Below are 230,686 nucleotides of genomic sequence, written 5' to 3'. Positions count from 1 at the left end.
GCGGCCTGTACGGCTTCACGTTCTTCCTGCCGCAGATCGTCAAGCAGCTGGACCCGTCGTACTCGGCGACGAACATCGGTTTCCTGGGCATCATCCCGTGGGTCGTCGGCGCGATCGGCATGCTGCTCATCGCCCGCCACTCCGACCGCACGAGGGAACGCCGCTGGCACGTCGTGGGCCTCATGATCCTCGCGGCGGTGGGGCTGATCGGCACGGTCGTCTTCCGCACCACGCCGGTACCCGCCCTGATCTGCCTGTCACTGGTGGCGGTCGGCGTGCTGGGCTACCTCGCACCGTACTGGGCGTTGGCCGCCCGGGTGCTGTCGAAGGAACAGACGGCGGTCGGCCTTGCAGCGATCAACTCGATCGCCGCGCTGGGCGGGTTCTTCGGCCCGTACGTGATCGGGCAGAACGCCACGGCCGACAACGTGTCTGCGGGCCTGTTCTTCCCGATCGGCTGTCTCGTGGTGTGCGCCGTGATGCTGTCGCTGCTCAAGGTTCCCCGCGATCCGAAGCCCGCCGAATCCCGGACACCCGAAGCGGTCGGCTGACGGCGGTCGGCACTGCAGGCGGTCGGCACTGCAGGTGAGGTCCCGGTACGCATCACGTATCGGGACCTCACCGTGTCGCGCCCACCCCTTCCCCCAGGCCCGCACACCGTCCGGCGGCTACCGGCCCGCGCCCACCGCGCCCGCGCCCGCGGCACATACGCTCAGCGGAGAGACTGACGGAACCGGGAGCCACCGCCCGGAGTCCGAATCAGGGGACGGCGGAGGAGCAGGCATGGCACGGCCGGGGAACAGGGCGCGGCAGCTGAACAGGGCACAGCAACGAAACAGGGCTCGCCAGGGGAACAGAGCACGGCAGCGGAACCGGGCGCAGCAAGAGAACGGAGCGCACCAGGGGGACACGGCACAGCAGGAACGTTTCGACGACTGGCGGGCTCGCATGGCCGTGCGGGGCGGCCCGGTAGTGCACGCCGTCGCGCGTGCGGGCTGGGCCGTGTTCGGCGCCTTCGGCGCGCTCGTGATGGTCGTCGTGGCGCTGCTGTACGCGGCGAACCCCGGTGAGCACGGTGCCGACAACGAGCCTCCGATGAACTTCCTCGGCGGGCTAATCGTGTTCGTCCCGATGGGCGCCGTGTTGTTCGCCTTGCTCGGGTTGCCCGTGCAGTTCTTCGCTCGGTCGTGGCTGCGCACCCCGACCGAGGCCGAACGGCGCAGCGCCCGCGACGCGCAGCGCGCCGCCGACCCCTACACCCCGGAAGGCCTGCTCGCGGGCGGCCGGTGGGCGCTGTCCTACCAGCGCTGCGTCGACTCGGTAACGGCGTTCCACGCGATCGTGGAAACGCTGCCCGCGGGCCCCGGCCGCGAGTGGCTGACGGACATCGGTTCGACACTCGACGACGAACTGCGCGAGGCGCTGCGGTTGGCCCGGCTCGGCGACAACCTGGCGCCAGGGGGCCGGGCCGGCACCGCGACACCGGCCCGGAAATCCGGAAAGCAGTCCGACCACGCGCACGGGTCGACGCCACCCGCGGCGACCTCGGAACGCATCGCCGAGCTGCTGACCTCCGCGGAACGGGCCTTCGCCAGCACCACCGACCGCGCCGGCTCGGTCGCGCTCGACCTGCGGAGGGAATCGGAGTTCACCGCGGTTCGCAGCCAGCTCGACATGCTCACCGCGCAGACCCCGCACCTGCGCGACAGCGATTTCTGAGCGCGACTTCCGAGCCGCGGCTATCCGAGCGACGGTCATCCAAGCCGCGGTCATCCGATTAGCCGAGCGACGGTGAGCCGCGATTTCCGAGCGACGGTCATCTGAGCCACGGGTTCCTGAACGGCCGGGTTCCGCCACCCGGCGAGGCCCCGTCAGCGGAACTCGTCAGCGGGGCCTGTCCGCGGGGCGGCGCCCGTCACCGACCTGACGGAGCCCGGCCGGAAGCGGCTTACCTGGGCAGATCGTCGCCCTTGTACAGCGCCGCCTTGTACATCGACTTCAGCGGCGCCCAGCCGTTGTCGGTGTGGTGCGTGTCGTGGTCGCCGGAGTCGTGCCAGTAGTGCATCTCGTAGGTGTGCGGCCCGGTGATCTCACGGATGCCGCTGTGGGTGACCGCTTCCGTTCCCGAGTCATGGCTCAGGTAACCGAACTTCTGGTCGGCGCGGTTGCCCTTGTCGATCGCCGAGTTGTAGCTGACCACGCCGTCCTCCGCGGAACCGATGACGGTCCAGTCGGTGCCGTTGGTCCACGAGTCGCCGAGCTCCCGACCGTCGGCGTGCAGCGCGTCGAGGAAGCCCGAGCCACGCTCCATCTGGTCCCACTGCGCGGTGTGGTCCTCGCGGTCCTCCTTGACACCCTGGTGCGGCGTGCCCGCCGTGACGACGTTGTCGACGTCCATCGAGGACGGGAAGCCGGACCAGCCCTCAGCCGTGCCGAGCAGGGCCACCCGCGTCACCAGGCCACCCATCGAGTGCGCCGCGATGTTCACCGACTTGCCCTTGCTGGTGTAGTTGTCGTGGACGTAGTTGGCGAAGTCCCTGGCGATGAACTGGATCTTCGTTTCCTTGCTCGCGGCGGACACGACCGCGTCGCAGTTGCCGGCGTTCGGGCCGCCGGGGCCGTTGCCCTCGTAGTAGGCGACGGTGGTGATCTGGTCACGCGACAGACTGCCCGCGGACGTGTAGTAGTCGATCGCCTCGTCCCACGTGGCGCCGTTGCAGTTCTTGCCCTTCGCCGGGTCGCCGTGCCCGTGCACCAGCAGCAGCTCCGGCGTGGCCGCCTGTGCCGCAGGCGCTGCCGTGACCAGCATCGCGCCTGCGGCCGCCGCGGCCAGCAGGCCGCGCTTGTCGAACCCCATGTCCGGTTTCCCCCATCGGATCTCGTCGATGATCTTTCGACGAAGCAGCGTATCGGCTGCCACCGACATCCGCTGCGGGTTTGCGCCACAGCCGAAACTTGCCGCCGCACCACGCTCGGGACATCCTGGACATCTCGGCCTGAATACCCCGCTGCCCGGCAGCGGCCGACGGCTACGACGACGTGGCGGAGGTGGCTACTCGTGTCGGACGGGCCCACGCTCATCGGCTCGGTACAGCGTGCGCTGCACCTGCTCGACGCCGTCGGAGCGAGCGCGAGACCCGTCACCGCCAAGCAACTCGCGCGCACCGTCGGAGTTCCCCTGCCGACCGCATATCACCTGCTGCGCACCCTCGTCCACGAGGGCTACCTGCGCAAACTGGAGGACGGCTACGTCCTCGGCGAGCGGCTGCGCCCCGCCGGACCCGAACATGCGTCACAACGGCTGCTCACCCGTGTTCGCCCGATCCTGCGCGCGTTGCGCGACGAGCTGCACGGCGCGGCCTACCTGGCGCTCTACACCGACGGTGAGATCGAACTGGTGGACATCGTCGACGGTCCCGACACGCCGACCGCCGACCTGTGGGTGGGTGCCCACGAGGCAGGGCACGCCACGGCGTTCGGCAAGTGCATCCTCGCCACGCTGCCGACCGGCCAACGCGCCGACTACCTCGCCCGCCACCACCTCGCCGACCTGACGCCCCACACGATCACCGACGTCCGCACGCTCGAGCACACGCTGGCCACCGGCGGCGAGGTGTTCGACGACCGCCAGGAGTATCTCCTCGGCACGGCCTGTCTCGGTGGTGTCGTCCACGGCCCCGGCGTGTTGGGAGCCGTCGCGGTGTCGCTGCCCGCCCGGCGGTATCGCGCGACGAGAGCGGCGGCGCGAGCGATGCAGCGCGCCGCGCACCGCGTCACCCGTGCCGCCGCGGCCGACGCCGTCACCCGGTAGGCGGCCCGCCTATCAGCATCTGAAATCCGCGCCGTTGCCCGAGGTCCGCGCGGACGAGAAGAGTTGCTGGCGAACCCACTCGGCGTCGACGACGACACTGCGCCGATGACGTCGACACCGCGCCAAATGAAAAGGCCGAATGAGAAAACTGCGGAGGACGGGCATGGACACCGCGACGAGACTCGACCTTTACCGCATGATGGTGCTGATCCGCACCTTCGAGGAAGCGATCCTGCGTGAGTACCACGCCGACAAGAAGCCGGTGTTCGACATCGGCGCAGGTGCGATCCCGGGCGAGATGCACCTGTCGGCGGGTCAGGAGCCCGTCGCCGCGGGCGTGTGCGCACATCTGACGTCGGCCGACGCAGTCACCGCCACCCACCGTCCGCACCACTTCGCGATCGCCCACGGCGTGGACCTGCACCGGATGACCGCCGAGATCTTCGGCCGAGTCGACGGCCTCGGCAAGGGCCGCGGCGGCCACATGCACCTGTTCGATCCCGACGTGCACTTCTCGTGCTCCGGCATCATCGCCGAGGGCTACCCGCCCGCGCTGGGCCAGGCGATGGCGTTCCAGCGGCGCGGCACCGACAGCGTCGCGGTGGCCGTGACGGGCGAGGGCGCCGCCAACCAGGGTGCGTTCCACGAATCGCTGAACCTGGCCGCGCTGTGGCAGCTGCCCGTGGTGTTCGTGGTCGAGGACAACGAGTGGGGCATCTCGGTGCCCCGCAGCGCCTCGACGTGCGTCACGTCGAACGCCGACCGCGCCGCCGGATACGGCATCCCCGGCCTGCGCGTCGAGGACAACTCGGTCGAAGGAGTGCACAGGGCGGCGGCCGAGGCCGTCGCCCGGGCCCGCACCGGCGAGGGGCCGAGCCTGCTCGAGGTGCACACGCTCCGGCTCTGGGGGCACTTCGAGGGCGACCCGCAGGGCTACCGGCACGACCTCGACGGCGTTCCCGGCCGCGATCCGCTGCCCACCTACGAGCAGGAGCTGCGCGGCGACGGCGTGCTCGACGAGGCGACCGTCAAATCCGTGGCCGCCGAGGCCGCCGACCGGGTCGAGGACGCGATCGCGTTCGCCCGGCGCAGCCCTGCGCCGGACCCGAAAGCGGCGTTCGACCTCGTCTTCGCCTGAGCCGGATCTTCGCTGCCGGACACGACATCGCGCGGCAGCGAAGGTCCGGTCGCCGGCGCACCCCGCCATGACCGACAGCCCCGTACGACGCAGCCCGTACGACACAGCCACTACGACGCAGCCACGTACGACGCAGCCACGAGGAGGAGCAATGTCGCTCACCGACGCCTCGGCGCCGACCACGACCCGCCGACTCAGCACGTCGAAGGCGATGGTGGAGGCCGTCGCCGCGGAAATGGACCGTGATCAGGACGTGTTCGTCATGGGCGAGGACGTCGGCGCCTACGGCGGCATCTTCAGTTCGACTACGGGCCTGCTCGACCGGTTCGGCCCCCAGCGGGTCGTGGACACCCCGATCTCCGAGACGGCGTTCATCGGCGCGGCGATCGGTGCGGCCGTCGAGGGGATGCGGCCGATCGCCGAGCTGATGTTCGCCGACTTCTTCGGCGTCTGCATGGACCAGATCTACAACCACATGGCGAAGATCCACTACGAGTCCGGCGGCAACGTGCGGGTGCCGATGGTGCTGACGACCGCGGTCGGCGGCGGATACTCCGACGGTGCGCAGCACTCGCAGTGCCTGTGGGGCACCTTCGCGCACCTGCCGGGCATGAAGGTCGTCGTGCCGAGCAGTCCCGCCGACGCCAAGGGGCTGATGACCTCGGCGATCCGTGACGACAACCCGGTCGTCTACATGTTCCACAAGGGCATCATGGGCCTGCCGTGGATGGCGAAGAACCCGCGTTCGGTCGGCCCGGTCCCCGAGGAGGACTACGAGGTGCCGATCGGCAAGGCCGCGATCGCACGCCCCGGCACGGACGTCACGATCGCCACGCTGTCGCTGTCGGTGCACCACGCTCTCGACGTCGCCGACGAGCTCGCCGACAACGACATCGACTGCGAGGTCGTCGACCTGCGCAGCCTGGTGCCGCTCGACACCGACACGATCCTCGAATCCGTCGGCCGCACGGGCAGACTCCTGGTGGTCGACGAGGACTACCGGTCGTTCGGTGTCTCGGGCGAGATCATCGCCAGGGTGGCCGAACGGGACCCCGGCATGCTGTCGGCCCCGCCGATGCGGGTGGCCGTGCCCGACGTGCCGATCCCGTACGCCCGTGGGCTCGAGGACGCCGTGCTGCCGACGGCCGACCGAATCCGCAGCGCCGTCTTCGGGGTCATGGGGCGGTGAGCGGTGACCGGAGCAGGCGGTGAGGTGCCGTTCCCGACCGTGTCCGCATCCGATCCCGACGCCGAGGGCGTGCTCGCCACCTGGTTCGCGGCCGACGGCCAGCGGGTGTCGGAGGGGCAGCTGCTGGCCGAGGTCGCCGTCGACAAGGTGGACGTCGAGGTGCCCGCTCCCACCGGCGGAGTGGTGCGGCTGCTGGTCGGCGAGGGCGACGTCGTCAAGCAGGGAGCCCCGATCGCACGCCTGGAGTGAAGGGGAAATCCGGTTGCGGCGGACCGTAACGTCGACGCATGCCGATCAGCGAGTTCCCCGTCGACGACCCGGGTTCGGGGCCGTACGACCTGACTGCGGGGCCCGACGGCGCCGTGTGGTTCACCATGGCCGGATCGGGCGCGATCGGCCGGATGTCGACCACGGGCGTGCAGCACACGTTCCCGCTCGGGGACGACTCCGCCCAGCCGACGAGCATCACCACGGGCCCCGACGGTGCGTTGTGGTTCACCCTCGGGCAGGCCCACGCGGTCGGGCGTATCACCGTCGGCGGTGACCTCACCCGGTTCCCGCTCGGCGAGGTGATGCCGTACGGCATCACGTCCGGGCCCGACGAGGCGCTGTGGTTCTCGGAGCTGACCGTCGGGGCGCTCGCACGGATCGACGCCGAGGGCGTGGTGACGGAGTTCCCGCTGGACGTGCTGGGGGCCATGCCCGGCTACGTCGCCACCGGGCCGGACGGCGCGCTGTGGTGCACGCTCAACCAGGCCGACGCGATCGCGAGGGTCACGCAGGCGGGCGAGGTCACGGTGCATTCGCTGCCGACGGCCGGTGCGGCGCCGGTCGGCATCGCGTGCGCACCGGATGCGCTGTGGTTCGCCGAGATCGGCGCGGGAGCGGTCGGCCGGATCACCACCGGCGGCGAGGTCACCGAGTTCGCCCTTCCCGACCCGGCCGCGCGCCCGCACGCCGTCATCCCCGCCGACGACGGCGGCTGCTGGTTCACCGAATGGGCGGCCGGGCGGCTCGGGCACGTCGATCGCCACGGCCGGTTCACCCATCACGACCTGCCCGGCTCCGAGCCGCACGGCCTGGCGGCCGGTCCGGACGGTGCGATCTGGGTGGCGCAGGAGTCCGGCGCGCTCGCCCGGTTCGCCTGACCGACCGGCACGGCGGCCGGCGTCGGCAACGCCGTGTCGGGGCAGCGTCGTAGGATCGCGCGGGTGAGAACCCGCGACCCGCTCGACGTGCTGAACCGGGTGTTCGGCTACGACGAGTTCCGCCCCGGCCAGCAGAAGATCGTCGACCACGTCACCTCCGGCGGCGACGCGCTCGTGCTCATGCCGACCGGTGGCGGCAAGTCGCTGTGTTATCAGATTCCGGCGCTGGCCCGTGAAGGCACCGGTGTGGTCATCTCCCCGCTCATCGCGCTGATGCAGGATCAGGTGGATGCGCTGCGGGCGCTCGGCGTGCGCGCGGGGTTCCTCAACTCGACGCAGGATCCCGGCGAGCGGCGTCTCACCGAGTCCCAGCTCCTCGCAGGCGAGCTCGACCTGCTCTATCTCGCCCCGGAGCGGCTGAACGTCGACGCGACGCGCAGGCTGCTCGACCGGGCGCCGCTGGCACTGTTCGCGATCGACGAGGCGCACTGCGTGTCGCAGTGGGGGCACGACTTCCGCCCGGACTACCTCGCGCTGTCCGGGCTGCACGAACAGTGGCCCGACGTCCCGCGCATCGCGCTGACGGCCACGGCCACGAAGGCCACGCACGCCGAGATCTCGAACCGGCTGGGGCTGGACGACGCGCTGCACCACGTCGCCAGCTTCGACCGGCCCAACATCCAGTACCGCATCGCGCCGAAGAACGAACCACGCAAACAGCTCCTCGACCTGCTGCGTACGGAACACGACGGCGACGCGGGCATCGTGTACTGCCTGTCCCGCAAGTCCGTCGAGGAGACCGCGGAGTTCCTCGTGCGAGGCGGTATCGACGCGGTGCCGTATCACGCGGGCCTCGACGCGGCGACCCGCGAACATCACCAGGCGCGGTTCCTTCGCGAGGACGGGCTGATCGTGGTGGCGACGATCGCGTTCGGCATGGGCATCGACAAACCGGACGTACGGTTCGTGGCACATCTGGACCTGCCGAAGTCCGTCGAGGGCTACTACCAGGAAACCGGTCGTGCCGGCCGGGACGGCCTGCCCTCGACCGCCTGGCTCGCCTACGGCCTGCAGGACGTGATGCAGCAGCGCAAGCTGATCGAATCGTCCGAGGGCGACCAGGCCCACCGGCGGAAGCTGGCCTCACATCTCGACGCGATGCTGGCGCTGTGCGAGACGATCGAATGCCGCCGGGTGCAGCTGCTCGCCTACTTCGGCCAGGACGGCCAGCCGTGCGGCAACTGCGACACGTGCCTGACGCCCCCGGAGTCGTGGGACGGCACGGTCGCCGCGCAGAAGCTGCTGTCCACGGTCGTGCGGCTGAAACGCGAGCGGAACCAGAAGTTCGGCGCCGGGCAGATCATCGACATCCTGCGCGGCAAGAGCACCACGAAGATCACGCAGCACCGGCACGACGAACTGAGCGTGTTCGGCGTCGGCTCCGACCTGGGTGACAACGAGTGGCGCGGCGTGATCCGGCAGCTGCTCGCGACCGGCCTGCTGGCGGTCGAGGGCGAGTACGGCACGCTCGTGACGACACCGGCCAGCGACGAGGTGCTGTACCAGGGCAGGCAGGTGCACCTGCGCCGCGAGCCGAAACGCGCGGCGACGCGCGAGAAGACCAAGCGCGCCGCCCAGACCACGGATCTGCCGGACGAGGCGAAGCCCGCGTTCGACCGCCTGCGCGACTGGCGCGGAGCCACCGCGAAAGAACAGGGCGTGCCCGCCTACATCATCTTCCACGACGCGACGTTGCGGCAGATCGCCGTCGACCATCCGTCTACTCTGGACGAACTGGGCAGCGTCAGCGGCGTCGGCGAGAACAAACTGAACAAGTACGGCGAACAGATCCTGGCCGCCCTCGCCGACTGAGCCGCGAACACCCCAGGGGTGCTGACCCGGCGTGCGCCTCAGGAGTGTTTCGCGATCGAGGCGAGGATGTCGTCGGCCAGTTCGGGCCTGCAGATGATCAGGTCCGGCAGGTACGGATTCGGGGCGTTGTACTCGAGCGGCGATCCGTCCACACGGGACGCGAACAGTCCGGCCGACTGGACGACACCTGCCGGCGCGGCGGAATCCCACTCCCACTGACCGCCCGCGTGCAGGTAGGCGTCGGCCTCGCCGCGCAGCACCGCCATCGCCTTGGCGCCCGCCGAGCCCATCGGGGCCAGTTCACCGCCGAGATCGGCCGCGACACCGGCGGCGAACTCGGGCGGCCTGCTCGCGCTCACGAGGATCCGGCGGCCGCCCTGACTCGGCGCGAGTGTCACGTCGCCCGTCACGTAGACCGTGTCCCGCTCCGGCTGGGCCACCGCGGCATCGGTGATACCCTTGCCCCGCTGCCACAGCGCGACGTGCACGGCCCAGTCGTCACGGCCGGGCTGAGAGAACTCGCGCGTACCGTCGAGCGGGTCGATGATCCAGACCCGGTCGGCCGACAACCGGGCACTGCTGTCCGCCGACTCCTCGGACAGCACGGCATCGTCGGGCCGCTGCGCCGCGAGCCGCTCGAGCAGCAGCGCGTTCGACCGCGCGTCGCCGCGGTCGCCCAGCTCCTTCGGCTCCGCGTCCGCGCCTTCGGCACGCACGTCGAGCAGCAGCTTCCCGGCTTCGACCGCCAACTGCCCTGCGAGTTCTGCGTCTGTGGTCATTCACCCAGCAAAGCAAGCCCGGCGCGGCGATCGCCAACGGGGTCGAGACGAGAACATGTTCTTGCCATCGGCGGCGCGAACCGCGAAGCTTGTGCCCCATGGACCTCGCCACCCTGGAAGAGATCAAGCAGACCAAGTACCGCTACCTCCGCTGCGTCGACCTCAAACGCTGGGACGAGCTCACCGACGTGCTCACGGCCGACGCCACGGCCGACTACGGCAGCCCCGCACTCGGCGAACCCCTCAGCTTCACCGGCCGCGACGCGATCCTGGACTTCCTGAAGACCAACCTCGGCGGCACGATCATCACGACGCATTCCGCAGGTCAGCCGGAGATCAACATCGAAGGCGACTCGGCGACGGGCACGTGGTCGTTCGAGGACACGGTGATCGCCCCGGAACACGACGTGCTGATCAAGGGCGCCGCGTTCTACCGGGACCGCTACCACCGCGGCGACGACGGCGTGTGGCGCATCGCCCACACCGGCTACCTGCGCCTCTACGAGATGATGATGTCCACGGCGGACGTGCCGAGCCTGCGATTGACGGCCAACCTGTGGGCCGAGACGGCGTGAGCGGCCGACCGCGCCGTTGACCGTTATGTAGAACACGTTCTATCGTGTGGCTGTGATCACGCAGCCGCTGGCCGACGCCATCGCCGAAGCAGAGAAGGTCATCGCCGACGCACCGCACGTCCGCAGCGAAACGGATCTCGTCGAGGGCTACGACTACCTCGCGGGCGGCATCCAGGCCTGCCTGCACCTGGCCAGGGCCTATCAGCGCGACCATCCGTTCTTCGTCCAGTCGACCGGTCCGTACACGAAGATGGGCCTCGACAACCCGGACGCGCTGTACTTCCACTCCTACATCCGCGACGACGCCGAGTACGTCGTCACCGGCACCCGCGGCACCACCCGGGATCTCAGCTTCCAGGTCCTCGCCGGCGACTACACGCCGGTGGAGGTGCCCGACAGCCTGACCGCGTTCGACGACCGCGAGCTCGACATCGCACCCGACGGAACGTTCCAGATCCGCTTCGGCCCGGACCGCGGCAAGGCGGGCCGCGGCTACTTCACCCTCCCCGAAGGTGCGGCGATGCTCGTCGTCCGCGAGGTCTACAGCGACTGGGCCGAACGCCGCGGCACGCTGCGCATCCACCGGGACGACACCGCGGGCACCGCCCCACCACCGCTCGACCGCCGTGCGATGGCCAAACGGTACGGCGTGGCCGGCAAGATGCTGCTCGGCCGGCTGCGGACGTTCCTCGCCTTCCCCGAGTGGTTCTACCTCAAGCTGCCGGTGAACACGCTGACCGAACCCCGCCCCACACCGGGTGGTCTCGCGACGCAGTTCTCGTCCGTGGGGCACTACGACCTGCCCGACGACAAGGCGATGATCGTGACGGTACCGAAGTCGGACGCGCCCTATCAGGGCATCCAGCTCGGCAGCATGTGGTACATCTCGCTCGACTACGTCAACCACCAGACGAGCCTCACCGCCGATCAGGCCACTGTGGACCCGGACGGGAAGTTCCGGTTCGTCATCAGTGAGCGTGACCCCGGCGTCGCCAACTGGTTGGAGCGACTGGGGCACGACCGCGGGTACGTGCAGCTGCGCTGGCAGCGGCTATCGCGGGAACTCGGCGAAGCCGACGGACCCACCGCCGAGGTCGTCGACGTCGACGAGCTGCCGACGCGGCTGCCGTTCCACGACCGGGCCAGGGTCACGCCGGAGCAGTGGTCGGCCCGGATCGCCCGCAGACAGGCCGAGTTCGCGACGAGGATGCTCGGATGACGGCCCTGGAGGGCAAGGTCGTCGTGGTGTCCGGTGCCGGTCCTGGGCTGGGCAGGGCGATCGCGGTGCGCAGCGCACACGCGGGTGCCGACGTCGCACTCGTCGCGCGGGACGAGGAGCGGCTCGCGAAGGTGGCGGCCGAGGTGCGCGAACACGGCAGGCGCGCGCTCACCGTGCCCGCCGACATCACCGACGACGACGCGTGCGCCCGCGTCGTCGACTCGACGGTCGCCGAGTTCGGCCGGGTCGACGCCCTGGTGAACAACGCCTTCACGATGCCGCCGATGGCCGACCTGACCGACGTGCGGATCGACAGGCTCCGCACGGGCCTCGAGGTCAACGTGTTCGCGGCGCTGCGGTTGACGCGGCTGTTCGCACCGCAGCTCGCACCCGCGGGCTCCGTCGTGATGATCAACTCGGCGGTGCTGCGGCATTCCCGGCAGCTCTACGGCGCGTACAAAATGGCGAAATCGGCGCTGCTGTCGGTGTCGCAGAGCCTCGCCTCGGAACTCGGTCCGTCAGGCGTGCGCGTGAACTCGGTGGCACCCGGCTACATCTGGGCCGACATGCTGCAGGCCTACTTCGCCCACCTCGCGAGCGAACGCGGGGTCGACCCCGGGCAGGTCTACGACGAGACAGCCGCGACCACCGATCTGCGGAGGCTTCCCGAACCGGACGAGATCGCCGACGCCGTCGTGTTCCTCGCATCCCCCATGGCACGGGCGATCACCGGCCAGTGCCTCGACGTCAACGCGGGCGAGTTCCACCACTGAGGAAGGCGGTGTCATGGTCGCGACCATCGACGAGCTGCACGAATCCGCGAGCCGCATCACCGGGCTCGACGACTTCGGCAGCGACGACTACACCGACGGCCTCACCGTACTGCTCGACTCCTACGAACGAGAGGCGGCGCTGACCCCGCTGGGGCGCAAGGTGAAACGGGCCTTCCTCCGCGGCGCGCTGATGGCTCGGTCGCTCAGCGAGGCGGCGTGGAAACAGCATCCCGAGTACGCCGACGTCGCGATCGAGCGGCCGATCTTCGTCACCGGCCTGCCGCGCACGGGAACGACCGCGTTGCACCGGTTGCTGACCGCCGACCCCGCCAGTCAGGGACTCGAGGTGTGGCTGACGGAGGTGCCGCAGCCGCGCCCGGAGCGTGAGACGTGGCCCGACAACCCGGTGTTCCAGCGCATCCAGGCCGGTTACGAGCAGTACCACGTCGAGAACCCGGAGTTCATGGGCGTACACGCGATGTCGGCCGGCCAGGTCGAGGAATGCTGGCAGCTGCTGCGGCAGTCGCTGCGTTCGGTGTCGTACGAATGCCTGGCGCACGTGCCGTCCTACTCGGAGTGGCTGTCCGAACAGGACTGGACGGCGGCCTACCTGCGGCACCGCAGCAATCTGCAGCTGATCGGACTGCCCGACGCCGGCCGCCGGTGGGTGCTGAAGAACCCGAGTCACCTGTTCGCGCTCGACGAGCTGCTGCAGGTGTACCCCGACGCACTGGTGATCCAGACGCACCGTGCACCCGAAACCGCGATCGCCTCGGTGTGCAGCCTCAACGCCCAGGCGAGCGCGGGCTGGTCGGAGACGTTCACCGGCGACCGCGTCGGCCGGGACCAGCTCGAACTGTGGGCCCGCGGGCTCGAGACGTTCACCGAAGCCCGCTCCCGGCACGACCACCGGCGGTTCTTCGACGTCGACTACGACGACTTCGTCGCCGACCCGATCGGCACCGTGGAGAGCGTGTACGGCCACTTCGGCCTGCCGCTGAGCGACGAGGCACGCGAGGCGATGCGGCGGCTGCACACCGCGAGCACCACCGGTGCGGCACGGCCCGAGCACCGCTACTCGTTGGCGGACTTCGGCCTGACCGGCGACGAGGTGCGCCGCCGGTTCGCCGACCTGGAGACGGTCGGCGGACGCACGTAGCCGTCATGCATGCGGCCGTTTCGCGGACGGTCGTGTCGCTGGCGGTTGTTTCGCGCGCGGTTGTTTCGCGCGTAAGCCGCCTCGTTCGCGGTTGTGTGGCTAGCGGTGGTGTGGCGCGGTGTTCTCGCGCGTAAACCGCCTCGAGCGCGGTTGTCACACGCCGGAACCCGCTCGCGGCTGTCACACATCGTGCACGGGTGGCGTCGGAAGGGGTGAGAACCAACGGACACCCCGAAGGAGACGACCATGAGCGGAGCGCTCGACGTCACGCTGCTGGCTGCCGCGATCGGCTGCGCGGTGCTCAACACTGTCGAGGTGGTCGCCAAGGCGATGCGGGCGCGGTTCGTGCTCGACAACTGCGCCGAGGTCGGCCTCGACTCTCGGTGGCTGCCCCAGCTGGCGGTCGTCGAGGGCGCGGGAGTCGCCGGCCTGGTGCTCGGGTTCGCCGGCGTACCGCTCATCGGTGCGGCCGCGGCGATCGGCCTCGTCGGCTTCTTCGCGATCGCCGTTGCCGTTCACGTCCGCGCACGAGTGCTCCACAACCTCGCGTTCCCCGCCGTGTTTCTGGCGCTCGCCGTGGGAGCCGTCGGGCACTTCGTGTGACGCACGGGCAATCGTACGGCAGCGCGCCGTCACGGGTCAGGCGCGGAACACGCGCGAGCGCGCTGTCACGCGGCGCGGCGTCGGCGTTGGGGGTGGCCGGGCGACGAGTGGGCGCAGTCGCGCGGCAGCGCGGCATCGGCGACAGGTGGGCGCAGAACACACGGGTCTGGGCGCAGGACACGCGGGTCTGAGTGCAGAACACGCGCGTGGCCGCAGTCGCGCGGCAGCGCGGCGGTGAAGGGCGGCGGCCGAGTGACGGTGGGCGAGTAACGGTGGGCGCAGGGCGCGCGCCGGGGGCGGTCAGCGGACCGTGACCGACAGTGCCTGCGCGATGGTGGTGCCGAGGGCGTGAGTGGCGGCGTCGGCGGGCGGGCCGATCTTCACCACGACCGGGCCGCCGAACGGCTGGCGTTCCAGCACCTCGACCCTGTCCCCGATCGTGATCGACCGCTCCGCGAGGAACCGCAGCAATTCCGGGTCGGTGTCCCACACCCGGGCGATCTCCCCGACCGCGCCTGCGGGCAGTTCGTCGAGCAACCGCGTCGACATCTCCTCGACGCTGCCGTCCGGAGCCGGGATCGGATCGCCGTGCGGATCGCGCATCGGGTCACCGAGTTTGGCCGAGATGCGCTCGACGAGACGTTCGGACATCACGTGTTCGAGGAGGTCGGCCTCGGTGTGCACCTCGTCCCAGGTGTAACCCAGTTCGGAGACGAGATAGGTCTCGATGAGCCGGTGCCTGCGCAGCACGGACCGAGCGAGCTGCATGCCCTCGGCCGTGAGCTCGATGCCGCGGTACGGCACGTGCTCGACGAGCCCCTGCTGCGCGAGCTTGGTGACCATGCCCGACGCCGACGACGGGCTCACCTCGAGCCTGCCCGCCAGGGACGTGTTCGTCACGGCCTCGCCGCGCTCGGCGAGGCCGTAGATCGCGCGCATGTAGTCCTCGATCGAGGACGAACGCCGATTCGAGCCGTCTTCCATGCTCTCCAAGATACGGCGTCCTTCCGACGGAACCGGCGGCCGAGCCTCACTCCTGGTCGGGGAGCCAGCGATACTTGACCCAGCCCTCGACCGGTTTGCCGCCGAGCGAGGCGTAGAAGGCCTCGGCCTTGGCGTTACCCATCTGCATGTCCCATTCGACGCGTCCACTGGTGCGCCTGCCCAGCTCGGCCATGAGTTCCCTGCCGAGGCCGTACCTGCGGAACTCCGGCTTGACGAACAGATCGTCGAGGAACACGCCCGGCTTGGCGTCCCAGCTGGGGAACGTCCACGCGCACAGCGCCATGCCGGCCGTCACCCGCTCGCCCGCCTCGCCGTCGACCTCGGCGATCACCACCCAGGCCTTCGGCTCGGGCCCGAAGAGGTGTTTCGTCATGTCGCCGCGGTCGAGCACGAGGTCGTCCTTGCCCTCGTAACGAGCGTGCTCCTCGATGAGCAGGCAGATGTCCTCGACGTCGTCGGGTGTCGCATCACGTACCGGCATGACATGCAGTTCAGCACAGGTCAGTGCGGAAATGCCACCCTTCTGGTCTATCGATCGATTGATCGGGCCGTTAGGGTTGCGGCATGCCGACCGTGGAGCTCGACACCTCCGGCGCCGACGGCGTGGCCGTCGTCCGCCTCAACCGCCCCGAGCGGCTCAACGCCGTGACAGCCGAACTCGTCGACGACCTGCTCACCGCACTCGACGCGCTGACGGTCCGCACCGACGTCCGCGCGGTCGTGCTGACCGGCGAGGGACGCGCGTTCTGCGCAGGGCACGACCTCAAGGAACCCGCACCCGAAGGCGATTCGCGGCCACGGCTGGAACGCCTGCAGGACGTCACGCGCAGACTCCGCGGCCTGCCGCAACCCGTCGTCGCCGCCGTGCACGGCTACGCGATCGGCGCGGGTGCCGAATTCGCGCTGGGCTGCGACCTGGTGGTGGCAGCCGACGACGCGGCGTTCGCGTTCCCGGAAGCCGGCCTCGGGCTGAGCGTCACCGGCGCGGCGTCCCGGCTGTTGCCGCTGCTGGTCGGACCGCTCAAGGCCAAGGAACTGATGTTGCTGGGCGAGCGCATCGACGCCGCGGCCGCCGCCGAGTTGGGCCTGGTCAACCGGGTCGTGCCGCGCGACGAGCTCGACAGCCGCGTCACGGAACTGGCCTCGGCCTTGGCGGACAAACCACCCCGTTCGGTGACGCTGGCCAAGCGCGCACTGGACCACGGCGTCGACGCCGCGGTCGAGACCGTGCTGGAACTCGAGGTCACGCACGCCCTGCTCACCGAGCACACTCCCGAGGTCGACAGGAGCGCGGAGGAGTTCCGGTCCCGATGAGCACGCATCTCGTCGAACTCGTCACCACAGCGGCCAGGACCTGGCCGGACAAGCCCGCATGGATCTTCGACGACACCGGGCAGGACGGCGCCCCTGAGACATTGACGTTCGCGGACGTCGACCGGCGCACGGGCCTGCTCGCGGCCGCGCTGGCCGATCGCGGGGTGGCAGCGGGCGACCGGGTGGCCGTCATGCTGCACAACCGGCCCGAGTTCCCGCTGCTGTGGCTGGCGCTGGCCCGGCTCGGCGCGGCGATGGTGCCCGTCAACACCGGGTACCGCGAACTCGACGGCGGCCACGTGATCGCCCACTCGGGCGCGTCGCTGGCGGTGACGGCGGAGGAGTTCGCCGGCCTGCTGCGGACCGTCGCTCCCGGCACCGCGCTGCGGGAGGTGGTCACGACCGATGAGCTCACCGGTGCCGGGCCGGCACCCGGCTTCGTCCCCACCCCGGAGACGCCGACGAACATCCAGTACACGTCGGGCACGACGGGTGCACCGAAGGGCTGCGTGCTGCCGCACCGCTACTGGACGACACTCGCCGACGACCTGGCGACCGCGTTCCCCGCGGTCTCCTCCGAGGACGTCATGCTCACCGCACAGTCGTTCCACTACATCGATCCACAGTGGAACGTCGCGCTGGGACTGCGGTCCGGCGCGACCCTGGTCGTGCTGGACCGGTTCCACCCGTCGACCTTCTGGGAGAAGGTGCGCGAGCACCGCGTCACGTGGTTCTACTGCCTCGGCCTGATGCCGACGCTGCTGCTGCGGATGCCCGAACAACCGGAGGACCGTGACCACCGCGTACGCGCGATCACGGCCTCGGCCATCCCGCCGGAACTGCACGCCGAGCTGGAGGCCCGGTGGGGTGTGCCGTGGTACGAGGCCTTCGGCATGACCGAGACCGGCGGCGACATCCGCATGTACCCCGGCGATCACGACGAGCTGGTCGGCAGCGGCTGCATCGGGCGTCCCGCGGCACACCGCGAGGTGATCGTCGCCGACGAGAACGGCGTCCCCGTGCCCCGCGGCAGCGAGGGCGAGCTGCTGATCCGCGGCACCGGTCTGATGCATCGCTACCACGACGATCCGGACGCGACCGCGAAGGCGTTCCGCGGCGGCTGGTTCCACACCGGCGACCTCGCGCGCATGGACGAGGCGGGCCGGGTGTTCTTCATCGGCCGCACCAAGGACATGATCCGCCGCAGCGGGGAGAACATCGCGGCCGACGAGGTGGAGCGCGCCCTGCTGCTGCACCCCGGCGTCACCGCGGCCGCGGTCGTCGCCGTGCCGGACGAGCTGCGCGGCGAGGAGGTCAAGGCGTACGTGGTGCTCGGCACCGAGCACGATCCGGAGGAACTCGCCGAGTTCTGCGAGACGAAACTCGCACGGTTCAAGGTACCGCGGTTCTGGTCCGTTGTGGACGAGCTGCCGATGACCCCGTCGGAGCGCGTCGCGAAAGGACAGCTGCGCCAGGGCGATCAGCGCACCGGTGCCTACGACCGGAAGGCGGGCGCATGGCTGTGACGAAACCCGCCGGCGGCAGGCCTGCCCGGGAGCGTGTGCACCGCGCCGCGGTGCGGCTGTTCGCCACGAAAGGGTTCCATGGCACCGGCATCCGCGACCTCGCCAAGGCCGCCGACCTCTCGTCGGCCAGCCTGTACCACTACATGCCCACGAAGGAGCGGCTGCTCGCGGACATCATGCGCACCTCGCTGCAGAGCCTGCTCGATGCCGCCCTCGGTGAGCTCGACGGCGTCGACGACCCCGTCGAACGGCTCGACCGGCTCGTGGCGCTGCACGTGACCCGGCACGCACGCGAGCCGATGCGCACCCGGGTCGTGGACAACGAGGTCGACGCGTTGACGCCCGCGTCCCGGCGGGACGTCGTCGGCATCCGGGACTCGTACGAGAAGCTGTGGTCGGACACCATCGACGACGGCCTGCACAGCGGTGTGTTCACCACCACCCGGCCCGCGACGACACGGCTGGCACTGCTCGACATGTGCAACGGCGTGGCCCGGTGGTTCTCTCCCGGCGGCGAGCTGGGCAGAAGCGACCTCGCGGACCACTACGCCGACCTCGCGCGGCGCATGGTCGGCGCACCGCCGCGACAGCCCCGATGAGGGCGTATCGGCCCAGCGCGGAGGGGGTGGCGCTTGCCCTGACGCCGCAGCTGGGGGACGCTCGTGGGGTGAGTGAACAGACTATCCACCTGGAACTCAACGACGAGGGCGTCGCGCCCGGGCTTCCCACGCCCACCGATCCGCAGGACCACATCCACGATGTGCCCTACCGTCCCGTCGAGTTCCGTGACGACGATCTTCCCGCCGCTCTGGAGCGCGGCGCGACCTGGCTCCGCGAGGCGCAGCGGTGGCTCGGCGAACCCGCAGACGTCATCGCCATCCACCTCGATTACGACGATCGCGACGGATACCCGTACTACAACCTGAAGATCCTCTGCAACGAGGAGGATCTGGCGGGCGTTCCCCTCGCGATCAAGCAGGGCAACCGGTCCTGACCACCGGTCCCTGAAGGTCGCGCCCGGTCAGCGGCCGGGCTTTCCGGCGTCGCGGTGATGCGCCCGCGTCGCCGGCAGGCCCGCGATCCTGCAGTACAAGCACCAAGAACGAATCTTCGTAATACGAACGCACCAGTACGAGCGCACCGCCTCGCCCACCGGCCACCCGGCACGTGACCGTCCGCGTGGCCGGTGGCCGGTGAGCGTTGCCGGTCGGTTCCTGTGCCCTCCCGGGGTGTTCGCCGCCCGGAGCCGTCAGCCGGTCGCCGCGACGGCCGCGTCCCGGTACCGGGCGACCGCCAGCCGGGTGTCCTCTCCCACGAGATCGCCGTTGAGCTGCGCGGCCGCGAATGCACCGGCCGCCGCGGCGTTGCCCACCTGCGCAGACGGGTCGGTGACGTTGCCCGCAGCCCACACTCCGGCCACCTCGGTCTCGCCGCGCACGTCGACGGGCAGGTGATCGCCCGCCCCCGACGGGTGTTCCCTCGGCCGCAGTCCCAGTCCGGCCAGCAATCCCGCCCGTGCCGTCATCCGGGTCCCCACGGCCACGACGTCCCTCGGGACCGTCTCACCACCGGCCGTGCGAATGCCCGTGATCCGGTCGTCGTCGATCACGAGTGCGTCGACCTCGCCGGCCACGATGCGGATGTCCCGCGCGAGAAGCTGCTCCCGTTGGTCGCCGGTCAGCTCCATACCTCGGGAGAAGAAGACCACGTCGGCGCTCCACTGCCGGAACAGCGACGCCTGGTGCAGCGCCATCGGCCCGTTCGCGATCACCCCGATGGCCCGATCGCGCACTTCCCAGCCGTGGCAGTACGGACAGTGCACGACGTCGCGCCCCCACCGTTCGCGCAGCCCGGCGATGTCGGGCAGTTCGTCGACGAGACCGGTCGTCACGAGCACCCGGCGCGCCCGCACCGACCGCCCTCCGGACGTCGACACGATGAACCGTCCGTCGTCGCCGGCCGACACGGCCTCGACCTCCGCGGTCACGACCCGGCCGCCGTAGCCGCGCACCTCGGCTCTGCCACGTTCCAACAGTTCGGCCGGCGGAACGCCCTCCCTGCCGAGCAGACCGTGCACCGCGTCCGCGGGTGCGTTACGGGGCTCCCCCGCGTCGAGTACGACCACGCTGCGACGTGCGCGAGCCAGCATCAGCGCCGCGTTGAGCCCGGCCGCTCCGCCCCCGATCACCGCGACATCGTAGTCGCCTTCCCATTGCTCTGTCACCGTGTCCTCCTCGTCTCCTTGCCTGCGGATACCTCCACGGGCAACTCTGCACCGCTGCCGCGTTGTGTGGCAAAGTTCTTTGCCGGGGTGGCAAAATCGCGGGTATGGACGACAAGCTGGGACAGGCACTGGACGCGGTCGGGCCGAGACTGCGCGCACTGCGCACGCGGCAGGGCCTGACGCTGGCGGAGTTGTCCGACCGGACCGACATCTCGGTGAGCACCCTGTCGCGACTCGAATCGGGCGCCCGCAGGCCGACGCTCGAACTGCTGTTTCCACTGGCCAAGACCTACGGCGTCGCGCTCGACGAACTGGTCGACGCACCGCCGACCGGCGATCCGCGCGTACACCTGCGTCCGGTCACCCGGCACGGCATGACGATGCTGCCGCTCACCCGCAGGCCCGGCGGGATCCAGGCGTACAAGATCGTGCTGAACGGATGCGACGCGCCGCCGGAACCGGAGCCGCAGGGGCACGAGGGATACGAATGGCTCTACGTGCTCAACGGGCGGCTGCGGCTCGTGCTCGGCGAACACGACCTGGTGCTCACCCCCGGCGAGGCCGCCGAGTTCGACACCCGCGTACCGCACTGGTTCGGCTCGGCCGACTGCGAACCCGTCGAGTTCCTCAGCCTGTTCGGCACCCAGGGTGAACGTGCCCACCTCCGCGCGGCCCCGAAGGGAACCTTCGACACCTGACGGTCCGCCCGATCGACCACCCCGGGGCACTCACGTGACCGCGCCCTCGCCCAACCGCCACCCCCCATCGAGGCGCTCCGCGCCGCTATCCTTTTCGGCATGATCACGTGTGCCGTGTGGTGGGCGGTTCCGGTGGACGACACCGCCGAACACCGCGGGCTCCTGACCGACGTCGAACGGGACCGGTACTCGGCGTACCGCAAATCCGACGACCGTCGGCGGTTCCTCACCGGACGGGTCATGGCCAAGACCCTCATCGGCGAACGACTCGGCACGCCCGCGGCCGACGTGGTGTTCGACGCGGCGTGCGACGACTGCGACAAGCAGCACGGCCCGCCACGCATCCCCGGCAGCACACTCCGGCTGTCGATCTCCCACGCGGGCGACCGGGTCGGCCTCGCCCTGACCGACGGTGCCGAGCTGGGACTCGACGTCGAGGCGACGACACGGCACGCCGACGACGGGCTCCTCGACTACGCCCTGTCCGACGCCGAACGCGCCGCCGTCGCCGGCCTTGCCGACAGTGACCGCACCCGCGCGTTCTTCCGCTACTGGACCGGCAAGGAAGCCCTCATGAAGGCGACCGGGAAAGGACTGCGCATCGGGCTGACGAGCCTCACGCTGTCGGAACCCGGCGAGCCGGCGCGCCTCGTGGCCTCGGAGTCGCCCGCACTCGACCCTGCCACCACTCGGCTCGCCTCCCTGCGCCCCGGCGACGGGTACGACGCCTCCGTGGCCGTCCTGACCGGCGAAGAGCTGGAGATCACAGAGCACTGGTGGAGCCCGAGGCCCGCCGCGCTGGGACACTGAGGACATGGACGCCGCGCGCCTTGTCGAGCACTATCGGCGCGGCGATTTCCTGTTCACCACCGCGCGCGGCACGGTCCTCGCCCAGGGCACAGCCGACGAGATCACCGGGACCGATGAGCAGGCGCTCGCGGACCGGGTGTCCGCCGCCCTCGCCGAACGCGGCGGCATCGCGACGGGCGTCCTGCCCTACGACGCCGCATCCGGCACCCCTGCGCGGCTCGTCGTCCCACGGACGGTGCACACCGCTGGCCCTGCCCACCCTGACGTCGATCGGCTCTCCAGGGAACGCGTCGGGGCGCCCGCGGCGGTACGGGCTGTCCCCGAACCACGGGACCACGCCGCGGCCGTGCGCACCGCGGTCACCGAACTCGCCGTTCGTGACCTGCGGAAAGTCGTTCTCGCGCGGGCCCTCGACGTCGAGTTCGCCCGCGACGTGCCCGTCGCCGCCATCGTGCGGAACCTGGTGCTCGACCACCGCCACGGCTATGTGTTCGCCGCGGACCTGCCCGGCGGCCGGACGCTGCTCGGCGCGAGCCCGGAACTGCTCGTCTCCCGGCGCGGCGGCCGCGTCGTGGCGCATCCGCTCGCCGGGTCCATGCCCCGTTCGGGCGATGCCGCCACCGACACGGAGAACGCGGAAACCCTGCTGGCTTCGAAGAAGGACCTCCTCGAGCACACGATTCTCACCGAGGCCGTCGCCGAGGCACTCGGCCCGTTCTGCGCCACCCTCGACGTGCCCGCCGAACCGACACTGGAACGCACTCCGGCCATGTGGCATCTCGGCACACGCATCACCGGCGAACTGGCCGACCCTGCGACGACGGCGCTGCATCTCGCGTCGGCCCTGCATCCGACGCCTGCGATCTGCGGCACGCCCGTCGCCTCCGCACGGCGACTGATCGGCGAGCTGGAGCCGTTCGACCGCGGCTACTACGCGGGTGCCACGGGCTGGGTCGACAGCGAAGGCGACGGCGAGTGGGCCGTGTCGATCCGCTGTGCCGACGCGGGCGCGGCATCACTGCGGATGTACGCGGGTGGCGGCATCGTCGCGGACTCGGATCCGCACGCCGAGCTGGACGAGACGTCGGCGAAATTCGCGACGCTGGGCCGCGCGATGGGGCTCGACGCCGACGCGCTCTCGGGCGATCCACGCCCACGGTGACGCCTGCGCCACCCATCGGGACGCGCGGAAAGACAGCGATCGCCGGGAAACCGGCTTCGGATCATCGACGGAAACATCGACGAATGGGCGAACCGGAAAACGAACCCGGTTCGCAAAAAATCGGCGGGAAAAGGACGCGACGGCCCGTGGGTGGCACGCCTCGAGGCGAACCACCCACGGACGCGGGGCGTCACTTGAGAGCGCTGATGAGAGCTTCGCGCTGACGGTCGCCGAGGCCTGCGGCCCGGCGGTCAGGGTCGATGCCCGCCTGCTCCAGGAGCGCGGCGACCTTCACGGCGCCGAGCCCGGGAACAGCCTTCAGCAGCTGGGTGACCTTGGTCTTCCCAACCGTCTTGTCGTCCTTGGCGCGGTTCAGCACCTTCTCGATGCTCTCCGAACCGTCCTTGATCGACGCAAGCAGCTCCGAGCGCGCCTTACGAGCCTCGGCCGCCTTGGCCAGGGCTTCCTGCCGCTGTTCCGGAGTCAACGTAGGCAGAGCCAACGTACCTTTCCTTTCTTCTCGGGTGCCGCTTGTGCAGCGGCGACAACCCGGGTCCCCAGGTGCTTGCCCGAGCAAGCGCTGGCCAGGCCGTCTCTTACCACGGGCCCAGTAAACGCCACGACCCCTTCGTCCGCGAAATCGACACGCGATGACCCCCCGTCCGAGGCATGCAGGTCGAGGCGTTCGAGCTGTGGTCCGTCACTAGGCGCAACTGTTATTCCGCAGCACCTGCTCCCATGTCCACCTTACGGTTAGGCTCGCGCTGAATCCGCGTTCACCGCAAGAACCACGGGAGCCTCAATGTTGAGCACGATGCAGGACGCCCCCCTTTCCATCGCCACCCTGTTGAAGCACGGAAGCACGCTGCACGGCACGAGCGAAGTGGTCACGTGGACCGGATCGGATACGCGCCGACGGAGCTATGCCGAGGTGGGTGACCGTGCCGCGCGGCTGGCGAACGCCCTGCGCGGCCTCGGGGTGACGGGCGACCAGCGCGTCGGCACGTTCATGTGGAACAACGCCGAGCATCTCGAGGCCTACATGGCGATTCCGGCCATGGGCGCGGTGCTGCACACCCTGAACATCCGCCTGTTCCCCGAGCAGCTGGTGTACGTCGCCGATCACGCCGAGGACCACGTCATCATCGTGGACGGCACGCTGATCCCGCTGCTGAACAAGCCGCTCGCCGAGATGACCACGGTGCGTCACATCGTTGTCGCGAACGGTGACCCGGAGACCGTCGAGGCTCCCGCGGGCGTGCAGGTCCACGACTACGAGCAGCTCCTCGCCGCCCAGCCGGCGGAGTTCGACTGGCCCGTGATCGACGAGCGGTCGGCGGCCGCGATGTGCTACACCTCCGGCACCACGGGTGAGCCGAAGGGCGTGGTCTACTCGCACCGCTCGATCTGGCTGCACTCGATGCAGGTGTGCATGTCCGACAGCATGCGGCTGGCCGACACGGACAAGGCGCTGGTGATCGTGCCGCAGTTCCACGCCATGTCGTGGGGCGTGCCGTACGCGGCGTTCATGGTGGGCACGTCGTTGGTCATGCCCGACCGGTTCCTGCAGCCGGGGCCGATCGCCGAGATCCTGGCCACCGAGCAGCCGACGTACGCCGCCGCCGTGCCGACGATCTGGCAGGGCCTGCTCCAGCACCTCGAGGCCAACCCGCAGGACATCTCCCACCTGCGCGAGGTCGTGGTGGGCGGGTCCGCCGCGCCGCCGGCGATGATGCACGCGTTCGAGGAGCAGTACAACGTTCCGGTGCTGCACGCCTGGGGCATGACCGAGACGTCGCCGCTGGGCAGCGTCGCCCGCCCGCCGCGCGGGGCGTCGGGCGACGAGGCGTGGCACTACCGCTACACGCAGGGGCGGTTCCCGGCTTCGGTGCAGGCACGGCTCATCGACGACGACGGCAACGAGGTGCCGTGGGACGGCGAGAGCGTCGGTGAGCTCGAGGTGGCCGGCCCGTGGATCGCGGGCGCTTATCACAAGGGTTCCGACCCCGAGAAGTTCCACGACGGCTGGCTGCGCACCGGCGACGTCGGCAAGATCACCCCGAACGGCTACCTGACGCTGACCGACCGGTCCAAGGACGTCATCAAGTCGGGCGGCGAGTGGATTTCGTCGGTCGACCTGGAGAACGACGTCATGGCGCACGAGGGGGTCGCCGAGGCGGCCGTCGTGGGCGTGCCCGACGAGAAATGGGACGAACGCCCGCTGGTGGCCGTGGTCGTCAAGGAGGGCCACACCGTCACCGCCGAGGAGCTGCGGGAGTTCCTGCGCGACAAGGTCGCCAAGTGGCAGTTGCCCGAGCACTGGACGTTCATCCCCGAGGTGCCGAAGACGAGCGTCGGCAAGTTCGACAAGAAGCGCATCCGCGCCGACCACGCCGAGGGCAAGCTCGACATCAGGCACTTCTAGGCGATCACCCACCCGACCCAGGGCTCGATGCCCCCAAGGGCACCTTCGCGGCTCCCGCCCGCCGGCCCGGCCACCGCCCCTCAAGGGCACGCTTACACGTGGCCGTGTTCGATGCCCGGAGGTGCCCTTGGGGCGTTCTCCCCGAACCGCGACGGGCACGGAGGGTGAGAAGCGGGACGCACGACGTGGGCCGAACGGTCCATGCGCGGTTTACACGCCACTGTCCGGCGATAACAATGACTCGCCATGCGCGGACGACTCTCCACGGTGCTGACGGCGGCGATCGTGGCCTCGGTGATCCTGCAGCCCACGGCCACCGCCTCGGCTCCCGCCCTGCCGACCGGTGAGACGCCGGCGCAGGCCGCGAACCCTTCCTCCGAGGACGAAGCCATCGACTACCACGGCTGGAGCAGCGCCCAGGACTTCGCATCGGGCGAGCGCGACGGTGTCCGCCCCGGCGCCGACGGCATGCGCATCAGCGAGCCCGCGGGCTCCGAGAACGGCTACGAGTACGGCACCTGGACGTCACCGGTCCACGAACCCGGGTTCGACGCCTCCGAACTGATCTCGTCCTGGAACGCACACACCCCGGAGGGCACCTGGCTGAAGGTGCAGGCGCAGGCGCGCACCGCGGGCGGCGACGACACGTCCTGGTACACGCTCGGCAAGTGGGCCTACGGCGACGGCGACATCGAGCGCACCAGTGTCACGGGCCAGTCGGACGAGCACGCCGCCGTCTACACCGACACGTTGTCGGCGGCCGACGGTGTGGCGCTGCGCGCCTACCGGCTGCGCGTGACGCTGTACCGCGCCGAGGGTTCCGACGCCTCGCCGGTCGTCACGCAGGTCGGAGCGATGACCTCCGACGTACCGGACCGGTTCGAGCCGGAGTTGACCGAACCGGGCGAGGCCGCGGGCATCGAGCTGGACGTGCCGACGTACGCGCAGAACGTCCACCGCGGCAACTATCCCGAGTACGGCGGTGGCGGCCAGGCGTGGTGCAGCCCGACGTCGACGACGATGGTCGCCGAGTACTGGGGCGCGAAGCCGACCGAGGAGCAGCTGTCCTGGCTGCCCGCGGACTACCCCGACAAGAGCGTGGCGCACGCGGCGCGGCACACCTACGACTACGCCTACGAGGGCACCGGCAACTGGCCGTTCAACACCGCCTACGCCTCGCAGTACGGACTGAAGGGCCACATCACGCGCCTGCACTCGCTGGCCGAGCTGGAGAGTTACATCGCACGCGGCATCCCGGTGATCACGTCGCAGTCGTTCCTGGAGAAGGAGCTCGACGGCGCCGGGTACGGCACCGCGGGACACCTCATGGTGGTCGTCGGCTTCACCGCCGACGGAGACGTGATCGCGAACGACCCGGCGTCCGAGTCCAACGACCAGGTACGGCGCGTCTACGATCGCGAGCAGTTCGAAACGATCTGGCAGCGCACCAAGCGCTACGACGCCGAAGGCGAGGTCGCGAGCGGCAGCGGCGGCGTCGCGTACATCATCGAGGGCTGAGCGATCCTGATTTCCGGAGAACCGATCTTCCACGACGACGAATACCCGGAGGACCCGTATCCGGGCGCCCGGCCGTCGCACTCGTACGTCCACCACGACGGCGCGGGGTACGCGTTGTCGGCCGAGACGCTCGCGGCCGCACGCGCGGACGCCGAGCGCATCCCGGTGCTGGCGTACGGCTCGAACGTGTGCCCTTCGAAGATCACGTGGCTGCGGGAAACACTCGGCCTGTCCGGCCCGGTGGTCGTCGCCAGTGCCGAGTGCCACGATCTCGCAGCCGTGTGGGCTGCCGGGTTGCGACCGCGGGACGACCAGCGGCCCGCGACCCTGACCTCGGCGCCGGGCGTCACCGAGTGGCACGCCGTGTGGTTCGCGACGCCGGGCCAGATCGAGGCACTCGACGTCTGCGAAGCACGGGGAAAGGCCTACGACCTCGCGCGCCTCCACAGTGGACGGATCACGCTCGAGGACGGGTCCACTCTGGACGAGGTGTACGCCTACGTCGGACTGGGCGAGGGCGGCATGCCGCTGCTCGTCGACGGCGCACCCGTGCGGACGGCCGACCTGGCCCAGCACGGCGCCGCCCGGCTGACGGGCGAGACCGCGGACACGCACGGACTCGACGTCACCGTGATCCCGGTGGGCACGCCCGTCAGCCGATGAGCTTGCCGGGGTTGAGCACCCCGGTCGGGTCGACGGCCCGCTTGGCGGCGACGAGGACCTCGCGGCCGAGCTCACCGATCTCCGCCGTCAGGTACGGCGCGTGGTCCATACCGACGGCGTGGTGGTGCGAGATCGTCCCGACCCGGTCGGCGGAGATGGCCTCGCAGGCCGCGGCCTTGGCGCGCTCCCACTGACCGATCGGATCCTCGGGATCCCTCGGCGTGAGGACCGTGAAGTACAGCGACGCACCGGTCTCGTAGGCGTGCGAGACGTGGCACATGATCAACGGGTGGCCGAGCTCGCGCCGCAACGCGGTACGCACCCGGTCGTAGAGCGTGCCGAGCTTCGACCAGTGCGTCGCGGTTTCGAGGGTTTCCACGCACACGCCCGCGTCCAGGAGCGCGTCCCGCTGCCGTGGTCCGCCGAACCGCCCGCGCAGCCATGCTCGCGCGGGCGCGGAGGTGAGCCACACGCCACCACCGGATCGCAGCAGCCGCATCGCCTTCTTGCGGCGGTCGTCCGACTCCCCGTGCCAGCTCAGTACCAGCAAGCACGGCTCGTCGACCCCGCGCGCGCCCAGGTAACGGCGCAGCACGCTCGTCTTCCACGTCCCCGCCAGCTGCAGTTGCACCGCCGTCTCGTCCACATCAGACAGGCGGGTGATGTCGGCGAGCAGTCCCTGCTGCGCCAACTGCCGCACGAGCCCGCAGCCGTGTTCCCAGCCGTCGACGGCCAGCGCCTCGAAGTGTTCGGTGTCGGGCAGTGGGCGCACTCGCACCGCGACCTCGGTGATGACGCCGAGGGTGCCCTCGCTTCCGATCGCGAGCTGCCGCAGATCGGGACCCGCCGCCGACGCCGGGGCTACGCCGAGTTCCCACTCGCCGCGTGGGGTGGCCAGCCGCAGGCCGGTGACCATGTCCTCGAACCTGCCGTATCCGGACGAGGCCTGTCCGGCCGAACGGGTCGCCGCGAACCCGCCGATCGTGGCGCGTTCGAACGATTGCGGCACGTGGCCGAGGGTGAAGCCGTGCGCCGACAGCATCCGCTCGGCATCCGGGGCACGCACCCCCGCCTGCAGCACCGCGGTGTGCGAGATCGGGTCGACCGACACGAGCCGGTTCAGGCGTTCCAGATCCAGGACGATCACGGCCTTCTTGCCGCCCTTGAACGCCGTGACGCCGCCGACGACCGAGGTGCCGCCGCCGAACGGCACCACCCCGACGTCGTGTTCGACACACACGTCCAGCACCTGCTGCACCTGCTGCGGACTGCCGGGCAGCACGACGGCGTCGGGGGTCGGGATACCCGCGGCGGGCTGCCGTCGCCGCAGCAGGTCCAGATACGAGAGGCCGCCGCTGCGTTCGAGGCGTTCACGCGGCTCCTCGAGCACGTTGCCCGCACCGACGATCGCGGCGATCGCGGACTGCGCACGCTCAGGCAACTGCGACGGGGGCGTCGCGATGGCGGAATCGGGCGCCACCGGGTCGTTCGGGGTGGTGTCGCCGATCCTGCTCCGCAGCCAGCGGAGCTCCTTGGCCGTGAGGTGGGACGCGTCGGCGCCGTCGGGCGTCCAGGCGCCTCGCAGGCGGTGGTCAATGCTGTCGGTCACGACTAGAGTGTGACACATGAAGCCGGAATGTCACACCCGTGCGGGTGGCCGTGTCTCCGACGACACACTCCTCGACGCGGCCAAGGAATGCGTGCTCGCCGGCGGTGTCCGGCGCACCACGCTCACCGGCATCGCCCAGACCGCGGGCGTGTCGCGGATGACCGTCTACCGGCGATTCCCCGACGTCGACAGCGTCCTCGCGACCCTCATGACCCGGGAATTCACCGCGCTGCTGCAGCACGTGGCCGACGAGATCCCCGCGGGCGGCACCGCACGGTCCCGCCTCGTCGAACACGCCGTCGCGGGCGTTCGCAGACTCGGCACCGATCCGCTGCTGCGCACCGTGCTCGAGCTCGACGCCGAACTGCTGCTGCCGTACGTCACCGAACGCCTCGGCGCGACACAGCGGCTCGCCGAGGAGGGACTGCACATGTTCGTCGTCGAAGGTCACGCCGACGGCTCCGTGCGGCCCGGCGACGCGGCCGCGCAGTCGCGCGCGCTGTTGCTGCTGCTCCAGTCGTTCGTGCTGTCACGACGGCCCGCGACCGCAGGCGAGACCGGCGTGGCCCCGGAAACCCTGCTCACCGAACTCGCACACCTGCTCGAAGGAGCCCTCAAGCCATGATCACGGCCTCGTTGACAGCCCGCCGCCGCGCGCGGGAACTCCACGACCTCGCCTCCGGCAGGCAGGTCGACGTCATCGTCGTGGGCGGCGGCGTCACCGGCGCCGGCTGCGCGCTCGACGCGGCTTCCCGCGGCCTGTCGGTCGCACTCGTCGAGGCCCACGACCTGGCGTTCGGCACCTCGCGGTGGTCGAGCAAGCTCGTGCACGGCGGGCTGCGTTATCTCGCCCACGGCGAACTCGGCCTCGCCCACGAAAGCGCCGTCGAGCGGGGCGTGCTGATGACCCGCACCGCGCCGCACCTGACCAGACCGCTGGCGCAGCTGTTCCCCGCCTACGGCGCGGCCACCGAACCCGGACACCTGCTCACCAGGGCAGGACTGCACGCGGGTGACGCGCTGCGCCGGGCGGCGCGGACCCCGTCGTCACTGCTGCCGAGGCCGCGTGCCGTGCCGTCGGCCGAGGCGCTCGCCCTCGCGCCCGGACTCCGGAGCGCCGGCCTGCGGGGCGGACTGCTGTCGTTCGACGGGGCGCTCACCGACGACGCCCGCCTCGTGGTGGCGATCGCCCGCACAGCGGCCGCCCACGGCGCGAATGTCCTCACGCGACTCGCCGCCACGGAGCTGCACGCCGACCACGTCGTCGCACGCGACGCGATGACGGGATCCACTGTGGAACTGCGGGCGAAGCAGGTCGTCAACGCGACGGGCGTATGGGCGGGCTCGCTGACGCCGTCGGTGCGGTTGCGGCCCTCCCGAGGCACCCACCTGGTTCTCGACGCCGAGCGTACGGGCCTGGGCGAGACGTCCGTGATGGTTCCGGTTCCGGGCGAACTGAACCGCTTCGTGCTGCTGCTCCCCCAGCCAGGGGGACGCGTGTACCTGGGACTGACCGACGAACCGCTCGACGGTGATCCCGAGGATGTCCCCACTGTTCCCGAGTCCGATATGGACTTTCTGCTCGGTGTCGCGTCTGCTGTACTGGAACGGGACCTCACCCGCGAGGACGTGCTGGGATCCTTCGCCGGCCTGCGTCCACTGTTGGAGGCCGACGGCACCACGGCGGACCTGTCCCGCAATCACGCCGTCCTCACCGACCCCGGCACCGGCGTGCTCACCGTGGTCGGCGGCAAGCTGACCACCTACCGCAGGATGGCCGAGGACGCCGTCGACGCGGCCGTGCGGTCGGCGGGCCTGCGTGCCGGACGGTCACGGACGAGCAGGCTGCCGTTGTTCGGAGCCGCGAGCCGCAGCCGGCTGTCCGTTGTGGACGCGCCGCAACGGCTGGTCGCCAAGTACGGCACCGAGGCCCCGCGGGTAGCGGCACTCGGCGAGGTCGACCCCGAGTTGGCCGAGCCCGTGTGCGACGGCAGCGACATCACCGCGGCCGAGGTCGTGTGGGCCGCGCGTCACGAAGGCGCGCTCGACGCCGACGACGTGCTGCACCGGCGTACCCGCCTCGGCCTGGTACCCGCGGAGGCCGAGGCGGCCCGCTCTCGCGTCGCCGACCTGGTCGGCCGCACCACCGAAGGCCTGGCGACCCTCGCCTGACCCCGCACCCCGAGGCGGTTCTCGCCACGCACTCGACAACGGTCGCCGGACACGACGAGGGCCGCCGTCCGGGTTCACCGGCGGCGGCCCTCGTGTGCGAACCGCGAGTCAGCGCTGTCGTACTCAGCGCTCGGAGAGCGGCTTGTAGTCGCGCTCCTTCGCACCCGTGTAGATCTGCCGCGGACGGCCGATCTTCGTCTCCGGGTCCCCGATCATCTCGCGCCAGTGCGCGATCCAACCCGGCAGCCGGCCGAGAGCGAACAGCACCGTGAAGAACTGCGTCGGGAAGCCCATGGCCCGGTAGATCAGGCCCGTGTAGAAGTCGACGTTCGGGTACAGCTTGCGCTCGATGAAGTACTCATCGGACAGCGCACGCTCCTCGAGCCGCTTCGCGATGTCGAGCAGCTCGTCGTTGCCGCCGATCTTCGACAGGATCTCGTCCGCGGTCTTCTTGATGATCTTGGCGCGCGGGTCGTAGTTCTTGTAGACCCGGTGGCCGAAGCCCATCAGGCGGACGCCGGGCTCCTTGTTCTTGACCCGCTCGACGAACCTGTCGACGTTGCCGCCGTCGGCCTTGATGCCCTCGAGCATGTCCAGCACCGCACTGTTCGCACCGCCGTGGAGCGGGCCGAACAGCGCCATGACGCCGGCCGAGATGCTCGCGAACAGGTTCGCCTCGGACGAGCCGACGAGCCGCACGGTCGACGTCGAGCAGTTCTGCTCGTGGTCGGCGTGCAGGATGAACAGCTGGTCGAGGGCCTTCGCCATCACCGGGTCGATCTCGTACGGCTCGGCGGGCAGGCCGAACGTCATGCGGAGGAAGTTCTCCACGAGACCGAGCGAGTTGTCCGGGTAGAGGAACGGCTGGCCGATCGACTTCTTGTAGGCGTAGGCCGCGATCGTGGGGACCTTCGCCAGCAGGCGGACGGTCGACAGGTCGACGTTGGACTTGTCGAACGGGTCGAGCGCGTCCTGGTAGAAGGTCGACAGGGCCGAGACGGCGCTGGAGAGCACCGGCATCGGGTGGGCGTCCCGCGGGAAACCGTCGAAGAAGCGCTTCAGGTCCTCGTGCAGCAGCGTGTGCCGGTTGATCTTCGAGGTGAAGTCCTCCAGCTGCTGCTTGTTCGGCAGTTCGCCGTGAATCAGCAGGTAGGACACCTCGACGAACGTCGAGCGCTCGGCCAGCTGTTCGATGGGATAGCCCCGATAGCGCAGGATCCCCGCTTCACCGTCGATATACGTGATGGCGGAGGACGCGGCCCCGGTGTTGACGAAACCCGGGTCGTAGGTGATGTAGCCGGTCTGGGCCAGCAGCTTCCCGAGCTGGATGCCGGGGGCGCCGTCAACAGGGCGGACAACGTTGAAGTCGTGCTCGCCATCGGGCAGGCGGAGCACGGCCTTCTCGCCCTCGGACTGCGCCGCAGTCGCGTCGGACATGCACATGCCTCTCACGGTCACACGGGCCGGCCGGTGGCGACCGCATGTTCTGCTGGTCACCGCGTGTACGCGACAGGCCCTTCAGCCTCGTCGCACCGCCCCGCTGGGGTACGAATGCTCCCTTACGCTAGTCCAGATAAGGGCGTTTTCGCAGCCGTTGCGTTACCCACAGCGACCCGTTGCGACAAGGTTCACACGCTGGCGTTTTGGTCGTCGGTTAACTCGTTCGAGGTAGGCGGTTCGGCGCCGCTGCGCGACACCGTCACACCCGCCGCCCGCGAGGCGTACGCAAGCGCTTGCGACCAGGCGTCGGGCGCCATCGCGGCGAGATTCGTCACGCCGCGGTTCGCGAGCCACGCCAGCAACGCCCCCAGCACGGTGTCGCCCGCACCGATCGTGTCGACGACCGTGACGTCCGCCGCAGGCACCCGCGCGGCCTCACCGTCGGCCGTGTACACCGACAAACCGTCGCCGCCACGCGTCAGCACCACGGCCTCGACTCCCGCGTCCAGCCACGTCGCCACCGCCTCGGCGACCGACTTCCCGCCGGTGAGCCACTCGGCGTCGTCGTCGGACACCTTCAGCAGCCGCACGCTCGGCAGCCAGGACACGAACCGCTCCCGGTAGGCGTCCGGATCGCGGATCATGTCGGCGCGGATGTTCGGGTCGAGCGCGGTGAGCACGCCACGCTCGGCCTCACGGTGGAGCACGGCTTCGTAGGCACTCGCACCCGGCTCCAGCACCATGCCGAGCGTGCCGAGCGACAGTACCCGCGTGGTCGCAGGCAGCGGCCCGGGGTCCGCGACGAGCCGGTCGGCAGTGCCCTCGGTGTAGAAACTGAAGCGCGCCGCGCCGGTCTCGTCGAGGGCGACGACGGCGAGCGTCGTCGGCTCCGGACCGCGCTGCAGCAGCGCCGTGTCCACACCGGACGCCTCGAGCCGCGCGACGAGCGCGTCGCCGAAGCGGTCCGTCGACAACCGCGAGAGCAGCGCCGTCGGCACGCCGAGCCGGCCAGCCGCGAGCGCGACGTTGTAGGGCCCGCCACCGAGCCTCGGCGCCAGCAGGTCCGGATCGGACTCGGCGGGCACCAGGTCCACCAGTGCCTCGCCACCGGACACGATCATCGCCGCACTCCCTTCGTCGCTTCGGAATCGCCGTCGCCTGCGGCGCCGACGTCGCCGACCGGTGAGAGACCGCCGCCACCGTCCCCGTCGGCTCCCGCGGACCCGCCACCTCCGGCATACCGGCCGTCGCGCTGCAATCCTCCCAGCAGCAGATCGGACAGCGCGGCGAAGGCCTCGGAATCCGAATACCCGGTGCGCGCCCTGACGGTTCCGCTCTGGACCTGCTCGATCAGCAGCTCGGCGAACTCGGCGACCAGCGGTCCGTGCACGTCGCGGAACAGGCCGTCGGCCACGCCCTGAGAGATGAAGGCACGGATGCGGTCGGCCGCGGCGTGGGAGTTGAACTCGTAGGTGGCACGGGTCGGCTCGAACGTGTCGACGTCGGCGATGAACGTCTCCGAAGCGCGCCCCAGCTCCTCGGCGACGCCCGCCAGGTACTCCTGGATCTTCGCCCTCGCGTCGGCCGCCGTGGCCACCCGTGCCTCGATGCGCTCGGTCGCCCCGCGGAAGAAGTGAGTGACGACCGTGACGGCGAGCTGTTCCTTGCTCGACGCGAGCGCGTACAGCGTCGACTTCGAGCAGCGAAGGCGTCCTGCCAGGTCGTCCAGGGTGTAACCGAGGAACCCGTCGGCCAGGAACAACTCCTCGACCTCGGCGAGCAACGCCTGCTGACGGGCAGTGGCGGGGCGGGTTCGCCGCCGGGTCTGGTTCTGAGGCATACGTAGAGCCTAGAATGGTACTGAGAACGCCACTACAGTACTGTTTTCAGTATCAAGTTCGCCCCAAGGGCATCTTCGGGGCAACGCAGCCAGCCGAGGAGCCACCGATGCCTGCCGAACGCCTCCTTCCCGACACCGAGTCCGCCGACCTGATCGCGCTCGCCCGCGAGATCGCCCGCGACGAGCTGGCGCCCGTCGCAGCGGAGTACGAGGAGGCCGAGCGTTTCCCCAGGCAGCAGTTCCGCCTGCTCGGCAAGTCCGGCCTGCTCGGCCTGCCGTACGCCGAACGCTGGGGCGGCGGCGACGTGCCGTACGAGACGTACCTGCAGGCACTCGAGGAGATCGCGGGCGCGTGGATGTCCGTCGGCGTCGGACTGTCGGTGCACACGATGTCGTGCTTCGCGCTCGCCCACTACGGCACCGACGAGCAGCGTGACCAGTGGCTGCCCGCCATGCTCGGCGGCGAGCTGCTCGGCGCCTACGCGTTGTCCGAGATGCACGCCGGGTCCGACGCCGCCGCCCTGTCGACCAGGGCCCGGCGCGACGGGGAGTCCTACGTCGTCAACGGCACGAAGGCGTGGATCACCGCGGGCGGCCAGGCCGACTTCTACACGACGATGGTCCGAACCTCCGACGACGGCGGCAAGGGCATCAGCTGCCTGCTCGTCGACGCGTCGACGGCGGGACTCGAAGCGGCCGCACCCGAGCGCAAGATGGGCCTGACCGGGTCGACGACGGCGCAAATGATCTTCAGCGACGCCCACGTGCCGGCCGAACGGCTGATCGGCGGCGAGGGTGCGGGACTGAAGATCGCGCTGGACTCACTCGCGTCCGGACGGCTCGGCATCGCGGCGTGCTCGGTCGGACTGGCGCAGGCGGCACTCGACGAGGCCGTCGCGTACGCCAAGACCCGGCAGCAGTTCGGCAAGCCCATCATCGAGAACCAGGGGCTGGAGTTCCTGATCGCCGACATGGCGGCGGCCGTCGAGACGTCCCGCGCGATGTACCTCGACGCCGCCCGGCGCCGCGACCGCGGCATGCCGTTCCAGCGGCAGGCTTCGGTGGCCAAGCTCGTCGCGACGGATTCGGCGATGAAGGTAACGACCGACGCCGTGCAGGTCCTCGGCGGGGCCGGCTACACCCGCGACTTCCCCGCCGAGCGGTACATGCGCGAGGCCAAGGTGCCGCAGATCTTCGAGGGCACCAACCAGATCCAGCGCATGGTCATCGCGAGGGCCTTGAAGGAGGCATAACGGGCCCACACCGCCGTGTTGCGCCCTCCGGGGCCCGTGTTGCGCCTCCCGGGGCCCGTGTTGAGTCCCGGTGCCGCTCCTGCGGGCCAGGACGGGAACCGGAAACGTCCCACTCACACGGGCAGGCCCTGATGCCAGACACCGCGGATCCTCGAGGGCGAGCTCGGCGACCTCGACGCCTTCGCCCTCGAGCAGCGCTATGCCGGCGCGCATGCCGCGAGTAATCGCGCATGCCGGAAGCAATGCAGCCTCGCTCCTGATCGAGCCGCAACAACCGGGCAGCATCGCCGGTAGCCGCCTCGAGCGCACCGACGTCGCCGAGGCCCGCCTCGGCGATGGCAGTCAACGAGCCCCGGGATCAGGAGCACCCCGGTGCAGTCGACGTACTCGCCCCGGCGATGTCGGGATCAGAGCCGGATACATCGGCGCCCACGCCTGTGATCCAACCGTCCGGCACCACGACGTCGGCACGCGTGACCGTCCGGCGTCGCGTCGGCGTCGGCGTCGGCGTCGCCTGTGAAAATCGTCGTCCGCGCAGCATGGCACGGGCGCCGTGTCGCCGATACGGATCAGCAACACGGCCCCCGGAAAACGCAACACGGCGGCCAGAGCGCAGAAAACGCGGGTCTGGGTGCAGAACACGGCGGCACGAGTGCAGAACACGCGGGTCTGGGTGCAGGACACGCGAGAATCTGCACCCGGCCGCCGGGGTCGTTATTCGCGGTAGCGGCGGTCTGCGACCACGCCTTCGCCCGTCGACTCGTCGAACGCATACACGTCACGGCCGCGGACGAACACCCGCTCGGCACGGTTCATGACGTCGAGCGGATCGCCGGACCACACGGCCACGTCGGCGTCCATCCCGGACTTGAGCGCACCGATGCGGTTGCCCAGGCCGAGCATCTCCGCCGGATGCACCGTCAGCGCGCGCAACGCGGTGTCGCGGTCCAGACCGTCCTTGACCGCCAGCGCAGCTTGATAGACGAGGAAGTGGATCGGCACCACGGGGTGATCGGTCGTGATCGCCAGCTTCACGCCCGCACGCGCCATGATTCCGGCGGCGCGCATCGAGCGGTTCCGCAGCTCGACCTTGGCGCGCGAGGTGAACAGTGGCCCGAGGATCACCGGCACGTCGTGCTCGGCGAGGAAATCGGCGATCAGGTGGCCTTCGGTGCCGTGGTTGACGACGAGGTTGTAGCCGAACTCCTCGGCCAGCCGCACGGCCGTGACGATGTCGTCGGCGCGATGGGTGTGCTGGTCCCAGTACAGCTCGCCGTCGAGGACCTGCACCAGTGTCTCCATGGTGAGGTCGATGTCGAACGGCTTGCCCTCGACGGCCGCGTGGTCGCGCTGTGCGGCGTAGTTGCGGGCCTTGGTGAACGCTTCACGCAGCGTGGCGGCGACGCCGAGACGGGTCGAGGGCGTCTTGTCCTTCTCGCCGTACACGCGCTTCGGGTTCTCGCCCAGTGCGCTCTTGACGCTGACGTCCTCGGCGAACGTCATGTCGAGGATCGTGCGTCCCCACGTCTTCACGCCGACGGTGCGGCCGCCGATCGGGTTGCCGGAGCCGGGCTTGATGACGACGCTCGTGACGCCGCCGGACAGCGCGTCGTCGAAGCCGGGCTCGTACGGATCGATCCCGTCGAGGGCGCGGAAGCGGGCGCCGTTCGGGTCGGTCATCTCGTTGGTGTCGTCACCGGACCAGCCTTCGCCGTCCTCGTGCACGCCGAGGTGGGCGTGCGCGTCGATGAAGCCGGGCAGGACCCACTTGCCCGTGGCGTCGACGATCTCGGCGTCGGAGGGCACGTCGACGTCGGTTCCCACGGCGACGATCTTGCCGTCGTCCATCAGCACCACGGCGCCGTCGACCGGGTCGCCGTCGACGGGGACCACGTATCCGTTCGTGATTGCGGTAGTCATAGTTCGTTAGGCTAACGAATCTGCTAGCTGAACGCCCCACGAACCGCGCCACGTTTCACCCGGTTCGACCGTGATGAGGTCGGTACCCGAGTTCAACGCGTCGGCGGGACAGGTCATCGGCTCGATCGCGATCGCCCGGCCGCGCCCGGGAAAGTCCGGCGGCGTGAACACCTGCACCCAGCGGAAATCCGGGTCGGACCAGATATCGAGGACCCCGTCGTGGTGGCTCAGCCACACGTGGTGCAGACCGTCCTCACCCTGCTCCAGCCCCGTGAACGCCGTGTCGAGGTCCAGTCCACCCACGATGCGGCCACCGCGCAGGTCGTACTCGGTGCCCTCGACGTCCTGTTCCTCGCCGTAGGGCAACTGCTTGTCGCCGTCGAACGGCCACACGCGCGTGGCGGGCAGCGTCAGCATGAGCTCGTCGGTGGGCACGTCGCCGATGCGGAAATAGGGGTGCGTCCCGACGCCGAACCCGACCGCCTTGTCGCCCTCGTTGCTGACCGTGTGCGTGACGGTCAGCCCGCGAGGCGCGAGGTCGTAGACGATGCCGGTGCGCAGCGGCACCGGCCAGCCCTTCGCGGCGCCGATGTCGCAGCCGAACGTGATCGACGACTCGGCGTGTTCGACCAGTTCCCACTCCTGATGCCGCGCCAGGCCGTGGATGGCGTTGCCCCGAGCGGGTTCGGTGACCTCGAGCTCCTGCTCCTCGCCGTCGAACGTCCACCGCGCGCCCGCGGTCCGGTTCGGCCACGGCACGAGCACCTGGCCCGCACCTTTCGGCGGTTCCTCGTCCTCGGCGAAGGTCTCGACGTACGCCGAGCCGCCGAACGTCAGCGACCGCAGCCCCGCGCCGATCTCGGTGACGACGGCGCGCGCATTGCCGCGCACGAGTTCGAAATGTTCCCCGGTCGGATTGGCCATGCCCCGAACATACTGGGACGGGCGGGCCCGCACCCCCGGGGCGGCGAGAGAAGAAGGCGATCGCCGGTCCGCGAGGCGGAGCGCTGACGAGTCACCGCCGCGACGGCGGGCGGCGGCTAGGGTCGTGATCATGACGACACGGGTCCACCACTTCAGCGGCGGCGCGATGCGGCCCTTCGGCGGCAGGCTCGTCGACGGCGAGCGGGGCATCGCGCGGCGGGCGGAGCTGACCTGCCACTGCATGCTGGTCGAGACCGGTTCGGAACTGGTGCTCGTGGACACGGGCATGGGCACACCCGCGCTCACGCGGCCAACCCAATGGCTGGGCCGCGCCTTCGCCGCCGGGGTCTCGCCGGTGCGCGACGCATCCCGCACCGCCGCGGCGCAGGTCCGGGCGCTCGGATACGAGCCCGCCGATGTGCGGCACATCGTGCTGACGCACCTCGACCTCGACCACGCGGGCGGGTTGGTCGACTTTCCGCACGCGACCGTGCACGTCAACGCTCGCGAACTGCGCACGCTCGAACAGCCCGTCGACGCGAAGGAACGGTCGCGGTACCGAAAGGTTCAGTTCGCGCACGGCCCCGCCTTCACCGGCTACGAAGCCGGCGGCGAGAGCTGGTTCGGCTTCGACGCGGTACGGCAGCTAACCGGACTGCCGCCGGACATCCTGCTCATCCCGCTCGCAGGGCACACCAACGGCCACGCGGGCGTCGCGGTGCGCACGGGCGACGAGTGGCGACTGCACGCCGGCGACGCCTACTTCTTCCATGGCGAGGTCGCGGCCGAGCCGCACTGCCCACCCGGCCTTTCGCTGTTCGAACGCGCGATGCAGACCGATCGCACGGCGCGGGTCGCCAACCAGCGGCGCCTCGCCGAACTGTCGCGCTCCGGCGAAGTGACGATGTTCTGCTCCCACGACCCGGTGGAGCTGGCACGCCTGTCCTGAGCGGTGCCGCGAAGGGCACCTGCGGGGCACTCAACGCCCCAAGGTGCCCTTTGGGGGCGCATCATGGCCAGAGGCCCATTCGTCGCTCCCACCCGTCTCCCGCCACCACCCACACGGACGTGCTCCTCGCGGCAGTACCGACAAACGCGACCAGGGGTGCCCCTGGGGCGCTACTTCGCCGAACGGCGCGTGGCGAGCGTGCGCATCGCGACGTGGTTGACGGCCCACAGGACCAGGCCGACGGCCAACAGGATCGCGGCGACGACGTAGTCCCGCGCGGGGCGTCCGGACAGCGGACTCGCCAGGTACAGGCAGAAGATCGCAGCCAGCACGGGAACGACCGTCGGCGCGCGGAAGTGCTTGTGCGGCACCGGGTCCCGCCGAAGCACCAGCACCGCGACGTTCACCACGGCGAACACGACGAGCAGCAGCAACGCCGTCGTACCGCCGAGCACGTCGATGTCCACAGCGGACACGAGCACGACCGCGATCGCGCTCGTGAACAGGATCGCCACCCACGGGCTGCGGCGGGCCGGGTGCACCGTGCCGAACACCTTCGGGATGATCCGCTCGTTCGCCATGCCGTACACGAGCCTGCTTGCCATGAGCATGTTGATCAGCGCGGAGTTGACGACGGCGAACAGGCCGATCGCCGAGAAGATCTCGCGCGGCATGCCGGGCGCACCGATGTCGATGACCTTGAGCAGTGCGCCGCTCTCCGCCGCCTCGAGCCCTTCGGCGGGCACCAGCAGCGACGACGTCACCGACACGAGGATGTAGATCGTCGCCGCGACCACCATGCCCCACAGCATCGCCTTGGGGAACACGCGAGCCGGATCCTTCGTCTCCTCCGCCATGTTCACCGAGTCCTCGAAGCCGACCATGGAGAAGAACGCCAGCGATGTCGCGGACGTGATCGCCACGAGCATGGTCTGGTCCTGCGTGTTGAACTCGGTGAGCCGGCTCGCGTCGCCGCTGCCGTTCAGCACGGCCCAGACGCCGACGCCGATGATGATCAGCAGGCCGCCGATCTCGATGCACGTCAACACCACGTTGGTGACGACCGATTCGCGCACCCCGCGAAAGTTGATCAGCGCGAGCAGCGCGATGAACGCGATCGCCATCAACGGCATCGGCGAACTGACGAACTCGGCTAGGTACGTGTCGCCGAAGGCCACGGCCGCCGACGACGCCGACGTGATGCCGGAGCACATCACGGCGAACGCGACGAGGAACGTCAGCATCCGGATGTTGAACGCCTTGTGCGTGTACAGCGCCGCCCCGGCAGCCCGCGGGTATTTGCCCACGAGTTCCAGGTACGAGAACGCCGTCATGAAGGCAACGGTGAAAGCCAGCAGGAACGGCAGCCACAGGGCGCCGCCGACCCGGCCTGCGACCTGTCCGGTGAGCGCGTAGATCCCCGTGCCGACGATGTCGCCGACGACGAAGAACAACAGCAGCTTCGACCCGAGGACCCGCTTCAGTGGGGGCTGCCCGCCCGGTGAGACCTCTTCCGTCACTCCCGCGTTCGACATGCCGGGAAGTGTGCCGCACCGCCACCGGCCCGCCGGCGGCAGGTCTCGGCCCGGTTACGAATTGTCCGGAACGTTCTTCCTGGTCACAGGCGCGCGATAACGCCAGAACGCCGGAGTCAACACCACCGCGATGACCAGGCCGACGAGCACGAGCAGTCCGCCGCCGGTCGCCGCCGCCGCGGTACCCACGCCGGCCGCGGCCCAGCCGTGCGTCAGGTCGGCCAAGCGTGGTCCGCCCGCGACGACGACCGTGAACACGCCCTGCGTCCGGCCCCGCATCTCGTCGGTCGCCGCGGTCTGCAGGATCGCCATCCGGAAGATCGAACTGGCCATGTCGGCGGCGCCCGCGATCACCAGGAACACGATCGACAGCCACAGCGCCTGCGACATACCGAACCCGGCGATGGCGACACCCCACACGGCGATCGCCACCACGACCACCACGCCGTGCCTGCTCACGCGGCTCGCCCAGCCGGACATCAGCGACAACAGCATCGCGCCGAGCGGGATCGCGGCGTACAGCCAGCCCAGCGCGAGGCCGCCGCCCGCCGGATCGCCGAACGTGCGCTCGGCCATCTCGGGGAACAGGGCCCGCGGCATACCCGCGACCATCGCGATGATGTCGACGACGAACGAGGCGAGCAGGATCTTCTGCGCGCCCAGGTAGCGGAAGCCGTCGGTGATGTCGCGCAACCCCGCGCGGCGGACGCGCCCGTCCTGGGGTGGTAGCGGCGGCAGTCGCCACACCGCCCACACCACGACGATCAGTGCCACCGAATCGACCAGGTACAGCGTCGACAGCCCGACGATCGGCAACAGGGCCCCCGCCGCGAGCGGACCGAACACCGCACCGAACGTGGTCATCGTGCCGGTGAGCGCGGAGGCCGACGGCAGCAGTTCGGTCGGAACGAGGCGTGCCACGACGGCGTTGCGCGTAGGCATGTTGACGGCGAAGAACGCCTGGTTGACGGCGAGCAGGGAGAGCACGACCCACACCGACCCGACGTCGAAGTAGGCCTGTGCCCACAGCAGGCACGCCGTCGCCGCGATACCGGTGTTGGTGACGAGCAGGAGTTTGCGGCGGTCGACGGTGTCGGCGATCGCGCCGCCCCAGATACCGAAGATCAACAGCGGCACTAGACCGAACACGCCCGTCAGCCCCACGTAGGCCGAAGACCCGGTGATGTCGAAGACCTGCTTCGGCACGGCGACGGCCGTGAGCTGGCTGCCGATTGCGGTGACCAGGGACGACACCCACAGCCGGCGGAACGGCGGAATCTTCAGCGGACGCCGGTCGATGACGATCGAACCGAGCCGCCGCCTCGTCGTCCGGGGCTTGCCGTCGGTCCGATCACTCACAACTCATTAGCGTACGACAACTAACTAGTCGTGGCCGATGGTCCCGCTCACTCCGTCCACGGTCCGACGATGCCACTCCGGCTGCTCGGGCTGCGCCGGCCGCTCGGGCTGCCCCGACTACTGCGGCGGCTCCGGCGGCCCGGGCTGCCACGACTACTGCGGCGGCTCCGACAACTCCGGCGGCTCCGACTGACGAATCAGGCTTCGCCGAACATGGAATCGGCCGCCGAACCGGCGCCGGACGCCGTGACGGCGCGGGCGGCGCGATTGGCGACCGACACGGCGTAGCCGACATAGCCGAGCTGGACGAGCTGGCAGATCCCGGGAGCGATCATCCCGAGCAGGATCGGGAGGTCGGCGACGAGCAGCACCACCAGGACGAGCACGCCGATGCCCGCCCCGACGCAGCCGATCCGGAACGCCTTTCTTGCGGCGGGCAGCGCGGCCTCGTGTCCGGCACGCCAGGCCTCGACCGACACCTGTGTCGCGCGGGTGCGGATCCCGATGCCGCCGTTGCGGGGAAGCTCCCCACTCATAGCCCATTCGACGGACTTGTACACCGCCACGCCGCACCCGAGCAGGCTCAGGATCAGCACGACAACCCCGGGCAGCGCCTCCACCGGTGATCACCTCCCCGTCGACTACCAGGAACCACATCCGCCGACGCCGCAACCGAAGCGCCCGGGGCGCCTCGGTTGCGGCGGTTGCGGCGGTTGCGGCGGATCTTCGCGCGCTCCGACCCATCGCGAAGGGAAGATTCGGGGCCTTCCCGGCGGGCCGGGCACCACCCCTCAACGACAGGCTGGCGCGTGGCTGCGTTGAACGCCGCCGAGGTGCCCTTGGGGCACCGCAGGGTCAGGGGGCGATGCGGTGGACGCGCCAGTCGTCGTCGGTGCGTACGTAACGGAGCCGGTCGTGAAGGCGGTCCTTGCGGCCCTGCCAGAACTCGGCGCTCACCGGACGTACCCGCCAGCCACCCCAGTGCGGCGGCACCGGAATCTCCTCGACGTCGGCGAACCGGCGTTCGACCGCGGCGAGCAGATCGTCCAGCGCTTCCCGGCCCCCGACGCGCGTCGACTGCGGCGACGCCCACGCGCCGAGCTGCGACCCGCGCGGCCTGCCGCGCCAGTACGCGGTCGTCTCCTCCGCCCCGACCTTCTCGACCTCGCCGCGCACGGTCACCTGCCGCTGCAGCGCGTACCAGGGGAAAGTCACCGACGCGAAGCGCGTCGACGTCAGGTCGTGGCTCTTGGCCGACGTGTAGTTCGTGTAGAAGACGATGCCGCGCTCGTCCAGGCCCTTGCACAACACCGTCCGCGACGACGGCATCCCGTCGGCGTCGGCCGTCGCCAGGACCATCGCGTTGGGCTCCACCAGCCCCGCGTCGACGGCGAAGTCCAGCCACCGCTGGAGCTGTTCGTGCCAGGTCGGCGCGAGCGAGTCCTCGTCGAGCGTCTCCGCCTCGTACGAGACCCGCATGTCCGGCAACCGCACCGCTGCACCGCTGACATCATCCAGTTCCGCCATGCCAACCTCCCGAACGCGAACCGTGCCCTTCGAAGGTGCCCCGAACGTGGCCGCACCGCACCGTGGGAAGTGACGTTAGGGCCTGGACCTACCCATGCGAAACCGTCCGACCGGTGACCACCGCCACGACCACACGATCAGCACCGTACGCACGGCGCGGTCATCCGCGCCCGATCCGGTGGATGGCAGGGTGCACGGTGACCACTACCCGAGGTGTTGGAGCCGGCATGGATGTTCTCGCGCCGATCCTGTTCGTCGTCGTGTTCGCCGCGATCGTGGCGGCGGCGGTCGCGTTGATGCTGCGCAACCGCAGGCGGGACGAGAAGTACCGCCACGATTCCGGCCCCGAGCTGGCCGAGCTCGCCCAGCAGCGCGGCTGGACGTACCGGGCCGAGGAGACCGGCTACGCCGACCGGTTCACCGGGTTTCCGTTCACCCAGACGGCGCGGGGCCGCATCAGCCGGGATCTGATCCACGGCGTGACCGAGGGCCGCGAGTTCACGTGCCTGGCCTACACGCCCACACCCATGACCGTCGGCGAGCGGAAGACGTACTCGCGCTACTACCGCGTGTTCACCCTGCGGCTCGCACGTGAGGTGCCGACCCTGCAGATCACCCCGACGAAGAAGGACGTCCGACCCCGCGGCGACGAGGATTTCGCCCAGACGGTGCTGAATCCGGCGCTGCGCACCGCCGTCAACGCCCGCGGACTGCCGTTGCGGTTCGAAGGCGATCTACTGCTGACGTGGTACGAGCAGAAAGGCCCGTTCGGACAGTCCGATGTGGACTCGGTGCTGGCGTACCTGACAGCACTCGCCGGCCTGCTGCCGGCCGACGTCGGCAGGCCCACGGTCAGCTGAGCCCGCACCGCCCTCTCGCGCGCCGCAGGAGACTGCAGAACACGGCGTACTGCGCAGAACTCGGCGTCCGGAACGCAGAACACGGCGTACTGAGCGCAGAACACGCGCGAGGGTGAGCGGAGTCCGGCGGCGCGCCGCGGTCAGGCGGGGCTGATGTTCGACACGAACGTCTGGAAATCCGGCAGGACCGTGTCGAACTGCGACTCCTTGCAGGTGAGCATGACCTCCACGACCACCTGCTTCTCCGGGTCCGACACGTCCCGAAGCAGCAGATACACCTGGAACTGGATGAGCTTCAGCGGCTGATTGTCGATCGTCGTGGTGAGGTCGACCAGCTGCATCAGACCCGGTGCGTCCGCCGACCCGAGGCCCTGCCGCTGCCGCAGCTCCGCCGCGCCTGCCGTCGCGCTGCCGAGTCGTTCGAGTGACTCGTCGGCCGTCTCCTCGAGAACGTCGTCCCCGGAACGCATGCTGCCGGACACCGTGATGTTGGCCGTGAAGCCGTCGGCCGACGGCAGGTGCAGTGCGACGAACGCCGCACCCGGTGCGTCGACCTCGTCCGGCGGCGCCGACGTCCACCCTTCCGGAAGCTCCAGCTCCAGCGGCACCGGAAGTTGCGTGGCCATTCGTTCTCCTTCTCACGCAGCGCGTGGCCGCGGGTTCGGCGTACAGCTAGTCGAACGGGTTCAGCGTCCCGCCGATGTCGCGGGCCTTGTCGCCCACGCCCCCGGCGAAGTCGCCGACGGCCGCACCGGCGTCCTGCGCCGTGTCGGTGATCTTGCCCGGGTCGACGGTGATCTCGCCGCCCAGCTTGCCACCCACGCCGAGCGCGGCACCAACCTCGCCGCCGACGACGAACTTGCCGTCGTCCATACCGACCTGCACGTCGGCCTCGGCGCCGATACCCGCCCAGGCCTCGCCCTTCGCACCGGCACCGACACCGCCGACGTCGGCGTGGACCTCGCCTTCGGCGCGCGCACCGGCGAACGCGTTGGCGCCCGCCTTCAGACCGTCGGCGCCCAGCTCGGCGGTGCCCTGCGCCTCGGCACCCGCGAACGCCTTGCCGGAGCCGCCCACCTCCGCGGCGCCGTAGTTGACCTGCCCCTTGGCCTCCGCCGTCGCACCGGCCGACGCCTTGACCGTTCCCTTGAGGCCGTCGCGGGTGAAGCCACCCGCGGCGCTGGCATCCGCGCCGATCTTCGCGCTCGCCGAGCCCGACGCGGTGGCGTCCCCGAGCTGGGTCGCACCGGACGCCTGCGCCTTCACCAGGTCGTACGAGGCCGTCGACTGGGCCACGGTCACGTCGACGTTCGGGCCACGGCGCTCCGGCGTGTCGAACTGGTGACCGTGCTGCTGGTACCGGTCGAACCGGTCGTTCCAGCGGCCGCCGTCCTCCCGGGCCTGGTCCATGAGCGTCTTCGACGCCATCGAGTCGGTGTTGACGTTGCCCTTGATCTGCGGCGACGTCGAGGCGAAGTCCGCGGGGCCGGTCAGCCAGCCCGGCGCGTCGGGCGAATGCCCGCCCTGCTTCCTGATCGCGTTCGCGTTCTCGCCGCCGACGGTCTGCAACTGCTTGCGGGCGCGGTCGAGGATCTCCTGCGCCTCCTGGCGTTTGGCCTCACCGGGGTCGGTGAACGAACCTGCCGTAGCCGGTGCGCCGGGAGCGTTGGGCGATACGCCGTGTTGGTCGGTGTAGTTCTGCTGCGCGGTCGCCGTGGCCCGCTGCCCCTCCTTGTACTTGGCGATCGCCTCCGCCGCCTGCGACTGGGCCCACGAGACGGTCTGCGCGTGACCGTCGAGCGTCGTGGCGGTCGACCTCAGCGCCGACGCACCCTTCTCCCACTTCGGCTTCTCCGCGGTGAAGGTGTCCCAGAACTGGTTGCTCGCCGCGCCGTACCAGTTCTCGATCCGCACGTTGCCGAGGCCCGAAGCCACTTCCGAGAACTTCTTCGCCCGGGCGCGCAGCGTGTTCGCGGCACCCGTGATGGTCTCCGCGTCGCCGGGGATGAGTTCCTTCGGGTCCTCGGTCGACCCCAGTTCAGCCATGTCGCCCGCTTCCGGTCACATCGGCGGCACCTGCGGCCCTGGGCCGGGTGCCGATCCCATCGTGTTCTGTTCGTCGGCCTGCTCGTATCCGGTTGCGGCGCCGTCGAGCGACTGCCCTGCCTCACGGGCGCTGTCCTGCAGCACACCGGCGGCGAGCTGCCACGTCGTGCAGAACTCCGTGAGGGCCGTCGCGACGGCGTCGTCACCGAAGGCCTTCTTGTCGCCGACGATGTCCTCGAGTTTCAGGTCGTCGGCCTTGCCCACCGCGGTGTCGATCGACCGCGCCGCGCCACGCAGCTCCTCGGGATCGACGTCGTAGCCACTCATCGATCACTCCTACAGGGGACATCTACAGGGGCATCGCGAACACAAGTGCACGTATCGTAACCATGAAATCCCCCGGGTGCCGGGCTACTTTCGTCGGTGAACCTTCACATCTCCGCAGCGTGTCCGGTATTTCCGGTTCGGAACGCGTACCTGAGATGTCGTTCGCCGTACGGAAAGTCCGTTACGGTGCGTTATGCCGGCGGTCGCCGGGCGGCCGCGCGCAGCAGTCCGGGCGTGAACCTGGCCAGCGCACCCGCGACCTTCGCCTCCGCCGTCGGCGCCACCACCGGCCGATCCCGTTCGACGGCGCGCAGGATGTCGGCCGCGACCTTCTCGGGAGCGAAGTTCCGGCGCGCGAACATCCGGTCCGACCGCATCCGCCGACCGGCCTGCTCCGCCGCGTCGACACCGGCGAACCGTGTGGTGGCCGCGATCGACGTCCGCACGATCCCGGGACACACCGCACTCGCCCCGACTCCGTGGCCTGCCAGCTCCGCGCGCACGCACTCGGTCAGGTGCAGCACCGCCGCCTTGGTCGTCGAGTACGCGGGCAGCACCGCGTTCGGCACCCGCGCCGCCATCGACGCCACGTTCACGATGTGACCGCCCTCGCCCCGTTCGGCCAGCAGCCTGCCGAACAGCCTGTTGCCGTGGATCACACCCCAGAGGTTGACGTCGATGACGTGGGACCAGTCGGCGACCGACGTGTCCAGCACCGGCCCGGCGACCCCGACGCCCGCGTTGTTGACCACCACGTCCGGCACGCCGACCTCGGCCACGACCGACGCGGCGAACTCCGCCATCGCCTCGGCGCCGGAGACGTCGACGGAGTAGGCGAACGCCTCACCGCCCCGGGCGCGCACCTCGTCGGCGACCGCCGTCAGCGGCGCGATGTCGGCGAGCACGATGTCGGCACCCTCGGCGGCGAAGGCCAGCGCCGTCGCCCTTCCGATCCCGCTCGCGGCGCCCGTCACCAGGACGAGATGGCCCGCGAACCTGCCTGCGGGACGGGGATTGACGCGGCTCCGGCGCAGCGACCTCGCCTCACCGAAACCCTCGACGTGATCGATCAGCTCGGCGGCGGCCCGCGCGATCCGCCGCGGCTGCGCCCGTGCGACCCAGTGCCCACCCGATACCCGCCGCACCCGCAGATCGGCGGCCCAGCGTTCGACCGCCGACTGCAACGGCGCCGTGACATAGGCGTCCCCGGTCGGAGCGACGACCTGCACCGGGACGTCGGCTCGGCGCTCACCCGGGCCGCCGAGCCTGCGCAGCATGTTCGCGCGGTACAGGTTCAGCCCGGCGACCGCGTCGCCGGTGACGGGTGCGGGCTCTTCCGGATCGGCGCTGCGCAGCACGCGGGCCAGCAGACCGCTGCGGATCGCCAGCTCGGGCACGACCGGCAGCTGGAAGAACCCGATGTAGGTCGAGTGCAGCGCCTGCCGGACGAGATCACGCCAGACCGGCGGCCTGCGGAGGCCGTCCCGGAACCAATGACCGGCGTGATCGAGGCAGGGGCCGGAGATCGACGTGAACGAGCGGACCCGGCCGCGCAGCCACGAACCGGTCACCGCGTGCCAGGTCTGGATCGCGCCCCAGTCGTGGGCGAGCAGGTGAACGGGGCCGTCCGGGCTCACGGCGTCGACGACGGCGGCCAGATCCGCAGCGAGCCGGTCGAGCAGGTAGGCGTCCCGACTGCGGGGACGGTCCGAAGCGCCCGCACCGCGGACGTCGTAGGTCACGACGCGGAACCGGCCGGCCAGCTCCGCGACCACACCGTCCCAGAGCGAGGAGTTGTCCGGATAGCCGTGGACGCACACGACCGTGGGCACCGGAGCGGCGTTCCCGCCATCCGCGTCACCCACGGACCTCACGGCCACCGGGGAGTTCGCAGGCCCCGCGGAGTTCGCAGGCCCCGCGGAGTTCACAGGCCCCGCGGAGTTCGCAGGCCCCGCGGACCTCACGGCCACCGGGGAGCCCGGCGGTTCCGACACGTGCACCGCAAGCTCGACCCCGTCGTCAACCCGCACCCGCTGCGTCGCCATGCCGAGCACCCTAGCCCGCCGCGGAACCCCGGCCAGTGCCGTTCGTGACGCACGCGGTCAACACAGCCACGCGCCAGCGTGCCCTTGAGGGCCGGCGGCGGGAGCGACCGGCACGCACGCCACCGGCAACACGGGCTGTCTACGATCTCGGCATGCTGCCTACCACCGAACTCGTGCTGAACCGCCGTATCGCCACCGAGCAGGTCGCGGGCCGCGCGCCGTCCCTGGCCGCCGCGGTGATACGCGACGGCGAGATCACCTGGTGGGGTGGACGGGGCAGCGTCGACGGTGTCCGCCCCGACCGGACGACGCAGTACCGCATCGGCTCCATCACCAAGTCGATCGTCGGCGCGGCCGTGATGCGCCTGCGCGACGAAGGTCTGCTCGACCTGAGCGACCCGCTGGACAAGCACGTTCCGGGTACGACCTTCGGCGGCTCGACGATCGCCCAGCTGCTGTCGCACACGAGCGGCCTGACCTCGGAGTCGCCGGGGGCGTGGTGGGAACGCAGCGCCGGCGGCAGCTGGACCGACCTGTCGGCGAGCCTCACGGCGGGCGAGACGAAACACCGCCCCGGCCGCCGGTTCCACTACTCCAACGTCGGCTACGGCGTGCTCGGCCGGCTCGTCGCGGCGCTCCGCGGCGCGGACTGGCTCGACGTCGTGCGCACCGAGATCCTCGAACCGCTGGGCATGCTGCACACCACGCCCATGCCCGGTGAGCACGGCCTGACCACGGCGACGGGCTACGCAGTTCACCCGTTCGCCGACGTTCTGCTGCCCGAACCGGCCCACGACGCGGGCGCGATGGCTCCCGCGGGACAGCTCTGGTCGACGCTCGACGACCTGGCGCGCTGGACGGCGTTCACCGGCGGCCGCACCGGCGACGTGCTCAGCCCCGACACGGTCGCCGAGATGCGCGAGGCCGCCACGGTCGACGACTCCGCAGGCGCGTGGACGGCCGGCTACGGCCTCGGTTTCCAGCTGATCCAGGCGGGCGGCAAACGCCTCGCGGGGCACACCGGGTCGATGCCGGGCTTTCTCGCGTGCACGCTGATCGACCCGGCGACGCAGACGGGCGCGGTGACGTTCGCCAACACCACGTCGGGAGTGGGGATCGCGGGCCTGACCGCCGACCTGATCTCCATCGCCGACGACCACGAGCCCCCGCTGCCCGCCGAGTGGACGCCGTCGCCCGTCGAACCTGGCCTGCTCGAGCTCACCGGACTGTGGCACTGGGGACCCAAGCCGTACCACCTGTACGCGATGCCGGAGGGCTGGCTGAACCTGACGCCCGCGGACGGTGCGGGGCGGGCCTCGCGCTTCCGCCCGATCGGCGACGACCGGTGGCTCGGACTGGACGGTTACTACGCCGGGGAGACCCTCACCGTGGGTCGAGTGAGCGATGGCACACCGACGTACCTCGACCTTGCGACCTTTGTTTTCACCCGCACTCCCTACGATCCGAAGGCCCCGGTACCCGGCGGAGTGGACCCGGAGGGTTGGCGAGCGTGAAACACTGCCGACATGACCGAAGCCGCTGACTTGACGATCCCTGCAGAACTCAAGCCCTCCGACGGCCGCTTCGGGTGCGGCCCCTCCAAGGTCCGGCCGGAGCAGCTGGCCAACCTCGCCAAGGAGGGGGCGAACGTGCTCGGCACGTCGCACCGCCAGAAGCCGGTGAAGTCCCTCGTCGGCCGCGTCCGTTCCGGCCTGACCCAGCTGTTCGGCCTCCCCGACGGCTACGAGGTGGTGCTCGGCAACGGCGGGACGACGGCGTTCTGGGACGCGGCCGCGTTCGGCCTGGTAAGGGAGCGGGCCCAGCACTTCACCTACGGCGAGTTCTCGTCGAAGTTCGCGAAGGTCACGGACAACGCTCCGTTCCTGGACAAGTCCGTCATCGTGGAGGGTGAGCCGGGCAGCGCCCCGGAGATCTCCTACCAGGCGGGCTGCGACCTCGTGGGCTGGGCGCACAACGAGACCTCGACCGGTGTCGCCGTGCCGGTGAAGCGTCCCGCCGGCAGTGACGACGCGCTGGTGGCCATCGACGCCACGTCCGGCGCGGGCGGCCTGCCGGTGAAGGCCGAGGACTTCGACGTCTACTACTTCGCACCGCAGAAGTGCTTCGCCTCCGACGGCGGGCTGTGGATCGCGCTCATGTCGCCCAAGGCGGTGCAGCGTGTCGAGGAGATCGGCGCGAGCGACCGCTGGGTCCCGGAGTTCCTGTCGCTGCAGACCGCGCTGGACAACTCCCGCAAGGATCAGACGTACAACACGCCCGCCGTTGCGACACTGCTGACGCTGGCCGACCAGATCGACTGGATGAACGCCGGCGGCGGCCTCGACTGGACGACCGCTCGGACGAAGGACTCCTCGAGCCGCCTCTACGAGTGGGCCGAGCAGAACTCCTACACCAGGCCGTACGTGTCGGACCCGTCGCTGCGTTCGCAGGTCGTTGGCACGATCGACTTCGACGACGACATCGACGCCGCCGCCATCGCGACGGCGCTGCGCGCCAACGGCGTGGTCGACACCGAGCCGTACCGCAAGCTGGGCCGCAACCAGCTGCGGGTCGGCATGTTCCCGGCGATCGAGCCGGACGACGTCACGGCGCTGACCAAGTGCATCGAGTACGTCGTGGAGCGGCTGGGCAAGTAGGCCCAGTTCCGCACGCCCCCAGGGGCACTTTGGTTGCACTGAACGCAACCAAAGTGCCCCTGGGGGCGCTCCCTGTCGCGGCTCAGCGGCCGCGGACCGGTTCGGACCTGCCCAGTTCGTTGCCCTGCTTGTCCAGGGCGGCCACGGCGAAGAACGGACCGTCGGCGTCGCACGAGATCGCCGTCTCGAACCCGCCTCGCGGCACCGTCACGACCTCGGACAGGTCGTTCGCCCGCCTGCCCGCCAGAACCCGCCAGCGCTTCACCTCGGTCGCACCGTTCCAGCTCGCGTAGACCAGCACCCCGCGCGCCGCGTTCTTCCGCACCGCCACCGCGGGTTCGTCGTCCGGCCTGCCGACCCAGTCGGCCAGGTAGGCCCGGTAGCTCTGCACGAACTCCGGCGTCCGCCAGTCGGTGAGCCATTCGCCGTCGGCGTCGAACTCCGAGGTGAAGGGCTGACACCCCCAGCCGACGATCGCGCGGCCGTCCTCGAGGAGCTGCAGGTTGCCCTGGTTGTCGCAGAGCAGGCCCGCCGGGTGCGTGTACTCGCGGTCGACGGTCGCCGTCATCGCGTCCTCGTCGAGCGAGAGGACCAGCCCGCGCGAGCGGTTGGCCTGCGGTGGGGAGGCGGCGTTGTCGAACAGCGACAGCGTGCCGTCGGGCTGCCTGCGCGCGTCGTGCTGCCAGTAGAACTCGACCCCCTCGCCGAGGCGGAAGTCGGTGTTCTTGCCACCGAGCGTCCAGCGCAGCGAGCCGTCGGACTTGGCGATCTTGTAGATCGCCCACGTGTTGCGCGCCGAGACGAGCAGGTCGCCGTCGTCGTCCAGCCCGATCGAGTTCAGGTGGATGTAGTCGTACGGATGCTCCTTCGTGCCCTGGCCCTCGACCGGGAGCTGCGACTCGGTCAGGTCGACGTGGTCGAGGCTGCGCCAGTCGAACAGCACCTCACCGGTCTCGATGTCGATCTCCTGAATCACCCCGTCCGACACCCAGCCGTCCGACGGCCCGCCGATGGCGCTCAGGTCCCGCTGCACCGGGTTGTAGGCCATGATCAGCGCCGTGTCGCTGTCGGTGATGAGGAACTCGTGCAGATCCGATTCGGCGACGCCGCCGCCCGTGTTGACCTTGGCGATCTGCCGGTACGCCTGGTCGAAGATGATGCACTTGCCCTTGCCGAACCCGATGGGCGCGACGCCCTGCCAGGTCGTCAGGACCGGCTCACCCCGGTAGGTCTGCATCCGAAAGTCCATCGGCTTCTCGTCGTCGCCGTCGCGCACGGCGAACCACACGGGCTCTCCGCGGCGGTTGACGATGAGCATGCCCGCCTGACCAGCGCCTTCACCCTGGTAGTCCTTCACCCCGAGCAACAGGTGACGAGGGCTGGCCTGCGGCGCGGTGTCCGGGTCGGCGTCCGACATCTTGACCTTCGGCGGGCGCAGATCGGGTCGCGAGTAGAAGCTGTGCGCCTCCTCGGCCTTCGGCGGAGGCAGCACCTCGGGCTCGGGTTTCGCCTGCGGAATCCGATAACCCACGTAGCCGCTGACCAGAGGCACCACTGCGACGGTGCCCGCGACGCCCGCACCCCTGAAGAACCGGCGCCGGCTGAACCCTGTCTCACTCATATCGCGTATCCGTTTCTTCCCCCAGCAGCCGGCTCGGGTCGACAGCACCGGCGTCCCGTTGTTCTGGTTGTTCTGATCGTCCTTGTCGTACGTGTCGTCCCGATCTCGTTCGTCCGACCGGGCGACAATCGCACATGTCGACTTTTCGCTGCGCACCGGTCCGGCTTCGGCGTGATCTCGTCGTGACTCGGCGCGCCTGCGTCGTCAAGGCGACGCGCCGCTCTAACGTGACCGACGAGGAACGTGAACGCGCATGGGAGGCGGGAATGCGAACGCTACGGGTGGTCGGGTTACACGAGGACGGCGAGTCCATCGTGTGCGAGGACCCCGAGCGCCGTGAGCGGTTCGTCCTGCCCGCGGACGAGCGGCTGCGCGCCGCCGCCCGCGGTGACATCACCCGCCTCGGCCAGATCGAGATCGAGCTGGAGGCCCAGATGCGACCCCGCGAAATCCAAGCCCGGATCCGCGCGGGCGAAACCGTCGAGCAGGTCGCGACCGCCTCGGGCGTGCCCACCGACCGCGTCGAGCGGTTCGCCTACCCCGTGCTGCTCGAACGCTCTCGCCACGCCGACCTCGCGCAGCAGGCGCACCCCGTGCGCGACGACGGTCCGGACGTGCAGACCCTCGCGGAGGTGGTGGCCCACGCGTTCGGCGTGCGCGGACACGACTTCTCCCAGGCCGAATGGGACGCCTGGCGCGGGGACGACGGCAAGTGGGTCGTCTGCCTGCGCTGGTCGGCGGGCCGTTCGTCCAACCGCGCCCACTGGACGTTCAGCCCCGGCATGCACGGCGGCACCGTGACCGCGATGGACGACCTGGCCGCCTCGCTGCTCGACCCGACGTCGTTCCGCACGCCACGCGCCGTCACCGACCTCACCGAGCGTGCCGCAACACAGGAGCAGCCAGAGGTCGCCGCGGAGGAACTCGAACCCGTGCTGTTCGACTGCCCCGAGTTCGACGAGCCCGACGAGCAGACCGACACCGCGAGCAACGTCATCGAGGCACCGCTGCCCGTCGAGCAGCCGACAGCGCAGGAGCCCGAACCGGACGGCGACCGGATCGGGGGCGAAGCCCCTGGGACCGACGAACCGGACCGCGCGGCCCCCGCAGCGGGCCGGGCGGCCGCCGGCTCCGACGCCGACCCGGGCACGGGCCCCGGCAAACCGAGGCCGAAGCGCCGGGGCGGCCACACCCCGGTTCCCGCCTGGGAGGACGTCCTGCTGGGCGTCCGCAGCCAACGCGGCTGAATCTTCCACCGAAACCACGCACGTCCGACTCGGTGCCCCGAAGGCCACCTTTGGCATCGAAACAGCCACGCGTCAGCCTCCCCGTGAGGGGTGGTGGTCGGGCTGGCGGGTGAAGTGCCCCGAAGATGCCCTTCGGGGCACTTCACGATCTGCACCCCGGCTTCGACACACCGGCTCCGACACCCCGGCTTCGACACACGAAGGGCGGCCCACCGGATCGTGGGCCGCCCTTCGGCGTATCGGAACCTGCTGAACGCGTCAGACGCTCTTCGGCGTGCCGACGTGGTCCGACTTGTCGCCGGTCCAGGTGGACACGCACGGGATACGCGAGGTGTCGCAGCGCTCGGCGTACTTCTTCGTGATGTCGGTGACCTCTTCCATCAGGCCCTCGTTGAGGGTGATCGGGTTGAGGCCGAGGTGCAGGAAGCGGTCGTTGGCCACGTGGAGGTCGTTCTCGTCGGCCTCGTTACGCGGGTTCTCGACGTTCTCGATCGCCGCACCGGTCTTGCCGGCGATCATCTGCGCCAGGTCGCGGACGCGGTGGGTCTCGGTCATCTGGTTCAGGATCTGAACCCGCTCACCCTTCTCGGGCGGGTTCGAGATCGCCAGCTCGATGCACTTGACCGTGTCCTGGATGTGAATGAACGCGCGCGTCTGGCCGCCCGTGCCGTGGACGGTCAGCGGGTAGCCGACGCCGGCCTGCATCAGGAACCGGTTGAGCACCGTGCCGTAGTCACCGTCGTAGTCGAAGCGGTTGATCAGACGCTCGTCCAGCTGCGTGTCCTTGGTCTGCGTGCCCCAGACGATGCCCTGGTGCAGGTCGGTGACCCGGATCTTGTCGTTCTTGTTGTAGAAGTAGAACAGCAGCTGATCCTGCGTCTTGGTCATGTGGTAGATGCTGCCCGGGTTGGCCGGGTACAGGATCTCCTGGTCGACCAGGTCGCCGTCGCCGACTTCGACCTTGACCTTGAGGTAGCCCTCCGGGATCTTCATCCCGGCCGTGCCGTAGCCGTAGACACCCATCGTGCCGAGGTGCGCGATGTGGATGTCGAGGCCGCTCTCGACCACGGCGGCCAGCACGTTGTTCGTCGCACCCAGGTTGTTGTCGACCGTGTAGCGCTTGTGCCAGCTGCTCTTCATCGAGTACGGCGCGGCACGCTGCTCGGCGAAGTGCACGATCGCGTCCGGACGGAACTCGAGGAGCAGGTCCAGGAGACGCTGGTAGTTCTGCGAGACGTCGAGGTTGTGGAACGCGATGTCCTTGCCCGTCGCCTCTTTCCAGGCCTGCAGGCGCTCACTCATCGGCCGGATCGGCGTCAGCGACTCGGCTTCGAGCTCGATGTCGATCTTCCTCCGCGAGAGGTTGTCGACAATGGCGACCTCGTGCCCCTGCGCGGACAGGTGCAGGGAGGTCGGCCATCCGCAGAAGCCGTCGCCGCCAAGAACCAGTACTCGCATGTTTTTTGTTCCTCCTGTCGCCTGAGCCACGCGGCCCGGCTCTGCGCCCGAACTAGCCGGTTCACACTGTCTTAGTAACGGGCTGATCTCAACCCACGGGGAAAGAATAGGGATGTCGCCGCACGAACGAGAAAGGCGGTTGGCACAATGGGGGATGTGACGAACGTTTCCGCAGGGCAAAACGCCGCCGACCAGCGAGAATCGGCCGACGACCCGGATCATCGCCCGGGCCAGCCGAAGTTCTTCGCACGACTGGTCCGCGCGTTGATGAGTTCGGGCCTGGCCACCGGCATGAGCCAGGTGACGCTGATCGTGCTGCTCACGATGAGCGTCAACCCGACGGCCGCGAGCGCAGTAGCGTTCGTGGCGGGGGCTGTCCCCAACTACTTCGTCGCACGCCGCTGGGCGTGGAACCGCAAGGGCAAGCCCGACTTCAAGCGTGAGCTGCTGCCCTATCTGTTCGTGATCGGCCTCGGCGCTATCGCCTCGATGACGCTCACGACGATCGCGGGCTGGATCACCGAGCCGCTCCGGATCGAAGGCTTCGTGCGCATCATCGTGCTCGACGTGGCGTTCCTGAGCAGCTATGCGCTGGTCTTTCTCATCAAGTTCACGCTGCTCGACCGCTTCGTCTACAGCAAGCTCGACGCCCCGAAAGCAGCAGGAAAGGCCAAGTCTGCCGAGGTGCAGACACAGGTCGCCTGAGCCGGCTTCGAGCACCCGAGGGTCCCGCCGCGCGATCCTCGCCCGCGGCCGAGGCCTCACCGGAAACCCGAGCACCCGAGGGCCCGGTCACCGCACCCGGTGACCGGGCCCTCGTGCTGCCGCCTCGCCCGTACGGGTTGTTCCGGGGTAACGAAAAATGATCAGCGGCGTAATTCGCCGCGGCCGACACATCGCGGAAAATGTGGACAATTCGCCGCCGGCCTTCCACTTCGCAACGACTGCCGCACTCCGGTCGTCAATGCATATTTCCGGACTTCTGCAGTGCATTTATCCGGTTTTCTGCATGATGCGACATTTTCGACCTGGTCCAGACGACGCGGCGGCGTGCCCGCTCGGATCCGCGTCGGCTCCGGGACGGCACGGACAGCAGCCCGGCGGCGCGGTCCCACGGCACAGTCCGGCACCACATTCCGGCGGCGCGGTCCGGCGGCACAGCAAGTCCGACAGCCCGACGACACCGCAGCCCGCTTCTGGACGGCCGCACGGAGAAGCACCGCCCAGAAGACAGTGAAAGGCCCCTGGGACCCGTCGACGGGTCCCAGGGGCCTTCGTAGCTGTCGTGGCCTCAGCAGGCCTCTCAGGCCGGATTACGCTCGCCCGGCTCCGGTGCCGACCTGCCCGCGTAGGGCCTGCGCTTGCCGCCGCGGAAGACGTACTCGCGCAGCCACGTCCCGAGCATCACCCGCGAGTAGTTCGCGCCGTACTTGATGCTGCCGCCCTTCTTGCTGGCACCGTTGTTGCGAAGCTCCATGGTCATCGGCACCTCGAGCACCCGCGCACCCTTCGCCATGACACCCAGCAGCAGCTCGGACGCCTGGTACTGCGGCTCGCGCAGCGTCACCGACGCCGCGAGGTCCGCGGGCATGGCGCGGAAGCCGAACGACGTGTCGGTGATCTTCTGCATCGTCAGCAGCGATGCCAGCCACGCGAACACACGCACGCCCAGCCAGCGGACGCTGCTGTCGTACTTGCCGGAACCGAGACGGCGCGAGCCCGTCACGAAGTCGGCGGTGCCGTCGAGCAGCGGCTTCATCAGCATCGGAAGTTCGTTGTTGTCGTACTGACCGTCGGCGTCGGTCGTGACGACCCAGTCGGCTCCGCACTCGTTGGCGAGATGGTAGCCGAGCCGCAGCGCACCACCCTGACCGCGGTTCTTCGGGGCCTCACAGACGTACGCACCGGCCTCCCTGGCGATCTCGGCGGTGCCGTCGGTCGCGCCGTCGACGACGACGAGCGTCGAGACCGGGATGTCCCCGCAGTGGGTGGGCATGTTCTGCAGCACCGGGGTGATGCCCTTGGCCTCGTTGAAGGCCGCGATGACCACCACGAGGGGGCTCAGCGGTGCTTCGCCGTAGCGGCTGCGGAACTCGGATACGGCCGCGGTGTCGACGTCGTCGGGGTAGTCGTCCATCTTGGGACGACGGCCGCCCCCAGCGGGCTTCTTCCCCATTCCGAACATCGCGGCCAGACCCAACACGCCGCCGATCGGCAGCAGGACGAGCGCAGGCAACTGATACCTCCAGGAGAACTCGAACGCGGCTGAACCCGCCAGGATGATGAGCGCGCTGCCGGTGGCGAGAAAAGCACCAGACCGAAGTGGTGATCTGCGTGCCTTTCCTACTCCGACGACACCAAGGATGCCCAACAGCAGGAACACTGCGAGCAGTGGCCCCCAGGTGTAACCGCCGTTCTGTTGATAATCACGCATAAAGGACGCGAGCGCCCGATCGGCGTGGGGCAACTCGTCATCATAAGCGAGTGTCCACGCCTGGTACACCTGAGGCGTCTCCGTCCCCACATCGTGGTACGGATAGTGCGACTGGAAATGCCATCGTTCGGCGGGGACGTCGTTGTGGAACGTCTCCTTCACCGGGACGAAGTTCTTGCCGAAGTCGTAGAGCACTTCGCCGAGCAGGTCGAGCGGCTGGTTCAGGATCACCGCGTAGGAGAACTGCTTCGCCAGGGTCGCCTTGTCCCGCTCGTCCGGCAGCGGCTCGGCCGGCCAATCCGCAGAGCCGTACTGGAAGTGCGTGTAGAAGTCGACCGATTGGCGCTGGCCGAGCGGCTCCTCGGGGCACATCAGCCGCAGCCCCTCGTCGTCCGGCAGCTGACTGCAGTCGGCGAAGGTGGCCGTACGGCCGTACAGCACGTTGTTCGTCGCCCCGGTCAGCCCGAAGTGACCCGCGTAGGTCGCGTAGTACGACATGTAGCCGAGGAGCACGAGCGCCACTCCGGCCAGGCCCGCGACCGTCCTGCCGGCCACGTGCCTGCGGCCGGCACGGGTCTTCCACGCCTTCAGCCCACCGAATGCGAGCAGCAGGAACAGCACGAACGGGACCGCGACGACGAGGCCGATCGTCCGGGTGAGCACCGCGGCCGCGAGCAGCGCACCGGCCACCGCGGCGCGCTTCCACGTCAGTTCCCCGCGGGAGAGCAGCGCCCACAGCATGCCCACCAGCAGCGCCTGGAAGACGATCTCGGACATGAGATTCGCTTCGATCTGCAGCTGGTAGGCGTCCAGCAGCACCGGCGCGGCCACGATCGCCGAGAGCCACCCCCGCTCGGTGTAGCGCATGGCCAGCCGGTACAGCACGAGCGCGAGCAGGATCCCGATGATGTGCTGGGCCGCCTGTGCCCAGGCGAACCCGCCGAACTCCAGCAGGAACTTGAGTACGACCGTGTATCCGAGCGGGTTGAGGTCCGTCGGCCGGAGCTCTTCCAGGTTGCCCAGGTAGCGGAACGTATCGATGTACAGCAGTGCGGGCTGGTACGCCAGCCACGTCACGACCCGCAGGGCAACGCCGCCGGCCAGCAGCAACAGCAGCAGCCAGTGACGGCGGAGAAAGGTGGACACTCGGCGATCTCTCTCGTCGGTCGGCTCAGCGGCGGCGGCTCAGCCCGTGGCTGCAGCGGCCTTCTGGAAGTACTCCCAGGTCGCGGCGAGCCCGGCCTTGAGGTCGTACGACGGGGTGTACCCGATCGTGTCGGCGCTACCCGAGATGTCGACGATCACGGCCGGCATCTCACCGCCGGGAGCCGGCACGTGCTCGACCGGGAGCTCGGCGCCCGTCACCGCGCGCACGCCGTCGATCATGTCCAGCACCGACACCGACTTGCCGCCACCGAGGATCGCACGTCCGACGTACTGCGTGTCCCACGCACCGGTGATGCCGGAAACGATGTCGTCGAGGAAGACGAGGTCGCGCTTCTGCTGGCCGTCGCCGTAGACCTTCACGCCCTCACCAGTCAGCGCGGCGCGCATCAGGCGCGGGATGAAGCTGTCCTTGTGCGACATGCCGGGGCCGTAGACGTTCGTGAACCGCAGCGCCGTGGTCTTGACGCCGTATGCGCCCGCATAGCCCGACATGAGCATCTCGCAGGCCGCCTTCGTCGCGCCGTACGGCGTGAGCGGCGCGAGGGGCAGGTCCGGGTTGATCGTGGCCGTGCCGACGTCGCCGACCACGGCGTTCGTCGAGGCCAGGATGAATCGCGGCACCTCGTGGATCCGGGCGAGCTCGAGCAGCTCGTGGGTGATCCCGACGTTCTCGGCGTACGTCTCGGCCGGCATCTCGACCGACTTCAGCACCGACGTGATCGCGGCCAGGTGGACGATGCCGTCGACGCCGGGCCGGATCGCCTGCTCACGCACCTCGGCGTCCTTCAGGTCGCCCTGGACGTGCACGACGCCCTCGTCGTCGGGGTACGGCGAGGGTTCCCTGTCGATGACCGTGACCCGCGCGCCGCGCTCGCGGAACTTCGCGACGACCGCGCGTCCGATGAAGCCACTACCACCGGTGACGACGACGTTGCACACGTCTTGAGGATTCGACGAAGCCATGGGCCGTAAAGTACCGGTCCCCCGAACGGCCGCTTGCGCCGACCGGCGCGATACCCGTGCTCGACCCCCTCGGCAAGACTCCGACCTGGTCGTTATCGACTCGTGAACCGTGATGTGACGGCGCATCGGGCCACTGACCTGCGGCTGCGCACTGTCCACACTGGTGCGAATGTCCGTTCTCGAACGAGTGAAATGTGTTAGTCATCACACGAGGTCGGCGGTGGCGCAAGCCGTCAGAGCACGATGACGAGCACACCGATCCACGAGAGCGCGATGCCGGCCGCGACACCGCCCACGATCCAGCGCACCACCGGGACCCGCCTGCCGAGCCACAGCGACGGTGCGAGCCCCGCACTCACCACGAGCGCGGCGACGATCGCCACCAGCCCGTGCGTCGCCGACGCCAGTGCGCCGGCCAGCGCGAGCATCGCCACGATCATCACGACGGCGAAGAACGCACCGACCAGCACTCCGGTACCCCAGGGCACCGGACCGGGGTTCTGGGCGGCCTGCACCCGCCACCACTCGGCGAGGGCGTCGAACCGGCCGTGCACCTGGCGCCCGCCAGGTGCTCCGGGACTGGGCGGTTCCGCCTCGCCGCCGGCTTCCTCGGCGGGCGGCACGGCCACGAACGTCCGGCCGGCCACGGGGTCGCGGTAGCTCACCGAGACGCCGAGTGCGGCGGCGACACGGCCGGCGAGCTGCCTGCCCCGGTGCGCGACGACCGCCTCCCCTTCGCGCGCGTCCACGGCGCCCGTACCGCCGGGACCGGCGGCACGGCCGGCACCCGCGCCCACCACGGCCGAGACCCGTGCCCACTCGTGCAGCGCGTCGGTCAGCTCACCGCCGAGCGAGAACGCCGCGGGATCGGCCGTCCTGCCCCCGGTGCCGACGAGCACGGCACGATCGCCGTCCACATCGAGTTCGAGTTCAGCGCCGTGCATCCGCGACGACCCCCTCTCTGCGCACGGTGAGCTCGTAGAACGCCACCGCACCGGTCGTCGCGACGTTGAGCGAGTCGACCCCGTCAGCCATGGGAACCGACACGGCGACGTCGGCCGCAGCCATGGCCTCGTCGGAGAGCCCGTGTCCCTCCGAACCCAGCATTAGCGCCACCTTCTCGTCGCCCGCTGCCTCCCACAGCGGGACGGACCCCGGCCGCGGCGTCAACGCGGCCAGCCGGAATCCCGCTTCCCGCACGGTCTCCAGCGCAGCCTTCCACTCGGCGGGTCCGCTCGCCACGGCGAACGGCACGCGCAGCACGTGGCCCATCGACACGCGCACGCTGCGGCGGTACAGCGGATCGGAGCAGCCCGGCCCGAGGAGCACGCCATCGACGCCGAGCGCGGCCGCGTTCCGGAACAGCGCACCGAGGTTCTCGTGATCGCCGACGCCTTCGAGGACGGCGATCACCCTGGCGCCACCACCGACGAGGTCGGCCACCGACGGCTGCGGAGCACGGTCCGCCGTGGCGAGCACGCCGCGGTTGAGGTGGAAGCCGACGACGTCCGCCATCACGTCGGCCGGCGTGACGTAGGCGGGCACGTCGAGGTCGGCCAGGTCGCCTGCCAGTTCGTCGACCCGCCGCTGCACGCCGAGCAGCGCCCGCACCGGGTACGGCGAGTCCGCGAGCCGGCGCACGACGACGGTGCCCTCCGCGATGACGAGCCCGCGCCCGCCGGGGCGGTCGGGTCTGCGGTCGGCGGTCGTGAGGTCGCGGAACTCGTCGAGCCGTTCGTCCCCGACGTCGTCGGTGTAAATCAACTGCAATCGGCCGGCCACGCGCAGAGTGTCCCATTGCACCTGCCGGCGCAGGCATCGGTGCTCCGAACGTCGGGTCCCTCGTTCGTGCGAGGGATGGCACCTCGCGGAGTGTGAAGCCCACACCTCGCAGTGCACCGGTTTGGCCGCTGGTCGGCCGCGCGTGCAATGTGCCAACGTCGCCTTCTGCCACGGACATTGCCGTGGCACGAGGCGTCGCGGTTACTCGGGAGGAAGGTGCCGATGGGTCAGGACGTCGCTCCGAGAAGCCGTCCCCCACACGAACGAGGCCGGTACCGCGACAAGATGCAACGCTGCCTCGACACCTTCGCCCGCATGCTCGCCGAGGAACACTTCACGTTCCCGCGCAAGCACATCGGTCTCGAGGTGGAACTGAACCTCGTCGACAGGGCGATGCGCCCGTCGATGTCGAATGCGGCCGTGCTGGCCTCGATCGACGACGAGCTGTTCACCACCGAGCTCTCCCAGCACAACATCGAGCTCAACGTGCCGCCGCGCCCGCTCGACGGCGAATCGGCGTTGCAGCTCGAAGGTGATCTGAACGCCCACATCGGCCGGGCGGAGGCCAAGGCGGTCGGCAAGGGCGCGCAGGTTGCCATGATCGGCATCCTGCCGACGCTCGGCGACGAACACTTCGACCAGAAATGGCTCACCGACAACCCGCGATACGCCCTGCTGAACGACCGCATCCTCGCCACCCGCGGCGAATGCCCACTGCTGTCACTCGAGGGCACCGGCCTGCCGGGCGGGCAGGCGGAGGACCTGCACACCTACGCCGAGTCGATCCTGCCGGAGGCGGCGTGCACCTCGGTGCAGCTGCACCTGCAGGTGGCACCGGACGACTTCGCCGCGCACTGGAACGCCGCGCAGTGCCTGGCCGGACCGCAGGTGGCGCTCGGGGCGAACTCGCCGTTCCTGCTCGGCAAGTCGCTGTGGGCCGAGACCCGCATCCCGCTGTTCCTCCAGGCCACCGACACCCGTCCGGACGAGCTGAAGAACCAGGGCGTCCGCCCACGCGTCTGGTTCGGCGAACGGTGGATCACCTCGATCTTCGACCTGTTCGAGGAGAACCTGCGCTACTTCCCCGGGCTGCTCCCGGAGACCGACGACGAGGACCCGATGGACACGCTCGCCGACGGCCGGGTCCCACGGCTGACCGAGTTGCGGCTGCACAACGGGACCGTGTGGCGGTGGAACCGGCCGGTGTACGACGTCGTGGACGGGGCGCCGCACCTGCGGGTCGAGAACCGGGTGCTGCCCGCGGGCCCCACGGTGGTGGACATCATGGCCAACGCGGCCCTGTTCTACGGCGCCCAGCGCGCGCTCGCGGAGGAGGAACGGCCCGTGTGGACGCGCATGTCGTTCCAGGCCGCCGAACAGAACCTGCACGCGGGCGCGCGGCACGGTTTCGACGCACAGTTCTACTGGCCCGGCATCGGATCCATCCCGCCCGACGAGCTGGCACTTCGGGTCCTGCTGCCGCTGGCGCACGAGGGACTGCGCAGCTCCGGGGTCTCCGAGACCGTGATCGACCGCTATCTCGGGGTCATCGAGCGCCGGTGCGTCACCAAGCGCAACGGCAGTGTGTGGCAGCGCGAGGCCGTCGCCGCGGCGCAGGACCGCGGGCTGACCCGGGATTCGGCGCTGGCCGTGATGCTCGGCGACTACCTCGAACTCGCGCGCGCCGGGGACCCCGTGCACGACTGGCCGGTACGCTGAACGATGGCCCGGCGACGAAAGGCGCGGCGATGCCGAAGATCATCGGAAGCTCGCTGGACGAGCACCGCAGGCAGGTGCGCGAGAAGGTGTTCGACGCCCTCCGGAACCAGCTGTACGAGCGCGGGTTCGAGGCGATCACGCTGTCCGGGGTCGCCGCGGAGGCGGGCGTGGGCCGCACCGCGATGTACAACCACTTCCCCGACCGTGAGCATCTGCTGGTGGCGTTCGTCGAGGACGAGGTGTCCCGCTACGTCACGCGGCTGACCGACGCCGTCGACGCGGTCGACGACCCGGCCGACAAGCTCGCAGTGTTCGCGCGGCTGCAACTCGAGACCCTCGCCGACTACCACCTGCCGCCCGGAGCGACGCTGGCCTCGGCGCTCGCGCCGTCGTCGTACCGGCGCATCGCCGCGCACGCCGACCCGATCGGCCGCATGCTCAACAGCATCCTCGAGGAGGGCATGCGCCGGGGCCGGTGGCCACAGCAGGACGTGGCGGTGCTGGCACCGATGGTCAGTGCGGCGCTCGGGGCCCGCCAGGTCGTCGACGTGCCGCCGGAGGAGCTGCCGCGGGCGATCGATCTCGCGGTGGCCTTCGTGTCGCGCGCGGTCGGAGTAATTCCGCGCGAAGCATCGCCCGAGGCGCCCGCTCACGGCTAGGCTCGTTTCTGACACGCTGTCAGAAAGCGCGGGAGGCGTCGTGACCGACCAGGCAGTCCACCCCGGCCAGCCGGAGACCGAGTCGCAGGCGGAGGAGCCCTTCTCGCAAGCCCTGCGGCATTCGACCCGCGAGGTGCACGACCGCGCGCACCACTCCCGTTATATGAACGCCCTGCTGGACGGGCGGTTGACGCTCGAGGGCTACACGCGGCTGGCGGAGCAGTACTACTTCATCTACTCGACGCTCGAGGACGCCGCCGACGCGATGACCGGCGACGCGGTCGGAGCGCCGTTCGTCATCCCGGAACTGCACCGCACACAGGCCCTCGTGGTGGACCTGGAACGGCTCGCGGGCCCCGGCTGGCGTGATCGCATCGAGCCCACGCCCGCCACGAGCGCCTACGTCGAACGGCTGCGCGAGGTCGCCTACGACTGGGCCGGCGGATTCGTCGCGCACCACTACACGCGCTATCTGGGCGATCTCGCGGGCGGCCAGGTTGTCGGCAAGCTGCTGGAGCGCACGTACGGCGTCACCGGTCCCGGCGCGCGGTTCTACGACTTCGCGGCGCTCGGCAGCCCCTCGGCGTTCCGCGCCCGGTACCGGGCTCTGCTGGACGACGCGCCGTGGGACGAGGCCGAACACGGGCGGATCATGGCCGAGGCGCAGCGGGCGTTCGAGCTGAACATCGCCGTGCTCGACGACCTGGCGGAGACCGTGGAGACCCACCGCGCGGCGTGAGCACCGGACACGGTGCCGGTGGGCGGCACCGGTCTGGGCGACGATTCACGGCCGTCGATCACCGACTCGAGGGACAGCAACTCGGCGTGACCCATCTGACACCTCGTTGACCTCCAGTGAGGTCGAGGGAGCAAGGTCAACTCGCGCCCACCCGGTTAGCAAGCCTCCGCGGCGACGACTAGGTTGGCACACGAGACGAACCGCGCAAGCGACCTCAAGGACGAAGGAGGGCTCATGCCCACGTACGAGCTTCCCGACCTCGATTACGACTACGGCGCACTCGAGCCGCACATCTCGGGCGAGATCAACGAGCTGCACCACAGCAAGCACCACCAGACCTACGTCAACGGTGCGAACCAAACGTTGGAGAAGCTCGCCGCCGCGCGGGACGCGAACGACTTCGGCTCGATCGTCGGCCTCGAGACCACGCTCGCGTTCAACCTCGCGGGCCACGCCAACCACGTCGTGTGGTGGAAGATCCTGTCCCCGAACGGCGGCGACAAGCCGACCGGTGAGCTGGCGGCCGCGATCGACGACGCGTTCGGCTCCTTCGACAAGTTCAAGGCGCAGTTCACGGCGGTCTGCACCACGATCCAGGGCAACGGCTGGGGCGCGCTGTCCTGGGACCCGATCGGCAAGACGTTGATCACGCAGCAGCTGCGCGACCACCACAACAACCTGATCCTGCCGACGGTTCCGATCCTGCTGGTCGACGTGTGGGAGCACGCGTTCTACCTGCAGTACAAGAACGTCAAGCCGGACTACGTCAACGCCCTGTGGAACGTCTTCGACTGGGCGGAGATCGGCAAGCGCTTCGAGGACGCGAAGGCCGGCCGCAACGGCCTGCTGCAGGCCTGAGGCGCCGAACCTGACGAGGTCAGTTCGAGCAAACCGCGGAGGCCCCGCATCGGATCCGTTCCGGTGCGGGGCCTTCGTCGTCAGTGGGCGCCTGTCGGCATTGGGTCGGAGCTGTCTCGCGGAGCGCGTCCGGTTGGGTGGTGGCGGGAGACGGGCGGCTGTCGGCATCAGTCGCGATCCCGCTGGCGAAGCCGGGGAGGCGCGGAGAGGACTTGGGGCGGTCGGAGCGTTCACCGGTACAGTGCCGCATACGGGAACGGGGCCCTGGCCGGTTCCAGCGGCCAGGACCCCGTCCGTTCCCGAACTGACTGCCGCTCCCACCACGAAGCGACGAGTCTGAGGTTAGCCTAACCTCAGCGCCTCGCGCAAGTGGCCGCCGCGCGTCTTCGTCAGCGCCAGGGCACAGACCGCCGTGGCCAGCATCGCGACCGCACCACCGATGTAGAACGGCGAGCGCCCACCGAACGTCTCCGCCATCCAGCCGGTCAGCAGCCCACCGATCGGGTTGCCACCCATCACCATCAGCACGTACAGGCCCATCACCCGGCCACGCATCTGCGGGCTGACCGATGTCTGCACCAACGTGTTCGCGGTGTTGAGGAACGTGATCGTCGCGAGCCCCAGCGGCACGAGCGCCAGGCCGAACGCCAGGTAGGTCGGCATGAACGCCGTCGCCACCTCGAGCACACCGAGGGCCATCGCCGCCCCCAGCAACAGCCGCATCGTCGGCTTGCCTTTGCTCCCGCGCCGCGCCGACAGCAACGCCCCCGCGAACGTTCCCACTGCCAGCAGCGTCGACAGCATGCCGTAACCGTCGGCCTCCGTGCCGAACACGTTGCCCGCGACGACGGCGAGCGAGGTGAAGAAAGTGATGGCGAACGTGCTGACGAACATCATCAGCAGCATGATCGCCATCAGATCCGGCCTGCCGCGCACGTACCGCAGCCCCTCACGCAGCTGCCCCTTGGCCCGCGCGACCGCCTTCCCTCGGTACAGCTCGCCGGGGCGCATCGCCGCGATACCCGCGAGCACGGCGAGGGTCGACACGGCGTTGCCGATGAAGAGCCAGCCCTCGCCGATCGCGACGATCGCCAGCCCGGCGATCGCGGGCCCGACGATGCGGGCCATGTTGAAGATCGACGAGTTGAGTGCGACGGCGTTCGCCACCTGGTCGTTGCCGACCAGCTCGGCGACGAACGACTGCCGCGTCGGCACCTCGAGCGCCGACAACGTGCCGAGGATGAAACACAGCAGGTACACGTGCCACAGCTCGACCGCACCACTCACGGCGAGCCCACCGAGCACGGCCGCCTGCACGAGGATGCCCGCCTGAATCGTGAACAGCAGCTTGCGCTTGTCGACCCGGTCGGCCAGCACGCCAGCCCACAGCGACAACAGCAGCGTCGGCAGGAACTGCAGCGCGACGGCGACGCCGAGTGCCACCGGGTCGTTGCCGCTGAGCGTGAACACCAACCAGTCCTGGGCGGTGCGCTGCATCCAGGTGCCGATGTTGGACACGACCTGGCCCGCGAAGAACAGCCGGTAGTTGCGCACGCGCAGCGACGCGAACATGCCAGGTGGGGACTTTCGGCGGGATCGCGGAATAGCGTCAGCGGTCGGCCGGGACTGGGTGTCGCTATCCGTGAGTGTCACGCCGGGTTGTCGCCTCCTGGCAGGCGGGCCGCACGCCTCCTCAGCTGTGGCCAGCCATGCGTTCGATGATCGAGGCGGCTCTGGAGAGCACTTCGCGCTCCTCGCCGCTCAGTTCCTGCAACCGTTCGTCCAGCCACGCCTCACGAACCGAGATGCTTTCGTGGACGTAGGCCGTACCCGACTCCGTGATCGCGACGATGGCCTGCCTGCCATCGGTCGGATGCGGAGCCCGTTCGACATAGCCGACCAGTTCGAGCGCAGCGATCACCCGCGTCATCGAGGGCGGTTGAACGCCTTCGTGCGCGGCGAGCCGGCCCGGTGTCATCGCGCCGTGCTTGTGGAGCGTCGACAGCGCGGCCACCTGGGTCAACGACAGGTCGGTGTCGGTCCGCTGTGCCCGGAGCCTGCGGTTGAGCCGCACCACCGAGAGCCGCAACCGGCTCGCCAGCGAAGGGTGCTCGGACCGGCCGCCGGGTTCCGCCGGAACGGATGCGGTCAGACCGTCTGCAGGATCGGACACTTGATTAGTTTAGCTTACGACCTCTTCGACCAGCACAGATGGTGCTGTGGGCGACACCCGAATCGGTGACACCCACAGCACGAGATCCGCTGAGGCGGGTGAGAGATCAGGCGAACAACGCCTGGAGCGGCCCGATCCCGAAGTAGATGACGAACGCGACGGCGACGACCCACATCAGCGGGTGCACGTTGCGGGCCTTGCCCGTGGCGGCTTGCAGCACGGCGTAGCTGACGAACCCCGCGCCGATGCCGTTGGTGATCGAATACGTGAACGGCATGACCACGATCGTCAGGAACGCGGGCAGCGCGACCGTCAGGTCCGAGAAGTCGATGTCGGCGACCTGCCTGATCATCAGCGCACCCACGATGACCAGCGCGGGCGCCGCCGCCTCGATCGGGACGATCTCGTAGAGCGGGGTGAAGAACATCGCGACGAGGAACAGGCCGCCCGTCACGAGGTTCGCCAGGCCCGTACGCGCACCCTCCGCGATACCGGCCGCCGACTCGACGTACACCGTGTTCGAGCTCGCCGAACCGGCACCACCGGCGATCGCGCCGAGCGAGTCGACGAACAGCGCCTTGCTCGTGTTCGGCAGCTTGCCGTTCTTCTCGAGGCCGGCCTGCCTGCCGAGGCCGGTCATCGTGCCGATCGTGTCGAAGAAGTCGGTCAGCACGAGGCTGAACACCAGCAACGCCGCCGAGATCGCGGGGATCTGCACCCACGCGTCGAAGTTGACGCTGCCCAGCAACGACAGGTCCGGCACGCCGAACACGCTGTCCGGCAGCGCCGGATAGCCGTAGGCCCAGCCCGTCGGGTTGTCCGGGCCCGAAGGGCCCGCGCCCACGATCGCCTCGACCACCAGGGAGATCACGGTGCCGACCACGACACCGATGAGGATGCCGCCCTTGACCCCGCGCGCCACGAGGATGGCCATGACCAACAGCGTCACGACGAACACCACTGTCGGCCACGTCGCGATCGAACCGGCGACGCCGAGCTGAACCGGGGTGCCGTCGCCCTGCGTGACGAACCCGGCGTCGACCAGGCCGATCAGCGAGATGAACAGGCCGATGCCGACGGCGATCGCCGCCTTCAGCGCCGCGGGAACCGCCTTGAAGATGATCGTGCGCACGCCCGTGAGCACGAGGATGAGCACGATGATGCCGTTGACCAGTACGAGGCCCATCGCGGCGCCCCAGCTCATCTGCGGCGCGATCGTGTAGGCGACGAGGGCGTTGATGCCCAGCCCCGCGGCGAGCGCGAACGGGAAGTTCGCGACCAGGCCCATCAGGATGGTCATCACACCCGCGACCAGCGCCGTGACCGCCGCGACCTGCGGGACTCCCAGGATGGCGCCCGTCGCGTCGGTCTTCGCCGCCGGATCGTCCGGCGCGAAGCTGCCGAGGATCAGCGGGTTCAGCACGATGATGTAGGCCATCGCGACGAAGGTGACGAGGCCACCGCGCACCTCGCGGGCCACCGACGAGCCCCGTTCGCTGACCTTGAAGTACCGGTCGAGCCCGCCCTTCGACCCCTCCTGGCCCTGCTCGGTGCTCTCCTGAGCCATTCGTCACCCACCTCGCTTCGACAACGGCAGCGGTAGCCTGTCCCACGTGGACACACCCGGCAAGACCCGAGGGGTTACAGGACCGTTTCGCCCGGTTCCTGCACTGCCCAAACCCGTCGTCGGACTGTGGGCACCGGTGATCGTGGGCACGACGGCATGGCTCGTCGCCCTGGTCGTCCTGCTCGTCACCGGCGCCGACAGCACATGGACCTGGACAGCGCTGGCCGGTGGGGGGCTGGGGTGCGTCGGCTTCGGCATCATTGCATGGCAGACGGCGGCCTCACGGCACGGCTCCCGCGGAGCCCAGCGCAACCTCTGACGCCCCGCCGCCACCGCCGTCCGAACCACCATGTGGACCGCTGCCGCGAGCCTGTGGATCCGCCGGTCGAGCGGGAGAACACGAGTCGGCAACACCTGATCTAGACCACGGGACAGAACCGCCGCCCACTCCGTACCCTGGATGTCGGCGGGCCCCGCACACCTCCCCCTCGTTCGGGGCCCGCCCTTCATCGTGACGATTCCCGCCGGCCCCGCAACCGGCTCTCCGCCCGGCCGGCACGTCCCCCGCCGACAGATATCGATCGACAGGTATCGGCTCGAGGCGGGGCGGACCGCCGTCAGCCGAGCAGCGTCCTCGGGTCCGGATCGTCGAGCAGCGCGGCGATCTCCCACCGGCGTGACCACAGTCCGGCCGCCCAGGCAAACGCCCTGGCCAGACCGTCGGACGTGTCCGTCGCGTGCAGCACCCCGGTTTCGGCAGGACCGGCACCGCCGGCCGGCCCGCCGTGCGGATCGGGGCGGCACCACCACGGAACGGCCACGTCGTTCCCACCGACGTCGGCACCGGCCACCGTGAGGTGATCGTGCACGACGACGCCTCCCTCCGGCAGTGCCACGCCCAGCAGCTCGGCGACCTCGACGACGGCGGGCAGTTCCGGCCACGCCGCGAACTCGCCCTCGCTGCTCACATCGACGTCGATCACGCCGGTGGCGAGCGGCAGGTCGAACGCCTCGGCCAACGCGGCCACCGGGCCGGTATCGGGAATGCCCGCATCGGAACCACCACCGGTCCCGCCGGCCCGACGGCCGGGGGTGCCGGCGGTTGCGCACGCCACGAACCGGGAGGGAGCAGCCGCACCGAGCAACCACGGCCCGTCCAGCACGACGACGTCCTCGGCGTCGGCGACCGCGCCATCGAGCGTGCGCACCCGGTCCGGCGGCTCGACGTGGCCGGTCGCCACCGGCCGGTGCTCGCCCACCAGCCGATGGACCCGCAGCGTCAGCCCGAGCGGCACCGACCGGTCGGGATCGGCCAGCCGGTCGCACAGGTCCGCGACGTCGTCGGAGTCCACAGTGGAGGCATCCGGCAGCCCGCCGCGGACGCCGACGACGGCAAGCTGCTCCGGCGACAGGCCGACGTCGGGCACCGGGTCGAACAGTCCGGCGAGGTCGTGGGCCGCGGGCATCCGCCAGTCCATCGGGGCGCGCCCGCCGAGCAGCGCGAACCGCGCGAGCCACCACGGCGTGTGCCCGCCGGGTTCGGTCAACGCACGCCACGTCTCCGGCCGCTGCGCCAGCAGCCGGATCGCCGCGGGCCAGGCGTCGTCGGCGACGAGGTCGAGATCGCGCACCGCATACACCCGCGCCGGTGCGACCGCCTCCCACCACGCGGCCTCGTCGGGCAGCTCGTGGTCGGCTTCGGCCGGCTCGTCGTCGGTGACCAGCGCGAACGAGTCGAGCACCCCGAGCACGGTGAGCGCGGCCGGGTCGTGGAATCCGGCGAAGGTCTCGTCGAGCACGTCGAGTGCGCCGTCCTCGCCCACGGCTTCCGGGTCGAACACCTCGAGTACCGGTGCTCCGGGCAGCACCAGTTCGTCGGCCCTGCGCCACCCGGACCGTGCGGGCAGCGCCAGGGCTCCCAGTTCGGCCGCGTCGCCATGACCGGAGAGCCGCAGCACCGCGTCGACGAACGGCCGGACGTCCACGCCGGAGACGGCGTCCTCGACGCTGCGTTCCACGGCCTCCCGCAGCGCAGGCGACGCCAGCAGCTCCGCGGGGCCGGCGCGGTCGGCACCGAGGCGTTCGAGCAGCGGATGCGCCGCCTCGGGGTGCACCAGGTGCAGCCCGACGACGTCGAGTCCGCCGATGTCGTCCAGGCCGGAATCCGCCAGTGCGGGATCCGGCAGCAGCGCACCGCGCGGCCCCGGGACGGTGCGGCCGTCGGCGAGCGGAACCGGGATCCCGCCCAGCTCGGCGGGGTCGATCTCGCGCCGCTCGACGGCGGCGAGCAACGCGTCGTAGAGCCCGTGCCACCAGGCCGGAGTCCGGTCGATCCCGGTGAGCGCCTCGGCGACCTCGGCGACGCCGATCGCGCGCGCACCCACCGTCTCGAGCAGCCGGGCCGCACCGGGCCCGCACGCGACGGCCAGGCCGGGGACCACGTCGGCGAGCAGCCCGACCAGCTCCGGCGCATCCACCGGCAACACGCGGGCCCGCCCGCCTGCGACCTCGCCGCCCGCGACGGCCGGTAGCCAATCCTGTTCGGACAGTTCCGCGATCACGAGGTCACGGAGCTCGGCGTCCACTTCGGACAGCGGAAAGCGTGCCTCGGGTACGGCCATCGACCGGTGCGCGGACTCCAGGCGACGTGCCAACCCCGGATAGATCCGGGCCGCGGCGGCGAGCACCGGCCGGGCCGCCTCACCGGTCAGCACGCGCCTGCGCGACGGCTCGACCGGCACGGGCGCGAACAGCCGCGCGGGCAGCGACAACCGCTCGTCCGTCGGCGTCGGCGTGTGCAGCACGTCCTCGGTGCGCGGCACCGGCGTGCCCGCGTCGGCGTCGTCGACCGGCAGCGCCCACACCACGCCGTCCTCGGCGTGCGTCAGCCACCGCGCCGTTCCCTCCGGCGTCGACAACGTGACGACGCCACCTCCGGCGTCTGCCTCCGCCTCCGATCGCGTCCAGGTGCGGCCGTCGACGTCCACGCGCGCCAGCCACGGCAACGCCAGCAGCAGATCCGGCACCTCGGCGGTGATCGCGGCCAGCACGTCGCCGGCAGGCACCGTCAGCGGCAACCGCACCTCGGTGTCGAATCCGTCGGGAACGGGAGGTTCGTCGACGCCGGGTGGCCACGGCAGCCGCAACACCGGCACGTCATCGGCGCCTGCCTCGGCCTTCGTGCGCTGCTCGGAGAACACCACACCACCGGTGCTCGAGACGATGCGCGGCTCCGACGTCACCGCCAGCACCGCGGCGAAGCCGACCCCGAACCGGCCGACCGTGCCGGCCGGTTTGGCCGAAGCCCGCAGCGAAGCCAGCGCGGCCACGCCCGCCTCGTCGAGCAGCGCGCCCGTGTTCGCCACGCGCAGTTCGCCGCCCGTCACCGCCACGCGCAGGTGTCCCGGCCGCCCGGCCAGCGCGGCGGCGTCCGCGGCGTTCTGGGCGAGTTCGACCAGCAGCCGGTCGCGATACCCGCCGGCACGCAGGTCGCGTTCGGCGTTGGTGTCCTCGGTCAGCCTGGTCGGCGAATCCTCCCAGGCACGCAGGACGGCGGCGCGCAGCCGGTCCAGGCCGAACGCGTCAGGCAGGCCGCTCACCCACTCGCGGGCTCGGAGTCGAGCAGCGAATCGTCGTAGACCAGCTCGGCGACGGGCACCGACGGCGCCGTCTCGACCTTGACCTCCGAGTGCGCGCCGCAGCCGTACTCGGTGTGCACGACGTGCCCGTCGGCGGGCGCGTACTCGTTGCCGCACACGCCGAACGCCGCCTTCATCGACCCGCCCAGCTGCAGGTAGAACCCGCAGGTGCCGCACGTCGCCGGCGCGCTGCGCGCCATGTCCGCGCGCGGGCCGTACTCGCCGCCCTTCCAGCGCCTCGCCGAGTCCTCCCGGCCCTCGCGCGACATCACGCGCGCCCTGCCGAGCCCCAGCTCGTGGGCGGTCTCGGTCACCTCGGGGTCGTCGACGTCCAGGTAGGCGGGCACGAGCCGGTCGTCACCGGGTTCGGGCGGGAAGAGGTCGCCCACTCCGAGATCGCCGGCGCGCACCCGGCGTTCCCACGGCACCCAGCTCGGCGCGACCAGGGCGTCCGGCCCCGGCCGCAGCACGACCTCGCTGACCGTCACGGGAGAGTCTTCACCCGCCGCCGCGACCGTCACCGACCAGCGCCAGCCGCGGTATCCGGCCACGAGAGCATCGAACAGGTGGCTGACGGACACGGCGTCCTCGTGTTCGACACCGACGTGCGCGCCCACGTGCTCCTCGCCCGCGTCGAGGACGGCCGCCTCGCGCGCCGTCTCCACCGCGTCGACCAGCTTCTGCCGGTTCGCACCGTTGTCGAGGGTGACAGGCAACGTCATGGTCGCCATTGTGCCGCACGGGCAGTCCCCCGCCTGCGCGGCCGCCGAAACAGCGAGGCCGCACACGCGGGCGGACCGCACCGAGACACCTGTGCGAGGCTCGACGGCGTGAAACGCGCATCGATCCTGCTCGCTGCCGCCACCGTTCTCGCCGCCTGCGCACCCGGCACCGCCGACCGGGCCGAACAGGGTGCGCGGACGAGCTCGGGCGACGGCGTCGAGCAGCTGCGCGTGCAGGTCGAACAGGAACTGCCGCACGACGAGACCGCGTTCACCCAGGGCCTCGAGTTCGCGGGCGAGACGCTCTACGAGGGCACCGGGCGCAACGGGCAGTCGAAGCTGACGGCGGGCCCCGCGGGCGGGCCGCCGGAACGCAGCGTGGACCTGCCCGAGGAGTTCTTCGGCGAGGGCATCACGGTCACCGACGTCCGGGTGTGGCAGCTCACGTGGACCAGCGGCGTCGCCATCGAGCGCGACCCGGAAACGCTCGCCGAACGTGGCCGCGTGTCCTACGACGGCGAGGGCTGGGGCCTGTGCGACCAGGAGAATCGGCTGGTCATGAGCGACGGTTCGGCGACGCTGACGTTCCGTGACCCCGAGACGTTCGCACCGCAGGGATCGGTCGAGGTCACCGAGGCGGGCAGCCCGGTCGAGAACCTCAACGAACTCGAATGCGTCGGCGACGACGTCTACGCCAACGTGTGGCAGACCGAGGACATCGTCCGCATCGACCCCGCCGACGGACGGGTGACCGCACGCATCGACGCCTCCGGGCTGCTCGACGACGGCGAGGTCACCTCCCCCGAGGCGGTCCTCAACGGCATCGCCGCCTATCCGGGATCGGACCGCTTTTTGATCACGGGCAAGCTGTGGCCGAAAATGTTCCGGGTGACGTTCGGTCCGGCGAACTGAGCCGCCCAGGGGCGGACCGCCCGCGAAGAGGAGCGGGCGGCCTCGAGCGGGCAGAGTCGAGCGGGCGAGTCGAGCATCACCCGGACGGGTCGGGGACGAGTACGGCAGGATTGAGCACATGGGGTCGAACAAGCGGGGCAAGCGGAGGTGGACACCCGAACCGGGGTCACAGCAACCGCCCGCCGAGAACACCCCACCGAGGAACCCGACCCGGCCCCGTCAGACACCCCGCCCGCCGGGTCCTGACCGGCAGGAACGACGTGGTGGGCCCCAGCAGCCGCCCCAGCAGCCCCGTGGTGGGCCCCAGCAGCCGCACCCGCCGCAGCCAGGTCCGCAGCCGCAGCCAGGTCCGCAGCCGCAGCCAGGTCCGCAGCCGCAGCCAGGTCCGCAGCCGCAGCCAGGTCCGCAGCCGCAGCCAGGTCCGCAGCCACCTCGGCGGCCGCCCGAGCCACCGGACGTGACGGCCGACAACGCCCCGACCGGCGCGATCCCCGTTCCGCCCCGCGGATCCCGTCCGTATCCGCCCCGGCCGTGGGAACAGGCGCCGCAGCCGCCGAGCGGCCGCAACGACTTCGGCGACTACTACGACACGGGCGGCTACCCGCCGAGACCCGGCGAGGGGCCCGAACCGGACCGCCCCGGCAGCCACCAGGAGCAGCCGGGTGGGTCGCACGGCCCGCAGGCACCGCCCGAGGACACCGAGCACGGGTTCGACGCCGGTACGAAGACGCCGCGCAAGCTGACCGTGACCCGCGTCGCGGCCCTGCGCAGCAGGGAGCTGTCCGGCAAGGCCGTCGGCGCGTTCCAGCGGGCGGCGAAGGCCGACGGCGCCGAGAAGTCCGGGCTGACCTCGCTGACGTACGCGGTGATGCTGAACTACGCCAGTGACGCGGCCATGGCCGTCGCGCTGGCCAACACGCTGTTCTTCGCGGCGAGCAGCGGCGAGAGCCGCGGCAAGGTCGCGCTCTACCTGCTCATCACGATCGCACCGTTCGCACTGGTCGCGCCCGTGATCGGACCCGCACTGGACCGCATCCAGCGCGGCCGCAGGCTCGCCATGTGCATCGCCAGCGCGGGGCAGCTGCTCATGTGCGTGCTGATGGCGTTGAACTTCGACAGCTGGATCCTCTACCCCGCCGCGCTGGGGAAGATGGTGCTGTCGAAGTCGTTCATGGTGCTCAAGGCGGCGGTGACACCACGTGTCCTGCCACCGGAGATAACTCTGTCCAAAACCAATGCGCGACTGACCGTCTTCGGCCTCGCCGCGGGTGGCGCGTTCGGCGCGGTGGCCGCCGGACTGAACTCGCTGTTCGGCTCGTCGGCCGCGCTCTGGTACACGGCCGTCATCTGCGGTATCGGCGCGTTCCAGGCGATGCGCATCCCGTCGTGGGTCGAGGTCACCGAGGGCGAGGTCCCTGCTTCGCTGACCGACCACCACGCCACCGGTGCCGACGCCAGACAGGCCAGGCCGAAACGCACTCCCATGAGCCACCACACCACGGTGGCGCTGTGGGGCAACGGTTCGATCCGCCTGCTCACCGGGTTCCTGATGATGTTCGCGGCCTTCGCCGTGAAGGAACAGACCGAGGCAGGCGACTACAGCCCGTTCATGCAGCTGATCATGCTCGGCGTGATCGGCGCCGCGGCCGGTGCGGGCGGGTTCATCGGCAACGCGATCGGCTCGCGGATGCAATTCGGCAACCCCGACCAGGTCATCCTCGTGTGCGTGGCCTCGGCGCTGGCGTCCACGGTCATCGCCGCCGTCGCGTCGGGCCTGACCACCGCGGCGATCGTCGGGCTCGCCGGAGCCACCGCGAGCGCACTGGCGAAGAACTCCCTCGACGCGGTGATCCAGCAGGACATGCCCGAGGAGTCGCGAGCGTCGGCGTTCGGCCGGTCGGAGACCGTGCTGCAGCTCGCGTGGGTGTCCGGCGGCGCCGTCGGCCTGCTGCTGCCGCCCACGTACTGGATCGGCTTCCTGGTCGTGTCGGTGCTGCTCGCGCTGGGCCTGACGCAGACGTGGCTCGCCCGCGCCGGCAAGTCGATGCTGCCGAACCTCGGCGGGCAGCTGAAGTCCATGGCCAGCAGGACCGCCCGCAAACCGGCCGCTGGCTCGTCCGCGTCGCCCACCGGCTCGTCGCAGGGCGCCGCGCGTGGACCGGCGGCAGGGGCCGGCAGGTCGTACGGCTCCACGAACGGCTCCGGCAACGGTCCCACCGCCGGCCCGTCCGATGGGGCAGCAGGCCCGGCCGGAGGCCCCTCGGCCGCCGAACCCGCACGCGAGCCGTAACCTGAGCAACATGCGACGAGCGGTAGGAGCCTTGCTGGGCTGCGCGGCGTTGTTCGTGACGGGCTGCTCGGCGGCGCCGGACCCGGAGGTCACCTTCTACGCCGACGGCGACACGACCGTCGCCGCACCCCTCATCTACTGCGACGAGGTCCTCAAGGAGTGCGGCGACGAGAACACCCCGGTCAACCTCGACGTCCGGCCGGGCATGCCCGTGCAGGTATCGGTGCCGGGCAACGTGGCCGACACCCCGTGGGTGATCATCGTCCAGTACCTCAACACCGAGACCGGCGAGGAGTCCGTCGACCAGCGGGCGTTCACCGACGGCTCACGGCACGCCTACACCGCCACGCCACCGACACCGCAGGACCGGGTGGCGGTCGTCGAGGTACAGCAGATCGGCGCCGCCTACGGCGTCGACGCACAGGGCAACCCCATCGTCGACGAGCACGGCCAGCCCCAGCTCGTCACCCGCGGCATCTGGTCGCTGCAGAACTCCGCATCCCCCGACCGCGACCGGCGGTGACCCGGCCGACCCCGTGTCGAGCCGGTCCCGGCGTCACGAGGCCGACGTGATGCAGCGACCCCGGCGACGGCCGCTGCGTCACCGGGGTCGCTGTCCTCAGGAACGGACAGGGATCAGGGATCGAGGTCACGGGCGACGGCCCGCATGACCTCGGCGATCTTCTTGGTCTTCTTCCGCTCCGGATACCTGCCACGCCGCAGCTCCGGCTGTACCGTCGCCTCCAGGAGCTTGATCATGTCGTCGACCATGCCGTGCAGCTCCTCCGCGGGACGGCGGCGCGCCTCGGCGACCGACGGCGGCGCGTCCAGCAGCCGGATCGACAGCGCCTGCGGACCGCGGCGGCCGTCGGCCACCCCGAACTCCAACCGCTGACCGGACTTGAGGGATTCCACACCCTGCGGCAACGCGGCCTTCCGAATAAAGACGTCCTCGCCGCCGTCCTGCGTGACGAAGCCGAACCCCTTATCCGCGTCGTACCACTTGACCTTGCCGGTCGGCACTTCCCTCACCGTTCCTTCGCTGCTCTGACCGCGGTGCGGGCTGATGTGCCCGTCCCGCATGACGAACGCGCCCCAGGTCTGCGTACCCAGGACGCGCGTACCGTCAAGCTTATCTCGCCACACACGGTGCGTTCCAGGACATTGCAGGCTCTACTATGAGCACTCATGACGACCAGCACTTCGGACGAGCAGGCGGCCCGCACCGGAAAGCCCCTGCTGATGCGTCTCGGCGTCGGCCTGTTCGCCGTCGGCATGCTTGCCGTGATCATCGTGTTCGTCCTGTTCGCGGCCGGGATGGAAGACCTTCCGGTGTGGCTGTCGGTGGCCGCTGGCGTCGTCACACCGCTCGGCCTCGGCCTCGGCCTGATCGCCCTCGTCCGCGAACACAAGGGCTCCTGACACCGGGTCCGACATCGGAGCCCCTACACCGAGGCTCCTGACGCCGGGACCGCGGCGGTCCGCGCCAGGTGGGCTCACGACCCGGGATCGGCACGGCTTCAGGGATCGGCTCGAATCTGCACGGCTCTCGCCGCGCTGCGGCCGTCAGGCGATGTGTCGACTCCACGCGTTTCCGGGCCGGGACCGGCCACGGTCCCGACCGGTCCCGACCGGTCCGTCCCGCCGGCCGGTACCGCGCACCGCACCCGGTCCGTGGCCGGTTACGTGAACGCGCCGCGCAGCCAGTCGGGCAGCTCCGTCAGCGAACCGAGCACCACCTCGGCGCCCGCCTCGACGAGTTCGTCACGGGAGCAGGGCCCGGTGACCACGCCCACCGCGACCGCACCGGCCGCCCGGGCGCCGTACATGTCACCGATGTGGTCCCCGACATAAACCGTCGCACCGTGTTCGATCAGCGCCTCGGCCTTGCCCGTGGACCACAGATCCCCGACGAGACGGTCGACCGGCAGGTCGAGCGACTTGACGTGCAGGTCGGCGTTCGGCCCGTACTTGCCCGTGACCACCAGGGCCGTCGCACCCAGCTCGCGGACCGTCTCGAGGGATTCCTTCGCACCTGGCAGTGCCACCGTGCGCGGGATCACGATGTCGGGGTAGTTCGTGCGGAACTGCGTGATCAGGTCCGGGATCCGCTCCTCGGGAGCGCCGAACCCACGCAACGCCTGGTCGAGCGGCGGCCCGAGGTGGGCTGCGAACTGCTCCCCGTCCAGCGGCAGGTCGTTGTCCTCACCGAGCCGGTTCATCGCCGCGACCATCCCGGGCCGCGGGTCGATCAACGTCATGTCCAGGTCGAATCCCACGCATGTCAGCACCCGGACCACGGTAATCGCCCCCGCGCCGTCCCCGTTGCGGATCCCAGCGGCCGTGTTGCGGATCCCAGCGGCCGTGTTGTGCGCCCGGGGCACACAACACGGCCGCTCAGGCGTGCTCGGACTCGGCGAGGTCCTTCAGCCCCAGCAGTTCGACGGCCTGTTGCCGCATCTCGACCTTGCGCACCTTGCCGGTGACCGTCATCGGGAAGTCGTCGACCACCCGGACGTAGCGGGGGATCTTGTAGTGCGCCAGCTTGCCCTGGCAGAACTCCCGCAGCGCCTCGGCCGTCAGCGGCTCGGCACCTTCGCGCATGCGCACCCACGCCATGAGTTCCTCGCCGTACTTGGCGTCCGGCACTCCGATCACCTGCGCATCGAGCACGTCCGGGTGCGTGTAGAGGAACTCCTCGATCTCACGCGGGTAGATGTTCTCGCCGCCGCGGATGACCATGTCCTTGATGCGGCCGGTGATGTTGACGTAGCCGGCGTCGTCCATCACGGCGAGGTCGCCGGTGTGCATCCAGCGCGCGGAGTCGATGGCCTCGGACGTCTTGTCCGGCTGATTCCAGTAGCCGAGCATCACCGAGTAGCCACGGGTGCACAACTCGCCCGGTTCGCCGCGCGGCACGGTCAGCCCGGTGGCCGGGTCGATCACCTTCACCTCGAGGTGCGGACCGACCCTGCCCACAGTGGACACCCGGCGTTCGATGGTGTCGTCGGCGCGCGTCTGTGTGGAGACCGGCGACGTCTCGGTCATGCCGTAGCAGATCGACACCTCGGCCATCCCCATCCGCTCGATGACCTGTTTCATGACCTCGACCGGACACGGCGAGCCCGCCATGATTCCGGTGCGCAGCGTGGAGAGGTCGTAGTCGTCGAAACCGTCCTCGGCGAGTTCGGCGATGAACATCGTCGGCACGCCGTAGAGCGACGTGCACCGCTCGGCCTGCACGGCCTCGAGTGACGACTTCGGGTCGAACCCCGGCGCCGGGATCACCATGCAGGCGCCGTGACTCGTGGCGGCCAGGTTTCCCATCACCATGCCGAAGCAGTGGTAGAACGGCACGGGGATGCAGATCCGGTCCCGCTCGGTGTAGTTGCACAGCTCGCCGACGAAGAATCCGTTGTTGAGGATGTTGTGGTGCGACAGTGTCGCGCCCTTCGGGAATCCTGTCGTGCCGGACGTGTACTGGATGTTGATCGGGTCGTCGGCCGACAGGTTCCGCGAAGCGGCGTCGAGCTTCTCGGCATCACCGTCCGATTCGAACAATGCCGTCCACTCAGGACGTTGCAGGAGCACGACGTCGGACAGGGATTCACAGCGCGGACGCACCTCGTCGATCATCGCGGCATAGTCGGAGGTCTTGAAACTCTCCGCGGCGACGAGCATGCGAATACCGGACTGGTTCAGCACATACTCCAGTTCGTGTGCGCGATACGCCGGATTGATGTTGACGAGAACCGCTCCGATCTTGGCCGTCGCGTACTGCGTCAAAGTCCATTCCGGACAGTTCGGCGCCCAGATTCCGACGCGGTCACCCTTCGAAACGCCCTTGGCGAGCAGCCCCAGCGCGAGTGCGTCGATGTCGGCCTTCAGCTCCCGGTACGTCCACCTGCGCCCGGACGGCAGGTCCACCAGCGCGTCACGATCACCGCAGGCCGCCACCGTCCGGTCGAAGTTGTCGCCGATCGTGTCGCCGAGCAGCGGGACGTCCGACGTCCCGGAGGCATAGCTGGGGAGGACGGGCGTGGCAGCTGGCGAATTCATGATGTGCTCCTTGGGCGTCAGCATTGACGTTTCCGCCGGTCAGTCTAGGGACCCCACGGGCAAGGGGCCACAGCTCAGCAGCTGGCGTGAGGCCATGGCTCGCGGCAGTACGGCGACACCGGCTCCCGGCCGCCGGCCCTAGGGTGTGGTCATGCAGCTCTACGTAGTCGACTCCTTCACCGACACCGCCTTCCGTGGAAACCCGGCCGCCGTCATGCTGCTCGACGAACCGGCCGACGAACACTGGATGCAGTCCGTGGCCGCGGAGATGAAGCACGCGGAGACGGCGTTCGTCGTCACCGCGCAGGATCCGAAACCGCTGCGCTGGTTCACGCCCACGACCGAGGTGTCGCTGTGCGGCCACGCCACCCTGGCGACGGCCCACGTGCTGGGCGGCTCGCAGACGTTCGCGACCGCATCCGGCGAGCTGCGCTGCGCCCGGTCGGGGACGGGCATCGACATGCGCTTCCCCGCCGACCCGCCCACGAGGTTCGCCGACGTGGACGTCTCCCGCGCCTTGCCGTCGGTGCCGGTGACCGAGGTCCGCCGCAGCGCCGGGTTCCTGCTGGTCGTCAGCGACGACACCGCCGCCGTGCGCAGCTGCGAACCGGACTTCGACGTGCTGGCCGGCCTGCACCCGCATTCGGTGATCGTCACCGGCCCCTCCGACACCGACGGCGTCGACTTCGTCAGCCGCATGTTCGCCCCGGCCATCGGCATTCCGGAGGATCCCGTCACCGGATCGGCCCACTGCGTGCTGGCGCCGTACTGGGCCGAGCGCCTCGGCCGCGGCGAGCTCACCGGTGAACAGGCCTCTCCGCGCGGCGGCATCGTGCGCACCCGCCTCGACGGCGACCACGTCGTCCTGTCCGGCACCGCCGTCACCGTCGTCGAGGGAACCCTCGTCGCGTGACCGCGGGGTGACACCGCCCCTCCCCGGCTCGGCCGCCCCGGTGGGTGGCCGAGCCGGGGCCGGTTCCGGAAGACTGGCGACGTGACCGTACTGCTCAACCTGATCTGGCTCGTGTTCGCGGGCTTCTGGCTGGCGCTCGGATATCTGATCGCGGGGATCGTGTGCTGCATCCTCGTGGTGACGATCCCGTTCGGGCTCGCATCGCTGCGTATCGCCAGGTATGCGCTGTGGCCGTTCGGCCGCACGGTGACGGATCGCCGGGACGCGGGCGTGCCGTCGGTGCTCGGCAACGTGCTGTGGCTGCTGCTGGCCGGCTGGTGGATCGCACTCTGCCACCTCGTGACCGGGCTGCTGCTGTGCATCACGATCATCGGCATCCCGCTGGGTGTCGCGAACATCAAACTCGTTCCCGTCGCTCTCGTCCCGCTGGGCCGGGAGATCGTGCCGACGTAGAGGCGCCCCCGACGAGCCCGCGACGGCTTCGACGGCGCCCCCGAGCCGGGCGGCTCACATCCGCGTGGCGCCGTCCTTGATCGCCTCGCGGATCCGGAAGTACGTGCCGCAGCGGCACACGTTCCGGATTCCCTCGATGTCGGCATCGCTGAGTTCACGGCCCTCGTCGCGCGCCTTCCTGACGGTGGCGACCGCGGCCATGATCTGGCCGGGTTGGCAGTAGCCGCACTGCACGACATCGTGATCCAGCCACGCCTCCTGCATGGGGTGCAGGTCCGACTCGACGGTGTCGGCGAGCCCCTCGATCGTGGTGATCTCGTCGTCGGGGCCGACGTCGGAGACCTGGACCGAGCACGGGTTGAACGCCTTCCCGTTGATGTGGCAGGTACATGCCTTGCAGACGTTGATACCGCAGCCGTACTTCGGTCCGGTGACGCCGAGCAGGTCGCGGATCACCCAGAGCAGGCGGACATTGTCCTCGGTGTCGACGGTCACCGGTTTGCCGTTGAGCTTGAAGGTGTGTTCGGGCAACGTTGCCTCCTCAGTAGGCGTAGTCCAGGCCGTTGGTCGGCGACGGCGGCAGCGGCGGCTCGTGCGGGTACGGCTCGAACGGCAGTGGGTCGTTGTGGTTGATCGGGAAGTGCGTCGGCGTTTTTCCCGTGGCCGCGCGGTAGGCGCATGCCGTTGCGGCGAACGACGGCGCCACACCCATCTCACCCGCGCCAGCCGGGATCTCGCTCTCCTCGGCCGGCAGCACCACCGGCGTGAATTCGAACGGCAGATTCCACTGCCTGCAGTAGAAGAAGTTGTCCCAGCTGGCCTCGGCGATGCGGCCGTTGTTGAGATGCACGCTCGCCGTCAGTGCCTGCGCGAACCCGTCGATGAACCCGCCCTGCATCATCGCTTCCAGCCCGAGCGGGTTGATCACGATGTGACCGGGGATGGTGACGAGCACGCCGCGGGTCACGCGCGGCCCGGTGACGCCGTCGCGCACCTTCCGGTTGACGGTCTCGGGCCTGCAGTCGAGCTCGACGAAACACGCCATCGTCTGCTTGTACTCGTGGTGCAGCGCGATTCCGTGCCCGACTCCGTCCGGGGTCGACTTCCCGTACCCGCCGACCTCCGCGGCCTTGTCGAGCACCTTCAGCAGGCTCTCGTTCTTGACGTACTTCCGCCGGAAGTCGTACGGGTCCATGCCCATCTTCTCGGCGAGCTCGTCGACGAACAGCTCCCGCGTCGTGACGACGTCGGGCGAGTACACGTTGCGCGTGCTGCCGGTGTTGAACCCGCCGCGTGGACGGTTGTTCTCCGGTGACTGGTGCGTCTCGGTCAGCAGCGTCTTGGTGATTCCGAAGTTGTACAACGACGGGGTGGTCAACGCGAAGATCGCCTCGGAGACCGTGTAGCTCACGCCGGGCAGTTCCCTGGCGACGGTCGAGCTGACCGCGTCCCCGAGCCCGTGACTGAAATCCGTACGCACGCTCGCGAGATGCTGCTCGAAGCTGACCACGTCGCCGTTGAACGACGCGCGGATCGTGCCGACCGACATCGGGTGGACCCGGCCCTGCCTGCAGTCGTCGGCGCGGTGCCACATCAGCCTGACGGGCTTGCCGATCTTCTGCGAGATCTCCGCGGCCTCGAGCGCGGCGTCGTGGAACAGCGCGCGACCGAACGACCCACCGCCGGAGACCACGTGCACGGTCACCTGGTTGGTCGCCATGCCCAGCGCCTGGGCGATGTTCTGCTGAGCCGCGATCGGGATCTTCAGCGTCGACCAGATCTCCGCGCTGTCCGGCTTCACGTCGGCGATCGCGGCGTTGACACCGAGGGCACTGCCGTTGACGAAGGCGAACGTGAACTGCCGTTCCAGCGTCTTGGTCGCGGGTGTGGGAGGGATGACGGCCGGCGGCGTCGCGTCCTTGAGCTTCTGCTCGACCGTCGCATCGGACTCCCCGTCGACAGGCCCGGGGCTCCACTTCACGTCCAGCGCGTTGACCGCGTCGATGCACTGTCCGTAGGTCTCACCCCGCACGGCGACACCGCTGCTGATCGTCACGACGTCCGTGATGCCGGGCATCCGCCGGACCTGCTCGGCGTTCGTGACCGACTGCGGCGTGCCGTTGATCGTCGGCGGCCGGCACACCATGGTCGGCTTCGCGCCGGGGACGTCGAGGTCGGTGGTGAACTGCTTGCGCCCCGTCACCGCGTCCAGCGCGTCGATCCGCCGAGTCGGTTTACCGACGATCGCGAAGTCGGACTCGGCTTTGAGGTTCGCCTCGACCTGTTTCGTCGAGTCGCTCGCGGCCTTGGTGGCCAGGTCGCCGTAGGAGACCGACCGGCCTGCCCGCGAGGTGATCACGCCGAGCTTCGAACTGAGGAAGTTCGCCTGCTCGCCGAGGACCAGACTCGCGGCCTCGAGGAGCTTGCCCTTCGCGATCGCGGCGGCCGTCCGCACCGGGTAGTAGATGGAACTCACCGACGACGACCCGCCCGTGAGCTGGTTGGTCATCAACTCGGGCCGTGCGTCGGCGAGGGTGACGTGCACGTGGTCCAGCGGCAGGTCCATCTCCTCGGCGATGAGCATGGCGACCGTCGTGTTGATCCCCTGGCCGACCTCGGTGCGGTGCAGCTCGAAGTGCGCGTGGCCGTTCTCGTCGAGCGTGATCGTGATCAGGTTCGCCGTCGGCCGCGCCGCGTGCACGAGCGCGTCGGTGAGGTCGTAACTGTCGGCGAGCTGTGGGCTGGGAGGGACGCCCGCACCCGTCTCGGCCGCGTTCGCGGCGGGGGCACCGAACCCGGTCCCTCCGCCCAGCTCGGCCGCCGCCACCAGCGTCGGGGCAGCCAGCAGGTAGCCGAGGAAGCGGCGCCGACTGGTGGGTTCCTTGCTGAACGAGGTGTCGGGGGAGACGGCGTCCGGCTCTGCCGGGTCCGCGCGGTGGGCTGGCATGGAAGCTCCTCGACGGTGCGTGGTGGGATCATCTCCGTCAGTTGGGCTGACATGTTGCGCTCCCCCACGCGTCAGGCAATACCCCCGAGTTGGGGTGGCCGTTGACCGCTGACACCGCACGGCGGCGGAGATGCCGTGGTAGACGGGGGTACACGGCAGTTGTCGCCGAGCTGCCGGTCACGCTGTGCATTCACACGTTCCCCGGACAGGTGCCCCCGTACGGGTGTAATGGCCGGGTTCCTCCATTCGCGTATCCGCACCGGGCCGAATTGGCCGTTACACTCCTCCGACTGACGCCCAACGGCGTGGCAAGTGTCTTCGGCGCGGACGAACCCGCCGATCAGCCAACGGAGGACGGACACTATGGCCCACCTTCAGGCAGCCCCGGGTGTTCGCTTACGGCCCGACGACCGCGATGCATTCCGTGCGGAACTCCGGGTGGTGGCGAGCGACGACGGTTTCCCGGTCGCGTTCGGCGGCGAGGTGGCAGGCGGCCACCTCCGGTTGACCGACTTCGTCGGCACTCTGACCACCAGCATGAACAACCTCGACGTACGGGCGGGACGGGGCGTCGGCGGGCGGGTCGTCGCGTCGGGCAAACCGATCGGCGTCGTGGACTACACCTCCGACCGCTCCATCACCCACGACTACGACGGCCCCGTACAGGCCGAAGGACTGTCGGCGGTACTCGCCGTTCCGGTGCGGGTCGGCGGGACCTGCCGCGCGGTGCTCTACGGCGCCATCCGGCAGCGGGTGCCCGTCGGCGACAGGGCGAAGGACAAACTCGTCGGCGCCAGCAGGCGGCTGGCAGGCGAACTGGCCGTGCGGGACGAGGTGGACCGGCGGGTGGCCATGGCCGAGACCATCACGGCCACGCGCGGTGTCGACGTGTCCGATACGGCCAGCCTCGAGGAACTGCGTTCGGTGCATTCCGAGCTGTGCGCGATCGCCGGTTCGACGCAGGATCCCGGGCTGCAACACCGGATGTACGCCGTGGCGAAGCGACTCGCCGACCTGCGTTCGGGCACCACCCAACCTCCCGTGAACGCAGCGCTGTCCCGGCGCGAGACCGACGTGCTGGCGCAGATCGCGCTGGGCTGCACCAACGCCGACACGGCGGCACGGCTGTCGCTGGCACCCGAGACCGTGAAGGCCTATCTGCGTTCGGCGATGCGCAAACTCGGCGCGCACACCCGCCACGAGGCGGTCGTCCGCGCCCGTTCGGCGTGGTTACTTCCGTGACTGCCGCTGCCGTCCCGCCGCGCCGCGCAGGGCTCGGTGTCAGCGCGCCACGACGACGTCGGCGACGACGGGACGGTGATCCGATGCGGTCGCCGCGAGATCCGTCGCGGGCACGCGGGCACCACGGACACCTACCTCCCCGGACACCGCGGCGTAGTCGATCCGCTTCTCCGGGGACTCCGCGGGATACGTGAACCCGTCGCCTGCTCCCGCCTCGGCGAATCCGTCGTCCAGTTCGGTCCACAGTGGATCGAGTTCCGCCGCGTCGGGTGCGGTGTTGAAATCCCCGAGTAGCACGCGCGGTGCGCCCTCGTCGGCCGCGAGGACGTCGAGGGTTTCGGCCACCTGCCGCTCGCGGATCGACGGGTCGCCGCGGTAGTCGAGGTGCGTCGAGTAGACGTGCACGAGCGAGCCACGAGCACGGACCACGACCTCGGCGAATCCCGGCATCGGCTGCGGCCCCGCATCCGGGTCCTGTGTGGACAACCGAGTCAGATCGTGGTTGGTGAACTCCGCGATCGGGAAGCGCGACAGCACGGCGGTGCCGTACTCCCGGCGCGGCTGTCCGCGATCGGGCGGTTCGAACGAGTAGATCGGCGCGAACCGTGCGTGCATGTGGAGTTTGCGTGCGAGCTCGTCGACCACGGAGCGGTACTCGCTGCGATCGCCCCAGTGCCGGTCGACCTCCTGCAGCGCGACGACGTCGGCGCCGGTCGCCGCGATGGCGGTCGCCGTGCGGTCGAGGTCGAAGTTCCCGTCGGTGCCGATTCCGGCATGGATGTTGTAGGACGCGACGGTGAGCGCGACCGGCGGCGGGGCCGCCGACGCTTCGGGGCCCGCCAGCGCTGCGGTGAGCAGTGTGGCGGCGGCGACGGTGGCGATCCGCTTCATCGGGCGCTCCTGGGCTCGGACGATGATCCGCCCGGGAGCGTATGCCGCCCAGCCCACGCCGCCAACCACGAACGCGTGAACACCCCAACCACGCTTCGTAACACCGAATGTGCCCCCAAGGGCACCTTGGTTGCATTGAGTGCAACCAAGGTGCCCTTGGGGGCATCGACCGCCTACACCCGTTCAGCCCGGTTGTCAGTCTTCGGGCACGTACGGCAACGGGACGACGAGACAGGGGCCGCCGGCGAACAGGCCGGCGTCGATCCCGAGCACCCGGCCGCCCGCGTACAGATACGGCTGCTCGATGTCGACCGGATGGATGCCGAGCTGATCGGCGATCACGCTGTGCCCGTGCACGATCCGTTCCCCGCCGAGCTCGTCGAGCAGGGCCCGCGCCGCATCCTGGCCGTGCGGGCCGCGGAACGCGTACCGCGTGGTCATTCGCCGCCACACGTCCCACCACCGCGACAGGTCGTCGCCCGCCAGCACGTCGTGAACCGTCTCGTTGATCTTGTCGATCGACGAGCCCCACTCGAGGTATTCGAGGGTGTCGGAGTGCATCAGCAGATGGTCGCCGTCGCAGGCGAGCATCGGCCGCGTGGCCAGCCATTCGACGAGCTCGTCGGTCAGCCCGTCCTGGTCGGCCTCGCAGCCGCCGTTGATCTCCCAGCTGCGGGCGAAACTCCGCGGGCCGAAATCGGACGGCACGTCCTCGTCGCCGAACCGGTGGACACCGAGCAGCAGGATCTCGTGGTTGCCGAGGAGTGTCTCGACGCGTCCGCCCGCATCCGCGGCCTGCCGTTGCAGCTCGCGGACCAGCTTGATGGCACCGATCCCGTCGGGTCCGCGGTCGACGAAGTCGCCCAGGAACCACAGTGTCGCGGTGCCGCCCGACCAGTCGTCGGCGTCGTCGATGAGGCCTCGCTCGCGCAGCGCATCGGCCAGCTCGTCGCGGTGCCCGTGCACATCACCGACGACGAACATGTCCCCGTCCATCACCCCTCGACTTTACGCCCTCCGAACCGCGACGGTTGCGGCTGCTGCCCCTGCGGCGTCGGGAGCGCCCGAGTGGATCAGGCGGCTCCGAACGGGTCTGCGGTGCGGCCCACGAGGTCGGCGATCGTGTCGACGATCAGCGTCGGTTTGAACGGGTACCGGTCGGCTGATTCGCGGCTCGAGATCCCGGACAGCACGAGCACGGTCTTCAGTCCGGCCTCGATGCCCGAGTGCACGTCGGTGTCCATGCGGTCGCCGATCATGATCGTGTGCTCCGAGTGCGCGCCGAGCGAGCGCAGGGCGGACCGCATCATCAGCGGGTTCGGCTTGCCCACGTAGTACGGCGACTTGCCGGTGGCGCGTTCGATCAGCGCGGCGATCGACCCGGTGGCGGGCAGCACCCCCTCGCGGCTCGGCCCGGTCGGGTCGGGGTTGGTGGCGATGAAGCGGGCACCGCGCTCGATCAGCCGGATGGCGCGCGTGATGGCGGTGAAGCTGTAGGTCCGCGTCTCCCCGAGCACGACGTAGTCGGGGTCGGTCTCGGTGAGGATGTACCCGGCCTCGTGCAACGCGGTGGTCAGACCGGCCTCGCCGATGACGAAAGCCGACCCGCCGGGACGCTGTTCCTGGAGGAACTTCGCCGTCGCGAGCGCCGAGGTCCAGATCGCCGACTCCGGCACGTCCAGACCGCTGTGCAGCAGCCGCGCCCGCAGGTCGCGCGGGGTGTAGATGGAGTTGTTGGTCAGCACCAGGAAATCCACGCCGGCAGAGCGCAGCTCGGCGAGGAAGTCATCGGCGCCGGGCACGAGGTGTTCCTCGTGCACGAGCACGCCGTCCATGTCGGTGAGGTACGTCCAGGGAGCGTTCGACGAGGCCATGCGCCCACCTTAGGGCTCGGCGGCGCGGAACGGGGACGGTGACTCCACGGCGGCGTGTACCGCGACCGACGCGGCCTTCACCTCCAGCCGCACGGCCGACCCCGGTTCCAGGCCAAGCTCTGCGACCGAGGCGGGGGTCAGATCGGCCGCGATCCCCGCGGCGACGCCGCCGTCACCTGCGGTGCGGAGGCGGATCACCGCACCGTGCGGTTCGAGCGAGGCGACCCGCGCGTCGACGACGTTGCGCGGGCTGCCCGTGTGCGGGGCGTGCGCCGGATGCACGGCGACCGCCCCCGGGGCGAACACCGCCACGGCAGGTTCACCCGCTGCGCAGTCGTCGGAGCGGACGCCCGCGACGAACCGTCCGTCCGAGGCGTGGAGCCCGTCGGCGGCGGCCACGCCGGGGACGAGGTTCAGGCCGGCGATCCGCGCGGTGAACGGCGTGCGCGGCGCGGCCAGCACCTCCTTGGCCGGTCCGCGCTCCACGATGCGCCCGGCGTCGAGGACCACGACGTCGTCGGCCAGCGCCAGCGCGTCGAGCGGGTCGTGGGTGACCAGCACGGCGCAACGGTCACGTTCCGACACCGCTCCGGACCGGTCATCCGCCGCGCCGCTGCGCCGCAGCACACGCCGCAGCAGTCCGCGGACGGCGGGCGCCGCGTCGACGTCGAGTGCCGACAGCGGTTCGTCGAGCAACAGCGCCCGCGGCCTGCCCGCCAGGGCGCGGGCGATCGCCACGCGCTGCGCCTGACCCCCGGAAAGCTGGGCGGGTTTGCGCCCGGCGAGTTCGACGGCGTCCACCTCTCTGATCCACGCGCGCGCCTGCGCGCGTGCGCGCGTGCGCGTTGAGCCCTGGGACCGCGGCCCGAAGGCGACGTTCTCCGCCACGGTCAGGTGCGGCAGCAGCAGCGGATCCTGGGCGAGCAGGCCGATCCCACGGTCGTGAACCGGCACCTGCACGCCGGGCACGCTGCTCAGCGTGCGCTCGCCGAGCGTCACGGTCCCGCGGTCCGGCACCAGCAGCCCGGCCAGGCACTGCAACAGCGTCGACTTGCCGGACCCGTTCGGCCCGAGCACCGCCAGCACGCCGCCACCGGGCACGTCGAACGCCACGTCGAGGGTGAACCGGCCCCGCGTCGCCGCCACGTCCACGTGCAGGCTCATCGGTCGAACGCCTTCGGCCTGGCCACCGCGATGACCACGACGGCGACGACGATCAGCAGCAACGCCAGCGCCACGGCACTGTCGACGTCGGCCTGCGCCTGCGCGTACACCTCGAGCGGCAAGGTCCGCGTCACCCCTTCCAGACTTCCTGCGAACGTGATCGTGGCGCCGAACTCGCCCAGTGCCCGGGCGAAACTCAGCACCACACCGGAACCGAGTGCGGGCAGCAACAGCGGCAGCGTCACGCGGCGGAACACGGTCCACGGGCGCGCGCCGAGCGTCGCGGCCACGAGTTCGTATCGCTGCCCGCCCCCGCGCAGCGCACCTTCGAGGCTGACGACGAGGAACGGCATCGCCACGAACGTCTGCGCGATCACCACGGCCGTCGTCGTGAACGGCACGCTGACGCCGGCAACGACGTCGAGCAGGTAGCCGAGGAAGCCGTTGCGGCCGAGCAGGAACAGCAGTGCCAGGCCGCCCACGACGGGTGGCAGCACGAGCGGCAGCAGCACCACGGCCCGCACGAGCCGCACACCGCGGCCGCGCGCCCTGGCCAGCACCACGGCCAGTGGCACTCCGAGCACGACGCACGCGATCGTCGACAGCAAGGCCGTGACCAGCGACAGCCGCAGCGCGCTCAGGGCGGCGTCCGACGTCAGCAGCTGCGGCAGGCGGGTGTAGTCGGTCCGGACGAGCAGGCCCACGACCGGCAGCACGACCAGCGCGAGCGCGAGGCCCGCGGGAATCCACAGCACCCACGGCAACCCGGGATTCCGGTTGCGGCTCCGGCGCAGGCGGACCATGCGGCCGGAGGGCACGGCCCCGCCCGGCCCCGTGTCGCCGTGACGTGCCGTACCTCCGTCACCCCCCGTGTCGCCGCCTCCGGTGTCGCCGCTTCCCGTGTCGCCGCGGCGCAGGCCGTCACGGGGTGCCAAAACCGGCCTTCGACAGCACACGGCGACCGTCCTCGCCGAGGACCAGGTCGCGGAACTCGGCGGCGAGCTCGGGCTCGGCCGCACGGCCGGTGACCGCGATGGGGTACCGGTTCGCCGCGAGGGACGCCTCGGGAACGGGAACCTCGTCGAGCTTCCCGTCCGCGGCCCGGACATCCGTCGTGTACACGAGCCCGGCGTCGGCCTCTCCGGTGACGATCTTGTTGAGCACGTCCTTGACGTCCTGTTCCTCGCTGGCGGGGCGGAGCGTCGTCCCGGTGAGCTCCGCCAGCCGCCCGGCCGCTGCGCCGCACGGCACCTGCGGCTGGCACACCACCACGGTCGCGTCGCCGCCCGCCAGGTCGCCGAAGTCCTCGATACCGGCCGGGTTGCCGGACGGCACCGCGATCGTGAGGCGGTTGGTCGCGAACGGTTCCGGTTCGCCGGCCATGTCACTCGCGGCGTCGGCCATCACCGCTTCGTTCGCGGACGCGAACACGTCGGCCGGCGCGCCCTCCGCGATCTGACTGGCGAGCGTCGACGAGCCCGCGAGGTTGAGGCGGACGTCGACGTCGGAGTGTCGCTGTTCGAACGCCCGCTCCAGCTCACCGAACGGTTCGGTGAGCGATGCGGCCGCGAAGACGTTCAGCGTGCGGCCCTCCGAACCGCACGCGACCGTGGCGGCGATCAGCAGGCAGGCCAGCACGACCGCACCTGCCCGCCGGGCGTTTCGCCCCGTCTGCCGGGCGTTTCGCCCCGTCCGCCGGGCGCCCGGCCGCATCATCGGTCGCCTCGCGGCGTCTCGACGATCACCTGCGTCGCCTTCACGACGGTCACCGCGAGCTCGCCCGGTTTCAGGCCCAGTTCCCGGACCGCCTCCGCACTCATCAGCGACACCACGCGGTGCGGCCCGCACTGCACCTCGACCTGTGCCATGACCCCGTCGGCGACGACCTCGGTGACGAGGCCGACGAACCGGTTCCGCGCCGACCTGCCGATCTCGGTCGGATCGGCCGACTCGGCCGTCCGGTCCTCCTCCGACGACTTCACCGCCTGCCGCCTCGCGAACGCCGCCAGCTCCGCGCCGTCGACCACTTTGCGGCCCGCAGCGTCCTCGCCCGCCTCGAGCTGGCCGGCCCGCACCCACCTGCGGACCGTGTCGTCGCTGACGCCCAACAATCTCGCCGCATCGGAGAACCGAAAATGCGTCATGAATCGAACGTTATCGCCGCATCTGCGAATTGACCATGAGCGAGCGGCGAACCGGTACCAATTCGGTGCCTTCGCGATCTCACGCACTGTCGGTCCCCGGCACTAGGGTGAGTGGTGATGGCAGCGGAATCGGCGGCAGGCCACGCAACAGGCCACGGCCACAGCACCGGCGGCACGGGGAACGCGGTGAACCTCGGCACGCCGGCGGTACCCGGCGCGCGCTCGTCCGGCCCGGCCGCGACGACCCCACGCCCCGACAATCCGGCGCTGATCGACACCTTCGGCAGGGTCGCCACCGACCTGCGCGTGTCGCTGACCGACAAGTGCAACCTGCGGTGCAGCTACTGCATGCCGGCCGAAGGTCTCGAATGGATGCCCGGCGACCAGGTCCTCAGCGACGACGAGCTCGTCCGCCTCATGGACATCGCCGTCGGCAGGCTCGGCGTCACCGACATCCGCCTCACCGGCGGCGAACCACTGCTGCGGCCGCACCTCGAAGACCTGGTCGCGAGGATCACCTCGCTCGAACCGCGCCCGCGGCTGTCGATGACGACGAACGGCATCGGCTTCGCCAAGCGCGCCGAGGCGTTCGCCGAAGCGGGTCTCGACCGGATCAACGTCTCGCTCGACTCCGTCGACCCGGAGACGTTCGAGCGCATCACCCGCCGCGACCGGCTGCGCCACGTGCTCGACGGGCTCGCCGCCGCTCGCGACGCAGGCCTGGAACCGGTCAAGATCAACGCCGTGCTCATCCGCGGCGAGAACGACCACGAAGCGACGTCGCTACTGCGGTTCGCACTGGAGAACGGCTACCACCTGCGCTTCATCGAGCAGATGCCGCTCGACGCACAGCACGGCTGGGACCGCACGAACATGATCACCGCGACCGAGATCCTCGACCTGCTCTCCACGGAGTTCACGCTCACGCCGAGCCCCGCCGAACGCGGCGGCGCGCCCGCAGAACGCTGGCTGGTCGACGGCGGACCTGCCGAGGTCGGCGTCATCCCCTCGGTGACGCGGCCCTTCTGCGCCGCCTGTGAACGCACTCGGCTGACCGCCGACGGCGCCGTCCGCTCCTGCCTGTTCAGCACCGACGAGACCGACCTGCGGATGCTGCTGCGCGGCGGCGCGAGCGACGAGGACATCGCCAACGTCTGGCGCGACACGATGTGGGGCAAGCTCGCCGGGCACGAGATCAACGAGGCCGGGTTCGCACAACCGCTCCGGCCGATGAGTTCGATCGGAGGCTGACCGGGTGCCGGTTGCCGTGACGACAGTGCGCGTGCGGTACTTCGCGTCCGCGCGCGCCGCAGCAGGAGTCGAGTCCGAAGCCCTGGAGCTGCCCGCCGGGGCCACGGTGGCCGACGCGGTCGCCGCGCTGCGCACCCGGCACCCCGGCTCGCTGCCGCGGATTCTCGACGCCGCGAGCTTCCTCGTCGACGGCGTCGCGGTCCGCGACGCCGAGCGGCCACTGCCGGCCGAGGGCGAGCTCGACGTGCTGCCACCGTTCGCGGGCGGCTGACCCCACCGGAACGCTCCAGCAGTCGCGCCATCCCCGCGGGCGCCCCAGTCACTGCATGCTCCGCGGACCCGCGCGTGCGCGCGGGTCCGGGACGCCCGGCCCCTGAACTGCCCGGCCCCCAGAGCCACTGGGTCGTTAAGTGTCGCCGAGTGCCGGTCGCCGGGTGCCGGGCCGCTGAGTCCCTGCGTCGGTGCCAGCCCGGGACTATTGCGGGACCGCGCGTGGTCGGGGGACCGCGTGGTTGGGGGACCGCTGGGTTGCGGCACCGGTCGCGGCTTGGACCACCGCGTGCCGCTGAGCGGTCGAGCGCCCGAGCGACATCGACCGAGCATGCAAGCGAGCCGTTGAGCGACTGAACAGCTCCAACAGCTGAACGGCAGAACCGCTGAGTGGCGCTGAGACCGACCGAGATGACACCCGGCGCCCAGCCCTCCAGGGCGGAGCGAGTTCCGCTCACACCGCCACCCAATCGGCACAGCCACCGTTCACATCGGCCGAACCGGCGTCCCGGCACCGGCCCGTTCGTCGCAGGTGGTCGTGTCCCGGTCGCTGCCACCGGGGCGTCTCGCGGCGACCGGATGCCGCCCCGTTGCTTCCCCCGTGGTCGAACCAGTGTGCGTGACGGCCGGTCGTCCGGACCTTTCTGCGGTGTCGAACACCCCGCACCGTTCGGGTGATTCGTCCGGACCGGGAGCCGTGGCGTCGGACCCACGTACAGCCGGTCCGGACGACACCTGCAGCCCGGAGGACCGGTCTGCAGGTGGCAGGGGCCGGCATGTCCGGACCATCGCCGCATCGGTGTTACCCGCGAGTTCGCCCGGCGGCCACACGGCGGATCGACTACGGCAACACGGACCTGTCAGCGCTAGTTCACAGCCGCACCAGGCGTCCGATTCGTCGGTTTGAACCACTGCGAAGTGGCCTGCACGAACGGTCCATTCACGCCGAAATGACGTGACACAAGCCTCACGAAGAGTGAAAGATCTCGGAACGGAAACGGCGCCATAACGGCCCACTGACCTGCAATGACGGTGTCATCGCAAAAGGTTGCACGCCGTTACTGTGACCTAGGACACATACTCGAAAATTTCCGATCGGCGTTCTCGTTACGTACCGTCGCATCTCGGTTGGCCCCGACCGACCACGAGCAAGACCGGGATTCCGACGCGCCGAGCCCAGTCCGCGGAGTCCCGGACCCGACCCCGAGCGAAAGAACTTCTGGACTGGGACGAGAGGGAACGGAGCCGAACCCGCGGCACGTGCCGGCATCCCGAAAGCCGGCCAGGCTGTTACGGCCTGCCCTGCTCCACGTACGGCGCGGAAGGCGAGACCGAGTCGAAAATGGCTTATCGAGGCAAGCACCGTAAGTCCTCCACCGCTTCGCGCACCATGGCCCGGGTCGCTGTCGCGGGCCTGGCCGTGGGCGCCCCCCTGGCACTGGCTGCGACCCCCGCGCAGGCCCAGAGCGTGAACTGGGACGCCATCGCCGAGTGCGAGAGTGGCGGCGACTGGAGCATCAACACCGGCAACGGCTACTACGGCGGCCTGCAGTTCTCCCAGAGCACCTGGGAGGCCTACGGCGGCAGCGGCAACCCGGCGAACGCCTCGCGTTCCGAGCAGATCTCCGTCGCCGAGCGCGTGCTCGACGGCCAGGGCATCGGCGCGTGGCCGGTGTGCGGCGCTCAGGCCGGCTCCACCGGCAGCTACGAGAGCTCCAACACCGAGGGCTCCGCCCCGGCCCCGGCCCCGGCCGAGGAGACGGCCGAGGCCCCGGCTCCGGAGCCGGCTCCGGAGCCCGCCCCGGCCCCGGTCGCCAAGTCCAACCCGGACGGCGACTACAAGGTCAAGAAGGGCGACACGCTCAGCAAGATCGCCAAGAAGCAGGACGTCAAGGGCGGTTACCAGAAGCTCCTCGAGCTCAACGAGGGCTTCATCGACAACCCGGACTTCATCGTGGTCGACCAGAAGATCGCCACCAAGTGATCGACTGACTCCGGCCGCGTTTCCGCAAGGCGCGGGTTGCTGAGCGGAGTCGGCTACCGGCACCGCTCAGCAACGTAGGGCCCCACCGTGTCCCCCGGACGGTGGGGCCCTACGCATGTCGGAGACCTTATCGAGCAATTCGCGTGATGCGAATGTCAGCGGGCGCACTCCCACGGACGGAGCAACCGCGTGCGGCATGCGCGTGCGGCGATCGCAGCCGCACCGCGCCGGGCGCCGGGCGATTCCGACGGCTCAGACGGGTCAGGGACTGTTGACCCACTCGTCGGTGCCGTCGGTGAACCACTGGTGCTTCCACACCGGCAGTCGCGCCTTGACCTCGTCGACCAGATCCGAGCAGGTTGCGAAGGCCTCACCTCGGTGTTCGGCCGCGACGGCACACGCCAGCGCCACGTCGCCGATCTCCAGCGAACCGATGCGATGGCTGACGGCGACGGCCCGAACCCCGCCACGGCGGTTCGCCACGTCGGCGACGACCTCCGCGACGACCGACGGAGCCGACGGGTGGCCCTCGTAGTACAGCGACGACACGGTGCGTCCTCCGTCGTGGTCGCGCACCACGCCACTGAAGGTCACGACCGCTCCGGCCGCGTCATCGCCCACGAGCTCGGCGTGTTCGTCGACCGACAGCGGCTCCTCGGTGACGTCGGCCCGGAGGATCCGCACCCCGGAGCCGGCCTGCTCGCCGCCCTCGTCACCACTCCGCGCGTGATGACCGCTCCGCGCGTCACCGCGGGCCTCGGCACCGTCCCGCACATGGTCACCGTCCCGCACATGGTCGCCGCCCCGCACATGGTCGCCGCCCCGGAGCTGGTCGACCGCATGATCCAGCACCGGCTCGAGCACGCCGAGTCCGTCCTTCACCCCGCCGGTCGATCCGGGCAGGTTCACGATCAGCGTCCGGCCGGCCACCCCGGCCAGCCCACGCGACAGCATCGCCGTGGGCACGGCGTCGCCGCCCGCGGCCCGCACCGCATCCGCCAGCCCCGGCACCTCGCGGTCCAGCACCACGGCCGTCGCCTCGGGCGTGCGGTCGGTCGGCGAGATACCGGTACCACCGGTGGTGAGGACGACGTCGACCCCGTCGGCGACACAGTCGCGCAGCGCACGTTCGACCGGCTCGCCGTCGCCGACCACGATCGGATCGGGCGTTGCGTAGCCGCGCGAGGTCAGCCACTCCGCGATCAACGGACCGGTTCTGTCCTCGTACACCCCCGCCGCCGCACGCTTCGACGCGACGACGATCCTGGCCTCTCCGCTCATCACTCACCACCGGCCTGCACGTCGACGCCGCGGTCGGCGTCCTGTCGGTCGACGCCGTATTGGTCAACGCCGTGTTGGTCGACGCCGTGTTGGTCAACGCCCTGTTCCCCGGCGGCCTTCTCGTCGGTGGCCCGGGTGCGCTGATCGCCACGGGCCTCGCCACGCCGCCAGCTGCCGCTCTTGCCACCGTCCTTCGCCTCGAGGCGGACGTTGTCGAGCGTCGCCTCCGGATCGACGGCCTTGATCATGTCGTGCAGCGCGAGGCCGGCGACGGTCACCGCCGTGAGCGCCTCCATCTCGACGCCCGTCCGGTCGCTGGTGCGGGCCATCCCTTCGATGCGCACCGCCGCGTCCTCGAGCTCGAAACTCACGTCGACCTTCGTCAACGCGATCTGGTGGCACAGCGGGATGAGTTCGGGCGTCTTCTTCGCCCCCATCACACCCGCGATCCGGGCGGTGGCCAGTGCGTCGCCCTTCGGCAAGCCACCTCCCGAGATCAGGCCGACGACCTCCGCGGTCGTGCGCACCCGGCCGCTGGCGACGGCCGTTCGCGCGGTGACGTCCTTGGCGGACACGTCGACCATCCGGGCGTTGCCCGACTCGTCGACGTGGCTGAGTTCCCTCGCTGGCTGGCTCACACCGTCGAGGCTACTTCGCCTGCTTCTCCCCCGTCGCCTGCACCGCCGTGGACTTGACGGCTTCCGCCACCGCGGGGGCGACGGCGTTGTCGAACACGCTCGGCACGATGAACGACGCGTTGAGCCGGTCGTCGACGACGTCGGCGACGGCGTTGGCCGCTGCGAGGAGCATCTCGTCGTCGATGTCGCGTGCGTGGGCGTCGAGCAGACCGCGGAACACGCCGGGGAACGCCAGCACGTTGTTGATCTGGTTCGGGTAGTCGCTGCGGCCGGTGGCGACGACGGCGGCGTGCTGCTGCGCCTCGAGCGGGTCGATCTCCGGATCCGGGTTGGCGAGCGCGAACACCACGGGGTCGTCGTTCATCGTCGCGACCTGCTCCGCACCGAACAGGTTCGGGGCGGACACCCCGATGAACACGTCGGCGCCGGCCAGTGCGTCGTGCAGCGTGCCCGTCATACCGTCGGCGTTGGTGTGCTCGGCGACCCACTGCAGGTTGGGGTCCATGTTCTCGCGTCCGGTGTGGACGATGCCGTCGATGTCGACCGCGATCACGTCGGCCGGATCACGGCGCAGCAGCAGCCGGATGATCGCCGACCCGGCCGCCCCGACGCCGCTCACCACGACCCGGCAGTTCTCGATGTTCTTCTCGACCACCCGGAGGGCGTTGCGCAGCGCGGCCATCACGACGATGGCGGTGCCGTGCTGGTCGTCGTGGAACACGGGGATGTCGAGCTGTTCGCGCAGGCGAGCCTCGATCTCGAAGCAGCGCGGCGCGGCGATGTCCTCGAGATTGATGCCCGCGTAGACCGGCGCGAGGGCGCGCACGGTGCGGATGATCTCCTCGGTGTCCTGCGTGTCCAGGCACACGGGCCAGGCGTCGACGTCGGCGAACTTCTTGAACAGCGCCGCCTTTCCTTCCATGACGGGAAGTGCGGCGCCGGGGCCGATGTTGCCCAGCCCGAGGACCGCCGAACCGTCGGTGACGACGGCGACGGTGTTGCGCTTGATCGTCAGCCTGCGCGCGTCCTCGGGGTTGGCCGCGATCGCCTGGCAGACGCGCGCGACGCCCGGGGTGTAGGCACGCGAGAGATCGTCACGATTCTTCAACGCGACCTTGGGGCTGACCTCGAGTTTGCCGCCGAGGTGCATGAGGAACGTGCGGTCGGAGATCTTGCGCACCTTGACGCCGGGCAGTGCGTTCAGGGCACTCGTGATGTCCTCGGCGTGGTCGGCCGAAGCGACGTTGGCCGTGATGTCGACGACGATGGCCTCGGCATCCGAACCGACGACGTCGAACGCCGTCAGCACCCCGCCGACCTTTCCCACCGCGGTCGTCAGATCCCCGGCCGCGCTGGCCGACGGCGGTGCGTCGACTCGAACGGTGATCGAATAACCCGGGCCGGGAACCGGCATTGTCACTACCCCCGTGTCGTCAGGGAACTGCAGGATTCACCTGACAACACTAGCCGCGTGGCGGGCGTCACCGGCTCCCGACCGGGTGACTGACCGGTAACTTCGCGCTGCTCAGCGTGCGGCGCGAGGCCGGCTTCAGGAGCGCTTGTTGATCTCGGTCTGCGGGTGCTCGTACGGCACCGAGTCGAGCGGGAACGACACGTCCCCGAACGGAGAGAGCGCGCCCTGCCGGTCGGCGGCGAGTTCCGACACGGGGTGGCCGTCGTCGACCTCCGGCCATTCCGGGTCGATCCGGTCGTTCTTCCGCTCGTTGGCCTTCGCCACGTCGTCCTCCATCGCCTCGGTCCGCGGATGTGCCCGCGCGTGGGCACAGCGCAGGCCTTTCGACTCCAGCACAGTGTGCCCGATGCCGGAACCCGGGAGATATCCTGGTCACGATGCCCGCCCTCGCTCTCGCGGACTGGTTGCGCTCGCTGCCGGACGACCGAATGGCCTCGTTGCTGCGCGCTCGCCGGGACCTGGCGACGCCCCCGCCGTCCGACTCGACCGTCCTCGCGACCCGAGCGGGCACGCCGGGCTCGATCGCCAGGGCCTGTGAACAGCTCGACTCGGCGACACTGGCCACCTACGAGGGCCTCGTCGTGGCGGGTGCCGACACCGAACCGGTCACGCCGGAGCGGCTGGCCGAGTTGCTGGGCGACGAGCCCGTACCCGCCGGACTGTTCGAGCTGGCGCTGGCGTGGGACGACCCCGACACCGGCGAGATCCAGATCCCACCGGGCGCGCGGGAGACGTTCGGCCCGTTCCCCGCGGGTCTCGGCGATTCGGTGCCCTCGCTGGCCGGTACCGACCTCGACGCGCTGAACCTCGGCGATGACGAGCGCGCATTGCTGCGGAAGCTGTCCGCGGGCCCGCCGATCGGCCGCACGCGCGACGCCGCCGCCGACGTGCCGTTGGAGCTCGCCGAGACGCCGGTGCAGAAACTGCTCGCGCGTGGGCTGCTGATCCGCCGCGACGAATCGACCGTCGAGCTGCCCCGGGAACTCGGGCTGGCCCTGCGCGGCGGGTCGATCCACCGGGAGGGCGAGCTCGCCGAACCGGACCTGCCCGTCCACCCGCACGGCCAGTCCACTGTGGACGAGGCAGGTGCCGGCGAGACGATGGAGCTGCTGCGGCATGCGGAGACGCTGTTGCGCACGTGGTCTGACACGCCGTCCCCGGTGCTGAAGTCCGGTGGGCTCGGCGTGCGCGAGATCAAGCGGCTCGCACGCGACGTGGACGTCGACGAGACCCGGCTGGCGCTGCTCGCCGAGCTCGTGGCCGGTGCGGGCCTCGTCGCGGCGAGCGACGACGCCACGCCGGAATGGGTACCGACCACGCTGACGGATTCGTGGTTGTCGTCGCCGCCGGCGATCAGGTGGATGACACTCGCACAGGCGTGGTTGGACCTGCCCCGACTACCGGGGCTGGCCGGACAGCGGGACGAGAAGGACAAGGCGTTGGCGGCGCTGTCGGAGGAACTGCGCAGGCCGAACGCGCCGATGCTGCGCAGGCGGGCCCTGACCACGCTGTCGGAGTTGTCGGGCGGCGCGGGCGTGAAGAGCGTCGACGAGCTCGTCAATTACCTCGCCTGGCACGCGCCGCGCAAGGGCGGACGGCTCCGCGACGACATCACCCGCGCCACGATGTCCGAGGGCGCCGCGCTCGGCATGGTGGCGCTCGGCGCGATCACCTCGGCCGCGGCGGCCCTGCTCGACGACGACGCGCACACCGCGGCGAGCGCCATGGCCGACGCGATGCCCACGCCGGTCGAGGAGGTCCTCGTCCAGGCCGATCTGACCGTCGTGGCCCCCGGTCCGCTCGAGGCGGACCTGGCCGCCGAGATCACCGCGGTCGCCGACGTCGAATCGGCGGGTCACGCGACCGTCTACCGCGTCACCGAGGCATCCGTCCGGCGGGCCCTCGACACCGGCCGCACGGCCGACGACCTGCACGAACTGTTCCGTACCCGCTCCGCGACGCCCGTGCCGCAGGGGCTGACGTATCTGATCGACGACGTCGCCCGCCGCCACGGCCGACTCCGCGGCGGTGCGGCGGCATCGTTCCTGCGCTGCGACGACGAAGTGCTCATCGCCGAGGTGATGGCGCATTCCGTGGCCGCCGACCACGACCTGCGCAAGATCGCCCCGACCGTGCTCGTCAGTCCGTATCCGCTGGCCGAACTGCTCGATGCACTGCGCGGCGCCGGTTTCACCCCGGCTGCCGAGGGCCCCGACGGGCGCATCCTCGACCTGCGTCCCAGCGGACGGCGGATACCGGCCAGGAACCGGCCCACCCAGCGCACCGCACACGCACCGGCGCCGATCAGCGAGGACCAGGTCTCGGCCGTGCTGGCGCACATCCGCGCGGGCGATCGTGCGGCGACGACGCGGCGCGGCACGACCGTTCGCCTTCCTGCGGGCGGCGGGGCGGACACGTCGGCCACGATGGCGCTGCTGGCGCAGGCCACGCGCGAGCAGCGCGAGGTGTGGATCGGGTTCGTCGACTCCCACGGCACGGCCACCCAGCGCATCGTCACCCCGGTGCGGGTCGGCGGCGGCATCCTCGAAGGCTCGGACAACGAGCGCTATCCGCTGCACCGGATCACCTCGGCCGCCCTCGTCGAAGCCTGAGCGCAGGCGCGTCGGCGCGTCAGGGAGAGCAGGGCCGCGTCGGGGAGGGGCAGAGCGACGGGAGTGACAGTCGCGGGTCAGAGGGCCTTGAGGCCCTCCAGGATGCGCTCCATGAAGGCCTGCGAGGAGCGGTCGCCCGTCACCATGCCCGGCCGCTGGATCGACACCGCGCCGGCGTCGGCCAGGTCGGAGACGATCACCTTCACCACGCCCAGCGGCAGGCGCGCGTACGCGGCGATCTCGGCGATCGACTTGACCTCCTCGGCGCACAGGTCGCAGATGAACCGCTGCACCGTCGAGGCGACCGCACCGGACGCGATCGCACCGGCGACGTCGCCGGCCGACACCAGCGACTCGAGCTGAAGGTCGGTGGCCGGAGCGACCCGTCCGCCGGTACGTGCGTACGGGCGGACCAGCGACCGGTGCATCCGCCGTGGCCCCGCGGGCCGCGAGGCGCCGCGGCCGCGTCCCTCCGGCATGTCCGCCCGTGAGGCGGGCGGGAAGGACGGCGACGACGAGCTCCGCCGCGGTGCCGGCGGCCGCGACTCGGGCGGGAACTGCTCCGAGGGGAACTGCCCGGGTGGGAACTGCTCGGGTGGGAACTGCTCCGGCGGGAACGATGCGGACGGTTCCTCCGGAGGGAACTGCTCCGAGGGAAACCGCTCGGCCGGAAAGGAACCGGGCGGCTGCTGCGGGGGCGGAAACCGCTCCGCGGAGTGGCGGCCCGAGGGAGATCGTCCCGGCGGGAGCTGCCGCGGCAGGCTGCCGAGGTCGAACCGATCCGGCGAGTCGTGCTCCCGCTGGCCGCCCTGGTGCAGCGCGTCCCAGTCGGACGGGTCCCATTCGTGCGTCGGCGTCACCGGGCCCCACCACCGCTGTGCAGCAGTCGGCCACCGTCCTGGCCGAGCCGGTCGGCCAGCACCGCCATCTCGTAGGCGAGCACGCCGATATCGGTCGACGGGGCCGCCAGCGCCGCCAGGCAGGACCCTTCGCCGACCGACATGAGGAACAGATAACCGCGATCCATTTCGACCACAGTCTGATTGACGCGGCCACCGTTGAACGACTCCGCCGCGCCGCGTGTGAGCGACACCAGCCCCGAGGCGACGGCCGACAGCTGGTCGGCCCTGTCACGCGGTAGCCCGTCGGAGGCCGACAGCAACATCCCGTCGGCGGACACGACGATCGCGTGGGCCGCGCCGGAGACCCGGCGCACGAAGTCGGTGAGGAGACCGCCGACGTCGCCGCGGGGCCCGGGATCGGTCACTGTCCCTCCTTCGCACGCGCACATCGGCTCGGGCGTCAGAGTATTAGGCGCCCGAAGCGGGTTCGACCTCGAGGTCCCCGGTCACGCGCGGTTTCACCTGAGCGGCGGCATCCGGCGATACGCGGAGTCCTACCCCGCGCACGTCACCCCGTACCCGAGAAGTGACGACATCGCTCGAATCGGCCGTCGGCAAGCACCGCGGCCGGAACCGCTGAGCAGGCCGGCTACACGTTCGGCGTAGCTCAGCCTGCCTGAAGGGCGGAGTCGTGGGCGATCGCGTGCTGCACGACCGAGATCAGCACCTGTTTGGCCGAGTCCCGCTGCCGTGCGTCGCAGGCCATGATCGGAACCGAAGGGGAGATCGTCAGTGCGTGCCGGACGTCCTCGATCGAGTGGTGCAGCAGCCGGTCGAAGCAGTTGATGGCCACGATGTACGGCAGCTTGCGGTTCTCGAAGAAGTCGATCGACGGGAACGCGTCGGCCAGCCGCCGCGTGTCGACCAGCACGACCGCGCCGATGGCGCCCTTCGCCAGGTCGTCCCACATGAACCAGAACCGGTGCTGGCCCGGCGTGCCGAAGACGTAGAGCACCAGGTCGGAGTCGAGCGAGATCCGGCCGAAGTCCATGGCGACCGTCGTGGTCGCCTTCTGCGGCGTCGCGGACAGGTCGTCCACGGACACACTCGCCTCGGTCATCGACGCCTCGGTCGTCAGCGGGTCGATCTCCGACACCGCACCGACCAGAGTCGTCTTCCCGACGCCGAAACCACCCGCGACCACGATCTTCGTCGAGGACGTGGGTCCTCCAGCGGCAGGCGCAGGTGTGTCGGAATCAAATTCGCCGAAGGCCACTGAGAACCCTTTCCATGAATTCGATACTGGGCCGGTCGCCCACCATGGTGTTCGTGTTCGGGGAGTGCACCAGCACCAGCCCCAGACCGGCAACGTCACCAACCAGAACCCGCACCACACCGAGCGGCATCTTCAGCAGGGCGGCCACCTCGGCGACCGACCTGGTGTCGAGGCAGAGCCCGCAGATGTGCTTGTGCTCCGGTACCCGCACCCCGTCGAGCCGCCTGCCCTGTTCCGACGTCGAGATCAGGGTCTCGATCGCGAGGTCCTGGCTCGGCCGGGTGCGGCCTTTCGTACGAAAGTACGGTCGGACCAGCCCGGAACTCTCGGACGGTGTTTCCTCTGGCACCGGTCCGGAACCTCCCAGGTCGATCCGCTGCGGTCCGAACGTGTCGCCCGACGGCTGACGGGGTACGGGTGAGGGGCGGAACCCGTCGTCCACCGGCGGGAACCTGCCGGTGCCGAAGTCACCGGTGCGCCACTCGCCCGTGTCGTAGCCGTCGCGGCGGAGCTCGTCATCGTAGCGGTCGAAATCACGGGCGAACTCATTGCGCCCGCTGAGCGAGTTCTCCGCGTACGGCACGTGATAGCCGCTGCTGAAATCCGGGTGCTCACGTTCGGGTGAGCCGCTGCGGTGCGGCACGTCGTGTGAGCCGTACAGCTCCGAGCCCGGCCCGCCGAGCAGCCGTTCCCGGTATTCGGAGACGCTGAAGTCGGCGGGATCGCCGCCCGAGTCCTCGTCCGACTGGTACAGCCAGTCGCTGCCGCGGTCCACCCGTTTGCTGGGTCTGATCGGCCGCCACGCCTCGTCGGCGCGACCGTCCTGCTCGTCCGGCGGACCGGGCTGTTGCCCCCGGTCCCACCGTCGATCACCTCGTGAGTGCCCGGAATCCACGGCGGTCTCCTCAGTGTGTGCTCACTGTCGGTGGATACATCATCGGCAACCTTGCGCCAAGTCCTCGTGACGGTGAGCTCACCGGCGGGTGCTGCCCTGCAGCTGGGCACGCAGTTCCGGGGTCATCTGCTGGCCGACGCGGTCGACCAGCAGGGTCATCTCGTACACGACCAGACCGATGTCGCTGTCCGGTGCGCCGAGCACGGCGAGACAGGAGCCGTCGGAGACCGACATCAGGAACAGGAAGCCGTTGGCCATCTCGACGACGGTCTGGGCCACCGGCCCGCCCTCGAAGACCTGCGCGGCGCCCCGAGCCAGCGACGTCAACCCCGACGCCACCGCGGCCAGCTGGTCGGCACGGTCCTTCGGCAGGCCCTTCGAGGACGCCAGCAGCAGCCCGTCCGCGGACACGACCACGGAATGTGCGACCCCGGGAACCCGGTGCACGAAGTCGGTGATGAGCCAGGCGAAGCTCCCGGCCTGGCCGGAGTTGCCCTGCCGGGGCGTACCCGGCTGCATCGAACCAGCGCGTGTCAACTCTTACTCCTTCGCCCCGTGAACGCCGTTGTCGGTCGAACCGTTCGACTCGGCCTCGGACTGTGTGCCTGTTTGATCCGGTTGTTCTTTCAGTGCGTGCCTGCCGCTGGTGAACCCGCGCTGGAACGAGGCCATGCGATTACGGGCTGCCTCGGCCGAACGCGACACGGCGGGCTTCGCCGTCGCCGTGGGGGCGGCCGCAGCGGGGTCGGCTTCCGCGCCCGCGCTGCTGGCAGGGGTGGTGTCGCTCGCCTCGGTGACCGAGCCCGGCACCAGATACGCGTTCGGCACCCGCTTCGGCAGGCCCGCCGTCGTGATCTCCTCACCCTTCGGCTCGAGCAGCGACTGCGCCGCTTCCCAACCGGTGTCCGACACGCTCCGCCAGTCCTCCTGTACTCCTCCGGCGGAGGCGCCACCGGAAGAAGCGCCGGCGAGTGCGGTGCCTGCGTCCGCGACGTCGCTGGTCTGATCGCCGGCCCCTGCCTCCGGCACGTCTTCTTCTTCCTCGCTGAACCAGCGCGACAACACCGACTGGTATATCGGCAGCCGCTTCGTCGGCGCTTCTTCCTCCAGCGCCGCACTCTCTGTTCCAGCCTGTGCCGCACCTGCCGCCGCAGCGGCACCTGCGGCACCCGTGGTCCCGTTACCGCTGATCCCCTGCGACGTTCCGGAACCGGCCGCCGATTCCGGCGACACGTAGCGCGGCTCACGCTTCGGCAGCGCGAGCGGGTTGTCCTCGGGCACCGTACCGGCAGCGGACCCGCCGTCGCCGGTCGTGTCCGGCCAGCCGTTGCCGTTACCGATGTCTGCCGGCTGCTGCGGCGGCCACGAGGGCTGCGCCGACCCGGTCGTCTCACCCGGCGTGCGCTTCGGCAGGGCGTCCGGTTCCTGCTCGGCGGGGCTCACGAACGGGCCCGCGGCCTTGTTCGGACCGCCGACCAGGTCGTCGAGGCTGATCGGCTGGTCGAGTGGCGTCAGCCCGGGCTGGCCGTCCTCGGAGCCGCCGCCGGCCGGGCCGGAGGCCGCGGGCATGACGGTCGTCGCCGGGTCACCGCCACCCGGAGCGCCCGACAGGTAGTCGAGCTCGGATGCGTCCTCCGGGACGTCCTCTGCACTCGGCCACCGCGAGCCGTCGAAGGCTTGCGCCGGTTCGAACGCGCTCGTCGGCTGCGCGGCCGTGGCGTCCGGCACGGGCCCGCCGACACCTTCGGCGTCGGCGAGCCGCCGCATCGGCAGCTCGGCCGCGGCGGGCACCCCGGCGTACGACCCGTTGTGCTGGCCGCCCATCGCCGGGGTCATGCCGGCCGGGCCGCCCGGCGCGTCGGTGAGCAGTTCCCGCGGCACGACGACCCTGGCGACGACGCCGCCCTCGATGTCCTCGTTCTCGCGGAGCCGGACATCGATGCCGTGCCGCTGCGCCAGGCGTGCCACCACGTACAGACCCATGCGCCGGGTCACCGACACGTCCAGGTCCGGCGGGTCGGCCAGCCGCTCGTTGGCCTCGGCGAACTGCTCCTCGCTCATGCCGACACCGCGGTCGGTGATCTGGATGGCCAGCGAACGCTTGCGGGTCACCGCGGCCCGCACGCTGATCCTGGTATCGGGCTCGGAGAAGTAGGTGGCGTTGTCGAGCAGTTCCGCCAGGAGGTGCACCAGGTCGTTGACGGCGCGGCCGTGCACGGCGACGTCCGGCACGCTGCCGACCTCGACACGGGCGTACTGTTCGATCTCCGACACCGAGGCACCGACGACGTCGGCGGCGGGCACCGGCTTGGCCATGGACTTCGACAGGCCGGCCCCGGAAAGGACCAGCAGGCTCTCGCCGTTACGGCGGAGCCGGGTCGCGAGGTGGTCGAGCTCGAACAGGTGCGCCAGCTGATCCGGGTCCTGCTCTTCGGATTCGAGACTGTCGATCACGCCGAGCTGACGTTCCACGAGCCGCTGACTGCGCCGCGAGAGGTTGACGAAGATGCCGTTGACGTTCTCCCGCAGCAGCGCCTGCTCGGCGGCCATGCGCACGGCCCGTTCGTGCACCACGTCGAACGACCGGGCGACTTCGCCGATCTCCTCCTTGGTCTCCACCGGCACGGGGCTGATGCCCTTGCGGGAGGCCTCCATCGGGTTCGGGTCGGCCAGGATGCGGCGCACGGTCTCCGGCAGCCGGACGTAGGCGACCTCGAGCGCGTTCTCCCGCAGCGTCCGCAGCGGCGCGAGCATCGACCGCGACACGTAGAGCATCAGAGCCAGCGCCGCGATCAGGGCGATGGCGACGATGGCGGCGTCACGCCAGGCGGCGAACGTCGTGTCCTCGGCGAGACCGGCCGACTGCTGTTCCAGGTCGCTCAGCAGGCCGGACTCGGCCTCCCGGTAGTTGTCGCGGGTGACGGCGAGGTCGTTGACGAACTCCTGCCGGTTGATCTGCGGCGGCTCGTCGTTCGCGACGCGGGCGAATGCCTGGTCGCGCACCATCTGCCTGCGGTCGATCTCCGGGGCGGAGACGGTGTCGGTGAAGTACTGCCGCTGTTGCAGCGAGGCGTAGGCGTTGAAGTCCTCGGACGCCGACTCACCGCTGGCCATGGCGTCCCTGGCGTCGTCGACCATGTACTGCGGGAAGTCGTTCTGCTGCGCGGCCAGCGAGACGATCGCACCTTCGAGGGAGATGTACTCCTTGGCTTCCGACAGTGCGTGGATCGCGTTGCTGTCGCGGAGCAGGTCCCGGTCGTTGATCGCGGTCGTGACCTCCCGGTCCAGCTGGACCAGGCCGGTGATGAGCAGGGTGTACTGGTCGAGCAGGGTGCGCGGGGTCATCGCGCCTTCGGTGACCGCCTGCCGCATGGATTCGAGCACGCCGAGCCGGTTCACCCCGGAGTCGTAACGCGCCTGCATCGCCGGGTCGTCGACGGTGAGTTCGCCCGCCAGGTCGTTCAGCCGCCCTACCGCGGTGTCGACCTGGTCGACCTGGGCGTTGAACAGGTTCGCCCGTTCGGTGTTGCCGGGGTTGGCACCCAGTTTGAGCACCGCGAGTTCGCGTTCGATCTGGAGCTGGTGGACGACGTCGCTGATCTGGTCGGCCAGCTGGACCTGGTCGGCGGTCTGCCGCAGCTGATTCGCCCGGTCGAGGGATTCGTAGACGCGCAGGCCCCCGAGCACGAGCGCGGTGATCGTGGGAATGATCAGAATCAGCGCGAGTTTTGACCGGAGCCGCCAGTTGCGCAGACCACGTCCGGAACCGCCGCTGCCGGCCCCGCCGGCCGACGGGGAGGCAGTCGCCTCGGCGGTCGGGCCGTCAGGGCCGCCGTCGCCGCCGGCCTGCCCTTCCTCCGCCTTCTCGTCGAGCACTACGAGCACACTCCCAAAGTTCGAGCCCTACGGCTCCTGCCGATTTGCCGTCCCGACCGGGACCTGCCGGCCCGGGGACCCGGTGCACCAGCAACGGCGGTGGCGACCGACCGCCCCACCGGGGCGCTCGGCCCCGGCACCTCGCGGATGCAACCGCTCAGTACGTACGCCTCCCGGATGAGCGCCGCATCCCGACGCGAAGCACCGCACACCCGTCAACGGTCTTCCTCCGTCGCGGGATCATCGATCCCTCGTCGTCGACAGACACTCATTTCAGTGAGCGTGCAACCCGATTCCCGAGTAGGCAGAGGCAGAGAGTAGCGAACGACCTGTTAGCACGTAACCCTCTTAGGTTAGAACAGGGCGAAGCCCACCGTCCCGTTACTCAGCGTTCACCTTCGTGGTCTATAACCCAGGATTCGGAAACACGTTCAGTAGTGTTTCATAATCCAACTCAGTGCCGGGAGGGTGACATCCAACACTCACTCCTTGGTACTGAGCACCCGTTGTGATCGCTTTGCCTGCTTAATAGAGTGGGGCCGCATCTTCGGTGCGCCCGGTTCGGACCAGCGATCCTCGCAGGTCTGCGCCATTGTGGTCACCCCACGCCATCATCTAGTCCCACGAGGAGTTGCCTTGCGTCCATCACAACGCCGCGCCAGCGGTCGGCGCCTCGCCGCGCTCACCGCCGGCCTCGCCGTGTTCGCCTCCGTCAGCGGTTGTGGCCTCCTCGGCGGTTCGGATGAGGACGACAGCGGCAACGCCCAGGTCGAGAAGTCGAAGGTCAACGTGTCGATCCAGGGCACGATCGACCTCGCCGCCTTCCACCTCGCCCGCGAGCGGGGCTACTTCTCCGACGAAGGCCTCCAGGTCAACCCGATCAAGGTCGACAGCGCCGACAAGGGCTTCAACAAGCTCAACTCGGGTGAGGTCGACATCATCTATTCGGGTTACACCGGCTTCTTCGACCAGCAGGCCGCGGGAACGATGGACCTCAAGCTGATCGCCGACGCCTCCTCGGCGGCACCGAAGTCCAACGCGGTCATGGTGCCGAAGAACTCGCCGCTCGAGGAGCCGAAGGACCTCGAGGGCAAGACGGTCGGCGTGACCCCGGAAGGCACCCTGGCCGACATCCTCACCAAGGCGTGGGCCGAGGCGAACGACGTCGACCTCGACAAGGTCAACTGGAAGCCCGGCGGGTTCAGCACCTCGCAGAAGGGCCTCGGCAAGGACATCGACGCGGCGTTCTTCCCCGACCCCTTCATCGCCATGAACCAGAAGGAGCTCGGCGCCGAGTCGCGGTGGGACCCGATGACCGGCCCGCTGAAGGACCTGCCGATGGCCGGCTACGGCACCACCGCCGAGTTCGCGGACGAGAACCCCAAGACGGTCGCCGCGTTCCAGCGCGCCATGGTCAAGGCCAGCAACGAGGCCGAGACCGCCGACCGCACCGAGGTGATCGACCCGCTGCTGGTCGAGCACGTCGGCCTGCCCGAGGACCTCGCCCCGATGACGACACTGCTCACCTTCGAGAGCAGCCTCGACCCCGAGCGCATCCAGCGAGTGCCGGACCTGATGGTCGACCGCGGCGCCCTCGAGAACAACATCGACGTCAAGGACATGATCATCCCGCCGGACACCGGCGAGGATGACTCGGCCAAGTAACCGGCGTGCGCACATTCGCCAAAGGTCTCACCGGCCTGCTCGGTTTCTTCCTGCTGTGGGAGATCACCGTGCAGGCCGGTGTGCTGCCGGACTACTGGGTTCCGCCGGCCAGCGAGGTAGCCACCACCTTCGTCGAGCTGCTCGGTGACCGCGAGTTCCTCCTCGGAGTCGTTGCCACCCTGCTGGCCTGGCTGATCGCACTCGGCGTCGCCATCGGCATCGGCGTACCCGCCGGGCTGCTGCTCGGCAGCGTCCCCGCACTGCAATCGGCCAGCCGAGCGCTCATCGAGTTCCTGCGCCCCATCCCCGCCGTCGCGCTGATCCCGCTGGTCATGGTGACCATCGGCAGCGGTCCCGACGCCAAGATCACGCTCGCCGTGTACGCCGCGGTGTGGCCGATCCTGTTCAACACGATCTACGCCTTCGGCGAGATCGACCCCGTCCTGCTCGATTCGGCCCGCGCGACCGGCGCCAACCGCAGGCAGGCCCTCACCTGGGTTGCCCTGCCCCACGCCGCACCGTTCATCTTCACCGGCGTCCGCGTCGCCGCGTCCATCGCGCTCATCGCGGTCATCAGTGTCGAGTACATCGCCGCGTCGGAGGTCGGCCTCGGCCGCTACATCCTCGAAGGCGGCATGAACAACGGCCACCTCGACCAGGTCATGGCGGGCACGGTGCTCGCGGGCCTGGCCGGCTGGGCGATCAACTCCGCTCTCGTCGGCAGCGGCAAGCGGCTGTTCCGCTGGGCCGACACCGAGGAAAGGGCGACCCGATGAGCATCACGACCGCCGCCGCCAAACGCGGTCGCATCCTCGGCTCGGCCGCGGTGACCTGGCTCGTGTTCGCCGCGGCCCTGCTGCTGTGGGAACTGATCGCCATCGGCGCCGACAGTGTCTACTTCCCCCGGATGACGGAGATCGTCGCCACCGGGGCCGACGTGCTGCTGTCCGGACCGGCGTGGCGGCTGATGCTCGGCGACGCCGTGTTCGACATCGTGCTGCCCAGCCTGGCGACGGCTCTCGGCGCGTGGGCCCTGTCCGCCCTGATCGGCGTCGCGCTCGGCACGGCACTCGGCCGCTCGAGCTGGGCGATGGACTACTGCGGCACGCTGATCTCGTTCCTGCGTTCCGTACCGCCGGTGACCCTGATGCCCGCCTTCATGGTGATGTTCGGCATCGGGGTGCAGATGGAGATCGCGGCTATCGTGTTCTCCACGCTGTGGCCGATCGTGCTGAACACCGTCGACGGCGTCCGCTCGGTCGACCAGGTCAAGACCGACACCGCCCGCTCGCTCGGCACGCCGCGGCGGTACTGGATCGGCATGATCGTGCTGCCGGCCGCGATGCCGAAGATCTTCGCCGGGCTGCGGCTGAGCCTGTCGATCGCCATCCTGCTGATGGTGGTCGCCGAGATCGTCGGCGGCAGTGGCATCGGCCTCCGCCTGTCCACGACGCAGTCGACGGTCCAGTACCCCGAAATGTGGTTCTGGGTGCTGCTGCTCGGCGTGCTCGGCTACGCGCTCAACAGCGCACTGCTGGCGGTCGAACGGCTCGTGCTCGGCTGGCAGCCCACCCGTGGGGACGACGCGTGAGCGCCCGCGACGTCCGTCCCGTGACACCGACCTGTGACGCGCCCGTAGGAGGCTGACCGTGTCGACCATGCTCGAGGTTTCCGGCCTCACCCACCAGTACGGCCGGGGTGAGCGCGCGCACGTCGCCGTGCGGGACCTGACGTTCACCATCGAGGCCGGGCAGCTGGCGTGCATCGTCGGCCCGTCCGGCTGCGGCAAGTCCACCCTGCTGCGCTGCATCTCCGGGCTCATCCCCGCGACGGGGGGTTCGGTCCGGCTGCACGGCGACGAGGTGTCGGGCGTGCCGGACGACCTCGCCGTCGTGTTCCAGGACTACAGCCGCTCGCTGTTCCCGTGGCTGACCGTGGCGAAGAACGTCGAGTTCCCGTTGCGGTGGCAGCAGGTGTCGAAGGCCGACCGGCGGCGCCGCGCCGCCGAGGTCCTCGAATCGGTGGGCCTGGCCGGAGTGGGCAAGAAGTACCCGTGGCAGCTCTCCGGCGGCATGCAGCAGCGCGTGTCGATCGCGCGAGCGCTGGTGAGCAGGCCCGCGCTGCTGCTGATGGACGAACCGTTCGCGTCGGTGGACGCGCAGACCCGCGGTGAGCTGGAAGACCTCACCCGCCGCGTCCAGCGCGATCTGGGCAGCACGATTCTGCTGGTCACACACGACATCGACGAGAGCGTCTACCTCGCCGACCGGGTACTGGTGCTGTCGAAGTCCCCCGCGGCGATCGTCGCGGACCTGACCATCGACCTGCCCGCCGAACGCGATCAGATCACCACCCGCGAGTCCGAGCAGTTCGTCTCGCTGCGTGGCGAAGTGGCCCGCTTGTTGCAGAGTCCGCAGGTGCAGCGCACCGGCGAGACCGCGCCAGAGACCCCGGCGACCGCCGGTTCGGACGCCGCACACGGTGCGGCTTCGGCCGACGCTGCCGATTCGGCGACCACGGACTCGGCGAAGGCGGCGGCAGCGGAGGCGGTCGAGTCGCCCGACGAGACGGCCGCATCGCGGAGCTGACCGCGACGAGGGCCCCGCCCACTCAGCGGCTGCGGGCGTGCCTGGCGCGGGCGGTTGCCCGCTGCAGTCCCGACATGCGTTCGCGGATCGCCTCCGGGGACCGGTCGATGAACGACGGTTGCCGCCGCTGCCTGCCACCGTCGGTTTCGTGGCCGTTGCGGGGATCTGCCTCGGCGCCGTCGTCGGCGGAACCGGAGGGCTCGGAACCGCCCGACGAGGAGCCACCGGGCGGCGGGGGCTGCGTGCCGTTACGGCCGGCACGACCACTCTGTTCGGGGCCGCTGTGTTCGGGGCCGCTGTGTTGGGGACCGCTGTACTCGGGGCCGGGACGGCCGGCTGCCGAGTGGTTGCGCACCGAACCGTTGCGCTCCGAACCGTTGCGCTCCGCATCGTCGCCCGCCGGACGGACGCCCTCGGAGCCGTGATCGCCCGAGCCAGTGCCGCGCGGGTGCCACCCGAGGCCGTCGGAACCGTTACGGCCTGCCTGCCCGGCCGCGGAGCCGTCCCACTCAGCGCCGTCCCACTCAGCGCCGTCCCACTCAGCGCCGTCCCACTCAGCGCCGTCCCGCTCGGAGCCGTCGGGCTCGGAGCCGTCGGGCACGGCCCGTTCCGGTTCGGCACCCGGTTCGGCACCGCCCTGTTCGGCACCACCCTGTTCGGCCGAGTCGACCTGCCAGTCCTGGGGATCCGCGCCGGGTTCGAACCATCGCGTCATGAGCCCCCGGTAAACCGCCATCCGGTCGGTGGGCGCATCATCGCCGAGCACAGCCTCGGCCGAGGTGCCGGGCGCGGGCAGGGGATCCGCGCGGGGCGGAGGCTGCGGTGCAGGCGGCGCATCGGGTTGATCACCGTCCCGCATGGGCCAGGTGGGTCCCGGGCCCCACGCCGAGACATCGGTCTGCTCGGCGGGTTCGAGCTCCGGTTCGCGTCGCAGCCGCGACGCACGCCCGGGGGCCGGGCCACCGGTGGCGTTCGTGGCCGGGGTCTCACGGGCTCCGGCGACGGGCCCACCGGACTCGGTCGCAGCCGGGACGTCGTCGTTCGCCGAGGCGGCCGCAGCACCGTCGGGTGCAGCGCCGTCAGGTGCAGCGCCGTCGGGTGCAGCGCCGTCGGGTGCGGCAGCGTCCGCGGGTACACCGGGTTCGACTTCCTGGTCCGCATCGGGAGAATCGACAGTCGGCACGGGTGCCGTCAGCCCATCCGTGATCTCGGTCATCGATTCCGGGGCCGGCGGCCGGGCCGCCGAGGCGACATCCGGCTCGTCGTCCCAATCCGCCTCACGCGTGCCGAACGCCGTTGCCCGCCCGGTTTCGGCACTACCGGGCACGCGGGGGATCTCCTCGGTGAGCGATTCGTCGGCAGCGGGCACCGCGCCGGGACGCCGCACCGGCCGTCGCAGCGGTGCGGGCTGCTCGGAGCTCCCGCCGCCGTCTCCGGAGCCGGATTCCGGCCCCGTGCCGTGAGCGCCCGCGCCCTGCGGCTGTTCGTGCCGCGCGTGCCGTTCGTGCTGGGCCGGTGCCTGCTGTGCGTGCCCGTGCTGCGTCAGGGTGTGCTCGTATCCGGTGCCCTCGGCCGTGTCGGTCCCCGAGTCGGCGGCTTCGGCCCGCCCCGCATGGTCGGCGACGTCCGTTCCCTCTGGCTCGCCGGTGTCCTCGGCGAGGAGCTCCGACACCGCGGGCCTCCGCCGTGGCAGCACCGGCGCAGGGTCCGCCGAGGCAGCCTCCGCCGTCACCTCGGGCTGCGCGGTCACCTCGGGCTGCGCGGTCACCTCGGGCTGCGCGGTCACCTCGGGCTGCGCGGTGGCCGCGAGCTCCGCCGTGATGTCTGGCTCCGCCGTGGTGTCGGGCTCCGCCGTGACCTCGGGCTCTGCTGTGACGTCCGGGCCGGCGAGTGGCTCGGGCTCGGGCACACGGGCCGGTCTCCCGAAGGTTCCTGCATCGGCATACGGATCGGCGAACAACTCGGCGACCGGCTCCCGCGGGGGTCCGCCCCCCGATGTCCGCCTGCTCACCGGGGCACTCGCCGGGCCGTCCACGGGCTCGTCCGCCGCGGCCAGGGGCTCGGACGGCTCGGGTTCGGCGGGCAGCGCGGTCGCAGGCCGACGCTGCGGCTCCGGCCGGAACACGATCGACGACGGCCCGTCCTGCTGTCCCTGCTGTTCCCCCGTCGTCGCCTCCTCGAGCGCGACCGGCGATTCCTGAGGCGACGAATCGGCCTGCCGCACGAGCGCAGCGGGCACGACGACCGTCGCGGTGAGGCCCATCAGGTCCGCGGCCGACAACCACACGCGGATGTCGTGCTGCCTGGCCAGCCGCGCGACCACGTACAGCCCCATCCGCCTGGACACCTCGACGTCGACGTCGGGAACCTCGGCCAGCCGCATGTTCGCCCGGTGGATCTCCGTCTCGGGCATGCCCGCACCGCGGTCGGTGATGTCGATCCGCCACTCGCCGTCCTGGGTGACCGCGCTGACGACCGACACGGACGAGTCGTCGGGCGAATAGTCGGTGGCGTTCTCGAACAGCTCGGAGATCACGTGCACCAGGTCGCCGACGATCTCGCCGCGGACCCCGATCTGCGGCGTCGCCGCGACGTTGATGCGCTGGTAGTGCTCGACCTCCGACAGCGCGGCGCCGATGATCTCCTCGGCCGCGACGGCGCCGGGCAACGGCCTGCCGACGTCCTGTCCGGCCAGCACGAGCAGGTTCTCGCTGTTGCGGCGCATACGCGTGGCGAGGTGATCGAGCTCGAACAGCCCGCCGAGGACGTCGGGGTCCTGTTCGTGTTCCTCCATGCGGTCGAGCACCGTGAGCTGCCGCTCGACGAGGTCCTGGCTGCGGCGCGAGAGGTTGACGAACATCGAGTTGACGTTCTCCCGCAGCATGGCCTGCTCACCCGCGAGCCGCACGGCCTGGCCGTGGACGGCGTCGAAGGCCCGTGCGACCTGGCCGAGCTCCTCCCTGCTGTACACGCGGACGGGTTCGACGGACCGGCGGTGTGCGTCCTCCGGCCGTGGATCCGGGTCGGCCAGGATGCCCTTGACCGCCTCGGGCAGCCGGTAGTGGGCCACGTCGAGGGCGCTGTTGCGCAACGTGCGCAGGGGGCGCAGCAGTGATCGCGTGATGGCCACCGCCAGCAGCCCCGCCAGCAGCAGCACCCCGAGGATCACGGCGCCGTCGATCAGCGCGTCCGACCGGGCCTCCGAGGCCAGCGCCGCCGACCTGTCACGCACGTCGTCCCGCAGCGCGTCCTCGGCGCGTTTCGCCGCGTCGACGACCTGGGTGGACTGCCGGTCCCACGTGGCCGGGTCGGCCGAGAGGTCGCCGTTCAGCACCGCGGTGACGGTGGCCGACGTGGCCTCGACACGCGGGTTCAACTCCTCGTCGAGCGACCGCCGCTGGGCAGGGGTCGCGAACTTCGCGTGGTTGCTTCTGGCTTCCGCGACCTGCACATCCGCACCGGCGAGTGCGCGCACCAAGGCCGGCGGCGCCGCCCCCGAGGCGAGCGCCTCACCGACGAGCGCCCTCCGGATCGACAGCGCGTCCTTCACCCGTGCGACCGAGCCCGCGGCCAGGTACGTACGCGCGAGTTCGCGGTCCGGCGTGTCGACCGCGGCCTGGCCGCCCATGTCGAGCAGCCCGGCCACACGGTCGTTGTAGGCGCCCAGCACCTGCCCCGCGGGCTGTGCCGAATGCTGCCCCGCGTAGCGCACCCCGGCCAGTCCTTCGAGCCCGCGCTCCCACTCCCGGAAGTCCCCGACCGCCTCGTCGGGCAGTTCCGGCCGGGCGGCGGTGAGCGTCTTCTCGAACTCGCCCCGCGCGGTGTCGACCCGTTCGCGTTGCCGGAGCACCTCGACGGGCCTGCCCTGCCGTCCACCGGCGACGTAGCGCACGGTCAGGTCTCGTTCACGCTGCAGCTCGTGGACCAGATTCGCCACCGTGTCGTCGACACGGACGCGCTCCGTCGCCGCGGCGTAGTCATCGGCCTCGGAGAGATTCGACTCGACCCGCAGTCCCGCGAAACCCAACATCGCCAGGACAGGCACCAGGAGGGCGGCGAGCAGGCGAGTCCTCAGCCGCCAGTTGCGTAGCCGCCAGCGTCCGCCCGACCGCTGGATGTCCGCCGCTTCGTCCCGGGGGGCCTGGCTGCGACGGGGCAACGGACTTCCTTCATGTCAACGCGAAAGGCACATCGAATCGTAGCCACTGCAGCCGATCTTGATCCACACCGGCAGTGGCCGACATTACGCCCGGCGATGGTATTGCCCCGACCCGTCAAGCTCCAGTATGAGGCCACCCTGCCCACCGGACGGCCCAACCTCCCACGCAGGGAACGTATAAAGGGAGGCGTGAGTGATGGCCCCCTGATCGTCCAGTCCGACAAGACCGTGCTGCTCGAGGTCGACCACGACCGGGCGGGCGACGCGCGGATCGCGATCGCACCGTTCGCCGAGCTGGAACGCGCACCCGAACACGTGCACACCTACCGCATCACCCCGCTCGCGCTGTGGAACGCGCGCGCCGCAGGGCACGATGCCGAGCAGGTGGTCGACGCGCTCACCACCTACTCCCGTTTCCCCGTCCCGCAGCCGCTGCTGATCGACATCGTCGACACGATGGGCCGGTTCGGCAGGCTGCAGATCCACAACCACCCGGCACACGGCCTGGTGATGACCACCACCGACCGCGCCGTGCTCGCCGAGGTCCAGCGCAGCAAGAAGATCAAGCCGATGCTGGGCGTGACCGTCGACGAGGACACCGTGGCGGTCCACCCGTCCGAGCGCGGCAGGCTCAAGCAGGCGCTGCTGAAGGTGGGCTGGCCCGCCGAGGACCTCGCGGGCTACGTCGACGGCGAGGCGCATCCGATCGCGCTGGACGAGAGCGACTGGTCGCTGCGCGAGTACCAGCGGCAGGCTGCCGACTCGTTCTGGGCGGGCGGCTCCGGCGTGGTCGTCCTGCCGTGCGGTGCGGGAAAGACGCTGGTCGGCGCGGCCGCGATGGCCCAGGCGCAGGCCACGACGCTGATCCTGGTCACCAACACGGTCGCGGGCAGGCAGTGGAAGCGCGAGCTCGTCGCGCGGACGTCGCTGACCGAGGACGAGATCGGCGAGTACTCCGGCGAGAAGAAGGAGATCCGCCCGGTCACGATCGCGACCTACCAGGTCATCACGCGTAAGTCGAAGGGCGAGTACAAGCATCTCGAACTGTTCGACTCCCGCGACTGGGGTCTCGTCGTCTACGACGAGGTGCACCTGCTGCCGGCACCCGTGTTCCGGATGACCGCCGACCTGCAGTCCCGCCGCCGCCTCGGGCTCACCGCGACGCTGGTGCGCGAGGACGGCCGCGAGGGTGACGTGTTCTCGCTGATCGGGCCCAAGCGGTTCGACGTGCCGTGGCGTGACATCGAGGCCCAGGGGTGGATCGCGCCCGCCGACTGCATCGAGGTCCGCGTGACGCTCACCGAGGGCGAACGGCTGGCGTACGCCACGGCCGACGCGGAGGAGCGCTACCGGCTCGCCTCGACGGCGCACACGAAGACGGCCGTCATCAAGAACATCGTCGAGGCGCACGAGGACCAGCCGACGCTGGTCATCGGTGCCTACCTGGACCAGCTGGAGGAACTCGGCGAGGCGATCGACGCCCCGGTCATCCAGGGTTCGACGAAGAACAAGGAACGCGAGGCCCTGTTCGACCGGTTCCGGCGCGGTGAGATCACGAAGCTCGTGGTGTCGAAGGTCGCGAACTTCTCGATCGACCTGCCCGAGGCGTCGGTGGCCATCCAGGTGTCGGGCACGTTCGGCTCCAGGCAGGAGGAGGCGCAGCGGCTCGGCCGGTTGCTGCGCCCGAAGGAGGACGGCAGGCAGGCGCACTTCTACTCGGTGGTCGCACGCGACACGGTCGACACGGACTACGCCGCGCACCGCCAGCGTTTCCTGGCCGAACAGGGCTACGCCTACCGCATCATCGACTCCGACGACCTGCTGCGCCCGCTGTAGACCGGCGCGGGAGTTCCGCCGGAGTGGCTATCGGCCACGCCGCCCCGTTCGATCATCCGTTCGAGTGACGTAACGACGAGCGGTCCGGTGTTCGCGCCGGAACTGTCGGGGTGTCGAACTAGCGTTCGGGTCATGTTCACATCGACGACCACGAACCGGACCGACGACAGCGCCGGTGCCCGCACCGACGGCCGCGGCGACAGCCTCACCCTGCCGCCCGGGCGCATGCACCAGGCGCTGTGGGTGTCCGACGACCCGATCACCGACCCCGCGCTGTACCTGGCCTGCGTGGCGGCATTCCCGCGCACCGGTCGCTGGCCAGTGCTGATCCCCCGCGACCCGCGGTTCGAGGCGGCGGGACAGGACTGGATCGACGACCGGCCCTGGAACACGCCCACCGACGACCACATCGGCCACGACCACCCCGGGGACGTGCTCCGCTCCTGGTGGCGCGGGCCGTGCTGCGACGGCACGTGCCTGGAACCGTTCGGCGCCGAGTTCCCCGGGCTGGCGCGGCGGTCGCCGCGCAAGTCGGATCCGCTGGCCGAGGCGGGCAACACCGGATCCCGTCTCGTCGCGGGCGGGAACTACCGGCTCGGCATCGCCGAAGCGGAGCGGCCCGCCGACGTGCCGGCCGTGCTCGGCTGGCAGGGCATGTTCCGCACCACCGACCGCGCCGAGCTGGTGTCGACGGTGCTGCGCAGCTGGGAGGACCGGTTCGGCGCGACCCTGATCCGCCTCGGCTACGACGAGCTCACCCTGTCGGTCGCCGCGCCACCGAAGACCCGCCACCGCGCAGAGCTGCTCGCGGCCGAGCACCGCGCCTTCTGCCTCGACCAGTTCACCGCCCAGCCCGGCACGCTGCGTACCGTCGCCGGCGGCCTTGTCGGTGAGCGGCTGTGGTCGTTCTGGTGGCAGTGAGGCCCGCGATGGCAGCCTGGAGATATGTGCGCCGCTGCTCACGGCAACCCCGGCCGGACCGGCACGCCGCGATCCGGTACGACACCACGCGCCGCGACGCGAACCACTGCAGTACGGATCGGCACGTCGGGCTGGGTCTATCCGCCCTGGCGGGGGACGTTCTACCCGCGGGGGCTGCCGCAGCGCCGCGAACTCGAGTACCTGGCCAACCGGCTGAGTACCGTCGAGATCAACGGCTCGTTCTACTCGCTCCAACGGCCCGAGCGGTATCGCGCATGGTTCGAGCAGGTGCCCGACGACTTCGTGTTCGCGGTGAAGGGCGGCCGGTTCATCACGCACATGAAGCGATTGCGCGAGGTCACCGAACCGCTCGCGAATTTCTTCGCCTCGGGGGTGACAGCGCTCGAGCACAAACTGGGCCCTGTGCTGTGGCAGCTGCCGCCGACGCTGCAGTTCGACGCGGACCTGCTGGCCGAGTTCTTCGAACACCTCCCGCGCAGCACGGACGCGGCGGCACGGCTGGCGCGCGACCACAACACCGTGCGCTTCGAGCCGCACACGACCGTGCGGGAGGACCGGCCGCTCCGCCACGCACTGGAGGTCCGCCACCCCAGCTTCGCGACGACCGAAGCCGTGGAGCTGCTGCGCCGACACCGGATCGGCCTTGTCGTCGCCGACGCCGCGGGCGAATGGCCCCAGCTGGAGGACGTCACGGCGGATTTCGTCTACGTACGGCTGCACGGCTGGCAGCAGCTGTACGCGGGCGGCTATCCCGAGGCGGAGCTGGCCGCGTGGGCCGACAAGGTGCTGGCGTGGCGCTCGGGGAAGTCGCCGCGCACGGACCGTACGGTCGCGCGGGCCGCACCGCGGAAGGTCCGCGACGTGTTCGTCTACTTCGACAACGACGAGAAGGTGAAGGCGCCCGGCGACGCGATCGACCTGGCCCGCAGGACGGGTTCCGAGATCACGCCACCGGACGCCGACGACACCGGGTCGTCCGAACCTCCAGACGCCGGATAGGCGGACACCGTGCTCGCAGAGACCTAGCTCGCGGAGACCGGGCTCGCGGAGACCGGGCATCCGGCCACCGGAACCGGCGTCCCGGCGCGCCGCCGTCAGGCCGGTGCGGCGTGCGAATGTTCGGCCTGCTGCGCCAGCTGTTCGACCAGTTGCTCGCAGAACGCGGGCAGGTCATCCGGGTTGCGGCTCGTCACGATTCCGCCGTCGACCACGACCTGTTCGTCGACCCACTCGGCGCCGGCGTTGCGCAGGTCCGTCTGCAGACTCGGATACGACGTCAGCCGCCTGCCCCTGAGCACGCCGGCCTCGATGAGAGTCCATGGCGCGTGGCAGATCGCCGCGACGGGCTTGCCCGCATCGACGAACGCGCCGACGAACCTGACCGAGGCCGGGTCAGTGCGGAGCAGATCCGGGTTCGCGACGCCGCCGGGCAGCACGAGGCCGAGGTAATCGTCCACCGACGCCTCCGAGACCGCTTTGTCGGCCCGGAACACGTCCGCCTTGTCGAGATGGTTGAAGGCCTGCACGTCGCCGTACTCGAACGAGATCAGCTCGGGCAGACCCTCGGCGTCCTGCACCGCCTTCCACGGCCTGGTCAACTCGACCTGTTCGACGCCTTCGGGCGCGACCAGGAAGGCCACTCGACGGCCACTGAGCCTGCCGGTCACAGTCACCACTCCTCTCGTGTCGGTTCGATTCGCGCGTACCCGGCGCGGGTGCCCTGCGAAACGCACGCGGACAATGACACCTGTGAGGGACAGGACGATCGACGTCGACGTGGCAGGTGTGTTCGCGCTCCCCCTGCGGAACCGGTTCCGCAGGATCACCGTGCGCGAGGGCGTGCTGCTGCGCGGCCCCGCCGGCTGGGGCGAGTTCAGCCCGTTCCGTGACTACGACGACGCCGAGTCGGTGCCGTGGTTCGCGGCGGCGATCGAGGCGAGCCACGAGGGCTGGCCGGAACCGGTGCGCGATGCGGTCGAGGTCAACACGACGGTGCCCGTGGTCCCACCCGAACGGGCCCACGACCTGGTGTCCGCGTCGGGCTGTCGCACGGCGAAGGTGAAGGTCGCCGATCCGCGGTCGTCCCTCGCCGACGACTGCGCCCGGGTGGAGGCGGTCCGCACCGCGCTGGGCCCCGGAGGCGCGATCCGCGTCGACGCGAACGCGGCCTGGGACGTCGACACCGCAGTCGCCGCGCTACGAGAGTTGGACCGCGCGGCAGGTGGACTGGAGTACGCCGAACAGCCGTGCGCCTCGGTGGCCGAACTGGCCGACGTCCGGCGGAGGGTCGACGTTCGGATCGCAGCGGACGAGTCGATCCGGCGAGCCGAGGATCCGCTGCGGGTGGCCGTGGCCGGTGCAGCCGACGTGGCGGTGCTGAAAACCGCTCCGCTGGGTGGCGTGCGCAGGGCGCTCGACGTCGCCGAGTCGTGCGGCCTGCCGTGCGTGGTGTCGTCGGCCGTCGACAGCAGCGTCGGTCTCGCCGCGGGGCTCGCACTCGCCGGAGCTCTACCCGAGCTCGACTTCGCCTGCGGGCTCGGTACCGCCAGTCTGCTCACCGCCGACGTGACGAGCACCCCGCTGTCCGCTGTGGACGGCTTCCTCCCCGTTCCGCACACCGCCCCGGAGCCGGACCTGCTGGCCGACCATGCGGCGGACCCGGACACCACGCAGTGGTGGCGCGACCGGATCCGCAGGGTCGAGGCAACCGGCTGAACCGCTTCGCTGCGGGGTTGTCTTCCGGTACGGCGGCCGCCTCGCAGCGCAACCGCCCCATACGGCAACCTCCCCGCACGGCAGCCGCTCCTCAACCTCTCCGCGCGGCAACCTCTCCGCACGGCAGCCGCTCCTCACGGCAGCCGCTCCTCGCGGAGACTGTCTCGCGCAGCGCGAGTCAGCCTCGTCAGACGGCCGCCTCGTCGGCGTGCGGGTTGGAGCCGGCGTCACGGACGGGCACCGTGGCGAACGCCGCGGGCGGGTCACGCCACGGATCCGCGGGCCTACCGTCCTGTGCCTCACGAATCGCCTGCCATACCCGCTGCGGGGTGAGCGGCATGTCGATGTGCCGCACACCGAGGTGCCGCACGGCATCGACCACGGCGTTCTGCACGGCCGGGGTCGCCCCGATCGTCGCCGACTCACCGATGCCCTTGGCACCCAGCGGGTTCAGGGGCGAATCGGTCTCCGTGTTCGACGCTTCGAGCATCGGCACCTCCATCGCCGACGGCACCAGGTAGTCGGCGAGCGTGCCGGTGGAGGGATTGCCGTCCTCGTCGTAGGTGTAGTGCTCCCACAGCGCCTGCGAGATGCCCTGCACCGCACCGCCGTGCTGCTGACCACGCACGAGCAGCGGGTTTAGCACCCTGCCGCAGTCGTCGACCGCGATGTGCCGGATCGGCGTGACCTTTCCGGTCTCCGTGTCGACCTCGACCACGGACACGTGCGCGCCGAACGGGAACGTCGCACCGCCCGGCGTGAAATCGGTGTCGGCGGCAAGCCTGCTTCCGCTCTCCGCCGCATACGCGGCGAGTTCCGCCCAGCCGATCCTCGCGCTCGGCACACCGAGCACACCCAGGTCCCCGTCGCCGGTCACCTCGATGTCCTCGACGGCGGCCTCGAGCTTCGTCGCAGCCAGTTCCTTGGCCTTCGCGACCAGCCGCTCGCTGGCCTCACGCACCGCACTGCCGCCGATCTGCAACGACCGCGAACCGCCCGTACCGCCGCCCCGCGGGACCTGCGCCGTGTCGGACTGGACGAAGTCGATCCGCTCGAGCGGAATACCGAGTGCGTCCGAAGCGAGCATCGAGAACGACGTCGGGTGTCCCTGGCCGTGCCCAGAGGTGCCGACCTTGATCGTCGCGCGCCCCTCGTCGCTCATCTCGACCTCGGCGAACTCGCCGTCGCCGCCACCGCCGGTGATCTCGACGTACGTACTCACGCCGACACCGAGCAGCGTCGTCTCACCAGCGTCGATGCGCTGTCGCTGTTCCTTCCGCAACTCGTCGTAGTCGGCGATCTGCAGTGCCTCGCGCAACGGCAGGTCGTAATCGCCCGAGTCGTACTTCGCCCCGACGAGTGTCCGGTACGGGAACTGGTCGGGCTGCAGGAAGTTCTTGCGGCGCAGTTCGACCGGGTCCATGCCCAGTTCGGCGGCGCCGACATCGATGATCCGCTCGAGCATGGCCGCCGCCTCCGGCCTGCCCGCGCCGCGGAACGCCCCGGTCGGAGTCGTGTTCGTCAGCACCGCGATCGCCCCGAAGCTGATCTTCGGGATGCGGTACACGCCCTGCGACATCAGGCGCGTCGGGCCGAGCGCGAAGCCACCGCCGAAGCCGGCGTAGGCACCGCAGTCACCGAGGACGTCACAGTGCAGCCCGGTGATCGTGCCGTCGGACTTCAGCCCCAGCTCGGCGTACTGCACCTGCGCACGGCTCTGCGGCATCGCCTGCATGTTCTCCGAGCGGGTCTCGACCCACTTCACCGGCCTGCCGAGCCGCTGCACCGCCGCGACGACCACCTGGTGTTCGGCGATCATGCCGACCTTGCCGCCGAACGCACCGCCGACGTGCGGGGTCACGAGGTGGATCCGGTCGGCGTCCACACGGAGCTGTTTCGCCGCGACCTGCCACAGCGCGTGCGGCATCTGCGTCGACACGTGGATCGTCAGGTCGTAGTCGCCGCCGAGATATCCGCCGCCCGGTTCGACGGCGATGGCGTTGCCCTCCATCGGCACGACCGCCACGCGCTGGTTCTCGATCCTGGCGCGCGCCACGACGTCGGCGTCGGCCAGAATCTCCGCTCCGACCTGGTCGCGCTCGCCCGCCGCGATGTTGGTGCCGAGCTCCGGGAACTGCAGCGGCGCATCGTCGGCGAGCGCCTCCTCCGGGTCGGCCACCACTGGAAGCGGCTCGTAGTCGACGTCGACGAGCTCCACGGCGTCGGCTGCAGCCGCGCGGGTCTCCGCCACGACAGCGGCGACCGCGTCGCCGACGAACCGCACCCGGTCGGTCGCCAGCGGGGTGCGCACGCAGTCGGAATTGACGACCATCAGCTGCCGCACCGGCGGCAGGTCGAGATCGGCGGCCGTGTACACGGCCAGCACGCCGTCGGCCTGCTCCGCTTCGGTCTTGTCGATGCCCGTGATCTCGGCATGAGCGAACGGCGAGCGCACGAACGCGACGTGCGCGGCGCCCGGGATCGGCAGGTTGTCGACGTAGGTGGCTTCTCCGCGGAGCAGTTCGGGGTCCTCGACCCGCCGCACCTCGGTTCCGAGCACAGATCCAGGCATGTGACCGACACTAACCGCGTGGCGTTGATCATGCCTAGGGATACGGCTCCGGTAACGTGCCCATCCCCCGAACAGCGGAAGCAACAGGTCACGGCGCCGCGGTGCCGGACACCCGACGAGAGCCGCCGGGGGTGCACATACAACGAGCCCCGGGGCACTGGGTGCTCCCGGGGCTCGTCGTGGCTTCAGGCCTGAATCACATCATGCCTTCCATGCCGCCCATGCCGCCCGTGGGGTCGGCACCGGCGCCGGCGTTCTTCTCCGGCTTGTCCGCGACCACGGCCTCCGTGGTCAGGAACAGGCCGGCGATCGAAGCGGCGTTCTGCAGCGCGGAACGGGTGACCTTCGCCGGGTCGAGCACGCCGGCGGCGATGAGGTCCTCGTACTCGCCCGTGGCGGCGTTGAGGCCCTGGCCCTGCGGCAGGCCCTTGACCTTCTCCACCACGACGCCGCCCTCGAGACCGCTGTTGACGGCGATCTGCTTGAGCGGGCCCTCGACGGCGACCTTCACGATGTTCGCACCGGTCGCCTCGTCGCCCTCGAGCTTGAGGCCGTCGAAGGCAGCCTTGGACGCCTGCAGCAGAGCGACGCCACCACCGGCGACGATGCCCTCCTCGACGGCGGCCTTGGCGTTGCGCACCGCGTCCTCGATGCGGTGCTTGCGCTCCTTGAGCTCGACCTCCGTGGCGGCACCGGCCTTGATGACGGCAACGCCGCCGGCCAGCTTCGCCAGGCGCTCCTGCAGCTTCTCGCGGTCGTAGTCGGAGTCGCTGTTCTCGATCTCGGCGCGGATCTGGTTGACCCGGCCCTGGATCTGCTCCGCGTCGCCGACGCCGTCGACGATCGTGGTCTCGTCCTTGGTGACGACGACCTTGCGGGCCTGGCCCAGCAGCGAGATGTCGGCGTTCTCGAGCTTGAGGCCGACGTCCTCGCTGATGACCTGACCGCCGGTGAGGACGGCCATGTCCTGCAGCATCGCCTTGCGGCGGTCACCGAAGCCCGGGGCCTTGACGGCGACGGACTTGAAGGTGCCGCGGATCTTGTTGACGACCAGCGTGGCCAGGGCCTCGCCCTCGACGTCCTCGGCGATGATCAGCAGCGGCTTGTTGGTCTGCATGACCTTCTCGAGCAGCTGGACCATGTCCTTGATGTTCGAGATCTTCGATCCGAACAGCAGGATGTACGGGTCCTCGAGCACGGCTTCCTGACGCTCGGCGTCGGTGGCCATGTAGCCCGAGACATAGCCCTTGTCGAAGCGCATACCCTCGGTGAGCTCGAGCTCGAGGCCGAAGGTGTTGGACTCCTCGACGGTGACGACGCCTTCCTTGCCGACCTTGTCGAGCGCCTCGGCGATCAGCTCACCGATCGTGCGGTCGGCGGCCGAGATCGAGGCGGTGGCAGCGATCTGCTCCTTGGTCTCGACCTCGTGAGCGGCCTTGTGCAGCTGCTCGGTGACGGCCTCGACGGCCTGCTCGATGCCCTTCTTGAGGGCGATCGGGTCGGCGCCGGCGGCGACGTTGCGCAGGCCTTCCTTCACGAGGGCCTGGGCGAGCACGGTGGCGGTCGTGGTGCCGTCACCCGCGACGTCGTCGGTCTTCTTGGCGACTTCCTTGACGAGTTCGGCCCCGATCTTCTCCCACGGGTCCTCGAGCTCGATCTCCTTCGCGATCGAGACACCGTCGTTGGTGATCGTCGGCGCGCCCCACTTCTTTTCGAGCACGACGTTGCGGCCACGCGGGCCGAGAGTCACCTTGACGGCCTCGGCGAGGGTGTTGAGCCCGCGCTCGAGTCCGCGGCGGGCGTCCTCGTCGAACGCAATCAGTTTGGCCATTGGGGTGTGGTCCTCCGGTAATCGGACACGTCACAGGCCAGGCTCGGTGCCCGCGACGGACGACCAGCCCGGGATCTCCCGGACGTGGCCTCACCGTCCCGACCTTCAGGTACCGGTCGGCGACCGGTTACCTAGCACTCGACGGTGCCGAGTGCCAATCTCGTGTTTAGCACTCTCCGGGTGAGAGTGCAAGAAAGGGGTCCCCCGACACGGCCGCGCGGCCGTGCTCCCAACAGCGCGCGACCATGCCCCGAAGGTGCCCTTCGGGGCGTCCGAACCGAGCCTCTCGAGATCGTGGGATCCACCCGAAACAGATTGACACGGGCGTACCAGAACAGCTTCGATCGCAGGCATGGAGCGATACCTGGTCACCGGCAGCGCGGGCCACCTCGGTGAAGCCGTCGTGCGCACACTCCGCGAACGCGGCGACGACGTCGTCGGCCTCGACATCCTCGACTCGCCTTTCACGACCGTCACCGGGTCGATCACCGACCGCGACGTCGTACGGCGCGCCCTCGACGGGGTCACCCGCGTCGTCCACACCGCGACTCTGCACAAGCCGCACGTGGGCTCGCACTCCCGGCAGGACTTCGTCGACATCAACGTCACCGGAACCCTGACCGTCCTCGAGGAGTCGGCCGCGGCGGGCGTACGGAACGTGGTCTTCACCAGCAGCACGAGCGCGTTCGGCCGCGCCCTCACTCCCGCCCCCGGCGAGCCGGCCGCGTGGATCACCGAGGACGTCCGCCCCGTGGTGCGCAACATCTACGGCGCCACGAAGATCGCAGCCGAGGACCTGTGCGAACTGCTCTCCCGTGACCTGCGCCTGCCGGTGGTCGTCCTGCGCACGTCACGGTTCTTTCCCGAAGGCGACGACAGGGACGACGTTCGCAACGCTTTCGACGACACGAACCTCAAGGTCAACGAGTACGCCTACCGGCGAGTCGACCTCGAAGACGTCGTCGAGGCCCACCTGCTCGCCGCCCACCACACCCCCGAGGCGTGGTTCGACCGGTTCGTCATCAGCGCCACGACGCCGTTCACCCGCGACGACGCCGCCGAACTCGCCACCGACGCCCCTGCCGTGTTCGCCCGCGTACTGCCGGACCTGGCCGCCCGGTACGAGGAGTGGGGCTGGCGAATGCTGCCCGCGCTCGACCGTGTCTACTCCAACGAACGCGCGCTCACGACGCTCGGCTGGCGGCCGCGTTACGACATCCGCGCCGCAGCCGAACTGGCCCGCACCACCGGCGCGGTACGCAGCCCGATGGCACACGCGGTCGGTGCGAAGGGGTACCACTCGGAACCGACCGGCGTGTACACGACCTGAACCGTCCCGGCACTCAGTGCTGCAGGCACCCAGCCGACCCGGTGCCGCAGGCACCCAGTCGACCCAGTGCCGCAGGCACCCAGCCAGCTCGGTGCCGCAGGCACCCGGCCGGCTCGATCGGGCGTGGGCTCAGTTCTCCGGTTCCACCGGGATCGACTTCGGCACCGTCCGCCCCTGCGAGGAATCACCGGTCGGTGCGGACTGCGATCCACCGGGGCCGACCGGGATCTCCGGCACCGAGCTCGACGTGCCCGGATCGCCGCCGGGCTCGCCCCCGCCCTCGGGCTCGTCGTCCCCGCCGGTCAGCAGGAGGATCGTCACGACGACACCGGCGATCACGACGACGGCCAGCCCCGCCCAGAGCCACCACTTACCGCCGCTCTTGCCACCGCTCGGCCCGCCTGGGCCGCCCGGTCCACCCGGACCGCCGGGACCGCCGGGGCCGCCGGGACCGCCCGGTGGCGGGAAGCCTCCCGGAGGCGGACCACCCGCGGGCATTCCGGGCGGCGGCGTGCCGAATCCGGGCTGGCCTCCCTGCGGCGGCCTTCCCAGTCCGGGCGGCGGGGTCTGCGCGGGATTCCCCGGCGGCGGAGTCCCGTACGGCGGCTGCCCGGGCCCGTGCGGACCCTGCCCACCGGGCGGGCCCTGTGGCCCCGGACCACCAGGGCCACCCGACTGGCCAGGCCCGCCCGAGCCCGGCCTGCCTCCCTGCGGCCCGTACGGACCGGGCTGTCCCGGCTGTCCCGGCTGTCCCGGCTGTCCCGGCTGTCCCGGCTGTCCCGGCTGTCCCGGCTGTCCCGGCTGTCCCGGCTGTCCCGGCTGTTGAGGATGCACGAGGCCTCCCTCTCCCTGTCGCGACGACGCGTCCCGTCGCGACGCTGCATGCTGCTGCGACGCCGTACCGTCCTGCCGCTGCGCCGTGTCCCGCTGCGCCGTGTCCCACTGCGCAGTGCCTCGCTGCGCAGTGTCGTCCTGCCCTGGCGTGTCGCCTCGCCGTGGCGTCGTGTCTTCCTGCTGCGACGTCAGGTGCCGGATGCCGCCGAGTTCCGCCCCGGACGGCGGGGTCGCCGCCTGGCCCGCGGTGACCTGTTCGGTGATCGGTGTCCCCTGCGCTGCGCGGTCACCTGACGAGCCCCCGCTCGCCGCCGCACCGGCCACCGCCGCACCGGCCGCCGCGGCACCACCGGCAACAGCGCCACCCACCACGGCACGACCGGCGATGGCACCGCCCGCCGCGGCGCCGGTACCACCGATGCCTGCGCTTGCGGACCCGTCGCAGGCCAGCGCCTCGTGGGCAGCGGCGATCAGCTCTACGCAACCGGTGTACCGCTCGTCGGGCCGCTTCGCCATGCCCCTGCGCACGACGTCGTCGATGCGATTGCCGAGGCCGGGCACGGCGCGGGAGAGGGACGGCGGTTCACGGTTGAGGTGGCCCGCGATGACGGTCTGCACGTCGCCCGTGAACGGCGGCCTGCCCGCGAGGCACGAGTAGAGCATGCACGCGAGCGCGTACTGGTCGGTGCGACCGTCGAGCGGTTCGCCGCGGAGGTGTTCGGGCGCCGCATAGGTGGGCGAGCCGAGGAAGTCGCCGCCGCGGGACGCCCGCGTGGCGGCGCCACGTTCGGTGAGGCCGAAGTCGGCGAGGTAGACGTGTTCGAGCTGATCGCGCGCCCGCTGGCGGCTCGTGACGAGCACGTTGGCCGGTTTGACGTCGAGGTGGACCAGCCCGTCGCGGTGCAGCGTGTCGAGGGCGTCGGCGACCTGATCGAGCAGGCCGATCACGCGCGCCGGGTCCATGGGACCGCCGCCGTCGAGGCCGGCGAGGTCGGCACCGTCGACGTAGCGCATGGCGATGTAGAGCAGCCCTTCGAGCTCGCCGAAGTCGTAGAGCGGCACGATGTTGGCGTGGTCGACCGCCGAGGTGTTGCGCGCCTCGTCGACGAACCGGTCGCGGAACTCCGGGTCGGCGCCGGCCTGCTCACCGATGATCTTCAGGGCGACCCTGCGGCCGAGGCGCACGTCCGTGGCCTCGTAGAGCACGCTCATGCCGCCGCGGCCGAGCACACCGTCGATGCGGTAGTTGCCCAGCTGCCGACCGGTGAGGTCCCCCGACACATCGCCTGACACAGCGCGCAGCCTAGCGGTCGGACCGCTGGTCGGACGCGAAGTGTCGGAAAGCCCCGGTTCACCGCTTCCCTCGGTCGGGAACCGGCGGACCGGGTGCCAACCGCCGCGCGATGCGCCGGAGGAGCCCCGGTCGAGAAGAAAAACGAAAGCTACGAGACCTTCTTGACGTCGGCAGCCTGGCTGCGGCCGTCCCGCCCCGCGGTGATCTCGAACTCCACCCGATCACCCTCGTCGAGGGTGCGGAATCCTTCTGCCTGAATCGCGGAGTAATGCACGAAAACGTCGGGCCCCTCCGGGGACTCGATGAAGCCGTAGCCCTTTTCCGCGTTGAACCATTTGACCGTGCCGACTGCCACGGCGTCCTCCTTGCTGCAAACCGAAAAACGCTCCGAGCACAGCCTGTCTGCGCTCCAAGCGTCGATCACGCTACCGGAATCACGCAGCTGGGCAATGGTCAATTTGCGGTAACGGGTTCGCCGACATCTCGCTGTCCGATGTACGCGGTGAGTGACATCCGGGTAAATCGTGTTCACCCACATAGCCCACAACGGGTGTCGCCGGGCGAAAGAAGGAGTGCGAGAGAGTCTCCGGAAACGCCGTAAGAATCAGCGCCTGGCCTGGACCAGAACGGTACCGGGGCCCGCGAAATCGAGCGCCAGTCCCTGCCCGGTACGCACGGACTGTGGCCCCGCCGGATCGAGCGCCCGCAACCGAACCTGGATCGTGTCCGGATAGGCGACGAGGAACGCGGGCCGTACCGTGATCATCTCGCCGGCGTCGAGATTCAGCAGATCGACGGGGCCCTTCGCGCTCAGCACGAGCGAGCCCACACCGCTGTAGTGCTCGAGGAAGCCGTGATCCCCGCCGAACAGGTGCTGCAGTCCCGGCCACGACTCGTCCCGGCGGATCGACGCGGGACGCGCGAGCACCCGCGGCTCCGGCACCGTCGACACGCACCAGCCGCTGCGCCCGTCGAAACCGAGCGGATAGACGTCACCGGCCGCCTCGGGGGCGAGGTCGACCCAGCCGCCGCCCGCCGGCGCGGTCAGCACGGTCGGCTCACCACGGGCGGGCCGGGACACCGAGACGCCGAAACTGCTCGCCATGATCGCCTTCGCCGGTGCCTGCACGGCCTCGCCGTCGGCGAGCACGATGCGGGCGACACCGAACGTCGGCGTGTGCCGGGTGTGGACCTCCATGCCTACCGCCCCGGCGACTGCTGCCAGACCCACAGCGCCAGCGCCGAGGGATTGCGGGTCTGGGTCATGATCTGTCCGGGGCCCGCGAAGTCGAAGACCAGCCCCTCACCGCTCTTGACGCTCTGCACCATCCCGCCGGAGACCTTGCGCAGCTGCGACTGCACCGTCTCGGCGTAGGCCACGACGTGCCCCGAGTCGATGGTGATCATCTCCCCCGGCTGCAGGTTGACGACCTCGAGCGCGCCGTAGCAGGACACGATCACCGGTCCCTGGCCGGCCGCGTAGGTGAGGAAGCCGCCCTCGCCGCCGAACAGCTGGCTGAACCCGCCCCACTGGGTCTGCAGGTTGACGGTGTGGGCCGAGGCGATCCACGACCCGCGCGTGATGCACCAGCCCACGCGGCCGTCGAGGTTGATCACCTGCAGATCTCCGGGCAGGCTCGCCGCGACGTCGACCCAGCCACCGTTCTGCGGCGCGGTGTAGGTGCTGATGAACATCGACTCGCCGCCGAGCACCGCCCGGCCGAGACCCTTCATGACGCCGCCCTGGGTGGACGCCTGGACCTGCACCCCGTAACTCGTCGCGACCATCGCACCCGCCTCCGCCTGGACGGGCTCGCCCGGGGCGAGCATGATGCGCCCGACCGCGAACGACGGCTGGTGCCGCAGCTGTACCTGCACGAGAACCTCCCCTGAGCGACACGGAACTCCGCCTCCCAGGGGTTCCGAGCGGGGAGAGTCTGACACAGCCACGATCGGCGAGGAGGATGACCGGCGTGATCTCCGTCGACGAACACCGCGCACAGGTGACCGAACTGCTGGGCAAGCGGCCCGCGGTCAGCAGGCCCGTCACCGAGTGCGCCGGACTGGTACTGGCCGAGGACGTCGCGGCACCGGTGTCGCTGCCGCCGTTCGACAACTCCGCGATGGACGGCTACGCCGTGCGCTCCGCCGACGTCGCGGGCGCGAGCGAGGACGCACCCGTCGAACTGGACGTCGGGGTCGACATCCCCGCCGGCCTGACCGACGTCCCCGCGCTTCCGCCCGGCACCGCGCACCGCATCATGACCGGCGCCCCCATGCCCGACGGCGCCGACACCGTGGTGATGGTCGAACGCACCGACGGCGGCACCACCCGCGTGCGGATCCACGCCGAGTCGGCGCCCGGCACCCACGTGCGCCGCGCGGGCGAGGACGTCGCCGCGGGGACCGTCGCGCTCGAGGCCGGCACCGTGTGCGGCCCCGCCCAGCTGGGCCTGGCCTCGGCCGTCGGCAGAGAAACCCTCGCGGTTTTCGTGCCACCGCGGGTCCTGGTGGTGTCGACGGGCACGGAACTGGTGCTGCCCCCTCAGCCGCTCGCCCACGGCCAGATCTACGAGTCCAACAGCGTCATGCTCGGCGGCGCGCTGCGGGCGCTGGGGTGCGAGGTGACCACGGTGCGCAGCGTCGCCGACGACGTCGACAGCTTCCGCGCGGCCATCGAACCGCGGCTCGCCGACGTCGATCTCGTCGTCACCTCCGGCGGTGTCAGCGCGGGCGCCTACGAGGTCGTCAAGGACACCCTGACCGGGGCGGGCGTGACGTTCACGAAGGTCGCCGTGCAACCCGGCGGACCTCAGGGATGCGGCACGTGGGACGGCGTCCCGGTCGTCACGCTGCCCGGCAACCCGGTCAGCGTGCTCGTGTCGTTCGAGGCGTTCCTGCGGCCCGCGATCCTGTCCTCGCTCGGCCATGCCGACCCGGACCGCACCCGGGTACGCGCGCGACTGCTCGAGACGCTCACGTCGCCGCAGGGCAAACGCCAGTTCCGCCGCGGCTACTACTCGCACCCCGACGGCGACGTGACCGGAGTGGTCGGGCCCCGCGGCGGCCCTGCTTCACATCTGCTCGCGGCTCTGTCGCAGGCCAACTGCCTCATCGTGCTCGACGAGGACACCACCGAAGCGCCCGCGGACTCCGAGGTGGACGTGCTGCTGCTGTGACGCGCGCGAGGGCGGACGTGAGGCGGCGACCGGTGCGTTACCCCAGCGGAGTAGCGTGGTCGCGTTCGAGGTTCACCTACGCGAACGGAACAGACGACCGAACCATGGCTTCCGACGGCATACCGGCGTCCACGGCCTCCGCAGCCTCCAAGGCTTCGGCGGCACTCGGCCACGCCGCAGCGATCACCAGGGAAACGCTGCCGCCGATGCACCCGGCCGGCAGACCGTTCGTACTCGGCGGCCTCGCCGCGACGCTCGCGTTGCGCAAGGTGTCGGCGAGCCTCGGCGTCATCGCCGGGCTGGGCACACTCGCCACGGCGGCGTTCTTCCGCGAACCGCACCGGGTGCCGCCGCAGCGCGAGGACCTCGTCGTCGCGGCCGCGGACGGCACCGTGTCGCTGATCTCCGAGGCCGTGCCGCCCGCCGAACTCGGCCTGCCCGACGAGCCGCGCACCCGCGTGAGCGTCTTCCTGTCCATGTTCGACGTCCACGTGCAGCGCATGCCCGTCAGCGGCACCGTGGAGCGGGCCGCCTACCGGCCGGGCACGTTCCTGTCCGCCGACCTCGACAAGGCCAGCGAGGACAACGAGCGCAACTCGCTGCTGCTGCGCACCGACGCGGGCCACGACGTCGTCGTCACCCAGATCGCCGGGCTGGTCGCGCGCCGCATCGTGTGCCAGGTCGCCGAGGGCGAACGGCACGACGTCGGAGCGACCTACGGGCTGATCCGGTTCGGCTCCCGCGTCGACACCTACCTGCCGCCGGGCAGCCGCGTCCTCGTCCGCGAAGGACAGCGCACCGTCGGCGGCGAGACCGTCATCGCCGAAACCGCCCCCGCTGCGAGGGACTGACCCGTGATGTCCCGGACCACTCCCGGCGTCCGGCTGCTGCCGAACGCCATCACCGTGCTCGCGCTGTGCTCGGGGCTTTCCGCCGTGCAGTTCGCCCTGACCGGCGCCTACGTGCTGGCCATCGGCGCCATCGGCGTCGCCGCGATCCTCGACAGCCTCGACGGGCGCATCGCCCGACTGCTCGACGCGTCGTCGAAGATGGGAGCCGAGCTCGACTCGCTGTCCGACGCGATCTCGTTCGGCGTGGCACCCGCCCTGGTGCTGTACGTGTGGCTGCCGGGTGACGCCCGGTTCAGTTGGGTCGTCGCGCTGATCTTCGCCGTATGCATGGTGCTGCGGCTGGCCCGGTTCAACACCCTGCTCGACGAGGACCAACCGCCGTTCGCAGCCGAGTTCTTCGTCGGCGTCCCCGCTCCCGCGGGTGGTCTGACGGCGCTGCTGCCGGTGATCGTCACGCTCGAGTTCGGCACCGGTTGGTGGTCGTCGCAGCCCGTGGTGTGGGTGTGGACGATCGCCACGGCGGCACTGTTGATCAGCCGCATCCCCACGCTGTCGCTGAAGAAGCTGCGCGCACCGGCGAAGGCGGTCGCGCCGCTGCTGGTGGGTGTCGGACTGCTGGCGGCGGCGGTCATCCAGTACCCGCTGATCGCGCTGGCGGCGGCGCTGGTGCTGTACCTGGCTCACATCCCGTACGCGGTGCGCCGCTACCACTGGCTCGCCGCGCACCCCGAGGCATGGGACGTGCCGGGGCGCGAACGCCGTGCCATGCGCAGGGGGTTGCGCGGGCAGCGGCGTCTCGGACTGCGCAAGCCACGACTGCGCCGCGTCGCCGGTGCCGCGCGGCGGGCCGTCCAGCGATCGGACGGCAGTCCCGGCACCGGCACGGCCACGTCACACGTGTCGCGGGTGTACCCGCCCGCCGATCCGGCGCGCACCTCGTCACGGAAACGAGGCTGGCGACGCATCGGGCTCCGCCAACGCGAACGCTGAGCCCGACGGGCCCGGACGGACGCGCTCCGCGCGACAGTGCTCAATCAATTCCCCCAAGGCTCAATCAATTCCCCCAAGGGCGGCACTGACATCGGCGCCGGCCGCCGGACGAGATCGGCGGTCCTCGGCGCGCCCGGTGTCCGTTCCTCATAGAGTGGCGGCTGTGACGTCCTCGGCTCAGATCACGCTCACCGTCCGGCACACCCCGTCCGCGCTCGACTCGCGCCGCGGTGTCGTCCGTATGCACCCCGAAGTGCTCGACGCCCTCGGCTTGCGCGCCTGGGACGCGGTACGGCTCACCGGAGCACGCGCCAGCGCCGCGTTGGCCGCCCCAGCCGACGACGGTGTGCCCGGAGTCGTGCTGGCCGACGACGTGACGATGTCGAACCTCGGCGTCACGGAGGGTTCGGAGGTTGTCGTCGCACCGTGCGATGCGACCGTCGCGCGAACCGTCACCGTGTCCGGGTCCCGGCTCGCCACGATGTCGCTCACCGCCACGACCCTGCGGCAAGCGCTTGCGGGCAAGGTGCTGACCGTCGGCGACGCGGTGTCGCTGCTCCCCCAGGACCTGTCCCCTCCCCCGGGAGCCGACGTCGCCGCGGTCCGCGGCACGCTCTCGCGCACCGTCGGCGCGACGTGGACGACGGAACTGCTCACCGTCACCGCCACCGAACCGGCGACGGGCCCCGTCGTGGTCGGCCAGTCCACGGTCGTCCGCTGGCGCGGCGACGAGACCACGCCTGCCGCCGACACCGTCACCGACGCGGCGGGAACGACGGCACAGTCGCAGGCACAACCGGCACGGTCACAGCCGGCGCAGGCACGGCCGGCGGCCGGGGCCACCCCGGCGGCCGCCGAACCCGAAGTCGCCGAGATCGCCGTCACCGAACCGTCCGACGATGCCGGCATCGTGCCCGTGTCCGAACTCGCGGGACACTCCGCCGCCACCCGCACCCTCGCCGAATGGTTCGACCTCGCCTTCCACCGGCCGGACCTGCTCGCCAAACTCGGCACCTCCGCACGCCTCGGCGTGTTGCTCGCCGGACCGGAAGGCGTCGGCAAGGCGACGCTGGCCCGGTCCGTCGCCCACGCCGAGAAGGTCCGGGTCGTGACCCTCGCCGCGCCGACGCTCGCGGTCCTCGAACCCGACGCCGCACTGAACCGGCTGGCCCAGGCCGTCGACGCCGTCACATCCGGCGACGGTTCCGGTCTCCTACTGCTCACCGACGTCGATGCGCTCCTTCCAGCCCACCAGCAGCCGCCCGTCGCGACCGTGCTGCTCGACCGGATCCGGAACGCTCTCGCCGAACCGGGGTTCGCGCTGGTCGCCACGACGGCACACCCCGAATCGGTCGACCCGCGGCTGCTGGCCGTCGACCTGCTCGATCGCGAGCTCACGCTCGCCCAGCCCGATGCCGGCGTGCGCACCGAACTGCTGCGGATCCTGTTCCGCGACGTCCCCGTGGAATCCGATGTGGATTTCGGGGCGATCGCCGAGCGGACACCGGGCTTCGTCGCAGCCGACCTGCTCGCGCTGCGCCGCGACGCCGCCGTCCGGGGCGCTCTGCGGCAGCGCGACGACAGCGCGAGCGGTGACTCCGGGCCCGCGATCGCGCAACAGGACCTGATCGACGCCCTGTCCTCCGTCCGTCCGATCTCGATGTCCGAATCGGACACGCTGGCCACCGGCGGGCTCACGCTCGACGACGTCGGCGGCATGGGAGAGATCAAGCAGTCGCTCACCGAGGCCGTGCTGTGGCCGCTTCGCTATCCGGACTCGTTCGCGCGCCTCGGCGTCGCACCGCCGCGCGGCCTGATGCTGTACGGACCACCCGGCAACGGCAAGACCTTCCTCGTGCGCGCGCTCGCGGGTGAGGGCGCGCTGAACGTGTTCGCCGTCAAGGGCGCCGAACTGATGGACAAGTTCGTCGGCGAATCGGAACGGTCGGTGCGGGAGCTGTTCCACCGTGCCGCAGAGGCGGCACCCTCGCTGATCTTCCTCGACGAGGTCGACGCGCTGGCACCGCGCCGCGGCCAGGGCAGTGACTCCGGCGTGGCCGACCGCGTCGTCGCCGCGCTGCTGACCGAGCTCGACGGTGTGGAGCCGCTACGTGACGTCGTCGTGGTGGGCGCCACGAACCGGCCCGAACTCGTCGACCCGGCGTTGCTGCGGCCCGGCAGGCTGGAACGGCAGATCTACGTGCCACCGCCCACCGCCGAGGCCCGCGCCGACATCCTGCAGTCGGCCGCCAAGAACACGCCGCTCGCCGACGACGTCGACCTCACCGACGTCGCCGCATCGCTGGAACGCTACTCGGCGGCCGACTGCTCGGCGCTGATCCGCGAAGCGGCACTGACGGCGATGCGCGAATCACTCGAGGCCACGGAGGTCACCGCGGCGCACCTGGACAAGGCCCGTACGGTCGTCCGGCCGTCCCTCGACCCGCAGCAGCTGGCCGACCTGGAGGAATACGCCCGGAACCGGTGACCGCGCCGGGCACCGTCCAGGACGGTGCCAGCCTGAGCGTGTCAGCGGTTGTCCGCGTAGTCCTTCGTCACGATCACGATGACGCCCGGACTCGAGTCCTCGATGCCCTTGAACCGCTTCGCGACGTTGATGCCGAGGCTGTCGGCGAGCACCCGCGCCGCGTGCTCCTCATCGGTGCCGGGGCGGAAGTACGCGGTGCTCTCGTGGATGACGCCGTCGGAGTAGTTGGCCTCCTCCACGACGTTCCAACCCTGGGCACGCATGTCGTCACCCGCCGTACGGGCCAGCCCACTGATCGTGCTGTTGTTGTACACCCGCACGTCCACGGCCTTGACGTTCACCTTCTGGTTCTCGGACCCGTCGCCGCCCCGGTTGCCACCGGAGCCGTCCGAACCGCCCGCGGTTCCGTCCGCGCCACCGCCGCCGTTGTCGCCACTGCCGCCGTCGTCGGTGCCGTCGCCGTCACTGCCGTTACCGTCGGCGGAGTCACCGGACTCGTCACCCGAACCGTCACCGTCGGCTCCGTCGCCCGAGCCGTCCGATCCGTCTCCCGAATCGGGCCGCTGCTCGTCCGGCGAGCCGGACTGGCCGCCGTCGCCATCACCCGGCGTGTTCGTCTCGGACGTCTCCTGCGCCGTCGGCTGTTCGTCACCACCGGTCACCAGCGTGACACCGCCGATCACCGCCGCGATCACCGCGACCGCCAACAGGCCGAGTCCGGCGGCGCGCATGGGCCTGGACAGACCGTCGAAGATGCTCATGACAGCTCGATCCCCAACCGGCGCGCTGCACGCACCCGCTGCCGCGACGCGCGAGCCTTCCGCAGCCGCTTCACCAGCATCGGGTCGGCACGCATGGCGTCCTGTTTGTCGATAAGTCGATTCAGAATCTGGTAGTAGCGCGTCGGCGACATCGCGAACAACTCACGGATGCCCTGCTCCTTCGCGCCCGCGTACTTCCACCACTGCCGCTCGAACGCGAGCACTTCCCGCTCCCGCTCCGTGAGCCCCTCGGCCGGCTGCGCATCATCCGCCGACGAAGACGATCTACCCTTGCCCTCCGTCGACTCCGCGGCGTCCATGTGGCTCCTCGCAGGCGTTCTCGGCGAATAACACGGATGTGGTTTCCGCAGCCGCCATTAGATCACGCGAGACCACTGTCAGTGGTGTAACCCGGCCCCGGCGCGTCCCGACCGGAAGTCCCGGCCGGAAGTCCCGGCCGGAAGTCCCGGCCGGGAACGGTCGCGAATGGTCGCCGGTGAGCAACGACACGCCGTCGACCCACCACGGGCCCGGCCCGCCCACCGCATGCCCCGCGGCATCGCCCACCGGCCGACCCCCGTGGAGTCACTTCGAGGCACCGGGGCGGGCGTCGGTTCGGTCGTCGCCCACCTCCAAGGCGTCGCTACGCGATACTGGCCCGCCCGTCGCCCGGCCACCAACCCCTCAAGGAATCGCTACGCGATACTGCTTGAATGGGCATGTGAGCATCCATCCCATCGTCATCGCCGGTGACCCCGTACTGCACAACCCCACCCGCGAGGTGACGGAGTACGACGACAAGCTGGCCACGCTCGTCGACGACATGTTCGAGACGATGTACGCGGCCGAGGGCGTCGGGCTGGCGGCGAACCAGATCGGCCTCGACCTCCGCTTGTTCGTGTACGACTGCCCCGACGACGAAGGCGTGCGGCACAAGGGCGTCGTGGTGAACCCGAAGCTCGAGACGTCCGAGATCCCGGAGACGATGCCGGACCCGGACGACGACTGGGAGGGCTGTCTGTCCGTGCCCGGCGAGGCGTACCCGACGGGCCGCGCGTCGTGGGCGAAGGTGACCGGGTTCGACACCGGCGGCAACACCGTCGAGGTCGAAGGCACCGGCTACTTCGCCCGCTGCCTGCAGCACGAGACGGACCACCTCGACGGTTACATCTACCTCGACCGCCTCACGGGCAGGCACGCCCGCGCGGCGAAGAAGATGCTCAAGAAGAACGACTGGACGTCGGCAGGCAACAGCTGGCTTCCCCCGAAGGAACTCTGACCGGAAGTACCGCAATCCCAGGGATTTCCTCCCCGGACACGGCAGGGCGGGCGTTCGCGACGGAATTCGCGGGCGCCCGCCTGTTGCTTGTCGCGGCCGATGGTGGCATCGTCGCTGTCGGAACAAATACATCGAACGCGGGAGCTCGCGCCTTGGCGGGCTGAGAGGGCGACTGGGTACGACCCGGTGTCGCCGACCGCACGAACCTGACTGGATAATGCCAGCGTAGGGAGTGAATGTCGTTGCCGACGCCTGTTTCCGACAATTCCGCCGTGTCCGCCGCCACGGACTCCTCCGTCAACGGTTCCGCCGTCACGACGGGACCGATCGAGGGCTCCGCCAAGGCGTACGCCCCCACCGAGTCCGGCCTGCAGGTCCCGGTGCGCCGCATCGCACTGACGAACGGTGAGCACTTCGACGTCTACGACACCTCCGGCCCGTACACCGATTCCGACGCCGACATCGACGTCCACAATGGACTTTACCCGTTGCGTCGCGGCTGGTCGTCGGAGCACCGCACCCAGCTTGAATGGGCACGCGATGGCGTGGTCACGCCCGAGATGGAGTTCATCGCGGTCCGTGAGGGCGTGACAGCCGAGTTCGTCCGGTCCGAAGTCGCCTCCGGGCGCGCCGTGATTCCGGTCAGCCGCAAGCATCCCGAGGCCGAGCCGATGATCATCGGTAAGAACTTCCTCGTGAAGGTCAACGCCAACCTGGGCAACTCGGCCGTGACGTCTTCGGTCGAGGAAGAGGTCGAGAAGATGGTGTGGGCGACCCGCTGGGGTGCCGACACGATCATGGACCTGTCGACGGGGAAGCGGATCCACGAGACGCGCGAGTGGATCCTGCGTAACTCACCGGTTCCGGTCGGAACCGTTCCGATCTACCAGGCTCTCGAGAAGGTCGACGGCGAGCCCGAGAAGCTGACGTGGGAGCTCTACCGCGACACGATCATCGAGCAGTGCGAACAGGGCGTGGACTACATGACCGTCCACGCGGGAGTGCTGCTGCGCTACGTCCCGCTGACGGCCCAGCGAGTGACGGGCATCGTCTCCCGCGGCGGTTCGATCATGGCGGCGTGGTGCCTGGCCCACCACCGCGAGTCGTTCCTGTACACACGTTTCTCCGAGCTGTGCGAGATCCTGCGGTCCTACGACGTGACGTTCTCCCTCGGTGACGGACTGCGTCCCGGTTCGATCGCCGACGCCAACGATCGCGCGCAGTTCGCCGAGTTGGAGACACTCGGCGAACTGACCCACATCGCCCGTGACCACGGCGTGCAGGTGATGATCGAAGGCCCCGGCCACGTACCGATGGACAAGATCAAGGAGAACGTCGAGCTCGAGGAGAAGCTCTGCGGCGAGGCGCCGTTCTACACGCTCGGTCCACTCGCGACGGACATCGCGCCCGCCTACGACCACATCACGTCGGCGATCGGCGCGGCCGAGATCGCCCGGCACGGCACCGCGATGCTGTGTTACGTCACGCCGAAGGAGCACCTGGGCCTGCCGAACCGCGACGACGTGAAGACCGGCGTCATCACGTACAAGATCGCGGCGCACTCCGCGGACCTGGCCAAGGGGCATCCGCGAGCGCAGGAGCGGGACGACGCGCTGTCGAAGGCGCGGTTCGAGTTCCGCTGGATCGACCAGTTCAACCTGTCCCTCGACCCGGACACCGCGCGGGCCTACCACGACGAGACCCTTCCCGCCGAGCCCGCGAAGACCGCGCACTTCTGCTCGATGTGCGGGCCGAAGTTCTGCTCGATGCGTATCACCCAGGACATCCGGGCCTACGCCGAGGAACACGGCCTGTCCTCTGTGGAGGCCATCGAGGAGGGCATGCGGGAGAAGTCCGAGGAGTTCAGCTCCCGCGGCGGCCGGGTCTACCTACCGGTGGCGGAATGAGCACCGGCGGTTCTCCGGAAGCGGCAGGCGCGAAAGCACCGCCGCCGACGGCGCTCACGATCGCAGGCTCCGACTCCGGCGGCGGCGCCGGCATCCAGGCGGACCTGCGGACGTTCTTCGCCTGTGGCGTGCACGGCATGACCGCGGTCACGGCCGTTACCGTGCAGAACTCACTCGGCGTCGAGGATTTCACCGAGATCCCGTCGAACGTCGTCACCGCGCAGATCCGGGCCGTGACCGGTGACATGGGCGCCGATGCAGCCAAGACCGGGATGCTCGCCACCGCGGAGATCATCACGGCCGTGGCGAAAACCCTAGGCGACGTCGGGATCGGCCGTGACTCGGACGTGCCCTTCGTCGTCGATCCGGTGGCCGCCTCGATGCACGGCGACCCACTGCTACGTGAGGAAGCCCTGGAGGCGATCCGCACCGAGCTGTTGCCCCGCGCCACGCTCGTGACTCCCAACCTCGACGAGGTCCGCCTGCTGACCGGTGTCGAGGTCACCGACGCCGGGAGCAGGCACGCCGCGGCCGAGGCTTTGCTGGCGCTCGGGCCGAGGTGGGTGCTGGTCAAGGGCGGACACGACAGCGGGCCACGCTGCGTGGACCTACTCTCCGACGGCACGACGCACCTGGAGCTCGACGGGCCGCGACACGACACCCCGCACACGCACGGCGGTGGGGACACCCTCGCCTCGGCCGTCACGGCGGAACTCGCGAAGGGCGCCGATGTGCCCACGGCCGTCGAAGAGGGAAAGCGGTTCATCGAACGCTGCGTCGCCGAGGCCTACCCGCTGGGCGGCGGCATCGGACCGGTCTCCCCGTTCTGGCGGTTGGCCGGCGAGGACTGATCACCTGCGCCCGTGTTGCGTTCCCCGGCGCCCGTGTTGCGTTCCCCGGGGCCGTGTTGCGCCCACCCGTCGCCGGACCGCCACCCCTCATCAACGCGCTGACGCGCGACAGCACTTGATGGGGGGTGCTGCGGACTCCGGTGCTCGTGTTCGGCTCAGCGCGGGAACACGCCCACGCCGTTGGCGACCGCCCTGGGCTTGCCGTCGGAGGGCACGTTGCGCACGATCGCCTGCCGGTCGCCCGGCTCGCGGGTGACGAACGTCGAGGACCCGCCGCCGTCCAGGTTGACGCCGTCGACGGCGCCGAACGACCGCAGCAGGTCGGCGAGTTCGGCGACGGTCATTCCTGCGCTCTCGGCCGATCGGCCGTCGACGACGGTGAGGTAGGCGGTGCGGCCGTCGGAGCTCACGCCGGCAGCCGTCCGAGGGGCGAGCACGGACGTGTCGAGCCCGGGAAGCGGCGCGCCGTCACGCAGGATCGGATAGCCGCCCACGGCGAACTCGAACGGTGGCACGGGCTCATCGGCGTCCAAACCGGACCGCACCAGCACTCGGTCGCCCTCGTCGAGCGCCTCGAGCCGGTCCGCTCCATCCTCGCGGCCCACCAGCACGGTCGCGTCGGCCGGGATCCGGCCTTCTCCGGGTTCGTCCCGTTCGGCGATGACGACACCGTCCTGTACGACCACCTCCTCGGTCTCGTCGCTGCAGGGTGCCTGCCGGTCGGTGTCGGTGCCACACGTGGGACGCACCCTGCTCATCGGCCCCCAATCCGTGGTGTACACGCCGACGCCGTTCTCGGGCAGTGCGTACTGGTTCATGCCGTCGACGTCGAAGGCTCCGTCGGCGGTGCGGACCGTTCCGGTGACGTCCAATGTAGACATCCGAACCCTGCGGTCGACGCCCATGCCGAACACGTCCCGTGTCGAGGTGCCGTCGGGCAACGCGGGGCCGAACCGCTGACCGTCGGGCACCGCACCCTTGAGCGCGTCGCCGCCGGTGATCGCGGGACCGACCGACGACCCCGTCGGCTCGACGCCCTCGTGCGAGTCGCTGATGTTGAAGAAGTCGCCGTTCACGCCCGCGAGCGCGTCCTGGGCGCCCGCCATGTCGGGGATCTCGTCGCGCTGCGCGACCGCGTCGGGGTGCAGCAGGCCGAGGCGCGCTTTCAGCACGTCGACCGTCAGCACGTGGCCCTGCACGGCGCCTGCGGTGGTCTCGACCGTGAACGGCCGGTGGGTCACGCCGGGAGCGAGCACGGTGCCGGACTGCGCCGTGGTCGCAGGATTGTCGAATGCGGTTGCGGGGACGGCGGCCGTGACGGCGGGCGGGACGGCGACACCGCCGAGCAACACCGCACACGCTGTGGAGACGGAAATGAGGGACCGGGGCACCTGCCGTAATGGGGTCATGGCAGGAAGACTGGCAGCGCCCGACACCGCGCATGTGATCGTCATCGGGCGGCCCGCTGAAGCGCCGGTGAACGAACCCGCTCAGCGCCGGCGACGCGATCGGTTCGGTTACGCCGAGGTCGCCACCTTTCACCGCCGCAGCGTACGGCCGCAGGCACCCGCATTCGGCCGATCGGCGTAGCCCGTGAGCGCAGGCGCCGGGTTCTACCACCGACACAGGGCGTGGAGCCTGCCGTCCTTGCGCACACACGGCACGTAACCCGCACTGTGCAGCTCGTCGCGCGCGGTGCCACTGCGCAGGTACTCGAGGAATCCGGACTGCAGGGACGTCCGGTCGGCCTCGCCCTTCGTGTAGAGGTACTCGATGGTCCAGAACGGATAGCCGTCCGGAATGTTGCCGGGATCGGGGTATCCACCGTCCAGTTCGACGACGCTGAGGGCGCGCCCCTCGGAGCGGGCTTCGTTCGCCGAAGGGACGTCCACGTAGCCGATGGCTCCTCGGGTACTGGCCACTTCGTCGAGGACGATGCGTTCACTGCCGCGTTCGCACCGCACGATGTCGGCCTCGGCGACGCGGTCGGCGCCGTCGCAGCTGTCGGACGTCAACGGCCCCTCCGACCTGCCCAGCACGCGCTGTTCGAACGTCGTCCGCGAACCGGATTCGCCGCCGCGGCCCACGATCCGGATCGGCACCGACGGGCCGGGGCGGAGTTCGTCCCAGTCGCGGTACCTGCCGGTGTAGATGCCGCGAACCTGCTGCGTGGTCAACTCGTCGATGCCGACGGACTCGTCGACCACGAGCGTGTACACGATCACCGCGAGCGGGTTCGCCTCCAGCTGCTCGCTCTCGTGACGGGCCAGCCCGTCGGACAGCGCGACGGTGGAACCGGGCCGAACGTCGTCGCTCATCAGCTCGCGCACGCCGGCGTTGCTGCCGGTCGGCCTGGTCGTGATCGCCGAGCCGGGGCACGCCGCCGCGTATGCCTCGGCGATGTTCTCGACGGCGGGTGTGAACGCGCTCGAGCCCACCACGGTCAGCTCGCCGTCGCCGCACGCCACCGCGGGGTCCGCGGCGGGCTTCGACGCGTTGGCGAGCAACGTCGCCAACAGCACGCCCACCAGAAGCAGGCCGACCATCGCGGCAGCGCGGGGCCACGTCACGCCCGCCTGGTCGCTCTCGTCGACGATCCGGCCACCGTCCAGCTGCCCCTGCACGTCGAAGCCCTTGGTGAGCTCGCCCGTATCACCGGGTTCCCGCAGGACGACCGCGATCTTCAGTTGTTCCTTACGCTGCAACGAGAAGTCGTGCAACTCGATGCGAGTCCACTGTGGAGTTTCCGGTTTCGGCTCGGCGGACTGTTCTTCGTCGTCCCGCCGGCGCGGCCACAGCTTGCGCCGCGACGTGGTCCGCACCTCCTCGAGATTCGCGGGGGACACGTCGCCACCGCGTGCGGGCGCGGCCTTCGGCTCCGGCAGGAAGGTCAGGCTCCGCTTGTGCGCGAGCCGGTGCGTCTCCACGCTGGGATCCGAGATCCGCGCGTTCCAGATGACCCGGCCACCGAACTCCAGCGTCAGCGGATGCTTGCTCAGATCCTCCGAGCGGATGTCCTCGATCCCCGCGTTGCGCAGGCGCACGACGACGCTCGTCATCCGGCTCATCTTGTCGGCGAGCTCGTGCATGCCCGCGTCGGCGCCGGGCGGAATCTCACCGAAGACGTCCCCGTCGTCCAGGTCGGGACTCACCCCGAGCTTCGAGTTGTACAGCACCCGGTACGACAGGCGTTTGCGGCGGATCAGGTGGCGGTCCGCGAAGGGCGCCGCGATCGCGAGCACGGACAGCACCAACATGACCAGCAGACCCTGGTCCGACCCCAGCACCGAGGCGACGGTCTGCAGCGTCTCCGCGATTTTCATGGTGTTGGCAGAGTACGAGGAGGCACCGCCGCCGATGACCCGTCAGAACCGATCGTTCACGCTGTGTTCATACCGACGCCCACTGGCCTGATCCGGAAGGCGGAGGCGACACTGGAGGGATGACCACCCGACCTCCTGCCGCGCTGACGATCGCGGGCTCCGACTCCGGCGGCGCCGCGGGACTGCAGTCCGACCTGCGCACGTTCCTGACGTGCGGAGTACACGGGCTCGTCGCCGTGACGGCCGTGACGGTGCAGAACACGCTGGGCGTCCACGACCGGGCCGACATCCCCGCACGCATCGTGTCGGGACAGATCGCCGCCGTGGCCGGCGACATGGGTGTCGACGCCGCGAAAACGGGCATGCTGGCGTCGGCCGAGATCATCCACGAGGTCGCCGACGCCTGCGACGACGCGGGGATCGGCCGCGACGCCCGCGTGCCGTTCGTCGTCGACCCGGTCGCGGCGTCGATGACGGGCCATCCGCTGTTCGACGAAGGCGGCCTCACCGCGCTGCGTCAGCGGCTGCTGCCCCGCGCGACGGTGCTCACTCCGAACCTCGACGAGGTCCGGTTGCTGACCGGCATGGACGTCACCGGCAGGGCGCAGATGCGCGACGCCGCGCTCGCGCTGCACGATCTCGGGCCGCGGTACGTGCTGGTCAAGAGCGGCCACCTGGTGCGGGACAGCGAATGCGTCGACCTGCTCTACGACGGGTCCGAGTTCGTCGAGCTGCCGGGCCCGCGGCACGACACCCCACACACGCACGGCGCGGGCGACGCGATGGCCTCGGCGTTGACGGCCGGGCTCGCGCGCGGCATGTCGATGGTCGACGCCGCCCGGTTCGCCAAGGCGTTCGTCACCAAAGCGGTCGAGCACTCGTACCCGATGGGCGCGAAGATCGGCCCCGTGTCGGCCTTCTGGCGTCTCGCACCGGAGGAGTTCGCCCCGGAGGTCTGACTCGCCGACACGGCTGCACCGCGACGAACGGGCAGGCACGGGCCCCGGACCTGCAACACGAGCCCGGATCTGCAACACGGGCGGTTGTTCGCCTGCGCCACGATCGCCCGTCCGCTCGCACCGGCACCACTCGGATGGGCGGCGGTGGGGCGACGGGCGGGCGCTACACGGGGCCCGGGCGCAGGACACGCGGTGCTGAGTGCAGGACACGCGGGAGGCGCAGTCGCGCGTCAGCGCGACGTTGGGGGTGGCGGCCGGGCGACGGGTGGGCGCAGGACACGCGGTGCTATGTCGGGTCGGATTCCTCGTCCAGGAGGGCTTCCAACGCCGGGAGCGCTGCCTCGAGGGCGGCCCTGCGGTCGTCGGACAGGCGGTCGATGCGGGCGCACAGCTCCCTGATCCGCACCGACTGGACATCGTGGAGCGTGCGCCTGCCTTCGTCGGTGAGCTCGGCGAGCCAGGCGCGGCGGTCGATCGGGTCGGGCTCGCGGGCCACGAAACCGGACTCGACGAGGGTGGCCACGATCCGCGACATGGTGGCCGCGGCGACGCCCTCTTTCAACGCGAGGTCACCGAGACGGAGCGGACCGTGGACGTCGAGCGTGGCCATCGCGGAGATCGCGCCGTGGCCGGGCCCAGGCGCGCCGGCCTGCCGCAGTGCTCGCGACAGCCGCCCGATGGACAGGAACAGCCGATGCGGGACATCGTTCGGCGTGGTCACCTACGCTCCTTCGATCGCACACGAGTGGGCGTTCACCATACGTTCCCCGCCCCCGACCGAGGAGAACGAGGCGCCGAAACCGTCCCGCTCAGTCGTCCGCACGCGATCACCTCACCGCGGCGGGCTCGACGCCTGCGCCCAGAACCGCTGCGGAATCCGGCCCGCCTCGCGCGCGAGCCTGCCCGCGGTGACGCCCGCGCGCATCGCCGCCGCCATCCGCTCGGGATCCTGCGCACGGGTGACGGCGGTGGACAGCAGCACGGCGTCGCAGCCGAGTTCCATCGCCAGGGTCGCATCGGACGCCGTGCCGATACCGGCGTCGAGGACCACGGGCACGCCGGCGCGGGCGACGATCAGTTCGATGTTGTGCGGGTTGCGGATGCCGAGGCCGGTGCCGATGGGCGAACCGAGCGGCATCACGGCAGCGCAGCCCGCCTCCTCCAGCCGCAAGGCGGTCACCGGGTCGTCGTTGGTGTAAGCGAGGACCGTGAACCCCTCGTCGGTGAGCTGCTGAGCCGCGTCGACCGTCTCGATCGGGTCGGGCAGCAGGGTGCGGTCGTCGGCGTGAACCTCGAGCTTGATCAGGTCCGTGCCGAGCGCCTCGCGCGCCAGCTGCGCCGTCAGCACCGCCTCGGCCGCGGTACGGCAACCCGCGGTGTTGGGAAGCACCGCGATGCCGAGCCTGCGCAACAGGTCCAGCACCCCGGAACCGGAGCCGAGATCGGCGCGGCGCATCGCGACGGTCGTCAGCTCCGTGCCCGACGCGGTGAGCGCGCGTTCCAGAACATCGAGGTTCGCCGCCCCGCCGGTGCCGATGACCAGCCTCGAGGTGAACTTGTGATCGCCGATCGCCAGCATGCCGGTCGGCTCGCCTGCTGCATCGCCTGTCATGTCAGCCTCCGTCCCCTCAACCGCCCTGGACGGCGGTGAGGATCTCCACGTGCGCCCCGTCGCCGACGGCGGTGCGGGGCCATTCGGCCCGGCGCACCACCACTCCGTCGACGGCCACGGCGACGCCCTGTTCGGGCACGTCCAGCGCGGCGAGCACGCCCGCGACTGTGCTGCCGTCGGGCAACTCGCGGGCCTCGCCGTTGACCTGGATGTTCATGACACCCGCTCCTTCACACGATCGGGATGGGCCGCCGCGACGCCGGGCGGCGGTTCGCCACCGGCGAGCCACGCGACGACGGCGTCCGCCGTGACGGGCGCGAGCAGCAGCCCGCCGCGGTGGTGACCGGTCGCGGCGTACACCCCGTCGGCGACCTCGCCCAGCAGCGGAAGATTGTCGGCGCTGCCCGCGCGCAGGCCCGCAGCGGTCTCGACGAGTTCGTACTCCGCGATGCCGGGGAACACGCGCTCGGCGGCATCCAGCAGCCGCCGCACGCCGCGTGCGGTGACGGCCGTGTCGAATCCCGCCTCGTACTGTGTCGCGCCGACCACGAGATCGCCGTCGGCGGATTCACCGCGGCCGCGCGGGACGAGGTAGACGGGCTCGCCCTCGACCATCGCGCGAAGCGTGCCGCTCGGCGGTGGCAGCGTCGTTCGCCGCGAGCGCAGCCGAAGGACCTCGCCCTTCAACGGCCGGATGTGCGCGCCGACGTCCGGCAGCAGCGACCGGCTCCACGCGCCCGCGGCCACCACGATCGCCCCGGCCGGGTACTCGCCGCGCGCGGTGCGCACCACACCCGGCTCGACTGCGACGACCTCCTCCGGCACCGTCACCGCACCACGGGACGCCGCGCCGTCGTGCAACGCAGCCAGCAGGCGACGGGTGTCGACCGCGAGGTCGCCGGGTACGACGAGCCCTCCGGTGACCGCACCCGCAAGGCCCGGTTCGATCCGCCGCAGCTGTCGCGCGGGCACGTACGTCGCCTCGCGGCCGAGCTCGTGCAGGTAACCGGCGAGCGTGTGCAGGGTTTCGGCGTCGGCGCGGTCGAAGGCGGCGACGACCGTACCGGACGTCGAAAGGGCCGGATCGTGCCCGCAGGCCGTCAGCTCCCCTGCGAACGCGGGCCAACGCCGCAGCGACTCCTCGCCGAGCTCCAGCACGTCCTCCTCACCGGGCCACGCCTCGGTCACCGGCGCCAGCATGCCGCCCGCGACCCGCGAGGCAGCGCGTTCCGGCGCCGGATCGAACAACGTCACGCGGTGCCCGGCGGACACGGCCCGCCACGCGACGGCGAGGCCGACGACCCCGCCTCCCACCACGGCCACCTCGGTCGCGCCTGCGACCGAGGCCGGAACGGCGAACTCGGACATACGATTCACGCTCCCTGCGCCGGCATGATCCGGATCAGGTTCCACGGTCGGAGTCAGCGCCGATGCGACTCGGCCCGGTGCTCCCTCTCAGCCCGGCAGGGCTCCCGTGCGGACACCACCAACCTACCGCGGCGCGCTACCGTGATGCCATGCCCGGCCTGAGCGGTGATCGGATTCGCGCGCGCCTCTCCGACGCGCGGTTGTACCTGTGCACACCGATGCGCCCCGACCTCGCGGAGTTCGCCGATGCGGCACTCGCGGGCGGCGTCGACATCATCCAGCTGCGCGAGAAGCCCGCGATGGAGGCGGCCGACGAACTCGCCGCGCTCGAGACGCTCGCCGAGGTCTGCGCCCGCCGCGGTGCGCTGCTGGCCGTCAACGACCGTGCCGACATCGCGCTGGCGGCGGGAGCGGACGTGCTGCACCTCGGTCAGGACGACCTCCCGGTGACGCACGCCCGCCGCGTCGTGGGCGAGGACACCGTGATCGGCCGGTCGACACACTCGCTCGACCAGGCTCGCGCAGCGGCGTCCGAGCCGGGCGTCGACTACTTCTGTGTGGGCCCGTGCTGGCCGACCCCGACGAAACCGGGCCGCAGCGCTCCGGGACTCGATCTGGTGCGGGACGTGGCGGACACGGTCGACTCGCAACGACCGTGGTTCGCGATCGGTGGTATCGACGCCGAGCGCATGCCGGAGGTACGGACCGCGGGCGTCGACCGCGCCGTCGTGGTGCGTGCCATCACCGATGCCGACGACCCGCGGTCGGCCGCAGCCACCCTTCGCGCCTCGCTGCTGTAGTCCTCCGGGACCGCCCCGCGTGTCCTGCACTCGGCACCGCGTGTCCTGCACTCAGCACCGCGTGTCCTGCACTCAGCACCGCGTGTCCTGCACTCGGCCGGGCGCAGGACACGCCGTTCCGACGCGGGGCTGCCTCCTCGCGCGTGTTGGCCTCGCGCGTGTTGGCCTCGAGCGTGTCCTGCTGCCGACGGCGGGCGCCGGTGAGGCGCGGCGGTCAGGTGTGCCGGTCAGGGTGCAGGCGTTGCCTCGTCCCCTTCGGGTTCGGCGGGCTGCTCGGGCGTGTCCGCCGGTTCCTCGACATCCGTCGGCTCGTCGGTCGGCTCCGGCTCCTCGGTCGGCCGGTCCTCGCCCGGCTGCTGACCTTCCTGTTCCTCCGAAGGCTGCGGCGCCTCCTCGGTGGGAGTGGCCTCGCCGGTGGGATCCTCCGACTCGACGGGAGCGCGATCGTCCGTCGTCGCGGGCGCGTCGCCGTCGCGTCCGTCCCTGACGCCGTCCTCGGAATCGGACGGACCGCGGTCGCCGACGATCGCACCGACCGTGCTGCGCCCCTGACCGTTCAGCGAACCGCCCGTGGCCAGCTCGAAACCGGTGAGCACCAGCATTCCGATGCCGAACACCACGACGCTGGTCGCTGCCAGCACCGGCCACCGCCGCCGGAGCAGGTCGCGCATCCCGTTCGACCTTTCCGACGCCGGGTCCGCGTCAGCGTCCGCCCGTTGCACAGCCGTGAGGCTGCCGACGGGGAGCCGGTCGGTGGGCTGGTCCGCGTTCGACAGGATCCTGCGCGTCGTCGGCCCCGCCGTCGAGCCCTGCTGCGTCGCGGGCAAGCGCAACACCGCGGTGCGGCCCCGCGCCCGGCCTCCGGTCTTCGCCTCGGCGAGCGCCGCGGCCTTGGCCTTCGCCTTGCGCGCGGCCTCCCTGGAACGGCGGATCGAACGCAGGTACAGCTCGCTGCCGACGGTGCTCAGCACGCTGATCGCGCCCGCACCGATGACCGTCCCGTACACGCCGAAGAACGAGCACAGGAAGGCCGCCGTAGTCGCCGCGATCCCGCCCGCGATGACCGGAGCGGGCCGCAGCCCGGACTTCTCCTTCTCCTCGCCCGCCGCATTGCCGGCGTCGGCTGCAGCACGGTCGGCTGCGGCATGGTCGGCTGCAGTACCGTCGGCTGCCCTAGCACCGCCGTCGGCTGCCGCACCGCCTGCCGCGGCGTGTGGCACCGTGCCGTCCGCGGCACCGCGGCCTGCCGCGCCCCCCTGTCCGACTCTCCGTGCTCTGCTGTCTTCGTGAATCCTGTCGTCGTCGGTCATAGCCCCTCTGGTCCGCGCTCACATCCCTCGCCCTTACCCAATGCATCGCATTCGGTGGTCCCGTCGTTTCGGAAAAGCGAGAACTATTCGCGTGAGCGCGGACACCCTGCCGACGTCCACATAGGACGGTAAAGCCACGGTGAAGCACCGCGACCGGCTACGGCCTCGTGAGGGTGGTGACGAACTTGTAGCGATCACCGCGATAGATCGACCGGACGAACTCGACCGGCTTGCCGTCGGAACCGAACGTCTGCCGGTTCAGCAGCAGCACCGGGACACCGACGTCGGCGCCCAGCAGTTCGGCCTCCTCCGGACCGGCGAGCGAGGTCTCGATCGTCTCCTCGGCCCGGTCCATCTCGACGCCGTACCGCTCGGCGAGCGCCTCGTACAGCGACCCGCCCTCGATCATCTGCCGCTTCAGCCCGCGGAACCGCGCAAGCGGAAGATGTGTCGTCTCGAGTGCCATCGGCTCGTCGTCGGCGAGCCGCAGCCTCCGCAACAACAGCACCTTCGCGCCGGTACGGATACCGAGCAGTTTCGGCAGGTCACCCTCCGCGAACACCTCGTCCACCTCGAGCAACTGCGACGAGGGTTCCAGCCCCTGCGCCAGCATGTCCTCGGTGTAGGACGAGAGCTGCAGCCGCTGCGCCACCTTCGGCTCAGCGGCGAACGTGCCCTTGCCCTGCACCCGATGCAGCCTGCCCTCCGCGGTCAGGTCCGCCAGCGCCTGCCGGACCGTCGTGCGGGAGACGTGGAACTCGCCGGCGAGCGCACGCTCCGTGGGGATCGGTGCCCCCGGGGGTAGCGAATCCAGCTGATCCAGCAGATGCTGCTTGAGAGCCCAGTACTTCGGCTCCCGTCCTCCTCGTGCGACGGTTGCCGTACCGCCCTTGGCTCCGGAAACCTCCAACATGGCGACTCCTCCACTCCAGCGCCCCGAAACGCCTTACCCGCCAAACTACCCTTCGCGGCCCATGTTCAACCTGTCTAGTATTGGTCTAGACCTTAACGGGGATTTGAGAGGAGCATCGTGACCGATGCGCAGCCCGGCGCGCTGATGACCGCGGAGATCGACCAGCAGCCCGACATGCTGGCCACGATCGCCGAGCATCGCGCCGAGATCGCGGCCGTCGCAGCCGACATCGCCCGGCACCGTCCGCGGTTCGCACTACTGGCGGCCCGCGGCTCCAGCGACCACGCCGCGATCTACGCGAAATACCTGATCGAAGTGCTCCTCGGCATTCCGGTCGGACTGGTGTCGCCTTCGACGACGACGCTCTACGGCGCGCGCCCCGACCTGCGGGACGTCCTCGTCGTCTCGGTCAGCCAGAGCGGCGGTTCCCCCGACCTGCTCGAGGTGACCCGGGCGGCGAGCGAGGCCGGTGCACGCACGGTCGCGGTCAGCAACACACGGTCGTCGGAACTGTTCTCGGCCGCGGATCTCGCCGTGGACATCGGCGCAGGCGAGGAGAAGGCCGTCGCGGCCACGAAGACGTACACGGCGACGCTGCTGACGCTGTATCTGCTGGTCGACGCCATTCGCGGCGGCGACGGCGGCGCGGTCGCCGACATCGGCGAGCGCGCCGAGGCCACGTTGCGCGACTCGGCCGACCAGGTCTCCCGCGCCGTGGACCGGTACCGCTTCGCCGACCGGGTGATCGCGGCCGCCCGTGGCTACTCGTACGCCTCGGCCCTTGAATCGTCGCTGAAACTCGCCGAGACGAGTTACCTGCAGACGCACGCCTACAGCGGTGCGGACCTGTTGCACGGGCCGGTCGCGGCCGTCGACGAGGAGACGGCCGTGCTGGGCATGGCCAGCGTCGGCCGCGGTGGCGAGGTGATGGGCGACGTGCTGCGTGCGGTCGGCGAGCGCGGCGCGGACGTGCTCGCGGTCGGCTCGGCGGCGTCCTCGATGCCCGCGGCGCTGCGCATCGACGTCCCCGAAACGGCCGAAGAGGTGGCACCGATCCTGGAGATCCTTCCGGTGCAGCGGCTGGCGCTGCACCTGTCGCTCGCCAGGGGCGGCAACCCCGACAACCCGCGTGGCCTGCACAAAGTGACGAAGACCCGCTGATGTACGTCGTCGGAGTGGACGCGGGCGGCACCAGCACCAGGGCGTGCGCGGTCGACGCCGGCATGCGCGTGCTCGGCACCGGCCGCGCGGGCGGTGCGAACCCCAACTCGCACCCGCCGGAGAAGGCCGCGTCCGCCATCGCCGAGGCCGTCGCCGCGGCCACCATCGACCTCGACCGCGCCGAACTGGGCGAGTGCGTCGTCGGGATGGCGGGTTCGAGCAAGCTGACCGACCCGGCCGTCGCATCGCTGTTCGAACGGACGTGGCGGGAGGCGGGCTTCGACGTCACGCCGCACGTGGTCTCCGACGCCGAGACGGCGTTCGCGTCGGCCACGGACGCGCCGGACGGCACGGTCCTCGTCGCAGGCACGGGATCGATCGCTGGACGGATCCGCGACCGGCAGATGGTGTCGGTCTCCGGCGGTTACGGCTGGCTGCTCGGCGACGAGGGATCGGGTTTCTGGATCGGCAGGGAGGCGGTCCGAGCCACGCTCGACGCACTGACCAGGGGCGATCCACTCGGTGAGCTGACGTCGTCGGTATTGTCGGAAGCCGGGGTCGATCCCGCGGCGCCGCGCGCGTTCCACTTGCTCATCACCGTCGTCAACGGGGAGCCGCCCGTCCAGCTGGCCCGGTTCGCACCACTCGTGAGCGCGGCGGTGGAGTCCGACCCCGTCGCGGCGCGCATCGCCGACGACGCCGCTGACCGGCTGATCGACATCGCTCTCGCGGCCCGCGACAGCGACGAGACCACGCCGATCGTGCTCGTCGGCAGCGTCCTCGGGGCAGCCAGCCCGGTGCGTATGCGCATCCACGATCGCCTGCGCGACCGTGACGTGCGAGAAAGCAAGGACGGGGTGCTGGGCGCCGCGTGGCTCGCCGCGCTAAGGGGGTTCGGTCGCCGCATACCTCACCCGAACAGAGTAGGGTGACCGGCGGCCCCCGGACCTCCCCCCTCGCCGGGGGCCGCCTACCTGTCGCACCCCGGTGGTGCGGACCGCGCGTTCGTACCACCGGGGGATGCGTCCGAATCGATCGCGTCCGCCGCTCTACCCTCGGTTGCCTCCGTCGAGGTCCCGGTATCCCCGCAGGACCACCCCGACTCCTTGTGGGACTGCCCCGGGGCGTCGGACGACTCCCCGTCGGCCGGGTCACCGTCGGACGCCCCCGCTTCGCGCGCCGCGGGCGGCACGGGATGCCGCAGCCCCGGGTGTTCCGCCGGCAACGAACGATGCAGCACCCAACCGCTCACCCCGACGGTCAGCGCGACCAGCGGCCACGACAGCACCGTGCGCGCGACACCGAGGGCGACGACCTCCCCGGCCCACCACAGCACGCCGAACACCGCGATACGCAGCGTGTACTGGCCGAACACCCACACCCAGCTCGCGCGCGAGTACGCCCGCAGCAGATCCGGATCCGACCGCCAACGCGTCTTCTGCCCGAGCACGGTGCCGACGACCACGCCGAGCAACGGCCACCGGATCGCGATACTCACGGCCCACGCGAGCGCGCTGGCCACATTGGACAGCAACTGAATGAGGAAGAAGTCCTGCGCACGGCCGGTGCGCAGGGCGATCAATGCTGCGAGCACGACAGCGGCCAGGCTGATCAGCACCGCCCTGACCTTGTCGCCGCGGGCGAGCCGGAAACAGCCGATGACCACGCTCAGCGCGATCGCGGCAGCCGCACCCCAGCCGATCGACGAACCCGACACGAGCCAGCCGACGACGAACGCCACCGGCGGCAGGCTCGCATCGATCGCACCCTTGCGCCCGCCCAACAGGCTCGCCAGCGACTCGCGACGTCGGTCCGTCCCGCGCTGCGGTGCCTGTTCGCTGCGCTCGGCTGCGTCGGTGTGCGGAGCCTGCTCGCGGCGCGGTGGCACCTCGCCGGGAGGCTCGTGCGGCGGCGTGTCACTCACGATCTCCACCCTGCCTGATTCCGCGCACCCGCATCGCCGGTTCCGCCCACGTTACCTTCACCACACCCAACCCTCCGGTGCCCACATTACGGCTGCGTAGATCCCCTCGGAGGAGGAGACTGGCAGTCTTGGTCCGACCGGCGCCCGCGACGCAGGCCCCTCGGGGAAGAACGCGCCTCCGGCCGGTTGTTGATCAACTGGGAGAATGCGCGTACAGGGCGGAGGGAGACGTCGTGACCGGATACCGCAGCTTCGTTGCGATCGGGGACAGCTTCACCGAGGGCATGAACGACGAGCGACCCGACGGCACGTACCGCGGCTGGGCCGACCGGCTCGCCGAGATCCTCGCCGACGGCTCCCCCGACTTCGCGTACGCCAATCTCGCCATCCGCGGCAAGATGCTGACCGAGATCATGACCGAGCAGCTGCCGGTGGCGCTGGAGACCAAGCCCGACCTGGTCACGGTGTGCGCGGGCGGCAACGACATCATCGTGCCCGGCGCCGACGTCGACGCGAAGGCCGCCGAGTTCGAGGACGGCATCGCCGCGCTCCGTGCCGCGGGCATCGAGGTGCTGATCTTCACCGGACCCGACACGAAGAGCATGTCGGTGATCAACATGCTGCGGGGCAAGGTCGCGATCTACAACGCGCACCTGCGCGCGATCGCCGACCGGCACGATACGAAGATCGTCGACCTCTGGTCCATGGACACATTGCACGACATCCGCGCGTGGAGCGACGACCGGCTGCACTTCACGCCCGAGGCGCACCGGCGGATCGCACTTCGCACCGCGGAGGTGCTGGGCGTGCCCACGGCGCAGGACTGGCGTGAACCGTGGCCGGAGACCGACGGCGACCCGAACTGGCTCATGCTCCGCCGCAGCGACCTCGAGTGGACCAGGGCGCACCTGCTGCCGTGGATCCGCCGGCAACTGCGCGGCGAATCGCTCGGCGACGGCATCACCCCGAAGCGCCCCCGGCTGGCCCCGCTGCGCGAATCTGCGGTCTCGGCGCAGCTGTGCCAGCAGGTCGCCGGAACCACCACCGCGTCTACGGCCTCCGCAACCGCAACGGCCACGGCGTCGGCGGCCACTGCTGCGGCGGCCACGGCGCCCTCGGCCGTCACCCGCTCCTCCCTGGTCGACCCCGCCGAGAACTGACCCACCGCGTGTTGCGGCCTCCGGGACCCGTGTTGCGGATTCCGGAGGCCGTGTTGCGTTTTCCGGGGCCCGTGTCGCAGGTTCCGGAGCCGAAGTTGCGCCCACCGGTCACTCGACCGCCGCCCCTCATCGACACACTGACGCGCGACCGCATCCAAGGGGCCGTTTTGCGGATTCTCGAGCGCTCGTCGGGCGTGTTCGTCGCCGACGCCGTCCGTTTCCGGCGGGCGGCGGTAGCCGGGCAGCGGTAGCCGGGCGATGGTCCAGCCCCGCGCTCGCACCCGACGACACCCGCACCACGGCTGCCGCGCCGCTGGACCCGCGCCACTGGACCCGCGCCGCTGCTCCCGCGCCACTGCCCCGGCGCACGACACCGGACACGTCTGAAGTCCTCGCCCGTCACGGTCGCCGAGCCGCGCACCCGCCCCGCGACCCCGGACACGCCCCGCGCCGAGACGCCCACTCACATGCGTCACACCCGTCGCTGCGTTCGCGAGGTGGTTGGCCCGCGCCTATCGTCGGTGCATGGCCGGGAAGAATGGGCGGTTCTGGCTGATTCCGCTCGCGTTCGCCGTGTCGGGGCTGCTGGCCTTCGGCGCGACGTGGGCGACAGCCGACCGGATCGAGCACGACCTGCGTGACGAGGCGCAGGCCGCGTTGCGCGATGCCGGGATGCGCGCGCCCAGCGTGACGATCGACGGGCGCGACGTCACGGTGTCGGACGTCCCGCAGGGCCGCGGTGAGCGCGCCCGCACGGTCGTCGACGACCTCGAAGGTGTCGGGGCGGTCGACGTGCAGGAGGCGCAGACCGGCCGGGCGGCGGCACGGACGCAACAGGCGATCGACAGCGCCCTGCAGCGAACGCCGATTCGGTTCGCCCCGTACGGCGACGAACTCACCAGCAGCGGCAGCCGCGCCGTCACGCACGTGGCGGACATCCTGCGTTCGGCGCCGACCACCCTGCGGTTCGAGGTGGCGGGCCACGTCGCGGAGGTACCGAATCTCGACAGCGACGAAGCCCGCGAGCTGTCGCGCGAACGCGCGGACGCCGTCGCCACCGAGCTGGCGGACGCCGGTATCCCGCGAGACCGCCTGACGACTGTCGGCCACGGCGACAGCAGGCCCGTCGACGACGGCGACGACGGCGAGTCGGACCGGGCGAACCGACGAGTGGAGATCCACGTGCGCTGACGCCGACGACCGCCGGCCTGACGCCGACTAGGACAACGAGGAGGGAAACGCCCATGCTGTGGTTGTTCGGACAGATCTGGCTCTGGCTGCTCGCCGCGTTCGCGCTCGGCGCACTGGCCGGAGCGCTGCTGACCTGGCCCGCGCGTCGCAGGCGCGACGCCGACGCCCGTGCCACCGCTGACGCCCGCCCCGCCGACGACGGCCCGGTCTCGACGTCGGCAGAAACCACGTCGGCAGCGCCGAGGTCCGCACGCTCGATGGGCGGGACGGCGACGTTCGCACCGGTGGAACCCGGCTCGCTGGAACCCGGCTCCCCCGCGTACAGCGCTCCTGTCGAGATCCCGGGGGCCGGGCAGCGCGCGGAGGAGGCCACCGGACAGCAGCCCCACCACGCGCAGGTGCCCGGTCAGCACCGCGGCCGTCGGCGCGCTCCGCGTACTCCCGACGTCGAACCGGCACGGTCCACCGCCGGCGACGGCGGCGACAACCACGTCATCGGCATCCTCGACGAGACCACCGGCAGCGGCCGGACGTCGGGAACGCTGCCGTCGCGGCGCGCATGGCACGCCCGCAACGAGTGGCCGGACGAGGCCGACGAGTGGGCCACTGAGCACCGCATCCCCCGTTCAGGCGGCTGACCTCGCGCTCCGTGGCGGCTGATAAGTTCGCTGAGCCGCTTCGGCGCTTCGTCGGCGATGTAAGGAACGTGGATGCCGCTCCCCTACTGGACACCGGACAACGTTCTGCCCCCGGGGCGACACCCCGCCGATCTGTCCGACCTCTACGAGAGGTTCGTGTGGGACGCCCCGCACCGCAACGAGCGCGAGGTGCTGTTCAGCGCGCTGTCCGGTTACCTCGGCGTCGTCGGCGGGCTCATCCCGTCGGGCAGGGCGTGGATCTCCGGGGAAATAGCCGTGCGCACCGAGAACGTGCCCCGCGACATCGACGTGCTGCTCATCCCGGACGAGTGGGGAAGCCTCAAACGTCTGACCGGGCCCGCGCGGGAGGCGCTGTACGGGATGCTCACGCTCAACGGCGTGATCGCGGAGCAGCCTGCGATGTACCTGGACCGGGTCCGCCCGATGAGCGGCCTGCTCGACGGGTTCCTCTGCCGTCCGGGGGACGAAGAGACGTGGGAACCGACGTGGGCCCGTGGACCGGTCCACGGCATGTTCAAGGGGTTCGCGGAGGTGACGTGGTGAGTTTCGAAGACGTCGCCGATGCGATTCCCGGCGGCACCTGGCTGGACGATCTGGCGCGCGCGTCGGCCCGCGCCGCGCACGCGAAGTTCGAGCGGCCGAGCCGGTCGGCGCTGTTGCGGGTGTCGATGCTCGATTCACCGCGCATGGACGCCTACGCGTTCTCCGACATCAGCCGTGCGTTGCAGGACGCGACCGCGAAGGTCGGCCACATCGTCCGCAATCCGCAGGGCGAGATCACCTACGTACAGCCTGCCGACAGGGAGAAGGCTCCGCTGCTGCAGCGCGGCCAGGCGGGCAACGCGTTGTTCTTCGGGTTCCCCGAGACGTCCGATCCGGACGCGCTGATCAACGACGGCATCGAGACGTTGTCGGAACGGGCCGTGAAGGAGTTGTGCGACTTCCTGCCGATCAACGGTTCCGACGACGGTGCGCTCGACGCGGTGCTGCTGCAGCGCGACACGATCCGCAACGCGGTGAGCGATGTCGTCAGCGCCGTCACCAAGACCTCCAGCCTGGGGCTCACGCTGACGCCGACGGCGGGTGAAGAGGTCACGCGCAGCATGACCACCGAGCAGGCGCGCGTGCTACACAACAGCCTGCGGGAGTCGCGTGAGGACGTCGGCTACGAGACGGTCACCGGCAGGCTGGACGGCGTGCGCACCCGCAGGCGGATCTTCTACCTCGAACGCGACACGGGCAGCACGATCCAGGGTGCGGTCGTGCCGGACCTGCTCGACCAGATCAAGGTGAACCTCGACCGGCCCGTCACAGCGCGGCTACGGGTGGTCCGCACCACCACGATCGACGGCCGCCGCGGACGTCCGGTGTACGAGCTGCTCGACATCCACGGCGAGACGAGCCTGTTCGACTGATCGCACCCGGTCACACATCCGGCATTCGCAAAACGGAGAATCCGGACTTACACGGAAATCCGCCGGTGGCCGTGGTGCGAAACGGAGTCCGGAGCCGGAAAGGGATCCGGAGGCGGAAAACGGCAGCCCGGCCGAAACAGAATACGGCCCCGTGCCATCAGTCCCGATCTGATGGCGCGGGGCCGTACTCCTCGTTCTTCGCCGCCTCCACCGCGGACACGCGGCGCCCACCCCGAGCAAAGGAGTCACCAAGCCGCTAGGGGACGACTGCCCATCGCTGTGCGATGGGGTGGCGACACGGTAACAGGCTGCGCAAGGTCGAATACACCCACCCCCTCACGCAACCTGTCGCCGATGGCCGGCGACTGCGCTGGTTCGGTCCTGTCAATGGTTCAACCGGTCACCGGTGCGTGCTCCGGCCGGCGCAGTGTCCACCGGAGCAGCATTCACCGGCACAGTGCTGACCAATGCAGTACTCACCGGCACAGCGCTCTCCGGTGCAGTGCTGACCAATGCAGCTCTCTCCGGTGCACTGCTCACCGGTGCAGCGGCGTGATGTCGCGGGCACCGATGAACGAGGGCCGCGGACTGCCGGCCGCGAACGGTTCGACCGGCGCGTTCTCCACACTGTTGAACACGAGGAAGATGTTGGACCGCGGATACGGCGTGATGTTGTTGCCCGACCCGTGCATGATGTTCGCGTCGAAGAACAACGTCGATCCGGCGGGCCCGGTGAACTGGTCGATACCACAGGAGGCCGCGAGCTTGGTGATGTCGTCCTCTCGCGGAACGCCGATCTCCTGCTCCTTCAGCGACGCCTTGTAGTGGTCGTCGGGCGTTTCGCCGACGCACTGCACGAACGTCCGGTGCGATCCGGGCATCACCATCAGGCCGCCGTTGTACGGGTAGTTGTCGGTCAGCGCGATGGAGCAGCTGACGGCCCGTGGCTGCGGCATGCCGTCCTCGGCGTGCCAGGTCTCGAAGTCCGAGTGCCAGTAGAAGCCGTTGCCGCGGAAACCGGGCATGTAGTTGACCCGGCTCTGGTGCAGGTAGACCTCGGAACCGAGGATCTGCTGCGCGCGGTCGAGAATGCGCGGATCGCGGGCCAGCCGGTCGACCAGCTCGCTGATGCGGTGGACTTCGAAGATCGACCGCACCTCACCGGACGACCTCTCGGTGACGACGCGCTCGTCGCTCTTGAGGTCGCTGTCCGCCGAGAGCCGGACCAGTTCCTGCCAGTAACCCTGCACCTCGGCGGGTGTGATCAGTCCTTCGAGGATCGTGTAGCCGTTGCGGGCGTGAGCGGCGAGTTCGTCGCGGTCGAACGGGCCGTCGGCCGCACTTGCCCAGACGGTGGGGTCGGGCCGGTCGAGCAGTTGCGGTTCCCCTGCACTCAACCGCGTCGGGTAGGCATCCGTTCCGCCGTCCGAATAGACGTCGCGGAAGGACACGTCGGTGTTCTGGGACATACCGGAAATTCGGTCCGCAAGAGTCACGTTCTTCTCCTACGAATCTCGTTCTCTGGTTTTCTTCCTGATTGTTCCTCTCGTGAAACGCGAAGAACCCGGCCGGGCGAGGGTCGTGGCATCACGACCGCTCACACCGACCGGGTTCCCGCGGAGCCTTCCGATTACGCCACCGAATGCCGGTGACGCAGCTATCAGTCCTCTTCGACGATCAGCGGGTAGACGCCGTTCTCGTCGTGGACCTCCCGGCCGGTGACCGGCGGGTTGAACACGCACACGGTTTTCATCTCCGTCCGCGGGCGCACCTGGTGCTTGTCCGCGTTGTTCAGCACGTAGATGGAGCCGGGTCGCAGCTGGTGGACTTCGCCGGTCGCCTTGTCCTCGACCTCGCCCTCACCCTGAGTGATGAACACGGCCTCGATGTGGTTGGCGTACCAGAAGTCGTTCACTGTGCCCGCGTAGAGCGTGGTCTCGTGCACCGAGAAGCCGAGCTTGTCCTTGGCGAGGACGATGCGCTTGCTTCGCCAGTTCTCGGTCTTGATGTCGGCTTCGGTGTCCGTGATGTCGTCGATGGTGCGGACGAACAATGCGACTCCTCGGGTCAGGGTTTCCTCGGGTGGTAGCGACGATTGTGCTCGACGTCGTGTCGCGTGGCCGCCGGGGCCTCGACGATGATTCACCGCCCGGTTGACGTCAGGGGACGTCTCGGGCGGTGAATCACCGTTTCGTGGGGTACCGGCCGCCGCTGCGGAAGTGATGCGCGGCGGCACGGGGCCTGTCGGACGACGTCAGCGGGACAGCACCGACTCGACGGATTCGGAGATGATCTCCAGACCCTTGTCGAGCTCCTCGTCGGTGAGCGTCAGCGGCGGCAGCAGCTTGACGACCTCGTCGCTCGGACCGGACGTCTCCAGCAGCAGACCCCGATCGAAGGCGGCGGCCGCGACCTTGCCCGCAGCCTCACCGCTGCCGAATTCGAGGCCGCGCGCCAGGCCCCGGCCCTTGGCCATGAGCTCGGCGTCCGGATACTCCTCGACGAGCTTGCGGAACCTGGCGCCGATGCGCTCGCCCTTCTCCTTGGTCGACTTCTCGAGGGTGTCGTCGGACCAGTAGGTGCGCAGCGCCGCGGCGGCCGTCACGAACGCAGGGCTGATGCCGCGGAACGTGCCGTTGTGCTCGCCGGGAGACCAGACGTCGAGGTCCGGGCGCACGAGTGTGATCGCCATCGGCAGGCCGTAACCGCCGATCGACTTGGACAGGCAGATCATGTCCGGTTCGATACCGGCTTCCTCGAAGCTGAAGAACGGGCCGGTACGGCCACATCCCATCTGCACGTCGTCCAGGATCAGCAGAATGCCGTGCTTCTTGCACAGGTCGGAAAGGCCCTTGAGCCATTCGAGGCGCGCGGCGTTGATGCCGCCTTCGCCCTGCACGCTCTCGACGATCACGGCCGCGGGCTCGTTGAGGCCCGAGCCGGAGTCCTCGAGAAGACGCTCGAAGTAGAAGAAGTCGGGGAACTCGCCGTCGAAGTACTTGTCGAACGGCATCGGCGTGGCGTGCACGAGCGGGATACCCGCGGCGCCGCGCTTCATCGAGTTACCGGTCACCGACAGCGCACCGAGGGTCATGCCGTGGAACGCGTTGGTGAAGTTGATGACCGACTCGCGGCCGGTCACCTTGCGCGCCAGCTTCAGCGCGCCCTCGACGGCGTTGGCGCCGCCGGGGCCGGGGAAGATGACCTTGTACTCCATGTTCCGCGGCTGCAGGATCTGCTCGTCCAGCGACTCCAGGAAATCCCGCTTCGCCGAGGTGAACATGTCCAGCGAGTGCGTGACGCCGTCGCGGGAAATGTAGTCGATCAGCGCCTCTTTGAGCGCCGGGTTGTTGTGCCCGTAGTTGAGGGCACCGGCACCGGCGAAGAAGTCCAGGTACGGCTTGCCGTCCTCGGAGTAGATCCAGCTTCCCTGCGCCTTGTCGAAGACCACGGGCCAGCCGCGGCTATAGCTCCGCACCTCGGACTCGAGCTTTTCGAAGATGCTCACGTGTTTTCAGCTCCTGCTTTTCAGGCAAATCTCGGTTTGTGCCGGCTGACGCCGGGCGATTCAGTCGGCGGGCGCGGTCAACGGGCCGACGCGGAACAGGTCCTCCGGCTCGTGCGGCTCCGGGAATTCGGCCGCCGCAAGGAACTCGGACCGTTCCAGCGTCGCGTCCCAGCGCTTCGCGAACGACGTGAACAGCCGGATCGACGCGTCGTTGTCCGGCGTGATGGTGGTGTCGAGGTAACGGACGCCGTCGGGAACGGCGCGCTCGAACAGCGCGTCCAGCATCTTTCCGGCAAGGCCGCGACCTCGTTGCGAATCGTCGACGGCGACCTGCCAGACCAGCAACGAATCGGGCGTCGCAGGCCTGCGATAGCCCATCACGAATCCTACGGGTTCCCCGTCGGCACGGGCGACGACAGATGTGTCGGCGAAATCACGGCACCACAGCAAGTAGGCGTAGGACGAGTTCAAGTCCAGCTTTTGTGAATCACGCGCTATTCGCCAGAGGGCCGCGCCGTCATCCGCCGCTGGTGGTTCGATCACCACGTGGCCCGCCGAATCATTATCGCCGTTGGCACGCTTTGTGTGCTTTCCGGACATATTCAAGCAATCTAACAGGTCTGCGTTCCGGTATCAGCATGCAACGCGCTCGATCACCCGATTAACCTGCAACAACGCAGAAACGTGCGTGACGATGGCGACAGCGAGCTACCGATCAGGACTGCGGCTGTGCTAAAGACACGGCCGTACGCGCGACAATCCCGGCGACGATCGCCGGGATTGCGGCGTCGCCGCAGAGCCACCGCACAGCACGTTAGTGGCACCCGTCGCCCGACGCGAGAGGCCGAACGGTGACAACTTTGCGTGTGCCCGCCGTCGCTGTCGGTGTCGGATCGCCGTGGTGGCCGTAACACCCTGGCGCCGAACAGCGGCGCCAGGCGGATCACAGCTTTGTCGACATTCCTCGCGAGCGATACAGCCGGCATTCTCCTCGATCCCCGTGGCCGTGCGACCTCCCACGTGTTCGTGAACCCGGCTCGTCGTGACCCCGGCTCGTCGTGGACCCGGCGAGCACGCGCCGGTTCGTGCCGCCGTTGCCGACACTGCGTGCGAAAATGGCGCCATGTCCACGCTGCACCTCACCGGCGACGCCGACGCCGACAAGCTGCTCTCCGAAGACCCGTTCGCCCTGCTCAGCGGCATGCTGCTGGATCAGCAGGTGGCCATGGAGGTGGCCTTCGCGGGGCCGCGGAAGCTGCAGGAACGGATGAGCGGCTTCGACGTCCACAAAATCGCCGAGATGGACGTCGACTCCTTCGTGGAACTGTGCGTGACCAAGCCTGCGATCCACCGGTACGGCGCGTCGATGGGTAAGCGGCTCCACGCACTGGCCCGCTACATCGTCGACCACTACGACGGCGACACGGCCGAACTGTGGACCTACGCCGACCCGGACGGCAAGGAAGTCCTCAAGCGGCTCAAAGCCCTGCCCGGGTTCGGCGACCAGAAGGCACGCATCTTCCTGGCGCTGCTCGGCAAACAGCGCGATGTGCAGCCCGACGGCTGGCGGGAGGCCGCGGGAGCGTACGGCGAGGAGGGAGCGCGCCGCTCCATCGCCGACGTCGTCGACCCGGAAACGCTCGCCGAGGTGCGCGACTTCAAGAAGGCTCAGAAGGCCGCCGCGAAGAAGTAGCCGCACGCGGCAGGACGCAGCGCGCTCCGGATCGCCGCGGCAGGTTCCGTGCCGGCGTCGAGGCCGGCACGGAACCCGGTCTCGGCTCGGCGTCAGGGTTCGCGGCGGCAACTGTGCGGATCACGCACGCAATCGTGGCGCCGCGGTACCCGGTCCTCGGCACTGTGCATGTCGTACTCCACCTTGTGCCGCGTCCACGCCGTCGTCTCGAACGCCGGTTGCCCGCGCGGCGGCACCACGACCTGTCCCGTCTCGCCGCGGTAGGAGTAGTCGATCCGCAGCCGCCACGTGCAATGGCAGTTCTCGGTGGAAGCCTTGATGAGCAGCTGTTCCGCCACTCCCTGCTCGAGGTAGCGGATCTTGCCGTCGACGCCGTAGGGCCGCGGCTGGCCACCGTCGCGCCGCACGAGTGCGGGGACCTCCCTGCCACCCCGGTCGAGCGGGATGTCCACGAGCAGCGCTTCCATGTCGCCGCCCTGCGGGTCGGCGAGGTACGCCGTCCCTGACAGCGGCTCCCGGCGCTGTTCGACGACGGCCGTGAGCCCCTCGATGACGATCCGCGCGGCCCGGTTGCTGTGCAGCTTCACGATGTGGCCCGACGTGCCCATCTGCGCACCGGACGAGCTGATCCGGTCGAACACGCGCCAGTCCGCAGAGGCCGTGACGACCTCGTCGGTGGCCCAGTAGGCGCCCGCGAGCAGGTCCGGCTTCGCCTCGCCCTCCGTGGTGAGCGCTTCCTCGCCGAAGAGGTCACGGGCGTTGTCGTGCAGCCAGGGATACGCACCCGGGATCGTCGCCGTCGTCGCGACCAGCGTCAGCACCCCCACGACGGCAGCTCTCGTCCAGGTGAACCCGGCCCGGACTTTCGCCCACGCCGACCGCAACCACGACGACTTCCGCTGCCGCGGCTGTGGCCGCATCCGCGTGCCCGCCATGCCGCGTCGGTTCCTCGCCCCGCTCACGACGTCGACCTCGCCGTCCCCGAACCCGCGGCATCGGTGCGTGTGGTGTCGGCGGTGCCAGTGGTGTCGGCAGTGCCTGTGGTGTCCGTGACTTCGGCGATGTCCGTGGTTCCCGTGGTTTCGCTGGTTCCGGCGCTACCGGTGGTGCCGGTGGTGCCGGTGGTGCCGACGGAGTCCGGCGATTCCGGGGCACCGTCGTCGGTCTCGGGTGGTTCGCCCGCGTCGCCGTTCTCGGTGGCCACGGAGGGTTCCGTGCCCGGCCCGAGCAGGAAGGCCAGCAGCAACAACAGCACCGCGCCGATGGCCGCCAGGTAGGCGCGGCCCGCGACGATCGGTTCGGAGTCGACGTCCGGACTGCTGAAGAACCCTGCCGGATCAGCGAGTACCCACCCGTTGATGATCAGCACGTAGCCGATCGCGAACGTGCAGAACAACCCGATGACTCGCCACACGCGCCTGGCCGCCCCCGACGTCGCCAAGGTGCCGAGCAGGCCGGCGAGGACCAGCACCAGCCCGATGCGGTACACCGTGCGCCAGCCGTCGACGACCGTGGGCAGGTCCCAGCGTCCTTCGATCTCGAACCACTCCAGCGACAGCGATACCACCGCCAGTGGCGCCGCGACGGCGACGGCGGCCCAGCTCAGTACGGCGCACACCCGCGGCTTCGCACTGGCCACCTGAGAAGGCGTGACGGTAAGGCCGCCCGGGGTGTTGCCCGCTGCCACGGCTGTACCCGCGCTGATCAGGAGCAGCCCGAGGACGTACAGGACGGTGCCCTGCATCGGCACGACCGTGATCGGCACGTCCGGTGCGATCATGGCGGCCCGGTCCGGAGCGACCGTCCCGATCGCACCGAGCAACGCCGACCTCGGGGGCTGCCATCCGGTCCACAGCACCACCATCGGCATCGCCGACCCGAGCATGATGGCTGCGGCGGCCGTCAGCAGGGAAGCCCGCCGGGAGGTCACGAAGCCGACGCCCGCGAGCACGCCCGTCAGCACGAGGAGCACGGCGACCACGGGTCCGTACCCGGCGATGGCCGTGACAGGCATCTCCAGCGAGTCGGCCGCGATCTCGGCCCGCAGCCACGGCAACGTCAGTGCCGCCGTGGCCAGCCCGGCGCCGGTCCCGCTCAGCGCGATGCCGCCGATCCACCCCGGTGTCACGGTCAGCGACGCGGTCCGCTGCTCCGTCGACATGTCGACCGACCTCCACGACGCTCCTGCACCTCGGCAGGGAGAGCCTAAGGGTCGGGATCACTCCGGGTGAACGATTCGGGACAACTCGACGCTCAGCCGGCCCGTCCCGTCACCGCCGGAGCAGGATTCCGCGGACGAACTCCGCCTGGCCCGCGTGCTGCATCGTGTCGCCGACGACGCTGACCAGCCGCACGCCCAGCGTGGTGGGCGGATCCCATGACTCGTCGACGACCACGTCGAGGTCGGGGTCGGTGATTCCGGCGAGGTAGTCGACGGTCTGCGCATGCACCGCCTCGTGGTAGCCGACGAGCAGGTCCGGATCGCTCGCCCGGACTGCGGCGACGTCCGCACTGGAGTGGCCGTACCCGATGTCGCCGGGCGGAAACGGCAGTCCGAAGCGTTCGAACCAGCCGTCGGCAGTCCACCGCTGTTCGCGGCCGGCGACGTCGGCGATGTGGTCGTCCTGCACGCGGGTCAGATGCCACACGAGCCACCCGATCGAGTTGGCGTCGGCGTCGAGGCGTTCGGCCAGCGCTTCGGCGTCCAGCCCTTCGACGACCTCCCGGATGATTTCTCGGACCCGCCCGAAGGCGTCGGTCAACAGCTCGGCACTTCCCATGCCTGCAATTGTGTTAGCCGTGGCGTCGGCTCGCCTGGTACCAACGGTGCATGGACCCGACGGAGGAACGGTTTCGCGCGCTGGCACGGTCGGCGCCGTGGCGGTGGCATGCGCTGCGGTTCACGACCGGCAGGCGCCACGCGGGCGAGGACCGGGCGGTCCACACCGTACGCGCCGCCGTGCGCAGGCCCGGCAGACTGCGGGTCGAGAGCCTCGACGGCGCCGTTCTCCAGCGCCAGGCCGACCCCGACGTCGCCGAGCCGCCTGCGGTCGAGCTCGACGACCACGGTCTCCTGTCCCGCGCTCCCGACCAGGTGCCCGCGGTGCGCTTCGACTTCGAACCGCCGATGTACCAGGACTACCACTGGGTCGCGATGCTCGACCCGTACGAGCTCGCCGACGGCTGGGACGACGAGGGCACCCCGGCGCCGGGCACGGAGATTCTCGACCTCACCGCCGTGGAACACCACGGCAGGCCCGCATGGCAGGCGCGGTTGCGTACGACCCGGTACTACGACCCGCGCTGCGGCTGCTGCCCGCTGCTGTACTCGGCCGAATCCGAGGCCGCCGAGAACCACGAACCGGCGCCCGGCACGGTGTTCGCGGACGCCTATCTGGTGCGACTCGATGTGGCCACCGGCGTGTGCGTCTTCTCCGAGGATGTCGGTGGGACACGGTCCGGCCAGGGGCACGATGTGGTCATCGAGGGCGTCGACGAGGACATGCCCGACGAACTGTTCGGGAAACCGCGCTCGCACGCCCACCGGTTCCGGGCCTACCGCACGGCGGACGGGCCGGATCTGCGCAGCCTCACGGCATACCGGGACGAGGCCACACCGGGGCGCCGGGACGGGTGACGCCTCGCCGTGTCAGCCCGCGCCGACACGATTGTCCACAGTGGATGGTGCGAGCAGTTCGTCGGCCACGAGCCCCGCCAGACCGGCGAACGCGCCGTCCTCGCCGAGTCCGGAAGGGCCGATGTCGAGTCCCCGCAGCGCACTCGCGTGGGCGTTCGTCTCCACCGTGCCGCGCAACGCGTCGAGGAACGGTTCCAGCACACCGATCGCACCGCCGACGCGCACGTACCGCGGGTTGACGATCGTGACGACCGTGGCGAGCACCGTGCCGACGAGCCGCCCTGCCTCGGCAGCTGCGCGCACGGCGTCGCCGTGGCCGTCCCGGACCCGGCGCACGACGTCGTCGATCGAACGCGCCCCGGACGGGCGCAGCTGCCGCACGAGCGCCATACCACTGGCGCTCGCCGCCACGCAGCCGTGCCGGCCGCACGCGCACCGCCGGTCGTCTCCCTCGATGCGCATGTGCCCCATCTCGCCGGCGGTGCCGCTCTCCCCGCGGTGGATCCGCCGGGACACGATGACACCCGCGCCGATACCCGTGCCGACCTTGACACCGACGACCGTCGAATCCGGCCTGTCCATTGCGCAGTAGTCGCCGAACGCCAGCGCGTTGGCGTCGTTCTCCAGCAGGACGGGGACGCCGAACGCGTCGGCGAACGGTTCGCGCAGTGGGCGCTCGTTCCAGTCGGGCATGGTCGGCGGAGCGACCGTGACGCCGCGGTCGTGGTCGATCTGCCCGGGGAGCGACAGCGCCAGGGCACGCAACGTGTCGCCGCGGCCGGCGCGGTCGAGCAGCTCACGGCCCGAGCGCAGCAGCAACGGGACGACGTCGTCGGGACCGTGACGCGCGGGCAACCGATGGTGATCGCGCGCGAGCACGGTTCCGCGCAGATCGGTGATGGCCAGCGCGGCGTGGCTCTGGCCGAGGTCGACGGTCAGCGCACTGGGCGTTTCGACGTCGACCTCCAGCACCTCGGCACGCCGGCCGCCGCTGGAGCGCCGATGGCCGCTCGCGCGTACCAGCCCGTGCGAGCGCAGCGCCTCAAGCCGTTCGACCAGGGTCACGCGCGACAACCCCACGCGCTCCTGCAGTTCTTGCCGCGTCAGCGGGCCGTGCTCACGCAGCACGGCAAGCACGTGTCCCGGCGATGTCGCACTCGGGGAACTCCCCGGCTCGTTGGTCACGACCACGTTGACAATCGACCTCCCGGATACTTATGTTAACGAGTCTGACAAAAGTACGTGACACGGCGCGTTGTCGACACATTTCTGTTCGGGAGGCCCGGTGACCACCACCGCCGCCGGCAACCGCACCGTTCACCGGCCGGCGAACCTCGCCGCGCGCGCCGCCATGGTGCTACGGGACAACGACACCGGGACGCTCGTCACGGCGTCACCGCGGCTGTATCCGCACATGTGGAGTTGGGACGCGGCGTTCATCTCGATGGGCCTCGCCCATCTCGACGTGAGCCGCGCCGTGCAGGAACTGCGGACTCTGTTCTCGGCCCAGTGGCACGACGGGATGATCCCGCACATCGTGTTCACCGGCGACGACGACTACTTCCCCGGACCGGACCGCTGGGGCACCGACGACGCACCGCAACGTCCACACAACGCGCGAACCTCGGGCATCTGCCAGCCACCGGTACACGCGATCGCGCTGCGCCGCATCATCGACACCGCCCGTCGGACGTCCGAGGCCGACGCCGGGATCGCCGAGGATTTCGCACGGGAAGCGTGGCCTGCTCTCCGACGCTGGCACGGGTGGATCGCCCGGCACCGTATGTCCGAGGCCTGCGGCCTGGTGACGATCGTGCACGGCTGGGAGTCCGGAATGGACAACTCGCCGCGGTGGGACGCGCCGTACCTCGCCGTGCAGCCTGATGCCGATCTGCCGCCGTACGTGCGACTCGACACCCTGAAGGTGGACGACCCCCGGCAACGGCCCAGCGACGACGAGTACGACCGCTACCTGTGGCTCATCGAGCAGCTTCGACGGGCCGGCTACCACCCGGACAAGGTGGTCGAGACGTCGGCGTTCCTCGTCGGTGACGTGTTCGTCACGGCCGTGTTCGCACTGGCCAGCGAGACCCTGGCCGACATCGGCGCCGAACTCGACGCACCGGCGTCGGAGATCGCCGAGTTGCGCAGCTGGGCGGGCCGCGCCCGCGATGCGGCCCGCAGGAGCTGCCACCCCGAGACCGGCATGGCCCGCGATTTCGACGTCCACACCGGCACGTGGCTCGATACGGAGTCGCTCGCGGCCTTCTCCCCACTGCTGTGCGGAGGGCTTCCCACCGAAACCGAACAACGACTCTTCGACACGCTGGATGGCCCCGGATGGTCCGGCCACCCGGGCCTGCTCGCCGCCGTGCCACCGTCGGTGTCACCGCATTCCGGCGACTTCGATCCGCGACTGTACTGGCGTGGTCCACAGTGGCCGGTGGTCATCTGGCTGTTCGGCTGGGCATTCGAACAGCGCGGCTGGCAACGGCACGCCAGCGAGTTTCGCGCACAAGGGGTGCACCTCGCTTCCGACGGATCATTCGGCGAATACTACGAACCGTTCACGGGAGAACCCCTGGGCAGCCCGAACCAGTCGTGGACAGCCGCCGTCGTCCTCGACTGGCTGTGCAGCGTGTAGACCCTCGGAGCACCGAAGGACCCAGCGCAGACTTCTTCCCGGACCCTGCACTGAGGAGGGCGCCGCCCGGGTCGCCCCTCGTGGACCGACGCGCCTCGGTGGGCCGCACCCGAATCCGGGCGCGCTACACACATTCCGACCGGCACGCCGGCGCATACCCGCAAGTCACCGCAACCGGTGCCACCGCGAGCGCCGGAGCGATCACTCCCCAAGGCAACTGCCGATCTTCGCGATCTTCGATCCATCGACGACAACCCCCTCCTCGTAGAACAGGCTTTCCCATGGCCGAACCCGGCACCTGAAGTCGCCGGGTGTGATCATTCGAATCACCTTCCACGATCTCATCACTGCCACTTTTTCGCATCACCCGATCAGCTGGTGGTCATTCGTACATGGATTCGATAGCTTTACTGGACATGGGGGAACGCGAGGAACTCATCGACGCCGTTCGCGAAGCGCGTGCGGACCGCGCACGTGCCGACGCCACCGAGGCGATAGCACTGGCTCGACTGTCCGAACTGGATGGAAACGACCACCGCGCACTTGCCGACGAGGTCGCCCCGGAGCTCGGGGTGTCGACCGCCGAAGCCACCCGCAGGGTCGGCCGAAGTGCAGTGCTCGTACGGCGCATGCCTACAGTTCTGGGGCTTATGCAGGCCGGCCAGGTGGAGGCATACGGTGCACGCAGACTGCTGGACGTAGCCGCGCCACTCGACGAGAACAAGACCCGACGGCTCGACGAGTTGTTGGCCCAACGATTGGCGAGTCAACCGGGAGCATCGCTACTGCCGGACAACCTGACCCGACGAGTTCGACGGCTGATGGAAGTGGTCGACCCCGGCGGCCAGGTCGCACGAGCACGACAAGCTCGTTGCGAACGATCGTTCGACATTCGAAACGACGATCATGCAATGTCGCAATTCACGCTCCGCATACCTGCCGAAGTCGCCGCGGGAATCAGGAGCCGTGTCGATGCGCTGGCGAACAAGGTGCGCCGCAAGGATCGTGACGGACGCACGATGGACCAACTGCGGGCGGATGTGGCCACAGACCTGCTCCTCGGCCGTTCCCCTGAAGTGAGTACCCCCGCGATTGCGGCATCGGTGTTCATCCATCTCCCCATCGACACCGCGCTCGGCATGACAGAGGACGGCTGCGAACTCGACGGATACGGACCCGTTCCCGGCGCGATCGCCCGCGAGATCATGACCAATCCGAACAGCACCTGGCGAGCCGTGCTCTGCGACCCGGGCACCGGCCGGCCCGTTGACCTCGGCCGAACCAGGCGCCGCCCCACGGCGGCAGTGCGGGACCTGGTGGCGGCGCGGGACCGGGAATGCTGTGTGCCCTGGTGTCATCGCCCGGCCAGGCATTGCGAGTTCGACCACGGCACAGCCTGGACCGACGGTGGCCACACCTCGACCGCCAACGGCAGCTCCAAGTGCGACCGCCACCATGCACGCAAGGACGACCCCGGATGGACGATCCACCACGACCCGGACACCGGTACGACCGTCGTCACGACGCCGAACGGCGCCACTCACACCGACGTCAGGGAACCCATCCACGCCCCCACCCGGCGCCACCACCGGAAGCGACGCGACCAGACCTGCCGGGCCACGCAATGGAGCCCGCCGGGACGACAATCGGCACCGCAACAACCGACAGGACAACCACCAGTGCGGTCACGCCGTTCGCCGCAGCAGTCCGCGGACATGTCCGAGCAACAGGTACCCCGCCAACGAGGAGCTGAAGATCCGCACTCCGGCAAGCGCGACGATCGCGGCCCGACAGTCGACGAAGTAAACCCCGGAGATCGGGCTACCGCCGTAGGAGACGTATGAACCATGCGCACGGCAGAGCCGAGTCGAGACCCTCGTACAGCGAGTCGCGGACGAGCGGTCTCGCCCAGACATCGAATCGATACCAGCAACACCGGTGCCGGCACGGCACCATGATTGCCGGCCAGGCAGGGTCCCGCACCAAGGCGTACCCGTCGGCAGCCTGGCGACCGCACCGCCCCTCACTTCCGGATGAGCACGGCCTGCCATCACCCCGTCAGGAGGAGCACGATCTGGACCTGGAGTTCACCGCACAGGCCGCCGAGCAGTGCGCCGGTGAGGATCAGGATCCACTCGTCCTGTTGGAACGCCGGGCGCAGGAGTCCTTCGAACTCGGCGTCATCGAGCTCGCGCATCTTGGTCACGAGCGTGCCGCGGATGTCCATCGCGTCTGCGGCGTAGGTCTCGACATAGCGCAACGTGTCGGGTAGCCGGGTCATCACGGACTCGGCGATCCTGTCCTTGAGCGCGCCGTACCGACCACCGCCCATGGCCAAGAGCACGAGCGGTTTCGCTACGCCGGTGTGCCGCTCCAGTTCGGCGTCCACCTGGCGTTCGATCATCGTCAGCACCCGGTCGGACATCGGCCCGCGCAACACGGCGTCGATGACGTTGCGCGGCGTGATGATCTCGGTTGCGATCAGATCGGCATAGGCGTCCGTGACCTCGTCGCGGCGTTTGAGGAACAGGCCCTGCCACGTCACGCCGAAGTACTTTCGCGGCCGCAGCGGCCGGAAGATCATCTTCAACGCCAGCCAATCGGTGAACCACCCGATGAACAGACCGAAGACCGGCATGATCAGTGGCACGCGCAGCAGCAGCCACACGACCATCTGCACCACACCGATCAGCGCGCCGAACAGCAGTCCCGACCGGCCGATGAACCGGAATTCCTCGTGCCCCGCCTCCTGGAAGATGCGGTTCAGCAGCGCCTTGTCCTGGACCAGGTGCGTGACGACCATGTCCTTCAGGTCGAACACGGAGTCCACATCGGCCTTGATCTGATCGATGACCTTCGCGACCATGTGCGGCGCCTGGTCCTGCACCCGGCGGATCACCATCCGCCTGCCCCGTTCGGGCAATCGCTCCCACAGGCCGGGCTGATACCGCTCGGCCACGTCGGTGACGATCTCCTCGATCGCTTCCCGGAGCGGCGCCTCGATCTCCTTGCCGATGCGCTCCGGGTCCAAGCGCTGGACGATGTCGCGTGGCGAGATCAGCTGTTCGGTCATGGTGTCGACCGCGATGCCGGCCATCCGCGCGGCCCGCCGGGGGACGATGCCCTGCCACCCGAGGAACGGCCTGCCCCGGCGCCGGATCCCGACGAAGTCGATCGGTTCGAACATCATGCGGATCGCGACCAGCTTGGTCACCCAGCCGATCAGCGCCGCGACCAGCGGAATCGACGTGTAGACAGGCCAATACCGCACGAAGTCGTCGACTATCCCGTGCAGGTACTCGCCCATCGATCACCGCCGCGCCTCAAAACCACAGCTGTGGCAGCTGCACCGACCCCGTTGCCGTCGCAGGCGCGCATGATCACACGACCAGGCGACTCACCGCCAGAGCAGCACACCCGACCCGGTGTGGCGAACGGGCAGCGGTCGACGTGGCGAGCAGGCGAGGGTGGTCATGGCGCGCAAACGAAGGTGATCATTGCGCGGAGGTGAAGGTCGTCAGGGTGCGCAGGCGAGCCAGAAGTTGACCCCGAGCGGCGTGATCCGTAGCGCACCGCGGGTGATCTTCGGGCGCTTGACCAGGTCCTCGGCCTTTCGCACTGTCTCGTCGGTCATCAGGATCTCGTACTGGGTCGCCAGGTCGTTCTGCTCGTCGTCGATCTCGGCAAGTCCGAACGCGACCAGTCGTGAGACGTACACCGGCACGTGCGCCGTCGCCGACACCCCGGCCGTCTTGCCGATCGTCGACGCGTTGCGCAGCACGACCCTGCCCGTTTTGCGCTCGGCGATCTGGACCACCGGATAGTCGGCACCGTCGGACAGCACCGACAGGAGACGGGCCTCGTCCGGCGTGAGCTGCCGGAGGATCGACGCGTACAGGTAATCGCGCGCGGCTTCGCGGCTCAGATGCGTCGACCGGTTCAGCAGTGCCGCCATCCCCGCCCGGAGTGGATCGGTCGGCAACGGCATAGCGACGGCCGTCGACGAGCTCTTCGAGCCGGATCCGTTCTCGCTGTGACCGGCCGCGGCGTCCTCACCCGGGGGAGTCGCAGGCAGCTCGGTCAGTTCGAGCAGCCTGCGGTTGCTGGCGCCCTCCATCCGCTTGTGGAGTTCGGTCAGCGCTTTCTGTTCGAGATTGCGCAGCGAACGTTCCGCACCGTCCGCCCCGGGCAAGCGTTTGCCCAGCGAGTAACTCGTCCGCGCCGCCCATCCGGCCAACTTGCCCGCGCGCTGCATCAACTCGTCCGCTTCCACACACCCGATGCTACTGGGCGGGAACAACGGAGCCGATGATCACCGCCCGTTGCCGCCACGACACGGGGTGACAACGGCGACACGAATCCGTACGCCGTCTGGTCACGACCGGTTTCTCCACGACGGTCGCCTCATGCCCGGCGCCACCCGAGATTTCTCGACTCGGCCGGTGCCACCAGGGACGTCTCGTCGGCGCCTACCGTTGCGGCACCTGCCCGAGACCGCCGCAGTTCGGGCACGGCCCCTTGCGGTTCGGGGTCAGCCCAGAGCCGTGGCAACGCGGACAGTCCACCATGTCGCCGACCTTCATCGCGTGCACCTCCCACCGATGTCGGTTCCGGAAGACACGCACTGTAGAACGAATCGGAATAATCTGGTGCCGCCGACAGGATCAGTCTGCAACTTGCGAATTTCACAGAGGGTGACGAAATGGACTGTCCGGACCAGTGGCAGCACCGGCGAACGGACGCAGCCACACCCGGCAGCCCGCGTCACCCAGGCGTCGAAGGCGTGATCGGGCAACCGCCGACGCACACAGGCGCAATCCCACTCCACGACATAATCGCGTCGCGACGGTTGGCGTGTCGCGGAGTGACGCGTCAGTGGTCGGCGCGTCAACGGTCGTCGGTGGCGGCCGGTACGTACCGGCCGCCACGTCGGCAAGGTCGCCACATCGACAACGCCGCAACGTCATCGACAACGCCGTCACATCGGCCGCGTCGACAACGCCGTCACCTCGACCGCGTCGACAACGCCGGCATGCCATCACGCCGCCGTACACCGCTCGGCGGGTCTACCCGCAGCTCGTGCGGTTCAGGTGGCGAGCCACTGCCTGGCGGATTCGAGACCGTCCGCGGTGATCTGATGACCTCCGGGATGCCAGTACTCGGTCACCTCGGCACCACGGTCGCGGAAGGTGCGCACCAGCCGCTCGCTCGAGTCGAGCGGCGCCATCGGGTCCTGCCTGCCGTTCGCGAGGAACACGCGTCCGCCGTGGAGATCGGCCGCGGGCGGCTCGGGCAGCGGTGACATGGCGGAGAACAGCACCACCTCATCGAGCACGTCCGGCCGCAGCAGCGCCACCGCCGCGGCGATGTTCGCGCCGTTGGAGAAGCCCGCGGCCACCAGCCGGCGTCCGGCGAGGTCGTAACGGTCGCGGGCGACCTCGACGAACTCGGCCAGCTCGCCCGCACGAACAATGACGTCCTCGACGTCGAACACACCCTCGGCGAGCCTGCGGAACCACCGCGCCGCCCCGTTCTCCGAGACCGGGCCCGCCGGCGCGATCATCGTCGACGAAGGGCTGAGTTCCTTGCCGAGTGCGAGGATGTCGTCCGGGGTGCCGCCGGTACCGTGCAGGAGAAGCAGCACCGGCTCGGCCTGTGCGCCCTCGACGTACCGGTGGTCGAGCGCCGGGCCCGTCATGCCCGCACCGGGTTGTTCTCGGCCGGCAGTTCCAGCTGTGGCAACGCAGCGGCGATCTGGTCCCGTGTCGGCTCGAGCCACGGCGGCAGCTTCAGCGCCCGTCCCAGTTCGAGGAGCGGCTCGTCGATGTCGAAACCGGGCTGGTCGGTCGCCACCTCGAGCAGCACACCACCCGGCTCGCGGAAGTAGATGGAGCGGAAGTACTGCCGGTCGAGGACCGACGTCACACCGACGCCCGAACCCACGAGCTCCTCGCGCAGTGCCAACTGCGCGGCGTCGTCGGCAGCGCGCCACGCGACGTGATGCACTGTGCCGCCCGCGACCACACCCTTCGGCGCGTCCGGCGTGACCTCGACGTCAACGTACGCGCCGGCACCTCCGTCGCCCGCCTGGAAGCGGAACCGGCCGGCGCTCTCGCCCGTGAGCGACAGGCCGAGCGCATCCGTGAGCATCGCTGCGGTCGCGTCCTCGGCGGTCACGGACATGGTTACCGAGTGCAGCCCGCGGATCGCATGCTCGGCGGGCACGAACGGCGTGTCCCACGGGGCACGCGGGTCCGGCTGCGGGTGGGCGACGAGCGCGAGTTGCAACCCGTCCGGGTCACGGAAGGTGAGTGCGTCCTCGTCGCCTCGCGTCACGATCGTGCCCGACCCGACACCGGACGCCTCGAGGTGCTGTTTCCACCAGCCGAGCGAGTGCTCCGGAACGGAGAAGGCCGTCGTCGTGGCCTGGCCGGTGCCGATGCGCCCGTTCGGCACGCCGCGCCATGGGAAGAACGTCAGCAGCGTGCCGGGCCGGCCGGCCTCGTCGCCGTAGTACAGGTGGTAGGTCTCCGGATCATCGAAGTTGACGGTCGTCTTCACCAGGCGCAGCCCCAGCGTGCGCAGGTAGAAGTCGACGTTGCGCTGCGGGTCGCCACCGATGGCGGTGACGTGGTGCAGGCCGCTGGTCTCAAAGCCCATAGCGATCTCCTCCGAACTCGATGCCGTCGACGCTAACGTCAAAACATCTCGCGTGCAAGACATCTTCCCGCGAGAGTTCGTATCGCGAGACTCTTTGTCGCGAGAATCGTCATTGCTAGAGTCAGTCAAGCGAGAGTTATCGCGGCGAGAATTTTCGCCGGGAAGCGACATGTAGGGTGGATCACCGTGACGACAGAGCCGGATGACGACGAGATCGTGACGTGGTGGGGCCTCGTGATCGAGGGCTACCTCGCCACCCAGGAACGCTTGATGGGCGAGATCGCGGAACGCTTCGACCTTCCGCCCGCCTCGTTCGACATCCTGGTGCGGCTCGTCCGCTCACCCGATAACCGACTGCCGATGACCCGGCTGGCCAAAGAGGCCGCACTGTCGAGCGGCGGGTTCACCAAGGTCGCCGATCGCCTCGTCGCCGCCGGCCTCATCGAACGGGTACCCAGCGCGGAGGACCGGCGCGTCACCTACGCCCGGCTGACCGATCACGGCCTCGACGTGGCATCCAACGCACGCAAGGCGTGTGCCGACATCCTGCGCGAACGCGTACTCACACCGCTGGGCCACCACTCGTCGGAGGCCCTCGCCGAGGCCATGCGCACCCTCCGCAGCGTCAACGGCACGAAAGCGGAGTGACCACCACCCCGGAGTGACGATCCCGGAGTGACCACGGCCCCGGAGTGCCACTGCGCCGGGGCCGGACCTCCCGCCGTCGGACAGGGACCCCGGCAGCAGAGGTACGACCCGGCAGCGGAAGCGGGGACACGCCCCGGCAGGCCAGGTCAGGCCTCGACCGGCGGCTCGTGTGGCATCGCGTGGGTGGCGAGGTCTCCGTTGTCGGCCGAACGCACCGTGACGGGCTCCGAAGGGCCGCGGATGTCGAGCATGACGTCGGGGCCCACGGCCGTCGCCACAGCGGGATGCAGCACCACGACGCCGAACCACATCTCCGCGTCGGCGCCCTCGACCGCTGCCTCCACGACGTGCACGGATGCCTCACCGGACCCGGCGAGGACGCACTCGCCGGCACGAACCTGCAGGCGGATCGTCGGTTCGGCACGGCTTTCGATCGCGCGCAGCAACGCATCCTTGGCGACCACGACCCGCGTCACCGGCTCGGCCAGTTCCGCCACGAGTGCATGATGGTCCGGGAACGCGCCGTCGAGCAGTCGGCAGTGCACGTCGCCGGAGACCTGCCCCGGACCGCCGTGGCCACCTCCCGCGTCACGCCACCCGGTGCTCGCGACGGCGTGGAACCGCACGCCGTCCGGCACCGCTTCCAGCCGCACGACGTGCCGGCGGCGGATCTCACCGAGCACCGCACGCAGATCGTGGCCGCTCACCGTCGCCGACCATTCCGTACCGGACGACGCCTCCGGTACGAGCGTGCGCACAGCCAGCCGGTACCGGTCCGTGGCCGTCAGCGTGAGCGAATCGCCGCTCACCTCGAGCCGCACGCCCGAGATCGCCGGGTAGTCCTCCGCCTCGCCGGTCGCGACGAGCACCTGGTCGACGGCCGCGGCCAGCACCGGCCCCTTCACCGTCGCGAGCGGCACCGCGTCCTCCCCCACCAGCGCGGTCTTCACCTCGACGGCCAGTCGCCGGGCCGCGTCCGCGCGAGCCGACAGCGTCGCCACGTGCTCGTCGATCAGTCGGGCCGCGCGGGTCGGGTCGGCGGTCAGCACCTGGTCGACGGTCACGAGCGGCATGTCGAGCTCCCGCAGCCTGCGCACCGCGACGGCCCGTTCGAGCTGGTCGTGGTGGTAGTAGCGGTAGCCGGAGGCCGCGTCGACGTCGGCGGGACGCAGCACCCCGGAGTCGTCGTAGAACCGCAGCGCGCTCGCGGTGAGGCCGCTGCGGCGGGCGAACGTTCCGATCGAGATCAGCTCTGTGTCGGTCATGGCGACGATACTGGGCGTTCAGGCAACTCGAAGGTCAACTCCTGGCTCGGCCGGGAATCCACTGGGCGGCGGATTCGTTGTGGTCACGAATCGTGATCGGACAGTCACCCCACGGCGGTTCGGCGATCAAGGCAACCCACTAGCCTTACCTCGGCTCCGACCCATCGAGGTAATCCGTGACCATCGCTGCTCCCCCTCCCGGAACCGCCCCTCCCGGCACTGCCCTGACCGGAACCACAGCCGACGCCGTGCCATGACCACCTCGCGCCCCTACCCGCGTGCGCAGCAGGCCACGATCCGGCGGCTGCTCAACGCGTACCTGCGGGAGAACGGATTCCACGAGGTCGCCGAAGGACCGCTGACCGTGCCGCTACCGGCCAGCGGCGACGTGCTCCGGCTGACGGTCACCCACGCCTCCCCCACCGGGCACCACGACTACGCCCACACATCGCCGCACGTCATCGACACCGTGCTCGTCGAACTCGCCCGCCGCACCGGATTCGCGGGTTCCCGCGTGCTCCGCGCCCAGATCGACGGCAGTATCGACCGCACCGCGCGGTACCTGGCGCAACCGCGGCGGGGGCGCGAAGGAAGCCGGGCCGATCCGGCACGCGATTCCGAGCAGAGTGTCCTGTTCGGACATCCGTTTCATCCGACACCGAAAAGCGCCGAGGGATTCAGCAACGCCGACCTCGACGCCTACGCGCCCGAGCTCGGCGTCTCGTTCGGACTTCCCTACTTCGCCGTGGCACGAAGTCTCACGCTGACCGAGGGTGAGGTCGCCGTGCCCGACGACGTCGCAGCGGCCGTGCCGGACGGATACGTGCCGATCCCCGTACATCCGTGGCAGGCGCGGCACCTGCGGCGCAACCCCGCGGTGCGCCGGCTCGTCGACGACGGCGCGCTGATCGACCTCGGCGCGTGCGGTGGCGAGGTGTACCCGACGTCGTCCGTGCGCACCGTGTGCGATCCGGCCGCGGGTGTGGCCTGGAAACTGCCGCTGCACGTGCGCATCACGAACTTCGTCCGTAACACCCCGGCCGAGCAGCTGCGCCGCTCCGCCGACGCCGCCCGCGCGGTCGAACGCCTGCCCGACTACGAGGGCTTCGGGATCGCCGTCGAGACGGGACTGCGCACGCTCGACCCAGCGGTCGTAGGACACGACCTCGCCGCCGAGGTCAACGCCGTCCGCCGGACCGTGCCGGACCGGCGAGCCCGGGTACTGGCAGGACTGCTCGACGACCCGGCGGTGCTCGCGGGACACGCCGAACGGTCCGGCGACGTCGCGGAATGGCTGCGCCGCTACGTCCGGCTCGCGCAGGTTCCGCTACTGACGGCGTTCGCCGACCACGGCATCGCCTTCGAGGCGCACGTCCAGAACTCGCTGCTGCGGTTGGACACCGACGGCGCGCCGGACCGGTTCCTGGTACGCGACATGGAAGGCGTTGCCGTGAGCCGCGACCAGGCAGGCGAGCTGCCGGCGGACAGCCCGGCGGTCTACGACGACGAGGAGGCGTGGCGGCGGCTGTGCTACCACGCCGTGACCAACCAACTGGCCCATGTCATCCACGGAATCGGCAGGCACACCGCTGACGGGGAAGCATCGCTGTGGAACGTCGCCGCGGCGGAACTACGGCGGTTTCCGGTCGCCGACCGCCTTTTGGAGTCACCCGAGCTCCCCGCCAAGGCCAACCTGCTGAGCCGGTTCACCCAGCGCGGCGAGCGGCCCCACTACGTTCGAATCCCGAATCCACTGTGGAAGGTGGCGGACTGAGGCCGGCAGCCGACTCGGACGAGAACGCGATGCTCGCGGCCCGGGCTTTGACAAGCCCTGCGACGGCGGTACATGCACGGGTACTGCACCAACGCGGTTCGACTGGCCGCGTTCGCCACCGAGCTGAGTCGTCTTGTCGACACATTCCCGTCTCATTGGGCAGATCTCACACCACGATTTCCTCAGCCACCCGCACCCGGAACAGATCTTCCGCGCAAGACTGTCGTGGTGAACACCGCCGCCCCGACGCCTCCGCCCTCCGGTCCCGTCGACACTCCCCGCGGTCTACGCAAGTGGCTGGGGACGGGCTCGTGGGCGAAGTTGCAGGGCATCGTCGTCGCCGGATCGGCCGGCGAAGGGCTGATGCTGGCGGCGATGCCGCTGTTGGTCGTGACCATCACGACCGACCCGCGGGCGGTGTCGCTGGTGAACGTCGTCGGACAGTCGCCGTGGCTGCTGCTCGCCCTGTTCGCGGGCCTGCTGGTCGACCGGGTGCGCAGGACGAGCGTGCTGATGTGCGCCTACGCGATCCAGGTCGGGGCCGCCGCCGTGCTGGCGGTCGCCGCCACGGCGGACGCGCTCACGCTGCCACTGCTGATGTGCGTGGCGTTCGCGGTCACCTCGGCGCAGGTCCTGAGCGACGGCGCGAGCGGGGCACTGCTGCCGACGATCATGGCGCGGGACGACCTGCCCGCGGCGAACGCCCGCATCCAGGTGATCGACCGTGGTCTGGTGCAGTTCATCGTGCCGCCGTCGGCAGGCGCGATCCTGGCGATCGGGCTCGGTGCCCCGGCCTGGGCGGCGTGCGTCATGGCGCTGCTGGCGTTGCTGTTGAGCGCCCGACTCCGCGCGTCGGCCGAACCCGCTCCGATCGGGCGGGGAGCCACGGCCGATGGCGGTCAGGAGCCGAACACACGGGGCAATCCGTTGCGCGACATCGTCGAAGGGCTGCGGTACCTGGTCGCCGCCCCGCTGCTGCGGTCGGTCACGATCACGGTCGCCCTCGGCTCGTTCGCCTCCAGCGCTGCGACCACCATGCTCGTCCTGTACGCCACGGAGGAGCTGGGCATCGGCCAGGTCGGCTACGGCGCGCTGCTGGCGTGTTTCGCGGTCGGCTGGGTCGTCACGTCCCTGTTCGTGCGCCGGCTCGTCGACCGGTTCGGCTACGCGTGGGCGATGCGCGGCGCGCAGACCGGAGCCGCGGTGACGCCGGTGCTGATCGCCGTCGCACCGCCGTGGCCGCTGTTCGTCGGCGCGGTGCTCGTGGCGCAGTCGTCGTCGGTGCTGGTGTGGAACGTCTGCTCGCAGTCGACGCGGCAACGCTTCACGCCCAACCGCCTGCTCGGGCGGGTCCTGACGAGTCACAAGGCGCTCGCCTGGGGCCTCACCCCGCTGGGCGCGCTGACGGGCGGATTCGTTGCGGCGCACTGGAATCTTCGCGGGGTGTGGTGGATCGCCGCGATCATCCACGCCGTCGGTGCCGTGATCGTGTGGCGCACCATGACGCCCGCCGCCTTCCGGCAGGCCGAACACGATCACGAGGACCTCGAAGCCGAAGGGCACGCCGACCGCGCGTGACCCGCCGGCCCGGCGACGCCGGTGCCGGCCTCGCACGACACGCCTGGGATCCGCAACACGGCCCCCGGAATCCGCGACACGGGCCCCGGAGAACGCAACACGGCGGGCACGGGCTGCCGTCCGGGCGGGACCGTCAGCCGGTTGCCGCGGGGGTGCCGGACAGCAACGGGGACACGAGGTCGATCAGCCACGGCAGCACGCCGGGCAGCAACAGCACCGCGAGTACCGAGAACAGCGGGAAGATCAGCTTGTTCTCGACACCCTTGCCGGTGCGGAACCGCAATAGCGAGGGCGGCCGCAGCTCGTACCAGGTCTCACCCGCGATGGGCAGGGGAAACAGGAACGGGCAGCCGGATTCGGTGAGCGCGTCGCCGAGACAGTGCGTGACACAGCCGACCGCGACGGCCAGCCCGAGGAGTCCGCCCATGGCCTCGAGTTCGGCGAGTGCGTGCGGGTTCGCCTCCCACGCCCACCAGATCGCCGCCCCGCCCGCCACGGGCAGCAGCCAGTCACCGAGCGCGTCCTCGGCGAGCAGCAGGCCGAACACGACCACGCCGGCCACGACCCATGCGCCGCCCGCCTCCGTTCCCATAGCCACCGCGAATCCGAGCACCGCCGCGAACAACACGGTGTGGGAAAGATGCCGGTGCATACCGCTGTGGTCCTCGTCGCGCGGGCCCTTGGTCACCGAGTACACCGCCGACGACGCCGCGCGCAACATCCGCGAGACGAGCCGGGTCAGTGGGCCGAGCAGTTTCGACGCGCGGGCGCCCGGATGGTCGAGGTCCGGGAGCAGGGCGTAGCCCGCGGTCGTGGCGGCGAACACCAGTGTCTGGGCGAGCGAGGTGACGCCGGCCAGCGGTGCGACGGCGAGCCCGGCGCACCAGCCGGTGAGCGCGTGCGTGCGGCCCATCATCGGGGAGCGGTCCTCCGGTGAGTCGGGAGCAAGATCATCACGCAGTCTTTCGCACGCCTGCCGGCAGGTGAGCGAGCCCCTACGAAAGTCGGGAATCGGCCCACGAGGTAGGCAGGCGTGAACCACTCGGTGATACTGACCGGGCTCGCCGGGTCGCGGCGCAGCGAGGGCGCGCCGCCGGCTCGGCGGGTGGACGTCGGCCGGATCGGGTAGACCTCATCTCATGACGGCGGACGACGACGATCCCGTGGGGCACGAACCGCTTCCCCCTGTCCTGCTGCCGATGCTGGCCACGCCGGGCACGCTGCCCGAGGGCGAGGGCTGGTCGTACGAATTCAAGTGGGACGGCGTGCGCGCACTCGTCCGCGCCGACGGTGACGAGTTCGCCGTGTTCTCCCGACGGGGCGGCGACATCACCGACACCTATCCGGAGCTGGCCGGACTGGCCTCGCAGTTGACCACGCCGGTGTGGCTCGACGGCGAGATCGTGGCGCTGTCCGGTGGTGTGCCCAGCTTCGCGGCGCTGCAGAAGCGCATGCACGCCGGACGGGAACGTGCGGCGCAGCTGGCGGTGCGGACGCCGGTGACCTATGTCGTGTTCGACGTGCTGCACCACAACGGCCGCGGGTTGCTCGCCTCGCCGTACGCCGAACGTCGCGAGCTGCTCGAATCGCTCGGTCTCGCCGGATCGCACTGGACGGTGTCCCCGTGTTTCGACGATGGTGCGGCCGTCGCCGACACCGCGGCGCGGCAGGGGCTCGAAGGCGTGGTCGCCAAACGGTCGTGTTCGCCGTACCGGCCGGGCCGGCGCAGCGAGGACTGGGTGAAGGTCACCGACAACACCACGCTCGAGGTCGTCATCGGTGGCTGGCGCACCGGCGAGGGCCGGAGAGCCGACACGTTCGGCTCGCTGCTGCTGGGCCTGCCGCGCGAAGACCCCGGCGACGCCGATTCCGGCCCGGACGATCCCGCCCACCCGCTGCGCTACATCGGACAGGTGGGAACGGGATTCACCGACGACGTGCTCGAGGAGCTGTCCGCCCGGCTTCGGGAGCTCGAAACGGCCGACCGCCCGTTCGCCGCCGACGAGGTTCCGCGCGAGCGCGCCCGCGGCGCACACTGGGTGCGCCCGGTGCTCGTCGGCGAGGTCGAGTTCAAGGCGTGGACCGACGACGGCAGGCTGCGCGCGCCGTCCTGGCGCGGGCTCCGCCCCGATCGCACCCCGGAGGAGTTGTCGCAGTGAGCACGGACCCGAACAACCCGGTCGTCGACATCGAAGGCCACTCGCTTCGATTATCCAATCTGGACAAGGTGTTGTATCCGGAAGCGGGGTTCACCAAGGGCGAGGTCATCGACTTCTACGCCGCGATGGCACCCGTGCTGCTGCCGCACGTGCGCGACCGGCCGCTGACACTGAAGCGCTTCCCGGACGGCGTCGAGGCCACGTCGTTCTTCGAGAAGAACGTCGCCCGGCACGCACCGGACTGGGTCCGAACGGTGCGCATCGACACGCCGGGCAGCTCCCGTGGTGCGGAGTACGCGGATTTCGCACTGGTACAGGATTTGCCGACGCTGGTGTGGACGGCGAACCTCGCGAGCCTCGAACTACACGTGCCACAGTGGACGGTCGGACCGCGGGGCGGCGTGCGCGAACCCGACCTCCTGGTGTTCGACCTCGATCCCGGGCAGCCGGCCACGATCGTCGAGTGCTGCCGGGTCGCGGAGCTCCTACGGGAGGCGCTGGCCGACGACGGTTTCGAGGCGTACCCCAAAACCAGCGGATCCAAGGGGATGCAGCTCTACTCGCCCATCCGCACCAACGATTCGGGCCACCCGCGGGAGTACGCCAGACGGCTCGCGCAACGCCTCGAGAACGACCACCCGGACCTCGTCGTGTCCCGCATGACCAAGAAGCTCCGTGAAGGCAAGGTGCTCATCGACTGGAGTCAGAACAATCCGCAGAAGACGACGGTCGCACCGTACTCGCTGCGCGCGCGCCCTCACCCGACCGTCTCAATTCCGCTTGCATGGAATGAAGTTGCACATTGCAGCAACCAGGTTGACTTGACATTCACCGCTGCGGACGCCAAGGACCGCGTAGCGTCACACGGTGACCTGTTCGAACCCCTCCTCGGCGGGGAGCGACCCCTACTGCGAGCAGACACGGGCAACCATGGGTAGTGCGAGGTCGACGCTGCGTGAAAACGTGTGAAGCCGAAAACGCAGGCACCGAGGTGGATTCGCGGCGAACGAATGCTGTGGCCCCGCCGGAGGGTTAGCCTGAAACACATGCCGAAGTCCCGTGCGGGCAGCGCCACTGATCGCCTCCACCGGATCGAGGTGGTCACCGATGCCGCGCTCGCCCACCTGGAGGTCGAACGGCTGCTCGAGGAAATCCTCGAACGGATCAGGGAACTACTCGCCGCCGACACCGCCACCGTGCTGCTCCTCGATTCGAGCGCACACCATCTCGTCGCCAGAGCCTCGGCGGGCATGAAGGAGGCCGTCCGCCAGGGCGCGCGCGTCCGCGTCGGCGAGGGGTTCGCGGGCAGGATCGCGGCCACCCGCGAACCGCTCGTGCTCGACCACGTCGACGAGACCACGGTCGTCAGTCCGATCCTGTGGCACCGCGGAATTCGGTCATTGGCGGGCGTTCCTCTTATAGCGGACGGCGAACTGCTCGGCGTACTGCACGTCGGTGCACTATCGACGCGCGCGTTCGACGACACCGACGTCGAGTTCCTCAGAGTGGCAGGCGATCGCGTCGCGATGGCGACCCGCAACCGGCTGACCGGCTCCGGGCAGGACGCCGCGCTGTCACTGCAGCGCACCCTACTTCCGGGCGCACTTCCCGAGGTCTCCGGTCTCGACATGGCGGCGCGATACGCGCCGGGTGAGGCTGGCGGTGTCAGCGGCGACTGGTACGACGTGTTCAAACTGCCGTCCGGCTGGCTGTGCGCCACCATGGGCGACGTGGTCGGCCGCGGCCTCGATGCCGCCACCGTCATGGCGCGGCTGCGCACCGCCATCCGTTCGTACGCGCTCGATTCGGCCGACCCGGCCGAGGTCCTGACCAAACTCGACCGGCACATCTGGCACTTCGAACCGAACATGATGGCGACCGTGGCCTACGCGATGTGGGAGCCCTCGCTCGACCGCATCCATCTCTCGCTCGCAGGCCACCTGACTCCGGTGATCGCGCCCGACTCCGAACCGGCCGAACTGCCGGATGTTCCCATCGACCCGCCCGTCGGCGCGGGTACCGTGCCCCGGCCGCGCCGGACGACCGCCATCGATGTCGCCGCGGGCACGACGGTGCTGTTCTACACCGACGGCCTCATCGAACGCAGGCACCGGCCGCTCGACGAAGGACTGGCGTTGTTGCGCGGCGTCGTCCGGTCCGGCCCCGCCGAGTCGCTGTGTTCCGACGTGATGTTGCGCCTCGTCGGTACCGACCCGACCGACGACGACATCGCGTTGCTGGCGATCCGCCGCCCTCCCGACGCGATTCAGCCCGAACTGACACTGACACTGGAGGCCGTCCCCGAGTCGCTCGCGGAGGTCCGCGCTGCGTTGCGCCGGTGGCTGCTCACCGTCGGCGCCACCGAAGAAGACCTCGACGACCTGCTGGTCATCATCGGCGAGGCGGGCGCGAACGTCATCGAACACGCCTACGGGCCCGGCGGCGGCCGGTTCCAGGTGCAGCTGACGGCTTCCGACGGGCACATCGAAGGAACGGTGCGGGACCAGGGCAACTGGCGGGCCGCACGAGGAACGAACAGAGGCAGGGGGACGCAGCTGATGCAGCAACTGAGCGATGAGCTGCGCATCGACCACGATGACGAAGGCACGACGGTACATCTGCGCAGAAGTCTGGGGAGCCGGTCATGACGGTGGCTCATGTCGAGCTCCGCCGCGACACCGAATCGCAGTCGGTCGAGATCACCGTCACGGGCGAGATCGACCTCTCCAACGCCGAACAGGTACGAAGCGAGCTGTACGGCGCGATCGCGAACAATCTCATACGAGTGTCGCTCGACCTGACTGGAGTGTCCTATCTGGACAGTTCTGGCCTGCGTATCCTGTTCACACTCGCCGACCGGCTGCAGCGCATGCAGACCGAACTGGACATCGTCGCACCGCCCAGGACGCCCGTGCGGCGGATCGTCGAGCTCGCCGGGTTCGACGCGGTGGCGACACTGCGTCCCTGACGGCGCAGGTCTCACCGGCGTCCTGCCTGCAGCATCGCGGGCGGACCGCAACCGGGCGGCGCACCGCGACCCGGGCCCACCGCCCGGCCGTGGCGGTGGGCCCGGGTCGGCCGCGATCAGCCCAGGTCGGCCGTCAGCTCGGGAATCCGCTCCGAGTAACGGGCGAACAGTTCCGCGTTGCGCTCGTCGCCACCGGCGACGTTGGCGCTCGTCCACAGTGGAAGAACACTGCCGCGCTGCTCCGCCTGCCGGTGCAGCTCCGCCAGCACGGCCGACCAGGTGTACGCGCCGAGGACGGTCGACACCGCCGACGTACGCGGCGAACCCGCCGGATGGACGGCGTCACCCGCCGGCACGCCCGTGTCGAGCACGAGGTCGGCATGGTCCGCGACCCGCGTCCCGGACCGGTCCGTCGACCCGGCCGACGCGGCGATCGACGTGACGGCGATCACCGGAACGTCGCGCGCCACCGACTCCTGCGCGATCTCCACCGGATACGGGTTCCGCCCGCTCGTGGAGAACACGACGACCACGTCCGGCGGCGTCGGCTGCGCCTCCTTGATCAGCGCCCTGCCACGGCCGATCTCCCGTTCCGCGGCCGTGCTGCGCAGTGCGCCGCCGAGCGGTACGACCTCCGGGTCCCACAGCGGCCGCACCGCGGCGAGCCCGCCGGCGCGGTAGAACGTCTCACACACCATCGCCACCGAGTGGCCGGCACCCGCCGTGTGGATGACGCCACCGTCGTCCACGCAGTCGAGCAGCATCGACGCGGCCCGTTCGATCGCGGCCGAGTCCTCGTCGACCGCGTCGAGCAGCTCCCGCACGGTATCCCTCATCGCGTGCACCTCCCAGGTTCGCTCTCGCAGGCGCCAGGTTCGCACCACGCGCCGGGCACAGCGGGCGGCACCCACGTACCGTGTCGGCTTCGTCTCACTCCGTGTGCCGAGGTTTGGCGGCCGATCAGCCGGGGAACGAGAACCGGTCGGCCCCGTGCACGGCCTCGCCGGCGACGAGCGTGGCCTGCACGCCGATCTCACCGATCTTCGAGTCCGGCACGGCCGTGGGGTCGTCGTCGAGCAGCACGAGGTCGGCATACGTGCCGCGGTCGATGCGCCCGCGCACGTGCTCCTGCCCAGCGGCGTAGGCGGCACCGGTGGTGAAGGCCCGCAGCGCCTGTTCGGCGTCGACGCGTTCGTCGGGCGAGGCGACGGCGCCGCTCTTGGTCTTGCGTTCGACGAGCGACTGCATGCCCAGCAACGGCGCTCCCGCCGACACGCACGGCCGGTCCGAGCTGCCCACGACAGGGAGCCCCGCGTCCACGAACGACCTGCTGCGGTACACCCACGGCATGCGCTCCTGGCCGACGGCGTCGGCGATCGTGTCGCCGATCTCGTAGAGGAACCGCGCCTGCGGCACCGGAACGACGTCGAGGGCGGCCATCCGTGCGAGGTGCTCGGGCCGCGTCATGGCGGCATGCTCGATCCGGTGCCGCACACCGGGACGCGGCAGTTCCCGCTGCGCCTGCTCGAAGATGTCGAGGGTGAGGTCGATGGCGCGGTCGCCGATCGCGTGGGCGGCGACCCGCCAACCGCCGTGGTGCGCGGCGAGGATGGCCTTGCGCAGCACCTCGGGGTCGTCGCCCAGCAAGCCGTGGTCGTCGGCGCCGCCGTGCCCGCAGAACGGCGCCGTCACGGCGGCGGTCCGGCTCGACAGTGCACCGTCGGTGAAGATCTTCATGGGGCCGATGCGGAGGAACTCGTCGCCGAATCCGGTGCGCAGGCCCAGATCGAGGCCGAAAGCCTCGTCGACCTCGTGCAGCACCTCGCGCGCGGGCATCAGTTCGACGCGCTGGTTGAGGTCCCCGCGGGCGCGCGCGATCTGATAGGCGGCCGCCTCGGCGGGGCTGTGGCCGATCCAGCCGCCGCCGATACCCGCCTCGGTGACGTGGGTGAGGCCCTCGGCCGCGTACACGGCGGAGGCCCGCGTGATCGCGTCGGCCAACTCGCCGACCGGGTACGGCTTCACCAGCCGGTCGACCAGCTGCTGGGCCTGCTCCGCGAGCAACCCGGTGGGCTCCCCGTCGGCGCCCCGTTCGACCGCGCCGCCCGCGGGGACCACGGCCGAACCGTCCAGCACGCCGGTGAGCTCAAGGATCTTCGTGCTCACCGTGGCCATGTGCGCCGAGCGGTGCTTGAGCCACACCGGCCTGCCACCGCCAGCACGGTCGAGCGCCGCGCGGTCCGGATGCCCGCCCAGCGCGAAATCGTCGTATCCCGAACCGATGACCCAGCCGTCGGCCGGCAACTTCGCCGCCTCCGCCGCGACGATGTCGTAGAGCTGCTCCGGCGTCGCCACGGTCGACAGATCCGTCTCCGCGAGCGAGAGGCCGTACCAGACCATGTGGTTGTGGGCGTCGGAGAAGCCCGGGGTGACGATCGCACCGTCGCCGTCGACGACGTGGCGGGCGGGCAGCTCCGCGACCTCGTCGTCCACCCCGACGATGCGCCCTCCCAGCACTCCGATCGTGTGAGCACTCGGGTGGGCGGGGTTCAGCGTGAGGGCGCGCACGTCGCGCAGCAGCAGATCCAGCATGGCGACAGGGTAGGCGCATCCCGACCCGGCACGCCCCGAATCCCGCCACCCTCTCGCGTGTCCTGCACCCAGCACCGCGTGTCCTGCACTCGGCACCGCGTGTCCTGCGCCCGCCCCGTTACCCGACCACCACCCCCAACGCCGCGCTGACGCGCGACTGCGCCCACCCGTCGCCCAACCGCCAACCCCCCAACGCCGCGCTGACGCGCGACTGCGCCCACCCGGCCGGACCGCAACTCACGCCGGCGGGCCGGCTCCCGCCTCGGTCGCTGCGGGGGCCGCGGTCGGACGACGGGGCACGGGAGCCTCGTTCGCCTCCGCCGACGACGGCGCGACCGTCCGGCCGTGCCGACGGCGACGCAGCGACGCGCGGGCCACGCGCAGCCCGGTACTCGGCGTCAGCAGCCGGGTCGGCGGCGCGAACAGTGTGAACACCTGGAGGAACCGGTCCAGCAGCACGGGGTCGGCTGCGATCGCCGCGAAGAACGTGTCCCCGAACGGCGCAAGCGCGCGAATCGGCCACGGCAGGGGGCCGGTGGCCCCGCCGAGGATGGCCCGGTCGGCGACGGCGGCCAGGTGCCACGTGTCGCCGATCGGTTTCGCGGCGGCGCGGAAGTACCGGCGCGGCAGGTCGTGCGGCCCGTCCAGCAGCGTCGCGGCCAGCGCCTCGGCCTGCATCGCTGCGACCGTCATGCCCTGGCCGTACGTCGGGTTGAGGCTGCACACACCGTCGCCGAGCACGAGCAGCCCGTCGGGGAACGTGCGCATCCGGTCGTAGCGGCGCCAACGGCTGGTCGGGAACGTGCGCGAGTTCGGTTCGGTCAACGGTTCGGCGGAGCGCAGCGCGTCGACCACGTGCACGGGTGCGAACTCGGCGGCGAAGTCGACCATGTCCGTCGTGGCCGACGGAGGCGCGTGGCCGCCGACGCCGAACACCGAGACGTCCCACATCTCGCCCTCGTGGCGGAACATCGCGGTGCCGGTCGGGCGGTCGGCCGTGGCGCTGATCAGCACCATTTTCTCGGTCAGCGCGCCGGAGTCGATGCGCAGCTGCACGCTGGAGTAGGCGCCTCTGACCTTGACGGAGTCCTCTGCCGGGCGCGGGAAGCCGAGCTCGTCCAGCCACACGGGGGTGCGGGACCCGCGACCCAGCGCGTCGACGACGAGGTCGGCGTCGAGCTCGAACGGTCCGTCGGGCGCCGTGGCGCGCACCCCCGCCACGCGTCCGATTTCAGCCCTGAGTCCGTCCACAGTGCACTGTTCGAGGATCCGCACGGTGGGCAACGCCGCCAGGTGCTCACGAACCCGGTGTTCCAGCATCGGACGACTGGGCACGTGGATCGCGGCTTCCGGCCCGGGCGCCGTCCCCACGAGGTGATGCCCCAGGGGTTCGAAGTGGATCTCGTCGGCGTCGTCGCGGATCACCGGCACGCCGCGGCCTTCGAGGTCGGCGAGCAGCCCGGGGAAGAACGCCTCGAGGGCCGCGCCGCCCCGGGGCAGCAACGTGTGCCCGTGCGGCCCCTGCGGGACTCCCCGTCGCGGGCGCGGGGCGGATGGGAGTGCGTCGCGATCGAGCACGGTCACCGACTCGTAGTGCCCGGCGAGCACGCGTGCGGCGAGCAGCCCGCCCATTCCGGCGCCCATGACGACGGCGTGTGCCCCGTGTGTCTGCATCACTGGCCTCCTTGACCGATCGAAGCCCTGTTCCGGGGTGTCGCCCGAGGCAGGAAAAACATTGTTATGTTGCTATCCATAACATAGTTACGGCAGGGTTGGCCACCATGAGCACGAAGGAGCGCCTCGTCGAAGCCGGGCTCCGGCTACTCGAATCGGAGGGGCCGGAGTCACTGAACGCGCGCAAACTCGCCGCCGAGATCGGCGCGTCGACGATGACCGTCTATACGCACTTCGGCGGAATGGCAGGGCTGTACGAGGCGCTCGTACGACAGGCCTTCGTACAGTTCGCACAGGCCCTCGCCGCGGTCGAGCGCACCGACGACGCGGTCTCCGACCTGCTCACCCTCGGCCTGGCCTACCGCGACTTCGCCTCCGCCAGCCCGCAGCGGTACCGCCTGATGTTCGGGGTGACCGCACCCGGCAGCGGAATCGCGGCGCCGCACGATCTGACCGAGGAGGGAACGCCCAGCGGGATCCCGGAAGCCTCGGAGACATTCGGCGAGCTCCGCAAGGCCGTGCAGCGCGCACTCGACGCCGGGCGGATCGACGGTGACGACTCCGTCGCGATCGCGGCCCAGTTCTGGAGCATGATCCACGGTTTCGTGCTGTTGGAGATGTCCGGCTTCTTCGGCACGGAAGGAGGCGGCGTCACCGCGGTCCTCGCCCCACATGCGACGAACCTGCTGATGGGACTCGGCGACGACCAGGCCGCGGTCGCGCGCTCGGCGCAGTCGGCGCGCGAGCGGTTCGGCGACGCGACGACCACGACGAGGCCCGGACCACCCACCGCCGACGTCCGGCGCGGCCCGCGACCGCGCACGGACCGTAAGCGGACGTGACCACACGCCGAGACGTCCCCGGCGGGCCGATCGACGGCACCGGCCTGCAACGCCCTTGACGTCACCGACTCGAATGTTTGACTGAGTCCGGTACGGGCCGCGGAGGCGAAGCCGCACACGCCGCTACGAACAGGACGCAGGTCGAGAATCGTGGGCATGCACAACGGCAGGAGCCGGCTGGACGAAGAAGACCGGAAGAACGAGATCATCGACGTGTTCGTCGACGCCTTCGGGGACATGATCAAGGCGGATCCGGACGCGTTCCGCAAGAAGTTCCGCAAGATGGCCGACAACCCGTTCGCCTTCTACCGCGGAGCGGCCTGCCTGTTCTACCGGGACATGGCAGGCGCCGACGACCCGTGGAGCGATGCGCGCACCGGCCGCGTGTGGATCCAGGGGGATCTGCACGCCGAGAACTTCGGCACCTACATGGACTCGGCGGGCCAGCTCGTCTTCGACGTCAACGACTTCGACGAGGCCTACCTGGGCTCGTTCACGTGGGACATCAAGCGGTTCTGCGCATCGGTGGCGCTGCTGGCGCGGCGCAAGGCGATCTCCGACGCGGACATCGAGACGCTCATGGCCGGTTTCGTGCGGTCCTACATCCGCATGGTGCGCGCATTCGCCGACGGCACGCGTGACGAGGAGGAGTTCAAACTCCACCTGAGCAACACCGAGGGTGTCGTCCGCGACGTGCTGCTCGACGCCAAGCTGCAGACCCGGATCGGCCTGCTGGAGGAGGCCACCGTCGTCGAGGAGCACGAACGGCGGTTCCGGCCCGGCCGAGGCGTGCGGCGCCTGGCCGCCGATGAGTACGCGCTGGTCGAACAGGCCTACCACCGTTACCTCGAGACGATCCCGGAAACCAAACGCTTCGAGAGCCTCACCTACGACGTCAAGGACATCGTCGGCCGCAAGGGATTCGGGATCGGTTCCGCAGGGCTGCCCGCCTACAACGTCCTGGTGGAGGGGCGCACCGAGGCGTTGGAGAACGACGTGATCCTGTCGATGAAGCAGGGCAACGTGGCGGCGCCGAGCCGGGTCGTCGACGACGAGGCCATCCGGAGCTACTTCGTCCATCACGGGCACCGCACGGCCGTGTCGCAGCGGGCGTTGCAGGCGCACGCCGACCCGTGGCTCGGCCACACCGAGCTCGGCGGCGAGGGCTACGTCGTCTCCGAGCTGTCCCCGTACGTGCAGGACCTCGACTGGTCCGATCTCACGGAGCCGAAGGAGATGCAGCCGGTGATCGACTACCTCGGCCAGGCGACGGCGGGGATGCACTGCGTCTCCGACGCCGACTCCGAGCAGTCCCTGGTCCCCTTCCAGAGCGAGGAGGCGATCCTGTCGGCGATCGGCTCGGACGTGGACGGTTTCGTCCGCGACATGGTGACGTTCGGCGCGCAATACGCGCGGCAGGCGCGGCAGGACAGGGAGCTGTTCGTCGACGCCTTCCGAAACGGCGAGATCCCCGGTCTCGAACCCTCCGCCCCGATCCTGTGAACTGGTCTGTCGTGACGGCACAACTTCTCCTCGGGCCACTGCTGCGGCACGTCGGCGAGACCACGGCGACGGTGTGGGTGGAAACGGACTCCGCCTGTGAAGTCGAAGTGCTGGGCAGCACGGCCCGCACCTTCGAGGTCTACGGCCACCACTACGCCCTGGTCGTCATCCACGGGCTACGGCCGGGCACGAGCACGCCGTACGAGGTGCGCCTCGACGGTGAGCTCGCCTGGCCGGAGTCGGGGTCGACCCTGCCTGCCAGCCGGATCCGCACGCTCGGTGCCGGTACCTTCCGGCTCGTGTTCGGTTCGTGTCGAAGGCCGGGGCACGAACGGGGCATCGGCTCCGACGCGCTCGTCGCGTACGCGCGCAGGATGACCGGGCTGGCGGAGTCCGAGTGGCCGCAGGCGCTGCTGCTGCTCGGTGATCAGGTCTATGCCGACGAACCGACGGCGGAGACGAAGGAGTGGCTCGCCGGCCGCAGAGACCTGCGCACGCCACCGGGCGTCGAGGTGACCGACTTCGACGAGTACGCCCACCTCTACTACGAGAGCTGGACGGAACCACTGCTGCGGTGGCTGCTGTCGACGGTGCCGACGTCGATGATCTTCGACGACCACGACGTCCGCGACGACTGGAACACCTCGCGGGCATGGCGCGAGCAGATGTGGACGAAACCGTGGTGGCCGGAGCGGATCCGCGACGCGCTGGTCTCGTACTGGGTGTATCAACACCTGGGCAACCTCGGACCCGACGAGCTCGCCGACGACGAGGTCTTCAAGGCGGTCACCGACCACGACGGCGACGCCGCGCCGCTGTTGCGCGAGTTCGCGCAGCGCGCCGACGCCGACAGCACCAGCGTCCGATGGTCCTACCGGCGCGATTTCGGGCGGATCAGGCTGCTGATGATCGACACCAGGGCCGGGCGCATGCTGGAACCCGGTCGCCGGGCGATGGTCGACGACGACGAGTTCACCTGGATCGAGGCGAACACCGAGGGCGAGATCGACCATCTGCTGCTCGGGTCGTCACTGCCGTGGCTGCTGCCGCACACCTTCTCCGACGCGGAGTCGATCAACGAACTGGCCTGCGAGAGACCGGGGCTGCGCGGCCGGCTGGCGGAGACGATCCGCCAGGCCGTCGACCTGGAGCACTGGGCGGCGTTCCGGAAGTCGTTCGACCGGCTCGCCCGGCTCATCCGGCGGGTCGCGAACCGCCGCGACGCGCCCGCCTCGGTCACCGTGCTCTCCGGCGACGTCCACCATCACTACGCCGCCGAAGCCGAGTTCGACGAGCCGGTGCGGGCACGGGTGCACCAGCTGACCTGCTCGCCGGTGCACAACGAAGCGCCCGCCTACATCGCGTGGGGTTTCCGGATCGCATGGTGGCGGCCACTGGCGGCGGTCGCGCGCAGGTGGGCCCGGCGGGCCGGAGTCGCGCCGCTCGACGTGGAGTGGCGGCGCGTGTGGGGCCCGCACCTGCCCAACGCCATCGCCACCGTGGAGGTCGACGGACGTGCGGCCACGGCGATCTACGAACGCGCCACCGGCGACGAACTCGTCACCGCCGTACGGCTGCCGCTCACGAGAACCGCCGACCGGTGAGGACGGTCCCGGACTAGTCGGCCGGCACGCCTGCCAGCTGTGTGAGGACACAGGCGTCATGCACCAGCCCTGGTCGGACGGGTCGATGTTGCGCACGATCGAGATGGACCGCCCGAACGGGTGCGGCGACTCGTGGACCCATCCCCACGCCGAACGGCACCGAGTAGTCGACCAGGCCGACAACCGGCCCACGCGGGTCCGAGGGATGGCTACCGAGTCGCCGGAGATCGTGCCCGCGAGCGGTTCCAACAAATGCGAGGTCGACTACTTCACGTGGGACGGCCACCACTTCGTCCAGCCCGCCGGCGCCGAGGTGGCCGTCGAGACCCTGTTCGATGCGACCCGAGAGTGTGTTGCGACCGGTCGACACCCCACGCGTTCGCAGTGGCGGCCACGCACTGAGCGACGCCGATGCGACGAGCCGCCGCTGGCCTACGACGGAGATCGAACGCAACCAGGGGGCTTCCGGAAACCGGAAGCCCCCTGGCCACATCGGAGCCGGCAACAGGATTCGAACCCGCGACCTGCTGTTTACAAGACAGCTGCTCTACCAACTGAGCTATGCCGGCACGGCTCCCCACGGGGCGAGCGCGCGCATCCAGTATAGAACCGCGGCCCCGGCGCGGACGAACCTCCCTGAACCCGCAACACACAGCAGCCCAACACACCTCGAACACACACTCCTACCTGCGAAAACGCCTACAAGTGAGTAAATTGGACTCGGCGCAACAGATCGTTCCGAAACGTGGCACAGGACACATGATCCGGGGTGCAACGGCGCGGGCCCGACAGCCGATGCCATGGGGGAACAGATGAGCAGCTAGGGAGGTGGGGCCGTATGAAACTGAAGCCGCGCGCGAGAACGGCGGGACATCGCCGGCACGCGTGGCAGATCCTCGAAGCGCCGGCCGAGGATCGCAAGCACGAAGGCGACAGCAACCGTGGTTCTCGTCAGCAACGCGGCCGCAATCTCCGGCAGCGCGCCTGGCAGATCCTCGAGGCCCCCACCGGCGAGCACCCCGCGGTCGAACCCGACGCGGCCATCGGCCCCCAGCTGCCCGACGAACCGACCGTGCACATGGTGCTCGACCTCGTCGTCCGCATCGGCGAGGTCCAGATGGCCAGCGGAGCCGGTGCCTCCGACGTCACAGCGACGATCCTCGCTCTCACCCGCGCGCTCGGCCTGCCCCACTGCGAGGTCGAGGTGATCTTCACGTCGATCACCGTGTCGTGCCACCGGGGCAGCGACCTGTCGCCGGTGACGGCGCTGCGTGTGGTCCGGTCCCGGAGCCTCGACTACACACGGCTGTCCGACACCGAACGCCTCGTGCAGAGGCTGCTCCGCAACAAGCTCAGCGCAGAGGAGGCCTACGCCGAACTGCACCGCGTCACCGGCGCCGGCCACCCGTACCCGCGGTGGGTGTCGACGCTGGCGTGGGGCGGCATGGCCGGCTTCATCGGCCTGCTGCTCGGCGGTGACATCTGGACCGCGTTGGTCGCGTTCGTGATCAGTGCCGTGACCGACCGGGTCGGCCGCATGCTGAACCGCGTCTCCATGCCGTTCTTCTTCCAGCAGATGACCGGCGGGGTGCTGGCGTCGGCGGCGGCGATCGGCGTGGTCAACCTGGGTCTGCTGCCGCTGGAGAGACCGACGTTGGTCGTGGCCGCGGCCCTGACGGTGCTGCTGTCCGGGCTGTCGACCGTCTCGGCGGTGCAGGACGCCATCACCGGCTACTACGTCACCGCGGCGGGCCGAAGTCTCGAGGTCGCCCTGATGTCGGCGGGACTGATCGCCGGCGTGGCAGGCGGCATGCAAATCGCCGAGTACTTCGGCGCCGCGAGCACCCCCGTGCCGTCGGTGCCGTCGCTACAGGTGCTGAACCTGCCGATCGTGATCCTGGCCGGCACGGGTGCGGCGGCGTGCTTCGCGCTCGCGTCGTACTCGAGCCTGCGCCCGCTGCTGGTCGCCGCGTGTGCGGGCGCGGTGGGCGCGTGCGCCTACGGCACGCTGATGGTGATCGAGGCGGGTCCGATCGTCGCGTCGGCGGTGGCGGCCACGCTCGTCGGCCTCGGCGGCGGCGTCATGGCGCGCAGACTCAAGGTGACACCGCTGGTCGTGGCCGTATCCGGCATCACTCCACTGCTGCCGGGTTTCGCGACCTACCGCGGACTGTCCGAATTGGCCGATTTCGGTAATATGACGCCGCTGATGGGTGCGGTCGCGACGGGTATCGCTCTCGCCTCGGGCGTGGTGTTCGGCGAGTTCCTCGCCCAGCCCGTCCGAACCGGACTCGGCAGACTGGAACGCAAGCTCGCCGGACCACGCATGGCCGGGCCCCTCGATCCAGGAGGAAGCCCGGAATAGCCGCGCCGCGCTAATGTTCAACCCATGGCCCCCGCGCAGGAGAAGCCGAACGCAGTGCCCACGAACGCAGCGCCATCGCACGCAATGCCCTCGAACGCAGCGCCATCGAACGCAGCACCCTCGAAGGCAGAGCCCTCGGACGTCACGCCTTCGAGCGGAGCATCGTCGAACGGAGCCGAACCCGGCGGTGCCCCGGAGCCGGGGTCCGGCCGGGAACACGCGGGAGCGGAGTTCGTGGTCGTCGCCAACCGGCTGCCGGTGGACCTCGAACGCACGGAGGACGGGAACCAGCGCTGGACACAGAGCCCCGGCGGGCTCGTGTCCGCGCTGGAACCCTTCCTCCGCTCCCGCAACGGCGCATGGGTCGGCTGGCCGGGCGTGCCCGACGTGGAGGTCGACGAGTTCAGCGATGACGGCCTCGTGCTGCACCCCGTGCGGCTGAGCTCCGCGGAGGTCCGTGACTACTACGAAGGCTTCTCCAACGCCACGCTGTGGCCGCTGTACCACGACGTCGTCGCACGCCCGATCTTCGACCGCAGCTGGTGGGACGCGTACGTGCGCGTCAACCAGCGGTTCGCCGAGGCCGCCGCGGCCGTGGCCGGCGACGGCGCCACCGTGTGGGTGCAGGACTACCAGCTGCAACTCGTGCCGACGATGCTCCGCGAACTGCGGCCGGACCTGCGCATCGGCTTCTTCCTGCACATCCCGTTCCCGCCGGTCGAGCTGTTCATGCAGCTGCCGTGGCGGGCGGAGATCGTGCGGGGCCTGATCGGTGCCGACCTCGTCGGTTTCCACCGACCCGGCGGCGCGCAGAACTTCCTGTGGCTGGCGCGCCAGCTCATCGGACTCGAACCGAGTCGCGGCTCGGTGGGCGTGCGCTCGCGGCCCGGCATGGTGCAGGTCGACGACCGCACCGTGCGGGTCGGCGCGTTCCCCATCTCGATCGACGCCGCGGGCCTCGACAAGCTCTCCCGCACCCGATCCGTCATCGACCGTGCCGCGCAGGTGCGAGAGGAGCTGGGCAGCCCGAAGAAGATCCTGCTCGGCATCGACCGGCTCGACTACACCAAGGGCATCGACCTGCGGCTGCAAGCCTTCCACGAACTGCTGCAGGAGGGCCGCGTCGAACCGGACGACGTCACGTTCATCCAGCTGGCCACACCCAGCCGCGAACGCGTCGAGCACTACCAGCAGATGCGCGTCGACATCGAGCAGATCGTCGGGCGCATCAACGGCGAGTTCGGCCGGGTCGGGCACACGGTGCTGCACTATCTGCACCAGTCCATCGACCGCAGCGAACTCGCGGCCATGTTCCTGGCCGCCGACGTCATGGTCGTGACCCCGCTGCGCGACGGCATGAACCTCGTCTGCAAGGAGTACGTCGCTGCCCGCCACGACCTCGGCGGCGCGCTGCTGCTGTCCGAGTTCGCCGGCGCAGCGGCCGAACTGAGCAGCGCTTTCCTGGTCAACCCGCACGACCTGGACGGGGTGAAGAACGCCCTCGAACAGGCTATTAAGCTCGACCCCGCGGAAGGTCGCCGAAGGATGCGCGCCTTGCGTCGTCAAGTACTGACGCACGACGTCGACAGGTGGGCGCGCTCGTTCCTCGAAGCCCTCGGGGCCGGGCCGACGACCTGATCACTCCCCTCGCGAGGGCGGGGTGTAGAAGTCACGCAGTCACTTGACGTGGGGCTCTCCGCCTGCGCCACCGCAGGTTCGCAGCGTGCAATCCCCGGCAAGCGGGCGGTTCCCCGCACGGGGACAGCCGATCAGGTGAACCGGCACTCGCCACCCGCACCGCTACGCAAGCCACTCTGCACATCTTTCCCAAGGAGGAGTGTTGACCGCCGAGGCCTTGCCCGCTGAGCTGCGGCGCGCGATCATGCAGATCGCCAGGACGCCGCGCCTGCTGGTCGCTTGCGACTACGACGGCACACTGGCACCGATCACCGAGAAGCCCGACGAGGCACGCCCGCTGGCCGAATCGGTCGGCGCGCTCCGGTCGCTGGCCGCGCTGCACGAAACCACGACCGCCGTGATCTCCGGCCGGGCCCTGCGCGACCTCGCCACGCTGTCGCGACTGCCTGCCGAGGTGCACCTGGTCGGCAGCCACGGCTCGGAGTTCGACGTCGGCTTCGTGCACGACCTCGACGACGAATCCCGCGAGCTGCGCGACAGTATCGAGACCGAGCTCACGCGCATCGTGGACGGCGCCGCGGGCGCCGAACTGGAGGTCAAGCCCGCGGGCGTCGCGGTGCACGTCCGCCGCGCCTCGCGGCAGGACGCCGCCCGCATCGTCGACGCCGTCCACAACGGCCCCTGCACGTGGGACGGCGTGTCCGTCACCGACGGCAAAGAGGTCGTCGAGCTGTCGGTCGTGCAGACGAACAAGGGCAGTGCGCTCGGCACATTGCGCCACCAGGTGGGCGCCACCGCCGCCCTGTTCATCGGCGACGACGTCACCGACGAGAAGGCGTTCGAACAGCTCACCGGCCCCGACCTGGGCATCAAGGTCGGCGACGGTGACACGCTCGCGCACCACCGGGTCGGCGACACCGAACAGGTCGCCACCATCCTGGCGTTCCTGCTCGAGGAACGCCGCAACTGGCTCTACGGCGAGCAAGCCGCCCCGATCGAACGCCTGTCGATGCTGGCCTCGGCGCGTTCGGTGGCGCTGCTGACACCCGACGCGAAACTCACCTGGCTCGCCCACCCCGGCCCCGACTCGGCGGCGGTGTTCGCCGACCTGCTGGGCGGCGAGGGCGCGGGCCACTTCACGATCGCCCCGCACCGCAACGGCCTTCCGCTCGGCCAGCGCTACCTGCCGGGCACGATGACCGTCGAGACGCGCTGGTCGCGGCTGCTGGTCACCGACTACTTGGAGCCGGAAGCGCCCGCCCACCGCACCGACATCGTGCGCGTGATCTCCGGCGAGGCCACGGCGGAGATCACCTTCGCACCGCGGCCCGAGTTCGGCGGCGTGCCCGTGCGGCTGGTGCAGCATGACGAGGGGCTGCAGGTGCTCGGCACCTCCGAGGCCTTCGTGCTGCGCTCGCCCGGCGTGCAGTGGGAGATCAACAGCGACGGCATCCACGACACGGCGACCGCGCTCGTGCAGCCACAGCCCGGCGCGCCGATCGTGCTGGAGCTGCGCTGCGGCACCACCGACCTCGGCCCGCACGAGCTTCCCGAGATCGAACGCCGCGCCGAGGCGGGCCAGTACTGGAGCTCCTGGGCGGGCACGCTGAAGCTGCCCAGCGTGGAGTCCGAACTGGTCACCCGGTCGGCGCTGACCCTTCGGGGACTGATCCACGCCGACACGGGCGGCGTGATGGCGGCGGCCACGACGTCACTGCCCGAGGAGATCGGCGGCGTCCGCAACTGGGACTACCGGTACTGCTGGATCCGCGACGGCGCGATGACGATGCGCGAGCTGGTCACGCTCGGCTCGCTCCACGAAGCCGAAGCGTTCCTCGGCTGGCTGCACGGCGTGCTGTCGACACTCGCGGGACCGGAACGGCTGCACCCGCTGTACACCCTCGCCGGCACGCAGCTCGGCGCCGAGGCCGTCATCGACTCGCTGCCCGGCTACAAGGGCTCACGGCCGGTGCGCGTCGGCAACCTCGCCAACCACCAGGTGCAGCTCGACGTCTTCGGCCCCGTCGTCGAACTCGTGATGACACTCGCCGAGGCCCGCGGCGACCTGCGCGACGAGGACTGGCAGATGGTGCGGGCGATGGCCGAGGCGGTCAGCCGCCGCTGGGACGAACCCGACCACGGCATCTGGGAGGAGCGGCACGTGCCCCGGCACCGCGTGTACTCCCGCGTGATGTGCTGGCAGACGCTCGACCTGGCCATCCGTCTCGGCGAGGTATACGGCCGCGAGATCCCGGCGAGCTGGCCGGAACTGCGCGACGAGATCGCCGCCGACGTGCTCGAGAACGGCTGGAACGCCGAGGTCAAGGCCTACACCACGGCCTACGACGGCACCGACCTCGACGCCGCGTCGCTGTTCGTCGGCCTGGCCGGCCTGCTCGACCCGCAGGACGAGCGGTTCCAGCAGACGGTCACCGCGATCGAGGCCGAGCTGCGCAGCGGTGCGACCGTGTACCGCTACCACCGCGACGACGGCCTGCCCGGCGGCGAAGGCGGCTTCCACCTGTGCGCCGCGTGGCTCATCGAGGCGTACCTGCTCACCGGACGGCGCACGGAGGCCGAGGAGCTGTTCGACCAGCTCGTCGACGCCGCGGGCCCGACCGGGCTGCTGCCGGAACAGTACGACCCGGTCGCCGAGCGTTCACTCGGCAATCATCCGCAGGCGTACTCCCACATCGGACTCATCCGCTGCGCGAGGCTGCTCTCGCGGTGACGACGTCCGTCGATGGGGCTGTCCGGTCACAAGATCGGACAGCCCCATTTTGTGATTCACATCACAAAATGGCCGAGTATGCACCAGCACGCGCGCCTCGGTACGTCCCTCCCGCGTAGCCGGCCGGGGCGTACGTCGGGGGCGTCCCGGCCGGCTGACCGGAACGCCACGCCGCACGGCCCGGCGTCTGATCGAGCGCGCCGCCCTCCGCCCTCGATCTGCCTCGCGCCCTCGATCTGCCCCGCGCCCGCGTTCAGACCCCGGCGGCCTTCCGCGAAGCGCGCACCAGATCCTCGACGAGGCCGTCCGGAATCGGTTTGCGCGGCGTGAAGGTGATGCCTGTCTTCGTGGACTTCAGGCCGGCGGCCGCGATCGCGTCGGCATGCTCGGCGACAGCGCCCGGCTGGACATACAGCCCGCACTGTTTGCTGAATGCCGCATAGCTCGCGATCACAGTGCCGTCGATGCTGAAACCCGGCATGTTGTACGCGACGATCTCCTCCGCGTCCGGCAGCACGCGTGCCAACAGCTCACGCAGTGGAGTCAGTGAAGGCCGGAGCGCTTCGGGCGCAGCGGCGATGTAGGCGTCGTGGTCCGCGATCGATGTCATGGCGGCGTCTCACTTCCTCGGGTGACCAGGCACTGACAACACATCCGCGCCGGGCACGCTCCCCAAGGCCCGCACGGTCGATCCAGCCCGCACGAGCCTTCATCCTGCCAGGCAACCTCAGCGACACCAGACGGAACGACGGGCCTCGACGGCACCCGTCAATCGGGCACGTAACCGACCGCGTGGACGGCGCTGGCCAGGTCGGCGACCTCGAGAGCCTTGATGCCGTCGGGCAGCGGCCCCGGATCCGGCGGTACGAGGGCATGGGTGAAGCCCATGCGCGCCGCTTCGGTCAACCGTCTGCCGACCCCGGTCACCCGCCGCACCTCACCGGCGAGGCCGACCTCCCCGATCGCGACCAGCTTCGGCGACAGCGCCTGATCGGTGAACGCCGACGACACCGCGAGCGCAGCCGCGAGGTCCACCGCGGGCTCGGTCACCTTCATCCCGCCGACGGTGGCCACGTAGACGTCCTTGTCTCCGAGCTGCACGCCACCACGCTTCTCCAGCACGGCCAGCACCATGCTCACGCGCGAGGAGTCGAGCCCACTGACCGCGCGCCGCGGCTGATTCAGGTACGACTTCCCGACGAGCGCCTGCACCTCGGCCAACAGTGGACGCTTGCCCTCGACCGTCACGGTCACCGCGGTACCCGGAACTGCTTCGGCATGTCGGTTGACGAACAGCCCCGACGGGTCGGGAACACCCGCGATGCCGTCGTCGCGCAGTTCGAAACACCCGATCTCGTCGGCGGCCCCGAACCGGTTCTTCACCCCGCGGACCATGCGCAACGTCGAATGCCGGTCACCTTCGAAGTGCAGGACGACGTCGACGAGGTGCTCCAGCACGCGCGGCCCCGCGACCGAACCCTCCTTGGTGACGTGCCCGACGAGCACCACCGGCAGTCCTCGTTCCTTGGCGAGCGCGACGAGCGCCGACGTGACCGCCCGGACCTGGGTGACACCGCCCGGCGAGCTGTCGACCTGCGGGGACGACATGGTCTGGACCGAGTCGACGATCAGCAAGCCGGGCTTGACGTCGTCGACGTGCCCCAGCAGCGCGGACAGGTCGCTCTCGGCGGCGAGGAACATGGCGTCGTCGACGTTGCCGGTGCGCTCGGCGCGCAGGCGCACCTGTCCCGCCGATTCCTCGCCTGTGACGTACAACGCCGCCGAGCCGCTCTCCGCCGCCCAGCGGTACGCGACCTCGAGCAGCAGGGTCGACTTGCCGACCCCGGGCTCGCCTGCCAACAGCACCACGACGCCGGGTACTAGCCCGCCGCCCAGCACCCGGTCGAGCTCGGACACACCGGTCGGAGCCGCCCGCGACGACTCGACGTCCACCTGCGCGATGGGCCGCGCGGGCGCGCTCGGCGCGCCCGCGGCCACGCGCGCGACCTGCGGACGCGCGTCACCGCGTTCCTCGATCGTCCCCCACGCCTGGCATTCCGGGCACCGGCCGACCCATTTGGCGACCTCGTAGCCGCATTCGGCGCAGCGGTAGGTACTCGACGTCTTCTTGGCCACGCCGGGGACCGTATCGGCCGCCACCGACAGTCCGGCGCCGCCGGCCACCGGCACGGGCCGCGGCGAGCCGGCGAGCTTCGACTCAGCGGATTCCGACTCAGTGGATTCCGACTCAGTGGCCTCCGCCGCCGTGCTCCTCGTCGTCGGCGGGAGCGTCGTGCCGCGGCTCGTCCGAAACCTTCACGGGCAGCACCACCTCGACGGTGCCCGCGTCGCGGAAGGTCAGCGTCGCCCTGACGTCCTGGCCGGGCCGGATCTCCCGCTTCAGGCCTTCGAGCGTGACCTCGCCGTCCAGCTGGCCGGCGTCGGGCTTGCCGGGGCCGACGGCGAGCGTGGTGTCGGCGGGCAGCGACGTCTCGCCGGCGATCGCGACGTTCTCAGCGGCGTCGCTCGTCACCGACTGCAGCTCGTCGGCCCGCTCGCCGGAGTTGACGATGCTCATGACCACGTCGGCGTCCGAGCCCTCCAGGTACGCGGCGGGCTGCACGTTCTCGGGGAAGGCGAGCTCGGCGTTGCGCACGGCGATGTCGCCCACCTCGGTCGAACCACCGTTGACGCCCGCGACCTGGGTGTCCGTCTGCGTGATCTGGCCTGCGCTGCATCCCGCGACGAGGAGCGAGATACCTGCGATGCCCGCACCGATCATGCGACGTTTCACTGCTCGAGTCCTTCCTTGCGCCTGCAACGCGTCACCCCCCCTCCTGGGAGAAGAGGTACAAAGGCAGACTATCCCGGCCGCCGCGGGCAGACATCACCTGGTGGCGAGCACGACACTGGGTAGGGGCCGACACCCCTGACCGGGCACTTCACCGGGAATCGGACAGCGAAAATGTCCATAATGGATTTCAAAACCGCGGGAAACGGATCCCGGCCCACCTGCGTGAGTATACGAATTCCGCCGTTGTCAAGCCCCCTAAGCCGTATGATTAGCCCACTGACCTGCGAGGACGAAGGCAGCCGCCTGGTTGGGCACACGTCGGACGTGCTAAGCTGGATACAGCGAAAGGGGCAGAGGACACATGGTTTTTAAGGTCGGAGAGACCGTCGTCTACCCGCACCACGGTGCCGCACTCATCGAAGCGATCGAGACCCGCGTGATCAAGGGCGAGGAAAAGCAGTACCTCGTCCTCAAGGTCGCGCAGGGTGATCTGACCGTTCGCGTTCCCGCTGACAACGCCGAGATCGTCGGTGTTCGTGACGTCGTGGGCGAAGACGGCCTCAATCACGTTTTCGACGTGCTGCGTGCTCCCCACACCGACGAACCGACCAACTGGTCGCGTCGGTACAAGGCCAACCTGGAGAAGCTCGCCTCCGGCGATGTGAACAAGGTGGCCGAAGTGGTGCGCGACCTCTGGCGGCGGGAGAAGGATCGTGGCTTGTCCGCCGGTGAGAAGCGGATGCTGGCCAAGGCGCGACAGATCCTCGTGAGCGAGCTGGCGCTCGCCGAAGGTACCGACGAAGGCAAGGCCGAGGTGCTGCTCGACGAGGTTCTCGAAACCGCGGTCGTCTAGCTCCAGCGATTGCACAAGGTCATAGGACCCTGAACGTCATCGCACTGGTTCCGCTCGGGGACGGGGATGCTTCGCGCTCCGGCGCGTTGCTTCCCGTTCGCGGGGAACCGTTGTTGTCACATGCCGTGCACGGCCTGCTCGACTCCGGCTGCGTGGACCGGATCGTCGTGGCGGGACCGGCACGGCATCGTGCTTCCTACCCATCTCTGACCTGCGACGGCGACCGTGTCGTGTTCGCCGCCGAGCCGACCCAGGCAGACTCCGCCAAGGGCGCGAACTCCGGGGATCATGCGCTGCGCTCGGCGCTGTCGACCGCGGCACCCGGCCCTGACGACGTCGTGCTGGTACACGACGCGACGCGTGCGTTCGTCCCGGCATCCGTGGTCTCGGCTGTCGTCGACGCGGTCCGCGACGGGGCGGCAGGGGCCGTTCCGGTCGAGCCCGTCGCCGACACGGTCAAGGTCGTCGACACCGAGGGGATCGTCCACGGCACCCGCGACCGGTCGCTGCTCCGGCACGCGCAGGCACCCGTCGCCGTCCGCGCCGACGTCCTCGCCGAGCTGCTCACCGGTGACGCGGGCCCCACCGACGCCGCCGAGCTGATCACGCGGCTCGACGGTCGCGCCCGCCCCGTTCCCGGTGACCCGCACGGCATGGGCGTCCACACTCCGTTCGACGTCGCCGTCATCGAAGCACTGCTGAGTACGGAGAACACCGCATGACCCGCATCGGCCAAGGCGTCGACATCCATCCGATCGAAGCAGGCAGGCCGTGCTGGATGGCCGGGCTGCTCTGGCCCGACGACGACGGCTGCGCAGGCCATTCCGACGGCGACGTCGCCTCCCACGCGCTGTGCGACGCGCTGCTGTCCGCCGCCGGGCTCGGTGACCTGGGTGCGGTGTTCGGCACGGGCGATCCGCGCTGGTCGGGTGCCCACGGAGCGGAACTGTTGGCCGAGGTGCGCCGCCGTGTCGAGACGGCCGGTTTCGGCGTAGGCAACGCGGTCGTGCAGGTCATCGGCAACCGCCCCCGGATCGGCATCCGCAGGGACGAGGCGCAGCAGGTGCTCTCGGACGCCGTCGGAGGTCCGGTCGGCGTCGCGGCCACCACTACGGACGGCCTCGGCCTCACGGGACGCGGCGAGGGCGTCGCCGCGATCGCCACGGCACTGCTGCTGCCCCGCTGAGCACGAGTGCCGCCGGATACGTGGCCACCTCGGAGATCACGACCGCAGCGCCGCACCGGTAGTCTCGTCGGCATGGCGATACAGGCGGTGATGTTCGACTTCTCGGGGACGCTGTTCCGGCTCGAACACCGGCAGTCGTGGTTCACCGGCCTCGTCGACGACGACGGCAGGCCCCTCGACGCCGACGAGCAGGCGGAGCTGATGCGCCGCATGACCGCACCCGTCACCCTCACCGTCGACCTCGACGAGCAGCACCGCGAGGCCTGGGAGCACCGCGACCTCGACCCGGAGCTGCATCACAAGGCCTACCTGGAGATCCTCAAGCAGAGCGGCGTCCCCGGCACCGACCAGGCGGAAGCGCTGTACCGCAGGCTCATCGACCCGGCCGAGTGGACGCCGTATCCGGACACCGCGAGCGTGCTGAAGGAGCTCTCCGGCGCGGGCGTCAAGGTCGGGGTACTCAGCAACATCGCGTTCGACATCCGGCCCGCGTTCACAGCCAGGGGCCTGGACGCCTACGTCGACGAGTTCGTGCTGTCGTACGAGGTCGGCTACGTCAAGCCGGATCCGGCGGTGTTCCGGATCCTGGTCGAACGCCTCGGCAGCCCCGCCGAAAGTACTCTCATGGTCGGCGACCACACCGACGCCGACGGCGGGGCGACCGGCATCGGCTGCGAGTTCGCGCTGGTCGAGCCGCTGCCCACGGCCGAACGGACCGACGGACTACGCGCCGCCCTCCGCGAGCACGGCGCGCTGTAGCCCGTACCATTTCGGGCGTGGCCCTTCATCTCTACGACACCGCGACCAGGGACGTACGGGAGTTTCATCCCGCACGCAGTGGAACGGCGTCCATGTACGTCTGTGGGGCCACCGTCCAGGGCGTCCCCCACATCGGGCACGTCCGTGGCGCACTGAACTACGACGTCCTGCGCCGCTGGCTCGTCCACAACGGACTGGACGTGCTGCTGGTCCGCAACGTCACCGACATCGACGACAAGATCCTCACCAAGGCCGCCGACGCGGGCAGGCCCTGGTGGGAGTGGGCCGCCACGCACGAGCGCGCCTTCGAGGACGCCTTCACCGTGCTGGGCTGCCTGCCACCGTCGATCACGCCGCGCGCCACCGGCCACGTCACGCAGATGATCGAGCTCATCCAGCGACTCATCGACCGGGACGCCGCCTACGTCTCGGGCGGCGACGTCTACTTCTCCGTGACGTCGCTTCCCGACTACGGCACGCTGTCCGGCCAGCGCCCCGACGAGGTGCAGCAGGGCGAGACGGGAGCCGGCGGCAAGCGCGACCCGCGCGATTTCACGCTGTGGAAGGCCGCCAAGCCCGGCGAGCCGTCGTGGCCGACGCCGTGGGGCGACGGCCGGCCCGGCTGGCACCTCGAATGCTCCGCCATGGCGACGACGTACCTCGGCTCGGAGTTCGACATCCACGGCGGCGGCGTCGATCTGGTCTTCCCTCACCACGAGAACGAACGCGCGCAGTCCCACGCGGCAGGCGACGGCTTCGCCCGGTACTGGCTGCACAACGCCTGGGTGACGCTGTCCGGCGAGAAGATGTCGAAGTCGCTCGGCAACATCGTGGCGATCCCGGAGATGCTGCGGAAGTGCAGGCCCGTCGAACTGCGCTATTACCTGATCCAGCCGCACTACCGGTCGACGATCGAGTACTCCGACGAGGCGCTGGCCGAGGCCGCGCAGGGGTACCGCCGCGTGGAACAGTTCCTGCGCCGCGCGGGCGGCACGACCGGGGTGCGCATCGGCGAGGTCCCCGCGGAGTTCGCCGCCGCCCTCGACGACGACCTCGGCACCCCGCAGGCGTTCGCGGTCCTGCACAACACCGTGCGCGACGGCAACACCGCGCTCGACGCCGGTGACGAGACGAAGGCGCTCGAATTCGCCGAGTCGGTGCGCGCGATGGTCCACGTGCTCGGCCTCGACCCGCTGTCTGAGCAGTGGCAGGACGCGGCGAGCCACAGCGGTGAGGCCCGTGCACTGGCCACGCTCGTCGACGCACTGCTCGACGAGCGCACGCGAGCCAGGGCCGACAGGGACTTCACCCGTGCGGACGCCATTCGCGACCAGCTGACCACCGCGGGCATCGCGGTGGAGGACACCCCCAATGGTCCATCGTGGACAGTGAGGGATTGAGGACATGGCCGGTAACTCCCGTCGCCGCGGCGCGGTCCGCAAAGAGGGCACCAAGAAGGGTCAGGTCGTCGGTTCCGGCGGCAACCGGCGCAAGGGGCTCGAAGGCAAGGGACCGACGCCGAAGGGCGAGAACCGCCCGGGGCACCCGAAGCAGAAGAAGGCCACTCAGCAGGCCAAGCGCGAGGACAACCGGCAGCGCGCGCAGAAGAAGGCCGCCGAGGGCCCTGAGATCATCGCGGGCCGCAACCCGGTTGTCGAGTCGCTGCGCACCGGCGTTCCGGCGACGGCACTGTACGTCGCGCTGAACATCGACGCCGACGACCGCGTCAAGGAGGCCGTGCAGCAGGCCGCCGACAAGGGGATCTCCATCCTCGAGGTGCCGCGCGACGAGCTGGACCGCAAGACCGGCGGCGCCGTGCACCAAGGCCTCGGCCTGCAGGTGCCGCCGTTCGAGTACGCGCACCCCGACGATCTGCTCGCCGCCGCGCACGACTCGGGTGAACCGCCACTGATCGTCGCGCTCGACGGCGTGACCGATCCGCGCAACCTCGGCGCCGTGATCCGCTCGGCCGCCGCCTTTGGCGCACACGGCGTGCTGCTGCCGCAGCGGCGCAGCGCGGGCATGACGGCCGTCGCGTGGCGCACCAGCGCGGGCACCGCGGCCAAGCTGCCGGTTGCTGTGGCGACGAACCTGACCCGGCAGCTGCAGTCGTGGGCGTCCGAAGGCGTGATGGTCGCCGGGCTGGACGCGGACGCCACGCTCGACGTCGACGGTCTGGACATCGCCACCGACCCGTTGGTGGTCGTCGTCGGCTCCGAGGGACGTGGCCTGTCCCGCCTGGTGCGCGACAACTGCGACGTCACCGTGTCCATCCCGATGTCGCCGGAGGTCGAGTCACTCAACGCGTCGGTGGCCGCCGCCGTGCTGATGGCCGAGGTCGCCCGGCGCCGTCGGGCGGCCGGGCGGGTGTAAGAAACGGCGCGGCCGGGCGGGTGTAAGAAACGGCGCGGCCGGGCGGGTGTGAGAAACGGCGCGGCCGAGCGCGTGTAAGACACGGCGCGACTGGTCGGGTATACACCGCGCTGCCGAGCAGGTGTGAGCGGCCGGTGGGAGTCGCGTGGCACGGTGTGTCCGGATGGACACGGTGCGGCCACGCCGGTGCGGATCTCCTCGGCAGGTGTGAATCACACCGCGGCAAGGTGCCGGTATCGGGCGTACACGACTTCCCGCTGAGCTAGGGTCTCCTCGGATCAGCCGAGGGGGCCCGCCGGATGTCGTTCGTTTCACCACTGTTCCTGTGGTACTTCCTGCCCGCGATGCTCGTCGCGGTGTTGGTGTGCCCGCGGGCGTGGCGCAACGGCATCGTCGCCGTCGGCAGTCTGATCTTCTACGCCACCGGCGCCGGTGCGTTCACGCTGCTGCTTATCGCGTGCATGGTGGTGAACTTCCTCGCGGGCCCCGCACTCGAACCGGACGACTGGGGGCTGGGCGGCAGCTCCCGCAGGCGCAGACTGCTGATCGGTGTCATCGCGTTCGACCTGTCGATCCTGCTGGTGTGGAAGTACGCGGGATTCGCCACCGAGCAGATCGCGTGGTTCGCGCAGCTGTTCGGCGGCGACTTCCCCGTCGCCGAACTGGCCCTGCCCATCGGCATCTCGTTCTTCACTTTTCACCACATTTCGTACATCGTCGACATCTACCGCGGTGAGCGCCGCGCGCTGCGCAACCCGGTGTCGTTCGGCACGTACATCGCGATGTTCCCTCAGCTGGCGGCGGGGCCGATCGTGCGATACCACGAGATCGCCGACCAGCTGCCGCAGCACCGCCACCACCGGTTGGACGACATCGCCGCCGGGTTCCCCCGGTTCGCGCTGGGCCTGTGCAAGAAGGCCGTCATCGCCGACTCGCTGGCCCCGTTCGTCGCCGCGTGCTTTTCCACGCCGGCCGACGAGATGACGTTCGCGATCGCGTGGCTCGGCGCCATCGCGTTCACGCTGCAGCTGTTCTTCGACTTCTCCGGTTACTCCGACATGGCCATCGGCCTGGGCCGCATGCTCGGGTTCCGCCTGCCGGAGAACTTCGCCCGGCCATACTCCTCGGTCACGATCACGGACTTCTGGCGACGCTGGCACATGTCCCTGTCGCGCTGGTTCCGCGACTACGTCTACATCCCGCTCGGCGGCAATCGCTCCGGTGGCCACAAGACGTACCGCAACCTGTGGATCGTGTTCGTGCTGACGGGGTTCTGGCACGGTGCGGCGTGGACGTACGTGATCTGGGGCGTGTACCACGGTGCGCTGCTCGTCCTGGAACGCGCGACCGGCTGGGCGCACACGCCGGATTCCACCGGTCCGCGGATCGCGCGGCGCGCCCTGACGCTCGTGCTCGTGATCATCGGCTGGGTGTTCTTCCGCGCTCCCGACCTGGGCCAGGCGCTGTCGATGATCGGGCACATGTTCGCACCGGACTTCGACGGCCTCACGGATGTCGCGGCCTCGGCACTGACGAATCAGCGGCTGGTGTTGCTGCTGCTCGCCGCGGTGGTGTTCGTGCTGCCCGCGACTCCGGTCATGGGACCGCTACTCGAATCGGCACGGACGAAGCAGGCGAATGCCCTCCGCGTCGGCGTCATGACGGTCGGCGTCGCCTACGCCGCGATCCTGGTCGCCACGGGCACCTTCAGCCCGTTCCTCTACTACCAGTTCTGAGGGCACCGGTTCGACGACCTGCCGCGTGTCCTGCACTCAGCACCGCGTGTTCTGCATTCAGGGCCGCAGCGGTGTTGCTCCCGCCCGTCGCCCACCACCGCTCGACCGAGCGGAGCAGCGCGAACCGGTAGGCAGACACGACGTGGGCGGCAACCCGTCGTGTCGCACTTTCCAGGGCGCGTGTTGCGGGTTCCGGAGCGCGTGTTGCGGATGCAGGGCCGACTATTGCGGTTACGCGTGGTCCGGCATCCGCTTGAGGATGCGGTGGACGGTCAGCCACGTGCGGGTCGTGATGTCCTTGCCGAACTGCCGTTCCAGCCAGGTCATGAAGAACGGTGACGACGTGTTGTCCGAAACAGTCAGCACGGCGCGCGCAGCGGTGTCGTAGCCGACCATGCGAACCGTCGGATCGCCGGTTTCCGGGAACGAGGTCGGCACCGGGTCGAGCGGCGACTTCAGGAATGTCGCCGTCAAATACGTCTCGCGCGTGTGCTCCAGATTCCCGAACGGTTCGCCATCGGCAAGGGCCTGCAATTCGGTGCGGCTGCGCACGATGGTTCCGCCGCCGATTCCCAGTTCGCCGCGCAGGGCGGACTGGATCCGGTCCTCGAGCGCCGCGGTGTCGGTGGTTTCCGTTGCGAACACGATGTTTCCGCTGGACAGTACCGAAACCACGCCGGTGAATCCCAGGCCGTCGAACACCTCGCGCAGCTTCTCGTTGCGCATGTTCGGGTTACCGGGGCCTATCCCCCGCAGCAGCGCGCAGTACCACGTCGACGTCACACCGCCACCCTATGCCGAAACCCCGACACCGGCGCACGGATGCGACGTCCTGCATGAGTGCAGGACACGCGGTGCTGAGTGCAGGACACGCGCGAGGGTCAGCCGGTGAGCGTGGCCTCGATGATCTCGTACGAACTCGTCTCCGCGGTGGGCACCACGCGGTCCAGGCGGAATCCGGCGTTCGCCAGCAGGTCGGTGAACTCGGGCAGCGTGCGCTCACGACCGGTGACCATTCCCAGCATTGTCAGATCCACCTGTTTGCTGGCATGCACTTCGCCGGTGATGGGCATGATCATCTCGACCACCACGAGCCGCGCTCCCACGGCGGCCGTACGGGCGATCCGCGTCAACAGGGCCTTACAGGATTCGTCGTCCCAATCGTGCAGCACCGTCGACAGCACGTAGACGTCGGCGACCGGCACCGCCTCGAAGAAACTGCCGCCGACCACATCGACACGACCGTCGAACCCCTCCTCGGCGACACGCGTACGCGCAGCAGCGACGACCGCAGGCAGGTCGTGCACGACGCCCCGGCGATCCGGATGCTCGCGCAACAATCGGAGCAACACCGATCCGTCCGCGCCGCCGAGGTCGGCGACGAGCTCACCGGCGGGCAGCCGATACCCGGAAAACACGTCGCTCTGCATGCCATCGGTAACCGAAGCCATGGCGGCACTGAACTGTTCCGCCCGCTCCGGTTCAGCGTTCAACCACTCGAAAAAGGACTGTCCGAAGTAGATGTCGGCGGCGGGGCGTCCTGTTCGGACCGTATCGACGAAACGCTCGAACGGCAGGTAATGCGTTTCCATCAGCATGATGGCCAGGTCACGCAACGACCCTGACACGTTCGAAGCGAGTGTCGCGCCCAAATCGGCGAGGACGAACTCCGTGTCGCCGCGTTGTTCCACGACGCCGAAGTCGGTCAGTGTTCGCAATACCCGTTTCACCGCAAGAGCGTCGGTGCCCGTGCTCGCCGCGATCTCGGCGACCTCGCTGACGCCCTCATTCATCACCGTCGCGATGTCGAGCTTCGCGACGGCATACAACGCCTGCGACACCTCGAAACCCGCGAGCAGCCGCACCATTCGTTCCGGGCCCGCGCCCTGTTCCGGCGTCGCCCCGTCCCCTCCGGTCGCCATTCGTGACCCTCCCGGCGGTCGGCACACCGGCGAACCATCGCGACAACAGGATCGTGCGAGGCGAATGGCTCACACCGGACATTTCATGCTAACCACACATGTCAACGGTCGGCCTCTCACGCCCGCGACGGGTGAGCACAACACGAGCCCCGGAGGGCGCAACACGGGCCCCGGGAAACGCAACACGAGTCCCCGAAGCCGCAACACGGACTGGGGCCGAGGGGCGTTACTCCGCGGCGGGGCGATCCTCGGGAAGCAACGCCAGCTGCTCCGGGTGGAACGCGTCGCGGCGCGGCGGCGGCAACCACGCCTCGGGCCGAGTGGCGCGGTGCCTGCCCAGGTCGGCGAGACTGATGGGCACGGAGAAGTCCACGCCGTACGCCTTCGGATCCGTCACCCGCCCCAGGCTCAGCTCGTCCGCGGCGACGCCGATACCGATCGCCGCGACATAGCTGTCGTCGAGGTCTCCGGTGAATCCGGTCCAACCTCCCGCGAACTCCCAGATCCGCGCACGCACGGACATCCCGTCCACGCGCCAGGTCACGCGTTTCCACTTCTCGTACCGCCGGGCGTGCTGCTCCGCGTGCGCGAGCAGCGATTCGATCAGTCCGTCCGGCCGCGGCACGCTGCTGTCGGGCAACGTCAGGTTGACCAGGCCGAAGGCGGCTCCGAACGCCACCTCCGCCAGCGGGTCGCCGCCGCCGGGGCACATGGCGCGTTCGTAACGCAGCCGCGGCATGCTGCCGACACGCAGCCCGCGCTCGGTGTCGGCCAGCCGCTGCCCCAGCCACAACGCCCAGGGCGCACGCCCCGTCTCACCCAGGCCGGAAACGGCCTCGGAGCCCGCGTCCGGCTCGACCGGACTGACGTTGCCGCCTTCGAAGAAGTCGACCCAACGGGGTCCGGGAATCGACGGGTGCAATCCGTACACGGGAAAGTCGACCGGGACCGGGCTCGGCTCCGCGGCCCCATCGCCGGAACCACCGGGGTCGCCGTCCACATCGCCGGCACCGCCACTGTCGGTGCTGCCGCTGTCGGTGGCCGACGACTCGCCGGCCCCGGCCACGACCACCTCGGCGGCAGCGTCCGAGGCGGCGGACCGTTCGGCACCGGCCGTCGCATCGTCCGCGGCGGCCTGCAATGTGTCAGGCGTTCTCGTACTCACGGCGTGGATCTTGCACCCGTTCCGTCCGTATTGACAGCACCGATGTGATCTTCCCCGGCACGTGACGACCGGCATCGGCCGGTCGACCCGGCGTGCTGTAGTCGCCACATACCGGCGTCACCCGAGTCTCGCACGCTTCACGCCGATGTGACGTCCTCACCCTTCCCGTCCGACTTGGCCGGACCGGGTTTCGGGGTCGCCTGCGTGCCGCCAGTCTCGCCGTCCGCGGCCTTCGCCGAGGTGCTTCCCGCCTTGCCGGACGCGGATTCACCTGCTCCCGCCTTGCCGGCCGCCGCCTTGTCCGAACCCGTCTTGCCCTGCGCCGTCCCGCCAGTGGTCGCCTTGTTCGACGCCGGCTTGTCCGAGGTCGCCGCTGCCGTGCCCGTCGAGCCGGACGCCGCCGCGGTGGCCTTCGCGCCGTTGGCCGCACCGGCACCGTCCGCTCCGGCACCGTCCGATCCAGACGTCGCCCAATCGAGTGATTCCGGTTCCGGCCCGAGCTTGTCGAGCGCGTCGCTGAGTGCGGCGTTGCTGGCGGCCAGCCGGTCGGCGACGGTCCGGCGCAGTTCGTGCGCCTGGGCGTGCTTGCCCTTGGCGTCCGCCAATCGGGCCTCGGCCTCGGCGATCATGGCGTCGGCTCGGCTCTTCGCGTCGTCGCCGAGCTCCTTGGCTGCCTTCTCCGATGCGGCCTTGGCCGCGGCGATCTCCTCGGAGGACTTCTTCTCCGCGGCGGCGATCTTGTCCTGCGACGCCTTCTCCGCGTCGGCTCGCTTCTTCTCGGCCTGTTCGTCGAGCCGGCCGCGCTCGCGCTCGGCCTCCTCGGCGAGGCGTTTCGCCTCGGCGCGAGCGTCCTCGCGAGTCTTCTCCGCGTACGAATCGGCGGCCGACCTGGTCGCGTCGGCCTCTGCCTCCGCCTTCTTGCGCAGCTCGTCGATCTCTTCTTCGGCGAGCTTCATCATGGTCTTGACCCGCTCGCTCATCGCCGCGGGCCCGGTGGGCTCCTCGGCCATCCGGGTGAGCGCGGCCTTGGTTTCGACGAGCTCCTGCTGTGCGTGCCCGAGCGCCCTGGTCAGGTCGGCGACCGACGCCGTGGCGTCGTCCCGGCTGCGCGCGGTCTGCTCCAGCTGCGAGTTCAGCTTCTTGACGTGCTCGTCGACCTGCACCTGGTCGTAACCGCGGAACACGGTCGTGAAGGTGCCGGATTTCGGGGGATTCGGGGTGACATCGGCTTCGGCCATTCGGCAACTTTAATGAGTTGGCAGCGTGAAGCCCATACCTCGTGTCACAACCCGTCGCGATACTGTTCTCCGGCGTGACCGGCTAAGGGGGAAGGAGACCGCGACGTGAACATCGACGCGATCGTCGCCGACATCTCGCAGCACTGGCCGCTGTACACGGCCATCCCCTTCATCGCGGCGCTGATCGGCTACGTCACCAAGCGCGTCGCCATCGAGATGATGTTCCGCCCCATCGAATGGCGGGGCATCAAAGGCACGTTCCTCGGCTGGCAGGGCGTCGTCCCGCAGCACGGTGGCCGCATGGCCGCGATCGCGACCGATCTGCTGACGAAGAATCTCCTCGACATCAAGGACGTCTTCGCGCGGATCGATCCCGATCGCATCACCGAGGAGATCGAGCAGCCGCTGCTGCGGACGGTCGACGACGTCGCGCGCGAGGTGCTCGCCGAGAACCATCCGCGGGTGTGGGAACGCCTCCCCGCCGTCGCACAGGACCTGGTGATCAAGCAGATCCAGGCGCAGACACCGCAGCTCGTGCGGCAGCTGATGCTGGAAATGCGGGAGAACGTCGACGATTTCCTCGACGTCAAGGAAATGACCGTCCGCCGGCTCACCGACGACAAGAAGTTGCTGGTGAAGCTGATCCGCGAGACGTCGCGTCCCGAGATGGCGTTCATCGCGCGCTCGGGCATCTACTTCGGTTTCGCGCTCGGCATCGTCCAGGCGTTCGTGTGGGCCGTGACGAAGAACCCGCTGGTCATGCCGGTCTTCGGCGCCGCGGTCGGCCTGTTCACCGACTGGCTGGCGATCAAGTTGATCTTCGTGCCGCGCGAACCGGTCCACGTGACCCGCAAGCTGTACTTCCAGGGCAAGTTCCAGCGCAGGAAGGCCGAGGTCGCCCAGCAGTACGGCGAGATCATCGCCCGCGACGTGCTGACGGTGCCGAACCTGATGGACGCGATCCTGCGCGGCCCGCGGTCCGACCGGCTGATGGCGATGATCTCGCGCGTCGTTGCCGACGCGGTCGACGAACAGGCGGGAAACGCCCGGCCGTTGGTGACCGCGACACTCGGCACGAAGCGGCTCGAGGAGATGAAGCGCTCGGCGGCCGACAAGGCGATCGCGCGGGTGCCCGAGACGGTGCGGTACGCCGAGGGCTATCTGACCGAGGCCATGGCCGTCGCGCGGCTGGTCGAGGAGCGGATGAACAAGCTGACGCCCGTCGAGTACGAGGGGCTGCTCCGGCCTGCGTTCCGCCAGGACGAGTGGAAGCTCGTGGTCGTCGGCGGCCTGATCGGCGGCATCGTCGGCGAGCTCCAGGTCCTCGTCATGCTGCACTGACTGCCGCCGTCACCGTTCGTGTCCGCGTCAATTCGCGATGTGACAATAAAGCGCCCCCGCCGGAAACCGACGGGGGTTGGCTCTATGACTGTGCGAGGAGTCCTGCCCTCGCTTCTGTCTGGAAGTTTAGATGAGACATGAATCTTGAGCAATGTAGCTCGAGTCGGCAGGCCTACCGTGCCGTCGCGAGGCACCTCTCGGAACCACGGCTGTCGTCCTACGTCACGGTCGCGGGCAATGTGACCGATGCGGTGCGTCTGTACCGCTGGAATGTCGAGATGTCCGGAGCCATCTACGAGGCCTTGGGGCTGGTCGAGGTCGTGCTGCGGAACGCCATCGACCGTGAACTCCAGAAATGGAACCTTGCTCGACCCACGCCGACCGGCGAGCCGCCGTACGGCACCAACTGGATCGAACGCCCAGCGCCTCCCCTGTGGGGCGTACTCAACAAGAGGACGCGCAGGGGACAGGTCGTATCGACCTACGCCACAGCCAGGGAGCGCGCTATCAAGGATTCGAGTCACAGGGATCCGAGCCACCCTCGTCGCCACCACCTGCCTGATCATGACGACGTGGTTGCCCACACCACGTTCGCGACCTGGGTGCGTCTACTGCCACACAAGCGGGAGGCCGATGGCCGGGCAGGGCCGGGCCCACAACGAGGTCTCTGGACACACGCCCTGCGACACGCGTTCCCGTACAAACCGGACCCGTTGGTCATCCACCACTGGGCAAATCGTCTCTACCTGTTGCGCAACCGCGTCGCGCACCTCGAGCCACTGGTCGCCACCGATGTCCTCGGCTATCACCGTTCGGCAGCCCGGCTGCTCCGCGCAGTCGACCCGACCATCGGTGACTGGTACAGCAGCATCAGCCGCATTCCGCATGTTCTGAAAAAGCACCGTCCGCCTGGTTGACCGGTATCGCCCACCGGCCACGACGGGTGTCGATACCGTGTTCGCGTGACCGACACGTCCCGGAAGCTGCCGCCCGTGCACGAGGCGTGGCTGCCGCGCGAGCACTCGCTGTATCGCCCGCGCCACGGCAAGCGGCAGGTCACGGCCCTCGTGTGCGCGGCCGCGTTCTTCGCCGCGCCCGCGCTGGGATGGGTGTTCGGCGGCAGGCCGAGCGAGATCGAGAACCGTGAGCTCGCGAGCTTCCCCAGCCTCGCCGACGGGTGGGGCTTCTTCACGGGCATGCCGCAGTGGGCGACCGATCACCTCGTGTTCCGTGAGGGCGCCATCGAAGCCGCCGACGGCATCAGTCACGGACTATTCGGCGAGCCCGCGCCGATGGGCCAGGGCGAGGGCACCGGCCCGATCCCGGGAGTTCCCGACGGTCCACAGGGCCAGAGCGGCGACGGCGACGCGCAGGACGGGCAGCAGCAGAACGCCGGCTACACCGAGGTCATCGAGGGTTCCGACGGCTGGCTGTACTACGGCGACGACGTGAAGGGCAAATGCTTCCCGGAACGTCCGCTCTCCGAGACGTTCGAACGCCTCGACCGGATCCGTCACGCCGTCGAAGCATCGGGACGCCGGTTCGTGCTGACCATCGCGCCGGACAAGACGACGATGGTGCCGCAGCACCTGCCGGACAGTTACGCGGGCAAGGAGTGCTCCACCGAGACGACCGAGCGGTTCTGGAAACTCGCCGCGCAACTGCGGAGCTTCCTGGACGTGCGCCCCTCACTGGAGGACGCCGAGCAGCAGCTGGGCCACCCGCCGTACTTCGCCAACGACACGCACTGGACCGACGACGGCGCCGTGATGCTGACCCGCGACGTCGCCGAGGCACTCCAGCCGGGGGTGACCGACACGTGGCGCAGCCGCGGCGTGGGGTGGTCGACGTCGAACGGTGACCTCGCGTCGATGCTGGGCCGTTCCGAGCCGAAGACGTCGGTCCGGTACGAACTGATGCCCGACGGCAGCACCGACCGCACGCAGGACACGCTGCGCAAGTTCGACGGCCCGGTGCGCTACGACGCCGATGCGGGCAGGGACATCGAGGGCACGATCGGCGCGCCGACGGCCCTCATCGGCGACTCGTTCACGTTCGCCTCCTCGCGGTACCTGCCGGCCGCGTTCGCCGACCTGACGCTGCTGAGCTACCCGCAGCTCGGTGACCACAAGAAGGCCACGATCGACACGTTCATCCGGTCCGAGATCGTGGTGGTGCAGACCGTCGAACGCTCCGTGGCCGAAGGTGACCTGCCGCTGATCGACGAGGGGTTCATCGAGCTGATGGAACGGCGGCTCGCGGCGAATCCGATCCGCTGAGGTCGCGGAGCGACCGCTGCCTGCCGCGCACGTAGGCGATGACGCGGCACACCAGGTAGATCGTGAACGAGATCGCCGTGACGAAGAAGCTCACGGGCGCGCCCGGCGCGAGGCTGAGCACGATGCCGCCGAGGGCCGCGGCCTCGGCGAACACGACGGCCAGCACGGTCGCCCGCCATGGGCTCGCCGTCACGCGAGCGGCCGCGGCGGCTGGTGTGACCATGAGGGCGACGACCAGCAGCGCACCGACGATCTGCACACCCAGCGCCGTCGCGACTCCCACCAGGACCGCGAACAGCGGCGACAGCCACCGGACCGGAACACCGCGAGCGACCGCGACGGCCGGGTCGACGGTCGCGAACAGCAGCGGCCGGTAGATCATGGCGAGCACGATGAGCACGACGATCGCCGCGCCGACGAGCAGTTCGAGGTCCTGCTGTTCGATCGCGACGATCTGCCCGACGAGGATGCCGAACTTGTTGCTGGACCTGCCGTCGTAGAACCACAGCAGCAGTACGCCGAGGCCGAGACCGAACGACAGGATCACGCCGATCACCGAGTCACGTTCGGACTCCCGACCGCCGAGCAGGCCGAGCAGCAGTGCGGCGATGACGGCACCGGCCAATGCCCCGTAACTCACGCCGATGCCCAGCAACAGCGCCGCCGCGGCGCCGGTGAACGCCAACTCGGCCGTGCCGTGCACGGCGAACGACATCCGGCGCATCACGATCAGCGGCCCGAGTGCGCCTGCCACCAGGCCGAGTACGGCCGCGGCGCCGAGCGCCATCAGCACGAAGTCGAGTTCGAGCAGCCGTGCGGTCAGCTCGAAGTCGAACAGCTTGTCCATCAGCGGGCCTTCGTAGGGATCGTCGGTGGGAATACGGGGTGGGGAGCACGCCTCACACGGGTTCGGCGTGATCGTGTTCGTGATGGTGCACGGTGTCCTCGCACAATGCGCTCTGCGCACCGGCGACGTGGATCTGCCCGCCGACCCGGACCACCTCGACCGGCGCGCCGTAGAGCTCGGTGAGCGTCTCCGACGTCATCACCTCGGCGGGCGTTCCGATGCGGAACCGGCCGCCGACCAGGTACAGCACGCGGTCCACGTGTGGCAGCACGGGGTTGATCTCGTGGGTCACGAACAGCACCGCGGTGCCGGTCTCGCGCCTGCGCCGTTCGATGAGCTCGGTGACGGTGCGCTGGTGGGTCAGGTCGAGGGACGCCAGCGGTTCGTCGCACAGCAGCAGGTCGGGTTCGCCGATCAGCGCCTGCGCCACGCGGAGCCGCTGCTGCTCACCACCCGAGAGCAGGCCGACCGGCGACGCGGCGTACGACGTCGCGCCGACCGAGTCGACGGCTTCGGCGACCTTGCGCTTCCTGGCCCGGATGCCGCGCAGGCCGGTGCCCCAGCGGTCGCCGTCGAGGCCCAGTCCCACGAGGTCGCGGCCACGCAGCGTCAGCTGCTGGTCCATGGCCCGCTGCTGGGGGACGTATCCGACACGGTGGTTGCCCTTGCCCGGCGCCGTGCCTGCGACGCGGACCGTGCCCGCGCTCAGCGCCTGCAGGCCGAGCAGCACCTTGAGCAGCGTCGTCTTGCCGGAACCGTTGGGGCCGAGCACGGCGACGAACTCGCCCGGTTCGATACGCAGGTCGAGGCCGGACCACAGGGTGCGTTCACCGAACGCCAGCGCCGCGCCCTCGATCTCGACCGCTCCGGTCGCGACCGCGCGGTCCGTCTCGTCCGTGCCCGTCGTGCTCACTGACCCAATGCTCCCGCCAACTCCTCGATCTGGCCGGTCATCCACGCAATGTAGTCGTCCTGGCCCTCCGGCAGTGTCTCGGTCATGTCGACCACCGGCACGTTCGCGCCTTCGGCCTCGCTCGTGAGCTTCTCGGTGACGGACGTGACGGTCTGCGGGTTGTTGACCACCGCGTCGATCTCGCCGTTCTTGACGAGGTTCGTCACCCGCTGCTGGGCCGCCACGGGCACGTCGGTCTCGTTCTCGATGGCCCGCGTGTAGTCCTGCGGCGTGACGTCCTCGAGACCGGCTCCCTCAAGCAGGTAGTGCGCGACCGGCGCGGTCGCCAGGACTCGCCCGTCCGGGATGTCCGCGATCTGCTGTTCCATGCCGTCGAGGCGCTTCTTGAACGCGGCGGCGTTGTCGGTGAAGGTCTGCTTCTGCCCCGGATCGATCTCGGCCAGCTCGGCGGCGACGTCGTCGGCCACCTCGCCGACCACCTCCGGGTCGTACCAGACGTGCTCGTTGTCACCGTCGCCGTGGCTGTGCCCCTCGTGACCACTCTCGTCGCTGTTGCCCTCGTCGCTGTTGCCCTCGCCGTGGTCGTCGCCGTGGCCCTCGTCGTCGTGGCCGTCCTCGGCGCCCTCGCCCTGCTCGCCGTGGCCCTCGTCCTGGCCGCCCTGGTCATCGCCGTGGCCGTCGTCGGTGCCGTGATCGTGGTCGTCGTGATCGTCACCCTGTTGGGAGCGCAGGCCGTCGGGACCGCTCTCACCACCGTGGCCGTCCTCACCGTGGCCGTGCTGGTCACCGCCGTCGTCCTCGACAGCCACGACGAATCGCTTGCTGGTGGACTGCTCGGCGAGCTGGGTGAAGAAGTCGTCGTAGCCGCCGCCGTTGTAAACGAGCAGCTCGCCGTCCTGCACGTCGGCGGCGTCCTCGGCGGTCGCCTCGTAGGAGTGCGGGTCACCGGACGGGTCGTCGATGAGGGACTTCACCTCGACGTGCTCGCCGCCGACGGCCTTCACCACGGAACCCCAGACGTTCGTGGACGCGACGACCGTGATCGCGGAGTCGTCGCCGGAACCATCCTCGGATCCGCCGCACGCCGTAGCCGCAATGAGCGCCGCCGCCATCGGCACCGCCGTGAATGCCCGCGCCTTGTTCATCGTCCACCACCCTGCCTGTACCCGGGCCCGCTTCCGAGAGGGCCGCTGTCACGGTCAGTATAGATAATGGAAATCGTTCCCAACGAAGCGACCGCTGGATTCGGTGAAGAAACCCGACAGAGGGATTGCCAGTTCGACGCAGGGTCATCAGAGCGGCGTCATCAGTGCGGCGTCATCCGAGCACTGTCACCAGAGCGCTGTCACCAGAGCGCTGTCACCAGAGCGACGACATCAGAGCCGCCTCGCCGGGGCGGCTCTGATGTCGTTGCCGGTGGCCACTCGCGACCGTGACGAGCCCGCCGCGCCCGCCACGCCGACTTCCTCGCACCGCCGCGCCCGCCACGCCTGCCGAGCAGGCCTCCTCGCACCGCCGCGCGACGGCCGGCAAATGTGATCGACGCGGGCCTCCGGTTCTGCACCATGTTCTGAACCGTTACGGTTTGTTCATGAACCGGCCGATGCGATCGAGGCGGCAGGCCACACTGGCGTCCCTCGCCGCCGAACTTGGCGTCTCGCGTACGACCGTGTCCAATGCCTACAACCGGCCGGACCAACTGTCACCCGAGCTGCGCAAACGCGTCCTCGAAACCGCGAAGCGGCTCGGCTACGCAGGGCCCGACCCGGTCGCCCGCTCGCTGCGTACCCGCAAGGCGGGTGCCGTCGGACTGCTCCTGACCGAGAACCTCTCGTACGCCTTCCGCGACCCCGCCGCCGTCGGCGTGCTCGAGGGTCTCGCGCTCGCGTGCGAGGACGCGGGCGTCGGCCTCACCCTCGTGCCGGGCAGTCCCGGCAACGAGGACGTCGCCGCCGTGCACCGCGCGGGCGTCGACGGCTTCGTGGTCTACTCCGTGCCCGACGACGACCCGCACCTGGAAGCCGCGTTGCAGCGGCCCGTGCCGACGGTGATCGTCGATCAGCCGCAGCTCGAGGGCTTGGACCGCGTCGGCCCGGACGACGAGGCCGCCACCATCGACCTCGCCAACCACGTCGTCGGCCTCGGCCACCGGCAGGTCGGCGTGCTGTGCATGCGGCTGTCGAGCGACCGCAACGACGACTTCGTCTCCCTCTACCGCCAGCAGGACGCCCACTACCACGTGCAGCGCGCCCGGCTCGCGGCGTTGCAGCGGACGTTCGAGGCCGCGGGGGTGTCGTGGGAATCGGTGCCCGTGGTCGAACGCTTCGACCACCACGTCGACGACGGCGCGTCGGCCGCGCGGCAGCTGCTCGACAAGCATCCGCGGGTGACGGCCCTGATCTGCACCTCCGACATCCTCGCGCTCGGCGCGCTCGCCGAGGCGGGCCGTCGCGGCCTGCGCGTGCCCGCCGATCTGACGATCACCGGCTTCGACGGCATCGGCGAGGCCACCCGCGCCGGCCTGACGACCGTGCACCAGCCAGTACTGGAGAAGGGCAAGGCCGCGGGCACGCTGCTGCTCGGCGCGGGCGACCGCGTGGCGTCGAAGGTCATCACGCTGCCGACCGAGCTGCGCGTGGGCACCACGTCCGGCCCGCCGCGGACCGCCGAACAGCACTGGTTCGGACCCTGATCCACTCCGTCGAGCGTGACGAACACCAACCCGACTTGTGCCGGAGACGCCGGGCGGGTCATATAGGCGTCATGACCGCGATCGACCTGCTTCTCAAGCGCAACGCCGAACTCGGCGACGCCGTCACCGGCGACCGTTCGTCCCCCCGCCCCTCCCAGCACGTCGCGATCCTGACGTGCATGGACGCGCGTATCCGGGTGTTCCAGCTGCTCGGGCTCATCGAAGGGGAGTCGCACATCCTGCGCAATGCGGGTGGCGTCGTCACCGACGACACCATCAGGTCGCTCTCGCTGAGCCAGCGCAAGCTGGGCACCCGCGAGGTCATGGTCATCCAGCACACCGACTGCGGCCTGAACTCGGTGACCGACGACGGCTTCAAGGACGAACTCGAAGCCGACACGGGGCTGCGCCCGACGTGGGCGGTCGAGGCGTTCCGTGACGTGGAGGCCAGCGTGCGCACGTCGGTCCAGCGGGTGAAGCAGAGCCCGTTCCTGCCGCAGCGCGACATGGTGCGCGGCTTCGTCTACGACGTGCACACGGGCCGGCTGTCCGAGGTGGAGCGGGCGGCGGAGTGACCTGATCGCCCGCGCGGGCGCCGGTGTTTTAATGCCTGCGTGGTGCTGACCGCCGACATCGCAGCCGAAACGCTGCTCGACTGGTACTCCGAAACCGCACGCGACCTACCGTGGCGCAGGCCCGACTGCGACGGCTGGGGCGTGCTGATCAGCGAGATCATGCTGCAGCAGACGCCGGTCGCGCGCGTGGAGCCGATCTGGCACGAGTGGCTGGAACGCTGGCCGAAACCGTCCGCGTTGGCGGCCGCGACGCAGGCCGAGGTGCTGCGCGCGTGGGGCAAGCTGGGCTATCCGCGCCGGGCGCTACGGCTGCACACGGCCGCTGACGTGATCGCCCGTGAGCACGGCGACGTCGTACCCGACGACGTCGACACGTTGCTCGCGCTGCCGGGCATCGGGGCGTACACGGCGCGGGCGGTCGCCGCGTTCGCCTACGGCAAGCGCACGCCCGTCGTGGACACGAACGTCCGCCGGGTCGTGGCACGGGCGGTGCACGGCGCGGGCGATGCAGGTCCGGCGTCGAACACGAAGGACATGGCCGACGTCGAGACATTGCTACCGCCCGACGAGTCTCGCGCGGCGACCATGTCGGCGGCGCTGATGGAGCTGGGCGCGCTCGTGTGCACGGCACGTTCGCCGCAGTGCGCGGACTGCCCGGTCTTCGACGACTGCGCCTGGGTCCGTGCGGGCAAACCCGCCTACGACGGTCCCGCCAAGCCGGTGCAGAAGTTCGCCGGGACGGACCGGCAGGTGCGCGGCCTGCTGCTCGACGTGCTGCGCGGGACGGACGAACCGGTATCCAAAACGCGGCTCGACGTCGTGTGGGACCGAGCGGGACAGCGCGACCGCTGCCTCGACTCGCTGCTCACCGACGGCCTGGTCGAGCAGACGGCCGACGGCAGGTTCGCGCTTCCCGGCGAGCACTGATCACAACCGGTGATGATCACCCATGCGATTAGCCCGTTCGACTGATACGACTTTGGGCGTTCTGTCCGCTATCGGACTGGTTCTCGCAGGTCACAGCACTGGCCAGCAGTGAAAAGTTTTCACGACGGTGACCCGAACTTCGTCGGTAATTATTCGCGACAGTTGATGTTTCGTGCTCCGATATCCCCACGCAGCGATAGTCCCGCGCAGCCACAGCCAGTGGAGGGAGCTCGAACGACATGTCCGACCAGCCCGAATTCCACCGTCGAACCCTCTTCAAGGGCGGACTCGCCGTCACCGCCGCGGGCGCCCTGACCACGCTCGCCGCCACGCAGGCGAACGCGGCGCCCACGTCTGCACCCGGGACACGCCGCGCCACCCCGAGGGCCGACCAGCCACTGATCTACACCACGACCGACTGGGGCGCGCAGGAACCGACCCAGGACCCGATCATCCTCGACGACCCGCCGACATACATCGTCGTCCACCACACCGCGGGAGCCAACAGCGAGGACTACTCCGTCGACCACGCGTTCCAGATCTCGCGCGACATCCAGCAGCTGCACATCGACAACGGCTGGGGCGACTCGGGCCAGCAGTTCACCAACAGCCGCGGCGGCCACATCACCGAGGGCAGGCACCACTCGCTCGAGGTCGTCCAGGATGGCACCCAGCACGTCCAGGGCGCGCACGTCGGCGGCAACAACTCGACCTGTATCGGCATCGAGAACGAGGGCATCTACGTCGACGTCGACGTCACGCAGGCGTTGTGGGATTCCCTGGTGCAGCTCGTGGCGTGGATGGCCGCGCAGTACGACGTCACCACCGACCTGATCATGGGGCATCGCGACTTCAACTCCACCCAATGCCCCGGCGACGTCCTCTACGGCCGGCTGCCGGAACTGCGCGAGGAAGTGGCCGCACAGCTCGGCACCCGCGCCGCCCAGCCGAAGTCGTGGCCGCTGCTGACACCCGGTGACGCGGGCCCACAGGTGCGGACGGCGCAGACCCTGCTGCGGGAACGAGGTGCGAACGTCGCGACCGACGGCGTGTTCACCGCCGCGATGGCCCGCGAGGTGGCGAAGTTCAAACGCGCCAACAGCGTCCAGCAACTGACGTGCGGTGCCTCGCTTCATCGGAGTGCCGACGAAAGCGGTTACCTCGGCGCCGATGTGTGGCCGCTGCTCGCCGCGACGGGCGCCGAGCGGGAAGAACTGCGAGCCCGCCTGGCGCAGTAGCCCGGCCTCCCGCCCGCGTCGCTACCGCTCGTCTCCCGAGCACCGCCCTCAACGACCCGCGGCCGCGCGGCTGCGTTGCCGGGGATCGTGTTGCGGATTCCGGGGATCGTGTTGCGGACTCCGGGGCCGGCCGCACGCGATCAGCGGCCGAGCGCACCTGACAGGAACGCCTCGACGGCGCCCCGGTACTCCTCCGGCGCGCTGTCGTGCACCACGTGTCCGGCGCCGTCGACGACGAGGTGCTTTCCTCCCGCTCGTTCGGCCAGCTCGGCCTGCTGACCCGCCGGCATCACGGTGTCGCCCGCCTCGACGACGAGGAGCGGACAGTCGACCTTGTCCACATAGGACCAGTATTCGCGCCGTCCCCATTCCGAGGCGATCGCGTACAG

202 protein-coding genes, 1 tRNA gene, 4 pseudogenes and 2 riboswitches (2 of these 209 running past the window's edge) are annotated in these 230,686 nt (G+C 70.0%); of the genes and pseudogenes, 105 read left to right on the top strand and 102 right to left on the bottom strand.

Annotation, left to right across the window (positions count from 1 at the left end; all coding sequences use genetic code 11):
* On the top strand, positions 1–551 hold the end of the coding sequence (locus tag LY40_RS14875; protein ID WP_258937176.1) for an MFS transporter. Its footprint begins 799 nt before the window's first position; 551 of the gene's 1,350 nt are visible here — the last part of the coding sequence; its start codon lies off the left edge, out of view; its stop codon occupies positions 549–551.
* A 232-nt stretch (positions 552–783) separates the two neighbouring features.
* Positions 784–1,719 (top strand): hypothetical protein, encoded by a 936-nt coding sequence (locus LY40_RS14870; protein WP_258937175.1) that lies wholly within the window; start codon positions 784–786, stop codon positions 1,717–1,719.
* A 229-nt stretch (positions 1,720–1,948) separates the two neighbouring features.
* On the opposite strand, the gene LY40_RS14865 is transcribed toward LY40_RS14870, so the two are convergent.
* Positions 1,949–2,857, bottom strand: coding sequence for an alpha/beta hydrolase (locus tag LY40_RS14865; RefSeq protein WP_258937174.1), 909 nt, complete (start codon positions 2,855–2,857; stop codon positions 1,949–1,951).
* A 201-nt stretch (positions 2,858–3,058) separates the two neighbouring features.
* On the opposite strand from LY40_RS14865, the gene LY40_RS14860 reads away from it, so the two are divergent.
* The 6 genes from LY40_RS14860 to recQ all read left to right on the top strand — a co-directional run bounded on the left by LY40_RS14860 (position 3,059) and on the right by recQ (position 9,158).
* Positions 3,059–3,811: an IclR family transcriptional regulator gene (locus tag LY40_RS14860; RefSeq protein ID WP_183782802.1), complete on the top strand. Its 753-nt coding sequence runs from the start codon at positions 3,059–3,061 to the stop codon at positions 3,809–3,811.
* A gap of 163 nt (positions 3,812–3,974) precedes the next feature.
* The gene (locus LY40_RS14855; RefSeq protein WP_183782801.1) at positions 3,975–4,949 is read left to right on the top strand and encodes a thiamine pyrophosphate-dependent dehydrogenase E1 component subunit alpha; all 975 of its coding nucleotides are present in this window, start codon (positions 3,975–3,977) and stop codon (positions 4,947–4,949) included.
* 151 nt (positions 4,950–5,100) lie between these two features.
* Positions 5,101–6,138: an alpha-ketoacid dehydrogenase subunit beta gene (locus LY40_RS14850; RefSeq protein ID WP_258937173.1), complete on the top strand. Its 1,038-nt coding sequence runs from the start codon at positions 5,101–5,103 to the stop codon at positions 6,136–6,138.
* A 3-nt stretch (positions 6,139–6,141) separates the two neighbouring features.
* A complete protein-coding gene (locus LY40_RS14845; RefSeq protein WP_183782799.1) occupies positions 6,142–6,387 on the top strand; it encodes a biotin/lipoyl-containing protein in 246 nt (81 codons plus the stop codon).
* A gap of 38 nt (positions 6,388–6,425) precedes the next feature.
* Positions 6,426–7,286 (top strand): Vgb family protein, encoded by an 861-nt coding sequence (locus tag LY40_RS14840; protein WP_183782798.1) that lies wholly within the window; start codon positions 6,426–6,428, stop codon positions 7,284–7,286.
* Between the two features lie 63 nt (positions 7,287–7,349).
* The gene (gene recQ / locus LY40_RS14835) at positions 7,350–9,158 is read left to right on the top strand and encodes a DNA helicase RecQ (RefSeq protein ID WP_183782797.1); all 1,809 of its coding nucleotides are present in this window, start codon (positions 7,350–7,352) and stop codon (positions 9,156–9,158) included.
* Between the two features lie 38 nt (positions 9,159–9,196).
* Here recQ and LY40_RS14830 read toward each other — a convergent pair whose 3' ends face one another.
* Complete coding sequence (locus LY40_RS14830; RefSeq protein WP_183782796.1) at positions 9,197–9,937, bottom strand: 3'(2'),5'-bisphosphate nucleotidase CysQ; 741 nt, start codon at positions 9,935–9,937, stop codon at positions 9,197–9,199.
* Positions 9,938–10,035: 98 nt separating this feature from the next.
* Here LY40_RS14830 and LY40_RS14825 point away from each other — a divergent pair, with 98 nt between their 5' ends.
* From LY40_RS14825 to LY40_RS14805, 5 genes are all read left to right on the top strand, one after another.
* Positions 10,036–10,512 carry a nuclear transport factor 2 family protein gene (locus LY40_RS14825; protein WP_183782795.1) on the top strand — a complete coding sequence of 159 codons (477 nt, stop codon included), beginning with the start codon at positions 10,036–10,038 and terminating at the stop codon, positions 10,510–10,512.
* A 52-nt stretch (positions 10,513–10,564) separates the two neighbouring features.
* The gene (locus LY40_RS14820) at positions 10,565–11,731 is read left to right on the top strand and encodes a hypothetical protein (protein WP_258937172.1); all 1,167 of its coding nucleotides are present in this window, start codon (positions 10,565–10,567) and stop codon (positions 11,729–11,731) included.
* Positions 11,728–12,504: an SDR family oxidoreductase gene (locus tag LY40_RS14815; RefSeq protein ID WP_183782793.1), complete on the top strand. Its 777-nt coding sequence runs from the start codon at positions 11,728–11,730 to the stop codon at positions 12,502–12,504. The genes LY40_RS14820 and LY40_RS14815 overlap by 4 nt, the downstream gene beginning before the upstream one ends.
* A 13-nt stretch (positions 12,505–12,517) precedes the next feature.
* Complete coding sequence (locus LY40_RS14810) at positions 12,518–13,663, top strand: sulfotransferase family protein (protein ID WP_258937171.1); 1,146 nt, start codon at positions 12,518–12,520, stop codon at positions 13,661–13,663.
* Positions 13,664–13,909: 246 nt separating this feature from the next.
* Positions 13,910–14,266 carry a DoxX family protein gene (locus LY40_RS14805; protein WP_258937170.1) on the top strand — a complete coding sequence of 119 codons (357 nt, stop codon included), beginning with the start codon at positions 13,910–13,912 and terminating at the stop codon, positions 14,264–14,266.
* A gap of 300 nt (positions 14,267–14,566) precedes the next feature.
* On the opposite strand, the gene LY40_RS14800 is transcribed toward LY40_RS14805, so the two are convergent.
* Together LY40_RS14800 and LY40_RS14795 are read right to left on the bottom strand one after the other, a co-directional pair.
* Entirely contained in the window at positions 14,567–15,250 is a 684-nt protein-coding gene (locus tag LY40_RS14800; RefSeq protein WP_183782786.1) for a metal-dependent transcriptional regulator, read from the bottom strand.
* A 46-nt stretch (positions 15,251–15,296) separates the two neighbouring features.
* The gene (locus tag LY40_RS14795) at positions 15,297–15,752 is read right to left on the bottom strand and encodes a GNAT family N-acetyltransferase (RefSeq protein WP_258937169.1); all 456 of its coding nucleotides are present in this window, start codon (positions 15,750–15,752) and stop codon (positions 15,297–15,299) included.
* An 83-nt stretch (positions 15,753–15,835) separates the two neighbouring features.
* On the opposite strand from LY40_RS14795, the gene LY40_RS14790 reads away from it, so the two are divergent.
* The 4 genes from LY40_RS14790 to LY40_RS14775 all read left to right on the top strand — a co-directional run bounded on the left by LY40_RS14790 (position 15,836) and on the right by LY40_RS14775 (position 19,105).
* The gene (locus tag LY40_RS14790; protein WP_183782782.1) at positions 15,836–16,585 is read left to right on the top strand and encodes an enoyl-CoA hydratase/isomerase family protein; all 750 of its coding nucleotides are present in this window, start codon (positions 15,836–15,838) and stop codon (positions 16,583–16,585) included.
* Complete coding sequence (locus tag LY40_RS14785; RefSeq protein WP_258937168.1) at positions 16,582–18,111, top strand: AMP-binding protein; 1,530 nt, start codon at positions 16,582–16,584, stop codon at positions 18,109–18,111. Before LY40_RS14790 ends, LY40_RS14785 begins: the two co-directional genes overlap by 4 nt.
* Positions 18,102–18,710, top strand: coding sequence for a TetR/AcrR family transcriptional regulator (locus LY40_RS14780; protein ID WP_183782778.1), 609 nt, complete (start codon positions 18,102–18,104; stop codon positions 18,708–18,710). Before LY40_RS14785 ends, LY40_RS14780 begins: the two co-directional genes overlap by 10 nt.
* Before the next feature lie 68 nt (positions 18,711–18,778).
* On the top strand, positions 18,779–19,105 hold the full coding sequence (locus LY40_RS14775) for a hypothetical protein (RefSeq protein WP_183782776.1): 327 nt from the start codon (positions 18,779–18,781) through the stop codon (positions 19,103–19,105).
* Positions 19,106–19,360: 255 nt separating this feature from the next.
* Here LY40_RS14775 and LY40_RS14770 read toward each other — a convergent pair whose 3' ends face one another.
* Positions 19,361–20,335, bottom strand: a complete 975-nt coding sequence (locus tag LY40_RS14770; RefSeq protein WP_258937167.1) for an NAD(P)/FAD-dependent oxidoreductase — start codon at positions 20,333–20,335, stop codon at positions 19,361–19,363.
* A 104-nt stretch (positions 20,336–20,439) separates the two neighbouring features.
* Here LY40_RS14770 and LY40_RS14765 point away from each other — a divergent pair, with 104 nt between their 5' ends.
* From LY40_RS14765 to LY40_RS14755, 3 genes are all read left to right on the top strand, one after another.
* Positions 20,440–21,033, top strand: a complete 594-nt coding sequence (locus LY40_RS14765; protein WP_183782772.1) for a helix-turn-helix domain-containing protein — start codon at positions 20,440–20,442, stop codon at positions 21,031–21,033.
* 99 nt (positions 21,034–21,132) lie between these two features.
* On the top strand, positions 21,133–21,843 hold the full coding sequence (locus tag LY40_RS14760; RefSeq protein ID WP_258937166.1) for a 4'-phosphopantetheinyl transferase family protein: 711 nt from the start codon (positions 21,133–21,135) through the stop codon (positions 21,841–21,843).
* Between the two features lie 4 nt (positions 21,844–21,847).
* Positions 21,848–23,005, top strand: a complete 1,158-nt coding sequence (locus LY40_RS14755) for an isochorismate synthase (RefSeq protein ID WP_258937165.1) — start codon at positions 21,848–21,850, stop codon at positions 23,003–23,005.
* Positions 23,006–23,195: 190 nt separating this feature from the next.
* Here the strand turns inward: LY40_RS14755 and mihF are convergent, their stop codons facing one another.
* Positions 23,196–23,507, bottom strand: a complete 312-nt coding sequence (gene mihF / locus LY40_RS14750) for an integration host factor, actinobacterial type (protein ID WP_183649502.1) — start codon at positions 23,505–23,507, stop codon at positions 23,196–23,198.
* A 300-nt stretch (positions 23,508–23,807) separates the two neighbouring features.
* Between mihF and LY40_RS14745 the strand changes: the two genes are divergently transcribed.
* The 3 genes from LY40_RS14745 to LY40_RS14735 all read left to right on the top strand — a co-directional run bounded on the left by LY40_RS14745 (position 23,808) and on the right by LY40_RS14735 (position 27,611).
* Entirely contained in the window at positions 23,808–25,430 is a 1,623-nt protein-coding gene (locus LY40_RS14745; protein ID WP_183782767.1) for a long-chain fatty acid--CoA ligase, read from the top strand.
* Positions 25,431–25,676: 246 nt separating this feature from the next.
* Complete coding sequence (locus LY40_RS14740; protein ID WP_183782765.1) at positions 25,677–26,948, top strand: C39 family peptidase; 1,272 nt, start codon at positions 25,677–25,679, stop codon at positions 26,946–26,948.
* A gap of 114 nt (positions 26,949–27,062) precedes the next feature.
* Positions 27,063–27,611: a gamma-glutamylcyclotransferase gene (locus tag LY40_RS14735; protein ID WP_221212705.1), complete on the top strand. Its 549-nt coding sequence runs from the start codon at positions 27,063–27,065 to the stop codon at positions 27,609–27,611.
* On the opposite strand, the gene LY40_RS14730 is transcribed toward LY40_RS14735, so the two are convergent.
* Entirely contained in the window at positions 27,601–29,220 is a 1,620-nt protein-coding gene (locus tag LY40_RS14730; RefSeq protein WP_258937164.1) for an FAD-binding oxidoreductase, read from the bottom strand. The genes LY40_RS14735 and LY40_RS14730 overlap by 11 nt on opposite strands.
* Positions 29,221–29,236: 16 nt before the next feature.
* Between LY40_RS14730 and LY40_RS14725 the strand changes: the two genes are divergently transcribed.
* Complete coding sequence (locus tag LY40_RS14725) at positions 29,237–29,845, top strand: TetR/AcrR family transcriptional regulator (protein WP_183782761.1); 609 nt, start codon at positions 29,237–29,239, stop codon at positions 29,843–29,845.
* Complete coding sequence (locus LY40_RS14720; RefSeq protein ID WP_258937163.1) at positions 29,842–31,392, top strand: glycerol-3-phosphate dehydrogenase/oxidase; 1,551 nt, start codon at positions 29,842–29,844, stop codon at positions 31,390–31,392. Before LY40_RS14725 ends, LY40_RS14720 begins: the two co-directional genes overlap by 4 nt.
* Before the next feature lie 123 nt (positions 31,393–31,515).
* On the opposite strand, the gene LY40_RS14715 is transcribed toward LY40_RS14720, so the two are convergent.
* The 3 genes and pseudogenes from LY40_RS14715 to LY40_RS14705 all read right to left on the bottom strand — a co-directional run.
* Positions 31,516–32,829, bottom strand: a complete 1,314-nt coding sequence (locus tag LY40_RS14715) for a citrate synthase (RefSeq protein WP_183782757.1) — start codon at positions 32,827–32,829, stop codon at positions 31,516–31,518.
* Between the two features lie 191 nt (positions 32,830–33,020).
* Positions 33,021–33,953, bottom strand: a complete 933-nt coding sequence (locus LY40_RS14710) for a carbohydrate kinase family protein (RefSeq protein ID WP_258937162.1) — start codon at positions 33,951–33,953, stop codon at positions 33,021–33,023.
* A 128-nt stretch (positions 33,954–34,081) separates the two neighbouring features.
* Positions 34,082–34,672: pseudogene (locus LY40_RS14705) on the bottom strand (TetR/AcrR family transcriptional regulator); the annotation flags it as partial.
* Between the two features lie 107 nt (positions 34,673–34,779).
* Between LY40_RS14705 and LY40_RS14700 the strand changes: the two are divergent.
* The gene (locus LY40_RS14700) at positions 34,780–35,925 is read left to right on the top strand and encodes an acyl-CoA dehydrogenase family protein (RefSeq protein ID WP_258937161.1); all 1,146 of its coding nucleotides are present in this window, start codon (positions 34,780–34,782) and stop codon (positions 35,923–35,925) included.
* 714 nt (positions 35,926–36,639) lie between these two features.
* Here the strand turns inward: LY40_RS14700 and LY40_RS14695 are convergent.
* Positions 36,640–37,845 (bottom strand): amidohydrolase, encoded by a 1,206-nt coding sequence (locus LY40_RS14695; RefSeq protein ID WP_183782744.1) that lies wholly within the window; start codon positions 37,843–37,845, stop codon positions 36,640–36,642.
* 6 nt (positions 37,846–37,851) lie between these two features.
* Entirely contained in the window at positions 37,852–38,769 is a 918-nt protein-coding gene (locus LY40_RS14690) for an aldose 1-epimerase family protein (protein ID WP_183782743.1), read from the bottom strand.
* 130 nt (positions 38,770–38,899) lie between these two features.
* Between LY40_RS14690 and LY40_RS14685 the strand changes: the two genes are divergently transcribed.
* Complete coding sequence (locus LY40_RS14685) at positions 38,900–39,718, top strand: MBL fold metallo-hydrolase (RefSeq protein ID WP_183782742.1); 819 nt, start codon at positions 38,900–38,902, stop codon at positions 39,716–39,718.
* A 170-nt stretch (positions 39,719–39,888) separates the two neighbouring features.
* On the opposite strand, the gene LY40_RS14680 is transcribed toward LY40_RS14685, so the two are convergent.
* The 4 genes from LY40_RS14680 to pdxH form a co-directional block, all read right to left on the bottom strand.
* Entirely contained in the window at positions 39,889–41,253 is a 1,365-nt protein-coding gene (locus LY40_RS14680; protein WP_183782741.1) for an APC family permease, read from the bottom strand.
* A gap of 54 nt (positions 41,254–41,307) precedes the next feature.
* The gene (locus LY40_RS14675) at positions 41,308–42,612 is read right to left on the bottom strand and encodes an MFS transporter (protein WP_258937160.1); all 1,305 of its coding nucleotides are present in this window, start codon (positions 42,610–42,612) and stop codon (positions 41,308–41,310) included.
* 197 nt (positions 42,613–42,809) lie between these two features.
* Entirely contained in the window at positions 42,810–43,232 is a 423-nt protein-coding gene (locus LY40_RS14670; RefSeq protein WP_258937159.1) for an SdpI family protein, read from the bottom strand.
* Positions 43,233–43,467: 235 nt separating this feature from the next.
* Positions 43,468–44,139, bottom strand: coding sequence for a pyridoxamine 5'-phosphate oxidase (gene pdxH, locus LY40_RS14665; protein WP_183782739.1), 672 nt, complete (start codon positions 44,137–44,139; stop codon positions 43,468–43,470).
* Between the two features lie 227 nt (positions 44,140–44,366).
* Between pdxH and LY40_RS14660 the strand changes: the two genes are divergently transcribed.
* On the top strand, positions 44,367–44,999 hold the full coding sequence (locus LY40_RS14660) for a hypothetical protein (protein ID WP_258937158.1): 633 nt from the start codon (positions 44,367–44,369) through the stop codon (positions 44,997–44,999).
* A 140-nt stretch (positions 45,000–45,139) separates the two neighbouring features.
* On the opposite strand, the gene LY40_RS14655 is transcribed toward LY40_RS14660, so the two are convergent.
* From LY40_RS14655 to LY40_RS14640, 4 genes are all read right to left on the bottom strand, one after another.
* Positions 45,140–45,625 carry a hypothetical protein gene (locus LY40_RS14655; protein WP_183782736.1) on the bottom strand — a complete coding sequence of 162 codons (486 nt, stop codon included), beginning with the start codon at positions 45,623–45,625 and terminating at the stop codon, positions 45,140–45,142.
* Between the two features lie 46 nt (positions 45,626–45,671).
* Entirely contained in the window at positions 45,672–47,045 is a 1,374-nt protein-coding gene (locus LY40_RS14650; RefSeq protein ID WP_183782734.1) for a putative T7SS-secreted protein, read from the bottom strand.
* Between the two features lie 15 nt (positions 47,046–47,060).
* Complete coding sequence (locus tag LY40_RS14645; protein WP_183782732.1) at positions 47,061–47,372, bottom strand: WXG100 family type VII secretion target; 312 nt, start codon at positions 47,370–47,372, stop codon at positions 47,061–47,063.
* A gap of 191 nt (positions 47,373–47,563) precedes the next feature.
* The gene (locus LY40_RS14640) at positions 47,564–49,237 is read right to left on the bottom strand and encodes an SDR family oxidoreductase (protein WP_258937157.1); all 1,674 of its coding nucleotides are present in this window, start codon (positions 49,235–49,237) and stop codon (positions 47,564–47,566) included.
* A gap of 332 nt (positions 49,238–49,569) precedes the next feature.
* Here LY40_RS14640 and LY40_RS14635 point away from each other — a divergent pair, with 332 nt between their 5' ends.
* Positions 49,570–50,931: a serine hydrolase domain-containing protein gene (locus tag LY40_RS14635; protein WP_183782728.1), complete on the top strand. Its 1,362-nt coding sequence runs from the start codon at positions 49,570–49,572 to the stop codon at positions 50,929–50,931.
* Positions 50,932–50,943: 12 nt separating this feature from the next.
* The gene (serC, locus tag LY40_RS14630; protein ID WP_183782726.1) at positions 50,944–52,074 is read left to right on the top strand and encodes a phosphoserine transaminase; all 1,131 of its coding nucleotides are present in this window, start codon (positions 50,944–50,946) and stop codon (positions 52,072–52,074) included.
* Between the two features lie 82 nt (positions 52,075–52,156).
* On the opposite strand, the gene LY40_RS14625 is transcribed toward serC, so the two are convergent.
* Positions 52,157–53,695, bottom strand: a complete 1,539-nt coding sequence (locus LY40_RS14625) for an arylsulfotransferase family protein (protein WP_258937156.1) — start codon at positions 53,693–53,695, stop codon at positions 52,157–52,159.
* A 266-nt stretch (positions 53,696–53,961) separates the two neighbouring features.
* On the opposite strand from LY40_RS14625, the gene sepH reads away from it, so the two are divergent.
* Complete coding sequence (gene sepH / locus LY40_RS14620; protein ID WP_183782722.1) at positions 53,962–54,942, top strand: septation protein SepH; 981 nt, start codon at positions 53,962–53,964, stop codon at positions 54,940–54,942.
* A 258-nt stretch (positions 54,943–55,200) separates the two neighbouring features.
* Here the strand turns inward: sepH and LY40_RS14615 are convergent, their stop codons facing one another.
* Positions 55,201–56,400, bottom strand: a complete 1,200-nt coding sequence (locus LY40_RS14615; protein WP_183782720.1) for an NAD-dependent epimerase/dehydratase family protein — start codon at positions 56,398–56,400, stop codon at positions 55,201–55,203.
* 147 nt (positions 56,401–56,547) lie between these two features.
* Here LY40_RS14615 and LY40_RS14610 point away from each other — a divergent pair, with 147 nt between their 5' ends.
* Entirely contained in the window at positions 56,548–57,105 is a 558-nt protein-coding gene (locus LY40_RS14610; RefSeq protein ID WP_183782718.1) for a GtrA family protein, read from the top strand.
* 598 nt (positions 57,106–57,703) lie between these two features.
* Here LY40_RS14610 and LY40_RS14605 read toward each other — a convergent pair.
* The 4 genes from LY40_RS14605 to LY40_RS14590 all read right to left on the bottom strand — a co-directional run bounded on the left by LY40_RS14605 (position 57,704) and on the right by LY40_RS14590 (position 62,746).
* The gene (locus LY40_RS14605; RefSeq protein WP_183782716.1) at positions 57,704–59,980 is read right to left on the bottom strand and encodes a glycosyltransferase family 2 protein; all 2,277 of its coding nucleotides are present in this window, start codon (positions 59,978–59,980) and stop codon (positions 57,704–57,706) included.
* Between the two features lie 39 nt (positions 59,981–60,019).
* Positions 60,020–60,964, bottom strand: a complete 945-nt coding sequence (locus LY40_RS14600) for an NAD-dependent epimerase/dehydratase family protein (protein WP_183782714.1) — start codon at positions 60,962–60,964, stop codon at positions 60,020–60,022.
* Positions 60,965–61,197: 233 nt separating this feature from the next.
* Complete coding sequence (locus tag LY40_RS14595; protein ID WP_258937155.1) at positions 61,198–61,908, bottom strand: DUF2537 domain-containing protein; 711 nt, start codon at positions 61,906–61,908, stop codon at positions 61,198–61,200.
* Complete coding sequence (locus LY40_RS14590) at positions 61,895–62,746, bottom strand: TrmH family RNA methyltransferase (RefSeq protein ID WP_258937154.1); 852 nt, start codon at positions 62,744–62,746, stop codon at positions 61,895–61,897. The genes LY40_RS14595 and LY40_RS14590 overlap by 14 nt, the downstream gene beginning before the upstream one ends.
* A 222-nt stretch (positions 62,747–62,968) precedes the next feature.
* Here LY40_RS14590 and LY40_RS14585 point away from each other — a divergent pair, with 222 nt between their 5' ends.
* The 4 genes from LY40_RS14585 to LY40_RS14570 all read left to right on the top strand — a co-directional run bounded on the left by LY40_RS14585 (position 62,969) and on the right by LY40_RS14570 (position 66,721).
* The gene (locus LY40_RS14585; RefSeq protein WP_183782710.1) at positions 62,969–64,465 is read left to right on the top strand and encodes a glutamate-cysteine ligase family protein; all 1,497 of its coding nucleotides are present in this window, start codon (positions 62,969–62,971) and stop codon (positions 64,463–64,465) included.
* A 29-nt stretch (positions 64,466–64,494) separates the two neighbouring features.
* Positions 64,495–65,124, top strand: coding sequence for a TetR/AcrR family transcriptional regulator (locus LY40_RS14580; RefSeq protein WP_183782708.1), 630 nt, complete (start codon positions 64,495–64,497; stop codon positions 65,122–65,124).
* Positions 65,125–65,164: 40 nt separating this feature from the next.
* Positions 65,165–65,863 (top strand): biliverdin-producing heme oxygenase, encoded by a 699-nt coding sequence (locus tag LY40_RS14575; protein WP_183782706.1) that lies wholly within the window; start codon positions 65,165–65,167, stop codon positions 65,861–65,863.
* Positions 65,864–66,097: 234 nt separating this feature from the next.
* Positions 66,098–66,721, top strand: coding sequence for a superoxide dismutase (locus LY40_RS14570; RefSeq protein WP_183782704.1), 624 nt, complete (start codon positions 66,098–66,100; stop codon positions 66,719–66,721).
* 342 nt (positions 66,722–67,063) lie between these two features.
* On the opposite strand, the gene LY40_RS14565 is transcribed toward LY40_RS14570, so the two are convergent.
* From LY40_RS14565 to LY40_RS14555, 3 genes are all read right to left on the bottom strand, one after another.
* The gene (locus tag LY40_RS14565; RefSeq protein WP_372497744.1) at positions 67,064–68,326 is read right to left on the bottom strand and encodes an MFS transporter; all 1,263 of its coding nucleotides are present in this window, start codon (positions 68,324–68,326) and stop codon (positions 67,064–67,066) included.
* An 88-nt stretch (positions 68,327–68,414) separates the two neighbouring features.
* Positions 68,415–68,873 (bottom strand): MarR family winged helix-turn-helix transcriptional regulator, encoded by a 459-nt coding sequence (locus tag LY40_RS14560; RefSeq protein WP_228726352.1) that lies wholly within the window; start codon positions 68,871–68,873, stop codon positions 68,415–68,417.
* A gap of 127 nt (positions 68,874–69,000) precedes the next feature.
* Positions 69,001–70,461 carry an NCS2 family permease gene (locus tag LY40_RS14555; RefSeq protein WP_258937153.1) on the bottom strand — a complete coding sequence of 487 codons (1,461 nt, stop codon included), beginning with the start codon at positions 70,459–70,461 and terminating at the stop codon, positions 69,001–69,003.
* A 46-nt stretch (positions 70,462–70,507) separates the two neighbouring features.
* Here LY40_RS14555 and LY40_RS14550 point away from each other — a divergent pair, with 46 nt between their 5' ends.
* Positions 70,508–70,780, top strand: a complete 273-nt coding sequence (locus LY40_RS14550; protein WP_258937152.1) for a DUF2530 domain-containing protein — start codon at positions 70,508–70,510, stop codon at positions 70,778–70,780.
* 298 nt (positions 70,781–71,078) lie between these two features.
* Here the strand turns inward: LY40_RS14550 and LY40_RS14545 are convergent, their stop codons facing one another.
* Together LY40_RS14545 and LY40_RS14540 are read right to left on the bottom strand one after the other, a co-directional pair.
* The gene (locus tag LY40_RS14545; RefSeq protein ID WP_258937151.1) at positions 71,079–74,060 is read right to left on the bottom strand and encodes a sacsin N-terminal ATP-binding-like domain-containing protein; all 2,982 of its coding nucleotides are present in this window, start codon (positions 74,058–74,060) and stop codon (positions 71,079–71,081) included.
* Positions 74,057–74,821, bottom strand: coding sequence for a DUF3027 domain-containing protein (locus tag LY40_RS14540; RefSeq protein ID WP_258937150.1), 765 nt, complete (start codon positions 74,819–74,821; stop codon positions 74,057–74,059). Before LY40_RS14540 ends, LY40_RS14545 begins: the two co-directional genes overlap by 4 nt.
* A gap of 108 nt (positions 74,822–74,929) precedes the next feature.
* Between LY40_RS14540 and LY40_RS14535 the strand changes: the two genes are divergently transcribed.
* From LY40_RS14535 to LY40_RS14525, 3 genes are all read left to right on the top strand, one after another.
* A complete protein-coding gene (locus LY40_RS14535) occupies positions 74,930–75,733 on the top strand; it encodes a glutaminyl-peptide cyclotransferase (RefSeq protein WP_258937149.1) in 804 nt (267 codons plus the stop codon).
* 457 nt (positions 75,734–76,190) lie between these two features.
* Positions 76,191–78,023, top strand: coding sequence for an MFS transporter (locus LY40_RS14530; protein WP_258937219.1), 1,833 nt, complete (start codon positions 76,191–76,193; stop codon positions 78,021–78,023).
* Between the two features lie 10 nt (positions 78,024–78,033).
* Entirely contained in the window at positions 78,034–78,546 is a 513-nt protein-coding gene (locus LY40_RS14525; protein WP_258937148.1) for a DUF2771 family protein, read from the top strand.
* Between the two features lie 113 nt (positions 78,547–78,659).
* On the opposite strand, the gene LY40_RS14520 is transcribed toward LY40_RS14525, so the two are convergent.
* On the bottom strand, positions 78,660–79,046 hold the full coding sequence (locus tag LY40_RS14520; RefSeq protein WP_183785390.1) for a cold-shock protein: 387 nt from the start codon (positions 79,044–79,046) through the stop codon (positions 78,660–78,662).
* 165 nt (positions 79,047–79,211) lie between these two features.
* Here LY40_RS14520 and LY40_RS14515 point away from each other — a divergent pair, with 165 nt between their 5' ends.
* Complete coding sequence (locus tag LY40_RS14515) at positions 79,212–79,445, top strand: hypothetical protein (protein ID WP_183782688.1); 234 nt, start codon at positions 79,212–79,214, stop codon at positions 79,443–79,445.
* 260 nt (positions 79,446–79,705) lie between these two features.
* On the opposite strand, the gene LY40_RS14510 is transcribed toward LY40_RS14515, so the two are convergent.
* Both LY40_RS14510 and LY40_RS14505 read right to left on the bottom strand, forming a co-directional pair.
* Positions 79,706–80,314: an HAD family hydrolase gene (locus tag LY40_RS14510; RefSeq protein WP_258937147.1), complete on the bottom strand. Its 609-nt coding sequence runs from the start codon at positions 80,312–80,314 to the stop codon at positions 79,706–79,708.
* Between the two features lie 106 nt (positions 80,315–80,420).
* Positions 80,421–82,082, bottom strand: coding sequence for an AMP-binding protein (locus LY40_RS14505; RefSeq protein WP_258937146.1), 1,662 nt, complete (start codon positions 82,080–82,082; stop codon positions 80,421–80,423).
* Positions 82,083–82,233: 151 nt separating this feature from the next.
* Here LY40_RS14505 and LY40_RS14500 point away from each other — a divergent pair, with 151 nt between their 5' ends.
* Positions 82,234–82,995 (top strand): PhzF family phenazine biosynthesis protein, encoded by a 762-nt coding sequence (locus tag LY40_RS14500; protein WP_258937145.1) that lies wholly within the window; start codon positions 82,234–82,236, stop codon positions 82,993–82,995.
* 81 nt (positions 82,996–83,076) lie between these two features.
* Positions 83,077–83,448, top strand: a complete 372-nt coding sequence (locus tag LY40_RS14495) for a YccF domain-containing protein (protein ID WP_183782680.1) — start codon at positions 83,077–83,079, stop codon at positions 83,446–83,448.
* A gap of 54 nt (positions 83,449–83,502) precedes the next feature.
* On the opposite strand, the gene LY40_RS14490 is transcribed toward LY40_RS14495, so the two are convergent.
* Positions 83,503–83,979 (bottom strand): (2Fe-2S)-binding protein, encoded by a 477-nt coding sequence (locus tag LY40_RS14490; protein WP_258937144.1) that lies wholly within the window; start codon positions 83,977–83,979, stop codon positions 83,503–83,505.
* A 10-nt stretch (positions 83,980–83,989) separates the two neighbouring features.
* Positions 83,990–86,395: a molybdopterin cofactor-binding domain-containing protein gene (locus LY40_RS14485; RefSeq protein ID WP_258937143.1), complete on the bottom strand. Its 2,406-nt coding sequence runs from the start codon at positions 86,393–86,395 to the stop codon at positions 83,990–83,992.
* A 438-nt stretch (positions 86,396–86,833) separates the two neighbouring features.
* Here LY40_RS14485 and LY40_RS14480 point away from each other — a divergent pair, with 438 nt between their 5' ends.
* Complete coding sequence (locus tag LY40_RS14480; protein ID WP_258937142.1) at positions 86,834–87,637, top strand: LuxR C-terminal-related transcriptional regulator; 804 nt, start codon at positions 86,834–86,836, stop codon at positions 87,635–87,637.
* Between the two features lie 39 nt (positions 87,638–87,676).
* Here LY40_RS14480 and LY40_RS14475 read toward each other — a convergent pair whose 3' ends face one another.
* From LY40_RS14475 to LY40_RS14445, 7 genes are all read right to left on the bottom strand, one after another.
* The gene (locus LY40_RS14475) at positions 87,677–88,528 is read right to left on the bottom strand and encodes an endonuclease/exonuclease/phosphatase family protein (protein WP_258937141.1); all 852 of its coding nucleotides are present in this window, start codon (positions 88,526–88,528) and stop codon (positions 87,677–87,679) included.
* Positions 88,529–88,723: 195 nt separating this feature from the next.
* Positions 88,724–89,524 carry a metallophosphoesterase gene (locus LY40_RS14470; RefSeq protein WP_183785388.1) on the bottom strand — a complete coding sequence of 267 codons (801 nt, stop codon included), beginning with the start codon at positions 89,522–89,524 and terminating at the stop codon, positions 88,724–88,726.
* Between the two features lie 77 nt (positions 89,525–89,601).
* Positions 89,602–90,402 (bottom strand): HAD-IIA family hydrolase, encoded by an 801-nt coding sequence (locus LY40_RS14465; RefSeq protein WP_228726010.1) that lies wholly within the window; start codon positions 90,400–90,402, stop codon positions 89,602–89,604.
* A gap of 9 nt (positions 90,403–90,411) precedes the next feature.
* Positions 90,412–91,566: a sulfate/molybdate ABC transporter ATP-binding protein gene (locus tag LY40_RS14460; RefSeq protein WP_183782669.1), complete on the bottom strand. Its 1,155-nt coding sequence runs from the start codon at positions 91,564–91,566 to the stop codon at positions 90,412–90,414.
* Positions 91,563–92,369: an ABC transporter permease gene (locus LY40_RS14455; protein WP_183782667.1), complete on the bottom strand. Its 807-nt coding sequence runs from the start codon at positions 92,367–92,369 to the stop codon at positions 91,563–91,565. Before LY40_RS14455 ends, LY40_RS14460 begins: the two co-directional genes overlap by 4 nt.
* Positions 92,370–92,487: 118 nt before the next feature.
* Positions 92,488–93,204 carry a molybdate ABC transporter substrate-binding protein gene (gene modA / locus LY40_RS14450; RefSeq protein WP_258937140.1) on the bottom strand — a complete coding sequence of 239 codons (717 nt, stop codon included), beginning with the start codon at positions 93,202–93,204 and terminating at the stop codon, positions 92,488–92,490.
* 74 nt (positions 93,205–93,278) lie between these two features.
* Positions 93,279–93,710: a TOBE domain-containing protein gene (locus LY40_RS14445; protein ID WP_258937139.1), complete on the bottom strand. Its 432-nt coding sequence runs from the start codon at positions 93,708–93,710 to the stop codon at positions 93,279–93,281.
* Between the two features lie 114 nt (positions 93,711–93,824).
* On the opposite strand from LY40_RS14445, the gene moaA reads away from it, so the two are divergent.
* The 3 genes from moaA to LY40_RS14430 all read left to right on the top strand — a co-directional run bounded on the left by moaA (position 93,825) and on the right by LY40_RS14430 (position 97,215).
* Positions 93,825–94,961 carry a GTP 3',8-cyclase MoaA gene (moaA, locus tag LY40_RS14440; protein ID WP_372497730.1) on the top strand — a complete coding sequence of 379 codons (1,137 nt, stop codon included), beginning with the start codon at positions 93,825–93,827 and terminating at the stop codon, positions 94,959–94,961.
* A 16-nt stretch (positions 94,962–94,977) separates the two neighbouring features.
* Positions 94,978–95,232 carry a MoaD/ThiS family protein gene (locus LY40_RS14435; RefSeq protein WP_258937137.1) on the top strand — a complete coding sequence of 85 codons (255 nt, stop codon included), beginning with the start codon at positions 94,978–94,980 and terminating at the stop codon, positions 95,230–95,232.
* 1,341 nt (positions 95,233–96,573) lie between these two features.
* Complete coding sequence (locus LY40_RS14430) at positions 96,574–97,215, top strand: transglycosylase family protein (protein WP_183782659.1); 642 nt, start codon at positions 96,574–96,576, stop codon at positions 97,213–97,215.
* A 261-nt stretch (positions 97,216–97,476) separates the two neighbouring features.
* Here LY40_RS14430 and LY40_RS14425 read toward each other — a convergent pair whose 3' ends face one another.
* The 4 genes and pseudogenes from LY40_RS14425 to LY40_RS14410 form a co-directional block, all read right to left on the bottom strand.
* Positions 97,477–98,496 carry a molybdenum cofactor biosynthesis protein MoaE gene (locus LY40_RS14425; protein WP_258937136.1) on the bottom strand — a complete coding sequence of 340 codons (1,020 nt, stop codon included), beginning with the start codon at positions 98,494–98,496 and terminating at the stop codon, positions 97,477–97,479.
* A 152-nt stretch (positions 98,497–98,648) separates the two neighbouring features.
* A pseudogene (moaC, locus tag LY40_RS14420) lies at positions 98,649–99,134 on the bottom strand (cyclic pyranopterin monophosphate synthase MoaC); the annotation flags it as partial.
* 10 nt (positions 99,135–99,144) lie between these two features.
* A complete protein-coding gene (locus LY40_RS14415; protein ID WP_183782653.1) occupies positions 99,145–100,548 on the bottom strand; it encodes an NAD-dependent malic enzyme in 1,404 nt (467 codons plus the stop codon).
* Between the two features lie 135 nt (positions 100,549–100,683).
* Complete coding sequence (locus LY40_RS14410) at positions 100,684–100,884, bottom strand: hypothetical protein (RefSeq protein WP_183785382.1); 201 nt, start codon at positions 100,882–100,884, stop codon at positions 100,684–100,686.
* 101 nt (positions 100,885–100,985) lie between these two features.
* On the opposite strand from LY40_RS14410, the gene LY40_RS14405 reads away from it, so the two are divergent.
* Positions 100,986–103,220 (top strand): helicase-associated domain-containing protein, encoded by a 2,235-nt coding sequence (locus tag LY40_RS14405; protein WP_258937135.1) that lies wholly within the window; start codon positions 100,986–100,988, stop codon positions 103,218–103,220.
* A gap of 77 nt (positions 103,221–103,297) precedes the next feature.
* Here the strand turns inward: LY40_RS14405 and LY40_RS14400 are convergent, their stop codons facing one another.
* From LY40_RS14400 to LY40_RS14375, 6 genes are all read right to left on the bottom strand, one after another.
* Positions 103,298–104,080, bottom strand: coding sequence for a DUF742 domain-containing protein (locus tag LY40_RS14400; protein ID WP_258937134.1), 783 nt, complete (start codon positions 104,078–104,080; stop codon positions 103,298–103,300).
* Complete coding sequence (locus tag LY40_RS14395; RefSeq protein ID WP_258937133.1) at positions 104,077–104,511, bottom strand: roadblock/LC7 domain-containing protein; 435 nt, start codon at positions 104,509–104,511, stop codon at positions 104,077–104,079. The genes LY40_RS14400 and LY40_RS14395 overlap by 4 nt, the downstream gene beginning before the upstream one ends.
* 218 nt (positions 104,512–104,729) lie before the next feature.
* Positions 104,730–105,338 (bottom strand): GTP-binding protein, encoded by a 609-nt coding sequence (locus tag LY40_RS14390; protein WP_183782647.1) that lies wholly within the window; start codon positions 105,336–105,338, stop codon positions 104,730–104,732.
* On the bottom strand, positions 105,319–106,131 hold the full coding sequence (locus LY40_RS14385) for a DUF742 domain-containing protein (RefSeq protein ID WP_372497745.1): 813 nt from the start codon (positions 106,129–106,131) through the stop codon (positions 105,319–105,321). Before LY40_RS14385 ends, LY40_RS14390 begins: the two co-directional genes overlap by 20 nt.
* A gap of 180 nt (positions 106,132–106,311) precedes the next feature.
* On the bottom strand, positions 106,312–106,770 hold the full coding sequence (locus LY40_RS14380) for a roadblock/LC7 domain-containing protein (RefSeq protein WP_183649300.1): 459 nt from the start codon (positions 106,768–106,770) through the stop codon (positions 106,312–106,314).
* Between the two features lie 3 nt (positions 106,771–106,773).
* Positions 106,774–110,118: a nitrate- and nitrite sensing domain-containing protein gene (locus LY40_RS14375; protein WP_258937132.1), complete on the bottom strand. Its 3,345-nt coding sequence runs from the start codon at positions 110,116–110,118 to the stop codon at positions 106,774–106,776.
* 627 nt (positions 110,119–110,745) lie between these two features.
* Between LY40_RS14375 and LY40_RS14370 the strand changes: the two genes are divergently transcribed.
* Genes LY40_RS14370 through LY40_RS14355 form a run of 4 tightly spaced genes read left to right on the top strand, consistent with a single transcriptional unit; the run spans position 110,746 to position 114,362 of the window.
* Complete coding sequence (locus LY40_RS14370; protein ID WP_183782641.1) at positions 110,746–111,774, top strand: ABC transporter substrate-binding protein; 1,029 nt, start codon at positions 110,746–110,748, stop codon at positions 111,772–111,774.
* A gap of 5 nt (positions 111,775–111,779) precedes the next feature.
* Entirely contained in the window at positions 111,780–112,550 is a 771-nt protein-coding gene (locus tag LY40_RS14365) for an ABC transporter permease (RefSeq protein ID WP_183782639.1), read from the top strand.
* Positions 112,547–113,365: an ABC transporter permease gene (locus LY40_RS14360; protein WP_183782637.1), complete on the top strand. Its 819-nt coding sequence runs from the start codon at positions 112,547–112,549 to the stop codon at positions 113,363–113,365. The genes LY40_RS14365 and LY40_RS14360 overlap by 4 nt, the downstream gene beginning before the upstream one ends.
* Positions 113,366–113,423: 58 nt before the next feature.
* The gene (locus LY40_RS14355) at positions 113,424–114,362 is read left to right on the top strand and encodes an ABC transporter ATP-binding protein (RefSeq protein ID WP_258937131.1); all 939 of its coding nucleotides are present in this window, start codon (positions 113,424–113,426) and stop codon (positions 114,360–114,362) included.
* Between the two features lie 22 nt (positions 114,363–114,384).
* Here LY40_RS14355 and LY40_RS14350 read toward each other — a convergent pair whose 3' ends face one another.
* Entirely contained in the window at positions 114,385–118,521 is a 4,137-nt protein-coding gene (locus LY40_RS14350) for a sensor histidine kinase (RefSeq protein ID WP_258937130.1), read from the bottom strand.
* Positions 118,522–118,710: 189 nt separating this feature from the next.
* Here LY40_RS14350 and LY40_RS14345 point away from each other — a divergent pair, with 189 nt between their 5' ends.
* The 3 genes from LY40_RS14345 to LY40_RS14335 all read left to right on the top strand — a co-directional run bounded on the left by LY40_RS14345 (position 118,711) and on the right by LY40_RS14335 (position 122,298).
* Positions 118,711–120,357 (top strand): DNA repair helicase XPB, encoded by a 1,647-nt coding sequence (locus LY40_RS14345; protein ID WP_183782633.1) that lies wholly within the window; start codon positions 118,711–118,713, stop codon positions 120,355–120,357.
* Positions 120,358–120,489: 132 nt separating this feature from the next.
* Positions 120,490–121,278 (top strand): DUF4253 domain-containing protein, encoded by a 789-nt coding sequence (locus LY40_RS14340; RefSeq protein ID WP_258937129.1) that lies wholly within the window; start codon positions 120,490–120,492, stop codon positions 121,276–121,278.
* 117 nt (positions 121,279–121,395) lie between these two features.
* Positions 121,396–122,298: a DUF72 domain-containing protein gene (locus tag LY40_RS14335; RefSeq protein WP_258937218.1), complete on the top strand. Its 903-nt coding sequence runs from the start codon at positions 121,396–121,398 to the stop codon at positions 122,296–122,298.
* 95 nt (positions 122,299–122,393) lie between these two features.
* On the opposite strand, the gene LY40_RS14330 is transcribed toward LY40_RS14335, so the two are convergent.
* Complete coding sequence (locus LY40_RS14330) at positions 122,394–122,972, bottom strand: type 1 glutamine amidotransferase domain-containing protein (protein WP_183782627.1); 579 nt, start codon at positions 122,970–122,972, stop codon at positions 122,394–122,396.
* Between the two features lie 76 nt (positions 122,973–123,048).
* Between LY40_RS14330 and LY40_RS14325 the strand changes: the two genes are divergently transcribed.
* Positions 123,049–124,014, top strand: coding sequence for an o-succinylbenzoate synthase (locus LY40_RS14325; protein ID WP_258937128.1), 966 nt, complete (start codon positions 123,049–123,051; stop codon positions 124,012–124,014).
* Positions 124,015–124,201: 187 nt separating this feature from the next.
* Here the strand turns inward: LY40_RS14325 and LY40_RS14320 are convergent, their stop codons facing one another.
* Both LY40_RS14320 and groL read right to left on the bottom strand, forming a co-directional pair.
* Positions 124,202–126,586: a xanthine dehydrogenase family protein molybdopterin-binding subunit gene (locus LY40_RS14320; RefSeq protein WP_183782622.1), complete on the bottom strand. Its 2,385-nt coding sequence runs from the start codon at positions 126,584–126,586 to the stop codon at positions 124,202–124,204.
* A gap of 196 nt (positions 126,587–126,782) precedes the next feature.
* Positions 126,783–128,417, bottom strand: a complete 1,635-nt coding sequence (gene groL / locus LY40_RS14315; RefSeq protein ID WP_183782620.1) for a chaperonin GroEL — start codon at positions 128,415–128,417, stop codon at positions 126,783–126,785.
* Between the two features lie 352 nt (positions 128,418–128,769).
* Here groL and LY40_RS14310 point away from each other — a divergent pair, with 352 nt between their 5' ends.
* Complete coding sequence (locus LY40_RS14310) at positions 128,770–129,747, top strand: NAD-dependent epimerase/dehydratase family protein (RefSeq protein WP_258937127.1); 978 nt, start codon at positions 128,770–128,772, stop codon at positions 129,745–129,747.
* Between the two features lie 1,224 nt (positions 129,748–130,971).
* On the opposite strand, the pseudogene LY40_RS26140 reads toward LY40_RS14310, so the two are convergent.
* From LY40_RS26140 to LY40_RS14290, 4 genes and pseudogenes are all read right to left on the bottom strand, one after another.
* Positions 130,972–131,874 (bottom strand): annotated as a pseudogene (locus LY40_RS26140) (serine/threonine-protein kinase); the annotation flags it as partial.
* A gap of 149 nt (positions 131,875–132,023) precedes the next feature.
* Positions 132,024–132,230: a cold-shock protein gene (locus LY40_RS14300; RefSeq protein WP_030532335.1), complete on the bottom strand. Its 207-nt coding sequence runs from the start codon at positions 132,228–132,230 to the stop codon at positions 132,024–132,026.
* Positions 132,231–132,479: 249 nt separating this feature from the next.
* A complete protein-coding gene (locus LY40_RS14295; protein WP_183782614.1) occupies positions 132,480–133,073 on the bottom strand; it encodes an AIM24 family protein in 594 nt (197 codons plus the stop codon).
* 2 nt (positions 133,074–133,075) lie between these two features.
* Positions 133,076–133,753: a TIGR00266 family protein gene (locus LY40_RS14290; protein ID WP_183782612.1), complete on the bottom strand. Its 678-nt coding sequence runs from the start codon at positions 133,751–133,753 to the stop codon at positions 133,076–133,078.
* A gap of 95 nt (positions 133,754–133,848) precedes the next feature.
* Here LY40_RS14290 and moeA point away from each other — a divergent pair, with 95 nt between their 5' ends.
* From moeA to LY40_RS14270, 4 genes are all read left to right on the top strand, one after another.
* Positions 133,849–135,054: a molybdopterin molybdotransferase MoeA gene (gene moeA, locus LY40_RS14285; RefSeq protein ID WP_258937125.1), complete on the top strand. Its 1,206-nt coding sequence runs from the start codon at positions 133,849–133,851 to the stop codon at positions 135,052–135,054.
* 104 nt (positions 135,055–135,158) lie between these two features.
* A complete protein-coding gene (locus LY40_RS14280) occupies positions 135,159–135,905 on the top strand; it encodes a phosphatidylserine decarboxylase (RefSeq protein WP_258937124.1) in 747 nt (248 codons plus the stop codon).
* Between the two features lie 6 nt (positions 135,906–135,911).
* Positions 135,912–136,895, top strand: a complete 984-nt coding sequence (gene pssA, locus LY40_RS14275) for a CDP-diacylglycerol--serine O-phosphatidyltransferase (RefSeq protein ID WP_183782606.1) — start codon at positions 135,912–135,914, stop codon at positions 136,893–136,895.
* Positions 136,896–137,058: 163 nt separating this feature from the next.
* Positions 137,059–139,383, top strand: a complete 2,325-nt coding sequence (locus LY40_RS14270; protein WP_258937123.1) for an AAA family ATPase — start codon at positions 137,059–137,061, stop codon at positions 139,381–139,383.
* A gap of 41 nt (positions 139,384–139,424) precedes the next feature.
* Here the strand turns inward: LY40_RS14270 and LY40_RS14265 are convergent, their stop codons facing one another.
* Together LY40_RS14265 and LY40_RS14260 are read right to left on the bottom strand one after the other, a co-directional pair.
* Positions 139,425–140,144 (bottom strand): LytR C-terminal domain-containing protein, encoded by a 720-nt coding sequence (locus LY40_RS14265; protein WP_183782604.1) that lies wholly within the window; start codon positions 140,142–140,144, stop codon positions 139,425–139,427.
* Positions 140,141–140,464: a DUF3263 domain-containing protein gene (locus tag LY40_RS14260; RefSeq protein ID WP_183782602.1), complete on the bottom strand. Its 324-nt coding sequence runs from the start codon at positions 140,462–140,464 to the stop codon at positions 140,141–140,143. The genes LY40_RS14265 and LY40_RS14260 overlap by 4 nt, the downstream gene beginning before the upstream one ends.
* Before the next feature lie 401 nt (positions 140,465–140,865).
* Between LY40_RS14260 and LY40_RS14255 the strand changes: the two genes are divergently transcribed.
* The 3 genes from LY40_RS14255 (at position 140,866) to thiD (LY40_RS14245) (ending at position 144,181) form a co-directional block, all read left to right on the top strand.
* Positions 140,866–141,423: a peptide deformylase gene (locus tag LY40_RS14255; protein WP_183782600.1), complete on the top strand. Its 558-nt coding sequence runs from the start codon at positions 140,866–140,868 to the stop codon at positions 141,421–141,423.
* A gap of 127 nt (positions 141,424–141,550) precedes the next feature.
* Positions 141,551–141,672: riboswitch (TPP riboswitch) on the top strand.
* A 23-nt stretch (positions 141,673–141,695) separates the two neighbouring features.
* Positions 141,696–143,330: a phosphomethylpyrimidine synthase ThiC gene (gene thiC, locus LY40_RS14250; RefSeq protein WP_308216689.1), complete on the top strand. Its 1,635-nt coding sequence runs from the start codon at positions 141,696–141,698 to the stop codon at positions 143,328–143,330.
* Complete coding sequence (gene thiD / locus LY40_RS14245) at positions 143,327–144,181, top strand: bifunctional hydroxymethylpyrimidine kinase/phosphomethylpyrimidine kinase (protein WP_258937122.1); 855 nt, start codon at positions 143,327–143,329, stop codon at positions 144,179–144,181. The genes thiC and thiD (LY40_RS14245) overlap by 4 nt, the downstream gene beginning before the upstream one ends.
* A gap of 155 nt (positions 144,182–144,336) precedes the next feature.
* On the opposite strand, the gene LY40_RS14240 is transcribed toward thiD (LY40_RS14245), so the two are convergent.
* A complete protein-coding gene (locus LY40_RS14240) occupies positions 144,337–145,590 on the bottom strand; it encodes a phosphodiester glycosidase family protein (protein ID WP_258937121.1) in 1,254 nt (417 codons plus the stop codon).
* Positions 145,591–145,794: 204 nt separating this feature from the next.
* The gene (locus LY40_RS14235; protein ID WP_258937120.1) at positions 145,795–147,504 is read right to left on the bottom strand and encodes a PstS family phosphate ABC transporter substrate-binding protein; all 1,710 of its coding nucleotides are present in this window, start codon (positions 147,502–147,504) and stop codon (positions 145,795–145,797) included.
* A 119-nt stretch (positions 147,505–147,623) separates the two neighbouring features.
* Between LY40_RS14235 and thiD (LY40_RS14230) the strand changes: the two genes are divergently transcribed.
* Positions 147,624–148,463 (top strand): bifunctional hydroxymethylpyrimidine kinase/phosphomethylpyrimidine kinase, encoded by an 840-nt coding sequence (gene thiD / locus LY40_RS14230; protein ID WP_258937119.1) that lies wholly within the window; start codon positions 147,624–147,626, stop codon positions 148,461–148,463.
* 286 nt (positions 148,464–148,749) lie between these two features.
* On the opposite strand, the gene LY40_RS14225 is transcribed toward thiD (LY40_RS14230), so the two are convergent.
* From LY40_RS14225 to thiO, 4 genes are all read right to left on the bottom strand, one after another.
* Positions 148,750–149,184, bottom strand: a complete 435-nt coding sequence (locus LY40_RS14225; protein WP_183782579.1) for a MarR family winged helix-turn-helix transcriptional regulator — start codon at positions 149,182–149,184, stop codon at positions 148,750–148,752.
* Positions 149,185–149,295: 111 nt separating this feature from the next.
* Positions 149,296–150,075 carry a thiazole synthase gene (locus LY40_RS14220; protein ID WP_307876803.1) on the bottom strand — a complete coding sequence of 260 codons (780 nt, stop codon included), beginning with the start codon at positions 150,073–150,075 and terminating at the stop codon, positions 149,296–149,298.
* 16 nt (positions 150,076–150,091) lie between these two features.
* Entirely contained in the window at positions 150,092–150,292 is a 201-nt protein-coding gene (gene thiS / locus LY40_RS14215; protein ID WP_258937118.1) for a sulfur carrier protein ThiS, read from the bottom strand.
* Positions 150,289–151,443 carry a glycine oxidase ThiO gene (gene thiO / locus LY40_RS14210; RefSeq protein WP_183782574.1) on the bottom strand — a complete coding sequence of 385 codons (1,155 nt, stop codon included), beginning with the start codon at positions 151,441–151,443 and terminating at the stop codon, positions 150,289–150,291. The genes thiS and thiO overlap by 4 nt, the downstream gene beginning before the upstream one ends.
* Positions 151,438–151,561: riboswitch (TPP riboswitch) on the bottom strand. Its footprint overlaps the gene before it by 6 nt.
* A 31-nt stretch (positions 151,562–151,592) precedes the next feature.
* Here thiO and thiE point away from each other — a divergent pair.
* Positions 151,593–152,243, top strand: a complete 651-nt coding sequence (gene thiE, locus LY40_RS14205; RefSeq protein ID WP_258937117.1) for a thiamine phosphate synthase — start codon at positions 151,593–151,595, stop codon at positions 152,241–152,243.
* A gap of 227 nt (positions 152,244–152,470) precedes the next feature.
* Here the strand turns inward: thiE and LY40_RS14200 are convergent, their stop codons facing one another.
* Positions 152,471–153,463 (bottom strand): ICP22 family protein, encoded by a 993-nt coding sequence (locus LY40_RS14200; RefSeq protein ID WP_258937116.1) that lies wholly within the window; start codon positions 153,461–153,463, stop codon positions 152,471–152,473.
* Between the two features lie 247 nt (positions 153,464–153,710).
* Positions 153,711–154,466: a GntR family transcriptional regulator gene (locus LY40_RS14195; RefSeq protein WP_183782568.1), complete on the bottom strand. Its 756-nt coding sequence runs from the start codon at positions 154,464–154,466 to the stop codon at positions 153,711–153,713.
* Positions 154,467–154,610: 144 nt separating this feature from the next.
* On the opposite strand from LY40_RS14195, the gene LY40_RS14190 reads away from it, so the two are divergent.
* Positions 154,611–155,627: an SIS domain-containing protein gene (locus LY40_RS14190; RefSeq protein ID WP_183785374.1), complete on the top strand. Its 1,017-nt coding sequence runs from the start codon at positions 154,611–154,613 to the stop codon at positions 155,625–155,627.
* A complete protein-coding gene (locus LY40_RS14185) occupies positions 155,624–156,559 on the top strand; it encodes an N-acetylglucosamine kinase (RefSeq protein WP_258937216.1) in 936 nt (311 codons plus the stop codon). Before LY40_RS14190 ends, LY40_RS14185 begins: the two co-directional genes overlap by 4 nt.
* 260 nt (positions 156,560–156,819) lie before the next feature.
* Here LY40_RS14185 and LY40_RS14180 read toward each other — a convergent pair.
* Positions 156,820–157,422: pseudogene (locus LY40_RS14180) on the bottom strand (DUF3159 domain-containing protein); the annotation flags it as partial.
* Positions 157,423–157,835: 413 nt separating this feature from the next.
* Between LY40_RS14180 and LY40_RS14175 the strand changes: the two are divergent.
* The 6 genes from LY40_RS14175 to LY40_RS26535 all read left to right on the top strand — a co-directional run bounded on the left by LY40_RS14175 (position 157,836) and on the right by LY40_RS26535 (position 162,532).
* Complete coding sequence (locus LY40_RS14175) at positions 157,836–158,711, top strand: SGNH/GDSL hydrolase family protein (RefSeq protein ID WP_372497746.1); 876 nt, start codon at positions 157,836–157,838, stop codon at positions 158,709–158,711.
* A 525-nt stretch (positions 158,712–159,236) separates the two neighbouring features.
* The gene (locus tag LY40_RS14170; RefSeq protein ID WP_258937114.1) at positions 159,237–159,902 is read left to right on the top strand and encodes an OmpA family protein; all 666 of its coding nucleotides are present in this window, start codon (positions 159,237–159,239) and stop codon (positions 159,900–159,902) included.
* Between the two features lie 53 nt (positions 159,903–159,955).
* Entirely contained in the window at positions 159,956–160,540 is a 585-nt protein-coding gene (locus LY40_RS14165) for a hypothetical protein (protein WP_258937113.1), read from the top strand.
* A 72-nt stretch (positions 160,541–160,612) separates the two neighbouring features.
* Positions 160,613–161,104 (top strand): DUF6932 family protein, encoded by a 492-nt coding sequence (locus tag LY40_RS14160; RefSeq protein ID WP_183782562.1) that lies wholly within the window; start codon positions 160,613–160,615, stop codon positions 161,102–161,104.
* Positions 161,101–161,976: a hypothetical protein gene (locus LY40_RS14155; RefSeq protein ID WP_372497731.1), complete on the top strand. Its 876-nt coding sequence runs from the start codon at positions 161,101–161,103 to the stop codon at positions 161,974–161,976. Before LY40_RS14160 ends, LY40_RS14155 begins: the two co-directional genes overlap by 4 nt.
* Before the next feature lie 406 nt (positions 161,977–162,382).
* Positions 162,383–162,532, top strand: a complete 150-nt coding sequence (locus tag LY40_RS26535) for a pentapeptide repeat-containing protein (RefSeq protein WP_372508570.1) — start codon at positions 162,383–162,385, stop codon at positions 162,530–162,532.
* Here LY40_RS26535 and thpD read toward each other — a convergent pair.
* The 4 genes from thpD to ectA all read right to left on the bottom strand — a co-directional run bounded on the left by thpD (position 162,513) and on the right by ectA (position 166,084).
* Positions 162,513–163,445, bottom strand: a complete 933-nt coding sequence (thpD, locus tag LY40_RS14150) for an ectoine hydroxylase (RefSeq protein ID WP_258937112.1) — start codon at positions 163,443–163,445, stop codon at positions 162,513–162,515. The two genes, LY40_RS26535 and thpD, sit on opposite strands and share 20 nt — an antisense overlap.
* 191 nt (positions 163,446–163,636) lie before the next feature.
* Positions 163,637–164,029 (bottom strand): ectoine synthase, encoded by a 393-nt coding sequence (locus tag LY40_RS14145; protein ID WP_183782553.1) that lies wholly within the window; start codon positions 164,027–164,029, stop codon positions 163,637–163,639.
* A gap of 201 nt (positions 164,030–164,230) precedes the next feature.
* On the bottom strand, positions 164,231–165,484 hold the full coding sequence (gene ectB / locus LY40_RS14140; protein WP_183782550.1) for a diaminobutyrate--2-oxoglutarate transaminase: 1,254 nt from the start codon (positions 165,482–165,484) through the stop codon (positions 164,231–164,233).
* Between the two features lie 60 nt (positions 165,485–165,544).
* The gene (gene ectA / locus LY40_RS14135) at positions 165,545–166,084 is read right to left on the bottom strand and encodes a diaminobutyrate acetyltransferase (protein ID WP_183782547.1); all 540 of its coding nucleotides are present in this window, start codon (positions 166,082–166,084) and stop codon (positions 165,545–165,547) included.
* Between the two features lie 523 nt (positions 166,085–166,607).
* Here ectA and LY40_RS14130 point away from each other — a divergent pair.
* A complete protein-coding gene (locus LY40_RS14130) occupies positions 166,608–167,177 on the top strand; it encodes an HhH-GPD-type base excision DNA repair protein (RefSeq protein ID WP_258937111.1) in 570 nt (189 codons plus the stop codon).
* Positions 167,178–167,269: 92 nt separating this feature from the next.
* Here the strand turns inward: LY40_RS14130 and LY40_RS14125 are convergent, their stop codons facing one another.
* The 3 genes from LY40_RS14125 to LY40_RS14115 all read right to left on the bottom strand — a co-directional run bounded on the left by LY40_RS14125 (position 167,270) and on the right by LY40_RS14115 (position 169,957).
* Positions 167,270–168,112 (bottom strand): hypothetical protein, encoded by an 843-nt coding sequence (locus tag LY40_RS14125; protein ID WP_228726009.1) that lies wholly within the window; start codon positions 168,110–168,112, stop codon positions 167,270–167,272.
* 23 nt (positions 168,113–168,135) lie between these two features.
* Positions 168,136–169,338: a hypothetical protein gene (locus LY40_RS14120; RefSeq protein ID WP_258937110.1), complete on the bottom strand. Its 1,203-nt coding sequence runs from the start codon at positions 169,336–169,338 to the stop codon at positions 168,136–168,138.
* A 109-nt stretch (positions 169,339–169,447) separates the two neighbouring features.
* A complete protein-coding gene (locus LY40_RS14115) occupies positions 169,448–169,957 on the bottom strand; it encodes a mycothiol transferase (RefSeq protein ID WP_258937109.1) in 510 nt (169 codons plus the stop codon).
* A gap of 50 nt (positions 169,958–170,007) precedes the next feature.
* Between LY40_RS14115 and LY40_RS14110 the strand changes: the two genes are divergently transcribed.
* Entirely contained in the window at positions 170,008–170,814 is an 807-nt protein-coding gene (locus tag LY40_RS14110) for a hypothetical protein (protein WP_183782536.1), read from the top strand.
* A 12-nt stretch (positions 170,815–170,826) separates the two neighbouring features.
* Here the strand turns inward: LY40_RS14110 and LY40_RS14105 are convergent, their stop codons facing one another.
* Positions 170,827–171,999 (bottom strand): ROK family transcriptional regulator, encoded by a 1,173-nt coding sequence (locus LY40_RS14105; protein WP_183782533.1) that lies wholly within the window; start codon positions 171,997–171,999, stop codon positions 170,827–170,829.
* A gap of 100 nt (positions 172,000–172,099) precedes the next feature.
* Here LY40_RS14105 and ggh point away from each other — a divergent pair, with 100 nt between their 5' ends.
* Together ggh and LY40_RS14095 are read left to right on the top strand one after the other, a co-directional pair.
* Positions 172,100–173,458, top strand: a complete 1,359-nt coding sequence (gene ggh / locus LY40_RS14100) for a glucosylglycerate hydrolase (RefSeq protein ID WP_308216691.1) — start codon at positions 172,100–172,102, stop codon at positions 173,456–173,458.
* A 416-nt stretch (positions 173,459–173,874) separates the two neighbouring features.
* A complete protein-coding gene (locus tag LY40_RS14095) occupies positions 173,875–175,302 on the top strand; it encodes a DUF222 domain-containing protein (RefSeq protein WP_258937108.1) in 1,428 nt (475 codons plus the stop codon).
* Between the two features lie 206 nt (positions 175,303–175,508).
* On the opposite strand, the gene LY40_RS14090 is transcribed toward LY40_RS14095, so the two are convergent.
* The 5 genes from LY40_RS14090 to LY40_RS14075 all read right to left on the bottom strand — a co-directional run bounded on the left by LY40_RS14090 (position 175,509) and on the right by LY40_RS14075 (position 180,118).
* Complete coding sequence (locus tag LY40_RS14090; protein ID WP_183782527.1) at positions 175,509–176,765, bottom strand: DUF445 domain-containing protein; 1,257 nt, start codon at positions 176,763–176,765, stop codon at positions 175,509–175,511.
* Between the two features lie 210 nt (positions 176,766–176,975).
* Entirely contained in the window at positions 176,976–177,731 is a 756-nt protein-coding gene (locus LY40_RS14085; RefSeq protein WP_258937107.1) for an Abi-alpha family protein, read from the bottom strand.
* Between the two features lie 196 nt (positions 177,732–177,927).
* Entirely contained in the window at positions 177,928–178,083 is a 156-nt protein-coding gene (locus tag LY40_RS26660; protein WP_504968459.1) for a hypothetical protein, read from the bottom strand.
* A 461-nt stretch (positions 178,084–178,544) separates the two neighbouring features.
* Positions 178,545–179,156 (bottom strand): alpha/beta hydrolase, encoded by a 612-nt coding sequence (locus tag LY40_RS14080; protein ID WP_258937106.1) that lies wholly within the window; start codon positions 179,154–179,156, stop codon positions 178,545–178,547.
* Positions 179,153–180,118: a ring-cleaving dioxygenase gene (locus LY40_RS14075; RefSeq protein WP_183782521.1), complete on the bottom strand. Its 966-nt coding sequence runs from the start codon at positions 180,116–180,118 to the stop codon at positions 179,153–179,155. The genes LY40_RS14080 and LY40_RS14075 overlap by 4 nt, the downstream gene beginning before the upstream one ends.
* A 186-nt stretch (positions 180,119–180,304) precedes the next feature.
* On the opposite strand from LY40_RS14075, the gene LY40_RS14070 reads away from it, so the two are divergent.
* Positions 180,305–180,766, top strand: coding sequence for a MarR family winged helix-turn-helix transcriptional regulator (locus LY40_RS14070; protein WP_258937105.1), 462 nt, complete (start codon positions 180,305–180,307; stop codon positions 180,764–180,766).
* A 146-nt stretch (positions 180,767–180,912) separates the two neighbouring features.
* On the opposite strand, the gene LY40_RS14065 is transcribed toward LY40_RS14070, so the two are convergent.
* The gene (locus tag LY40_RS14065) at positions 180,913–182,031 is read right to left on the bottom strand and encodes a DNA polymerase III subunit beta family protein (RefSeq protein ID WP_258937104.1); all 1,119 of its coding nucleotides are present in this window, start codon (positions 182,029–182,031) and stop codon (positions 180,913–180,915) included.
* Positions 182,032–182,284: 253 nt separating this feature from the next.
* Between LY40_RS14065 and LY40_RS14060 the strand changes: the two genes are divergently transcribed.
* The gene (locus LY40_RS14060) at positions 182,285–183,805 is read left to right on the top strand and encodes an IucA/IucC family protein (protein WP_258937103.1); all 1,521 of its coding nucleotides are present in this window, start codon (positions 182,285–182,287) and stop codon (positions 183,803–183,805) included.
* A 363-nt stretch (positions 183,806–184,168) separates the two neighbouring features.
* The gene (locus LY40_RS14055) at positions 184,169–185,383 is read left to right on the top strand and encodes an MFS transporter (RefSeq protein WP_372497747.1); all 1,215 of its coding nucleotides are present in this window, start codon (positions 184,169–184,171) and stop codon (positions 185,381–185,383) included.
* A gap of 133 nt (positions 185,384–185,516) precedes the next feature.
* On the opposite strand, the gene LY40_RS14050 is transcribed toward LY40_RS14055, so the two are convergent.
* Complete coding sequence (locus LY40_RS14050; RefSeq protein ID WP_258937102.1) at positions 185,517–186,299, bottom strand: metal-dependent hydrolase; 783 nt, start codon at positions 186,297–186,299, stop codon at positions 185,517–185,519.
* Between the two features lie 223 nt (positions 186,300–186,522).
* Between LY40_RS14050 and ligD (LY40_RS14045) the strand changes: the two genes are divergently transcribed.
* The 4 genes from ligD (LY40_RS14045) to LY40_RS14030 all read left to right on the top strand — a co-directional run bounded on the left by ligD (LY40_RS14045) (position 186,523) and on the right by LY40_RS14030 (position 190,510).
* On the top strand, positions 186,523–187,542 hold the full coding sequence (gene ligD / locus LY40_RS14045; RefSeq protein ID WP_307876802.1) for a non-homologous end-joining DNA ligase: 1,020 nt from the start codon (positions 186,523–186,525) through the stop codon (positions 187,540–187,542).
* A complete protein-coding gene (ligD, locus tag LY40_RS14040) occupies positions 187,539–188,480 on the top strand; it encodes a non-homologous end-joining DNA ligase (RefSeq protein WP_258937101.1) in 942 nt (313 codons plus the stop codon). The genes ligD (LY40_RS14045) and ligD (LY40_RS14040) overlap by 4 nt, the downstream gene beginning before the upstream one ends.
* A 108-nt stretch (positions 188,481–188,588) precedes the next feature.
* Positions 188,589–190,190: an ATP-binding SpoIIE family protein phosphatase gene (locus LY40_RS14035; protein ID WP_258937100.1), complete on the top strand. Its 1,602-nt coding sequence runs from the start codon at positions 188,589–188,591 to the stop codon at positions 190,188–190,190.
* Positions 190,187–190,510 carry an STAS domain-containing protein gene (locus LY40_RS14030; RefSeq protein WP_183782497.1) on the top strand — a complete coding sequence of 108 codons (324 nt, stop codon included), beginning with the start codon at positions 190,187–190,189 and terminating at the stop codon, positions 190,508–190,510. Before LY40_RS14035 ends, LY40_RS14030 begins: the two co-directional genes overlap by 4 nt.
* Before the next feature lie 116 nt (positions 190,511–190,626).
* Here LY40_RS14030 and LY40_RS14025 read toward each other — a convergent pair whose 3' ends face one another.
* From LY40_RS14025 to LY40_RS14015, 3 genes are all read right to left on the bottom strand, one after another.
* Positions 190,627–191,346, bottom strand: coding sequence for an SIS domain-containing protein (locus LY40_RS14025; protein WP_183782495.1), 720 nt, complete (start codon positions 191,344–191,346; stop codon positions 190,627–190,629).
* A 124-nt stretch (positions 191,347–191,470) separates the two neighbouring features.
* Positions 191,471–193,102 (bottom strand): amidohydrolase, encoded by a 1,632-nt coding sequence (locus LY40_RS14020; RefSeq protein ID WP_258937099.1) that lies wholly within the window; start codon positions 193,100–193,102, stop codon positions 191,471–191,473.
* 237 nt (positions 193,103–193,339) lie between these two features.
* The gene (locus tag LY40_RS14015; protein WP_258937098.1) at positions 193,340–194,776 is read right to left on the bottom strand and encodes an FAD-dependent oxidoreductase; all 1,437 of its coding nucleotides are present in this window, start codon (positions 194,774–194,776) and stop codon (positions 193,340–193,342) included.
* A gap of 107 nt (positions 194,777–194,883) precedes the next feature.
* Here LY40_RS14015 and LY40_RS14010 point away from each other — a divergent pair, with 107 nt between their 5' ends.
* The 3 genes from LY40_RS14010 (at position 194,884) to LY40_RS14000 (ending at position 198,725) form a co-directional block, all read left to right on the top strand.
* Complete coding sequence (locus LY40_RS14010) at positions 194,884–195,618, top strand: TetR/AcrR family transcriptional regulator (RefSeq protein ID WP_258937097.1); 735 nt, start codon at positions 194,884–194,886, stop codon at positions 195,616–195,618.
* A 156-nt stretch (positions 195,619–195,774) separates the two neighbouring features.
* On the top strand, positions 195,775–197,121 hold the full coding sequence (locus LY40_RS14005) for a DUF2252 domain-containing protein (RefSeq protein WP_258937096.1): 1,347 nt from the start codon (positions 195,775–195,777) through the stop codon (positions 197,119–197,121).
* Positions 197,122–197,132: 11 nt separating this feature from the next.
* Complete coding sequence (locus LY40_RS14000; protein ID WP_258937095.1) at positions 197,133–198,725, top strand: alkaline phosphatase D family protein; 1,593 nt, start codon at positions 197,133–197,135, stop codon at positions 198,723–198,725.
* A gap of 496 nt (positions 198,726–199,221) precedes the next feature.
* Here the strand turns inward: LY40_RS14000 and LY40_RS13995 are convergent.
* Positions 199,222–199,294: transfer RNA gene (locus LY40_RS13995), tRNA-Thr, on the bottom strand.
* Positions 199,295–199,563: 269 nt separating this feature from the next.
* Between LY40_RS13995 and LY40_RS13990 the strand changes: the two genes are divergently transcribed.
* From LY40_RS13990 to otsB, 3 genes are all read left to right on the top strand, one after another.
* A complete protein-coding gene (locus LY40_RS13990) occupies positions 199,564–201,090 on the top strand; it encodes a threonine/serine exporter family protein (protein ID WP_183782481.1) in 1,527 nt (508 codons plus the stop codon).
* 234 nt (positions 201,091–201,324) lie between these two features.
* Positions 201,325–202,728 (top strand): alpha,alpha-trehalose-phosphate synthase (UDP-forming), encoded by a 1,404-nt coding sequence (locus tag LY40_RS13985; RefSeq protein ID WP_183782478.1) that lies wholly within the window; start codon positions 201,325–201,327, stop codon positions 202,726–202,728.
* Between the two features lie 202 nt (positions 202,729–202,930).
* Complete coding sequence (otsB, locus tag LY40_RS13980) at positions 202,931–205,459, top strand: trehalose-phosphatase (protein WP_258937094.1); 2,529 nt, start codon at positions 202,931–202,933, stop codon at positions 205,457–205,459.
* A gap of 253 nt (positions 205,460–205,712) precedes the next feature.
* Here otsB and LY40_RS13975 read toward each other — a convergent pair whose 3' ends face one another.
* The 3 genes from LY40_RS13975 to LY40_RS13965 all read right to left on the bottom strand — a co-directional run bounded on the left by LY40_RS13975 (position 205,713) and on the right by LY40_RS13965 (position 208,253).
* Positions 205,713–206,069 (bottom strand): iron chaperone, encoded by a 357-nt coding sequence (locus LY40_RS13975; RefSeq protein ID WP_183782475.1) that lies wholly within the window; start codon positions 206,067–206,069, stop codon positions 205,713–205,715.
* A gap of 158 nt (positions 206,070–206,227) precedes the next feature.
* Positions 206,228–207,595: a DNA repair protein RadA gene (gene radA, locus LY40_RS13970; RefSeq protein WP_258937093.1), complete on the bottom strand. Its 1,368-nt coding sequence runs from the start codon at positions 207,593–207,595 to the stop codon at positions 206,228–206,230.
* A gap of 112 nt (positions 207,596–207,707) precedes the next feature.
* The gene (locus LY40_RS13965; protein ID WP_258937092.1) at positions 207,708–208,253 is read right to left on the bottom strand and encodes a copper chaperone PCu(A)C; all 546 of its coding nucleotides are present in this window, start codon (positions 208,251–208,253) and stop codon (positions 207,708–207,710) included.
* 361 nt (positions 208,254–208,614) lie between these two features.
* On the opposite strand from LY40_RS13965, the gene LY40_RS13960 reads away from it, so the two are divergent.
* The 7 genes from LY40_RS13960 to LY40_RS13930 all read left to right on the top strand — a co-directional run bounded on the left by LY40_RS13960 (position 208,615) and on the right by LY40_RS13930 (position 215,160).
* Positions 208,615–209,106, top strand: coding sequence for a CarD family transcriptional regulator (locus LY40_RS13960; protein ID WP_030532268.1), 492 nt, complete (start codon positions 208,615–208,617; stop codon positions 209,104–209,106).
* An 86-nt stretch (positions 209,107–209,192) separates the two neighbouring features.
* The gene (locus tag LY40_RS13955) at positions 209,193–209,828 is read left to right on the top strand and encodes an IspD/TarI family cytidylyltransferase (RefSeq protein WP_228726007.1); all 636 of its coding nucleotides are present in this window, start codon (positions 209,193–209,195) and stop codon (positions 209,826–209,828) included.
* Complete coding sequence (gene ispF / locus LY40_RS13950; protein ID WP_258937091.1) at positions 209,825–210,292, top strand: 2-C-methyl-D-erythritol 2,4-cyclodiphosphate synthase; 468 nt, start codon at positions 209,825–209,827, stop codon at positions 210,290–210,292. Before LY40_RS13955 ends, ispF begins: the two co-directional genes overlap by 4 nt.
* 72 nt (positions 210,293–210,364) lie before the next feature.
* Positions 210,365–211,051 (top strand): HAD family hydrolase, encoded by a 687-nt coding sequence (locus tag LY40_RS13945; protein ID WP_183782466.1) that lies wholly within the window; start codon positions 210,365–210,367, stop codon positions 211,049–211,051.
* A 17-nt stretch (positions 211,052–211,068) separates the two neighbouring features.
* Positions 211,069–212,451, top strand: a complete 1,383-nt coding sequence (gene cysS / locus LY40_RS13940; protein WP_258937090.1) for a cysteine--tRNA ligase — start codon at positions 211,069–211,071, stop codon at positions 212,449–212,451.
* A 4-nt stretch (positions 212,452–212,455) separates the two neighbouring features.
* Positions 212,456–213,424 (top strand): 23S rRNA (guanosine(2251)-2'-O)-methyltransferase RlmB, encoded by a 969-nt coding sequence (gene rlmB / locus LY40_RS13935; protein ID WP_183782460.1) that lies wholly within the window; start codon positions 212,456–212,458, stop codon positions 213,422–213,424.
* Between the two features lie 299 nt (positions 213,425–213,723).
* Positions 213,724–215,160: an MBOAT family O-acyltransferase gene (locus tag LY40_RS13930; RefSeq protein ID WP_183782457.1), complete on the top strand. Its 1,437-nt coding sequence runs from the start codon at positions 213,724–213,726 to the stop codon at positions 215,158–215,160.
* A 231-nt stretch (positions 215,161–215,391) separates the two neighbouring features.
* Here LY40_RS13930 and LY40_RS13925 read toward each other — a convergent pair whose 3' ends face one another.
* From LY40_RS13925 to LY40_RS13910, 4 genes are all read right to left on the bottom strand, one after another.
* Entirely contained in the window at positions 215,392–215,943 is a 552-nt protein-coding gene (locus LY40_RS13925; RefSeq protein ID WP_258937089.1) for a DUF1697 domain-containing protein, read from the bottom strand.
* A gap of 98 nt (positions 215,944–216,041) precedes the next feature.
* The gene (locus LY40_RS13920; protein ID WP_258937088.1) at positions 216,042–217,082 is read right to left on the bottom strand and encodes a methyltransferase; all 1,041 of its coding nucleotides are present in this window, start codon (positions 217,080–217,082) and stop codon (positions 216,042–216,044) included.
* 226 nt (positions 217,083–217,308) lie between these two features.
* Positions 217,309–218,247: a hypothetical protein gene (locus LY40_RS13915; protein WP_308216692.1), complete on the bottom strand. Its 939-nt coding sequence runs from the start codon at positions 218,245–218,247 to the stop codon at positions 217,309–217,311.
* A gap of 137 nt (positions 218,248–218,384) precedes the next feature.
* The gene (locus tag LY40_RS13910) at positions 218,385–219,485 is read right to left on the bottom strand and encodes a DivIVA domain-containing protein (protein WP_258937087.1); all 1,101 of its coding nucleotides are present in this window, start codon (positions 219,483–219,485) and stop codon (positions 218,385–218,387) included.
* A gap of 111 nt (positions 219,486–219,596) precedes the next feature.
* On the opposite strand from LY40_RS13910, the gene LY40_RS13905 reads away from it, so the two are divergent.
* The 3 genes from LY40_RS13905 to LY40_RS13895 all read left to right on the top strand — a co-directional run bounded on the left by LY40_RS13905 (position 219,597) and on the right by LY40_RS13895 (position 223,105).
* Entirely contained in the window at positions 219,597–220,826 is a 1,230-nt protein-coding gene (locus LY40_RS13905; RefSeq protein WP_183785346.1) for a DUF445 domain-containing protein, read from the top strand.
* A gap of 137 nt (positions 220,827–220,963) precedes the next feature.
* Complete coding sequence (locus tag LY40_RS13900; RefSeq protein WP_258937086.1) at positions 220,964–221,743, top strand: hypothetical protein; 780 nt, start codon at positions 220,964–220,966, stop codon at positions 221,741–221,743.
* Positions 221,744–221,788: 45 nt separating this feature from the next.
* A complete protein-coding gene (locus LY40_RS13895; protein WP_183782444.1) occupies positions 221,789–223,105 on the top strand; it encodes an alginate O-acetyltransferase AlgX-related protein in 1,317 nt (438 codons plus the stop codon).
* Here LY40_RS13895 and LY40_RS13890 read toward each other — a convergent pair.
* Genes LY40_RS13890 through LY40_RS13880 form a run of 3 tightly spaced genes read right to left on the bottom strand, consistent with a single transcriptional unit; the run spans position 223,059 to position 226,010 of the window.
* On the bottom strand, positions 223,059–223,952 hold the full coding sequence (locus LY40_RS13890) for a metal ABC transporter permease (protein ID WP_183782441.1): 894 nt from the start codon (positions 223,950–223,952) through the stop codon (positions 223,059–223,061). The genes LY40_RS13895 and LY40_RS13890 overlap by 47 nt on opposite strands.
* 52 nt (positions 223,953–224,004) lie before the next feature.
* Positions 224,005–224,865, bottom strand: coding sequence for a metal ABC transporter ATP-binding protein (locus LY40_RS13885; RefSeq protein ID WP_258937085.1), 861 nt, complete (start codon positions 224,863–224,865; stop codon positions 224,005–224,007).
* The gene (locus LY40_RS13880; RefSeq protein ID WP_258937084.1) at positions 224,862–226,010 is read right to left on the bottom strand and encodes a metal ABC transporter solute-binding protein, Zn/Mn family; all 1,149 of its coding nucleotides are present in this window, start codon (positions 226,008–226,010) and stop codon (positions 224,862–224,864) included. Before LY40_RS13880 ends, LY40_RS13885 begins: the two co-directional genes overlap by 4 nt.
* A gap of 446 nt (positions 226,011–226,456) precedes the next feature.
* Between LY40_RS13880 and LY40_RS13875 the strand changes: the two genes are divergently transcribed.
* From LY40_RS13875 to LY40_RS13860, 4 genes are all read left to right on the top strand, one after another.
* Positions 226,457–227,557, top strand: coding sequence for a LacI family DNA-binding transcriptional regulator (locus LY40_RS13875; protein ID WP_183782431.1), 1,101 nt, complete (start codon positions 226,457–226,459; stop codon positions 227,555–227,557).
* Positions 227,558–227,628: 71 nt separating this feature from the next.
* The gene (locus LY40_RS13870) at positions 227,629–228,132 is read left to right on the top strand and encodes a beta-class carbonic anhydrase (RefSeq protein WP_183782428.1); all 504 of its coding nucleotides are present in this window, start codon (positions 227,629–227,631) and stop codon (positions 228,130–228,132) included.
* A gap of 57 nt (positions 228,133–228,189) precedes the next feature.
* Entirely contained in the window at positions 228,190–229,059 is an 870-nt protein-coding gene (locus tag LY40_RS13865) for an iron-sulfur binding domain-containing protein (protein ID WP_258937211.1), read from the top strand.
* Positions 229,060–229,298: 239 nt separating this feature from the next.
* Positions 229,299–230,297 carry a peptidoglycan recognition protein family protein gene (locus tag LY40_RS13860; RefSeq protein WP_183782425.1) on the top strand — a complete coding sequence of 333 codons (999 nt, stop codon included), beginning with the start codon at positions 229,299–229,301 and terminating at the stop codon, positions 230,295–230,297.
* A 140-nt stretch (positions 230,298–230,437) separates the two neighbouring features.
* On the opposite strand, the gene LY40_RS13855 is transcribed toward LY40_RS13860, so the two are convergent.
* Positions 230,438–230,686 carry the end of an alpha/beta fold hydrolase gene (locus LY40_RS13855; protein ID WP_258937083.1) on the bottom strand. 513 nt of this gene lie beyond the right edge of the window, so 249 of the gene's 762 nt are visible here — the last part of the coding sequence; the start codon falls outside the window, past its right edge; its stop codon occupies positions 230,438–230,440.

Source organism: Prauserella salsuginis (genome assembly GCF_024648885.1).
In the GTDB taxonomy this organism is placed as follows: domain Bacteria; phylum Actinomycetota; class Actinomycetes; order Mycobacteriales; family Pseudonocardiaceae; genus Prauserella; species Prauserella salsuginis.
The sequence above is the reverse complement of the archived record's forward strand: the minus strand, read 5'-3'. Positions and strand labels throughout refer to the sequence as shown.

Excerpts from the sequence above, each read along its gene's own strand:
- LY40_RS14870 (WP_258937175.1), top strand. The coding sequence starts at position 784 with ATGGCACGGCCGGGGAACAGGGCGCGGCAGCTGAACAGGGCACAGCAA.
- LY40_RS14865 (WP_258937174.1), bottom strand. The coding sequence starts at position 2,857 with ATGGGGTTCGACAAGCGCGGCCTGCTGGCCGCGGCGGCCGCAGGCGCG.
- LY40_RS14855 (WP_183782801.1), top strand. The coding sequence starts at position 3,975 with ATGGACACCGCGACGAGACTCGACCTTTACCGCATGATGGTGCTGATC.
- LY40_RS14850 (WP_258937173.1), top strand. The coding sequence starts at position 5,101 with ATGTCGCTCACCGACGCCTCGGCGCCGACCACGACCCGCCGACTCAGC.
- LY40_RS14840 (WP_183782798.1), top strand. The coding sequence starts at position 6,426 with ATGCCGATCAGCGAGTTCCCCGTCGACGACCCGGGTTCGGGGCCGTAC.
- LY40_RS14830 (WP_183782796.1), bottom strand. The coding sequence starts at position 9,937 with ATGACCACAGACGCAGAACTCGCAGGGCAGTTGGCGGTCGAAGCCGGG.
- LY40_RS14825 (WP_183782795.1), top strand. The coding sequence starts at position 10,036 with ATGGACCTCGCCACCCTGGAAGAGATCAAGCAGACCAAGTACCGCTAC.
- LY40_RS14815 (WP_183782793.1), top strand. The coding sequence starts at position 11,728 with ATGACGGCCCTGGAGGGCAAGGTCGTCGTGGTGTCCGGTGCCGGTCCT.
- LY40_RS14810 (WP_258937171.1), top strand. The coding sequence starts at position 12,518 with ATGGTCGCGACCATCGACGAGCTGCACGAATCCGCGAGCCGCATCACC.
- LY40_RS14805 (WP_258937170.1), top strand. The coding sequence starts at position 13,910 with ATGAGCGGAGCGCTCGACGTCACGCTGCTGGCTGCCGCGATCGGCTGC.
- LY40_RS14800 (WP_183782786.1), bottom strand. The coding sequence starts at position 15,250 with ATGGAAGACGGCTCGAATCGGCGTTCGTCCTCGATCGAGGACTACATG.
- LY40_RS14795 (WP_258937169.1), bottom strand. The coding sequence starts at position 15,752 with ATGCCGGTACGTGATGCGACACCCGACGACGTCGAGGACATCTGCCTG.
- LY40_RS14790 (WP_183782782.1), top strand. The coding sequence starts at position 15,836 with ATGCCGACCGTGGAGCTCGACACCTCCGGCGCCGACGGCGTGGCCGTC.
- LY40_RS14785 (WP_258937168.1), top strand. The coding sequence starts at position 16,582 with ATGAGCACGCATCTCGTCGAACTCGTCACCACAGCGGCCAGGACCTGG.
- LY40_RS14780 (WP_183782778.1), top strand. The coding sequence starts at position 18,102 with ATGGCTGTGACGAAACCCGCCGGCGGCAGGCCTGCCCGGGAGCGTGTG.
- LY40_RS14765 (WP_183782772.1), top strand. The coding sequence starts at position 20,440 with ATGGACGACAAGCTGGGACAGGCACTGGACGCGGTCGGGCCGAGACTG.
- LY40_RS14760 (WP_258937166.1), top strand. The coding sequence starts at position 21,133 with ATGATCACGTGTGCCGTGTGGTGGGCGGTTCCGGTGGACGACACCGCC.
- LY40_RS14755 (WP_258937165.1), top strand. The coding sequence starts at position 21,848 with ATGGACGCCGCGCGCCTTGTCGAGCACTATCGGCGCGGCGATTTCCTG.
- LY40_RS14745 (WP_183782767.1), top strand. The coding sequence starts at position 23,808 with ATGTTGAGCACGATGCAGGACGCCCCCCTTTCCATCGCCACCCTGTTG.
- LY40_RS14740 (WP_183782765.1), top strand. The coding sequence starts at position 25,677 with ATGCGCGGACGACTCTCCACGGTGCTGACGGCGGCGATCGTGGCCTCG.
- LY40_RS14725 (WP_183782761.1), top strand. The coding sequence starts at position 29,237 with ATGAAGCCGGAATGTCACACCCGTGCGGGTGGCCGTGTCTCCGACGAC.
- LY40_RS14720 (WP_258937163.1), top strand. The coding sequence starts at position 29,842 with ATGATCACGGCCTCGTTGACAGCCCGCCGCCGCGCGCGGGAACTCCAC.
- LY40_RS14715 (WP_183782757.1), bottom strand. The coding sequence starts at position 32,829 with ATGTCCGACGCGACTGCGGCGCAGTCCGAGGGCGAGAAGGCCGTGCTC.
- LY40_RS14710 (WP_258937162.1), bottom strand. The coding sequence starts at position 33,953 with ATGATCGTGTCCGGTGGCGAGGCACTGGTGGACCTGGTGCCCGCCGAG.
- LY40_RS14700 (WP_258937161.1), top strand. The coding sequence starts at position 34,780 with ATGCCTGCCGAACGCCTCCTTCCCGACACCGAGTCCGCCGACCTGATC.
- LY40_RS14695 (WP_183782744.1), bottom strand. The coding sequence starts at position 37,845 with ATGACTACCGCAATCACGAACGGATACGTGGTCCCCGTCGACGGCGAC.
- LY40_RS14690 (WP_183782743.1), bottom strand. The coding sequence starts at position 38,769 with ATGGCCAATCCGACCGGGGAACATTTCGAACTCGTGCGCGGCAATGCG.
- LY40_RS14685 (WP_183782742.1), top strand. The coding sequence starts at position 38,900 with ATGACGACACGGGTCCACCACTTCAGCGGCGGCGCGATGCGGCCCTTC.
- LY40_RS14680 (WP_183782741.1), bottom strand. The coding sequence starts at position 41,253 with ATGTCGAACGCGGGAGTGACGGAAGAGGTCTCACCGGGCGGGCAGCCC.
- pdxH (WP_183782739.1), bottom strand. The coding sequence starts at position 44,139 with ATGGCGGAACTGGATGATGTCAGCGGTGCAGCGGTGCGGTTGCCGGAC.
- LY40_RS14660 (WP_258937158.1), top strand. The coding sequence starts at position 44,367 with ATGGATGTTCTCGCGCCGATCCTGTTCGTCGTCGTGTTCGCCGCGATC.
- LY40_RS14655 (WP_183782736.1), bottom strand. The coding sequence starts at position 45,625 with ATGGCCACGCAACTTCCGGTGCCGCTGGAGCTGGAGCTTCCGGAAGGG.
- LY40_RS14650 (WP_183782734.1), bottom strand. The coding sequence starts at position 47,045 with ATGGCTGAACTGGGGTCGACCGAGGACCCGAAGGAACTCATCCCCGGC.
- LY40_RS14645 (WP_183782732.1), bottom strand. The coding sequence starts at position 47,372 with ATGAGTGGCTACGACGTCGATCCCGAGGAGCTGCGTGGCGCGGCGCGG.
- LY40_RS14635 (WP_183782728.1), top strand. The coding sequence starts at position 49,570 with ATGCTGCCTACCACCGAACTCGTGCTGAACCGCCGTATCGCCACCGAG.
- serC (WP_183782726.1), top strand. The coding sequence starts at position 50,944 with ATGACCGAAGCCGCTGACTTGACGATCCCTGCAGAACTCAAGCCCTCC.
- LY40_RS14625 (WP_258937156.1), bottom strand. The coding sequence starts at position 53,695 with ATGAGTGAGACAGGGTTCAGCCGGCGCCGGTTCTTCAGGGGTGCGGGC.
- sepH (WP_183782722.1), top strand. The coding sequence starts at position 53,962 with ATGCGAACGCTACGGGTGGTCGGGTTACACGAGGACGGCGAGTCCATC.
- LY40_RS14615 (WP_183782720.1), bottom strand. The coding sequence starts at position 56,400 with ATGCGAGTACTGGTTCTTGGCGGCGACGGCTTCTGCGGATGGCCGACC.
- LY40_RS14610 (WP_183782718.1), top strand. The coding sequence starts at position 56,548 with ATGGGGGATGTGACGAACGTTTCCGCAGGGCAAAACGCCGCCGACCAG.
- LY40_RS14600 (WP_183782714.1), bottom strand. The coding sequence starts at position 60,964 with ATGGCTTCGTCGAATCCTCAAGACGTGTGCAACGTCGTCGTCACCGGT.
- LY40_RS14595 (WP_258937155.1), bottom strand. The coding sequence starts at position 61,908 with ATGCACGGCGCTGAACTCGAACTCGATGTGGACGGCGATCGTGCCGTG.
- LY40_RS14585 (WP_183782710.1), top strand. The coding sequence starts at position 62,969 with ATGGGTCAGGACGTCGCTCCGAGAAGCCGTCCCCCACACGAACGAGGC.
- LY40_RS14580 (WP_183782708.1), top strand. The coding sequence starts at position 64,495 with ATGCCGAAGATCATCGGAAGCTCGCTGGACGAGCACCGCAGGCAGGTG.
- LY40_RS14570 (WP_183782704.1), top strand. The coding sequence starts at position 66,098 with ATGCCCACGTACGAGCTTCCCGACCTCGATTACGACTACGGCGCACTC.
- LY40_RS14555 (WP_258937153.1), bottom strand. The coding sequence starts at position 70,461 with ATGGCTCAGGAGAGCACCGAGCAGGGCCAGGAGGGGTCGAAGGGCGGG.
- LY40_RS14540 (WP_258937150.1), bottom strand. The coding sequence starts at position 74,821 with ATGACGTTGCCTGTCACCCTCGACAACGGTGCGAACCGGCAGAAGCTG.
- LY40_RS14525 (WP_258937148.1), top strand. The coding sequence starts at position 78,034 with ATGCGACGAGCGGTAGGAGCCTTGCTGGGCTGCGCGGCGTTGTTCGTG.
- LY40_RS14515 (WP_183782688.1), top strand. The coding sequence starts at position 79,212 with ATGACGACCAGCACTTCGGACGAGCAGGCGGCCCGCACCGGAAAGCCC.
- LY40_RS14505 (WP_258937146.1), bottom strand. The coding sequence starts at position 82,082 with ATGAATTCGCCAGCTGCCACGCCCGTCCTCCCCAGCTATGCCTCCGGG.
- LY40_RS14500 (WP_258937145.1), top strand. The coding sequence starts at position 82,234 with ATGCAGCTCTACGTAGTCGACTCCTTCACCGACACCGCCTTCCGTGGA.
- LY40_RS14485 (WP_258937143.1), bottom strand. The coding sequence starts at position 86,395 with ATGCCAGCCCACCGCGCGGACCCGGCAGAGCCGGACGCCGTCTCCCCC.
- LY40_RS14475 (WP_258937141.1), bottom strand. The coding sequence starts at position 88,528 with ATGAAGCGGATCGCCACCGTCGCCGCCGCCACACTGCTCACCGCAGCG.
- LY40_RS14470 (WP_183785388.1), bottom strand. The coding sequence starts at position 89,524 with ATGGACGGGGACATGTTCGTCGTCGGTGATGTGCACGGGCACCGCGAC.
- LY40_RS14465 (WP_228726010.1), bottom strand. The coding sequence starts at position 90,402 with ATGGCCTCGTCGAACGCTCCCTGGACGTACCTCACCGACATGGACGGC.
- LY40_RS14460 (WP_183782669.1), bottom strand. The coding sequence starts at position 91,566 with ATGAGCCTGCACGTGGACGTGGCGGCGACGCGGGGCCGGTTCACCCTC.
- LY40_RS14455 (WP_183782667.1), bottom strand. The coding sequence starts at position 92,369 with ATGGTCCGCCTGCGCCGGAGCCGCAACCGGAATCCCGGGTTGCCGTGG.
- LY40_RS14445 (WP_258937139.1), bottom strand. The coding sequence starts at position 93,710 with ATGACGCATTTTCGGTTCTCCGATGCGGCGAGATTGTTGGGCGTCAGC.
- LY40_RS14430 (WP_183782659.1), top strand. The coding sequence starts at position 96,574 with ATGGCTTATCGAGGCAAGCACCGTAAGTCCTCCACCGCTTCGCGCACC.
- LY40_RS14425 (WP_258937136.1), bottom strand. The coding sequence starts at position 98,496 with ATGAGCGGAGAGGCCAGGATCGTCGTCGCGTCGAAGCGTGCGGCGGCG.
- LY40_RS14415 (WP_183782653.1), bottom strand. The coding sequence starts at position 100,548 with ATGCCGGTTCCCGGCCCGGGTTATTCGATCACCGTTCGAGTCGACGCA.
- LY40_RS14410 (WP_183785382.1), bottom strand. The coding sequence starts at position 100,884 with ATGGAGGACGACGTGGCGAAGGCCAACGAGCGGAAGAACGACCGGATC.
- LY40_RS14405 (WP_258937135.1), top strand. The coding sequence starts at position 100,986 with ATGCCCGCCCTCGCTCTCGCGGACTGGTTGCGCTCGCTGCCGGACGAC.
- LY40_RS14395 (WP_258937133.1), bottom strand. The coding sequence starts at position 104,511 with ATGTGCGCGTGCGAAGGAGGGACAGTGACCGATCCCGGGCCCCGCGGC.
- LY40_RS14360 (WP_183782637.1), top strand. The coding sequence starts at position 112,547 with ATGAGCATCACGACCGCCGCCGCCAAACGCGGTCGCATCCTCGGCTCG.
- LY40_RS14340 (WP_258937129.1), top strand. The coding sequence starts at position 120,490 with ATGTTCACATCGACGACCACGAACCGGACCGACGACAGCGCCGGTGCC.
- LY40_RS14320 (WP_183782622.1), bottom strand. The coding sequence starts at position 126,586 with ATGCCTGGATCTGTGCTCGGAACCGAGGTGCGGCGGGTCGAGGACCCC.
- groL (WP_183782620.1), bottom strand. The coding sequence starts at position 128,417 with ATGGCCAAACTGATTGCGTTCGACGAGGACGCCCGCCGCGGACTCGAG.
- LY40_RS14310 (WP_258937127.1), top strand. The coding sequence starts at position 128,770 with ATGGAGCGATACCTGGTCACCGGCAGCGCGGGCCACCTCGGTGAAGCC.
- LY40_RS14295 (WP_183782614.1), bottom strand. The coding sequence starts at position 133,073 with ATGGAGGTCCACACCCGGCACACGCCGACGTTCGGTGTCGCCCGCATC.
- LY40_RS14280 (WP_258937124.1), top strand. The coding sequence starts at position 135,159 with ATGGCTTCCGACGGCATACCGGCGTCCACGGCCTCCGCAGCCTCCAAG.
- pssA (WP_183782606.1), top strand. The coding sequence starts at position 135,912 with ATGTCCCGGACCACTCCCGGCGTCCGGCTGCTGCCGAACGCCATCACC.
- LY40_RS14265 (WP_183782604.1), bottom strand. The coding sequence starts at position 140,144 with ATGAGCATCTTCGACGGTCTGTCCAGGCCCATGCGCGCCGCCGGACTC.
- LY40_RS14260 (WP_183782602.1), bottom strand. The coding sequence starts at position 140,464 with ATGGACGCCGCGGAGTCGACGGAGGGCAAGGGTAGATCGTCTTCGTCG.
- thiD (WP_258937122.1), top strand. The coding sequence starts at position 143,327 with ATGAGCACCGGCGGTTCTCCGGAAGCGGCAGGCGCGAAAGCACCGCCG.
- LY40_RS14240 (WP_258937121.1), bottom strand. The coding sequence starts at position 145,590 with ATGACCCCATTACGGCAGGTGCCCCGGTCCCTCATTTCCGTCTCCACA.
- LY40_RS14235 (WP_258937120.1), bottom strand. The coding sequence starts at position 147,504 with ATGAAAATCGCGGAGACGCTGCAGACCGTCGCCTCGGTGCTGGGGTCG.
- thiD (WP_258937119.1), top strand. The coding sequence starts at position 147,624 with ATGACCACCCGACCTCCTGCCGCGCTGACGATCGCGGGCTCCGACTCC.
- LY40_RS14220 (WP_307876803.1), bottom strand. The coding sequence starts at position 150,075 with ATGACAGGCGATGCAGCAGGCGAGCCGACCGGCATGCTGGCGATCGGC.
- thiS (WP_258937118.1), bottom strand. The coding sequence starts at position 150,292 with ATGAACATCCAGGTCAACGGCGAGGCCCGCGAGTTGCCCGACGGCAGC.
- thiO (WP_183782574.1), bottom strand. The coding sequence starts at position 151,443 with ATGTCCGAGTTCGCCGTTCCGGCCTCGGTCGCAGGCGCGACCGAGGTG.
- thiE (WP_258937117.1), top strand. The coding sequence starts at position 151,593 with ATGCCCGGCCTGAGCGGTGATCGGATTCGCGCGCGCCTCTCCGACGCG.
- LY40_RS14195 (WP_183782568.1), bottom strand. The coding sequence starts at position 154,466 with ATGTTGGAGGTTTCCGGAGCCAAGGGCGGTACGGCAACCGTCGCACGA.
- LY40_RS14190 (WP_183785374.1), top strand. The coding sequence starts at position 154,611 with ATGACCGCGGAGATCGACCAGCAGCCCGACATGCTGGCCACGATCGCC.
- LY40_RS14175 (WP_372497746.1), top strand. The coding sequence starts at position 157,836 with ATGAACGACGAGCGACCCGACGGCACGTACCGCGGCTGGGCCGACCGG.
- LY40_RS14170 (WP_258937114.1), top strand. The coding sequence starts at position 159,237 with ATGGCCGGGAAGAATGGGCGGTTCTGGCTGATTCCGCTCGCGTTCGCC.
- LY40_RS14165 (WP_258937113.1), top strand. The coding sequence starts at position 159,956 with ATGCTGTGGTTGTTCGGACAGATCTGGCTCTGGCTGCTCGCCGCGTTC.
- LY40_RS14160 (WP_183782562.1), top strand. The coding sequence starts at position 160,613 with ATGCCGCTCCCCTACTGGACACCGGACAACGTTCTGCCCCCGGGGCGA.
- thpD (WP_258937112.1), bottom strand. The coding sequence starts at position 163,445 with ATGTCCCAGAACACCGACGTGTCCTTCCGCGACGTCTATTCGGACGGC.
- ectA (WP_183782547.1), bottom strand. The coding sequence starts at position 166,084 with ATGTCCGGAAAGCACACAAAGCGTGCCAACGGCGATAATGATTCGGCG.
- LY40_RS14130 (WP_258937111.1), top strand. The coding sequence starts at position 166,608 with ATGTCCACGCTGCACCTCACCGGCGACGCCGACGCCGACAAGCTGCTC.
- LY40_RS14125 (WP_228726009.1), bottom strand. The coding sequence starts at position 168,112 with ATGGCGGGCACGCGGATGCGGCCACAGCCGCGGCAGCGGAAGTCGTCG.
- LY40_RS14120 (WP_258937110.1), bottom strand. The coding sequence starts at position 169,338 with ATGTCGACGGAGCAGCGGACCGCGTCGCTGACCGTGACACCGGGGTGG.
- LY40_RS14115 (WP_258937109.1), bottom strand. The coding sequence starts at position 169,957 with ATGGGAAGTGCCGAGCTGTTGACCGACGCCTTCGGGCGGGTCCGAGAA.
- LY40_RS14110 (WP_183782536.1), top strand. The coding sequence starts at position 170,008 with ATGGACCCGACGGAGGAACGGTTTCGCGCGCTGGCACGGTCGGCGCCG.
- LY40_RS14095 (WP_258937108.1), top strand. The coding sequence starts at position 173,875 with ATGGGGGAACGCGAGGAACTCATCGACGCCGTTCGCGAAGCGCGTGCG.
- LY40_RS14090 (WP_183782527.1), bottom strand. The coding sequence starts at position 176,765 with ATGGGCGAGTACCTGCACGGGATAGTCGACGACTTCGTGCGGTATTGG.
- LY40_RS14080 (WP_258937106.1), bottom strand. The coding sequence starts at position 179,156 with ATGACGGGCCCGGCGCTCGACCACCGGTACGTCGAGGGCGCACAGGCC.
- LY40_RS14075 (WP_183782521.1), bottom strand. The coding sequence starts at position 180,118 with ATGGGCTTTGAGACCAGCGGCCTGCACCACGTCACCGCCATCGGTGGC.
- LY40_RS14065 (WP_258937104.1), bottom strand. The coding sequence starts at position 182,031 with ATGACCGACACAGAGCTGATCTCGATCGGAACGTTCGCCCGCCGCAGC.
- LY40_RS14060 (WP_258937103.1), top strand. The coding sequence starts at position 182,285 with ATGACCACCTCGCGCCCCTACCCGCGTGCGCAGCAGGCCACGATCCGG.
- LY40_RS14055 (WP_372497747.1), top strand. The coding sequence starts at position 184,169 with ATGCTGGCGGCGATGCCGCTGTTGGTCGTGACCATCACGACCGACCCG.
- LY40_RS14050 (WP_258937102.1), bottom strand. The coding sequence starts at position 186,299 with ATGATGGGCCGCACGCACGCGCTCACCGGCTGGTGCGCCGGGCTCGCC.
- ligD (WP_307876802.1), top strand. The coding sequence starts at position 186,523 with ATGACGGCGGACGACGACGATCCCGTGGGGCACGAACCGCTTCCCCCT.
- LY40_RS14035 (WP_258937100.1), top strand. The coding sequence starts at position 188,589 with ATGCCGAAGTCCCGTGCGGGCAGCGCCACTGATCGCCTCCACCGGATC.
- LY40_RS14030 (WP_183782497.1), top strand. The coding sequence starts at position 190,187 with ATGACGGTGGCTCATGTCGAGCTCCGCCGCGACACCGAATCGCAGTCG.
- LY40_RS14025 (WP_183782495.1), bottom strand. The coding sequence starts at position 191,346 with ATGAGGGATACCGTGCGGGAGCTGCTCGACGCGGTCGACGAGGACTCG.
- LY40_RS14020 (WP_258937099.1), bottom strand. The coding sequence starts at position 193,102 with ATGCTGGATCTGCTGCTGCGCGACGTGCGCGCCCTCACGCTGAACCCC.
- LY40_RS14015 (WP_258937098.1), bottom strand. The coding sequence starts at position 194,776 with ATGCAGACACACGGGGCACACGCCGTCGTCATGGGCGCCGGAATGGGC.
- LY40_RS14010 (WP_258937097.1), top strand. The coding sequence starts at position 194,884 with ATGAGCACGAAGGAGCGCCTCGTCGAAGCCGGGCTCCGGCTACTCGAA.
- LY40_RS14005 (WP_258937096.1), top strand. The coding sequence starts at position 195,775 with ATGCACAACGGCAGGAGCCGGCTGGACGAAGAAGACCGGAAGAACGAG.
- LY40_RS13990 (WP_183782481.1), top strand. The coding sequence starts at position 199,564 with ATGAAACTGAAGCCGCGCGCGAGAACGGCGGGACATCGCCGGCACGCG.
- LY40_RS13975 (WP_183782475.1), bottom strand. The coding sequence starts at position 206,069 with ATGACATCGATCGCGGACCACGACGCCTACATCGCCGCTGCGCCCGAA.
- LY40_RS13960 (WP_030532268.1), top strand. The coding sequence starts at position 208,615 with ATGGTTTTTAAGGTCGGAGAGACCGTCGTCTACCCGCACCACGGTGCC.
- ispF (WP_258937091.1), top strand. The coding sequence starts at position 209,825 with ATGACCCGCATCGGCCAAGGCGTCGACATCCATCCGATCGAAGCAGGC.
- LY40_RS13945 (WP_183782466.1), top strand. The coding sequence starts at position 210,365 with ATGGCGATACAGGCGGTGATGTTCGACTTCTCGGGGACGCTGTTCCGG.
- rlmB (WP_183782460.1), top strand. The coding sequence starts at position 212,456 with ATGGCCGGTAACTCCCGTCGCCGCGGCGCGGTCCGCAAAGAGGGCACC.
- LY40_RS13930 (WP_183782457.1), top strand. The coding sequence starts at position 213,724 with ATGTCGTTCGTTTCACCACTGTTCCTGTGGTACTTCCTGCCCGCGATG.
- LY40_RS13920 (WP_258937088.1), bottom strand. The coding sequence starts at position 217,082 with ATGGCGACCGGAGGGGACGGGGCGACGCCGGAACAGGGCGCGGGCCCG.
- LY40_RS13910 (WP_258937087.1), bottom strand. The coding sequence starts at position 219,485 with ATGGCCGAAGCCGATGTCACCCCGAATCCCCCGAAATCCGGCACCTTC.
- LY40_RS13900 (WP_258937086.1), top strand. The coding sequence starts at position 220,964 with ATGAATCTTGAGCAATGTAGCTCGAGTCGGCAGGCCTACCGTGCCGTC.
- LY40_RS13890 (WP_183782441.1), bottom strand. The coding sequence starts at position 223,952 with ATGGACAAGCTGTTCGACTTCGAGCTGACCGCACGGCTGCTCGAACTC.
- LY40_RS13880 (WP_258937084.1), bottom strand. The coding sequence starts at position 226,010 with ATGAACAAGGCGCGGGCATTCACGGCGGTGCCGATGGCGGCGGCGCTC.
- LY40_RS13875 (WP_183782431.1), top strand. The coding sequence starts at position 226,457 with ATGAACCGGCCGATGCGATCGAGGCGGCAGGCCACACTGGCGTCCCTC.
- LY40_RS13870 (WP_183782428.1), top strand. The coding sequence starts at position 227,629 with ATGACCGCGATCGACCTGCTTCTCAAGCGCAACGCCGAACTCGGCGAC.
- LY40_RS13860 (WP_183782425.1), top strand. The coding sequence starts at position 229,299 with ATGTCCGACCAGCCCGAATTCCACCGTCGAACCCTCTTCAAGGGCGGA.